Annotated in this window: 221 protein-coding genes, 2 pseudogenes and 2 riboswitches (1 of these 225 only partly in view); of the genes and pseudogenes, 129 read left to right on the top strand and 94 right to left on the bottom strand. The window is 56.9% G+C overall.

The features are described from left to right. Positions 1-78 precede the first annotated feature (78 nt). The 3 genes from ACR0EN_RS07330 to ACR0EN_RS07320 are packed head-to-tail and all read left to right on the top strand — an operon-like array spanning position 79 to position 3,720. Positions 79-1,056: an ABC transporter permease gene (locus ACR0EN_RS07330; RefSeq protein ID WP_170393893.1), complete on the top strand. Its 978-nt coding sequence runs from the start codon at positions 79-81 to the stop codon at positions 1,054-1,056. After that, entirely contained in the window at positions 1,053-2,003 is a 951-nt protein-coding gene (locus ACR0EN_RS07325) for an ABC transporter permease (protein WP_170818341.1), read from the top strand. The genes ACR0EN_RS07330 and ACR0EN_RS07325 overlap by 4 nt, the downstream gene beginning before the upstream one ends. Positions 2,004-2,007: 4 nt before the next feature. Next, entirely contained in the window at positions 2,008-3,720 is a 1,713-nt protein-coding gene (locus ACR0EN_RS07320) for an ABC transporter ATP-binding protein (RefSeq protein ID WP_480585946.1), read from the top strand. Between the two features lie 31 nt (positions 3,721-3,751). Here ACR0EN_RS07320 and ACR0EN_RS07315 read toward each other — a convergent pair whose 3' ends face one another. Next, positions 3,752-4,489: a creatininase family protein gene (locus ACR0EN_RS07315; protein ID WP_170511900.1), complete on the bottom strand. Its 738-nt coding sequence runs from the start codon at positions 4,487-4,489 to the stop codon at positions 3,752-3,754. Between the two features lie 45 nt (positions 4,490-4,534). Next, complete coding sequence (locus tag ACR0EN_RS07310; RefSeq protein ID WP_170393886.1) at positions 4,535-5,305, bottom strand: transporter substrate-binding domain-containing protein; 771 nt, start codon at positions 5,303-5,305, stop codon at positions 4,535-4,537. 120 nt (positions 5,306-5,425) lie between these two features. Between ACR0EN_RS07310 and ACR0EN_RS07305 the strand changes: the two genes are divergently transcribed. From ACR0EN_RS07305 to ACR0EN_RS07285, 5 genes are all read left to right on the top strand, one after another. Beyond that, the gene (locus ACR0EN_RS07305) at positions 5,426-6,166 is read left to right on the top strand and encodes an amino acid ABC transporter ATP-binding protein (protein ID WP_170407352.1); all 741 of its coding nucleotides are present in this window, start codon (positions 5,426-5,428) and stop codon (positions 6,164-6,166) included. 10 nt (positions 6,167-6,176) lie between these two features. Then, a complete protein-coding gene (locus tag ACR0EN_RS07300; RefSeq protein WP_170393882.1) occupies positions 6,177-6,938 on the top strand; it encodes an amino acid ABC transporter permease in 762 nt (253 codons plus the stop codon). A gap of 10 nt (positions 6,939-6,948) precedes the next feature. Then, positions 6,949-7,284, top strand: a complete 336-nt coding sequence (locus ACR0EN_RS07295; protein WP_170422754.1) for a carboxymuconolactone decarboxylase family protein — start codon at positions 6,949-6,951, stop codon at positions 7,282-7,284. 41 nt (positions 7,285-7,325) lie between these two features. Continuing rightward, complete coding sequence (gene phnY, locus ACR0EN_RS07290) at positions 7,326-8,774, top strand: phosphonoacetaldehyde dehydrogenase (protein WP_170818343.1); 1,449 nt, start codon at positions 7,326-7,328, stop codon at positions 8,772-8,774. Positions 8,775-8,914: 140 nt separating this feature from the next. Next, entirely contained in the window at positions 8,915-9,928 is a 1,014-nt protein-coding gene (locus ACR0EN_RS07285; RefSeq protein ID WP_480585942.1) for an NAD-dependent epimerase/dehydratase family protein, read from the top strand. A 63-nt stretch (positions 9,929-9,991) separates the two neighbouring features. Here the strand turns inward: ACR0EN_RS07285 and ACR0EN_RS07280 are convergent, their stop codons facing one another. Further along, a complete protein-coding gene (locus ACR0EN_RS07280) occupies positions 9,992-11,074 on the bottom strand; it encodes a DegT/DnrJ/EryC1/StrS aminotransferase family protein (RefSeq protein ID WP_170596636.1) in 1,083 nt (360 codons plus the stop codon). A 232-nt stretch (positions 11,075-11,306) separates the two neighbouring features. After that, the gene (locus tag ACR0EN_RS07275; RefSeq protein WP_480585939.1) at positions 11,307-12,260 is read right to left on the bottom strand and encodes a Gfo/Idh/MocA family protein; all 954 of its coding nucleotides are present in this window, start codon (positions 12,258-12,260) and stop codon (positions 11,307-11,309) included. Positions 12,261-12,423: 163 nt separating this feature from the next. Between ACR0EN_RS07275 and ACR0EN_RS07270 the strand changes: the two genes are divergently transcribed. Beyond that, positions 12,424-13,926 carry a glycosyltransferase family 4 protein gene (locus tag ACR0EN_RS07270; RefSeq protein ID WP_480585936.1) on the top strand — a complete coding sequence of 501 codons (1,503 nt, stop codon included), beginning with the start codon at positions 12,424-12,426 and terminating at the stop codon, positions 13,924-13,926. 8 nt (positions 13,927-13,934) lie between these two features. Here ACR0EN_RS07270 and ACR0EN_RS07265 read toward each other — a convergent pair. Further along, positions 13,935-14,441 (bottom strand): annotated as a pseudogene (locus ACR0EN_RS07265) (UDP-N-acetylglucosamine 2-epimerase). A gap of 26 nt (positions 14,442-14,467) precedes the next feature. Here ACR0EN_RS07265 and ACR0EN_RS07260 point away from each other — a divergent pair. Further along, positions 14,468-14,777, top strand: a pseudogene (locus tag ACR0EN_RS07260) (transposase); the annotation flags it as partial. 74 nt (positions 14,778-14,851) lie between these two features. Here the strand turns inward: ACR0EN_RS07260 and ACR0EN_RS07255 are convergent. From ACR0EN_RS07255 to ACR0EN_RS07235, 5 genes are all read right to left on the bottom strand, one after another. Continuing rightward, entirely contained in the window at positions 14,852-17,644 is a 2,793-nt protein-coding gene (locus ACR0EN_RS07255; protein WP_170818347.1) for a bifunctional aconitate hydratase 2/2-methylisocitrate dehydratase, read from the bottom strand. A gap of 291 nt (positions 17,645-17,935) precedes the next feature. Continuing rightward, positions 17,936-18,424: a sarcosine oxidase subunit gamma gene (locus ACR0EN_RS07250; RefSeq protein ID WP_480585931.1), complete on the bottom strand. Its 489-nt coding sequence runs from the start codon at positions 18,422-18,424 to the stop codon at positions 17,936-17,938. A gap of 1 nt (position 18,425) precedes the next feature. Beyond that, positions 18,426-21,296: a 2Fe-2S iron-sulfur cluster-binding protein gene (locus ACR0EN_RS07245; protein WP_480585928.1), complete on the bottom strand. Its 2,871-nt coding sequence runs from the start codon at positions 21,294-21,296 to the stop codon at positions 18,426-18,428. Next, positions 21,283-21,540 carry a sarcosine oxidase subunit delta gene (locus ACR0EN_RS07240; RefSeq protein WP_170625702.1) on the bottom strand — a complete coding sequence of 86 codons (258 nt, stop codon included), beginning with the start codon at positions 21,538-21,540 and terminating at the stop codon, positions 21,283-21,285. The genes ACR0EN_RS07245 and ACR0EN_RS07240 overlap by 14 nt, the downstream gene beginning before the upstream one ends. A gap of 14 nt (positions 21,541-21,554) precedes the next feature. Beyond that, positions 21,555-22,805, bottom strand: a complete 1,251-nt coding sequence (locus ACR0EN_RS07235) for an FAD-dependent oxidoreductase (RefSeq protein WP_170393855.1) — start codon at positions 22,803-22,805, stop codon at positions 21,555-21,557. Between the two features lie 273 nt (positions 22,806-23,078). On the opposite strand from ACR0EN_RS07235, the gene ACR0EN_RS07230 reads away from it, so the two are divergent. Then, the gene (locus ACR0EN_RS07230) at positions 23,079-23,882 is read left to right on the top strand and encodes a phytanoyl-CoA dioxygenase family protein (RefSeq protein ID WP_255612253.1); all 804 of its coding nucleotides are present in this window, start codon (positions 23,079-23,081) and stop codon (positions 23,880-23,882) included. A gap of 34 nt (positions 23,883-23,916) precedes the next feature. Here ACR0EN_RS07230 and ACR0EN_RS07225 read toward each other — a convergent pair whose 3' ends face one another. Continuing rightward, positions 23,917-24,966, bottom strand: a complete 1,050-nt coding sequence (locus ACR0EN_RS07225; RefSeq protein ID WP_480585925.1) for an aromatic ring-hydroxylating dioxygenase subunit alpha — start codon at positions 24,964-24,966, stop codon at positions 23,917-23,919. Positions 24,967-25,062: 96 nt separating this feature from the next. After that, positions 25,063-25,992 (bottom strand): LysR substrate-binding domain-containing protein, encoded by a 930-nt coding sequence (locus ACR0EN_RS07220; protein WP_170818350.1) that lies wholly within the window; start codon positions 25,990-25,992, stop codon positions 25,063-25,065. A gap of 95 nt (positions 25,993-26,087) precedes the next feature. Here ACR0EN_RS07220 and ACR0EN_RS07215 point away from each other — a divergent pair, with 95 nt between their 5' ends. From ACR0EN_RS07215 to ACR0EN_RS07205, 3 genes are all read left to right on the top strand, one after another. Continuing rightward, on the top strand, positions 26,088-27,173 hold the full coding sequence (locus tag ACR0EN_RS07215; RefSeq protein WP_480585921.1) for a hypothetical protein: 1,086 nt from the start codon (positions 26,088-26,090) through the stop codon (positions 27,171-27,173). A gap of 154 nt (positions 27,174-27,327) precedes the next feature. Further along, the gene (locus ACR0EN_RS07210) at positions 27,328-28,272 is read left to right on the top strand and encodes a fatty acid desaturase family protein (protein ID WP_170818351.1); all 945 of its coding nucleotides are present in this window, start codon (positions 27,328-27,330) and stop codon (positions 28,270-28,272) included. A 3-nt stretch (positions 28,273-28,275) separates the two neighbouring features. Then, the gene (locus ACR0EN_RS07205) at positions 28,276-28,593 is read left to right on the top strand and encodes a non-heme iron oxygenase ferredoxin subunit (RefSeq protein WP_170818352.1); all 318 of its coding nucleotides are present in this window, start codon (positions 28,276-28,278) and stop codon (positions 28,591-28,593) included. A 7-nt stretch (positions 28,594-28,600) separates the two neighbouring features. Here the strand turns inward: ACR0EN_RS07205 and ACR0EN_RS07200 are convergent, their stop codons facing one another. From ACR0EN_RS07200 to ACR0EN_RS07185, 4 genes are read right to left on the bottom strand one after another with little or no spacing between them, the layout of a single operon-like run. After that, complete coding sequence (locus ACR0EN_RS07200) at positions 28,601-29,482, bottom strand: amino acid ABC transporter permease (RefSeq protein WP_170562105.1); 882 nt, start codon at positions 29,480-29,482, stop codon at positions 28,601-28,603. Positions 29,483-29,534: 52 nt separating this feature from the next. Further along, on the bottom strand, positions 29,535-30,368 hold the full coding sequence (locus ACR0EN_RS07195; protein ID WP_170393843.1) for a transporter substrate-binding domain-containing protein: 834 nt from the start codon (positions 30,366-30,368) through the stop codon (positions 29,535-29,537). Between the two features lie 36 nt (positions 30,369-30,404). Continuing rightward, on the bottom strand, positions 30,405-31,247 hold the full coding sequence (locus ACR0EN_RS07190) for an amino acid ABC transporter permease (RefSeq protein WP_170393841.1): 843 nt from the start codon (positions 31,245-31,247) through the stop codon (positions 30,405-30,407). 1 nt (position 31,248) lies between these two features. Beyond that, on the bottom strand, positions 31,249-31,995 hold the full coding sequence (locus ACR0EN_RS07185; protein ID WP_480459463.1) for an amino acid ABC transporter ATP-binding protein: 747 nt from the start codon (positions 31,993-31,995) through the stop codon (positions 31,249-31,251). A 269-nt stretch (positions 31,996-32,264) separates the two neighbouring features. Here ACR0EN_RS07185 and ACR0EN_RS07180 point away from each other — a divergent pair, with 269 nt between their 5' ends. Genes ACR0EN_RS07180 through ACR0EN_RS07170 form a run of 3 tightly spaced genes read left to right on the top strand, consistent with a single transcriptional unit; the run spans position 32,265 to position 34,843 of the window. Beyond that, complete coding sequence (locus ACR0EN_RS07180; RefSeq protein ID WP_170511709.1) at positions 32,265-32,843, top strand: peroxidase-related enzyme; 579 nt, start codon at positions 32,265-32,267, stop codon at positions 32,841-32,843. An 11-nt stretch (positions 32,844-32,854) separates the two neighbouring features. Beyond that, positions 32,855-33,442: a helix-turn-helix transcriptional regulator gene (locus ACR0EN_RS07175; RefSeq protein WP_170393837.1), complete on the top strand. Its 588-nt coding sequence runs from the start codon at positions 32,855-32,857 to the stop codon at positions 33,440-33,442. Between the two features lie 12 nt (positions 33,443-33,454). Beyond that, on the top strand, positions 33,455-34,843 hold the full coding sequence (locus tag ACR0EN_RS07170; protein ID WP_170663373.1) for an MATE family efflux transporter: 1,389 nt from the start codon (positions 33,455-33,457) through the stop codon (positions 34,841-34,843). On the opposite strand, the gene ACR0EN_RS07165 is transcribed toward ACR0EN_RS07170, so the two are convergent. Genes ACR0EN_RS07165 through ACR0EN_RS07150 form a run of 4 tightly spaced genes read right to left on the bottom strand, consistent with a single transcriptional unit; the run spans position 34,818 to position 41,137 of the window. Beyond that, the gene (locus ACR0EN_RS07165; RefSeq protein ID WP_480585916.1) at positions 34,818-36,062 is read right to left on the bottom strand and encodes an NAD(P)/FAD-dependent oxidoreductase; all 1,245 of its coding nucleotides are present in this window, start codon (positions 36,060-36,062) and stop codon (positions 34,818-34,820) included. The two genes, ACR0EN_RS07170 and ACR0EN_RS07165, sit on opposite strands and share 26 nt — an antisense overlap. Before the next feature lie 11 nt (positions 36,063-36,073). Continuing rightward, positions 36,074-37,087 (bottom strand): Ldh family oxidoreductase, encoded by a 1,014-nt coding sequence (locus ACR0EN_RS07160; RefSeq protein ID WP_480585913.1) that lies wholly within the window; start codon positions 37,085-37,087, stop codon positions 36,074-36,076. A gap of 60 nt (positions 37,088-37,147) precedes the next feature. After that, positions 37,148-38,668, bottom strand: a complete 1,521-nt coding sequence (locus tag ACR0EN_RS07155; protein WP_170393827.1) for a trimethylamine methyltransferase family protein — start codon at positions 38,666-38,668, stop codon at positions 37,148-37,150. A gap of 15 nt (positions 38,669-38,683) precedes the next feature. Continuing rightward, positions 38,684-41,137: a GcvT family protein gene (locus ACR0EN_RS07150; RefSeq protein WP_170422564.1), complete on the bottom strand. Its 2,454-nt coding sequence runs from the start codon at positions 41,135-41,137 to the stop codon at positions 38,684-38,686. Between the two features lie 255 nt (positions 41,138-41,392). Here ACR0EN_RS07150 and ACR0EN_RS07145 point away from each other — a divergent pair, with 255 nt between their 5' ends. Further along, the gene (locus ACR0EN_RS07145; protein WP_170422562.1) at positions 41,393-42,286 is read left to right on the top strand and encodes a LysR substrate-binding domain-containing protein; all 894 of its coding nucleotides are present in this window, start codon (positions 41,393-41,395) and stop codon (positions 42,284-42,286) included. A 54-nt stretch (positions 42,287-42,340) separates the two neighbouring features. Here ACR0EN_RS07145 and ACR0EN_RS07140 read toward each other — a convergent pair whose 3' ends face one another. The 4 genes from ACR0EN_RS07140 to ACR0EN_RS07125 are packed head-to-tail and all read right to left on the bottom strand — an operon-like array spanning position 42,341 to position 45,460. Then, positions 42,341-43,354, bottom strand: a complete 1,014-nt coding sequence (locus ACR0EN_RS07140) for an iron ABC transporter permease (RefSeq protein ID WP_170625711.1) — start codon at positions 43,352-43,354, stop codon at positions 42,341-42,343. Position 43,355: 1 nt separating this feature from the next. Next, positions 43,356-44,303: an ABC transporter substrate-binding protein gene (locus ACR0EN_RS07135; protein WP_480585910.1), complete on the bottom strand. Its 948-nt coding sequence runs from the start codon at positions 44,301-44,303 to the stop codon at positions 43,356-43,358. Positions 44,304-44,321: 18 nt separating this feature from the next. Beyond that, positions 44,322-45,107, bottom strand: a complete 786-nt coding sequence (locus ACR0EN_RS07130; protein ID WP_480585908.1) for an ABC transporter ATP-binding protein — start codon at positions 45,105-45,107, stop codon at positions 44,322-44,324. Then, positions 45,104-45,460, bottom strand: a complete 357-nt coding sequence (locus tag ACR0EN_RS07125; RefSeq protein WP_480585905.1) for a DUF1636 family protein — start codon at positions 45,458-45,460, stop codon at positions 45,104-45,106. The genes ACR0EN_RS07130 and ACR0EN_RS07125 overlap by 4 nt, the downstream gene beginning before the upstream one ends. A gap of 102 nt (positions 45,461-45,562) precedes the next feature. Further along, positions 45,563-45,770: riboswitch (cobalamin riboswitch) on the bottom strand. A 258-nt stretch (positions 45,771-46,028) separates the two neighbouring features. Between ACR0EN_RS07125 and ACR0EN_RS07120 the strand changes: the two genes are divergently transcribed. Beyond that, positions 46,029-47,096 (top strand): catalase family protein, encoded by a 1,068-nt coding sequence (locus ACR0EN_RS07120; protein WP_480585902.1) that lies wholly within the window; start codon positions 46,029-46,031, stop codon positions 47,094-47,096. An 18-nt stretch (positions 47,097-47,114) separates the two neighbouring features. Further along, a complete protein-coding gene (locus ACR0EN_RS07115) occupies positions 47,115-48,776 on the top strand; it encodes a peroxidase family protein (RefSeq protein ID WP_480585899.1) in 1,662 nt (553 codons plus the stop codon). Here ACR0EN_RS07115 and ACR0EN_RS07110 read toward each other — a convergent pair. Continuing rightward, entirely contained in the window at positions 48,773-51,775 is a 3,003-nt protein-coding gene (locus ACR0EN_RS07110; RefSeq protein WP_170818360.1) for an AAA family ATPase, read from the bottom strand. The two genes, ACR0EN_RS07115 and ACR0EN_RS07110, sit on opposite strands and share 4 nt — an antisense overlap. A 581-nt stretch (positions 51,776-52,356) precedes the next feature. Between ACR0EN_RS07110 and ACR0EN_RS07105 the strand changes: the two genes are divergently transcribed. Next, entirely contained in the window at positions 52,357-53,673 is a 1,317-nt protein-coding gene (locus ACR0EN_RS07105; protein ID WP_170818361.1) for a UDP-glucose dehydrogenase family protein, read from the top strand. A 30-nt stretch (positions 53,674-53,703) separates the two neighbouring features. Here the strand turns inward: ACR0EN_RS07105 and ACR0EN_RS07100 are convergent, their stop codons facing one another. The 6 genes from ACR0EN_RS07100 to ACR0EN_RS07075 all read right to left on the bottom strand — a co-directional run bounded on the left by ACR0EN_RS07100 (position 53,704) and on the right by ACR0EN_RS07075 (position 59,972). Next, the gene (locus ACR0EN_RS07100) at positions 53,704-54,636 is read right to left on the bottom strand and encodes a hypothetical protein (protein WP_170393805.1); all 933 of its coding nucleotides are present in this window, start codon (positions 54,634-54,636) and stop codon (positions 53,704-53,706) included. Positions 54,637-54,642: 6 nt separating this feature from the next. Beyond that, positions 54,643-55,956: a TRAP transporter large permease subunit gene (locus ACR0EN_RS07095; RefSeq protein ID WP_170393803.1), complete on the bottom strand. Its 1,314-nt coding sequence runs from the start codon at positions 55,954-55,956 to the stop codon at positions 54,643-54,645. A 4-nt stretch (positions 55,957-55,960) separates the two neighbouring features. Continuing rightward, entirely contained in the window at positions 55,961-56,494 is a 534-nt protein-coding gene (locus ACR0EN_RS07090) for a TRAP transporter small permease (protein ID WP_170406962.1), read from the bottom strand. A gap of 70 nt (positions 56,495-56,564) precedes the next feature. Then, entirely contained in the window at positions 56,565-57,539 is a 975-nt protein-coding gene (locus ACR0EN_RS07085) for a TRAP transporter substrate-binding protein (protein ID WP_170393799.1), read from the bottom strand. A 52-nt stretch (positions 57,540-57,591) separates the two neighbouring features. Continuing rightward, a complete protein-coding gene (locus ACR0EN_RS07080; RefSeq protein ID WP_170818362.1) occupies positions 57,592-58,842 on the bottom strand; it encodes an NAD(P)/FAD-dependent oxidoreductase in 1,251 nt (416 codons plus the stop codon). Beyond that, positions 58,839-59,972 carry an enolase C-terminal domain-like protein gene (locus tag ACR0EN_RS07075; RefSeq protein ID WP_480585896.1) on the bottom strand — a complete coding sequence of 378 codons (1,134 nt, stop codon included), beginning with the start codon at positions 59,970-59,972 and terminating at the stop codon, positions 58,839-58,841. The genes ACR0EN_RS07080 and ACR0EN_RS07075 overlap by 4 nt, the downstream gene beginning before the upstream one ends. A gap of 96 nt (positions 59,973-60,068) precedes the next feature. Between ACR0EN_RS07075 and ACR0EN_RS07070 the strand changes: the two genes are divergently transcribed. Beyond that, positions 60,069-60,989: a LysR family transcriptional regulator gene (locus ACR0EN_RS07070; protein WP_170406952.1), complete on the top strand. Its 921-nt coding sequence runs from the start codon at positions 60,069-60,071 to the stop codon at positions 60,987-60,989. Here ACR0EN_RS07070 and ACR0EN_RS07065 read toward each other — a convergent pair. Next, positions 60,950-62,644: a thiamine pyrophosphate-binding protein gene (locus ACR0EN_RS07065; protein WP_480585893.1), complete on the bottom strand. Its 1,695-nt coding sequence runs from the start codon at positions 62,642-62,644 to the stop codon at positions 60,950-60,952. The genes ACR0EN_RS07070 and ACR0EN_RS07065 overlap by 40 nt on opposite strands. Positions 62,645-62,755: 111 nt before the next feature. On the opposite strand from ACR0EN_RS07065, the gene ACR0EN_RS07060 reads away from it, so the two are divergent. The 7 genes from ACR0EN_RS07060 to ACR0EN_RS07030 all read left to right on the top strand — a co-directional run bounded on the left by ACR0EN_RS07060 (position 62,756) and on the right by ACR0EN_RS07030 (position 69,579). Beyond that, positions 62,756-63,460: a GntR family transcriptional regulator gene (locus ACR0EN_RS07060; RefSeq protein WP_480585890.1), complete on the top strand. Its 705-nt coding sequence runs from the start codon at positions 62,756-62,758 to the stop codon at positions 63,458-63,460. Further along, on the top strand, positions 63,457-64,167 hold the full coding sequence (locus ACR0EN_RS07055; RefSeq protein ID WP_170509055.1) for an aspartate/glutamate racemase family protein: 711 nt from the start codon (positions 63,457-63,459) through the stop codon (positions 64,165-64,167). Before ACR0EN_RS07060 ends, ACR0EN_RS07055 begins: the two co-directional genes overlap by 4 nt. A 194-nt stretch (positions 64,168-64,361) precedes the next feature. Further along, positions 64,362-65,369, top strand: a complete 1,008-nt coding sequence (gene pta / locus ACR0EN_RS07050; RefSeq protein ID WP_170818366.1) for a phosphate acetyltransferase — start codon at positions 64,362-64,364, stop codon at positions 65,367-65,369. A 69-nt stretch (positions 65,370-65,438) separates the two neighbouring features. Further along, positions 65,439-66,470 carry a putative sulfate exporter family transporter gene (locus ACR0EN_RS07045; protein WP_170625725.1) on the top strand — a complete coding sequence of 344 codons (1,032 nt, stop codon included), beginning with the start codon at positions 65,439-65,441 and terminating at the stop codon, positions 66,468-66,470. A 169-nt stretch (positions 66,471-66,639) separates the two neighbouring features. Beyond that, on the top strand, positions 66,640-67,869 hold the full coding sequence (locus tag ACR0EN_RS07040; protein WP_170635733.1) for an AGE family epimerase/isomerase: 1,230 nt from the start codon (positions 66,640-66,642) through the stop codon (positions 67,867-67,869). 146 nt (positions 67,870-68,015) lie between these two features. Continuing rightward, positions 68,016-68,258 carry a hypothetical protein gene (locus ACR0EN_RS07035; RefSeq protein WP_170393778.1) on the top strand — a complete coding sequence of 81 codons (243 nt, stop codon included), beginning with the start codon at positions 68,016-68,018 and terminating at the stop codon, positions 68,256-68,258. Positions 68,259-68,304: 46 nt separating this feature from the next. After that, on the top strand, positions 68,305-69,579 hold the full coding sequence (locus ACR0EN_RS07030) for a hypothetical protein (RefSeq protein ID WP_170406931.1): 1,275 nt from the start codon (positions 68,305-68,307) through the stop codon (positions 69,577-69,579). 309 nt (positions 69,580-69,888) lie between these two features. Here ACR0EN_RS07030 and ACR0EN_RS07025 read toward each other — a convergent pair whose 3' ends face one another. Further along, positions 69,889-71,370, bottom strand: coding sequence for an aminotransferase-like domain-containing protein (locus tag ACR0EN_RS07025; RefSeq protein WP_170625727.1), 1,482 nt, complete (start codon positions 71,368-71,370; stop codon positions 69,889-69,891). A 616-nt stretch (positions 71,371-71,986) separates the two neighbouring features. Between ACR0EN_RS07025 and ACR0EN_RS07020 the strand changes: the two genes are divergently transcribed. From ACR0EN_RS07020 to ACR0EN_RS07005, 4 genes are all read left to right on the top strand, one after another. Next, positions 71,987-72,487, top strand: a complete 501-nt coding sequence (locus ACR0EN_RS07020; RefSeq protein WP_170393772.1) for a TRAP transporter small permease subunit — start codon at positions 71,987-71,989, stop codon at positions 72,485-72,487. Positions 72,488-72,555: 68 nt separating this feature from the next. Beyond that, positions 72,556-73,605: a TRAP transporter substrate-binding protein gene (locus ACR0EN_RS07015; protein WP_170393770.1), complete on the top strand. Its 1,050-nt coding sequence runs from the start codon at positions 72,556-72,558 to the stop codon at positions 73,603-73,605. A gap of 160 nt (positions 73,606-73,765) precedes the next feature. Beyond that, positions 73,766-75,073: a TRAP transporter large permease gene (locus ACR0EN_RS07010; RefSeq protein ID WP_480585887.1), complete on the top strand. Its 1,308-nt coding sequence runs from the start codon at positions 73,766-73,768 to the stop codon at positions 75,071-75,073. A 13-nt stretch (positions 75,074-75,086) separates the two neighbouring features. Next, positions 75,087-75,497 (top strand): universal stress protein, encoded by a 411-nt coding sequence (locus ACR0EN_RS07005; protein ID WP_170393765.1) that lies wholly within the window; start codon positions 75,087-75,089, stop codon positions 75,495-75,497. Between the two features lie 70 nt (positions 75,498-75,567). Here the strand turns inward: ACR0EN_RS07005 and ACR0EN_RS07000 are convergent, their stop codons facing one another. Together ACR0EN_RS07000 and ACR0EN_RS06995 are read right to left on the bottom strand one after the other, a co-directional pair. Beyond that, positions 75,568-75,867 (bottom strand): CcdB family protein, encoded by a 300-nt coding sequence (locus ACR0EN_RS07000; RefSeq protein WP_170818367.1) that lies wholly within the window; start codon positions 75,865-75,867, stop codon positions 75,568-75,570. Continuing rightward, on the bottom strand, positions 75,867-76,097 hold the full coding sequence (locus tag ACR0EN_RS06995) for a type II toxin-antitoxin system CcdA family antitoxin (RefSeq protein WP_170406922.1): 231 nt from the start codon (positions 76,095-76,097) through the stop codon (positions 75,867-75,869). The genes ACR0EN_RS07000 and ACR0EN_RS06995 overlap by 1 nt, the downstream gene beginning before the upstream one ends. A gap of 179 nt (positions 76,098-76,276) precedes the next feature. Continuing rightward, positions 76,277-76,382, top strand: a riboswitch (TPP riboswitch). Positions 76,383-76,414: 32 nt separating this feature from the next. Between ACR0EN_RS06995 and thiB the strand changes: the two genes are divergently transcribed. Genes thiB through ACR0EN_RS06980 form a run of 3 tightly spaced genes read left to right on the top strand, consistent with a single transcriptional unit; the run spans position 76,415 to position 79,597 of the window. Next, complete coding sequence (thiB, locus tag ACR0EN_RS06990; RefSeq protein ID WP_170646802.1) at positions 76,415-77,395, top strand: thiamine ABC transporter substrate binding subunit; 981 nt, start codon at positions 76,415-76,417, stop codon at positions 77,393-77,395. Next, positions 77,371-78,918: a thiamine/thiamine pyrophosphate ABC transporter permease ThiP gene (locus ACR0EN_RS06985; protein WP_170818368.1), complete on the top strand. Its 1,548-nt coding sequence runs from the start codon at positions 77,371-77,373 to the stop codon at positions 78,916-78,918. Before thiB ends, ACR0EN_RS06985 begins: the two co-directional genes overlap by 25 nt. Beyond that, on the top strand, positions 78,905-79,597 hold the full coding sequence (locus ACR0EN_RS06980) for an ATP-binding cassette domain-containing protein (RefSeq protein WP_170818369.1): 693 nt from the start codon (positions 78,905-78,907) through the stop codon (positions 79,595-79,597). The genes ACR0EN_RS06985 and ACR0EN_RS06980 overlap by 14 nt, the downstream gene beginning before the upstream one ends. Here ACR0EN_RS06980 and ACR0EN_RS06975 read toward each other — a convergent pair. From ACR0EN_RS06975 to ACR0EN_RS06960, 4 genes are all read right to left on the bottom strand, one after another. Next, positions 79,585-80,103, bottom strand: coding sequence for a putative molybdenum carrier protein (locus tag ACR0EN_RS06975; protein ID WP_170818370.1), 519 nt, complete (start codon positions 80,101-80,103; stop codon positions 79,585-79,587). The two genes, ACR0EN_RS06980 and ACR0EN_RS06975, sit on opposite strands and share 13 nt — an antisense overlap. Further along, positions 80,100-81,032: a 4-hydroxyproline epimerase gene (locus ACR0EN_RS06970; RefSeq protein ID WP_170818371.1), complete on the bottom strand. Its 933-nt coding sequence runs from the start codon at positions 81,030-81,032 to the stop codon at positions 80,100-80,102. The genes ACR0EN_RS06975 and ACR0EN_RS06970 overlap by 4 nt, the downstream gene beginning before the upstream one ends. Beyond that, the gene (locus ACR0EN_RS06965) at positions 81,023-81,982 is read right to left on the bottom strand and encodes a dihydrodipicolinate synthase family protein (RefSeq protein ID WP_170422500.1); all 960 of its coding nucleotides are present in this window, start codon (positions 81,980-81,982) and stop codon (positions 81,023-81,025) included. Before ACR0EN_RS06965 ends, ACR0EN_RS06970 begins: the two co-directional genes overlap by 10 nt. A 62-nt stretch (positions 81,983-82,044) precedes the next feature. Next, positions 82,045-82,647, bottom strand: coding sequence for a helix-turn-helix domain-containing protein (locus tag ACR0EN_RS06960; RefSeq protein ID WP_170393747.1), 603 nt, complete (start codon positions 82,645-82,647; stop codon positions 82,045-82,047). Between the two features lie 147 nt (positions 82,648-82,794). On the opposite strand from ACR0EN_RS06960, the gene glyA reads away from it, so the two are divergent. The 11 genes from glyA to ACR0EN_RS06905 all read left to right on the top strand — a co-directional run bounded on the left by glyA (position 82,795) and on the right by ACR0EN_RS06905 (position 96,616). Continuing rightward, positions 82,795-84,048: a serine hydroxymethyltransferase gene (gene glyA, locus ACR0EN_RS06955; RefSeq protein ID WP_480585883.1), complete on the top strand. Its 1,254-nt coding sequence runs from the start codon at positions 82,795-82,797 to the stop codon at positions 84,046-84,048. An 11-nt stretch (positions 84,049-84,059) separates the two neighbouring features. Then, positions 84,060-85,439 carry a dihydrolipoyl dehydrogenase gene (gene lpdA / locus ACR0EN_RS06950; RefSeq protein ID WP_170635726.1) on the top strand — a complete coding sequence of 460 codons (1,380 nt, stop codon included), beginning with the start codon at positions 84,060-84,062 and terminating at the stop codon, positions 85,437-85,439. A 14-nt stretch (positions 85,440-85,453) separates the two neighbouring features. Beyond that, positions 85,454-86,398: a lipoyl synthase gene (gene lipA / locus ACR0EN_RS06945; RefSeq protein WP_170818373.1), complete on the top strand. Its 945-nt coding sequence runs from the start codon at positions 85,454-85,456 to the stop codon at positions 86,396-86,398. Positions 86,399-86,423: 25 nt separating this feature from the next. Then, complete coding sequence (locus tag ACR0EN_RS06940) at positions 86,424-87,797, top strand: alanine/glycine:cation symporter family protein (RefSeq protein WP_170393738.1); 1,374 nt, start codon at positions 86,424-86,426, stop codon at positions 87,795-87,797. 75 nt (positions 87,798-87,872) lie between these two features. Beyond that, complete coding sequence (locus ACR0EN_RS06935) at positions 87,873-88,295, top strand: universal stress protein (protein WP_170393736.1); 423 nt, start codon at positions 87,873-87,875, stop codon at positions 88,293-88,295. A gap of 16 nt (positions 88,296-88,311) precedes the next feature. Beyond that, a complete protein-coding gene (gene gcvT / locus ACR0EN_RS06930) occupies positions 88,312-89,406 on the top strand; it encodes a glycine cleavage system aminomethyltransferase GcvT (protein ID WP_480585880.1) in 1,095 nt (364 codons plus the stop codon). A 17-nt stretch (positions 89,407-89,423) separates the two neighbouring features. Further along, entirely contained in the window at positions 89,424-89,789 is a 366-nt protein-coding gene (gene gcvH / locus ACR0EN_RS06925) for a glycine cleavage system protein GcvH (RefSeq protein ID WP_170393732.1), read from the top strand. Positions 89,790-89,900: 111 nt separating this feature from the next. After that, positions 89,901-92,756 carry an aminomethyl-transferring glycine dehydrogenase gene (gene gcvP / locus ACR0EN_RS06920; RefSeq protein WP_170625827.1) on the top strand — a complete coding sequence of 952 codons (2,856 nt, stop codon included), beginning with the start codon at positions 89,901-89,903 and terminating at the stop codon, positions 92,754-92,756. 198 nt (positions 92,757-92,954) lie between these two features. Next, a complete protein-coding gene (locus ACR0EN_RS06915; RefSeq protein ID WP_480585877.1) occupies positions 92,955-94,109 on the top strand; it encodes a phosphoserine transaminase in 1,155 nt (384 codons plus the stop codon). Positions 94,110-94,167: 58 nt separating this feature from the next. Next, on the top strand, positions 94,168-95,763 hold the full coding sequence (gene serA / locus ACR0EN_RS06910) for a phosphoglycerate dehydrogenase (protein ID WP_170399107.1): 1,596 nt from the start codon (positions 94,168-94,170) through the stop codon (positions 95,761-95,763). Positions 95,764-95,887: 124 nt separating this feature from the next. Continuing rightward, entirely contained in the window at positions 95,888-96,616 is a 729-nt protein-coding gene (locus tag ACR0EN_RS06905; RefSeq protein ID WP_480585874.1) for a metallophosphoesterase family protein, read from the top strand. A 3-nt stretch (positions 96,617-96,619) separates the two neighbouring features. Here ACR0EN_RS06905 and ACR0EN_RS06900 read toward each other — a convergent pair whose 3' ends face one another. From ACR0EN_RS06900 to ACR0EN_RS06890, 3 genes are all read right to left on the bottom strand, one after another. Next, positions 96,620-98,137, bottom strand: coding sequence for a malonate--CoA ligase (locus ACR0EN_RS06900; RefSeq protein ID WP_480585871.1), 1,518 nt, complete (start codon positions 98,135-98,137; stop codon positions 96,620-96,622). Between the two features lie 78 nt (positions 98,138-98,215). Next, positions 98,216-98,920 (bottom strand): GntR family transcriptional regulator, encoded by a 705-nt coding sequence (locus ACR0EN_RS06895; RefSeq protein ID WP_170399103.1) that lies wholly within the window; start codon positions 98,918-98,920, stop codon positions 98,216-98,218. Between the two features lie 6 nt (positions 98,921-98,926). Continuing rightward, positions 98,927-100,282, bottom strand: a complete 1,356-nt coding sequence (locus tag ACR0EN_RS06890) for a formimidoylglutamate deiminase (RefSeq protein ID WP_170509005.1) — start codon at positions 100,280-100,282, stop codon at positions 98,927-98,929. Positions 100,283-100,363: 81 nt separating this feature from the next. Here ACR0EN_RS06890 and hutI point away from each other — a divergent pair, with 81 nt between their 5' ends. From hutI to ACR0EN_RS06850, 8 genes are all read left to right on the top strand, one after another. Then, positions 100,364-101,569 (top strand): imidazolonepropionase, encoded by a 1,206-nt coding sequence (gene hutI, locus ACR0EN_RS06885; protein WP_480585868.1) that lies wholly within the window; start codon positions 100,364-100,366, stop codon positions 101,567-101,569. Beyond that, positions 101,566-103,101 carry a histidine ammonia-lyase gene (hutH, locus tag ACR0EN_RS06880; protein ID WP_480585865.1) on the top strand — a complete coding sequence of 512 codons (1,536 nt, stop codon included), beginning with the start codon at positions 101,566-101,568 and terminating at the stop codon, positions 103,099-103,101. Before hutI ends, hutH begins: the two co-directional genes overlap by 4 nt. Continuing rightward, positions 103,101-103,892 carry an N-formylglutamate deformylase gene (hutG, locus tag ACR0EN_RS06875; protein WP_480585862.1) on the top strand — a complete coding sequence of 264 codons (792 nt, stop codon included), beginning with the start codon at positions 103,101-103,103 and terminating at the stop codon, positions 103,890-103,892. Before hutH ends, hutG begins: the two co-directional genes overlap by 1 nt. Before the next feature lies 1 nt (position 103,893). Next, positions 103,894-105,576 carry a urocanate hydratase gene (gene hutU, locus ACR0EN_RS06870; RefSeq protein ID WP_170399092.1) on the top strand — a complete coding sequence of 561 codons (1,683 nt, stop codon included), beginning with the start codon at positions 103,894-103,896 and terminating at the stop codon, positions 105,574-105,576. 68 nt (positions 105,577-105,644) lie between these two features. Next, positions 105,645-106,523, top strand: coding sequence for a phosphoserine phosphatase SerB (gene serB / locus ACR0EN_RS06865; protein ID WP_480585859.1), 879 nt, complete (start codon positions 105,645-105,647; stop codon positions 106,521-106,523). Positions 106,524-106,562: 39 nt separating this feature from the next. Continuing rightward, positions 106,563-106,892, top strand: coding sequence for a metalloregulator ArsR/SmtB family transcription factor (locus tag ACR0EN_RS06860; protein WP_170399088.1), 330 nt, complete (start codon positions 106,563-106,565; stop codon positions 106,890-106,892). Further along, positions 106,880-107,308, top strand: coding sequence for an SRPBCC family protein (locus ACR0EN_RS06855; protein ID WP_170399086.1), 429 nt, complete (start codon positions 106,880-106,882; stop codon positions 107,306-107,308). Before ACR0EN_RS06860 ends, ACR0EN_RS06855 begins: the two co-directional genes overlap by 13 nt. A gap of 22 nt (positions 107,309-107,330) precedes the next feature. Next, complete coding sequence (locus tag ACR0EN_RS06850; protein WP_170399083.1) at positions 107,331-107,651, top strand: YciI family protein; 321 nt, start codon at positions 107,331-107,333, stop codon at positions 107,649-107,651. Positions 107,652-107,654: 3 nt separating this feature from the next. On the opposite strand, the gene ACR0EN_RS06845 is transcribed toward ACR0EN_RS06850, so the two are convergent. Continuing rightward, positions 107,655-108,653, bottom strand: a complete 999-nt coding sequence (locus tag ACR0EN_RS06845; protein WP_170399080.1) for an asparaginase — start codon at positions 108,651-108,653, stop codon at positions 107,655-107,657. 179 nt (positions 108,654-108,832) lie between these two features. Between ACR0EN_RS06845 and ACR0EN_RS06840 the strand changes: the two genes are divergently transcribed. From ACR0EN_RS06840 to ACR0EN_RS06820, 5 genes are all read left to right on the top strand, one after another. Continuing rightward, positions 108,833-109,366 carry an invasion associated locus B family protein gene (locus ACR0EN_RS06840; protein WP_170399079.1) on the top strand — a complete coding sequence of 178 codons (534 nt, stop codon included), beginning with the start codon at positions 108,833-108,835 and terminating at the stop codon, positions 109,364-109,366. 176 nt (positions 109,367-109,542) lie between these two features. Further along, on the top strand, positions 109,543-109,713 hold the full coding sequence (locus ACR0EN_RS06835) for a hypothetical protein (protein WP_170399076.1): 171 nt from the start codon (positions 109,543-109,545) through the stop codon (positions 109,711-109,713). 157 nt (positions 109,714-109,870) lie between these two features. Further along, positions 109,871-110,191 (top strand): lysozyme inhibitor LprI family protein, encoded by a 321-nt coding sequence (locus tag ACR0EN_RS06830; RefSeq protein WP_480438911.1) that lies wholly within the window; start codon positions 109,871-109,873, stop codon positions 110,189-110,191. 77 nt (positions 110,192-110,268) lie between these two features. Continuing rightward, positions 110,269-111,456, top strand: coding sequence for a dual-specificity RNA methyltransferase RlmN (gene rlmN, locus ACR0EN_RS06825; protein ID WP_170399071.1), 1,188 nt, complete (start codon positions 110,269-110,271; stop codon positions 111,454-111,456). A gap of 225 nt (positions 111,457-111,681) precedes the next feature. Continuing rightward, on the top strand, positions 111,682-112,305 hold the full coding sequence (locus ACR0EN_RS06820) for a cytochrome P460 family protein (protein ID WP_170425939.1): 624 nt from the start codon (positions 111,682-111,684) through the stop codon (positions 112,303-112,305). Between the two features lie 3 nt (positions 112,306-112,308). Here ACR0EN_RS06820 and ACR0EN_RS06815 read toward each other — a convergent pair whose 3' ends face one another. The 3 genes from ACR0EN_RS06815 to ACR0EN_RS06805 all read right to left on the bottom strand — a co-directional run bounded on the left by ACR0EN_RS06815 (position 112,309) and on the right by ACR0EN_RS06805 (position 115,289). Further along, positions 112,309-113,967, bottom strand: a complete 1,659-nt coding sequence (locus ACR0EN_RS06815; RefSeq protein WP_170818385.1) for a U32 family peptidase — start codon at positions 113,965-113,967, stop codon at positions 112,309-112,311. 63 nt (positions 113,968-114,030) lie between these two features. Continuing rightward, positions 114,031-114,375 (bottom strand): hypothetical protein, encoded by a 345-nt coding sequence (locus ACR0EN_RS06810; protein ID WP_170406831.1) that lies wholly within the window; start codon positions 114,373-114,375, stop codon positions 114,031-114,033. After that, positions 114,372-115,289, bottom strand: coding sequence for a J domain-containing protein (locus tag ACR0EN_RS06805; RefSeq protein WP_170425936.1), 918 nt, complete (start codon positions 115,287-115,289; stop codon positions 114,372-114,374). Before ACR0EN_RS06805 ends, ACR0EN_RS06810 begins: the two co-directional genes overlap by 4 nt. Before the next feature lie 157 nt (positions 115,290-115,446). On the opposite strand from ACR0EN_RS06805, the gene ACR0EN_RS06800 reads away from it, so the two are divergent. Further along, positions 115,447-115,830, top strand: coding sequence for a hypothetical protein (locus tag ACR0EN_RS06800; RefSeq protein WP_170399056.1), 384 nt, complete (start codon positions 115,447-115,449; stop codon positions 115,828-115,830). On the opposite strand, the gene ACR0EN_RS06795 is transcribed toward ACR0EN_RS06800, so the two are convergent. Together ACR0EN_RS06795 and ACR0EN_RS06790 are read right to left on the bottom strand one after the other, a co-directional pair. Continuing rightward, positions 115,831-116,928 carry a cystathionine gamma-lyase gene (locus ACR0EN_RS06795; protein WP_170818386.1) on the bottom strand — a complete coding sequence of 366 codons (1,098 nt, stop codon included), beginning with the start codon at positions 116,926-116,928 and terminating at the stop codon, positions 115,831-115,833. A 3-nt stretch (positions 116,929-116,931) separates the two neighbouring features. Continuing rightward, positions 116,932-117,774 carry an LOG family protein gene (locus tag ACR0EN_RS06790; protein WP_170399048.1) on the bottom strand — a complete coding sequence of 281 codons (843 nt, stop codon included), beginning with the start codon at positions 117,772-117,774 and terminating at the stop codon, positions 116,932-116,934. A 78-nt stretch (positions 117,775-117,852) separates the two neighbouring features. Between ACR0EN_RS06790 and ACR0EN_RS06785 the strand changes: the two genes are divergently transcribed. The 5 genes from ACR0EN_RS06785 (at position 117,853) to dapD (ending at position 121,995) form a co-directional block, all read left to right on the top strand. Continuing rightward, on the top strand, positions 117,853-118,764 hold the full coding sequence (locus ACR0EN_RS06785; protein WP_170611365.1) for a threonine/serine dehydratase: 912 nt from the start codon (positions 117,853-117,855) through the stop codon (positions 118,762-118,764). A 44-nt stretch (positions 118,765-118,808) separates the two neighbouring features. After that, positions 118,809-119,408: a GntR family transcriptional regulator gene (locus tag ACR0EN_RS06780; protein WP_170425930.1), complete on the top strand. Its 600-nt coding sequence runs from the start codon at positions 118,809-118,811 to the stop codon at positions 119,406-119,408. Between the two features lie 121 nt (positions 119,409-119,529). Continuing rightward, positions 119,530-120,117: a biotin transporter BioY gene (locus ACR0EN_RS06775; RefSeq protein ID WP_480585856.1), complete on the top strand. Its 588-nt coding sequence runs from the start codon at positions 119,530-119,532 to the stop codon at positions 120,115-120,117. Beyond that, complete coding sequence (bioB, locus tag ACR0EN_RS06770) at positions 120,110-121,075, top strand: biotin synthase BioB (protein ID WP_170732843.1); 966 nt, start codon at positions 120,110-120,112, stop codon at positions 121,073-121,075. Before ACR0EN_RS06775 ends, bioB begins: the two co-directional genes overlap by 8 nt. 92 nt (positions 121,076-121,167) lie before the next feature. Further along, entirely contained in the window at positions 121,168-121,995 is an 828-nt protein-coding gene (gene dapD, locus ACR0EN_RS06765) for a 2,3,4,5-tetrahydropyridine-2,6-dicarboxylate N-succinyltransferase (RefSeq protein WP_480585853.1), read from the top strand. Positions 121,996-122,047: 52 nt separating this feature from the next. Here dapD and ACR0EN_RS06760 read toward each other — a convergent pair whose 3' ends face one another. Next, positions 122,048-123,229, bottom strand: a complete 1,182-nt coding sequence (locus tag ACR0EN_RS06760) for an aromatic ring-hydroxylating oxygenase subunit alpha (protein ID WP_480585850.1) — start codon at positions 123,227-123,229, stop codon at positions 122,048-122,050. A 142-nt stretch (positions 123,230-123,371) separates the two neighbouring features. Between ACR0EN_RS06760 and ACR0EN_RS06755 the strand changes: the two genes are divergently transcribed. The 3 genes from ACR0EN_RS06755 to ACR0EN_RS06745 are packed head-to-tail and all read left to right on the top strand — an operon-like array spanning position 123,372 to position 124,589. Next, positions 123,372-123,614 carry a hypothetical protein gene (locus ACR0EN_RS06755; protein WP_255611946.1) on the top strand — a complete coding sequence of 81 codons (243 nt, stop codon included), beginning with the start codon at positions 123,372-123,374 and terminating at the stop codon, positions 123,612-123,614. Beyond that, positions 123,614-124,207 (top strand): TetR/AcrR family transcriptional regulator, encoded by a 594-nt coding sequence (locus tag ACR0EN_RS06750; RefSeq protein WP_480585848.1) that lies wholly within the window; start codon positions 123,614-123,616, stop codon positions 124,205-124,207. The genes ACR0EN_RS06755 and ACR0EN_RS06750 overlap by 1 nt, the downstream gene beginning before the upstream one ends. 37 nt (positions 124,208-124,244) lie before the next feature. After that, complete coding sequence (locus ACR0EN_RS06745; protein WP_170399025.1) at positions 124,245-124,589, top strand: hypothetical protein; 345 nt, start codon at positions 124,245-124,247, stop codon at positions 124,587-124,589. Here the strand turns inward: ACR0EN_RS06745 and ACR0EN_RS06740 are convergent. After that, positions 124,586-125,644: a transporter substrate-binding domain-containing protein gene (locus ACR0EN_RS06740; RefSeq protein ID WP_170818391.1), complete on the bottom strand. Its 1,059-nt coding sequence runs from the start codon at positions 125,642-125,644 to the stop codon at positions 124,586-124,588. The genes ACR0EN_RS06745 and ACR0EN_RS06740 overlap by 4 nt on opposite strands. Positions 125,645-125,851: 207 nt before the next feature. Between ACR0EN_RS06740 and dapE the strand changes: the two genes are divergently transcribed. From dapE to rnr, 3 genes are read left to right on the top strand one after another with little or no spacing between them, the layout of a single operon-like run. After that, the gene (gene dapE, locus ACR0EN_RS06735) at positions 125,852-126,991 is read left to right on the top strand and encodes a succinyl-diaminopimelate desuccinylase (protein WP_480585845.1); all 1,140 of its coding nucleotides are present in this window, start codon (positions 125,852-125,854) and stop codon (positions 126,989-126,991) included. Between the two features lie 3 nt (positions 126,992-126,994). Beyond that, positions 126,995-127,570 (top strand): TIGR04282 family arsenosugar biosynthesis glycosyltransferase, encoded by a 576-nt coding sequence (locus tag ACR0EN_RS06730; protein ID WP_480585842.1) that lies wholly within the window; start codon positions 126,995-126,997, stop codon positions 127,568-127,570. 57 nt (positions 127,571-127,627) lie between these two features. Then, the gene (rnr, locus tag ACR0EN_RS06725; RefSeq protein ID WP_480585839.1) at positions 127,628-129,886 is read left to right on the top strand and encodes a ribonuclease R; all 2,259 of its coding nucleotides are present in this window, start codon (positions 127,628-127,630) and stop codon (positions 129,884-129,886) included. Here rnr and ACR0EN_RS06720 read toward each other — a convergent pair. Both ACR0EN_RS06720 and ACR0EN_RS06715 read right to left on the bottom strand, forming a co-directional pair. Next, a complete protein-coding gene (locus ACR0EN_RS06720; protein ID WP_170508952.1) occupies positions 129,877-130,263 on the bottom strand; it encodes a DUF1801 domain-containing protein in 387 nt (128 codons plus the stop codon). The genes rnr and ACR0EN_RS06720 overlap by 10 nt on opposite strands. Continuing rightward, positions 130,260-130,958 (bottom strand): glutathione S-transferase family protein, encoded by a 699-nt coding sequence (locus ACR0EN_RS06715; protein ID WP_480562283.1) that lies wholly within the window; start codon positions 130,956-130,958, stop codon positions 130,260-130,262. The genes ACR0EN_RS06720 and ACR0EN_RS06715 overlap by 4 nt, the downstream gene beginning before the upstream one ends. A gap of 82 nt (positions 130,959-131,040) precedes the next feature. Here ACR0EN_RS06715 and ACR0EN_RS06710 point away from each other — a divergent pair, with 82 nt between their 5' ends. Both ACR0EN_RS06710 and ACR0EN_RS06705 read left to right on the top strand, forming a co-directional pair. Continuing rightward, positions 131,041-131,748 (top strand): helix-turn-helix transcriptional regulator, encoded by a 708-nt coding sequence (locus ACR0EN_RS06710; RefSeq protein WP_170818395.1) that lies wholly within the window; start codon positions 131,041-131,043, stop codon positions 131,746-131,748. 70 nt (positions 131,749-131,818) lie between these two features. Next, positions 131,819-133,135 (top strand): lytic murein transglycosylase, encoded by a 1,317-nt coding sequence (locus ACR0EN_RS06705; RefSeq protein ID WP_170818396.1) that lies wholly within the window; start codon positions 131,819-131,821, stop codon positions 133,133-133,135. A 40-nt stretch (positions 133,136-133,175) separates the two neighbouring features. Here ACR0EN_RS06705 and ACR0EN_RS06700 read toward each other — a convergent pair whose 3' ends face one another. Continuing rightward, a complete protein-coding gene (locus ACR0EN_RS06700; protein WP_170818397.1) occupies positions 133,176-134,573 on the bottom strand; it encodes an aspartate aminotransferase family protein in 1,398 nt (465 codons plus the stop codon). A gap of 75 nt (positions 134,574-134,648) precedes the next feature. Further along, complete coding sequence (locus tag ACR0EN_RS06695) at positions 134,649-135,332, bottom strand: GntR family transcriptional regulator (RefSeq protein ID WP_170406782.1); 684 nt, start codon at positions 135,330-135,332, stop codon at positions 134,649-134,651. Positions 135,333-135,472: 140 nt separating this feature from the next. Between ACR0EN_RS06695 and ACR0EN_RS06690 the strand changes: the two genes are divergently transcribed. From ACR0EN_RS06690 to ACR0EN_RS06670, 5 genes are all read left to right on the top strand, one after another. Continuing rightward, positions 135,473-136,558, top strand: coding sequence for a polyamine ABC transporter substrate-binding protein (locus ACR0EN_RS06690; protein ID WP_170508945.1), 1,086 nt, complete (start codon positions 135,473-135,475; stop codon positions 136,556-136,558). A 70-nt stretch (positions 136,559-136,628) separates the two neighbouring features. Next, positions 136,629-137,756: an ABC transporter ATP-binding protein gene (locus tag ACR0EN_RS06685; RefSeq protein WP_170425908.1), complete on the top strand. Its 1,128-nt coding sequence runs from the start codon at positions 136,629-136,631 to the stop codon at positions 137,754-137,756. Continuing rightward, positions 137,756-138,646 carry an ABC transporter permease subunit gene (locus ACR0EN_RS06680; RefSeq protein ID WP_480585836.1) on the top strand — a complete coding sequence of 297 codons (891 nt, stop codon included), beginning with the start codon at positions 137,756-137,758 and terminating at the stop codon, positions 138,644-138,646. Before ACR0EN_RS06685 ends, ACR0EN_RS06680 begins: the two co-directional genes overlap by 1 nt. After that, complete coding sequence (locus ACR0EN_RS06675) at positions 138,643-139,461, top strand: ABC transporter permease (protein WP_170398984.1); 819 nt, start codon at positions 138,643-138,645, stop codon at positions 139,459-139,461. Before ACR0EN_RS06680 ends, ACR0EN_RS06675 begins: the two co-directional genes overlap by 4 nt. Beyond that, positions 139,458-140,759, top strand: a complete 1,302-nt coding sequence (locus tag ACR0EN_RS06670; RefSeq protein WP_480585834.1) for an NAD(P)/FAD-dependent oxidoreductase — start codon at positions 139,458-139,460, stop codon at positions 140,757-140,759. The genes ACR0EN_RS06675 and ACR0EN_RS06670 overlap by 4 nt, the downstream gene beginning before the upstream one ends. Here ACR0EN_RS06670 and ACR0EN_RS06665 read toward each other — a convergent pair. From ACR0EN_RS06665 to ACR0EN_RS06655, 3 genes are read right to left on the bottom strand one after another with little or no spacing between them, the layout of a single operon-like run. Beyond that, the gene (locus ACR0EN_RS06665; protein ID WP_480585832.1) at positions 140,754-141,650 is read right to left on the bottom strand and encodes a phosphotransferase family protein; all 897 of its coding nucleotides are present in this window, start codon (positions 141,648-141,650) and stop codon (positions 140,754-140,756) included. The genes ACR0EN_RS06670 and ACR0EN_RS06665 overlap by 6 nt on opposite strands. A gap of 25 nt (positions 141,651-141,675) precedes the next feature. Further along, positions 141,676-142,341: a flagellar hook capping FlgD N-terminal domain-containing protein gene (locus ACR0EN_RS06660; RefSeq protein WP_170818399.1), complete on the bottom strand. Its 666-nt coding sequence runs from the start codon at positions 142,339-142,341 to the stop codon at positions 141,676-141,678. 3 nt (positions 142,342-142,344) lie between these two features. Continuing rightward, positions 142,345-143,574, bottom strand: coding sequence for a flagellar hook-length control protein FliK (locus ACR0EN_RS06655; RefSeq protein WP_480585828.1), 1,230 nt, complete (start codon positions 143,572-143,574; stop codon positions 142,345-142,347). Positions 143,575-143,689: 115 nt separating this feature from the next. Between ACR0EN_RS06655 and ACR0EN_RS06650 the strand changes: the two genes are divergently transcribed. The 6 genes from ACR0EN_RS06650 (at position 143,690) to ACR0EN_RS06625 (ending at position 147,377) form a co-directional block, all read left to right on the top strand. Further along, positions 143,690-143,962: a rod-binding protein gene (locus ACR0EN_RS06650; RefSeq protein ID WP_480586460.1), complete on the top strand. Its 273-nt coding sequence runs from the start codon at positions 143,690-143,692 to the stop codon at positions 143,960-143,962. Next, on the top strand, positions 143,955-144,302 hold the full coding sequence (locus tag ACR0EN_RS06645) for a flagellar biosynthesis protein FlgN (RefSeq protein WP_480585826.1): 348 nt from the start codon (positions 143,955-143,957) through the stop codon (positions 144,300-144,302). Before ACR0EN_RS06650 ends, ACR0EN_RS06645 begins: the two co-directional genes overlap by 8 nt. A gap of 210 nt (positions 144,303-144,512) precedes the next feature. Then, the gene (locus ACR0EN_RS06640) at positions 144,513-145,730 is read left to right on the top strand and encodes a flagellin N-terminal helical domain-containing protein (RefSeq protein ID WP_170625768.1); all 1,218 of its coding nucleotides are present in this window, start codon (positions 144,513-144,515) and stop codon (positions 145,728-145,730) included. A 77-nt stretch (positions 145,731-145,807) separates the two neighbouring features. Continuing rightward, the gene (gene flaF, locus ACR0EN_RS06635) at positions 145,808-146,182 is read left to right on the top strand and encodes a flagellar biosynthesis regulator FlaF (RefSeq protein ID WP_170514863.1); all 375 of its coding nucleotides are present in this window, start codon (positions 145,808-145,810) and stop codon (positions 146,180-146,182) included. After that, on the top strand, positions 146,182-146,583 hold the full coding sequence (flbT, locus tag ACR0EN_RS06630) for a flagellar biosynthesis repressor FlbT (RefSeq protein ID WP_170398959.1): 402 nt from the start codon (positions 146,182-146,184) through the stop codon (positions 146,581-146,583). The genes flaF and flbT overlap by 1 nt, the downstream gene beginning before the upstream one ends. Continuing rightward, positions 146,580-147,377, top strand: coding sequence for a DUF1217 domain-containing protein (locus ACR0EN_RS06625; RefSeq protein ID WP_170818401.1), 798 nt, complete (start codon positions 146,580-146,582; stop codon positions 147,375-147,377). Before flbT ends, ACR0EN_RS06625 begins: the two co-directional genes overlap by 4 nt. Positions 147,378-147,496: 119 nt before the next feature. Here the strand turns inward: ACR0EN_RS06625 and ACR0EN_RS06620 are convergent, their stop codons facing one another. From ACR0EN_RS06620 to ACR0EN_RS06610, 3 genes are all read right to left on the bottom strand, one after another. Then, entirely contained in the window at positions 147,497-149,056 is a 1,560-nt protein-coding gene (locus ACR0EN_RS06620; protein WP_170818402.1) for a DUF427 domain-containing protein, read from the bottom strand. Between the two features lie 90 nt (positions 149,057-149,146). After that, positions 149,147-149,848 carry a winged helix-turn-helix domain-containing protein gene (locus ACR0EN_RS06615; RefSeq protein ID WP_170398951.1) on the bottom strand — a complete coding sequence of 234 codons (702 nt, stop codon included), beginning with the start codon at positions 149,846-149,848 and terminating at the stop codon, positions 149,147-149,149. Beyond that, the gene (locus ACR0EN_RS06610; protein ID WP_170398948.1) at positions 149,820-150,107 is read right to left on the bottom strand and encodes a hypothetical protein; all 288 of its coding nucleotides are present in this window, start codon (positions 150,105-150,107) and stop codon (positions 149,820-149,822) included. Before ACR0EN_RS06610 ends, ACR0EN_RS06615 begins: the two co-directional genes overlap by 29 nt. Before the next feature lie 175 nt (positions 150,108-150,282). On the opposite strand from ACR0EN_RS06610, the gene ACR0EN_RS06605 reads away from it, so the two are divergent. The 4 genes from ACR0EN_RS06605 (at position 150,283) to ACR0EN_RS06590 (ending at position 154,213) form a co-directional block, all read left to right on the top strand. Then, positions 150,283-150,762, top strand: a complete 480-nt coding sequence (locus ACR0EN_RS06605; protein WP_170425883.1) for a hypothetical protein — start codon at positions 150,283-150,285, stop codon at positions 150,760-150,762. Positions 150,763-150,871: 109 nt separating this feature from the next. Next, positions 150,872-151,489 carry a ribonuclease HII gene (locus ACR0EN_RS06600; RefSeq protein ID WP_170465546.1) on the top strand — a complete coding sequence of 206 codons (618 nt, stop codon included), beginning with the start codon at positions 150,872-150,874 and terminating at the stop codon, positions 151,487-151,489. 105 nt (positions 151,490-151,594) lie between these two features. Beyond that, on the top strand, positions 151,595-152,698 hold the full coding sequence (locus ACR0EN_RS06595; RefSeq protein ID WP_170406740.1) for a site-specific DNA-methyltransferase: 1,104 nt from the start codon (positions 151,595-151,597) through the stop codon (positions 152,696-152,698). 132 nt (positions 152,699-152,830) lie between these two features. Next, positions 152,831-154,213, top strand: coding sequence for an adenylate/guanylate cyclase domain-containing protein (locus ACR0EN_RS06590; RefSeq protein ID WP_480585821.1), 1,383 nt, complete (start codon positions 152,831-152,833; stop codon positions 154,211-154,213). Positions 154,214-154,297: 84 nt separating this feature from the next. On the opposite strand, the gene ACR0EN_RS06585 is transcribed toward ACR0EN_RS06590, so the two are convergent. Next, on the bottom strand, positions 154,298-155,434 hold the full coding sequence (locus ACR0EN_RS06585; RefSeq protein ID WP_480585819.1) for an alkane 1-monooxygenase: 1,137 nt from the start codon (positions 155,432-155,434) through the stop codon (positions 154,298-154,300). Positions 155,435-155,493: 59 nt separating this feature from the next. After that, positions 155,494-156,549 carry an A/G-specific adenine glycosylase gene (gene mutY / locus ACR0EN_RS06580; protein WP_480502899.1) on the bottom strand — a complete coding sequence of 352 codons (1,056 nt, stop codon included), beginning with the start codon at positions 156,547-156,549 and terminating at the stop codon, positions 155,494-155,496. An 81-nt stretch (positions 156,550-156,630) separates the two neighbouring features. Between mutY and ACR0EN_RS06575 the strand changes: the two genes are divergently transcribed. Next, positions 156,631-157,137 (top strand): DUF721 domain-containing protein, encoded by a 507-nt coding sequence (locus ACR0EN_RS06575; protein WP_170398930.1) that lies wholly within the window; start codon positions 156,631-156,633, stop codon positions 157,135-157,137. 14 nt (positions 157,138-157,151) lie between these two features. Beyond that, entirely contained in the window at positions 157,152-157,817 is a 666-nt protein-coding gene (locus tag ACR0EN_RS06570) for a DsbA family protein (protein WP_170406731.1), read from the top strand. A 38-nt stretch (positions 157,818-157,855) separates the two neighbouring features. Here ACR0EN_RS06570 and lpxK read toward each other — a convergent pair whose 3' ends face one another. From lpxK to ACR0EN_RS06545, 5 genes are all read right to left on the bottom strand, one after another. Next, a complete protein-coding gene (gene lpxK, locus ACR0EN_RS06565; protein ID WP_170398923.1) occupies positions 157,856-158,854 on the bottom strand; it encodes a tetraacyldisaccharide 4'-kinase in 999 nt (332 codons plus the stop codon). Continuing rightward, a complete protein-coding gene (locus ACR0EN_RS06560; RefSeq protein ID WP_170425876.1) occupies positions 158,841-160,076 on the bottom strand; it encodes a glycosyltransferase N-terminal domain-containing protein in 1,236 nt (411 codons plus the stop codon). Before ACR0EN_RS06560 ends, lpxK begins: the two co-directional genes overlap by 14 nt. Further along, entirely contained in the window at positions 160,073-160,873 is an 801-nt protein-coding gene (locus ACR0EN_RS06555) for a 3'(2'),5'-bisphosphate nucleotidase CysQ (RefSeq protein ID WP_170406723.1), read from the bottom strand. The genes ACR0EN_RS06560 and ACR0EN_RS06555 overlap by 4 nt, the downstream gene beginning before the upstream one ends. Then, complete coding sequence (locus ACR0EN_RS06550; RefSeq protein ID WP_480585815.1) at positions 160,860-162,206, bottom strand: TldD/PmbA family protein; 1,347 nt, start codon at positions 162,204-162,206, stop codon at positions 160,860-160,862. Before ACR0EN_RS06550 ends, ACR0EN_RS06555 begins: the two co-directional genes overlap by 14 nt. A 125-nt stretch (positions 162,207-162,331) precedes the next feature. Further along, entirely contained in the window at positions 162,332-163,855 is a 1,524-nt protein-coding gene (locus ACR0EN_RS06545; RefSeq protein ID WP_480585812.1) for a DUF2125 domain-containing protein, read from the bottom strand. A 132-nt stretch (positions 163,856-163,987) separates the two neighbouring features. Between ACR0EN_RS06545 and ACR0EN_RS06540 the strand changes: the two genes are divergently transcribed. Genes ACR0EN_RS06540 through ACR0EN_RS06530 form a run of 3 tightly spaced genes read left to right on the top strand, consistent with a single transcriptional unit; the run spans position 163,988 to position 166,076 of the window. Further along, positions 163,988-164,737 carry an SDR family oxidoreductase gene (locus tag ACR0EN_RS06540; RefSeq protein WP_170398908.1) on the top strand — a complete coding sequence of 250 codons (750 nt, stop codon included), beginning with the start codon at positions 163,988-163,990 and terminating at the stop codon, positions 164,735-164,737. Next, the gene (locus tag ACR0EN_RS06535; protein WP_480585810.1) at positions 164,734-165,342 is read left to right on the top strand and encodes an enoyl-CoA hydratase/isomerase family protein; all 609 of its coding nucleotides are present in this window, start codon (positions 164,734-164,736) and stop codon (positions 165,340-165,342) included. The genes ACR0EN_RS06540 and ACR0EN_RS06535 overlap by 4 nt, the downstream gene beginning before the upstream one ends. Next, the gene (locus tag ACR0EN_RS06530) at positions 165,339-166,076 is read left to right on the top strand and encodes a VOC family protein (RefSeq protein ID WP_480585808.1); all 738 of its coding nucleotides are present in this window, start codon (positions 165,339-165,341) and stop codon (positions 166,074-166,076) included. The genes ACR0EN_RS06535 and ACR0EN_RS06530 overlap by 4 nt, the downstream gene beginning before the upstream one ends. On the opposite strand, the gene ACR0EN_RS06525 is transcribed toward ACR0EN_RS06530, so the two are convergent. Further along, positions 166,077-166,373, bottom strand: a complete 297-nt coding sequence (locus ACR0EN_RS06525; RefSeq protein ID WP_170406707.1) for an HNH endonuclease — start codon at positions 166,371-166,373, stop codon at positions 166,077-166,079. 44 nt (positions 166,374-166,417) lie between these two features. Here ACR0EN_RS06525 and ACR0EN_RS06520 point away from each other — a divergent pair, with 44 nt between their 5' ends. Continuing rightward, complete coding sequence (locus tag ACR0EN_RS06520; protein ID WP_170562316.1) at positions 166,418-167,596, top strand: TIGR03862 family flavoprotein; 1,179 nt, start codon at positions 166,418-166,420, stop codon at positions 167,594-167,596. Positions 167,597-167,599: 3 nt separating this feature from the next. Here the strand turns inward: ACR0EN_RS06520 and holA are convergent, their stop codons facing one another. From holA to ACR0EN_RS06500, 4 genes are all read right to left on the bottom strand, one after another. Further along, positions 167,600-168,628 (bottom strand): DNA polymerase III subunit delta, encoded by a 1,029-nt coding sequence (gene holA, locus ACR0EN_RS06515; RefSeq protein ID WP_480585803.1) that lies wholly within the window; start codon positions 168,626-168,628, stop codon positions 167,600-167,602. Further along, positions 168,625-169,116 carry an LPS assembly lipoprotein LptE gene (lptE, locus tag ACR0EN_RS06510; protein ID WP_170398890.1) on the bottom strand — a complete coding sequence of 164 codons (492 nt, stop codon included), beginning with the start codon at positions 169,114-169,116 and terminating at the stop codon, positions 168,625-168,627. The genes holA and lptE overlap by 4 nt, the downstream gene beginning before the upstream one ends. After that, positions 169,103-171,655 carry a leucine--tRNA ligase gene (gene leuS, locus ACR0EN_RS06505; protein ID WP_480585800.1) on the bottom strand — a complete coding sequence of 851 codons (2,553 nt, stop codon included), beginning with the start codon at positions 171,653-171,655 and terminating at the stop codon, positions 169,103-169,105. Before leuS ends, lptE begins: the two co-directional genes overlap by 14 nt. 72 nt (positions 171,656-171,727) lie before the next feature. Beyond that, positions 171,728-172,210: a DUF3576 domain-containing protein gene (locus tag ACR0EN_RS06500; protein ID WP_170398884.1), complete on the bottom strand. Its 483-nt coding sequence runs from the start codon at positions 172,208-172,210 to the stop codon at positions 171,728-171,730. A 278-nt stretch (positions 172,211-172,488) separates the two neighbouring features. Here ACR0EN_RS06500 and ACR0EN_RS06495 point away from each other — a divergent pair, with 278 nt between their 5' ends. Both ACR0EN_RS06495 and ACR0EN_RS06490 read left to right on the top strand, forming a co-directional pair. Next, positions 172,489-173,496 carry a porin gene (locus ACR0EN_RS06495; protein ID WP_170398881.1) on the top strand — a complete coding sequence of 336 codons (1,008 nt, stop codon included), beginning with the start codon at positions 172,489-172,491 and terminating at the stop codon, positions 173,494-173,496. 101 nt (positions 173,497-173,597) lie between these two features. Then, positions 173,598-174,257, top strand: a complete 660-nt coding sequence (locus ACR0EN_RS06490; protein ID WP_480585798.1) for a YggS family pyridoxal phosphate-dependent enzyme — start codon at positions 173,598-173,600, stop codon at positions 174,255-174,257. On the opposite strand, the gene ACR0EN_RS06485 is transcribed toward ACR0EN_RS06490, so the two are convergent. Then, complete coding sequence (locus ACR0EN_RS06485; RefSeq protein ID WP_170406691.1) at positions 174,241-174,741, bottom strand: L,D-transpeptidase family protein; 501 nt, start codon at positions 174,739-174,741, stop codon at positions 174,241-174,243. The two genes, ACR0EN_RS06490 and ACR0EN_RS06485, sit on opposite strands and share 17 nt — an antisense overlap. Then, complete coding sequence (ribA, locus tag ACR0EN_RS06480) at positions 174,738-175,832, bottom strand: GTP cyclohydrolase II (protein ID WP_170425856.1); 1,095 nt, start codon at positions 175,830-175,832, stop codon at positions 174,738-174,740. The genes ACR0EN_RS06485 and ribA overlap by 4 nt, the downstream gene beginning before the upstream one ends. Before the next feature lie 161 nt (positions 175,833-175,993). Between ribA and ACR0EN_RS06475 the strand changes: the two genes are divergently transcribed. The 5 genes from ACR0EN_RS06475 (at position 175,994) to ACR0EN_RS06455 (ending at position 179,643) form a co-directional block, all read left to right on the top strand. Then, a complete protein-coding gene (locus ACR0EN_RS06475; protein WP_170398869.1) occupies positions 175,994-176,680 on the top strand; it encodes a response regulator transcription factor in 687 nt (228 codons plus the stop codon). A 318-nt stretch (positions 176,681-176,998) separates the two neighbouring features. After that, positions 176,999-177,787: an exodeoxyribonuclease III gene (locus ACR0EN_RS06470; RefSeq protein WP_170425855.1), complete on the top strand. Its 789-nt coding sequence runs from the start codon at positions 176,999-177,001 to the stop codon at positions 177,785-177,787. Positions 177,788-177,874: 87 nt separating this feature from the next. Then, complete coding sequence (locus ACR0EN_RS06465; protein WP_170398864.1) at positions 177,875-178,792, top strand: thioredoxin family protein; 918 nt, start codon at positions 177,875-177,877, stop codon at positions 178,790-178,792. Positions 178,793-178,819: 27 nt separating this feature from the next. Next, positions 178,820-179,461, top strand: coding sequence for an LON peptidase substrate-binding domain-containing protein (locus tag ACR0EN_RS06460; protein WP_170398861.1), 642 nt, complete (start codon positions 178,820-178,822; stop codon positions 179,459-179,461). After that, the gene (locus ACR0EN_RS06455; RefSeq protein WP_170398842.1) at positions 179,458-179,643 is read left to right on the top strand and encodes a Trm112 family protein; all 186 of its coding nucleotides are present in this window, start codon (positions 179,458-179,460) and stop codon (positions 179,641-179,643) included. The genes ACR0EN_RS06460 and ACR0EN_RS06455 overlap by 4 nt, the downstream gene beginning before the upstream one ends. Here ACR0EN_RS06455 and ACR0EN_RS06450 read toward each other — a convergent pair. Beyond that, entirely contained in the window at positions 179,640-180,902 is a 1,263-nt protein-coding gene (locus tag ACR0EN_RS06450) for an FAD-dependent monooxygenase (protein WP_480585795.1), read from the bottom strand. The genes ACR0EN_RS06455 and ACR0EN_RS06450 overlap by 4 nt on opposite strands. 52 nt (positions 180,903-180,954) lie before the next feature. Here ACR0EN_RS06450 and ACR0EN_RS06445 point away from each other — a divergent pair, with 52 nt between their 5' ends. The 4 genes from ACR0EN_RS06445 to ACR0EN_RS06430 all read left to right on the top strand — a co-directional run bounded on the left by ACR0EN_RS06445 (position 180,955) and on the right by ACR0EN_RS06430 (position 187,142). Beyond that, complete coding sequence (locus ACR0EN_RS06445) at positions 180,955-182,283, top strand: amidase (RefSeq protein WP_480585792.1); 1,329 nt, start codon at positions 180,955-180,957, stop codon at positions 182,281-182,283. A gap of 108 nt (positions 182,284-182,391) precedes the next feature. After that, positions 182,392-183,573, top strand: a complete 1,182-nt coding sequence (locus tag ACR0EN_RS06440) for an aminotransferase class I/II-fold pyridoxal phosphate-dependent enzyme (RefSeq protein WP_170818418.1) — start codon at positions 182,392-182,394, stop codon at positions 183,571-183,573. 14 nt (positions 183,574-183,587) lie between these two features. After that, positions 183,588-186,506, top strand: a complete 2,919-nt coding sequence (locus tag ACR0EN_RS06435; protein WP_480585789.1) for a DNA translocase FtsK — start codon at positions 183,588-183,590, stop codon at positions 186,504-186,506. A 39-nt stretch (positions 186,507-186,545) separates the two neighbouring features. Next, positions 186,546-187,142, top strand: a complete 597-nt coding sequence (locus ACR0EN_RS06430; RefSeq protein ID WP_170398828.1) for a LolA family protein — start codon at positions 186,546-186,548, stop codon at positions 187,140-187,142. Positions 187,143-187,157: 15 nt separating this feature from the next. On the opposite strand, the gene ACR0EN_RS06425 is transcribed toward ACR0EN_RS06430, so the two are convergent. Next, the gene (locus tag ACR0EN_RS06425) at positions 187,158-187,739 is read right to left on the bottom strand and encodes a transglycosylase SLT domain-containing protein (protein WP_170425842.1); all 582 of its coding nucleotides are present in this window, start codon (positions 187,737-187,739) and stop codon (positions 187,158-187,160) included. 60 nt (positions 187,740-187,799) lie between these two features. Next, the gene (locus ACR0EN_RS06420) at positions 187,800-188,681 is read right to left on the bottom strand and encodes an AEC family transporter (protein WP_480585786.1); all 882 of its coding nucleotides are present in this window, start codon (positions 188,679-188,681) and stop codon (positions 187,800-187,802) included. Between the two features lie 80 nt (positions 188,682-188,761). Between ACR0EN_RS06420 and hspQ the strand changes: the two genes are divergently transcribed. Continuing rightward, the gene (gene hspQ, locus ACR0EN_RS06415; RefSeq protein WP_170398818.1) at positions 188,762-189,088 is read left to right on the top strand and encodes a heat shock protein HspQ; all 327 of its coding nucleotides are present in this window, start codon (positions 188,762-188,764) and stop codon (positions 189,086-189,088) included. Between the two features lie 24 nt (positions 189,089-189,112). On the opposite strand, the gene ggt is transcribed toward hspQ, so the two are convergent. The 3 genes from ggt to ACR0EN_RS06400 all read right to left on the bottom strand — a co-directional run bounded on the left by ggt (position 189,113) and on the right by ACR0EN_RS06400 (position 191,713). After that, entirely contained in the window at positions 189,113-190,690 is a 1,578-nt protein-coding gene (ggt, locus tag ACR0EN_RS06410) for a gamma-glutamyltransferase (RefSeq protein WP_480585782.1), read from the bottom strand. Between the two features lie 212 nt (positions 190,691-190,902). Continuing rightward, entirely contained in the window at positions 190,903-191,319 is a 417-nt protein-coding gene (locus ACR0EN_RS06405) for an ATP-binding protein (RefSeq protein WP_480585779.1), read from the bottom strand. Positions 191,320-191,374: 55 nt separating this feature from the next. Then, the gene (locus ACR0EN_RS06400; RefSeq protein WP_170818421.1) at positions 191,375-191,713 is read right to left on the bottom strand and encodes an STAS domain-containing protein; all 339 of its coding nucleotides are present in this window, start codon (positions 191,711-191,713) and stop codon (positions 191,375-191,377) included. Positions 191,714-191,814: 101 nt separating this feature from the next. Between ACR0EN_RS06400 and ACR0EN_RS06395 the strand changes: the two genes are divergently transcribed. Then, on the top strand, positions 191,815-192,987 hold the full coding sequence (locus ACR0EN_RS06395) for an acetyl-CoA C-acyltransferase (RefSeq protein ID WP_170508881.1): 1,173 nt from the start codon (positions 191,815-191,817) through the stop codon (positions 192,985-192,987). Positions 192,988-193,062: 75 nt separating this feature from the next. Continuing rightward, the gene (locus ACR0EN_RS06390) at positions 193,063-193,515 is read left to right on the top strand and encodes a GAF domain-containing protein (protein ID WP_170406656.1); all 453 of its coding nucleotides are present in this window, start codon (positions 193,063-193,065) and stop codon (positions 193,513-193,515) included. An 11-nt stretch (positions 193,516-193,526) separates the two neighbouring features. On the opposite strand, the gene ACR0EN_RS06385 is transcribed toward ACR0EN_RS06390, so the two are convergent. Then, positions 193,527-193,811 (bottom strand): DUF1294 domain-containing protein, encoded by a 285-nt coding sequence (locus ACR0EN_RS06385; RefSeq protein ID WP_480585775.1) that lies wholly within the window; start codon positions 193,809-193,811, stop codon positions 193,527-193,529. A gap of 117 nt (positions 193,812-193,928) precedes the next feature. Between ACR0EN_RS06385 and ACR0EN_RS06380 the strand changes: the two genes are divergently transcribed. The 9 genes from ACR0EN_RS06380 (at position 193,929) to rarD (ending at position 204,645) form a co-directional block, all read left to right on the top strand. Further along, positions 193,929-194,498, top strand: coding sequence for an XRE family transcriptional regulator (locus tag ACR0EN_RS06380; RefSeq protein ID WP_170425828.1), 570 nt, complete (start codon positions 193,929-193,931; stop codon positions 194,496-194,498). Continuing rightward, positions 194,498-195,121, top strand: a complete 624-nt coding sequence (locus ACR0EN_RS06375; RefSeq protein WP_170611291.1) for a LysE family transporter — start codon at positions 194,498-194,500, stop codon at positions 195,119-195,121. Before ACR0EN_RS06380 ends, ACR0EN_RS06375 begins: the two co-directional genes overlap by 1 nt. 4 nt (positions 195,122-195,125) lie before the next feature. Then, the gene (locus tag ACR0EN_RS06370; protein ID WP_170818423.1) at positions 195,126-195,506 is read left to right on the top strand and encodes a GFA family protein; all 381 of its coding nucleotides are present in this window, start codon (positions 195,126-195,128) and stop codon (positions 195,504-195,506) included. 15 nt (positions 195,507-195,521) lie between these two features. After that, positions 195,522-197,972 (top strand): GcvT family protein, encoded by a 2,451-nt coding sequence (locus ACR0EN_RS06365; RefSeq protein WP_170398785.1) that lies wholly within the window; start codon positions 195,522-195,524, stop codon positions 197,970-197,972. 24 nt (positions 197,973-197,996) lie between these two features. After that, the gene (locus tag ACR0EN_RS06360) at positions 197,997-199,043 is read left to right on the top strand and encodes an alcohol dehydrogenase family protein (RefSeq protein WP_170514794.1); all 1,047 of its coding nucleotides are present in this window, start codon (positions 197,997-197,999) and stop codon (positions 199,041-199,043) included. 11 nt (positions 199,044-199,054) lie between these two features. After that, positions 199,055-199,948 carry a homocysteine S-methyltransferase family protein gene (locus ACR0EN_RS06355; protein WP_170514791.1) on the top strand — a complete coding sequence of 298 codons (894 nt, stop codon included), beginning with the start codon at positions 199,055-199,057 and terminating at the stop codon, positions 199,946-199,948. Positions 199,949-199,957: 9 nt separating this feature from the next. Further along, positions 199,958-200,938 (top strand): GlxA family transcriptional regulator, encoded by a 981-nt coding sequence (locus ACR0EN_RS06350; protein WP_480585772.1) that lies wholly within the window; start codon positions 199,958-199,960, stop codon positions 200,936-200,938. An 89-nt stretch (positions 200,939-201,027) separates the two neighbouring features. Beyond that, the gene (locus ACR0EN_RS06345) at positions 201,028-203,481 is read left to right on the top strand and encodes a GcvT family protein (protein WP_170818425.1); all 2,454 of its coding nucleotides are present in this window, start codon (positions 201,028-201,030) and stop codon (positions 203,479-203,481) included. Positions 203,482-203,739: 258 nt separating this feature from the next. Then, positions 203,740-204,645, top strand: a complete 906-nt coding sequence (gene rarD / locus ACR0EN_RS06340; RefSeq protein WP_170398771.1) for an EamA family transporter RarD — start codon at positions 203,740-203,742, stop codon at positions 204,643-204,645. On the opposite strand, the gene ACR0EN_RS06335 is transcribed toward rarD, so the two are convergent. Beyond that, positions 204,642-205,193 (bottom strand): SGNH/GDSL hydrolase family protein, encoded by a 552-nt coding sequence (locus ACR0EN_RS06335; RefSeq protein ID WP_480585769.1) that lies wholly within the window; start codon positions 205,191-205,193, stop codon positions 204,642-204,644. The genes rarD and ACR0EN_RS06335 overlap by 4 nt on opposite strands. 155 nt (positions 205,194-205,348) lie before the next feature. Further along, positions 205,349-205,759, bottom strand: coding sequence for a nuclear transport factor 2 family protein (locus ACR0EN_RS06330; protein ID WP_170818427.1), 411 nt, complete (start codon positions 205,757-205,759; stop codon positions 205,349-205,351). Between the two features lie 97 nt (positions 205,760-205,856). On the opposite strand from ACR0EN_RS06330, the gene ACR0EN_RS06325 reads away from it, so the two are divergent. Continuing rightward, positions 205,857-206,504, top strand: a complete 648-nt coding sequence (locus tag ACR0EN_RS06325; RefSeq protein WP_170406617.1) for an RluA family pseudouridine synthase — start codon at positions 205,857-205,859, stop codon at positions 206,502-206,504. A gap of 2 nt (positions 206,505-206,506) precedes the next feature. Here the strand turns inward: ACR0EN_RS06325 and ACR0EN_RS06320 are convergent, their stop codons facing one another. Further along, complete coding sequence (locus ACR0EN_RS06320; RefSeq protein WP_170398761.1) at positions 206,507-206,698, bottom strand: hypothetical protein; 192 nt, start codon at positions 206,696-206,698, stop codon at positions 206,507-206,509. A 104-nt stretch (positions 206,699-206,802) separates the two neighbouring features. Here ACR0EN_RS06320 and ACR0EN_RS06315 point away from each other — a divergent pair, with 104 nt between their 5' ends. The 4 genes from ACR0EN_RS06315 to ACR0EN_RS06300 all read left to right on the top strand — a co-directional run bounded on the left by ACR0EN_RS06315 (position 206,803) and on the right by ACR0EN_RS06300 (position 209,782). Continuing rightward, the gene (locus ACR0EN_RS06315; protein ID WP_170818428.1) at positions 206,803-207,495 is read left to right on the top strand and encodes a helix-turn-helix transcriptional regulator; all 693 of its coding nucleotides are present in this window, start codon (positions 206,803-206,805) and stop codon (positions 207,493-207,495) included. Positions 207,496-207,613: 118 nt separating this feature from the next. Next, positions 207,614-208,285, top strand: coding sequence for a YiaD family glycine zipper/OmpA-like lipoprotein (locus ACR0EN_RS06310; RefSeq protein ID WP_480585766.1), 672 nt, complete (start codon positions 207,614-207,616; stop codon positions 208,283-208,285). A 96-nt stretch (positions 208,286-208,381) separates the two neighbouring features. Next, positions 208,382-208,924: an NAD(P)H-dependent oxidoreductase gene (locus ACR0EN_RS06305; protein WP_170818430.1), complete on the top strand. Its 543-nt coding sequence runs from the start codon at positions 208,382-208,384 to the stop codon at positions 208,922-208,924. 45 nt (positions 208,925-208,969) lie between these two features. After that, positions 208,970-209,782, top strand: coding sequence for an HTD2 family dehydratase (locus ACR0EN_RS06300; RefSeq protein WP_480585763.1), 813 nt, complete (start codon positions 208,970-208,972; stop codon positions 209,780-209,782). Here ACR0EN_RS06300 and ACR0EN_RS06295 read toward each other — a convergent pair. Further along, positions 209,774-210,808 (bottom strand): NAD(P)/FAD-dependent oxidoreductase, encoded by a 1,035-nt coding sequence (locus ACR0EN_RS06295; RefSeq protein WP_480585760.1) that lies wholly within the window; start codon positions 210,806-210,808, stop codon positions 209,774-209,776. The genes ACR0EN_RS06300 and ACR0EN_RS06295 overlap by 9 nt on opposite strands. Positions 210,809-210,863: 55 nt before the next feature. On the opposite strand from ACR0EN_RS06295, the gene mnmC2 reads away from it, so the two are divergent. Both mnmC2 and ACR0EN_RS06285 read left to right on the top strand, forming a co-directional pair. Continuing rightward, entirely contained in the window at positions 210,864-211,529 is a 666-nt protein-coding gene (mnmC2, locus tag ACR0EN_RS06290; RefSeq protein WP_480585757.1) for a tRNA (5-methylaminomethyl-2-thiouridine)(34)-methyltransferase MnmC2, read from the top strand. Further along, positions 211,526-212,395: a DMT family transporter gene (locus tag ACR0EN_RS06285; RefSeq protein WP_170398740.1), complete on the top strand. Its 870-nt coding sequence runs from the start codon at positions 211,526-211,528 to the stop codon at positions 212,393-212,395. Before mnmC2 ends, ACR0EN_RS06285 begins: the two co-directional genes overlap by 4 nt. Here ACR0EN_RS06285 and ACR0EN_RS06280 read toward each other — a convergent pair. Further along, positions 212,369-214,342, bottom strand: a complete 1,974-nt coding sequence (locus tag ACR0EN_RS06280) for a lytic transglycosylase domain-containing protein (protein ID WP_170818435.1) — start codon at positions 214,340-214,342, stop codon at positions 212,369-212,371. The genes ACR0EN_RS06285 and ACR0EN_RS06280 overlap by 27 nt on opposite strands. Before the next feature lie 123 nt (positions 214,343-214,465). Between ACR0EN_RS06280 and dapA the strand changes: the two genes are divergently transcribed. After that, positions 214,466-215,338, top strand: a complete 873-nt coding sequence (gene dapA / locus ACR0EN_RS06275; RefSeq protein ID WP_480585754.1) for a 4-hydroxy-tetrahydrodipicolinate synthase — start codon at positions 214,466-214,468, stop codon at positions 215,336-215,338. Positions 215,339-215,471: 133 nt separating this feature from the next. Here the strand turns inward: dapA and ACR0EN_RS06270 are convergent, their stop codons facing one another. From ACR0EN_RS06270 to pdxR, 5 genes are all read right to left on the bottom strand, one after another. After that, positions 215,472-216,359, bottom strand: coding sequence for a DmsC/YnfH family molybdoenzyme membrane anchor subunit (locus tag ACR0EN_RS06270; protein WP_170818436.1), 888 nt, complete (start codon positions 216,357-216,359; stop codon positions 215,472-215,474). After that, positions 216,359-217,108 (bottom strand): 4Fe-4S dicluster domain-containing protein, encoded by a 750-nt coding sequence (locus tag ACR0EN_RS06265; protein ID WP_170514754.1) that lies wholly within the window; start codon positions 217,106-217,108, stop codon positions 216,359-216,361. Before ACR0EN_RS06265 ends, ACR0EN_RS06270 begins: the two co-directional genes overlap by 1 nt. A gap of 91 nt (positions 217,109-217,199) precedes the next feature. After that, the gene (locus tag ACR0EN_RS06260; RefSeq protein WP_480585751.1) at positions 217,200-220,016 is read right to left on the bottom strand and encodes a molybdopterin oxidoreductase family protein; all 2,817 of its coding nucleotides are present in this window, start codon (positions 220,014-220,016) and stop codon (positions 217,200-217,202) included. A 170-nt stretch (positions 220,017-220,186) separates the two neighbouring features. After that, positions 220,187-221,962 (bottom strand): sulfoacetaldehyde acetyltransferase, encoded by a 1,776-nt coding sequence (gene xsc, locus ACR0EN_RS06255; RefSeq protein ID WP_170514751.1) that lies wholly within the window; start codon positions 221,960-221,962, stop codon positions 220,187-220,189. 124 nt (positions 221,963-222,086) lie between these two features. Beyond that, a complete protein-coding gene (pdxR, locus tag ACR0EN_RS06250) occupies positions 222,087-223,547 on the bottom strand; it encodes a MocR-like pyridoxine biosynthesis transcription factor PdxR (RefSeq protein WP_170398719.1) in 1,461 nt (486 codons plus the stop codon). A 146-nt stretch (positions 223,548-223,693) separates the two neighbouring features. Here pdxR and ACR0EN_RS06245 point away from each other — a divergent pair, with 146 nt between their 5' ends. Then, positions 223,694-224,002: an ArsR/SmtB family transcription factor gene (locus ACR0EN_RS06245; protein WP_170398716.1), complete on the top strand. Its 309-nt coding sequence runs from the start codon at positions 223,694-223,696 to the stop codon at positions 224,000-224,002. Continuing rightward, a complete protein-coding gene (locus ACR0EN_RS06240) occupies positions 223,995-225,026 on the top strand; it encodes a permease (protein ID WP_170818438.1) in 1,032 nt (343 codons plus the stop codon). Before ACR0EN_RS06245 ends, ACR0EN_RS06240 begins: the two co-directional genes overlap by 8 nt. Before the next feature lie 42 nt (positions 225,027-225,068). Here the strand turns inward: ACR0EN_RS06240 and ACR0EN_RS06235 are convergent, their stop codons facing one another. Both ACR0EN_RS06235 and ACR0EN_RS06230 read right to left on the bottom strand, forming a co-directional pair. Then, positions 225,069-225,458, bottom strand: a complete 390-nt coding sequence (locus ACR0EN_RS06235; protein WP_170398710.1) for a hypothetical protein — start codon at positions 225,456-225,458, stop codon at positions 225,069-225,071. Between the two features lie 54 nt (positions 225,459-225,512). Continuing rightward, positions 225,513-226,274: a DUF1013 domain-containing protein gene (locus ACR0EN_RS06230; RefSeq protein ID WP_170398707.1), complete on the bottom strand. Its 762-nt coding sequence runs from the start codon at positions 226,272-226,274 to the stop codon at positions 225,513-225,515. Positions 226,275-226,404: 130 nt separating this feature from the next. Here ACR0EN_RS06230 and ACR0EN_RS06225 point away from each other — a divergent pair, with 130 nt between their 5' ends. Continuing rightward, positions 226,405-227,034 (top strand): ribonuclease T2 family protein, encoded by a 630-nt coding sequence (locus ACR0EN_RS06225; RefSeq protein WP_480585748.1) that lies wholly within the window; start codon positions 226,405-226,407, stop codon positions 227,032-227,034. Here the strand turns inward: ACR0EN_RS06225 and ACR0EN_RS06220 are convergent. Next, positions 227,031-227,321, bottom strand: partial view of a hypothetical protein gene (locus tag ACR0EN_RS06220; RefSeq protein ID WP_170406567.1) — the 3' portion only. The gene runs 198 nt beyond the window's last position; only the last 291 of its 489 coding nucleotides appear in the window; its start codon lies off the right edge, out of view; its stop codon occupies positions 227,031-227,033. The two genes, ACR0EN_RS06225 and ACR0EN_RS06220, sit on opposite strands and share 4 nt — an antisense overlap.

Raw genomic sequence — 227,321 nt, 5'->3', positions numbered from 1 at the left:
CGTCGCGTTGGGTTGACAGCACTCTCTTGACCATCTGGTCAAGGTCGGCCTAGAGAGACCGATCTACGAGGGAAACATATGTTCGCATATATCGTCAGACGGATGTTCCAGTCCGTCATAGTGCTGTTGGTCGTGGGGTTGGTCGCCTTTTCGATGTTCCGATTTGTTGGCGACCCGATCGACAACATGCTGGGTCAAGAGCGCACGCAGGCCGACATTGACCGCCTACGGACCGAGCTTGGGTTGGACCAACCCTTTGTTGTGCAATACGCCAAGTTCCTGCAAGGCGCTGTTCAGGGCAATTTCGGTGTGTCTTATCGCCAGGGGCGACCGGTCTCGACCATCCTGGTGGAACGCGCCCCGGCGACGTTGGAATTGGCCTTTGTGTCCGGCTTTCTTGCGATCACGATGGGCATTGCCCTCGGTGTCTTTACTGCAATCCGACGACAAGGGATCGCTGCCAATGTGATCATGACTGTTTCCTTGATCGGGGTTTCGCTGCCGACGTTCCTCATAGGTATCCTGCTGATCTATGTTTTCTCGGTTGAACTTGACCTACTGCCCAGTTTCGGGAGGGGCGAGACCGTTATGATTGGCAGTTGGTCCACCGGGTTTCTGACGACCTCGGGGCTCAAGGCGTTGATATTGCCTGCAATCACGCTGGGCCTCTATCAAATGACACTGATCATGCGGCTTGTCCGGTCCGAGATGCTGGAGGTTCTGCGCGCTGACTATGTCCGCTTTGCCCGCGCCCGAGGGCTGTCGGACCGGGTGATCAATTTCCGCCACGCGCTGAAGAACACTCTTGTGCCGGTGATCACCATCACGGGCCTTCAGCTGGGGTCGATCATCGCTTTTGCCATCATCACCGAAACGGTGTTCCAATGGCCGGGCGTCGGCTTGCTGTTCATCAACGCGATCCAGTTCGTGGATATCCCCGTTATGGCTGCCTATCTGATGCTGATCTCAGTGATGTTCGTGACAATCAACCTGATTGTCGACCTTCTGTACTATGCCATTGACCCGCGCCTGCGTGTCGACGCGAGGGCCACATGACCGAAACGATGGGAACCCCGAAAGTCGCGCCTAAATCGCGTTTGGCTAAATTCTGGGACAGCGATTTCGCCTGGTCTTTCCGGCACTCTCCGGTAGCCATGATCGCATCTTTGGTCGTGGTCATTCTGGTGCTGGCGGCGATCTTTGCCCCGCTGATCGCGCCATATAACCCGTTCGATCCAGCAACACTGAACCTGATGAACGGGTTCACACCGCCAGGTACGCCCAATGCGTTCACGCAAGAGACCTTTTTGCTAGGCACGGATGACCAAGGGCGCGATGTGTTCTCGACCATCCTCTACGGGTTGCGCATTTCATTGTTCGTAGGTGCCTCTGCTGTGCTTCTTGCCTTGATCATCGGCGTGATCCTCGGTCTGATCGCTGCGTATTTCGGAGGTTGGATCGAGACGCTGATCATGCGTATCGCAGACGTGCAACTGACGTTCCCGGCCATTCTGGTCGCAATGCTGATCTTTGGGATTGCCAAAGGAATCACTCCGCCGGAATACCGCGATGAGATGGCAATCTATGTTCTGATCATCGCGATTGCGTTGTCGGACTGGGTGCAGTTCGCACGCGTCGTCCGTGGTGCTGCTCTGGTCGAGAAAAACAAAGAATATGTACAAGCCGCGCGCCTGATCGGGCGTGGATCGTTCCCGATCATGTTCCGTCACATCCTACCCAATGTCCTTAGCCCGGTTCTGGTCATCGCCACCATCTCGCTGGCGCTGGCGATCATTGCTGAGGCCACATTGAGTTTTCTGGGTGTGGGCGCTCCCCCGACCCAGCCGTCGCTGGGAACACTAATCCGGATCGGGCAGGGATTCCTGTTCTCGGGCGAATGGTGGATTTTGTTCTTCCCGGCCTGCACGCTTCTGGCACTCGCCCTGTCGGTCAACTTGTTGGGCGACTGGCTGCGCGACGCGCTGAACCCAAAACTGCGGTGATTTCATGAGCCTTCTGACCATCCAAGACCTCACCGTCGAATTCCCGACCCGCCGTCAGCTATTTACCGCAGTGGACCACGCCAGCCTTTCTGTAGAACCCGGCGAAATCCACGGGCTTGTGGGCGAATCCGGGGCAGGTAAATCCACCATCGGCGCTGCCGTGATGGGCCTTCTGGAACGCCCAGGTCGCATCGCCAGCGGCCAGATTAGGCTGGGCGGCGATAAGATCAGCGGCATCGATGCCGAGGCGATGCGCGGGCTACGCGGCAAGAAGATCTCGATGATCTTTCAAGACCCGCTTACGTCGCTGAACCCGCTATTTACAGTGCGCGAACAACTGGTCGAGACGATCCAGGCCCATCTGGGTGGATCCGAGGCCGAAGCAAGCAAGCGCGCCCGTGATTTGATCGACCGCGTTGGCATCCCAGACCCGGATACTCGGCTGGATCAGTACCCGCACCAGTTCTCGGGCGGCATGCGGCAACGCGTGGTGATTGCTCTGGCACTTTGCACCGAACCGGATGTGATCATCGCCGATGAACCCACGACAGCTTTGGATGTTTCGGTTCAGGCCCAGATTCTGGACCTGATCAAGGAACTGGCACAAGAGCGTCAGGTGGGTGTCATCCTGATCACCCATGATATGGGCGTGATCGCCGATACAACTGACCGCGTGACCGTGATGTATGCGGGCAAGGTGGTTGAAAGCGGCACCACGGCACAGGTGATGGGCCAGCCGCAACACGAATACACCAAGTCCCTGATCGCAGCCGTACCACGCCCGACGCTGAAACTGCATCGCTTCCCTCAGATCAGCTATGGCGGGCGTGAAACGCGTTTCGCGATCGAGGATATGGCACGCCACTGGCCCAAGGTGGATAACGACGCCAGCAAACCGATCTTTGAAATCCGCAACCTGACGAAGAAATTCCTGCAAAAGCGTGGATTACTGCCTTGGGATCGTACCTACTTCACCGCTGTCGACAACGTCAGCTTTGACATTCGCGCAGGTGAGGTCTTTGGGGTTGTCGGTGAGTCCGGATCGGGCAAGTCCACCGTCGCGCGGATGATTGCGGGGCTCTATCCTGTGGATGGTGGCACCATCACCTTTGACGGGCAAATGGTAAGCGATCTGAGTAATCGTACGGTGCAGGAAGAGTACCGCAAAAACATCCAGATGATCTTTCAGGACCCCTACTCGTCTCTCAATCCGCGTATGCGGGTGGATGAAATTGTGGCGGAGCCGATCCGCCATCACCGCCTGATGGAAGGTGCCGACGTCAAGCGCCGCGTGGACGAATTGCTGGATCAAGTGGGTTTGGGGTCAGAGGCCGGGCTGAAATATCCGCATGAGTTCTCGGGCGGTCAGCGCCAGCGCATCTCGATCGCACGCGCACTGGCGACACAACCCCGGTTCCTGATCTGCGATGAGCCCACAAGCGCGCTCGACGTTTCGATCCAGGCGCAGATTTTGAACATCCTGAAAGACCTGCAAGAGCATCTGGGCCTGACCATGCTGTTCATTAGCCACGACCTACCTGTGGTGCGCCAGATGTGTGACCGAGTTGCGGTCATGAAACAGGGACAAATCGTCGAGGTTCAGGACACCAGCGATCTGTTTGCCAGTCCGAATACCGAATACGCGCAAGAACTGTTGCGGTTGATGCCGAAACTCGATGACCTGTCGACTGACGGGCTTGGGGTCGAAGCGGAATAAGGCCGCTACACCCGTTGCAGGCGCTCCGTGACTAGAAGCCTTGTTCGAATGCCCGGAACTCGGCAGCGATAGCCGCTGCTGCTATCGCCAGCAGACGCTCGCCATCCTGAGGATTGGCCAAAGCTGAATGCGACCCAACGCGGCCATCCGGGAAGTCCGCGCGATGCTCGTCGGGTGGACCATGGCGATCACCTGCGTGATCCCGGATGTATTCGGCGCTGAGTTTCTGGGGCGGCTCAGCGGCCTGATTGGCAGGCAATGGTCCAAGCAAAGACTGGGTTATGGCAATCTCCGAGGGGGTGGCGTGCATCCCTTCCCAATCTCCATAGAGCTGCTGTCGCAGAACATTCACTGCGTTCGGCTCCCACCAGCTACGGATCAGCAATTGACCACCGGCAATTTCGCTTTCGATCTGCCGAAGAGGCGCCAGATTGGCCCCGTGCCCATTCACTATGAACACTCCAACGAAACCTTGCTCCAAGAGCCCCCGGATCACCTCATCTGCGATGGTGCGAAAGGTTTCGGCTGAAATAGACACCGTTCCGGGAAATCCCGCGTTGAAAGGCGCTGGCGTGTAGGCCAGCGCCGGAGCGACGATACCCTCGCATTGCATGGCGGCAGCGAGTGCGACAGCCTCGGCGCAAATCGTGTCGGTGCCAATGCGACCCATCGGGCCGTGCTGCTCGGTCGATCCAACCGGCAGCAACACGGCCGCACCGGCATTGATACGAGTGTCAACCTCGTACCATGTCATGTGCTCAAGTTTCATGACTTTGAAAACTCTCGCAGGCGCTCCAGTTACTAGGGCCTCTGATCAGAGACCCCAGCGTTCCCGGTTTTCGTCAAAAAAGCCTTGGGCTTTTTTCACTTCAATCCAGTTGTTCACATAGTTGATCCAGACCTGATCACTTTGCGGCAACAGCATCGCGATAGGAGAAGGAGAACGCGGCCCGGCATTCTTGACGCGGACGACCGGGAACTTTGCTTCAAGGGTCGATCCCTCGATATTCGAGGTTATGAACACATCTGCACGACCGGCCAAGACCTCCTGAAAACCACGCGCGGGGGCTTCGACTACTTTGATATCCGCATCGGGGAACCATTCGCGCACGCGCTTTTCAAAGGTGGTGCCCAGAGTAGTAGCAACCTTCACGTCTGGCTTGTTGATCGAGTCGTAGCCATCAAATTTGTCGGCCTTTTCCTTGGTTGTGTAGGGAAACAACTCAACCGCGATGTAACTGTCGGAAAACCCTGCAACTTTCATGCGCGGAGGTGAGATAGAAGCCGAACCGGTGATGTGGTACTTCCCCGCTACCACACCATTGACCAATGTTTTCCAGTCGGTGGGCACATATTCGACCTCAACACCCAGATCAGCGGCCAGCGCGTTCATGATGTCGATATCATAGCCTTTATAGCTGTTAGTCGCCGGGTCGCGCAGTGACATCGGATTCCAGTCACCGGTTGTCCCCACTTTCAGCACGCCGTCATCCAAAATTTCATTCAGAGCCGACTGTGCTTGCGCAGCGCCGCTGATCACAAGACCGAGCGCAGCCGCAGCCGCGACTTTAACAAAACGTTTCATGTGGTTCTCCCGTTGGTGGCGTTAGTCTTTTATTACGACATTGCTTCTTGATTTAAGCGTAAAGAAAAAGATAACCTCAAGCAACTAATTAACTCATAGTAATCACAAGTGGGCCAGCAGATGCCAAACGCAGCGATCGAGCTTGTCGACGTAGACAAGTGGTTTGGCACATTTCACGTGCTCAAGAACATCAACCTGACAGTCAACAGTGGTGAAAAGGTTGTGATCTGCGGCCCATCCGGATCGGGTAAATCAACGGTCGTAAGATGCATCAATCAGCTTGAGAAACATCAAAAGGGCACCATCCGCATCGATGGGGTCGAACTGAACGATGATGCCAAATCTGCAGCCACCATCCGGTCAGAAGTTGGCATGGTGTTCCAGCAATTCAATCTGTTCCCGCATCTAACAGTGCTGGAAAACCTGACCCTTGGCCCCATCAAGGCCCGCGGGTTGAGCCGAAAAGAAGCCGAAGACAAAGCGCGCCATTACCTCGAACGTGTTCATATACCCGATCAGGCCGACAAGCGCCCGATACAGCTTTCGGGTGGACAGCAGCAGCGAGTGGCAATTGCCCGTTCGCTTTGCATGGAGCCCAGGGTCCTTTTGTTCGACGAACCCACCTCAGCGCTCGACCCTGAGATGATCTCCGAGGTGCTCGACGTGATGGTTGAACTTGCCGAGGAAGGCATGACCATGGTTGTGGTGACCCATGAGATGGGATTTGCCCGAAAAGTGGCCGACAACATGGTGTTCATGGATGCAGGCGAGATTGTCGAACAAGGTAAGCCCGAGCATTTCTTCACCAATCCAAAGTCTGAGCGGTGTCAGAAATTCCTGAGCCAAATTCTGCAGCATTGAGTTGGGTCCGATGAAAAAAACACTTCTCTTCCTTCCCCTTTTCATGCTGATCACGGGCTGTTCGTCCTCACAGACCTGGGGTTGGTACGTCATCGATCCAACCACGGCTTCAGGCTGGACCAATGTAAAATTCCTGATTTCGGGCATGGGTGCAACCATTCAGATTTCGCTGATTGCGGCGATTTTGTCGATTGTCATTGGATTGCTGGTTGCCCTGCCGGGTCTGTCGGAAAAGCGCGGCTGGCGGCTGGTAAACCGCGTATATGTCGAATTTGTCCGCTCGATCCCTCTGTTGCCTATGCTGTTTTGGGTGTTCTACGGGTTGCCGATTGTCTTTCAGTCGATGGGTATGGACATCCCAATCGATCCCTTCTGGGGCGCAATTATCACCCTTGCGATATCGGACAGCGCCTTTACCGCCGAGATCTACCGTGCCGGTATACAATCTATCGCAAAAGGGCAAAGCGAGGCGGCGCAGACGATTGGCCTGAACTATTTTCAGACCATGCGCTATGTGATCCTGCCGCAAGCGATCCGGCGCATTCTGCCGCCGCTGGCCAACCAGTTCATCTACATCGTGAAGATGAGCGCATTCGCCAGCGTCATCGGCATGCAAGAACTGACACGCCGTGCGAATGAGCTGGTAGTGACGGAATACCGCCCGCTTGAGATCTATACCTTGTTGATCTTCGAGTATCTGGTGCTGGTACTGATCATCAGCGCCGGTGTGCGTTGGCTCGAGCGCCGGATGGGCGCAGATGAGCGCGGATAAGGAGCATAAGATGGACTGGAAAGACTTCATGGCCGAGACCGAGGCCAATATTGGTGCATTCTCGAAAGAAGTGCCCGAAACCGTGCGTGGTTTCGGCATCATGGGTAAGGCGGCCAAAACAGATGGTGCGCTGAGTGAAAAGACAAAGGAATTCATGGCGTTGGGGATTGCCATCGCGACGCGCTGCGACAGCTGCATCGGTTTTCATGTCCGCTCATTGGTGCGGCTGGGTGCGACCCGCGAAGAGCTGTGCGAAGCGCTGGCAATGGCCACCTATATGGGCGGCGGCCCGTCTTACGCCTACAGCGCCAAGGCGTTGAAGGCGTTTGATGTGTTTTCAGAGTAATAGACCGGTACGCGGTCCGATTTCATTGGATGGTTCTTGCCATGGCAGTCACCGAAATCCGTAATGAAGGGATGCGAATTGGTGGCGAGATCATCTTTACCGCTGAGACCATCCCGGTTCACTACCCCTATACCAATGAGGTCGTGGGCCATGTGCCCGCAGGGCAGGCTGAACACGCGCGCCGCGCCTTCGAAATTGCGGCCCACTACAAGCCCGAACTGACCCGCTATGAACGCAGCCAAATCCTGCAACGGGCTGGAGAGCTGATTGGTGAACGTCGCGATTACCTCAGCAAATGGCTGGTGCTTGAGCTTGGCATCTGCCATCAACACGCGATCTACGAGACCAAGCGCGCGCAGGATGTCTTTCAATTTGCGGCGGCCGAGGCACTGAAGGATGATGGCGAAATCTTTGCGTGCGATCTGACCCAAAATGGTAAAGCCCGCAAGATTTTCACGATGCGCGAGCCTGTGACCGCGATCAGCGCGATCACTCCGTTCAACCATCCACTCAACATGGTCAGCCACAAGGTTGCTCCGTCGATCGCCACCAATAACAGCATGGTCTGCAAACCGACCGAGTTGACGCCTCTGACCTGCCTGTCGCTGGCCGATATTCTTTATGAGGCAGGCCTGCCACCTGAGATGTTTCAGGTGGTCACTGGCTGGCCACAGGACATTGGGAATGAGATGATCACCAATGAAAACATCGACATCATAACCTTCACCGGTAGTGTTCGCGTGGGCAAGATGATCGCAGAGAAGGCGGTTTACAAACGTCAGGCGCTGGAGTTGGGCGGTAATGATCCACTGATTGTTCTGAATGACCTCAACAATGCCGATCTAGACAGGGCCGCAACGATCGCCGTAGCCGGGGCCACCGGCAATTCGGGACAGCGCTGCACTGCGATCAAGCGAATTCTGGTGCAAGAGAGTGTCGCGGACACCTTCGTGCCTTTGGTGCTGGAGAAGGCCAAAAAAATCAGGTTCGGAGATCCGCAGGATCCAGAGACCGAGCTGGGTTGCGTGATCCACGAGGAAGCGGCCAAGCTTTTCGAAGATCGTGTTCACTTGGCCCAGAAAGCGGGAGCAGAAGTCCTTTACCACCCTGGACGTCAGGGCGCGCTGCTGCCGCCGATCGTGGTCGACGACGTTCCCCACGACTCTGCGTTAGTGATGGAGGAAACTTTCGGCCCCATTATTCCCATCATTCGCGTGCCCGACGACGATGACGAGGTCATGCGCATCTCGAACTCTACTGTGTACGGCCTGTCGTCGGGGGTATGTACCAATGACCTGAACCGCGCAATTGCCTATATCAATGGGCTGAACGTGGGCACCTGCAATATCTGGGAACAACCCGGATACCGTATCGAAATGTCCCCCTTTGGGGGCATCAAGGATTCGGGCAATGGTGTCAAAGAAGGGGTCATCGAGGCCATGAGGTTCTTTACGAATGTCAAAACCTACTCGCTTCCTTGGCCCGGTTGAAGGCTTGTTGAAGATTGCAATGCACACCACCAGTGATGCATGCTCGCTCAGCCAAGAAATGACCGCTTGAGCCCTTCGGCTCTTGGCGTCATATGTGCCTTCGAACGCACGCGCGATGCCCCGAAACAAGGAAATACCTCATGCAAAAGGTTCTGATCACAGGTACTGCCGGATTTATCGGGTTCCATCTTGCCAAACTTTTGCTTGAGAACGGTTGCCGGGTTCATGGCTTTGACGGGATGACTGATTATTACGATGTCCGCCTCAAACAGAGCCGACATGCGCTGTTGCTGGAGAACCCAAATTTTTCGTGCGATGAAGGGATGCTGGAAGATACCGCCAAGTTCGACCAGATCGCTGATGCTTTTGAACCGGACGTGATCATCCATCTCGCAGCGCAAGCTGGCGTCCGGTATAGCCTGGAAAACCCGCGCGCCTATGTCGAAAGCAATGTTGTCGGGACGTTCAACGTTATGGAAGCTGCGCGGCGGCACAAAGTGCGGCATCTGCTGATGGCTTCGACTTCGTCGATCTACGGGGCAAATCCTGACATGCCCTTCGACGAGTGCGAAAAAGCAGATCATCAACTCACTATGTACGCAGCCACCAAAAAGGCAAATGAAGCGATGGGACACTCCTATGCCCATCTTTGGAATATTCCGACGACAATGTTCCGCTTCTTCACAGTCTACGGTCCTTGGGGGCGCCCGGACCTTGCGTTCTTCAAATTCACGGACGCGATCCTCAACGACCGCCCGATAGACATCTACAACCACGGCGACATGTATCGTGATTTCACCTATGTGGATGACCTGGTGCGCGCAATCTCTCTGCTGATCGACGTTGTGCCTGTTCGCCCCAAAGCCCCCGAAGACATCGCCGAAGGTGACAGCCTGAGCCCGGTCGCTCCCTATCGCATAGTGAACATTGGAAATTCAGACAAAGTGCGTTTGTTGGATTTCATCGGCGCCATCGAAGAAAGCCTCGGCAAACCCGCGATCCGAAACTATATGGAGATGCAGTTGGGCGATGTGCCTGCAACTTGGGCCAATGCCGATCTGCTGCATCGCCTGACCGGTTATCGCCCAAAAACCGAAATCAGGGACGGCATACAGGCCTTCGTGGACTGGTATCGCGCATATTACGGTAAATAGAACCTGCGAACCTGCCTAAACCTGAATTCGCCGGCCCCAGCACCGATTAAACCGTCAGCGCGATCAGATCGCTTTTTTCAGTGCCTCGATTATCTGCTCTTGCGAATTCTCCTGCAGATACGGGTGCATCGGCAGGCTAATCACTGTTGCGGCGGCCTGATCGCCAACAGGCAAATCGGCATTTGGGTCAGAAACAGCTGGTTGCTTGTTCAACGGCAGTGGATAATGCACAGCGGTCGGAACCCCGGCGTCTTTGAGCTTAGCTTGCACATCCTCACGATTGTCCACGCGTATCGTGTACTGCGCCCAGGCGCTGGTCGCCCCCTCCATCAGCGTCGGAGCGGCGATATTGGTTTCCTTCAGTAGCACTTTGTAACGGTCCGCGACGGTGTCTCGCAGGACCAGTTCATCCTCGAAAATATCCAGCTTGCACAGCAGGATCGCAGCCTGCAACGTGTCCAGGCGGCTGTTAACGCCAACCCTGATATGGTGATAACGCCGGTCCTGCCCGTGCCGGGCAATCTGGCGAAGAATGATGCTCAGATCATCGTCCGAGGTGAAGATAGCACCACCATCGCCGTAGCAGCCAAGGGGTTTCGATGGGAAAAAGCTGGTGCAGGAAATCGTTGACAGGTTTCCTGACCGTTTGCCACGCAAAGATCCGCCAAAGCTCTGAGCAGCATCCTCGATGACAGGTAAGCCGTTTGCCACAGCTACCTCGTTAATTCGTTCGAAATCAGCAGGTTGGCCATACAGCGACACCGGTATAATTGCCTTTGTCCGGGGTGTGATCGCAGCGTCAAGCTTGTTGGGATCAAGGTTATAACTAGTCTGGTCGATATCGACATAAACCGGCTTTGCGCCCAGCAATCTGACGGCTTCAGCCGTGGCGATATATGAAAATCCGGGCGTGATGACCTCATCCCCCGGCCCGACTTCAAGCGCCATCAAAGCAATTTGCAATGCATCCGTTCCATTCGCGCAGGTGATGCAATGTTTAGCTCCCGTAAAGGCAGTCAGCCGTGCCTCTAGTTCAGCCACTTCTGGGCCAAGAATGTACTTTCCATGCGCCAACACATTGGCAATGCCAGCATCAAGCTGATCCTTGATACGTTTCTGTTGTTCCGCCAGGTCAATAAATTGCATCGCTAAAACGCCCTATTGGTTCTTGAGGAATTTCTGCAAGCTGTACCTCTGCAGTTTCCCATACATAATCCGGCACCGCTCGACCATGTTTATTCGTCGGCAAAGACTTAATACAACGGGTCTGTTTGGCACGAATTACCGCAGTACTAATAACTGGGCGGACCGTTTCCCTGTATTGCCCAGTGCCCAAAACGTCATGGGTGGTGGGATAACGTGCAGACGATCCGTTTGATCAGAGTACCGTGCTGCTCATCAGCTTCGGATGCTGCTCACCTTTGCTTGCTTCGATCGAGGCATTGCGGATATGGCTGACCATCGCAATTGCAGGCCGGTTTTCATTCAATCCAAACCCGTTCCCGTTCAGAATCTCTTCGTAGCTTCGCGTGTGCAAGTTGGCAAATCCGCCCGAGAATTCGATCTCTTCCCCATCAATAGTGATGGAGCGATAGGTTCTGGCTCCGGTTTCTCGCGCCTCTGCCGGAACGTCATTTACGTCCAGCGACAAGAACCAACGGCACCGGGCGTGTTCAAACTCAAGATAGCCCGCGGCCTTGGTCGGGGCATTGAGATGCACATGGTTCGCCTGAAGATCTCCGAAGAGGAAGTGCAGCATGTCAAAGAAATGCACGCCGATGTTGGTGGCAATACCGCCAGATTTGCGGACATCCCCCTTCCAGCTCTCCAGATACCAACGTCCACGGGAAGTGATGTAAGTCAGATCGACCTCGTACTTGGTATCCTTGGGGCTGTTTCGAATCTTGTCCCTCAGAGCAATGATCGAGGGATGTACGCGCAACTGCAGGATCGTGTTTACGGTCTGTCCAGTCGCTTGCTCAATCGCTTCCAGGCCATCGATATCCTCTGGGTTCAACACCAGCGGCTTCTCACAGATCGCATCGGCGCCAGAACGCAATGCAAACCGCATGTGGCTGTCATGGAGGTAATTCGGCGAGCAGATCGAGACATAGTCAATTTTGCCCGCTTCGCTGCGACGTAACATGTCAACATAGCGATCAAAACGCTCGAACTCTGTGAAAAAATGTGCATCGGGGAAGTGGCTATCGATAATCCCAACGGAGTCGCTTGTGTCCAGAGCAGCCAACAACGTGTTTCCGGTATCCGTTATCGCCTTCATGTGGCGCGGCGCGATGTATCCTGCGGTTCCTATCAATGCAAAGTTGCTCATTCGGTGCGTCCCAAGTGCTCAAATTGTGCTACAGCGCTTCCAAGAATTTCTTTGGGAAGTCAAGAGAGGAAGGCATTTCAAGCATCGCCAATGACGCTGGAAACCCCGATCAACCTCTGTTAGAGCGGTTCGGAATTGTCAAAGCTAGATTGATCTTCGACCGATGTCAGACACCCGCGCAAAATTTAAAAAAACCGTATTCTGTCTTACCTACCACGAGATAACGGCGGATGCGCGCGTTCTTAAAGAAGCGCGCGCGCTTCAAGCAGCGGGCCATAACGTACATATCTTCTGCGACTGGCCAGGGGGCTTGCCGCAAGAAGACAGCATCGATGGCATTCGGATCACTCGATTCAACTGGCAGTCTTGTGAGAACATCACTGAAAATTTGCTTGAACGTTTCTCGTTTATGGAGGGCACGTCCGCTCAAGTCGAGCAACGTGTCGTACCGTATGTCGAATCCGCTATTCAGCTGAATTCTTTGAAAACCTGGTTGAAGACTTTTCTGACGGACGAAGACGTCCAAAAGCTTGACCCTATGTACTACAAAAACTTCGGCGGTGATGAAAGGCGGGCTAGAAAACTCGTACACAAGCGGCTGCTTTGGAAAACACGGCTTGGACTTGGATTTGGAAAAGGCCCGAAAAACCTCAAGTCATTTATGTTGATGGCCCGAAAAGTCAGAGAAAATTTCTTTAAACTCTATCAGTTGGAATCATTGATTTACGCAGAAAACCTTTGCCACCTTAAATTTGATGAGGTCCCTGACGTCATCCACGCTCATGATATATATTGTCTCCCTGCAGGCGTCGTACTTGCCAGGCAGTTCAACGCAAAACTTGTTTATGACGCCCATGAGTATGAGCCCGCGCGCGCTACAAAGAACCCGTCGAATGGATCGAACTTCGCCGAAAGCCTAGAAGACGATTGCCTCCCCTTCGTCGACTATATGATCACCGTATCGTCGTCCATCGCAGATTTGTATGCCAAACGCTTCAAAGATAGTCCGACACTTATCCTCAATGCTCCAGAGATAGATGTCGATTACATGGAGAGTCGTAATAAACAGGAGTTGGATCAGCTTTCAATCCGTGCTCAGGCAAACGTTGCTGACGGGTCGCCCTTGATTATTTTTACTGGCGGCATTCAAACGTCACATCGTGGGCTAGATAAAGTCCTTGAGGCTCTGGTTCAACTTCCTGAGGTCAAGTTAGCTACGATGGGGCCACGAAACCATAGAAACGACAAGTGGTTCATGAGTGTTGCTCATGACTTAGGAGTGGATGATCGCGTTACCTTGCTTCCACCAGTGGCTGCTCCAGATGTACCCATAGCGATTAGTACCGCAGATGTTGCCGTCATTCCGATTCAAGATGCGTCATTAAGCTATCGGTTTGCAATGCCCAATAAGCTGTTCGAAGCCGCGTTTGCAGGATTGCCGATCTGCGTCTCCGATCTTCCCGACATGCGCCGTTTTACAGAATCGCTCGGTTTGGGGCGAGCAATGGATGAAACCGACCCCCAGAGCATTGCTGAAGCTATTCGGGATGTCCTTGATCATCCTGAACGCTTTACGTTGAGCGCCGACAACAGAATGAAGCTTTGGGAGTCCTACAGCTGGCCCGCGCAAGCCAAGAAGTTGGCGGCGCTCTATGACGGTATTTAAGACGGTATTTAAGCTCGCGCGGCCAATATCTGTGCGATTTGTTGTGATGCGGTTCCATCACCATAGATTTCCACCTGATTTCCGGTAGTCCCTATCGCACTGACGGTTCCACCTTCGATATTCCCTTCCATGGGCGAATCGACACGATTCCAGCCGCTTTCATCAAGCTCAATCGACCCTGTTTCCGTTCTAATAGTGACGCATGGGACGCCGTAGAGATACGCTTCTTTCTGCATTCCGCCAGAGCCCGTAGAAACCAGCACCGCATTGCTTTCTAGAGCGACCATATCCAAGTACCCGACTGGGTTTATCGTTTAGACATATTCGAATTTACGACCGATTCCATTTATCCTTGCGGCAGTACGTTGATGAAATGGCAAGACAACCGGATTTTGTTTCGCAACCGCCTCCAGACCATCCACAATGCTTGTCAACGTTTCTAGCGAACCCGTATTTTTAGCTCTATGGATCGTCGCGAGTATGAATCCCTTTGCGTCAACCCCAATGTCAGTCAAGATCGTTGATTTCTGCTTGGACTCACCTCGCAGATCGCGGCTCTGATGCAAACCAGTTCAGGGAGTCTTCACAAGACAAGGGGGTACGCGCTGGCATTCCAGGCCGAAAGCAACAAAGTACAACTTCAAATACGACAAACGCAGATGCAAGCGGCAAAACCGCGTTGAAATCATGTTCGGCAGGCTCAAGGGCTGTAGACGCGGCGCAACGCGCTATGAAGGCTGCCCAAAGGTCTTTCTCGCAGACATCGCTCTCGCGGAAACCGTCTCTATTGGTTGGGGATCATGACCCTACTGAAATGGCTAAATCTCATTCCGCAATACAAGCATTGCTAGACTTATCGATTCAGAATGGATTCTATTAGACAGCATAAGGCCGGTGCGCCTGAGCGGCGACCGGCCTTTTCCAATCAGAAATGTGCCGAATTGGAATTTGCGGGCTTGGCGACCGGAGGTGCAAAGCGGGTCAGGTCGATCCCTTCGACAGCGGCCTTGTATTCCTCGATTTTCGGAGTTCGCCCGAGGATGGCAGACAGTACAACTACCGGTGTGGAAGCCAGAAGGGATTCACCTTTCTTATCTTCCGAGTCCTCGACAACACGCCCTTGGAACAAGCGAGTAGATGTCGCCAGAACAGTATCACCTTTCTCAGCCTTTTCCTGATTACCCATGCAAAGGTTGCAGCCCGGACGCTCAAGATACAGCGTATTTTCGTATTCGGTTCGCGCTGATGTCTTGGGGAAAAGATCGTCGAATTCGAAACCGGAATATTCCTGAAGAATGCTCCACTCACCTTCTTCCTTTAACTCATCAACGATGTTGTAGGTTGGTGCCGCGACGACCAGAGGGGCTTTGAATTCAATCTTGCCCTCCTTCTTCTCAAGGTTCTTAAGCATCTGCGACACGATGATCAGATCACCCTTGTGGACCATGCAAGACCCGACAAATCCCAGATCCACTTTCTTTTCCCCTTTGTAGTAGGAAACAGGCCGGATCGTATCGTGCGTATAACGCTTGGAGACATCCGCGTTGTTCACATCAGGGTCGGCGATCATGGGCTCGTTGATCTCGTCCAGATCAACGACCAGCTCGGCAAAATACGCGGCATTTTCATCCGGCCTCAGGGCTGGAACTGCGCCGGATCTGATCTCGGCTATACGTGCGTCGGCTTTGTCGATCAGGCCTTGCAGGATCCGCGCCTCATTCTCCATGCCCTTGTCGATCATGATCTGAATCCGACCTTTGGCGATTTCCAGTGACTCGATCAGGGTCTCGTCTTCGGAAATACAGATCGAAGCCTTCGCCTTCATCTCGGCCGTCCAGTCGGTGAAGGTAAAAGCCTGATCCGCCAGCAGGGTTCCGATATGAACTTCGATAATACGCCCTTGGAACACGTTATCGCCGAAAGCCTTCAGCATCTGCGCCTGTGTCGCGTGGACCACGTCGCGGAAATCCATGTGATCGGCCATTTTGCCTTTGAACGTCACCTTCACGGATTCCGGAATGGGCATGGTTGCTTCGCCCGTGGCCAGTGCCAAGGCAACGGTGCCCGAATCCGCCCCGAAAGCCACACCTTTGGACATGCGCGTGTGCGAGTCGCCCCCAATGATGATGGCGCGATCATCCACGGTGATATCGTTCAGAACCTTGTGAATCACGTCGGTCATCGAGTGATATTCACCCTTGGGATCGCGCCCTGTGATCAGGCCGAAATTGTTCATAAACGCCATCAGTTTGGGGATGTTGGCTTGCGCCTTCTTGTCCCAGACCGAGGCGGTGTGGCAACCGGACTGATACGCACCATCGACGGTTGGAGAAATCACGGTCGCCGCCATCGCCTCAAGCTCTTGCGAGGTCATCAGGCCAGTGGTGTCCTGCGATCCTACGATGTTGACCTTGACCCGTACGTCCGACCCGGCGTGCAAGACCGTGCCTTCCACTACTCCCAAAGCGTTGCGGTTAAAGATCTTTTCGACCGCGGTCAGGCCCTGTCCATCTCGGCTGATCTCTTTCGAAGGCGCAAATGCCGACTTCAGCTCGACTCCCAGTGTCTGTGCTGCAAATGTTTGCAACTTCTTGCCGAACACGATGGCGTAGGATCCGCCGGCCTTCATGAACTCCTGCTTTTGCGGAGTGAAGGACGAGGCAATATCAACAAGCTCTTTGGCGCCATCGGCGTCATAAAGCTTTTTGTCTTTCGTATTGATTGTGAGCACTGTCCCGGTTTCGACCGAGTACTTTTGCTCCAGGATAGGGCTGTCGTCATTGTTGAGGATCGGATTCCCCTCGGAATCGACTTTCTTGACCCAGTTTTTCAGGTCGATACCAATCCCGCCCGTCACACCAACGGTGGTCAGAAAGATCGGAGAGATACCGTTCGTGCCGGCCACGATCGGGGCAATGTTTACGAATGGCACATATGGGCTGGCCTGCTTACCGGTCCAAAGCGCCACGTTGTTGACGCCCGACATCCGGGACGAGCCAACTCCCATTGTCCCTTTCTCAGCAATCAGCATTACGCGTTTATCTGGGTGCTGGCGCTGTAATTCTTGAATCTCGTCTTGCGCTTGCTGCGAGATTAGGCACTTGCCATGCAGCTCCCGATCCGAGCGCGAGTGTGCCTGGTTGCCCGGCGACAGCAAGTCAGTCGAAATATCGCCCTCGGCAGCGATATACGTGACAATTTTGATCTCTTCCTCGATATCGGGCAGCTTGGTGAAGAACTCGGCCCGCGCATAGCTTTCAAGAATGTCGCGCGCGACCGGATTTCCGGCAGAAAACGCCTCCTTCAAACGATCCGTATCAGCCTCATATAGGAAGACCTGTGTTTTCAGCACTTCGGCCGCCTGCCCTGCGATCTCGGGATCACCACCCAAAGCCAGATCAAGAAGAACCTCAACCGAAGGACCGCCTTTCATGTGCGACAACAGTTCAAAGGCAAAGGGTACTGAAATTTCGTCAACCAGCGCTTCGCCCAGAATGATCTCTTTCAAAAAACGCGCCTTCTCGCCAGCGGCGCTGGTCGTGCCGGGCAGCGTATTATAGATGAAATAGTTTAGAGAATCCGCACGATGCGCATGATCGACGTCCTTGATCTGTTTAACAAGCTCTTTGACAAGCGCGCCGTCATCAATCGGTTTCGGATGCAGACCCTGCGCTTTGCGGGCTTCAATTTCGTCGAGGTAGTTGGTGTAAAGGCTCATGGCTCGTTCCGGTATATGTGGCTCGATTAGCAGGGGCTCAAAGACGTTATGAACGCCCGAGGATCCTAATTGTATGCGGCGGTATACTAAATGATCAGAACTTGCAAGCCTTGCACCTGTGGCGCGATGTCCCGTCTAAAAGCAACACTTCACAAAGGATTTTGTGCCAGCCAATGACTTTCGATAAATCCGATAGGTCCTTATCTGAACCCTGTTCCCAGACGATACGCATATAGACCGCCGAGATAATGAATAGCCATAAGGCGTAAACCGCCCCTGCTTCGAATTGCGTCAGGCAGTTGCTCGGGTCAGATAATCCTGAACCATGTCGCCAAAACTCTGTTCAACCGCAAACTCAAAACCGCCCTCGTAGCGCATCACAAGTGCTTTTAGGCCAAACAACTCGGAATAGGTTACTGCGTCTTCATCAAAAGCAGTGACATGCAGATCAAGCGGGCAGGCAATAGCCATCACTTCAGCGGCTTGGGGTCCGGCGACACTAAAGAAGGTAAGGGTGTCCGATATCCGCACTATACTGATGTCCGCAGGGCAATCCGTTGGTTTGAGCTGTGCTTCCAGTGCCTCTTCCAGTTCCAGCGAAGCACGTACAATCCAGTGATTGCGTCCAATGTGATATACCTCAAACGCTTCCTGCATCGCCCTCGTGTTGGGGCGGCTTGGCAGAGAAAATTCGGCCCAATTTTGAACGACCTCGGGATCCCCTTTGAGGTCAAACAGCGCATTCAGGGTTTGGCGTTCGATCTTGACGTCGTAGCTCATCTCAGGACCTCAGGCGCTGACCCTCTGGGTCATGGAATACAGGCTTTGTGATGGTCACCGGGATCACCTCGTCTTTCAGCCGAACATGCGCGGTTTGCCCGTGTCGCTCCTGCCCGTTCTTCAGCAACGCCAGGCCAACCCAGCGATTGTTGACGACGCTCCAGACGCAGGCGGTAACCAATCCTTCGGTCGCTTCTTTGCGACCTTCAGGGGTCAGTGGCGCGCCTTCGGGCACTTGCTTGTCAGGGTCTTCGGGCAAGATGCCGACCAATTCCCGGCGTTCCCCTACCGCTTCACGGCGCAAGTGGACCGAGCGCTTGCCTAGGTAGTCGGGCTTTTTCTTCGACATTGCCCAGCCCATGCCCAGGTCATAGGCGTCCACGGTACCGTCGACCTCGTGCCCCAGCGAAAGAAAGCCTTTTTCCACACGCAAGACATGGCTGGATTCCGATCCTACAGGCAGGATACCAAAGGCTGCACCAGCCTCCATCACCTTGTCCCACAAGGCGGCCATGTGGCGTGGGGCAACGTTGACCTCAAAGGATAGCTCACCGGTGAAACTGACGCGCACAACCCGCGCAGGGAACCCCGCAACCGTACCGTCCCGGAACGACATGAAGGGGAATGCCTCGGGCGACAGATCGATATCCGTACACAGCGCGAGCATGACATCGCGCGCGCGGGGTCCACAAATGGTGGCGTTGTTCCACTGGCTTGTCACAGTTGTGATCATGACTTGCCAGTCAGGAAACTCGGTCTGAAGCAGCTTTTCCATGTGCTGGTTGACGGCGTCTGCATGGCCCGTTGAGGTCGAGATCATCCAGCGGTGCTGATCCAGCCGAAAGGCCACCCCGTCATCTATGATCAGACCGTCATCCGACAACATAAGACCATAGCGACCATCGTCGGGCTTCAGGCTGGACATGATGTTCGAATACAGAAAATCCAGAAAGCGCGGAACATCGCGCCCTTTAAGCTCGAACGTGCCGAGCGGCGAACCGTCGTATACGCCAACGCCTTCACGCACCGCGCGGCATTCCCGGTTCACCGCCTCTTGCAGGCCCTCACCGGGTTTGGGAAAAAACCCCGGACGGCGCCATCGGGCACCAGCCTCATACATCACTGCGCCATAATCCTTGTTCCATTGGGTCACCGGCGTGTGCCGGTAGGGGAACAACACCGAGTCCTCACGCAGCCCCCCAATCGCACCGAATGAGACCGGCGTGTAGGGAGAGCGGAATGTCGTCGTGCCAACATCTTGCAATGGAACGCCCTTTTGCAAAGCAACGGTGCCAATAATGTTGATATTGCCCGTCTTGCCCTGATCTACGCCCATCCCGCCAGTGGTGTAGCGTTTGACATGTTCCACGTTGTCATATCCTTCACGCAGCGCCAGATGCACATCGCTGACCGCAACATCGTTCTGAATATCCAGGAATGCCTTTCCGCGTTGCCCTGGCACATCTACGCGCCATAGCGGTTCAATCGAATAAGGCAGCTCTGAACCGTCATCGATGATCCGATCCAGTGTGAGATCCCCCGCCGCCGCGCCGACGGCCCGACAGGATTGAATCGGTTGATCGGGCAAAAACGCAGCGAGTTCTTCATCAAACCGAAGTGTGCTGCGGGACTGAGACCACAGGTGCACCGTCGGATTCCAACCGCCGGAATGAGCCAGCAAGTCGCAGTCGATCCAGGTGCCTGCGCCCCCGGACTTGGGAACGGCCTTGACAGCACGGATGCTTTTGTACCCTCGGATATCGGCGGCTACTGTTCCGGCATGGACGGTTATCCCCGACACCAGATCAAGAGCTTCCCTTGGAACCGTGTCGCGGCTATCGAGGATCGCGTTAACCGTTACCTCAGCTGCGACCAGATCGGCGGCCACTGCGTAAGCGCTGTTGTTGTTGGTGAACAGAACCACACTCTGACCGGGTGTCACGCCCCAACGATTGACATAGGCCTGCACGGATGAGGCCAACATGACGCCCGGCCTGTCATTATTGGCAAACACCATCGACCGTTCCGTAGCCCCGGTGGCGATCACCACCTCAGCAACACGGACCCGCCAGTTGCGTTCTAGAATGCTGGCCTGATCCGGCTCGCGTTCATTGACGATCAGTAGGTTGTGTTCGCGATAGGCCCATACGGTCGCGTTCTGAAGATGGGTGACGTTTGCCATATGGCTTAGTTCTTGAACCGCTTCGCCCACCCAATCCATCGCCGGACGCCCGCCAATGGTCAGGGTGCGGTTCAGGAGGCTGCCGCCCGCTTCGGTTCCCTCGTCTGCGAGGAAGACACGCTTGCCCGCTCGACCAGCCTCAAGTGCAGCTTGCAGGCCAGCGGGACCCGCACCTGCAATCAAGACATCTGCATGAGCGTAGCGCGCTTCGAAATGCCCCGATGAAGGCGGTTGCGCAGGCGCTGCTGCCAGCCCCGCCGCCTTGCGGATGTATGGTTCAAACAGATGCCAGTTAGGCCATTTGAAAGTTTTGTAGTAGAAGCCCGCAGGAATAAAACGGCCAATCAATTGATTGATCCCGCCCAGATCAAACTCGGGCGATGGCCAGCAATTGACCGAGCGTGCATTCAGCCCTTCGCGCAATGGAACCGTGGTCGCAGGACGGTTGCCCGAGGCGTCCTCGCCTTCCAGCTCCACAAGCGTTCCTGGCTCTTCGGGACCGTGTCCGACAATGCCGCGTGGGCGGTGGTACTTGAAACTACGGGCTGTTACTCGCACTCCGTTCGCCAGCAGGGCCGAGGCCAGAGTGTCCCCTTCGAACCCTTCGTAAGTTTTCCCATTGAACTGGAACGTCAGAGGGCGGCTTCGATCAACACGACCACCCACTGCGCGGCGATTAATCTGAGCCATCGGGCACCTCCACAATGTCATGTTTCACGGTATCCCGCCAGATTGTCAGCCACTCGCCGCAGCCCCGTGCGTGCCACCACCGCTCTTGCACAGGCCCCATCGGGTTGGGCGTTATGGTCAGGTATTCGACCCAATCAGCATCGCTGACGGCGTTGGTATCGGGTCGAGCAGCTCCGACCGGGCCGCCATAGACGAACTCGCTTTCATTGCGCTTGCCACAGAATGGGCAGGGGATGAGCATCATGATCCTGTCCCTTCCTATCTCGCCGTTGTGGTGCCGGCTTCCATCACAAATTCTAGATGGCGGAAGCGGTCCAAAGTGAACGAGGCCATCAGCGGATGCGGCTCGCCTTTGGCGACCAGATGCGCAAGCGTCAGTCCGCCCGCAGGAATGGCTTTGTATCCGCCCCACCAGCCAGCGGTCACGAACAGCCCCGGTACCTCAGTCTGATCCATGATGGGCGAGGCATCATGGGCAATATCAAGATGCCCACCCCATTGGCGCATTAGTTTGAGTTTCTTGAAGCTCGGGAAAAGCGACAGCATCGCGGTCACAGTGTCTTCGAACACATGTTGCTTGATGTCGCGACGAAAGCTTTGCCCCATATCAGGAGCGCCGCCGATCACCATCTCGCCCTTGTCAGACTGGCTGAAATAGAACCCACTGTCCGGGCAATTTACAATGACATCCACCAAGGGCTTCACTGGTTCGGACACAAAGGCCGTCAGGTTCATCGTGCGCAATGGCAGCTTGAGCCCCGCTGTCTCGGTCAACGTCGTGGTATGGCCCGATACGGCCACCACAACCTTTTTCGCCCGCACGGTGCCGCGATTGGTCTCGACACCTTCGATGCGCCCATCAGCGCCACGGATCAATGCTTGCACGGCGGTCTGTTGGTGCATCTCCACCCCCATCGCATCCGCCGCGCGGGCATAGCCCCAGGCCACCGCATCATGACGGTTTACACCTGCGTCCGTGTGGACCATTCCGCAGATGATCGGCAGGCGCGCATCTGGCCCACCGCCTGTCAGCGCAGGTATGCGTTTGCGCAATTCTTCTGCGGTGATTTGTTCATATGTCGAGCCATAGATGTCCATGACCAATTGCCGTCGCCGCAACTCTCGCAGTTTGGGCCAGGTCTGCACCACATCCACCATGGTGCGCTTGGAATGCATCATGTTGAAGTTCAACTCATGCGTCAGCCCTTCGTACATCTCGACGGATTTGACGTAGAACGGGATCGACTCGTCACGCATGTAATTTGACCGAATCGTAACCGTATTGCGCGCTATGTTTCCGCCACCCAACCAGCCCCGTTCCAGCACGGCGACGTCGGTTATGCCAAACTCTTTGGCCAGATAGTAAGCCGTGGCCAGCCCGTGACCCCCTGCCCCGATCACCACCACCTCGTACCGGTCTTTGAGCGGCGGGCTCCGCCAGGCTCGGGACCAGTTCTTATGACCAGAAATCGCGTTACGGGCGAGTGAAAATGCCGAATATTTTTGCATAGCAAGCACAATATTTATCAGAAAAAATATATCGTCAATAAATATATTTACCATTACGCAAAAACTGCTTGGGCAATCAAAGGTGGTGGGCTACCATGGCGCATGACCTTCAAAATTGAACAGTTTCATCGGAATCTTGCTGGCAAATGGTCGGCCCGATCCCGCTGGCCCTGCTTCATCATAAACTGCCGCAGTTCACCCTCTCTCTGACTCCATGCAGACCGTGGCGCTTTGCGCCTGAATTCAAACCCGACGGGAAATGAGGCGGATGCTATGGATGGAAGAACTATGATAAACACACCGGATACAGATACTGTTCAGCAAGCGTATGCGCGCGACGGCGTCGTTTTATTGAGAAACATCCTCACAGACGATTGGTTAAACAAGTTGCGTGATGCCGTGGACGAAGAGGTCAAAAAGGGTGACCGGTATTTTGCCTATAAAAATATGCGTGAAAAACCGGGTATCTTTCAGGACTATTGTCTGAACTCAGATATTGGAAAGCGCGTGGCCGAGGTGGCGGGCAGCCCCTGGACTTCGTTGATCTATGACCAAATTTTCGTGAAAGAACCTGGCACACGCACCCAGACCGGCTGGCATACAGATCAGCCCTATTGGCCTGTGGCCGGTCCCATCATGACAATGTGGATCGCACTTGATCCTGTCGACCCAGACAATGGAGCGCTGGAATTTGTCCGTGGCTCGCACGCTTGGGGCGCAAAATACCGGCCTTTCAAAACTGACCAGCTTGGCAAGTTTCTTCACTATCTGGAAGAGGATAACCCGGACTATATCGACATGCCCGATTTCGAGGCGGATCGCACTAAATATGACATATTCCACTATGAACAGATGGAACCTGGCGATGCCCTGGCCTTCGATGGAATGACTGTGCATTCGGCGATGGGCAACCGAACCTCGACCCGTCGCAGGCGTGGATATGCGGTACGTTTTGCCGTTGAAGGTGCCACCTATGAACCGCGCGATAGCGTTACTGAATGGCTGCATGATGACGACCTGAAACCGGGTGCTCCCTTTGCCGGTGGGCGCTTCCCTGTCATCTATAGCAACACCTAAGATAAGGGGCCGGGAACTGGCCCATGTTCAGGTTTCAGGCTTGCCGAATTGCACCCTCTGGCACAGCGGCCTCGGCCTCGATCGCTCGGTCGAGCACGCGTCGGTATGTTTTTGCCCCGGCATCCAAACCTAGATCAATATGCGGTGTCTGAGCGTTTTTCATGCCCTTGTGCACTTTTTCCAGCACATCTTTGTCTTCAAGAAACGCCATCCGCGCACCATCATTCATGAATTTCGAAACCTCGGCATTGTCCGGATCAGAGTTGCGATGCTGGAACCAGAAATACCTGGTCTGATCCTCGTTGATTGGCGTCATGAAGTTGTAAGAGATGTTGATGAATGTCTCATCGACAGGATCTTTGTCATATCCACCCGTGCCAACCGGGGTATAGATGGACTTATTCAACCCGATTGCAGGCATGCACATTTCGTAATGCTGCAAGCGGTCGCAATCGCCGTCGAACGAGACCAGTTTGGCATAGTAAGGCGATGGTGGTTTGTTTTCGATCCAGCGCGAGACAATCACGCCGCGATCTGTCTTTTTGACGTCCAGAGGCTCTTCATCCGTTCCCGCGCCGGCGAATGACGAGACATGTACCCAGGCCACATGGCTGGGATCAAGCAGGTTGTCGCAAACCCAAAGATAATGGCAATCGATATCCATCACCCCGCCATCGGTTAGGCCCCAGCTCGTGTCATCAAAGTTTTCGATTGGGAAAATCAGGTCCGGATCAGCCAGTTCAGGATCGCCCATCCAGATCCAGAGCAGGCGATAGCGGTCGACAACTGGATAAGACTTCACCACCGCGCGCCGAGGCGTCATCCCCCGCTGCGTTGGGCTGTCCGTACATTTGCCCGAACAATCGAATGTCAGCCCGTGGTAGCCGCATTCGACCAGATCCCCTTTCAGATTGCCATCGGATAGCGGGAGCTTGCGATGCGGGCAGGCATTCTCAAGCGCAACGGGCGTCCCATCCTGCCGACGATAGAGCACAATGTTCTCACCCAGATATGTCTCAGCCTTCAGTTCACGCCCGATATCCTTGCTCCAGGCGGCAACATACCAGCAATTTCTGAGGTACATGGTTTGCTCTCCAATTTGATCAGTTGGCTTAGCGCCATTATGGCAGCGTCAGTGCAATACACCATTCTGGATTTGTAATGATACATATAAGGCAAGCTAATTCGGCAGCATTACCGACGGGGGCAGATCGGGCTGCGAAGCAACTTCGGCCTTGATCCAGTTCAGGAACTCGCTGACTTTTTGGCTGTCTTTGCTATCAGGGCGCCGGACGAGCCAATAGGAAAGTGGCGATTGGTTCAGTTGCTGAAACGGTCGCACCAGACGGCCATCGCACAACGCATCAATAACCAGCGGTTCGCGCCCAAGCGCCACCCCCAGCCCCTCAATCGCTGCCTGTATGACCATGTTTGATTGGCCCAATCGGCGCGTGCGCACTCCAGACGGCAATGTCAGATTGGTTTGCCGCGCCCAGAACTCCCATGTTGGGCTGGACGTACCATGGTGCAGATTTTCATCTACCAGCAGTGTGTGCTGTGACAAATCTTCAATGCGCTTCAGTTCAGGCAACAGCGCGGGCGCGCAAACGGGAAACAGCCTTTCCCGCATAAGCAAATCCACTTCAAACCCGGGATATTCACCAAGACCATATCGAATGCCGATATCGGAATCTGCGCCGGAAAACGGATAGTATCCCGTATCCGTCGCGATCGAAATAGACAGGTCCGGGTGGGCCAAATCAAAGTGCAGAAGCCTTGGAAACAGCCAGTTGAATGCAAACCCCGGCAAACATGAAATCACGATGGTCCGGTCCGCACGCGTTCGATCGCGAAGTTGCGCACACACATCTGAAATGCGCCCCAACCCATCCGAGATTGCCTGCGCCAATTGCTCACCTTCGCGGGTAGGTCGCGATTGCCGCGCACCGCGCACCAGCAAATCCCGCCCAAGCCATTCTTCGAGCGATCTGACGTGCTGGCTGACGGCACTTTGGCTGACCCCCAGTTCCTCGGCGGCGGGTGAAAAGCCGGAATGGCGTACAACTGCCTCAAAGGCTCGCAGCGCGGAGTATGGCAGATTCAAGATCATATTAGTCATCCTAATGTCAGCCATTATCACTTTCAAATGGATTGCCGGCGGCCCTAGGCCGTAAGTTGATAATGTCAAGTAATCAGGAGATGTCGATGTCCGACATGACGCCAGAGCGGGGCGCTTACAATCTGCTGGTCAATTGCGCCCGCGCGGCGGCGGGTGAAAGGCTGCTGATTGCCTATGAACCTGCAGAGTTTGGATATTTCGACGCCGACAGCGTAAATGTTGTCAGTCAGGCGGCCCGTCAACTTGGGCTGGGGGTCGACACGATTGATGTGGGCTTCAATCCGGACAATCCGCAACTATCGCCCGATCTGCTTGCCCGGTTCGAAGCGGCAGACATCATTCTATTTCTGGCCCGACTTGGGGATCAGTTGCGGTTCTCGGACATGCCGCAGGGTAAGAAAGTCATCGTTAGCTTCGCTTTAACCAAAGAAATGCTGGGATCTGGTTTCTCCAACGGCCACCACGATGCGTTCATGGAGCTTAAGGCCGATATCAACGCGGTCTTGGACGCGGCCAGCGAGGTGCGGATCACCTGCCCGTTGGGCACTGATGTAAGCGGTCGGCCGGTGATGAACCTGCAACCCTCGGGCGACACCTCGATCCTGCGCTTTCCGATGTCAGTCTTTACTCCGGTTCCTGCCCACAGTTTCTCGGGCCGTGTGGCGATCAGTTTTCTGACGGGAACGGGGTCGAAGTATTACGATGACTACACCATCGAATTCGACCGCCCCGTCTTTGCGATGATGGAGAATGGGCGGCTGCAGCGTTTTGACGGCGATCCCGCCAACGCCGCACGGGCCGAGGCGCATTATGACCGGGTAGCCAATCAGTTGGGAATTGATCGCAATTTCGTGCACTCTTGGCATGCAGGTATCCATCCGGGCTGCGGCTACCCCTGGGATATGCGCGAAAACTATGAACGCTGGGGCGGCTCCGCTTTCGGAAATCCACGCATCCTGCATTTCCACACCTGCGGGGCGTACGCCCCCGGTGAAATCAGCTGGAACGTTATTGATCCGTCCATCGAAATCGATGGCGTAACTTATTGGGACCGCGGTACATTCCATGCCGAACGGCTGCCTTGCGGTCAATCAATCCTGGATCGGCACCCTTGCGCGGCCGCCCTGTTCGCCCATCCCGATCCGGATATCGGTCTGCGTGCAGTTGGCTGATCAATAGCGGCTTGATCGAATCACGAGCTGTGGAAATACTCTTAGATAATAGGGTCTGTTCGAGTTGGCCCTATGGTGCGGAGCACTCCCGTCTCCGGTGCCGGAATATGCGCAGAGGGCAAGACCCCCGCTCCGGCAAAATCATGGAAATCACATGTCAAAAGCTATTGTTACGCCGCTGACTCAGGCTCTGGCCGAAGGAAAACTGACGCGCGAAGAACTCAAGGGATTTATGCAACGCTCGAACGCACCCGGGTTACGTCATCTTGCAATGTGGGTTTTGGTGCTGGCCTGCACGACAACATTGATCACCCTAGCCTGGAACAGTTGGCTGATTTGGCCCGCGATGTTTCTGCAAGGGGTCGTCTTGGTGCATCATTTCTCGCTTCAGCATGAGTGTGTGCACTATACCGTGTTTCGCACCCGGTGGTTGAATGATCTGGTTGGTCAGATTTGCGGGCTGATCATCATTCTGCCGCATCGGTTCTTCCGATACGAACATTGTGATCATCACACATATACGCAACTGAACGGAGAGGATCCCGAACTGATCCCGCTGCCCAAATCCCTTGGCGAGTACTTTTTGTACCTGTCAGCCCTGCCTTATTGGCGCGGTAAGTTCACTGAGCTGTTCCGACATGCCTTTGGGAAGCTCAGCAAGGCCGAGTTGAGTTTCATTCCCAAAGAGGAGCAGCAGTCGGTCTATTGGGACGCGCGCCGCATGCTGGCCATTTACGCTTTGATCTTTCTGGCTATGGCCTTCACCGGATGGTGGGGATTGATCTGGTATTGGATCATACCCCTGTTTCTGGGTGAGCCGGTGATGCGATTCATACGAATGACCGAGCATGTCGGACGTCCCACCGTGGCGCAGATGTCAGAAAACACGCGCACCAATCTGGTGTCAAAGCCGATGTCATTTTTATGCTGGAATATGAACTATCATGCCGAACATCACTATGTCGCCTCAGTTCCCTTCCACGCCCTGCCCCGTCTGCATGAGAAGTTAAAGGATCATATCTTCGTCGAGAAAGGTGGATATCTGGCTGCGCATCGCGACATTCTGCGGCAGATCATGCAACGCAAAGCCGAGGCCTGAGAGATGGTGGCAGACAAATCTTGGCGCGATGTGATCGAGGCATCGAAGCTGGAAGAAAACTGGGTCACGCGGGTTCAGATCGGGCCGAGATTGATTGCAGTTTATGATACACCCAGTGGTGTCTATGCCTCGCTGGCATTGTGCAACCATGGTGGGGCTGATCTGTGTGACGGCTATTTCGATGGGCATGTTATCGAATGCCCATTGCACCAGGGCGCGTTCGATGTGCGTGATGGCAAGCCCGTTTCAGCGCCTGCGAACCGAGCAATGCGGGTTTTTGAGACACGGATTCAGGATGGAATGGTTCAGGTCCGAATGTGACCTGAACCTAGCGCTTGTCAGATCGTTTCTCTAGCCGCGCAAAGATGCGGCTGAGGCCGAAGCAGACGACAAAATAGAATGCAGCCGTTGTGATCCATGCCTCAAAGATCATCCGGGACGAAGCGACCAACTCGACGGTCTTGTAGGTCAGTTCCTGAACCGAGATCAGCGACAAGATCGAGCTGTCCTTGATTAGTGAGATGAACTGGTTGGCCAGCGGCGGCACGACCTTTTTCATCGCCTGCGGCAGCACGACATAGCGAAGCTCTTGCAAACGGCTCATCCCGATCGAGCGTGCAGCTTCACGCTGACCTTTGGGGATCGATTGAATACCGGCACGGACAATTTCGCCGACAAATGCGCTTTCAAACAGCGCCAGAACGATGACACCTGAGACAAGCGACGGAAAGCGCCGCATCTCACCAAAGAAAAATGTCCAGATCTGGTTGTCTTCTTGCCGCGCAATTCCACGTGCCCAGCGTTCAAGGTTTAGTGCGTCGATCAGTTGCTGCGACAGGAAGAAAAAGAAAATAAAGACAACAACAACCGGTGGCACATTACGCAGAAATTCAAGATAAGTGCGTGCCAGCATGCGTATGGTCAGGTTGGCAGAACAGCGCGCGATCCCCAGAATTGTACCCAGAATGAGCGCCAAAATGCCGGAATAGATGCTGATACGAACCGTCGCCACCAGGCCTTGCAGCAATAGATTGGCAAAATACTCTTCTCGCCCAGTATGCCAGCCGACGATGTAGCTGGGGATCAATTCCCACCGCCACTTATAGTTCAGCGTACCCTCGATCGACAGCCAGATATATCCGAAGAAGGCGATCAATACCGCCACGATCAGATAATCTGGCCATCTGAGTTTTCTAAGAAATTCAGGCACCTGGGCGCTCCGCTTCAGGCCCGAGGGCGGCTGACCGCCCCCGGCTAATTGGTTATTGGGCAACCTGGTCTGCCCACTCTTCAGTTGCGAACCAATAGTTGTGACGCTCTTCCAACCAACCCGACCGCCAGTTCTGAGCGATCCAATTGTTGAAAAAATTCATGGCGTCCGGATCGCCCTTGCGTACTCCGAACGCTTCGCCACGCGGATCATAGAGGTTATCGAACGGAACGGTCAGAGTTTCCGGATGACGACCGGCCTCGCGGTTCGGCGTAGGTTGAGCCGCCATCGAAGCATGCGCGTTTCCGTTTAGCACTTCTTGTGTTGATGCACCGTCTTCATCAAACAACAGCAGCGTCGCGTTGGGGAAGTTTTCCGCGATCACTGTAGCTGGTGTCGCACCGCGACGAGCGGCAAAGGTGACCTCAGGTTTATTGAAATCTTCCAAAGACATACCATCGGTCAACTGTTTGTTAGCCATAATAGCCAGGCCCGAATACGCGTAGGGATCGGTGAAGTTGATCGTCAAGTTTCGCTGCGCAGTCACCGACATGCCCGAGATGATCACGTCGAAATTGCCGGATACGAGCGCCGGGATGATGCCATCCCAGGCGGTCGGTACAAACTCGACCTCTACACCCATGTCCTCGGCCAGCTTGCGACCGACATCCAGTTCGAACCCGATCAGATCACCATTCTTGTCGCGCATCGACCACGGCACGAACAGCGACAGACCAATCCGGATCACTCCATCCTGTTTGATCGTTTCAATCACACTTTCGCGGGACAGTTCCTGAGTCGCACTTTGCGCCCAGCCTGAGGTCGCCATGCCTGTTGCCACGACCGCGCCCAGGGCCGCCCCGAGCATTCTGCGAGATAGCTTCATCTTGGTTCTCCTTGTTGTCCGGTTAAGTTCTTGTGGTTATTGGTCGACGGCATATTTCTTCTCCAGATAGCTTACGCCAATCGACAGGATCAGGGTCACCACCAGATAGACCAGCGCGATAGTGAACCAGATTTCAAAACTCATATACGTGTCGGATATGATGTTGCGCCCGAATGTGGTGAGTTCGGCCACGGCAATGACGCTGACAATGGCCGAGGATTTGATCAGATGAACGACCTCGCCCGTCATGGGCGGTAGCATAAAGCGAACTGATTGCGGCAGAATTATATATCTGTAGGTCTGATAGGGGGTCATACCGATAGACTTGGCCGCCTCCCACTGACCAGATGGGATGGCGTTGATCCCCGCCCGCAGGATTTCTGAAATCAAGGCTGAATGAAACACCGCCAAGGTCAAGATGCTGGCGGTATATCGATCAAATCCAAAGATAGGACCCAGGACATAATAGAAAAGATAAAGCAGAACCAGCAGCGGGATATTGCGGATCAGTTCAAGGTAGGCAACCGCGACAGCCGTGCCAACTACCAAGCCGGACAAGCGCAGTAACGCCACCAGCAACCCGATAGCTGTGGCCAGCAGAAACGAGGTAACTGACAGCTTGATCGTGGCAACCAGTCCGATGGGGATTTCGCCCCACTCGAACCCGATCTCGGTGTTGCGGTACAGGAATTGGGGCACGCGATACCACTGCCAGTTATAGCCCATACCCTGCGCGCCAACATATGACCCGTAGGCGATCAACCCGACAATAACCGCATAGATCACGACGGACACTAACACCGAACCAAAGAACCGCTTGTATAGTGGTGGCTTCGGCAGCGCTTGCCCGCGTCCCTGTGATATGCCCAGATCGGTCACGTTAGTGTTCCAATATCTGGTTCAGGAATAGACGGCAGCGCTCGCTTGACGGGTTGGTGAAGAACTGATCGGGCGGCGAGATTTCAACGATCTGCCCCGACTCCATAAAGACCATCGTGTCGGCGACCTTGCGCGCAAACCCCATCTCATGCGTGACAACCACCATGGTCATGCCGGTATCGGCCAGTTCAACCATCACATCCAGCACCTCATTGATCATTTCGGGATCAAGCGCGGATGTCGGTTCATCAAACAGCATGATCCGTGTTTCCATGCATAAGGACCGCGCGATCGCGACGCGCTGTTGCTGCCCCCCCGACAATTGCGCCGGGTACTTATCGGCCTGCTCGGGAATATGAACGCGATCAAGATAATTGCGCGCGGTTTCCTCGGCCTGCGCCTTGGATAGCTTGCGCACCTTCATCGGTCCGATCATCAGGTTTTCAAGCACAGTCAGGTGCGGAAACAAGTTGAACTGCTGGAAGACCATGCCGACTTCCTGTCGCAGTTCACGGATTTCCTTGGCACCTTCATAGACTTCGATCCCATCGATCACGAGACGCCCGGAATTATGCCACTCTAACCCGTTGAAACAGCGGATCAGCGTGGATTTTCCCGATCCGGACGGGCCGCAGATTACCACCTTCTCGCCCTGATGAACGGTCAGATCGATGTTCTTGAGCGCATGGAAAGTCCCATAGAACTTATCCAGATTGGTCACTTCGATCATGGGGGAGAGCTGTGTCATACCGAACCTGTCAAGATGCGGATCAGCTGGCGCCGCTGATCTATGACGCTGTGGTAGTGCGATCGCAACATGAGGTCATGCACGCATGCGCACGAAGTCATTCGCGGCGATTCAGGCAGAGTGGAGAGATCTGGCAAAGCTTCAGAATCCTCAAATTCGTTGCGCGCTGTTCAATATGGTTGCTTAATGTGCAATATTCGTCAATAAAAAACTCAGCCGAACGGCACACGCCGCGAAAATAGAAACAGAAAACACGAGAGGAAACGTGAATGTCCGCCTGGATTCGGATGATATCTGACGAAGATGCCGACGAGCACCTGAGAGCGACTCTGGATCTGGCGCGCACACCACACGGGACCGTGGACAACGTGATGCGTGTGCATTCACTGCGTCCCAACACCATGAAAGGTCACGTCATTCTGTATCGCGCGTGCCTGCATGATGAAGCCAATTCCATACCCATGTGGTTTCAGGAAGTCATCAGCTCTTACGTATCGACGTTGAACACCTGCCCCTATTCTTATGCCAACCACTGGGCAAACGCCCGACATCTGATCGGTGACGACGCACGCGCCGACGCAATCGAGGCCGCGTTAAAGGCCCACCGGCCGCAGGATGCATTTGAAGGTGCGCAGTTGGCCGCGCTGATCTATGCGCAAAAGCTGACCCTGTCGCCGGGTGCAATGGAGGAATCCGAAGTTCGCGCATTGAAAGATGCCGGCTGGGAAGACGGAGAGATTCTCGAGATCAACCAGATCGTCGGATATTTCAATTATGCCAACCGATTGCTGAATGGTCTGGGTGTCACAACGGAAGGGGACGTGGTGGGCTACTACGCCGAGGAATGACGGATTGAATCATGCACGATGACACGCCGGGAAGACAGATTGATCGCGCTATTGGTGCCTCGCTCAGGGAGCTGCGCCAAAGCCGCAAGCAATCCGCCCGTCGGTTGGCAGAACAGTCTGGTATCTCAGCTGCTATGGTCAGCCGTATCGAAAACGGGTTGGTCTCTCCGTCAATCGATACGCTGGCTGCACTTGCCGAAGCGTTAGAGGTACCAATCGTATCGCTGTTTCGCGAAGCGCGGACAGACCACACCGACTATACGCTGGTTCGCCATGGCGAAGGGCTAAAGTCTACGCGACTGGCGGGCGGCCATTCGCACGAATACGTCAACCTTGCGCTGCATTCCCGGAAGGACCTGCGCTTTCAGGCCCGTCGTGTCACGTTGTTGCGCGACGAGGGGCAGCCGCCCACTTATGTCGGCCATGGCGTCGTGTTTGTGCAGGTTCTCGAAGGGCAGGCCATCTATCGCTATGGCGAGGCCCGATTTACTCTTTCAGCAGGAGACAGCATCAGCGTCGATGCAGAGCTGAATCACGGCTTCGAAGAGGTACTGACCCCCGAGTTCGTCTTCCTGACCGTTCAGGCCGAGCGTCCGTAGTGGCCAGTTGATATGGCCATCCCAACTGAAATTGATCTGACGCGCGGGCCAATCTCGACCCATTTCCGAACCCTGGCGATCCCGGGCGCAATCGGGATGTTGTTCAACACTCTCTACAACGTTGTCGACATGTTCTTCGCCGGCCTTCTCTCGACCAGCGCGCAGGCTGGATTGGCACTAGGGTTTCAGGCCTTTTTCATTGCCATTTCGGTCGGGGTCGGGTTGGGTGCCGCGATGAGCGCGCTGGTCGGCAACGCATTAGGCGCTGGAGACACTCGAGCAGCGCGGCGGTTTGCGGCACAGGGAATGATCTATGGCTTCATTGCAGCCTGTGTTCTGGCGGCGGCTGGTCTTTGGTACGGCCCTGCGCTGATAACTCTGGTTTCGGAACCGGGACCTTATCGCGATGCAGGTTTACGTTATTTCCACTGGCTCCTATTGGCCTTGCCCGGATTTCTACTGGCCTTCGGTTGCAATGGCATTCTTCAGGCACATGGTGACGCGGTATCGATGCAACGCGCCCTCATGGTGGCGTTTTTTGCCAATATCGGTCTGAACCCCCTCTTGATCTACGGCATTCCGGGCATGATCCCGGGCATCGGATTTGATGGCCTCGCTGTATCGACAGTGATCAGCCAGACCGGTGTGATGGTGTTTCTGATCCGTCAGGTCCTCAGACGCCGCAGGATGAGGCGCATGCGCCCCCGAAACTTCATTCCGCGCCTACAGAAGTTCAAGGAGATCTCGGTTCAGGTACTTCCCACAGCGACATCTTTCTTCGTGATGCTGCTGTCAGGTTTTGTCATGCAGTTCGCCCTGAAAATCTTTGGAGAGCACGCAATCGCTGGCTTTGGCATTGCCATTCGGCTTGAGCAGATTTTGCTTTTGCCGGTGCTGGGGGTCACGGGGGCACTGCTGCCCATCGCGTCCCAGAATTTCGGTGCCCGCGACTATGAAAGGGTACGCGAGGCACTGTTTTATTGCTGGAAAGTCGGGTTCATCATGACCGCCATCGCAGCCCCCATATTGTGGATTTTTGGCCGCCTTATGATGGGCTTTTTCACCGACGATCCCGAAGTGATCCGCGTCGGACTTAGCTATCTACGTGTCGATAGTCTGATCCTACCGATCTACATGATGCTTTTTTCCATCAACTCGCTATTGCAAGCCTTGAAGCGACCGATCTGGACCGTGTGGATCAGCCTATATCGTCAAGGATTTGGCGTCGCCTTTTTTGTCTGGATTTTCGTCGGCCTGCTCGGCTTTAACGAAATTGGTGTCTGGTTCGGCACTGCAGGTGCCGTGGTGACTGGCTGGATGATCGCGTTGCTGATGACGTCCCATGTGGCTCAAAAAGAGCTGGGCGGGCTTTGGCTCAGGACGAGAACCGATCTGGGCTGAAGGCTTCTATATCGATGTCCGGTGATCTGCCAGCAATTACATCTGCGATTATACGCGCCGTCGTCGCGCCTAGTGTCAGGCCAAGCTGTCCGTGACCCGTCGCAAAGGCGACGTTAGCCAGTCGCCTGCTGCGGCCAATGATCGGACGTGTGTCCGGTGTAAACGGGCGGCGACCCATCCGGCGTTCCGCACTATCGGTCTTCAAACCCGGTAATACGCGGCATGCACGCCTGACCAGCACATCGGCTCGGTTCCAATTCGGCTGCGCGTTCAGGTCGGCAAATTCTGCGGTACCGGCCACTGCCAGCGCCTGCTGATACGGTGTAATGCCAAACCCGCCTTTGGCATAAAACACCGTATGGCGGAGCTCGACCCCGCTATCTTTCAACGCAGTCGAATATCCGATCACCCCTTCCATCCTCAGTTGAACGCCCAGCGTCTTGGCCAAGATTCTAGACGGCGTTCCCGCAGCGATGACGAAATCATCTGCGCTGATCGATCGCCCATCGCTCAGCTTCACGCTTTTCACATGTTGTCCGTCCTGCGTAAAACCGATTGCTCTTCCTGCCACGACAGCCCCGCCGCGGCTGCTAAAACTCTGCGTCAGCGTTTCAACCAATACCTTAGGGTCCGTCACAAAACTCCAGTCTCTAAGTAAAGCTGCATGTTTGAAATCAGATGCTATTGCAGGATCGATTTCATGCGCTTCCTGACCTGTGACTTGATCAATCGTGCAACCCAACTCACGCGCCAACTCAAAAGCTGGGCGCATGGTCGCAAGGTCATGGTCGTCGTCAAACAACTTGATTACCGGCCGTTCGACCAAAAGCTCAGGATGGCCTACATCTAAAAGCTGAGCTTTGAAATCCGCTGTTGCAGCAAACGTAAGTCTTGCCAGATCGGAGGCGATTGCGCGCATTTTCGAGCGACGCGCATTGGCCGTAAACCGTGCAAACCATGGTAGCAATTTCACCGCTGAGGCCGGGCGCAATGTCAACGGGGCCTCGGCATCCAGCAACCAGCCCGGCACTTTCATCAGCATCCCCGGCTGCGACAACGGCACGATCTCACCCACTGCGATACAACCGCAGGAAGCCCAACTCGCGCCCTCACCAACCGGACCCGGTTCTACGACGGTGACCTCGTGGCCCTGCGACTGCAATGTCAGCGCACAGGATATTCCGACGATGCCGCCGCCAATTACAACCACCCGTGCCATTACTGGGACCCCTACAGAAGTTCGCGAAGTTGCTTCATCAAGTCCGCCGTGACGCGAACACCATCCGCTTCGGCGGCAGCACGGTTCTTCAAGCGGCCATCTCCGGGAACGCGGGCATCCCCGTTACCTTCAATCTCAGCGCAGATGCGTTGGACATAGCCTTCAAATGCGGCATTCCCGAAACGCGCCGGATCAATCGCGATCAACGTTGAGCCGCCCTTGATATTCAAGGCACCGTGCGCTTCGCGGTTGGCATTGTCCACGGACAATGTTCCACCGGCCAGTGCCGCGCCAAGAACTTCGATCAGGAAGGCGATCGCCGCGCCTTTGTGCTCGCCAAACGGCAACAGACTGCGGGTCTCCAAAATCGCGTTGGGATCGCTGGTTGGCTGACCGTTCGGGTCAAGCCCCGCAGGGCGCGGCAATTCGTGCCCTTCTGCCGCGGCCATCCGGATGTCCATCAGTGCAACCATTGACGAGGCCTGATCCCAAACAACCGGCGCACGACCCGGTCGCGGGCAAGCAAAGGACATCGGATTGGTGCCAAAAACAGGGCGGGTGCCGCCTTGCGGCACCACCATCGAGAGCGAGTTCACAACACCTAGCGCTACCAGCCCAGCGTCCGCCAGCGGACCTGTATCGAAACGTAGTGCCCCCAGATGGTGGCAATTGGCACAAGTAAACGCGGCAATACCATTCGCGCGCGCCATTTCAATAAGCTCGTCTCGCGCTTTGGGGGCCACGATCTGGTAATAGCCATTGTCACCATCTCCGCGCAGAACCCCCGGTGCGATCCGTTCGACACTCGGGTCGGCCTCGGGATTGGCATATCCCGAAGAAAAGCTCTGCGCATAAACAGGTAACATCCTTAACCCATGGCTACGCGGGCCGTCGCGCTCGCTCATCCGCACAAGCCCGGCCAGAACCGTGCTGCCATGTTCATCCATGCCTGCAGCCACAAGCACAGATTTTGCCAATTCCTCTACTTCGTCGAGTGAGAGAGCGATCGTCGAGTTATCGGTCATGTGCCTAATCCTGTCGTTGGTTGAGGAAACGGGCACATAAGTGCCCGCTTGCAGATCTGTTTAGGCGCTGTATTCCACCCGCTTCTTAGCGACAAATTCATCCAACGCCCCGCGCTGATCGTCCGGCATTGGTGGCTGGACGTAGGTGTTCAGCATACGCTGCGCCTCTTCCGTGCCAACGGTTTCTGCGGTTTTCGCACCTTCTGCCTCCCACTGTTCAAAACTGTCATTGTTTTGCAAGTGGTTCATATGCATTGGGTTTTCGCGCGTGTGGTCAGTACCAAGGAAGTGCCCACCCGGTCCGATTTTGTCAATGTCACCCAGCAACGTGTCCAGATTTTCCTCTTGCAGGCCGCTGAAGAAACGGTGGAAGTTCTCCAACTGCAACGCGTCCTGCACCCATTTTGAGTAGCTGACCCCAAGCGCGCCTTCTAGGAAGCCTGCCGAGTGTACGATGTAGTTTGCACCGCCCAGAAGCACCGGCCACATGGTGTTTGCGGTGTCGAACGCAGCCTGCATATCCGGGGATTTCGATCCGGTCCACATGGTACAGGTCCGCCATGGCACACCATAAAACCGTGCCATCTGACCCACCAGAAGGTTCATCAGCCCGGGTTCCGGAGAGCCCATCATCGGTGCACCTGTCTTCATCGAAACGCCCATGATTGCTACCCCCAGCACCATCGGGGCTCCGCGCCGGATGATCTGGCTGTAGGCCATACCGGCCAGAGATTCTGCAATCAGCAGCGCGACACCACCCTGCGGGCTTGCAGGTGTGCTCGCCCCGGCAAGAACAAAGGGCGACAGCAGGCAGGGCTGGTTGGCGGCGGCATAGACGCGCAGGCTCTGCAACATGGTCTCATCCCAGACCAACGGTGTGTTGCAGTTCAGCAGGGCTGCCATCACCACATTGTTGTCAACAAACTCCTCACCAAACACGATGCGAGTCATCTCGACCGAATCCAACGCTGCCTGTTCGGATAGAACTGAACCCTTGATAGGTTTGTCGGTCAGCGTCAGTGCGGCATGGACCAGCTCCAGGTGGCGTTGCGGGACGGGTACGTCCTGCGGCTCGACCGGCAAAATACCCGGTACCATCATCGACTGACTCATCTGACTGAGTTTGAAGAAGTTATGCGCATCCTCCAGCATCGAAGGGCGGCGCACACCATCCAGACCATAGACAAATGGCGCGCCATACGCATTGGCAAAGACCGAATGCCGATTGCCCACCCGTAGCGAGCGTTCCGGGTTGCGCGCGGCATAGCCCCATTCCGAGGGAACGGCCGAGATCAGGTCCATAAGCATCTCGCGTCCGATGCGCACCCGCTCACCCTGAACATCCGCACCGTACTTCTTCCAATCCGCTAAGGCCACCGGATCGCGGAACTCAATCCCTGTGGTTTCAAGTATAGTCATGGCCGCGTTGTGGATTTTCTCAACGCCTTCAGGACCAAGCAGATCAATCGGGCCAACTTTGCGGTTCAGCGTCGACAAGTAGACTGGGGGCGGGTTGGTGCGAGCCTTGACCCGCGCGGCACGTCCACCGCCACGGCCCGAGCGTGCTTTGACTTCTGCCATCTCAAATCCTCCGGATCAGGCGCGCGCGCGGGCGCTGGTGGGATCAACGGCGCAGGTATCGATCACTTCGGCCTCGCGCATTTCATTGTGGATGAGCACCTGCATTTTGGTGCCGGGTGCCGTCATCTCGTGTGGAACCAGCGCCATCGCAATGTCGTGGTTGCAGTAATACGAGAATCCGCCCGAAGTGACGCGTCCGATCAGCTTGCCATCGGCATAGACGCCTTCGTCAAACATCACAGAGGTGTCGCAGAACGGCAGCTTCAGTGTGACCAGTGTGTTGTATCCACCCTGCTCCTGCTGCTGTTGCAACGCGGCTTTGCCGATGAAATCACGTTCGGCCACCTGCCCGCCGATCTTCTCGGTCATTGCAACGAAACGGCCCAAATCGGCCTCATATGGGGTCAGGTCCTTGCAGATTTCGCGGTTGATCGCGCGATAGGATTTCTCAAGCCGCATCGACTCCAACGCTTCAAGCCCGAAGGGTTTCACACCCGATTTCAGCAGCAGATCAACGAGGTGGCGATTGTACCCGACCGGGTGGTGCAGTTCCCATCCCAACTCACCGGTGTAGGAGACGCGCAACAAGTGCACACCTTTGGCATAGCCCACCTCGCCCATCTGTGCTGACAGCCATGGGAATGCTTCGTTCGACAAATCATTATCGGTCAATGGTTGCAGGATGTCCCGTGCCTTGGGCCCGGCCAGTGCGATCACGCCCAGCTGTTCTGAGATATCCTCGATCACCACCGAGCCATCACCTGGCAGCACGCGCTGTAATTGATCCCAATTGTAGGCTCGCCAGTTCGGCGTCGATATCAGGTAGAAATCGTCGTCGGCATAGCGCACGATTGTGTACTCCGCATCCATGCCGCCCTTATCGTTCAACATCAGCGACAAGGTCATGCGGCCCACCTTGGGCAGCTTGTTGGCCATCAGGCTATCCAGCCATTTGGCTGCACCCGGTCCACGCACTGTGAACTTGGTCATCGGCGACATTTCGATGAAGCCAGCCTCTTCACGGGTGGTGCGCACCTCTTCCTGAACACGCTCCATATGGTTGGTGCGGCGGAAACTGTGTTCGGGGATCGCCTCTTCGGGCGATTTGGCAAACCAGCGAGGAAATTCGTAGCCGTTAAAGCTGGTCCAAACCGCGCCCTGAGCAGTCAAAAGATCATATGACCCCATGGTCTTCATCGGGCGCGCATCCGGGAAGTCCTCACCCGGAACATGCGCATCCATATGGGTGCCCCATGTCTCGCGCACCTTATCCATGGTCCAACGTTTTGAGGCGTAGTCCGAGAACCGACGCGGGTCGAGCTCCGACATATCCATGCCCGGATCGCCATCGACGATCCATTTGGCCAAACGGTTACCAACGGTGCCGCCCCAGAGGATGCCACCTGGCATGCCTTCGGCCAGCCAAAGGTTCTCATGCCCCGGTGCGGGTCCGGCCAGAGGCAGCTCGTCCGGGGTCATCTGGAACGGGCCACGGGTGTTGGCCTTGATCCCAACCTCACCCAAGGTTGGCACCCGTTCGATGGCGCGTTCCCATTGGGTTTCCACGGCATCAAAATCCTCGGGCAACAGATCGGCTCCGAACTCGGGCGGGACACGATCCTCGGCAAACAGTTTGAGGTCTTTGGTGAATTCATACGGCCCGAACTGGATCCCGCCCACATCTTCGCGCAGATAAGCGCCGTAGTCCTCATCCCGCAGGATTGGGAATTCGGGCAAGCCTTGCGCCCGGCGCTCTTTCAACAGCGGCACCGTCTCGGTCGTCCAATACTGGTGAACGATCGGGATACATGGCAGGTCCAGCCCCACGCGGCGCGCATTTTCGCGGGCGTAGTTTCCGGTGGCAAAGATCAGATGCTCGCAGGTGATCTCACCCTGATTGGTGGTCACTTTCCAGTGGCCATTGTCCAGCTTCTCATAAGCCTGCGCTTCGGTGTTCTGGTATACCTTGGCGCCGGCATCCCGCGCAAGCTTGGCCAATGCCATGGTAATGTCGGCGGGATTCACATAGCCGTCTTCCGTGTGCAGAATACCACCCCGAATATCTGGACTTTGGTTCAGCAAGGGATGAATCTCGGCAATCTCCTCCGGCGTCAGCAGTTGGCAGGGCACGCCCGCAGCTTCGGCAATCGAGATATAGGACTGGAACTCATCCCAGCGCTTTTCGGTATTGGCGACCCGCAGCTGTCCTACCTTACGCAGTCCGACCGAACTGCCCATCTTCTCTTCCACCTCGGTGTAGATGCGGATGGTTTCCATCGTCATCTTCGACACGTTGTGCGACCGCACAAAGGTCACTAGCAAACCAGCCGCATGCCACGTCGAACCCGAGGTCAGTGTGGTGCGCTCCAGCATAACGGCATCAGAGCATCCATGTTCGGTCAGCCCATATAGAATTGACGCCCCGACGCATCCGCCACCGACAACCACGACTTTTGCATGTGACTGCATACTGCAACTCCTTCAAATTGTGCACGACCAACCGGGGATCGAATTGCATGAGGAAAGATCGATATGATGTCCAAGGGGTTTGAGGACCCTTGGCACATCCCTTGATCATGTCTCAAACGGTTGTGGCGAATTTTCACATTGAACTGCTGGCGGGCAATTGCAAAAAGATTCACTCTGCATAAGATGAACTAAGCCAAATCGCTGCTGATTGCGTTCTTATTATCGGGTTTTCAACTTGTCACAGGTCAAAACATCTTGCCCAACCGCCCATATGATCTTCCGCCCCTAAGCTCTCTGATCAGCTTTGAAACCGCAGCGCGGCATGTGAGTTTCAAAACTGCTGCTGAAGAGCTGAATGTTACGCCCGCAGCGATCAGCCATCAGGTCAAAGCGCTTGAGAACGAGCTGCAATGCGCGCTGTTTCTGCGCCATCATCGCGGCGTCGAACTTACCGAAAGCGGAGCCTATTTGCTGGTCGCCCTTCAACGTGGCCTTGAAGGGATCAGCGAGGCCCTTGGGCAGTTGCGCCGACAGTATGACCACAAAGGCGTGACGATCCGTTCCTCTACGGCGGTCAGCTCGCTTTGGCTTACACCACGGCTTGCCCAGTTTTGGAAAACGCATGGCCATGTTTCTGTGACACAAGTTGTGACCGATCTCGGGGTCGATACCTCAAAATGTGATCTAAGCATTCACTACGGTGATACACGCCGCGATTCAGGGATTATCAAGACCTTGTTTCACGACAACATCATGGCCTTATGCAGCCCTCGGTTTGCGAAACAGAACCCAATCGAGCATGTCGGCGAGATCGCCAAAGTGCCGCTCATCCATCTTGATGCACCAGATACCGGTTGGACCGATTGGCGGGCCTGGACCCGTAAACTGGGCTATGAAGGCCCGCTGAATTCCGCGCATCGGGTCAACAATTACACGATTGCGCTTCAGGCCGCTCAGGACGATATGGGCGCAGTGCTGGGATGGGAGGGACTGACCTCGGAGCTGACCGCATCCGGAAAACTGGTCAGACTGTTGCCGCAAACCATCTCATCGCAACTGGATTTCTACGTGAAACTACACAACACCTCATCCGACCGCGCCAAGCTTGTGTTCAAGTGGCTCGGCCAAGCGGCTGACGGAAAGGTTTAAACTCGGCTCAGACCTGATCAGGACGAAATATCTTGTGAGCGAAGATCGAGGGCCTTACCGTTGATTTCTCGCAGTCCTGAATAAAAGCAAGAATACAAACACCGATCCGATTGAAGTTGTGACGATCCCCACCGGCAATTCCTGCGGAGCCAGCATAAGCCTGCTGAGAATGTCAGAGCCGGTCAACAAGGCAGCACCAGCCATAGCGGCGGTAGGTAGAAGGTTTTTGTGCAGGGGACCTGCGATCCCGCGTGCAATATGCGGCACCATCAGACCGACAAAACCAATCACTCCGGCTACGGAAACAAACACGGCCGTTGCCAAAGCTGCGGTGAAAAACATGCTGAACCGCAGACCCCGAACCGGCACACCCAGAGTAGCGGCAGTCAAATCCCCGGTCAGCAGCGCATCCAACCAGCGGCTGCGATAAAGCGAATAGCTCAGGATCAGCAGCAGACCGATGCACACCAGCGGGAACGTCTCCCAACGGGCCAGGCCCAGCCCCCCCAGCATCCAGAAGATGACAGAATGGGCGGCGCGGCTATCACCGGCGAAGATCAGATAGTTGGTGATGGCCGAAAACAAAAATGACACAGCCAGACCCGCAAGGATCAGCTTTTCCGGTGCGCTGGTGCGAAGCCCATGAACCAGCGCCAGCACGATGCCCGACGCCACAAGACCGCCGCAAAAGGCAGCCAGAGGCAGAGTCCAGAAACCCAGAATATCTCCGGTCACGGTAATTACAAACACCGCCCCCGCTGCCGCACCCGAGGACAGGCCGAACAGAAATGGATCGGCAAGGTCATTACGTGTGGTCGTTTGCAGCACCACGCCAACGATGCCCAGCCCGGCACCGATCACGGCTGCAAACAACGCGCGGGGCAATCGCAGGTCGAATACGATCCTATGCAGCGGCGACATCTCTCCGTCCTGCAACCCGGTACCGCGCAAGATCGCGGTGAAGGTGTCGGACAAAGGAATCGAGGTTGTACCGTAGATCGTGGAAATCAGCAAAAGGGCGGTCAGAACGACCGCCCCCAGCAACAACGTCAGGCCCAGTCGGCCCATATTAGCTCTGACCCGGATGCATCGCGCGCGCCATCTTCGAGATCGCTTCGATATTTGCCGGTCCCGGCGTCAGCTCTTCGTAGCGCAATCCGATCCAGCGTTCGTTCTTGACGGCATCAGTCTGCGACATGACGGGATGTTCCTGCAGGAACTTGAAGGTGTCCTCGGCGCCATTGCCGGTCTGATAATCCAACAAAACCAGGAATTCCGGGTTCGATGCGGCAACGGCCTCCCACGAAGTGCGGCCCCAGCTCGTGTCCATGTCATGAGTGACGTTTTCACCACCGGCGGCAGTGATCATCGCATCGGGAATCGCGAATTTACCGGCGGTAAACGGAGCATCTGCAGGACCATCCAGAAGAAAGACGCGGGGCTTGGGCAGTTCAGCAGTCTTGGCTTCGATCGCTGCCAGCTGCTCTTTCCAGCCCGAGACCAAAGCCTCGGCCTTGTCTTCGACTTGCATCACCTTGCCCAAGCGCAACACATCGCCAAATAGAAGATCCATGCTGGCTTCGGGGCGATCCTTGTCCAGATGGACGCAGCTTTCGGTTAGAACCATGGTCTTGATTCCGAACGGTTCCAATGTATCTGGAGTCACATCACCACCCGGCTTCATGCCATAGTACCAACCGGCAAAGAACAGGTCGGGTTCAACCGCCACCAAATTTTCGACGGTCGGATATTTTGGCGCAAGCTCGGGGATGTCGCCACGCAGGGCATCAAAATCAGGGCTGGTCTTGTACCAGCCGGTGATGCCGGTCAGGCCGACGATCTTGTCCTGCAGACCCAATGCAAAGGCCATATCGGTCATGTTCATGTCATGCACAACCAGGCGCTCGGGCGCGGTATCAAAAACCAGCGGTTCGCCGCAGTTGTCTACGGTGACTTCTTGCGCAGCAGCACCGCTTGCCATGGCGGTGGCCAACGCCACGGGCCAGATGTATTTCATCTCAGTGTGTTCCTTCGACTAAGTTGAGACTGTAGTTCTTCGAATATCAAGCGCCGGGATCACGCGGCCTTCGTGGAGAAAGCAGAGGAAATCAACGCCAAAAGTTTCGCGGACTCTTTCGGGTGTCAGCACCTTGTCCACCGACCCAAACTCGATCATGCGGGTCGATTTCATCAGCGCCACGTGTGTGGCGAATTCGGGGATCATGACAAGATCGTGTACGATCATGACCACGGTGATCCCAAGCTCGGCGACCAAAGACAGCATCCGCCCTTTTGCATCAGGATCCAGATGGTTGGTCGGTTCGTCCAGAAACAGCAACGAAGGGTTCTGCGCCAAAGCACGCGCGATATGGGCACGCTGTCGTTCGCCTCCGGACAGTTGGGCCATGCGCTTGTCCGTAAGATTGGCGAGACCGGTCATGTCTAAAATCCGGTCCAGCTCTTGCGCGTGGCCTTCGGCAGAGCGGTCCGCACGGATGGGTATTTGCCCCAGCGCAACATAATCGCGTAACGCCAAGCGTCCATCGGGCAGTTCCTGCTGACCTACCACTGCAATCATGCGCGCACGCTCTTTGGCCGTGAGCTGTTTCAGACTGCGTCCTTTGATCCGAACATCGCCAAGTGCCAGCGGCTCAGCGCCGCACAACAGATTGAGAAGCGTCGTTTTCCCCGCCCCGTTCGGGCCGGCGATGGCTAGAATGGAACCCTCGTCCAACTCGAACGAGACGCCCTGCAACAGGACATCTCCGTTAAGGGCATAATACTCAAGGTTTTCGGCAATCAGAAAGGGTGGCAACGTCATTGCGATGCCCCCTGTTCGATCCGCGGCATGCGCGAGAGGGTTTTATTGGACAACGCCTCCGGGCGATCAGTGGCATTTGTCCAGCCATCCGGGCTTTCACGATACTGCGCTGCAAACTCAGCCAGCGCCTGCACCTCATCCGCGGTCTGAATGCCACCAAAAAGGTATTGCGCCTTTCCTACGGCCTGGAACCCAACCGTTCTGGGACTATCGCAGCCTGCCATGCAAGACGACGCGCGGATCGCAAAACTGCGAGGTAATTTCCCAGTCAACGCATCGCAAATTTCATCAAGGGGCAGCCCTTCAGTGCAGCTTTCGCAGACTAGAATGAAATGATCAGGCGTATCTGGCATGGTCCACTCCACTTGTTTCCAAGCGCATGCGGAAGCTGCCGACAATGTAAACACGCGATTGACGCGCCATCAAAGCCTCCTTCCAGGACGCCCCGCCCCGGGTTGGTTAAACATCTGATGGCAGGTCTCCTGACTTGCGGGTCCGCGCTCGGCCAACCTTCCCGACCCTGTGGACCAGTGGCTGTTTGACCTTGCTCACCGCTTACAGTTGCGGGGGCAGTTACGGAATTGGCACCTTTTGGCAAACCTCACCGTATTCCCTTTTCATCCCGCGGCAACACCACCGGGAACCATCAATCGATTGAGTGCCCGAGAACACCGGACACGTCAATGATAAAGTCGAAGGCGCCCAACTCTGGTCGAGGATCGAGCGCCGGCAACCACGTGTCCGAAGCACCAACCGAATGGGTAGGGCTGCGCGCCGAATTTGTCTGGCCACAGCTGTCCATAGTTGGTGTGTTTGGAAATTAGACAATCTGAGGTAAGCTGAACAAATTTAGAGGTTTAGCTTTGTCAGCGCCTTACCCCTGTTTGATCATTGCCTGGGTTTATCCAAGGAGACGGTTCTTTGACACATGTTTCGCAAAACGCATTGCCGCCGGATATTGTTGATGATGTCATTGACCACAATCTCGAGGCCGTTGCACGGTGGAAAGGCCATCGCTTAAGGGCTCAGCATGGGCGCAGTCACGGGTGCGTGGCTGCAATATTCACCGTCAGAAACGATCTACCAGAACAGTTCCGTCACGGCCTGTTTGAACAGCCCGCAGCCTATTCAGCCGCACTTCGCTTTTCCAACGGCGCGCATCTGGATGACCGGAAATCGGATGCCCACGGGATGGCGATCAAGCTTTTTGACGTGCCAGGCCCCAAGCTGATCGACGCCGAGGCACTTGCGCATCTGGGGACCACACAACTCAGCGACGAGTTCGATTTCGTATTGGTCGATCAGGATGTGTTTCCCAGCTACGTCCCCGATGAATATGAGCGATTGGGCAGGCTTGTCGCCACATTACAAGCGGTCCAGCACGCGATCAAAGGGCGACGAAAATGGAGCCTTAGGTTGATCACCAAAGGGCTGCGCGCAGGATTTCGCGCCTTCCTCACTCGTGAAGGCAAGCGTCAGTTTCGCGTCGCGAGTGATTTTGCCTCGAACTATATGCACTCGCCTTTTGAGGTCCATTTCTGGTCGACAACACCGTATCGGCTGGGCCCCGATCTAACAGTCCGATACCTGGCCCGCAGCCCTAAACCAAAAGTTCCGGCACATCCGGTAGACGACCCAGATGGGATCGGTCAGTGTTTGCGGCAAGACGTGGCCGATGCAGATAATCACTTCGAGCTGTGTGTGATTGAGCCCCCGCGCCCGGCCGACGAATTCGATGTGCTAGACAATCGCATCCGGTGGGCATGCGATCCGCAACCAGATGCACCTCTTGATCCGTACCATCATACCGTCACGCCCGTGGCGGATATCACGATTCCCAAAGGTGCAGAATTTGATCCGCAGAATGGCGACGCGATGAGCTTCTCGCCCTGGCGTGTCACGGCAGATCACGAACCTTTAGGACCGATTAATGCGATCCGGCTCAGAACCTATCTGAGCCTGGCCCGCGCCCGGTTCCCGAACCGATGACCAAACGGAGATGTATTGATGCTGGACGTTGATGATCTGATCAAACTCGGATTCAAGATCTCCCCACCCGTTACGAGTTATTTGGCCGCGATCAGGCTTGCAAACGCCGCGAAGATCCACCGACCGCGGCCCTATACAATGGGCGCAGACTACACGACATGGCCCGGCGTGTTTTCCCATCGCTGGATCGGTCGGCATACGACGCCAGAAGACCTCTCACCCGTCCTGCCGTCGGAAAGCGAAGTTGCTGATCTCTTTCGCCGACGGACACAAATGGATGGCAGCCCGCTTACCTTGATGTGCCCGCAAGGATCGACACTTTTGTTTATCTCGGCCGCACAATGGTTTACCGACAGTTTCCTGCGCACCTTTGGGGCGAAAGGACCGGTTGATCAGACGGATTCGAACCACGAGGTCGATCTGTGCCAAATCTACGGGCTGAACGATTTTCAGACCGACATGCTGCGCGAACGCGATCCCGATACCAATGAATTAACCCACCGGTTGGCCTTTCGTCTGGATACACAAGGCGAGATGTGGGCCCCGAAGCTGTTTCAAAAGAACCAATCCGGTGGTGTTAAGCTTGCGCCCCCCTTTGATGGCAGTCTTGCCACTGGCGAGAATTGCGGAAAGCCCCTGCACGATCCATGCAAGCTGTGGAATGCGGTGAAACGGGCGCATCCGGGTCTCAGCGATCACGCGATTGACCAGCTACTGCTCGATTTTCATGCAACCGGGCTCGATAATGGCAATGGTACCATAGGCTATATCGCGATCAATACACTGATGTTGCGCGCCCATAACACCTTTGCCGATCTGTTGTGGCGCGAAAAGCGCGGCATTTCGGGCTGGGATAAAGAGCGTGTGTTCCAGACCACACGCTGCACCTTGATCGCATTGCTGATCAAGCTTGTGCTTGAGGATTACATCGCCCACATCGCCAATATGCCATTCAAACTGCCCATTGGCGTAAATCGCTGGCAACCCTGGCATCACTCCAACCAGATCGCGATTGAGTTCAATTTGCTCTACCGCTGGCATTCGATGATCCCCGAGCGATTCATAATCGACGGCGCACAGGTTGGCCCGGAGGGGTTCAGATTCAATCCACGACTGGTCGAACAAACAGGCTTGGCGGAAATGATCCGATCATTGTCGCGCCAACCTGCGGCCCGCATGTCGCTGCGCAACACGCCCGATTTCCTGTTCCAAAGGCCTGCGCCCGGTGCTCCTGCCCCTGTCGAAGCTACAATTGCCCTGACGCGTAAGGCGCGTCTTCCGTCGCTGAACACTTATCGTCATCATTTCTGCCGCAAACCGCATTCAAGCTTTACTGAGATGGTTGGTGATCAGCCGTTTGCGGACGAATTGATTGCCGACCTGAGCCGGCTCTATTGCGACGTCAATAGGGTCGAGTTGTTCCCTGGTCTCTTTGCGGAACAGCACAAGGGCGATGTGATCATGGGCGATCTGATGACATCGATGGTGGCGTATGACGCGATCACGCAGCTTATGAACAACCCGATGGTGTCCAAAAACTTGTACTCAGCTGAGACTTTTTCAGAGAAAGGTTTTCAGTTGTTGAAGAAAACTTCGTCATTCTCGCAGGTGGCGCGTTTTGTTGGCTTGGACCTGCAACCCGAAGACTGCACTTTAGGTCGACGTCCCGGCGGGACCTAAGACGCGACCGCGCGCTCTTCCAGCTCAGCAATCCGCGCGGCAACTTCCGTATCGGCTGGCCGGATGCAGGCAAGATCACTCAGCGCGCGCAATTCATACAGCGCCGCGCCCTGATCATTTGCCACGGCTATAGCTTCACGCAAAGCCGCCTCAGCCGCGTCGAACGGACTACCTTGTTCCAGTAGAAGAGCCGCCTTTATCCGGTGGATTTCAGCCTCATAGTTCCGCTCGTCAGTGTTTTCTGCACATGTCAGGCCAGCCTCCACCGCATCCAACCCTTTCTGAATCTCACCCAGAGCAAGATAGCCCCGTGCGAGCTCGGTGTTGACGAGCACGCCAGCCGCCTCGGCACCCGTTGCGTGCATCCTTCCCCAAGCGGCCTGCAGCATGGCCACGCCCTCTGTGGCCTCGCCGGTTCTGATGGCAGCCCCGGCAAGATGGGCCGTCGCAACAGCTTGGTAATAAGGGCCGCCCTTGTCCTGAACAGCCGCGCTCAGCGCCTTGGCCATGCGCGCATAATCCGGGTGGTCCATCTGCATGTGGATTTCGGTCAACCAGTGCATTGCATTTGCAATGATCAAGGGCTGGCCCGACGCCATCGCGGCGTCAACTGCCCGCTTGGCTTTGGCGAGTGCCACTTCAGTTTTGCCCTGAAAGCTGTCGACCAGCGCGCTCATACTCTCGATTTGTATCACGGCTGCAATATCGGGGCTGTTTCCAGCTTCGGCGCGATGCGCATCCGCATGAGACGCCGCTTGTTCCAGAGCTGCTGCCGCATCCTGAAACCGACCGCGCGGGGACAGCGCGGCCCCACAGATGTAGTTTCCGACCATTCGGGTGTGGTGATCGTCATACGCATCGATGATCGCTTGCCCCCATTGCTCGGCGTTCTGGTAATCACCTTTGACCATTGCAGCGGTAAACAGACCCCTGCCCGCGCGCACAAGAGTACGCCTGTCGCCCAGCTTTTCAGCCAGTTCAAAACTGCGCCCAAAGGCATCGATTGCGGGCTTGGCACCATAACCGACATGCACGCGTTCGGCAGCGGCCAGAAGGAATTGCAGGTTCAATTCAGCTTCATCGCGTTGGTCTGCTGGCAACTCGTCCAACAGCCGCAATCCGTTTCGGGCATGCTGAGCCCCTTCGCGATTTGCGTGCCGCCTCAGGTTCAGCCGCGCGGCCTCCGACCAGGCGGCCACCGCCTTCGTTGTTTCACCGGCCAGTTCCCAGTGCCGCGCTATTTGTTCAGGCTGTCGGGCGGCTTCCGGTTGGGCGGCAAGGGCTTCTGCCGTGCGTCGATGCAAATGAATGCGACGGTCCCGCACAAGGCTTTGATATGCCGCCTCACGCACCAATTCATGGCGGAACCGCCATATCATTTCGGCGTCGTCATTCGCGCCGGGCAGATGTTGCAATATACCCGTGGCGGCGAGCCCAAAGATCGCGTCTTCGGACTCGTCTTCAGTCAGTTCACTGATCTGAGCCAGCAAAGGCGCCCCAAAGGCACCACCAATAACAGCGGCCTCGATCGCGGCACGTCGGAGTTCTCCGACCTCGTCAACCTGTTGCGCCAGGAGGTCATGCAAGGTGGCGGGAATGTTGTCCACGATACGTTCAGGCGACGCAGCGATGGCGGCAGAGCACTCCTTGATGAAAAGGGGCACGCCATTGCCCCGCGCCAAAATCTGCGCCGTGGTGCGGTCGTCAAGGCGCTCACCCGAGGCCGCCTTGGCCAGTTCTGACGATGTCGCATCATCGAGCGGAGGAAGCGACAATTGCTCAAGAGACGGTATGCTCTCTTTGATCGCTGATGGCGCCGGCATCCGCGAAACCATCAACATCAGGACGGGAAGTGATGTCAGATGCTCGGCCACGTCGCGCAGCACCGAAAGGGTCGATGGGTCGACCCATTGCATATCCTCAACCACGACAAGCACCGGCCCCTCTCGGCTGAGTTTTTGGTAGACGCGGATGAATATGTCACTCAGTTGCGCGCGCAGTTCGTCCTCACTGGTCGTCCCGCTGTCGCCAGGGCCCGGGGCAAGAATGAAATACAGCGTGCGAAGTTGCGCGTCGTCCAGAATATCGCTCAGATGTTCTGACAACCGGTTGCGACGCGCGGCAATATCGTCCTGATTGTGGATGCCGCACCACCGTTCGACCTGTGATATGAAGGGAAAGAACGGTGTGCTGACATGGAACGGGCTGCAGTGATAGGTCACCCATGCCTGCGGCCCGACCGACGAACGCAGATCACGGATCAGGTGCGATTTGCCAATCCCTGCCTCACCCAATATGTGAATCACCCGCCCTCTTCCGGCTTCCACATCTTTCCACGCGCGGCGGAGTTGTCCGCGTTCGGCTTTGCGGCCAAGCAACGGGGTGCGGTTATGGCGGCGTGCCTGATCCTTGCCTTCACCGGTCAATCGATAAACTGGAACAGGCCGGTCGAACCCCGCGAGGTTCTGAACGCCTTGCGGCTCGAACTCCATTTGTTCGGCCCCAAGCGCTCGTGTTGCCGCAGAAACCATTGTTCCACCGGGGGTCGCCAACGACTGAAGACGTGCCGCAAGATTTAGCGTCGATCCAAAAATCGCGTCCGGCTGAATATTGGTCCCAAGCGCGATGTCCCCGACAAGCACTACGCCGGATGCGATCCCAATCCGGCACCTGAGATCGAGCGGACCCGCCATTGCGGGCAGATCAGTATGGATGCGCAGCGCAGCGCGTAGAGCGCGCTCGGCATTATTTTCAGACGCAGCAGGCCAACCAAAGGCGACGAGGATACCGTCGCCCACGATCTGCAGCACCCTGCCCCCGAACTCAACGGCAATTTGTTCGACCAGTTTATGATAACGTAATGTCGTAGACAGCAAATCTTCGGGCTCAAGCATTTGAGCCAATACCGTGGACTCGACAAGATCCACCATCATGACAGTCAGATGGCGGTGCTCCATCGCGCCAAGATCAGTTTCCGGGCCGGTGGGGTGCAGCACCATCAGTGCGCTCCGCGACCGGCGCTCATGCGGCGTGGAGATTTAAGGCCAACGCCTTCCCCGGAACCCAAAAACGAGAACATGCCCCCCATCGCGAAGCCTTAAAATAATTAACAGATTGCTCGCACCGCCGCTCGACACCACGAAAACTGATTGTGAGACTATATGAAGCTTCGCATTCTGGCTATGCCCAACGCCTGCTGAAGCGAAGAAGTGCCTGATATTACATGTAGGATTGAGAATGCGCGCCAGCGGTCGAACGAATGCCATCGTCGGAAATCCGATCTGGCAACGAATCTTGATCGCAACACGCCGTTCTTCGCCGAGACCAGATAGCCAGTTCAACGCAAGCCACGAACAGCACTTGAACAATTCACCACAACAAGCATATTCGGTCGCCAAGAGACAGTCTGATGATTTTGCCCTATCGCCCGCAACACCTCAGAAGTGCCGAGCTGTTGTCGAAAGCAAGCCGGCAATGCCTAGGCGGTTGTAATTATCGAGCCCCAAAAGCTCTTAGTTCAGCGGTTGAAAGAGACCAGGAAATGCGCCATTGGCGAAACCCAAAAGAAGGAATTCGATAAATGCGCATTGCGATGATTGGCACCGGATATGTCGGTTTGGTGTCCGGGGTTTGCTTTTCGGACTTTGGCCATGATGTGATTTGCGTCGATAAATCCGATCGCAAGATCAAGATGCTTCAGGATGGAGAGGTGCCGATTTACGAGCCGGGCCTTGATGTGCTCATGGCCAAGAACGTGGCTGCTGGCCGCCTGACCTTTACCACCGACCTGGCCGCTGCGGTCGACGGCGCGGACGCGGTGTTCATCGCGGTAGGCACACCTACGAGACGCGGGGACGGGCACGCTGATCTGACTTATGTGATGGCCGCCGCCGAAGAAATCGCTCAGGCCATCACCGGCTATACGGTTGTCGTAACCAAATCGACTGTCCCGGTCGGCACCAACCGCAAGGTTCATGAAGTTGTCTCGGGTGCAAATCCGAAGGCGGAATTCGACGTCGCATCGAACCCCGAATTCCTGCGCGAGGGCGCCGCAATTGATGATTTTATGCGCCCAGACCGTGTTGTCGTAGGGATCGAAAACGAACGAGCGGCGGATGTCATGGCCGAGATTTACCGCCCGCTTTATCTGCGTGACTTTCCGATCCTGACCACTGATCTAGAAAGCGCCGAGATGATCAAATACGCGGCGAACGCATTCCTGGCGACCAAAATCACGTTCATCAATGAAATCGCCGGTCTTTGCGAGCGGGCAGGCGGCGATGTCAAAGAGGTGGCGCGCGGTATTGGTCTGGATGGGCGGATCGGCAACAAGTTTCTGCACGCAGGCCCTGGCTATGGCGGCTCGTGTTTTCCGAAAGACACCGCTGCACTTGCCCGGATCGGACAGGATTTTGCCCACCCGATGCAGATCACCGAAACCGTCATTCGTGTAAACGATGAGGTCAAGAAGCGGATGATCGAGAAGATCCGGGTTGCCTGCGATGACAGCTTCAATGGCAAGACCGTGGCGGTTCTGGGTGTGACTTTCAAGCCCAACACCGATGACATGCGCGACGCACCTTCCCTGACCATCGTTCCCGCCCTGATCGGCGGCGGTGCCCAGGTCCGCGTTGTCGATCCGCAAGGCCGTGCCGAGGGGGAAGCGCTGCTTCCTGGCGTCGAGTGGATGGATGATCCCTACGCCGCGGCCAAAGATGCGGACGTTGTTGTCTTGCTGACAGAATGGAACGAGTTCCGCGCCCTGAACCTGAGCGAGCTGGCAGAGACTATGAGATCCCCCCGAATGGTCGACTTGCGTAATATCTACTCGTCCACGATGGTTCTGGGATCGGGATTTGAAACCTATGTCGGCGTCGGGGTTGGGGATCAGCGTTAGGGCTGGCACCGCCAATGCCTCTGGCCCAAATCAGCTGTTTGTGGCAGCCGTCTGATACAGTCGGCGCATGATCAGCGGCGTCAGATACATCGGTATCTGATAGGCCCCGATGAACACCATGATCGGCGCGGTCACTTCAGGTGGCAGTGCCACGAAGAATATCGCGATGTTCCGGTTTCCGGCGATCAGAGACACCGCCGTAGCCTCGGCACCGGGCATTCGAGTTCGTGTGAATTGGAATGAGACAACCTGAGCCCCAAAGTTGATCAGACAGGCAAACGCGATCCAGAACAGCGCGAAACGTGGGTCCACAAGTGCGGTTGCGCTCAATGATGGCATCAGGCCAACAACGAAAACGGACAGAGTAATCGTTGCCGCACCTTCCACGTTCAAAAGCGTAGACTTTGAAGGTTGGCGCAGCACCGTGCGGCGCAATATGACAGCCGCGAGAATTGCTATTGTGATGGTAAGAAAAAGCCGAAGCGCGGTCATCAGGACCGCCCTGAGATCACCCAATTCCGGCATCAGCCAAAAGATCGGTAACGCGGTCAGTGGCAAAACAGCCGTTCCAACCACGACTAGTCGCATCGCCGGTTCCGCAGAATAGCCCATCATCAGGCACATATTGGGGCTGCCGGATATTGATGGGGCTGCAGCCATGACAAGCAATGCCAAAAAAACTGGCGAACCGGTCCATCCGCAGGCAATTCCAATCCCAACGACAGACAACGGCAAAACCAATTGAAAGGCGGCAATCGTTCCCGCAACTTTTCGCAGGTCAACCAGCGAACCCACAATGGCCCCCGGCTGCATTCGCAGCAGCGTCAAAAACAGCAGGAGCATGACCAAGGGCGGTAAGAGAGGCCGCATCGGTGCGGCCAGCCCCGGCAGCAGAAGGCCTGCGGCAAGGCCCGATACTAACACATATGGGCCGTGACGCGCCGCGAGGTGAAGCGGGTTCAACGGTGTCTACCCACCGGGGCTTTGACGCAGGTTTTCGGGCAGCCACGTCGCCAACTCGGGGAACCAGATCAGAACGAACACCATCAGCACCATGATCAGGAACATCGGGATCGCAGCGCGGGCGATATAGCTCATTTCATGGTTAGTCATGCCCTGCATCACGAATAGGTTGAAACCAATAGGAGGTGTGATCTGCGCCATCTCGACAACGACCACGATGAAGATCCCGAACCAGATCAGATCGATCCCGGCGTCCCGGATCATAGGCTCGACAACAGCCATAGTCAGTACAACCGAAGAAATCCCATCAAGGAAGCAGCCCAGAATGACGTAGAAAACCAGCAGAACCATGAGCAGTTCGAACCGGGTCAGTTCCCAGCCCGCGATCAAATCCGCAAGCCCGCGCGGCAGGCCGGTAAAGCCCATCGACAATGACAGGAACGCAGCACCCGCTAGGATCAGCGCAATCATCGCACTGGTGCGGGTTGCGCCCATCAAACTTTCAGTGAAGGTCTTCCAGTTCAACGATCCCTGCCCTGCTGCCAGTAGCAGTCCTCCAATCACACCGAAAGCCGCCGCCTCGGTCGCCGTAGCATAACCCAGATACATCGATCCGATTACCACCATGATCAGCAGGATCACTGGCAACAGAAAGCGAGAGTTCTTAACCTTTTCGGAAAAGGTCAACTTGCTCTCGTCGTTGGGGTTCCAGTCTTTGCCAACTTTGGAATAGATGGCGACATAGCCCATGAACATTGCGGCAAGCACAAGACCGGGTAGGATGCCTGCAAAGAACAGCTTGGTGATGGACTCGTTGATCGTAACGCCGTACACGATCAACGTCAGTGACGGTGGGATCATTAGCCCAAGTGTTGCCGCGCCGGTCAGCGTGCCGATGACCATGCGTTCGGGATAGTTGCGCTTTCGCAGTTCCGGGATCGACATCTTGCCAACCGTAGTCAGCGTCGCCGCCGAAGAACCCGAGACCGCAGCAAACACTGTACAGCCTACGATATTCGTGTGGACCAGCCCGCCGGGCAAAGGTGCCATCCACGGCGACAGGCCTTTGAACATGTCTTCGGACAATCGCGTTCGGTAGAGGATCTCGCCCATCCAAATGAACATAGGCAAGGCAGTCAGGGTCCAGGAAGAGGACGCCGACCAGATCGTGGTGATCATGACATCGCCTACGGGGCGCGTCGTGAACAGCTCCATCCCGACCCAGGCGACGCCCATCAGGGCCAGCCCGACCCAGACACCGGTGCCCAGCAAGGTGAAAAGGACAAAGAGGAAAAGGATAATAACGGATATATTTTCCATGCTCTTACTCTCCGTGGCTCTGATCGGCCAGATCACGGGTGATGCGGTGATCACCCTTGAACAGGACATGGAACAGGTGATCGGTCAGCGCGATGGCCAGAATGACCGCTCCGATCAGCATGGTAGATTGCGGTATCCAAAGGGCGGTTTTATCTTGCCCCTGGCTGATATCGTTGAACTTCCAGCTCCAGTAAACAAAGCGATAGGCATACCAGCAGAAATACCACATGACCGCCGAACCAATCGCAAAGCACCAGATTTCCAGAATTCTGCGAAAGCCATCGGGAACCGCGTTCAGGAGAATGGAGACTCTAATATGGCTGCCTCGGTTCAGGGCGTTGGCGAAGGCCAGAAAAGACGCAGCGGCCATCGCATATCCAGCATAGTCTGGCGCGCCGGGAAACACCTCACCGGTCCAACGGGCCAGCATTTGCACGACAATCAACACCAGAATGGCAATCAGGCTGAGCGCCGCCAGAACCCCTGCTGCCAGATAAATGAAATCCAGTACGGACCTGAGCCCTCGCATTGCCGCCATGCTGTCCCCGCTGTGCTTTTTGTGGATTGGGAGCAGACGGCAGGATGAACTGCCGCCCGCATTCGAATGGTTACTGAGAGTTGAACGCGTCGACGATAGCTTTGCCTTCGTCTCCGGCGGCCTCAAGCCATTCGTTGGTCATGGTGACGCCGATTTCTTTCAGCTCATTCGTCATCTGTTCGGATGCAGGACCAACTGTCATGCCGCCATCGCGCAGACCCTGAAGCGTAAAGCCGGTATATTCCTTGGCGCGCCAGTTACCTGCATACTCGGCCAGTTCCGCGCAGCCTTTGATGACGTTCTTGTTCGCATCCGAGACACCGGCCCAGACATCCGAGTTCACCATCACGTAGTTGCGCGGCAACCAGGCATCCACTTCATAGAAGTAGTTCAGGCTTTCCCAGACCTTCCGGTCATAGCCGGTCGACCCGGATGATACCATGGAATCCGCTACTCCGGTGGCAAAGGCCTGGCTAATCTCAGCCGCCTCGATGGTGACGGGCAGCATCCCAGTCAGTTCGGCCAGGCGTGAGGTGGCGTTGTTGTAGGAGCGGAACTTGATCCCCTCCATATCCGCAACCGAGTTCACTTCGTTCTTGAAATAAAGCCCTTGAGGCGGCCAAGGCACGGCGTAAAGCAGCGTCAGGTTCTGTTCAGCCAGCAGCTTTTCGATGGACGGCTTTGCCGCATCCCACAGCTTGGCGCTGTCGTCGAACGACGTTGCCAGGAATGGGATCGAGTCAAAGCCGAACAGCGCGTTTTCGTTCTGGTGCCCAGACAGCAGACGCTCACCAATCGGGGCTTGCCCGGTCTGGATCGCACGCTTGATGTCGGCACCTTTGAACAGCGAGCCGGACGGGTGTGTGACGATTTCAATCTCACCACCGGTTCCTGTGGTGACACATTTGGCGAACTCCGCGCCGGTGGCCGAATGGAAATTCGATGCCGAATAGGCCATCGGCATATCCCATTTCTCTGCCATTACTGGCGCTGCTGCGGCAGCCGTCAGAGCGGTTGCTGCCAGAAGGCTTGTCAGTTTTTTCATCATGTTTCTCCCTGTTGAGTTTTGAGACGCCGGCGTTCTTCGCCAGTCATTTCTATGTTGCGAAACGCGAGGGCGCGTAGACGCTCATGTCAGTGTTCGGTGTTCTGCCCGCAATTATCTGGGCCAGAAGTCGCCCCGTTTTCGGCCCGCCTGTCAGGCCAATGTGATGGTGCCCAAAGCCCATATACGCACCGCTAATCCCCGGAGCCTCACCGATAATCGGGATCGAGTCGGTTGGTGCTGGGCGGTGCCCCATCCATTCCACTTCCTCCTTCCATGTCAAACCCGGGAAGGCCATCCGGGCATTCTTGCGCATCAATTCAAACGGCGCGCGTGAGGGTGGCGCATCAAGACCGCCAAATTCCACGATGCCAGCCAAACGAATGCGGCCATCCATCGGTGTGGCGACAAATTTGCCGGAAACCACCATGACCGGACTGCGCGGCATGGCAGAAGGCTCCACCAATTCAAGATGATAGCCGCGTTCGGTTTCAAGGGGAACAGAAATGCCCAAAAGCTTAGCCAAAGGCCCCGACCAAACGCCCGCAGTTACAATTGCCGTATCACACGCGATGGTTTCGCCTGCCGCCCGTATACCGGTTACGCGACCATTTTCCTGAACCACGTCATCGACCGCTGCACGTAGGATTGTGCCCCCATGTGCCTCGACATACGCCGCCAGATCTTTGACGTACCGACCTGGATCCGTGATATGGCCATGATCCGAAAGTTTCGCCGCAAAACCGATATCTTCACTATAGACCGGGTCGTAGGCGTGAAAGCCCGGGCCTTCCAATTCGTCCCATGTGAATCCGTTTCTGCGCCGAATGTCCCAGCCAAACGCATCATCATTGAAATGCGCGCGGTCCTTGTACAGGAACAGATAGTCAGACGGCACGATCCACTTTTCAGCGCCTGTGCCCTCGGCCAACGCTTTGTGGTCGTTCAGGCTATCGCCAACAATTGGCGTCAAAGCTGACGCGATGCGTTCCACATCTGATGCATTCGCATGACTCAGATAGCGGGTTAGCCAAGGGATCAGCTTTGGAAGATACCCCCATCTCAGGAACAACGGCTGAGACGGGCTTAGCAGCATTTTGGGCGCCTTCCGGAGCAGCCCTGGAACAGTCACCGGAACAATCGAGCAGGACGCCAGCACGCCCCCATTGCCATGTGAGGTGCCCTCTCCCGGTCCGGCCTTGTCGATCAGGATTACCTCGTGACCATCCCGCTGCAGCCATACCGCAGCAGACACGCCAACGATCCCGGCGCCGATGATCGCTATGGTCTTCTTCTCGCTCATGCCCCCACCGCCTTGGACACTGCATAATGCTCAAGCTTGGTTACATCAGGCCTGTTGCCGAGCCCGGGTGCGTCAGGAACTACAACTTCGCCGCTGCTTACTTGGAAAGGGCTTTCCAGAATGTCTTCTTTCAGGAAGTAGGAGGCTTGATAGAACTCGCAGCCCAAAGTGATTTCAGGGGTTGCCGCGATCATATGCGTGCCTGCCAGATGCGCCAATCCGGCTTCGAACATATCACCACCATAGGCCATCAGACCATGTGCTGCAGCAATACGCGCGACGGTTTGCCCGCGCGTAAGGCCACCGGATTTCATGATTTTCACCGATATGCCATCGCAGATACCGTCACGCGCTGCCCGCTCCATGTCTTCGGGGCCAAAGACGCTCTCATCAGCCAGAAGTGGGACGTCAATCATCTGTCGCAACTTGCCCATCATGCCGAAATGGTGGGCGCGGACGGGTTGCTCGATGAAATCCGGGGCAAATTGCGCGACATCGCGAACCTGCGCCGGTGCGTCCTCGATACTGAGCCCCTGATTATAATCTACACGAACCCTGAATTCCGGGTGGTTCTGTGCGAGATATTCCAATCGCATGATATCGAAGGCGTGATCCTTGAACCCGGTCTTGAGCTTTACAATCCGAACGCCATCGGCCTGCAATTGTGCCAGCAGCTCAACATCCTGAGCAAAATCCGGGTTCGCAATTGAGCAACTGAGTGGAATGGTTCCCCGGCACTTCCCGCCCAGCAGAGACCAAACAGGAACCTTGCTGATTCTGCCCGCAAGATCCAGCAAAGCGGTTTCCAATGCAGCTTTCGCCTCGGTGCAATGAGCCACGGCATAAGCTGCCTGTGCCATGATCGCTGAACGGTCGCCCACTCTGGCCCCAACCACAAGTGGGCGCAAATAGCGATCAAGCGCTGCATAAGTGGCCTCTGGGGTGCCCGTGAAGACAGACCAGGGAGAGGCCTCACCAAATCCTTCACTGCCGTCCTCGGATCTCAGCCGCAGGACGACGACTTCGCATGTTCCTTCGACGGACCCGATGCCATGATCACGGCGAGACGTCACGGGCAACTCAAGGTGCCAAAGATCATAGCCGATGATTTTCTGTGTCAGATCGCCCATTGCACCCCCTGCCAATGGCCGAAGCCTGCCTTGACGAGGATATCATTTCAAATACTATATTATCTAGAGGTCATCAGGAAAAATGATACTATAGCGATGTCCCTGCGATTTCGTCAGCTACAGGCTTTTCACGCCATCATGGAAACCGGCACTGTCACGGGTGCGGCCTCGGTGCTTGGGATTTCACAGCCCGGGATCAGCAATCTGTTGGCACAGCTAGAGCGCGAAGCGCGTTTACCGCTGTTTGAACGCAACAAAGGCCGGTTGCTGCCTACGCCAGAAGCTGAACTTCTATACCGCGAGGTTGATACGGTTGTTCGGGGGCTGGATCACGTAGCGCAGGCGGTCACGGATCTGCAGAACAAGCATCCGGGTCAATTGCAGATCGCCGCACCACATCTGCTATCCTTCGGCTTCATGCCGCGTGAGATCGCTCGCTTCGCAGAAAGCCGCCCGAACCTGTCGGTGAGTTTTCAGTCGCAGTATTCCTCGAAGATTCAAGAATGGGTAATCTCTGGCCTGTTTGAGATCGGCATTGTCGAGATGCCCATTCTGCATGACACACTGAACTATCAGGTCTTTGAGTTCGAAACGCTGGCGACCTTTCCGGAAACCAGCCCTTTGGCAGATTATGATGTACTCACACCTGAAATTCTAGAAAACGAACCATTCATCGTGATGGGGCCAGAGCATCAAACCCACCGACGAACTCGGGACATCTTCCAATCAGCGGGGCGCAACTGGCGGACCCAGATTCACACCCATCTGTCAGAAAACCTGCTAAGTTTCGTCAAGCAGGGCATGGGGGTCGCGATGATCGATCCCTTCACTGTCACCTTTGACGACGAGAGCGGGTATCAAACCCGCCCCTTCCGACCGGCTGTGATGCTTGATCTGGCCATTATCACCGCGAAAGGGCGACCCCTATCAACGATTGCACAGGATTTTCTGGCTCAGCTAACCCCTTCGATCGCCTCTTATGCCACCCATTCCGAAACCGGTGCAGCGGCCTCGTGAAGCGGTTGTGAGTGAATGTCGACCAATGTCGGGCCATCATGCTCGATAGCCTGTTTCAGAACTTTGGACAGGTCTTCGGGATCTTTGACAGTCCATGATTTCACACCAAAGGCGCTTGCAACAGCGGCGTGGTCGGTGCGGTTGAAATCAACATTGTAGTATCTCTGCCCAAACCCTGCGTCCTGTCCGGCCTTGATCCAGCCAAAGACCGAGTTCGAGAATACAATTGAGGTGATCGGCATGTTGTGCCGCACCATGGTTTCGAACTCACCACAGGTAAAGCCGAATGAGCCGTCACCCATCACCGACAAGGTCTTGACCGAAGGCCGTCCAACATGCGCACCCATTGCGGCACCCAAGGAATATCCTAACGCCCCATGCGCCCGGTTGGTGATGAAATGCCGCCCCGATTTCCGCCAGCGGTAGTGCGCGCTGAAATAGGGGCACGGCGTGCCGGGATCAGCGACAACAATTGCATCGTCATCCAGGATATCCATTAGCGAAGCCATGACAGCCTCGGGCCGGATCGGCGTTTCTCGGCTGGCTGCAAGCGGGGCAAACGCAGCCAATTTGGCCGCCCATGCCGCGTTTGATTTGGCTGCCCCGCCCAGCCTGGGCAGGTCTTGGCGTGCCGCCAATGCGTCCGCCAATGCTTCCAGCGCGAGACGCGCGTCGGCACAAATAGCGACTTCGGTCGGATAGTTGGCTCCGATCACCATCGGGTCACTGTCGATATGAATGATGGTGGCATCGCGCGCAGGGCTTCTCCAGCGCTCGGTCGTGACGGATCCCGCGCGACATCCGATGAACAGAACGACATCCGCCGCATCTACCACAGCGCGGGTGGCAGGCACCCCGCCATTCGATCCGACAACACCAAGCGCGAGCGGGTCTGTCTCGGCAATCGAGCCCTGCCCCGACACGGTCGTGGCGACAGGCATTTCCAACAGTCCCGCAACCCGGCGCAGTGCGTCGCTTGCCCCTGATAGAACGGGTCCACCGCCACAAACGGCTACAGCGGATTTAGACTTTGAAAGTATCTCTGCTGCCGCCTCGACCGCATCCATGTCGGGGCCTGCACGTTCCGCCGGATAGCTGCGATGTCTTGCATCCGCCCAGATCTCTGCCTCGTCCACCGGCGCTTTCTGAGTATCGAAGGGCAAGGCAAGATGTGTGGCCCCAGGTGTACCGGTGGTCATTGCACGGAATGCCGCACGAACCATGGCCGGCAATCGTGTGGCGTCATCCAGCGACGCATTCCACTTGGCCAGCGGCTTGAACAGCGCGGGTTGGTCCAATTCGGTCAGCGGGTACTTTCCCCGGCTGGTTGTCGCCACATCCGAGGTGATCGCAAGAATAGGAACCGAGCTTTCGTTGGCTTCGACCACCCCAGGTAGGATGTATGTCGCCCCGCCTCCAGACGGGCCTTCGCAGACACCCGGCTTACCTGTCACCCTTGCATAACCATCCGCCATGTAGGCCGCATGACGTTCATCCCGCGTCAGAATGTGCTGAATACCGTGATCCATCCGAGATAGCGCATCATAGAATGGCAAGGTTGTATCACCACATAGGCCGAACATGTGCTTCACGCCATGCGCCTCAAGCATACGGACCATTGCCTCGGCTCCGGTCAGGTAATTCGTTCCTGTCATGGTCGGCGACTCCCTCAATCTAATCTGCACACAGATCTGTATACAGTTTTGTATATTGATTTCAAGACTGGCCTGTGGCACCTGTGGGGCAATGACCAAAAGGCAGTACCAATGGCAGGTCCACGCGTTGATGATATCTACGATCAGGTGAAGGCCATGGCGGTTTCATTCCGCCTGCGTCCCGGCGATCGTTTGAACGAGGTCGCCCTGTCGAAAGAGCTGGGCGTCAGCCGCACCCCTTTGCGCGAAGCACTGAACCGGCTGGTTGCCGAACGTTTATTCGACTTCCGCCCGGGACAGGGTTTCTTTTGCCGCCCATTGGATGCCCAAAGCATTTTTGACCTGTTCGAGCTGCGCCAAATCATCGAAACCGCCGCCGTCCGCGCAGCGTGCACCAAGGCCACCACAGAACAACTGCAGGCGCTTCACGACGAACTTTATGCGACAGGTATCGATATCACCGGGCTTACCGTTGAAGAGGCCGTCACGCGAGATGAAGCGTTTCATCTGGGCATCGCCCGGCTGTCTGGCAACATAGAATTGCTGCAAACCCTGATGCGGATTAATGAGCGCATTCGCTATATCCGATGGATTTCCATGAGTCTGGACCGGGTCCAACGCTCAAAAGACGAACATAAGCGCGTCATGCAGGCCTTGATGAACCGCGACGCTGATGAGGCCGCGCAGGCTTTGGGCACCCATATCAACAAGCGGATGGATCAGGTGCAGGACGCGGTGCGCCATGGGATATCAAGCATCTATATGGAAGGGTCGGACGATATCTCGACCCGCATCATTCAGGAGGCGCAGTCATGATCGCGCAGGGCGGAAAATCCATATACGGCGCATCTGTCGGCATCCTGATGTTGGACGCACAGTTTCCACGTATTCCCGGTGACATGGGCAACGCTCGGACATGGCCGTTTCCCGTGCTCTATCGCATCGTGCGCAACGCCTCGCCTGATCTGGTGGTCCGACAAGGTGCTGAAGGAATGCTTGGAGCGTTCATCGATGCCGCACGGGAACTTGTCAAAGACGGGGTAGACGGGATCACCACCAATTGCGGCTTTCTTTCGCTGTTTCAGGATGAACTGGCCGAGGCGGTTCCTGTTCCGGTCGCGACGTCCTCGATGATGCAGGTCGATATGGTGAACCGTATCCTTCCTGCAGGAAAGCGTGCCGGCATTCTAACCATCTCCGCCTCAACACTTACGGATGAGCACCTGCGAAAGGCACAGGTCCCCGACGGAACTCCAATTGGCACCACCGAAGGCGGCAGCGAATTCACAACCGCTATTCTCGAAAACGCATTGACGCTTGATGTGGACAAAGCCCGCGACGACAATGTCGAAGCAGCGCTTGCGCTGCAAGCGGGCAATCCCGACCTTGGTGCAATTGTACTGGAATGTACAAACATGTGCCCTTACGCGGCGGACATACAGCAGGCGACTGGTTTGCCCGTGTTTTCTATCGTCACTTTCATCAACTGGTTTCAGGCCGGACTAAACCCGCCAAGGTTCTGATCGAGTGACCCCGTAAGTCCAGAGTAGCCGCCTCCTATAGCCAGATGGCGATTCTGGACCTATCGGCAACAGCTTGACGGTGAACCAGAACCAAGCAATCAAGAAACGAAATCGGAACAGCGCCAAAACGATCATCGTTAACCTCAAGGCACCTGTTCTGACGCCGATTAACAACAGTTCAGGAACCGAGAAGCATGACGAAAACACCGATCGAGTTGTTGGCGGCCAGTGCCTCGGAAACCCGCCCAGTTGTTGCGCTGAGCGAAGGCACCGATCCCCGCATTGTTGCCGGAGGATTAGCCGCCCATAAGGCTGGTCTGGCCAATATTATTCTCGTTGGACCTGAGGCCGACGTTAAAGCGGCGCTCGCGGCAGAGGGTGGCTCAACCGGGGACGGTATCGCCATCCATGATCCTGCGCATTCGGAACTGACTGACGCTTTTGCGGCCGAGTATCATTCTCTGCGCAGACACAAAGGTGTCGATGAAGCCAAGGCACGCAAGGCCGCAGAAACTCCGCTGGTCTATGCGGCGATGCTGGTACGGCTGGGCCACGCAACCGGGACCGTGGGCGGCGCAGTCCATACCACGGGCGATGTCGTCAGAACTGCCATCCAAGTCATCGGGATGAAGCCCGATGCTGGAATGGTATCCTCGTTCTTCCTGATGTACCCACCCGAGGCCGCCGCTGAGGGCGCGCGCGCCATGCTCTATTCTGACTGCGGCTTGGTGATCGATCCGACCTCCGAAGAACTGGCAAACATTGCAGCTGCTTCAGCGGTTTCCGCGCGGGCATTGCTGCAGGAAGAGCCAAAGATCGCGATGTTGAGTTTCTCAACAAAAGGCAGCGCCCAACACCCAGCGGTGGACAAAGTCGTCAACGCGACAGAAATTCTGCGGGCGAAACACCCAGAGTTGAATGTGGATGGAGAGCTGCAATTTGATGCCGCCTTCGTGCCGTCGATTGGTGAGCGAAAATCCCCCGGGTCCTCGGTCGCGGGTCAGTCGAACGTCAAGATTTTCCCAAATCTGGATGCCGGAAATATCGGGTACAAGATGACTCAACGGCTGGGCGGTTATCTGGCGATCGGTCCGGTTTTGCAGGGGCTCGCCAAACCGGCCAATGATCTATCGCGCGGATGCAGCGCAGAAGATGTGACGCAGATCATCGCGGTGACCATCCTGCAGGCGCGCGAACCCTAAACTCGGCAGCTCGCCTGCCCCTTCGTGCGGGCTCGCGACCCATTCCTTACAAACGAAAGACTATCCGTTATGGCGTCCGCCGATCCCTCAGACCTATCCCTCACCGAGCGGAGCAAGGAGCGTGTTCGCACGCTCTTTCCCGGCGTCATGATTGCCGTAACCGTTGCCGTCGCCGCCAAGTTCCTGTCCGAGCATTATGCTACCCCGGCCATGCTGCTTGCCCTTCTATTGGGGATTGCGGTCAGCTTTCTCGGCGAAGAAGGAAAAACCGTTGAGGGGATCGGATTCGCCGCACGCACACTTCTGCGCCTTGGCGTGGCCTTGCTGGGTGTGCGCGTGTCGATGACCCTGATGCTGGGTCTGGGCTGGGACCTGATTGCCCTTGTGATCGTCGGAGTGCTGTTGACCATAGGTTTTGGCCTGTCCGTAGCTCGTTTTTTTGGCCACAAATGGCGCTTTGCCTTTCTGACCGCCGGTTCGGTCGCAATTTGCGGTGCATCGGCAGCAATGGCGATCAGTGCAATCCTGCCCAAGGACGAACGCTCGGAAGAGCGTCTGATTTTCACGGTAATGGGCGTGACCGTTTTGTCCACCATCGCCATGATCGCCTATCCGATCCTCGTTCGCTCATTAGGGATGAACGATATTGCGGGCGGTGTGTTTCTAGGTGGCACCATCCATGATGTGGCTCAGGTTGTCGGCGCGGGATTTTCGATCTCGGAACAAACCGGAGATACAGCGACGCTGGTCAAATTGTTCCGCGTGGCGATGCTGGCACCGGTGGTTTTGGTCGCTTCACTGATTATTCGTGGCTTTGCTGAAATGGACGCAGACGGGAAACGCCCACCGCTGTTGCCGGGATTCGTGTTAGGATTTCTGGTTCTCGCTGCGGCATCCTCATTCGGATTGATCCCGCCAGCGATTTCAGAATTTCTAAGCCAATGCTCTCGATGGTTGTTGCTTGTTGCGATCGCAGCTGTTGGGATGAAGACAAACCTTAAACAGATCCTGTCGGTCGGTGCAGCCGCAATCGCCCTCATCATAGTGGAGACGTTGTTCATCGCCGTGGTAATTCTGGCCGGGATTAACCTATTAACCTGAAGCAGTTACCAAGAGTTTCCGCCGACTGCGACGGCTGAACGGCAACCCCTGACAGTCCGGTGCGGGTTTGCCGATTGCCTTCGTGCGCGGTGTTTGGTTCATTGGCGACTCGCGCTTTGCAGCGCTTTTTCGTTCGATTCCGAATGGTCCCTCAAGCGAGATGAAGAATATGGACAACACCTTGCCTCTGCCACCCGGCCCGCATTCCGAACCGGGCTTTTGGCTTGATACATCTGAACACCGCACGTGGTTGAAAGATCAGGCTATGCGACAGTTGGCGTTTTTCAGCGCAAGTTGTCGGACCGAGCCAGGATTTTTCATCCTCGACCATGATGGCAGCCCGCTGCCAAACACATTGCAGGAACTGCACACGACTACACGCCTAGTGCATTCTTACGCTCTGGGGCATCTGATTGAATTTCAAGGCGCAGAGCGGATCATCGATCACGGTATGGCCTACCTCAACAGCCACCACAAAGACCGGGATCACGCCGGTTACCTTTGGGCTTTGGATGGCGACAACATCAAAGATGATCGCAAACTTGCCTACGGGCATGTCTTTGTTCTGCTCGCTGCCTCAAGCGCAAAACAGATAGGGCACCCGGAAGCTGACAAACTGCTGACCGAAGTCCGGGATATCCTTGATACACATTTCTGGGATGATGAGACCGGGTTGTTCCGCGACGAATGGAACCGCGATTGGACGCCGTTTTCCACATATCGCGGAATGAACGCGAATATGCACGGAGTTGAGGCACTGCTTGCAGCTTTTGAGGCGACAGGCGACGAAATCTATCTTACCCGCGCCGGTCGTATTCTGGATTTCTTTATCGGCCGGATCGCACCTGCTGAAAACTGGCGCTTGCCCGAGCATTTCACCTCAGATTGGCAGATTGACCGGGGCTATGCCGGTGACCCGATGTTCCGTCCCGCAGGCACGACCCCGGGCCATTCGTTCGAGCTTGGGCGACTTCAGCTGCAGCATTGGGATTTATCAGGCCGACCAAACTCGGGCGCGCCCGAGTCATCGCGACGATTGATTGAGCAGGCCCTCAAGGATGCGTGGCTGCCCGGCGGCGGCATGGCATATACGCTGGATTTTGGGGGTCGGGTCGCAAATGCGTCGCGGTTCTGGTGGCCAGTAGCTGAAGCCATTGGTGCGGTTGGAGCCCTGATCGCACTGGATAAAAGGCAAGAGGATGAAATTTGGTACAGAAAACTCTGGACCTTTGCGAATGAAACGTTCGTGGATCACCAACATGGCGGCTGGTTCCCGGCGGTGGATGAATCCGGTGACATCGTGACATCCATCTTTGACGGCAAACCGGATATCTATCATTCATTGCAGGCTTGCCTGTTCCCGCTATCGGGGCGCTTATCTCGGATGGTGCCGCTTTAGCGCGCGCGAATTCAAGCAGAGCGAGCCCCGCATCGAGCCGGCTCAATTGAAGAGTCGGGGCAAATCTGCTATGTTAAATACATTCAACACCATCCGACGACCTGCGAATTCGGATGCGTTTCTTGACGAATGGATAGGAGAGTTGAATGGCAAATCAAGCACGTGGAAAGCGAACGACCCGAAAGGGCACACTTGAGGTGAGACCACAACCATCGGCTCATTCCGCCCTGAGCGAACGGGCCGGGGCGTCAGGCCTCATGACCCCGCAAATGCTGAGCGAACGCGATGAGCGCGTCTCAAAAACTCGCAAAAAGGGCGGGCCTGCTTTGGAAGAAGATAATTCGGATCAATCCGGCAATGACGCTGATCCGACGGAACTGGATTACTAATCAATTACGCACATTTTTTTGACATGAATAGATTACGGAGGCTGCTATGCCCTCGACCCATCAGCCAAGGATTTTCAACACAATAAACCTTACGGATTTCGATACTAACGGCCAAACCTCTACTGTGGGCGAGCCGACAGTTTCCAGCAATGGAGGCCAGATTCTGGCCACTGGCAACTGGTATGCAAGTCGGTCACTGGACGGCGGCCAAAGCTGGTCTCACATGAGCCCTTTCACGTTGTTCCCACCTGTTGACGGGGGGTTTTGCTGTGACCAGACCACGATTTACGACCCAAGCCGGGATCTGCTTATCTGGCTGCTTCAATATATCGAACAGGGGGGCACCAACACACTGCGGGTTGCGGTCAAACAAGGGCGCACCTTGGGGAACGACACATGGAACATTTGGGATTTCACCCCCGCCGGGCTTGATCCCGCGTGGAACAATGAGTGGTTCGACTATAATCACGTTTCGTTGTCCGAAAACTATATGTATGCGGGCACCAATGTGTTCTCGGCCGGGGCTAACCAGTTTACCCGCTCGGTCATTCTGCGGATTTCACTGGACGAACTGGCGACCGCGGCAACGCTATCATTCGACATATTCGAAACAGAAGACAACTTTTCTCTGCGCTGCGTACAAGGCGCACGCGGCGCGATGTACTTTGCCAGCCACAACACGAACTCGCAGATCCGCGTATTCAGATGGGCCGAGAACGCCTCGGACGTAGATGAATTCGACATCGATGTCACGCCTTGGTCCGCAGGCAATTATTCCGCGCAGACCACCGGTGGCGACTGGATGTCGCGCACTGATCCACGCATTATGGCTGGTTGGCTGGGACGCGGCGTTCTGGGCTTTATGTGGACAGCTAATCGTCAGACCAACAGGCCACTCCCTTTCGTCAGGACCGTCCGCATTGACGAAGCAACCATGTCATTGATTGACGAACCGGATATCTGGAACAGTCAGATCGCGTTCGCCTACCCCTCGACAGCTGTAAACCGGGTTGGTGATGTAGGGCTTTCGGTCTTTGCGGGTGGTGGGAATTTGCATCCGAGCCATGTTGTTGGCTCATACGACGATATCGATCTGACTTGGCGGCTGGCCCTCGCTCGACGGGGCACAGACACTCCGGGTCTGGGAAAATGGGGCGACTACACCAACTGTGCCGAGGTTGCCGATGATGGCTTCACCTGGCTGGCAGCCGGGTACACGCTACAGGGCGGGAACACCCAAACTGACATCGAACCAACCATGACCTGGTTCGCACAGCAGCGCTATGACGCACCACGTCGCCATCCGCCCGTTATCGTCTAAAACATTATAACCATTTATAATTCAGGGATCTACATCATGCACAGAGCGATTAAATCACAAGGCGTAAAGTCATTCTTGCGGCAGGAAGCCCCCTGGCTACTTATCGCCTTTGTTATTGCTGACCTATTCTACAAATGGGGGTCATTCGCCCTGGAATGCGTCGGCTTTCTGTTGACTTGGTACGTCCTGAGCCTTCTAGCCAGCCTGGTGTCACGTATGCTGTGGGGGGAAAACTCAGCTGTCGGAGATTGAACCATCGATCAATATTTTAAGCTTGCGGACTGTTGGTTTGCATCCCACCCTGGGACATTACGAGTTTGTTGCGCGTAGGTCTGAAATCACTTCGGACAACAGCTCAATCCCTTTTCGGATAGAACCGGGTTGGATTGACGAGACGCCAAGACGAAAGTGGTATCTCCCTGCGGTTTTATTTGAAAAACAGGGCCCGATCGGCTCCACAATAACACCGCGTTTTAGGGCGGCTTGACATATCGTCATGGCATCCAACCGGGCCTCGGGATCAGAAAGCACAAAAACCGTTCCGCCAAATTCGCCCGTTTTCAGGAAATGGGGTAGCTTTTCACGGATCGTCGTATCAGCCAGATGCCAGCGCAGCTCATAATTCTGGCGAACCCTGCGCAACAAGCCATCATAGTACCCCAAGTTGATAAACGCGGCAGCAGTGTGCTGAAGAATCATCGGCGGATGGCGCATCATCATTCCCCGGCAATCGCGCGCGGCGTCAATAAATTCTGGCGCAGCCGCCAGATACCCCAGGCGCAAACCTGGTGAAAGACCTTTGGAAAGGCTGCCCAAATAGATCAGTCGATCCGTGTCATCCAGACTGCGCAGCGGCAGCAAAGTAGAATGCCGGTAATCCACATCGCATTCGTAATCGTCTTCGACTATGTAAAAATCATACTCTTCAGCGGCCTGCAGCAAGGCCTTGCGGCGGCGCTCGGACATCGTAACGGTGGTTGGGTGCTGGCGATTGGGGGTTACGAATACCAGGTCAGCCTCGCGCAGACGTTCATCGACGATCAGACCTTCGCTATCAATGGGTTGAAACCTTACATTCCCAAAATTTGCCTGAAGGATCTTGCGTGCATCCGGATATCCCGGATCCTCCATGACCGCAGTTTTATCGCGCCCGCCGAACAACAGGCTGGTGATAAACAACCCGTTTTGCGAACCCAATGTGATCAGGATTGAGTCGCTGGGTTCAAAAATACCGCGACGGGGCAGGATGCGCTGCCGGACCTGCTCGATAAGTTCAAAGCAATCCTCGTACAGCCCGTCCGCAGACCAGATTTTCAGGTGCTTTCGATTCATGGCCAACCGAGTGCATTCGCGCCAATCCGCAACCGGGAATGCGCCATCATCGATTTGGTTGCACACAAACGGATAGTCGTACTTGTACCAGTCATTCGGGCGCTGGATGGTTTCGATCTCTTCGGTGCGGCGCAGTTTGTTCAGTTTCTGGCCAATCGATGTGCGCTGTCTGGTGCTGGTTCGCCCAATCGCATCACCGTCCGTGCGAATCCCCACGTCAGAGCAGACATAATAACCCGAGCGGGGCCGAGCCTCGATCAGTTGCTCTTCTTCAAGCTTTCGATAAGCCGCGACGACCGTATTGATCGAAACATCGAGATCCCGCGCCAACCCCCGACATGAGGCAAGCTTTAGTCCAGACGGCATCAAACCTTCAAAAATGAGTCGTGAAATCTGCGAGACGATCTGATCTCGCAAACCGCTGGACTGAGATTTGTCGATGCTCAACCGTTGTGTCATGTCCTGTCAGGCTCTAGTCGCAAATTCTGCGACGCGATTTGCAAACTGTATCCATGTTTTCAAGTGCTCCATGCAAAGTGGAAATGACGCCAAATTCCCCAATTCTGTGCTGGCAATGCTGAAAGCAATAGCGCTCTTACTAAAAGCGTGTTGATGATAACTCAAAAAAGCGACTTCAGCCAACGCTATGTTTTTAAAGTACTTATACAGACCACAGATGTGCTTAAGCAACCTGCGCTGCCATTGTTGAACTTGAAACATCTTAACGCGCGGGACTGAATCGCGGCATCGAATAGTCACTTGGCGCGATGAAATCTGTACCCATTATTACAAACAACTGTATCTTTCTCAGTCGAACTCCTTCGCGTTTGCTGTAGCGATCCGGGAAGTTCCATGTCGAAATTAGGGATCACCCGGGCCGTTCGATGCGACTAGGGAGGGAGACCATTCGCATGGTTTTGCAGGAGTGGGATATGCGTCGACTCTGTGAACAGCGATTCAGCAGACGTTTCTCTGATGTCCGTCCGAACCCCGACGCGAAGGGTCCGGTACATCAATTCAGCGCACAGATTTTTTGAGGGAGAACCAGATCCATGAAAAACACAACGAGGTTGGCATGCTGATGCGCGGTCTGGAAAAGCTGACAAGCGCAATCTCAGAAGTCATGGGCCGCATCGGCTGGTTTCTCATCTTGTATTGCATGGCGTTTGGCGTGTCGGACGTATTCATGCGCTATGTACTGAACGCGCCCTCCCAGTGGATCGGCACCACATTGCAAGCTGCGATGGTGTTGTTGGCATGCACCGGCGGCGTCTATGCGTTGCAGCATGACAGTTTCGTCAAACTCGACCTGTTTTATGCAAACGCCAGCAAGCGGTCAAAAGCGATTTTGGATGTCCTGACGGCACCGATTGCAATCCTGTTTCTGGTCGCATTGATCTGGAAGGGTTACGAAGCCGCATCGCTGTCTCTGATGCTTAATCAGAAGACCCCGACATCCATTCCGATCCCGATTTATCCGATCAAATTTGCGATCCCGCTCAGCGGCGCAATGGTTCTCTTGGTGGTCCTGAAACACTTGCTCCGCGATCTGCAAACGATCTTCGGGCGCAGTTAGACACGCTGTTCTGGGCGCCCGCAAATACAAACGAAAATAGACTGATCCACTAACGAGGAGGAATTAACATGAAACCAAACAGGTTTGTGCACACAACCATGTGGGCAGGCGCCATAGCCGTGACCGCAAGCATTGCCGTCGCACAAGATGGGCCGCCGGATGAAGTAACCGAGTGGACCTTCCAGCCCGCATTTGACCAGACCGATGCCGGCTGGGACAATGGCCTGATCCCTTGGGTTGAAGCAGTTGAAAAAGCGACTGAAGGCACGGTCAAAATCCGTGTTGAGCCCGCAGGGGCGCTGGTCAGTGGTGCAGAGGCCTTTGGCGCAGCGGCTGCTGGTCTGACCGATGGCTACGCGGGCTGGGGTTCAGTCTATGGTGGCGACATGCCCGAAGGCATGCTGGCGTTTGGCATGGCCATGGGCGCCGACAACACCGAAGAAGCGTGGGAAGTGATGTGGGGCAACCCCGACTACCGCGTTGGGGACATCGTGCAAGAGGCCGCCAATGCGCGGAACCTGCAGTGGGCAGGCTGGACCAACCAGGGACCGAACGCAATGTTCACCAAGTTCCGTGTCGAAAAACTGGAAGATCTGGAAGGCCGCAAGATGCGCGCCGGTGGACCCCAGGCCATCTTCCACTCGACCATGGGCGGCGCGCCGGTCTCGATGAACGGTGGTGAGATTTACACCGCAATCAAACTGGGCACCATTGAAGGCACCTACTGGGATACAGGCGGCATCGATGACATGTCGTTCCAGGAAGTTATCGACTATGCGATTATGCCCGGTTGGAACCCTGCTCAGCACCAGGAGATCTTCATCAACCTGCAGAGCTGGAACGCCCTGACCGACTGGCAGCGCGAAAAGATCAACGGTGTTTTCGAAGAAACCTATTTCGAAACCAGCCGCATGCATGCGGAAGGTGTCGAAGAAGCGCTTCAAATCCTGCGCGATGCCGGTGGTGAAGTAATCGAGCTGAGCGATGAAGAAGTTGCTCGTATGCGCGAGAAATCAATTGCCGAAGTGTGGCCGCAGGTTGCAGCCGCATCCGAGGGCAACGCCAAAGGCGTGGAAATCTTCAAGAGGTTCCTGGAAGACAAGGCGAACGCGCAATAATCCCGCGCAATGTCATCTTTCCAATATAGCTAAAACTCTTTCGCTGGCCCAATCGTCGGGCCAGCGGACCAGACGGGCGCATGTCAGTGTTAAAAGCACTGCTGACACACAACCCGGCAAAGACCGCGCGAACGGCCACTAGGTAGGGAAGCTAAAGATCATGAGCCTCGAACTAATTACAGCGCTGTATTTCTTAATACTGTTTGGGATCCTTTTCATGGGGCTGCCGGTTGCGTTCGGCTTGGGCGGAACAGCGGTTCTATTTGCCCTGGTTTTCGAACCTCGCGCGCTGTTGTCCGTACCCAGTGCATTCTATTCAACGCCTTGGAATTCGGTACTGGTCACAGTGCCATTGTTCCTGTTCATGGGCTCACTCATAAGATTTTCGGGGATAGCCGAAACGGCCTATGACGCCGTTTACAAGCTGATCGGCCACATTCATGGTGGTCTCGCGATGGGTACAGTTCAGGTCTGTACTGTTTTTGCTGCAATCACCGGGATCACACCGCCGGCGACCACTACGATGGGTCAGATCGCCTATCCTTCGATGATGCGCTACAAATATGATCGCCGTATCGCGATCGGTTGTATCGCGGCAGGCGGTGCGTTGGGTGCTCTGATCCCACCAAGCGTTCCGTTCATCTTCTATGGATTGCTGGCCAAGGTTTCGATCGGTGACCTGTTCATGGCGGGGTTGCTGCCCGGCCTGATGCTGGCCACGTTCTACACGATCTACATCGGCGTACGTTGTAAAATCCAGCCCGAGCTGGGCCCCGCCCTGCCCGCTGATCAGAAATTCACCCGCACCGAAAAACTGACCGCCGTTTTCAGCATCTGGCCGTTTGCCTTACTCATCATCATCGTTCTGGGCGTCATCTGGGGCGGTATCGCAACACCGGCGGAAGCTGCCGCATTTGGTGCCGCAGGCGCCTTTGTCATCAACCTGATCTACGGCAAACTGACCTGGGAGGTGCTGAGGGAATCGTTGGTGTCCACCTTGAAGCTCAGCGGTATGGGGCTTTGGATTCTGATTGGTGCCACCGTCTATCTTAATGTGTTCAACACGCTTGGCAGCCAGGACCTGCTGACCAATCTGGTTCTTTCCATGCCCGGCGGTGCAACCGGCATCCTGCTGATGATGATGCTGATCATCCTCGTCCTGGGTATGGTGATGGATGATTGGGCCATCATCATGCTTTGCACACCACTGTTCATCCCGATTATCGACGAATTGGGGATCGACAAGCTGTGGTTTGGCGCGCTGTTCATCGTGAACATCCAAATCGCTTACCTGACACCTCCGTTCGGTTTTGTGCTGTTCTGGATCAAAGGGGTTCTGCCCAAGGATGTCAGCATGGGGGATGTCTACAATTCGGTTGGCCCGTTTGTGGCACTCCAGTTCGTTGGCCTGACACTGATCTTCATCTTCCCGCAGATCGCTACCTGGTTGCCCAACATCCTGAAATAATCCGGAGGTACAGATGTATAACCATATCCTCGTTCCAGTCGCCCCTGATCACATCAACGACTGTGCCAAATCTCTGGATGCAGCAAGCCGCTTGCTATCGGATGGCGGGACAGTATCGGTGCTGTCCGTTCTCGAAGAACTACCTTCGTATATCGGGTCATACTTTCCACCCGAGCAGGTTCAGAAAAGCGTTTCTGATTTTGAGGACAAACTGAACGCATCGATGGAGTCTCCGAAGATCGGCACCCATGTTGTTACAGGTCATCCAACAAATTCCATTCTGGATTGGGCCGAGGAACACAAAGTGGACTGCATAGTAGTGGCGTCACACCAACCGGGCCTTTCGGACTATCTGATCGGTTCAACGGCGGCACGTGTGGTCCGTCATGCACATTGCAGTGTCGTGGTACTGCGCGACAAGTAGAGCAGAAGCATAACACCTGACAGGTGTTATGCGTGCAAGATGGCTGGCCAATGAGGCCAGCCATTGTCGTTCAGAAACCTTGCATCAGCATGTCTACGGCCACGGTGATCTGCTCGAAATCATCTTTCAGATGACCCACGGGTGATTTGAGGAGTCCCACAGGAACAGCAGCCATGAACTGGGTCACCATTACAACCTGCTCACCATCTATCAGGAACTCAGGGTTGAGGCGGGTCGCTGGTTTCGGCGCATGTGCTTTTGGTAAAAGCGGCACCACCATGCGGGTATTCAGATCGCTCAAAAGATCGGTTTGCACATCCAGAAGATAGCCATCGCCGGATGGGTTGGGGAATACATCGTATTTCGGCATCAGAACTGACGAAAGCGGTCCAAGGGCAACCCGTGCCGTTCAACATACGAGTTTGAGCTTTGCAGTGCCTCCGCGTTTTCGGCCCTCCACTGTGCTGCCTTCGCAGCGGCAACGGCGGCACGCACTCCTTCTTCGGCGGCACGCGACAGGTTCACGTTCAGCGCTCTGGCCTCGGTGAGCAAAGCGCTATCAAGTGATAGATTGGTCGGTTTGCGTGGTTGAGCGTTCATTCTGTATTGGCCTCCTTGTGCCTGAGAATATCAATATACTATATGCGCGTCAAATATGCGCATATCTCCTAAAGGACTTCTCTGGCATCGTGGCTCGTTCTTATGGTATTTCACTCAATGCTTATTGAACGAGAACCTAACGATTTCGGTTGAAATCGTCCTCTCATCCCCCTAATCACGACCCTACCTCGGGGTGCGCTAAAGACCGCGCTGAGATGCCAATTGGTAAACCCGTTGAACCTGAACCGGCTAGAACCGGCGGAGGGAAAGGTACAGGTTTCATCCATCCTTACCCTCTCGCCGCATTGGAGGATGATATGAAACATCTGGCAATTGCTGCGGGAATACTGACTGCGACTTCGGCTGTGGCAGCCGATAAGCCCACGTTGACCGTATATACTTACGACAGCTTCGTTTCGGACTGGGGCCCCGGCCCGAAGGTCGAAGAGGCGTTTGAAGCGCAATGCGAATGCGACCTGAACCTTGTCGGCGTCGAAGATGGCGCGGCACTGCTGTCACGCATTCGGCTGGAAGGCGAAAACAGCGACGCCGATATTGTATTGGGTTTGGATACCAACTTGATATCGGCGGCTAAAGAAACCGGCCTGTTTGCACCTCATTCAGTCACTGCCGAGTATGCTCTGCCCATCGAGTGGACCGACACAGTTTTTGCACCCTACGACTGGGGTTACTTTGCATTTGTTCACAATGCAGATTTTGCCGCTCCTACCAGCTTCCGCGAGTTGGCAGATAGTGACATCAAGATCATCATTCAGGATCCGCGTTCATCGACGCCGGGGCTGGGTCTTCTGCTGTGGGTCAAGGCCGCGTATGGCGATGAAGCCCAAGAAATCTGGGCTGACCTTGCTGACAATATCGTGACGGTGACCAAGGGCTGGTCCGAGTCATATGGCTTGTTCCTTGAAGGTGAGGCCGACATGGTTCTAAGCTATACGACCTCGCCAGCCTATCACCTGATTGCCGAGGAAGATGCCAGTAAAGCAGCGGCAGCCTTTGACGAAGGCCATTATATGCAGGTCGAGGTTGCGGCCAAGCTAGCCAATTCCGATCAGCCCGAGCTGGCAGATCAGTTTCTGAACTTCATGGTGTCTGACGCGTTTCAGATGATCATTCCAACAACCAACTGGATGTACCCGGCCGTAACCCCATCTTCCGGTCTGCCCGAAGGTTTTGAAACTCTAACGATCCCTCAGAAGTCCTTGCTGTTTGATCAGGACCAAGCCGCCATCGCGCGGGAACAGGCGCTTTCGGAATGGTTGGGCGCACTCAGCCAGTAAACCCGCTTCCTGGTGTCAGTGCGGCTGCGATCGTTGCCGCGCTGATATTGGGCACACTGTTCATGGTGGCGGTGCGCGCTGATTCTGGCGGTGGGTTTGGTCCAGCCGACTGGGCAGCCTTACGCTTCACCCTGTTGCAAGCAACACTCTCTGCAGTGTTCAGCGCTGGTCTGGCTATTCCGGTCGCCCGCGCGCTGGCCCGCCGCCGGTTCACCGGTAGGCGCGTCCTTATCACGCTGTTGGGCGCACCTTTCATCCTGCCGGTCATCGTCGCCATTCTGGGATTGCTTCAGGTCTTTGGCCGGGCAGGATGGATCTCGGACGCGTTGGGCTATTTCGGTCTGCCGCCCATTCGAATCTATGGGCTGCACGGTGTCGTTCTGGCCCACGTATTTTTCAATCTACCTCTGGCAACACGCCTGATCTTGCAGGGTTGGCAGGAGATCCCTGCCGAGCGTTTCCGGCTAGCGGCCCAACTTGGGTGCGAAGGAATGGCAATGTTCCGTTTGATCGAATTGCCAATGCTTCGCCGCATTCTGCCCGGAGTGCTGGCCGTGATCTTCGCCATTTGCCTGACCAGTTTTGCGGTTGCCCTGACGCTGGGTGGAGGGCCGCGCGCCACCACGATTGAACTCGCGATCTATCAGGCCTTTACATATGATTTTGACTTAGGGCGCGCCGCCTTATTATCCGCTTTGCAACTTGTCCTGACTGCAGCGGCTGCGTTGGCAGCCTTAAAGTTCTCGCGCGGCGACGGGTTCGGTACCGGCCTGAATCGTGAGATCCGGCGCTGGGATGGCCGAGGACCACTGCTGGATGCGTTTTGGATTATCACCGCCGCCGCGTTCCTGCTGCTACCTCTGGCATCCGTCACGATTTCGGGTATCGCTGGGCTGTTTGAGATGCCGGTTTTGGTATTCCGTGCCGCTATAATTTCAATCTGTGTTGCCGCCGCCAGTACCATCCTCCTATTACTGCTGGCCCTGCCCATGGCGACAGCTGTCGCGACAGGCCGGTTCGGCATCGTCGAACTTGGCGGACTTCTTGGCCTCGCCGCCTCGCCCTTGGTCATTGGTACGGGTCTCTTTATTCTGATCCGCCCGCTGGCCAATCCTACAACTCTCGCGTTGCCGGTAACCGCGCTTGTGAACGCGGTCATGGCCTTGCCCTTCGCCCTTCGAATTTTAGTTCCCGCAGCGCGCGATGTGTTGGAACGGCACGGGCGGTTGGCACTGGCCCTGAACATGAACAACTGGTCCTTTTTCTTGCGTGTCATGCTTCCACGCCTGCGCCCCCAGGTCGGTTTTGCCGCGGGCCTGACGGCGGCACTGTCCATGGGTGATCTGGGTGTGATCGCCCTGTTTGCAGATGCGCAGATCGCAACGCTGCCCCTGCAAATCTACCGCCTGATGGGCGCCTACCAGATGCAGGCCGCAGCAGGAGGCGCGCTGCTGCTGCTTATACTATCGATGGGTGTTTTCTGGGTTCTGGATCGAGGGGGTCGCTGGCATGCTGAAGCTTGACAATTGCATCATTGCAACTGGCAATTTCCAACTAAGCGCTGACTTTGAGGTCAAGGCCGGATCCAGCGTTGCGATCATCGGTCCGTCGGGGGCAGGAAAATCAACTCTTCTTGAAACTATCGCGGGTTTTCGAGACCTGAGAAGTGGGCACATCCAATGGAAGGATCATGACCTATCGACATTACCACCAGGCAATCGACCGATCGCAATGCTGTTTCAAGACGGAAACCTGTTTCCTCACCTGAGCGCCGAACAGAATGTCGCCCTGGGCCTAAGGCCCAATGGAGGTTTGACCGCAGACGACCAACACCACATTCAATCGGCCCTTGGCCGCGTTGGCCTGCAGGGAATGGCGGCCAGAAAGCCCGCCGAATTGTCAGGTGGTCAGCAAAGCCGCGTGGCGCTGGCGAGGATACTTGTGCAAAAGCGTCAGGTGTTATTGCTCGACGAACCTTTTGCAGCGCTCGGGCCTGCCCTGAAAACTGAGATGCTCGATCTGGTCGCTGAATTAGTCGCCGAGACCAAAACCACACTGCTTATGGTCAGCCACGACCCACGGGATGCGCTTTGGATAACCGACCAAACCGTATTGGTTGCGGATCAAATCGCACATCCACCTGCTGAGACCGAGACACTCTTCAACAATCCTCCGCCAGCGCTGCGCGATTACTTGGGCTGAATGAACTGATCCAGACAAGCGTCCAGCACCTCGTGCACACGCGGACCAATCTCGGGGGCCTCCGAAGCGCGCGGGCCTGCAATGTTCAGAACAGTTACAGGGATGGCGCTCAGCCAAGTCCGCATCTGTTGCGCGCAATCGGCCTTTCCTTTTCTTATATCCACCACCAGATGCGGTTTTTCAGCATCAACTGCAAACTCAACCGTTTTCCGCGTGCCGGGACTGTCTGATCCGTCGATAAAAACAAGCGTGGCGTCACTGGCAAAGACGTTGAGCCTTGTCCGTTCAGCGACATCTTCAGACTTCGTTTCAACAAGCCCGCTGAGATGCGCCGGAATCAACCCATCCTCATTCGTTCGACCCTTCGGCACCCAGCCGCCATAGGGGATGCCATTTGCACGGGCAAACTCCAATGCGGCAGTGTCTACGCCGGTTTGTCCACCTGATACGATTTTCTGAACACGACGCCCGAATGGGATTCCGTCTTGCTCGTCTCCCTGCGTCAACGCGCAATACCAAATTGAAACGGATCATTCTGCGCAAAGAAAAGCTTACCCTCTGCCATCACATGCGCCTGGCCAGTTAGCTGAGGGACAATGCCCCCGCCATGCCCCGGCTGATAGGACAGCCTGTACGAACTTCCGATGATGCTTTCCTGAACGATTTCTTCTCCAGCGGACAAGCGCCGACTAGCCGCGAGGCAGGCCAGCCGGGCCGAGCTGCCGGTGCCGCAAGGCGAACGGTCATAGTCATCGTCGGGGCACAGAACAAAGTTTCTGCTATGAATACCTGCATTCGGTGAGGTGCCCTGAAAGATCACATGATCAACCGGCTCGCCATTTTCGCCACCAACTTCTTGCGCAATGCAGGCTTCGCGAATTGCGATAGCCATATCGGTCAGCGGGCGAATGTTCTCAGGCGTAACCGGGATCGGGCCTGGCTCGACAATGAAGAACCAATTGCCGCCATAAGCGACATCGCCGGTGACGGGGCCATACCCTGCAGTCTCGACCGTCACGGACTGATGTACGCGGCGGCTTTCAATGTTGGTGACCTGCACGGTGTTGGCGTCCAGCAGATCAATCTTAACCTCACCTACCGGAGTTTCGATTCGGTGCGCGCCAACCTCGATCTGTCCAAGATGCGCCAATGTTACGCCCAACCCGATCGTCCCATGGCCGCACATGCCCAGTACCGCATCCGCGTCAAAGTAGATCACGCCCGCTTTGCATTCAGCACTGACCGGTTCGACAAGGAGCGCCCCGACCATGCCGGGCTGGCCGCGTGGCTCCAGTAGAACAGACTTGTAGAACCGCTCATGTTCCGTTGCCAGTCGCTTGGCGCGTTCAGCCAGTGATCCTGAACCCAGATCAGGCCCCCCGTCCAGAATGACCCGTGTGGGCATTCCACCGGTATGGCTGTCAATCACATGCATTCCGCAATGACCCCACCCTGACGAACCCAATCGGTAAACCACGACTTAAACAAATTGTACTGTTGCTCGCAGTAATTTCTCTGGGCGTCGGATAACACGTCGGTTTCATTGAAATGCAGGCGGTATTCTTCTTCGCCGTTCAGCACCAGCAGATGCTTGTAGTAAAGAACAAGATCCGTGCCTTCGTCAAAACTTGCCAGAACGCCAAATGCCTCGTCCAGTTCGCGCGCACGCAACCGTGCTTCGGCATGTCCCTCTGCTGCCTTTTTCGAAAGCGCCGCAAGCAACAATGCCTCTTTGGGCAGCGCCGTTCCTATCCCGGTGATCGATCCGGTGGCGCCGCAATTCACAAACCCATGGTAGACTTCAGTATCGACGCCTACCATCAAAGTGACCTGATCGTCCTGCGATGTAATATGTTCGGCGGCATAGCGCAGGTCGCTCTTGCCCCCGAACTCCTTAAAGCCAACCAAATTCGGATGCTCGGCCCGCAGTGCAAAAAACAAATCCGCACGAGTGGCAAACCCATAGACAGGGCTGTTGTAGATGATCGCAGGCACGTCCGGTGCCGCAGAAAGAATAGCCTTGAAATGGTTCTTTTGCGCGGCAACCGATGAGCCTCGTGACAGAACCCGAGGGATAACCATCAACCCTGCCGCGCCGACCTTCTGTGCATGTGCTGCGTGCGCCACAGCGGAATTCGAGTTGATGGCACCCGTCCCCACGACAACCGGCAAGCCAGCGTCGACCAGTCGTTCCACGCCCTCCATCCGTTGGGCATCCGTCAGAAGCGGCCAATCCCCCATCGAGCCACAATAGACGACAGCGGACATGCCGGCCGCGATCATCTCTTTGCCCTTTTTGACCAGCGCGTCAAAGTCAGGTGTCCTGTCGGCCTTACACGGCGTCATAAGGGCAGGCATAGTTCCAGTGAAAATAGTCCGGTCCATGAGATATCCGTTTGCTCAGGTTGGTATTGGTATTCTGCGCGAAAGCGCCGTGGCCTAACGTGTCATTCCAGCGAAACCCACAGGACCCTGGCGTCTTCCTTACTCGTAGAAATACAGCCATGCCCCATACCGCTATCGTAGTACAGAGAGTCTCCGGGTTTCATCGGTAAGGGGCGGTAATGCTCGGATACGAATATCAACTCGCCACTGATAACGTACATGAATTCTTCGCCTGTGTGCCTGATCCAGTTCTCATATTCTGATATGTCACGCGCTTTTATCGTCGCGATGTAAGGAAGCATTCGCTTACTGGTCAGGTCCGAGCACAGCAATTCGTGCATGTAGGTCGGCGTATTTCTTATCTCGCCTTGCCCTTTCGGCGTAAAATCACGTCGCCCCGAAATTCCCGATTGAGCGGACTGCAAGAACAGCTGTGGCGTGTTCATGTCCAAGGCCTGTGTCAGCCGCCGCACGATCTCGAAACTTGGTCGTGTCTGGTTGTTTTCGATCTTTGAAAGTGTTGATCGACCGATTCCCGCTTCGCGCCCGGCCTCCTCCAATGTCCAGCCTTTTGCGCGGCGTGCATCCCGGATCGACCGACCCAAAGCCGCCCCCTCGTCCTGTTCTTCCGGTCCGGCACCATCTTTCAGGTTGTCCTCAGACATGGGAATCTCCTTGTTTTATCAAAGCTTACTCATTTCCCCCGAGCCAAACAACTTTACTGTGATGAAATTTTTGTTGCCTTGCGTACACTAATTCCACTATAGGAAACAAAATTTCGTACACTGGAAACGAGATTACAGGAGGAGATCATGTTCACAAAACCGCTCACCGAGGCTGATCCCGTCATCGCAGCATCGATCGCACGCGAGGGCACACGCCAGGCTGAACAGATCGAACTGATCGCTTCCGAGAACATCGTCTCTCAGGCAGTGATCGATGCGCAGGGTTCCGTACTTACAAACAAATACGCCGAGGGCTATCCGGGTCGCCGCTATTATGGCGGGTGTGAATATGTGGATGAGGTTGAGGCCGAAGCCATTGATCGATTGAAGAAGCTGTTTGGCTGTGAATATGCAAACGTTCAGCCGCACTCGGGCGCGCAAGCCAACGGAGCGGTTAAGCTGGCACTACTCAGCCCAGGTGACACGATTCTTGGTATGTCGCTGGATGCTGGGGGTCACCTGACCCATGGCGCAAAACCTGCTCAGTCCGGCAAGTGGTTCCGTCCGGTTCAATATGGCCTGACCCAGGCCGGGCTGATTGACTATGATCAGGTTGAAGAATTGGCGAAAGCCGAAAAGCCCAAACTGATCATTGCAGGCGCATCGGCCTATTCGCAAAAGATCGATTTCGAACGCTTCCGCGCCATTGCCGATGAAGTTGGCGCGTGGCTTCTGGCAGACATGGCCCACATCGCCGGCTTGGTTGCGACTGGCCTGCATCCCTCGCCCATCGGGCACGCACACATTGTTACGTCGACTACGCACAAGACGCTGCGCGGTCCGCGCGGTGGGATTATTCTTACAAACGATGAAGCGCTGGCAAAAAAGATCAACTCGGCTGTTTTCCCGGGTCTGCAGGGCGGCCCCCTGATGCATGTGATCGCAGGCAAGGCAGTCGCATTTGGTGAAGCGCTGGAGCCTGAATTCAAAGAATATATGCAGCGCGTTGTCGACAGTGCCTCGGCACTGGCCAACGTGATGATGGCGCGCGGGTGCGACATCGTTTCGGGCGGCACTGAAAACCACCTTATGCTGGTTGATCTGCGCCCAGTCGGCGTAACCGGCAAAGACGCCGAAGCGGCGCTAGAGCGTGCAGGATTCACCTGCAACAAAAACAGCGTTCCGGGTGATCCCGAAAAGCCCACTGTCACCAGCGGCATCCGTCTTGGTACGGCCGCAGGCTGCAGCCGTGGGTTTGGACCAGAAGAGTTCAAACAGATTGGCCACATGATCGGTGATGTGTTGGACGCGCTGGCACAATCGTCTGACGGTGACGAGACCGTCGAAAAGGAAACCCGTGAAAAGGTCCGCGCGCTCTGCGCAAGCCACCCGATCTACTGAAAGAAGACCAAATGACTTACGATCTTATTGTCATCGGGGGCGGTCCGGGCGGCTATGTCGCCGCGATCCGCGCGGCACAGCTGGGCCTGACAGTCGCTTGCGTTGAAGGCCGCAGTGCGCTTGGCGGGACCTGTTTGAATGTGGGGTGCATACCCTCCAAAGCGTTGCTGACCTCCTCGGCCAAATATGCCGAACTTGCACATCTCTCCTCCCACGGTATTGAGGTCGAGGGGGCCAGCATCGATGTGCCCGCAATGATGGGACGCAAGGACAAGATCGTAGGCGACCTGACCAAGGGCATTGCGTTTTTGTTCAAGAAAAACGGCGTTGATCTGATCGAAGGTTGGGCCAGTATTCCGGCCGCTGGTCAGGTCAAGGTAGGTGACGAAGTCCATGAGGCCAAGAACATCCTCATTGCCACTGGTTCCGAACCTACTCCGTTGCCAGGAATTGAGATTGACGAGCAAGATATCCTCAGTTCGACGGGCGCGATTGCGCTGGAGAGTGTGCCCGAGCATCTGGTGGTGATCGGTGCCGGTGTCATCGGACTGGAACTTGGGCAAGTTTGGGCGCGTCTCGGAGCCAAAGTTACGGTCGTCGAATATCTGGACCGCGTGCTGCCCGGCATGGATGGTGAAATTGCTAAGCTGGCGCAACGCGCGCTGTCAAAACGTGGCCTGAAATTCCAGCTGGGCCGGGCACTGAAATCCGTCGACAAAACGGATACTGGCCTGACACTAACTGTGGACCGCGTCGGCAAGGACAAAGAAGAAGTGATCGAGGCCGACAAGGTGTTGATCGCCGTGGGTCGCCGCCCAGTCACACGTGGCCTTGGCTTGGAAGAGCTGGGCGTGGCCGTGAACCAACGCGGTTTCATTGAAGTTGACGGCGCATTTCAGACATCTGTCCCGGGCATCTACGCCATCGGTGATTGCGTTCCCGGACCTATGCTGGCGCACAAGGCCGAAGAAGATGGTGTCGCCTGTGTAGAAATGCTGGCAGGCGAAGCTGGCCACGTCGATTACAACACCGTTCCCGGCGTGGTGTACACCGACCCCGAGGTCGCCTCGGTTGGTTTGACCGAAGAAGCACTGAAAGAATCCGGTGCCGAGTATTCGGTCGGCAAATTCGCCTTCATGGCGAACTCACGCGCGCGTTCGACTGGTGAAACAGACGGTGCAGTGAAGGTTCTGGCTGACCCGAACGGCCAGATCCTGGGTGCGCATATTTGCGGAGCCCATGGCGGCGATCTGATCGCTGAACTGGTTCTGGCGATGACAAAGGGCGCAACGGTGTCCGAAGTCGCTGCAACCTGCCATGCGCACCCGGCCATGGGCGAGGCCGTCAAAGAAGCCTGCCTCGACGCCCTGGGCCGCGCGATCCACGCATAAGGGAGACCAGCCAGATGACCATCCAGCTTCGTCCTCGCCACCCGGAAAAAGCCAAAAAGGCCGACAGTGTCATCCCGCGCAAGCCTAAGTGGATTCGCAAGAAAAAGGGCGACAGCGCTGAATACTATGAAACACGACGCCTCATGCGCGAGCATGATCTGGCGACGGTCTGCGAAGAAGCAGCCTGCCCCAATATCGGCGAATGCTGGTCCAAGCGCCACGCCACCATGATGATCATGGGTGAGGTTTGCACGCGGGGTTGTTCGTTCTGCAATGTCTCAACGGGTCGCCCGGATGCTCTGGATGTGTTTGAACCCGGGCGAGTCGCCGCCGCCGTCAAGAAACTGGGCCTGCGCCATGTAGTCATCACATCGGTCGACCGTGATGATCTGGCAGATGGCGGGGCCGAGCATATCGCTCAGACCATCCGTGCCGTGCGCCATCAGAACCCCGGTACCACGGTCGAGGTTCTGACACCCGATTTTCTTGGAAAAAGCACTGCCTCAGAGGTCGTATTTGAAGCGGCGCCGGACGTTTTCAACCACAATCTGGAAACTGTGCCGCACCTTTATCCAACTGTGCGACCGGGTGCACGCTATTACACCTCGCTGCGTCTGCTGGATGATGCCAAACGCGCGAACCCGGAGCTTTTTACCAAATCTGGCCTGATGGTCGGGCTTGGCGAAAGTCTGGACGATGTCCGTCAGGTCATGGACGACCTGCGCGCGGCCAATGTCGATTTCCTGACCGTCGGCCAATATCTGCAACCGACCCCTAAACACCATCCGATTGACCGGTTCTGGACACCGGAAGAATTTGCCCAACTGGAACAGATCGCGCGTTCCAAGGGCTTTTTGCACGTGTCGGCAACGCCGCTGACCCGATCATCGTTCCACGCGGACGAAGACTTTGCCGCCCTTAAGCGGGCCCGCCAGCGGGCTTTGGCGAACAGGGCATAAACCTAACGCAAATGGGAGGGAAACCATGGAAGCGTTAAATTCAATCGTAGGGGCCATCAATGGCGTCGTGTGGGGGCCGCTGATGCTGGTTCTCATTCTCGGCGTTGGCTTCTTCCTGCAGGTCGGCCTGAAGTTCATGCCGATCCTGCGCATTGGCACAGGCTTCAGCCTGCTGTTCAAAGGCCGCGAAGGTCAGGGCGAGGGCCAGATCAGCCCGTTCAACGCACTGATGACCTCGCTATCTGCGACTATCGGTACGGGCAACATCGCTGGTGTGGCCACAGCTGTCTTCCTGGGCGGTCCGGGCGCCTTGTTCTGGATGTGGATGACCGCCCTGGTGGGCATGGCCACCAAATATGCCGAAGCTGTCTGCGCGGTGAAATACCGCGAAAAAGACGAGCTTGGTAACTATGTCGGCGGCCCGATGTACTACATCAAAAACGGCCTCGGCGCGAAATGGGCCTGGCTGGGTGTTGCATTTGCTCTGTTCGGCGCAATCGCGGCGTTCGGCATCGGCAACGGTGTACAGGCCAATGGTGTTGCACAGGTTCTGGAGTCGAACTTCGGCCTGAACACTTCGGTTACCGGCGTTGTCCTGATGGTTCTGACCGCGGCCGTGATCCTGGGCGGCATCACCCGCATCGGTGCGGTTGCAGGTAAACTGGTTCCGTTCATGGCGATTGCCTACATCGTCGCAGGCCTGCTGGTTCTACTGATCAACATCGGTAACATCGGCTCCGCTCTGTCGCTTGTTTTCACCTACGCCTTCACCCCGTCGGCCGCCGAAGGTGGTTTCGCGGGTGCTGCCGTTTGGGCCGCGATCCGCTTTGGTGTGGCACGTGGTGTCTTCTCGAACGAAGCCGGTCTGGGTTCCGCTCCGATCGCACACGCCGCAGCCGAGACCAAAGGTCCGGTCAACCAGGGCCTGATCGCGATGTTGGGTACGTTCATCGACACGATCATCGTCTGCACCATCACCGGTCTTGCTATCATCTCGTCGGGTGCCTGGACATCGGGTGAATCCGGTGCAGCACTAACCAGTCACGCGTTCGAACTGTCGCTGCCGGGTATCGGTGGGTATCTGATCGCCATCGCTCTGTCGATCTTTGCCTTTACCACCATTTTAGGCTGGTCCTTCTATGGCGAGAAATGTGTTGAGTTCCTGCTAGGCGTGAAATCCCTGATGCCATACCGCGTCCTGTGGATCGTCATGATCTATTTTGGCGCAACAGCGGATCTGGGCTTCATCTGGCTGCTGGCCGATACGCTGAACGCGATGATGGCCATTCCGAACCTGATCGCCCTGGCGCTGCTGAGCCCGATCGTCTTCAAACTGACGAAAGAGTTCTTTGCCTCAGGTGGCAAGTCCGAGGAGCCAGGCGGCACACCCGCCGAATAATCTCGGATGAAAATACGGGGGGCCATCCCGGCCCCCCGGCTTCAAACAGAATTCCATTTCTCGAGGAGAGACGTGATGGCCACGAAAATCCTGCTGCCGATTGATCACACCGACGACCGTTCGTGGAAGAACGCCCTGCCGCTCGCACAGGAACAAGCAAAGTTCTACGGCGCTGAATTGCACGCGATTGCCGTCATTCCTGAGATCATCCAGTTGCCGAATCTGCCCGCCAATTATGGCGCAGGCGCAAAAGACCACGTGCGCAATGCGGTGCAGGCCATACTGGATCACAACGGTGCATCTGATGTGGCGATCCATATCGAAGAAGGCAGCGTCTATCGTGAGATTCTGAAGCTCGCCTACAAAGAGGGCTTTGATCTGATCGTCATGGCTTCGACCAAAGGCGATTTCCCGAACTATGAGATTGGCCCGAACCTGGCCCGTGTCGTGCGCAACGCGCATTGCACCGTCACGGTTGTTCGCGACCAGTCCCGCTGATTGAAAGGTTAAGTTGATGACCGAATTAAAACGCACGCCTCTTCACGCTTTGCATGTTGAGTTGGGGGGTAAGTTGGTTGATTTTGCGGGTTGGGAGATGCCTGTTCAGTATCCGTTGGGGATTATGGGGGAGCATAAGCAGTGTCGTGAGAAGGCGGCGGTGTTTGATGTGAGCCATATGGGTCAGGTGATTTTGCGGGGTGAGAATGTGGGTGAGAAGCTGGAAGCGCTTTGCCCGCAGGCTTATGCGACGCTGAAGGAAGGCAAGGCGCGGTACGGGTTTTTCACCAATGCCGAAGGCGGGATCATGGATGACCTGATCGTGTCGAATGCGGGCGATCATTACTTTGTGGTGGTGAACGCGGCGCTGCGGCATCAGGACATTCCGCATATGCGTGAGCACCTCGAAGGCGTTGAAGTGATCGAGATTTTCGACCGCGCGCTGGTGGCGGTTCAGGGCCCTGCGGCGGAAAACGTTGTGGGCGAACTGTGCCCCGCCGCGCGGGATCTGAAGTTCATGGAAACCACGGTGGCCGAGATCAACGGCGTCGAATGCCGCATCTCGCGGTTGGGGTACACGGGCGAGGACGGGTACGAGATCTCGATCCCCGAAGACAAGGCGATCGAGATCACCAAGGCGTTTCTGGCGCATGAGGATTGCGAAGCGGCCGGTCTGGGCGCGCGCGACAGCCTGCGGCTGGAGGCAGGTCTGTGCCTTTATGGCAATGACATCGACCAAGGCACCTCACCGATTGAGGCCTCGCTGGCTTGGGCGATCCAGAAACGCCGCAAGGAAGAGGGCGGCTTTCCGGGGGCGGACCGCGTGCAGAAGGAACTGGCCGAAGGTCCCGCGCGCAAGCTGGTGGGCATCAAGCCCGAAGGCCGTGCGCCAGCGCGTCAGGGCGTTGAGATCCAGTGCCTTGAGGGCAACAGCATCGGTCAGATCACCTCGGGCGTGTTTGGCCCCACGGTGGGTGGACCGGTGGCGATGGGCTATTTGAGCAAAGGCCATGGCGAGCCGGGCGAGAAGGTGAACCTGATCATCCGGGGCAAGCCGCAACCGGCTGAGATCGTGGCGCTGCCCTTCGTCAAACAGAATTACAAGCGTTGAAGTCAGGAGAGAGAGACATGGCAACCTATTATTCCGAAGAGCATGAATGGCTGAGCGTTGACGGCGACACCGCCACGCTGGGCATCACCAAACACGCCGCCGAGCAATTGGGTGACGTGGTGTTCGTGGAACAGCAGGAAGCAGGCGACGAGTTCGAAAAAGGCGGCGAGATCGGCGTGATTGAATCCGTCAAGGCGGCGTCCGAGCTTTACGCACCGGTCGACGGCGAGATCACCGAGGTGAACGAGGCACTGGCCGACAATCCCGGCGCGCTGAACGAAGACCCCGAAGGCGAGGCCTGGATCTACAAGATCAAGATCGCGGACGCCTCGCAGCTCGAAGACCTGATGGACGAGGCCGGCTACAAGGCCTTCATCGGTTAACTCAGGCGGCGGGTCCGTGCGCGGCCCCGCCCCTTCATCTGTTTCCAAATACTTCCGCCGGAGGCTCCTGCCGTCTCCGCCGGGCCTGACCTATCCTTGAGGAGCGCACACATGGCCTTCAAACTGACCGATTACGAAGCCTATGACTTCGCCAACCGCCGCCATATCGGGCCCAGCCCGACCGAGATGCGCGACATGCTCAAGGTGATCGGCTTCAAGACGCTGGACGAGCTGATCGACGCCACCGTCCCGCCCGCGATCCGGCAGAAAGAGCCGCTGGACTGGGGTCCGGCGATGACCGAGCGCGATGCGCTCTTTCACATGAAAGAGGTGGCGAGCAAGAACAAGGTTCTGACTTCGCTGATCGGTCAGGGCTATTATGGCACCACCACGCCGGCGCCGATCCTGCGCAACATTCTGGAAAACCCGGCCTGGTACACGGCTTACACGCCCTACCAGCCCGAGATCAGCCAGGGCCGACTTGAGGCGCTCTTGAACTTCCAGACCATGGTCAGCGACCTGACCGGGCTGGACGTGGCCAACGCGTCCTTGCTGGACGAAGCGACTGCGGCGGCGGAAGCCATGGCCATGGCCAAGCGCGGTGGCCGGTCCAAGGCCAACAACGCGGCCTTCTTTGTCGACAAGAACTGCCACCCGCAGACCATCGCGGTGATTAAAACGCGCGCCGAGCCTCTGGGCATCGAGGTGCAGGTGGCTGATCCGGACACGCTGGATGCGGGCGCGGTCTTTGGCGCCATCTTCCAGTACCCCGGCACCCATGGCCATGTGCGCGACTTCACCGCCGAGATTGCGGCCCTGCATGAACACAAGGCGATTGCCATCGTCGCCGCCGATATCCTGTCGCTGGCGCTGCTGAAGTCGCCCGGTGAGATGGGCGCGGATATCGCCATCGGCTCGACCCAGCGCTTTGGTGTGCCGATGGGCTATGGTGGCCCGCACGCCGCGTATATGGCGACCACCGACAAGCTGAAGCGCTCGATGCCGGGCCGGATCATCGGTGTCAGCATCGACAGCCGGGGCAACAAGGCTTACCGCCTGGCGCTGCAGACCCGCGAACAGCACATCCGGCGTGAGAAAGCCAACTCGAATGTCTGCACCGCGCAGGCGCTGCTGGCGGTGATTGCCTCGATGTATGCCGTGTATCACGGCCCCGACGGCATCAAGGCCATCGCGCAATCGGTGCACCGCAAGACCTCGCGTATGGCTGCCGGTCTGGAAGAGGCAGGCTTTGCTGTGGAGCCGGAAGTGTTCTTCGACACGATCACGGTTGAGGTTGGCCATCTGCAGAAAACGGTCATGGAGGCCGCTGTGGCCCGGGGCGTCAACCTGCGTAAGGTCGGCGACACGAAAGTGGGCATCAGCCTGGACGAACAGACCCGGCCCGAGACCATCGAGGCGGTCTGGGGGGCCTTCGGCATCGACCGCAAGGATGACAGCTCGAACGTGGCCTATCGCCTGCCGGATTACGCGCTGCGCGAAAGCGAGTACCTGACCCACCCGATCTTCCACAAGAACCGGGCCGAGGCCGAGATCACCCGCTACATGCGCCGTCTGGCCGACCGCGACCTGGCGCTGGACCGGGCGATGATCCCGCTGGGCTCGTGCACCATGAAGCTGAACGCCACGATCGAGATGATCCCGGTCACCTGGCCCGAGTTCGGCAACCTGCACCCGTTCTGCCCCGAAGATCAGGCGCAGGGCTATCACGAGATGATCGATGATCTGAACGACAAGCTGTGCCAGATCACCGGCTATGACGCGATCAGCCAGCAGCCCAACTCGGGGGCGCAGGGCGAATATGCGGGCCTGCTGACCATCCGTAACTACCACTTCGCCCGCGGCGAAGGGCAGCGGAACGTCTGCCTGATCCCGACCTCGGCGCATGGGACCAACCCGGCCTCGGCCCAGATGGTGGGCTGGCAGGTCGTGCCGGTGCAGGCAGATGAGAACGGCAATATCGACCTCGCGGACTTCCGCGCCAAGGCCGAAAAGCACTCGGACCATCTGGCCGCCTGCATGATCACCTACCCCTCGACCCATGGCGTGTTCGAGACCACCGTGCAGGAGGTCTGCCAGATCACCCATGATCACGGCGGTCAGGTCTATATCGACGGCGCCAACATGAACGCCATGGTGGGTCTGTCGCGTCCCGGAGACATCGGCGGTGACGTCAGCCACCTGAACCTGCACAAGACCTTCTGCATCCCCCATGGCGGCGGCGGCCCCGGCATGGGTCCGATCGGCGTCAAAGCGCATCTGACCGAGCACCTGCCCGGCCACCCGGAATACGGCACCGCCGTGGGTCCGGTCTCGGCGGCGCCCTTTGGGTCGCCCTCGATCCTGCCGGTTAGCTGGGCCTATGTGCTGCTGATGGGCGGCGCGGGTCTGACCCAGGCGACCAAGGTGGCGATCCTGAACGCCAACTACATCGCGGCGCGGCTCAAGGATGCCTACCCGATCCTCTACACCTCGGAAACGGGTCGCGTGGCGCATGAATGCATCCTCGACACCCGCCCGCTGGACGAGGCGGCCCATGTCAGCGTCGATGACATTGCCAAACGTCTGGTGGACAGCGGCTTCCACGCACCCACCATGTCCTGGCCGGTGGCCGGCACCCTGATGGTCGAGCCCACGGAATCGGAACCCATGGACGAGCTGGACCGCTTCTGCGACGCCATGCTGTCCATCCGCTCCGAGGCACAGGACATCATCGACGGCAAGATCGATGCGGAAAACAACCCGCTGAAAAACGCTCCCCACACGGTGCGCGATCTGGTCGGCGACTGGGACCGTCCCTACACCCGTGAACAGGCCTGCTTCCCCCCGGGCTCCATGGGCGTCGACAAATACTGGTCCCCCGTCAACCGCGTCGACAACGCATACGGAGACCGAAACCTAATCTGCACATGCCCGCCAATGACCGAATACATGGACGCCGCTGAATAAACCTCAATCAATAAACCCCCGCCAACTGGCGGGGGTTTTCGCCCATCGGAAACCTGTGTTCTGATCTGAGCCCATCTCCAGTGTCGTTTTCCGCTGATGAAGCGTCTTTTACGCTTGCTGCAGGTGCAAACGACCCATACCTCTGTGCGTGGGACACCCCTCCCCAACGAGGGGCGTGTATCTGGAAGGGTAATACACATGACTATCGAACAACCGGCGACGCGGCCGGCCAACCCGCGTTTTTCCTCGGGCCCCTGTGCCAAACCCCCCACATTTGATCTGACCAAACTGGGGGATGCCGCCTTGGGCCGCTCGCATCGGGCTGCTGTCGGCAAGGACAAGCTGAAGGCGGCCATTGAAGGCACGCGAGAGATTCTAGGCATACCGGCGGATTATCGCATCGGCATTGTACCAGCCTCGGACACCGGTGCAGTTGAGATGGCGCTTTGGTCTTTGCTGGGTGAGCGTAAAGTTGAAATGCTGGCCTGGGAAAGCTTTGGCGCGGGTTGGGTGACTGATGTGGTCAAGCAACTGAAAATCGACGCTGAAGTGAAAACCGCCGAGTACGGGCAGATCATTGATCTCGCGTCCGTCGATTTCGCCAACGATGTGGTGTTCACATGGAACGGAACGACTTCGGGTGTGCGGGTCCCAGATGGCGACTGGATTGCTGATGATCGTCAGGGTCTGACGATCTGTGACGCGACATCCGCTGCGTTCGCGATGGACTTGCCATGGGACAAGTTGGATGTGACAACGTTCAGCTGGCAGAAGGTTCTAGGCGGAGAGGCGGCTCATGGGATGCTGATCCTGTCTCCGCGCGCGGTCGAGCGCTTGGAGAGTTACACCCCGTCATGGCCTTTGCCGAAGATCTTCCGCCTGACCAAAGGTGGCAAGCTGATTGATGGGATATTCACCGGCGCGACGATCAACACACCCTCAATGCTCGCGGTTGAGGATTACCTTTTCGCGTTGGATTGGGCGCGTTCAGTCGGAGGCTTGCAGGGGCTGATTGCTCGTGCGAATGCCAATGCTGGCGCGGTTCATGCGTTCTGCGACCAAAATGACTGGATCGCCAATCTGGCCGAAGTCTCGACAACTCAATCAAATACGTCGGTCTGTCTGAAGTTCACCGATACGCGCATTCAAGATGGTGCCGTTTTTGCCAAAGCCGTCGCCAAACGGCTTGAGGCCGAAAACATTGCGCTTGATATCGGTGCCTATCGCGACGCCCCTGCGGGTCTGCGCATCTGGTGCGGCGGCACGGTTGAGATATCAGATATCGAGGCGATGCTGCCCTGGCTTGCATGGGCTTTTGAAGCCGAGATTGCAGCGCAAATCGAAGCTGCCTGACCTTTTCTACCGGGCCGCATCCGGCCCGGACCTTCCACAATGTTCAAGGACCAAAAATATGGCTCCCAAAGTACTCGTCTCTGACAAGCTGAGCGAAACCGCCGTTCAAATCTTCCGCGACCGTGGCATCGACGTGGATTTCATGCCCGATCTGGGAAAGGACAAAGACAAGCTGGCCGAGGTGATCGGTCAGTATGACGGCCTCGCCATCCGTTCTGCCACCAAAGTCACGCCAACCATTCTGGAGAAGGCAGACAAGTTAAAAGTCATTGGTCGTGCCGGGATCGGCACCGACAACATCGACAAGGATGCGGCCTCGAAAAAAGGCGTGATCGTGATGAACACACCGTTCGGTAACATGATCACCACCGCCGAGCATGCCATCGCGATGATGTTTGCCGTGGCGCGGCAGATCCCCGAAGCCAGCACCTCGACCCACGCGGGTAAGTGGGAAAAGTCCAAGTTCATGGGGATTGAGCTGACCAACAAGACCCTGGGCGTGATCGGCGCGGGCAACATTGGTGGCATCGTATGCGAGCGTGCTTTGGGTCTGAAGATGAAGGTCGTCGCCTATGATCCCTACCTTGGCGAAGAGAAAGCCGCGCAGATGGGTGTGGAAAAGGTCGAACTGGACGAGCTTCTGGCCCGCGCTGACTTTATCACTCTGCACGTGCCGCTGACCGATCAGACGCGCAATATCCTCAGCCGTGAGAATCTGGCCAAGACCAAGAAAGGCGTGCGCATTGTCAACTGCGCCCGTGGCGGTCTGGTCGACGAGGACGCGCTGGCCGAGGCGTTGCAATCGGGTCATGTCGCCGGTGCGGCCTTTGACGTGTTCAGTGAGGAACCGGCCAAGGAGAACGCCCTGTTCAACCTACCCAATGTGGTTTGCACACCGCACTTGGGTGCGGCCACGACTGAGGCGCAGGAGAACGTGGCGCTGCAAGTGGCCGAGCAGATCTCGAATTACCTGCTGACCGGAGCGGTCGAGAACGCACTGAACATGCCCAGTGTGACGGCAGAGGAGGCCAAGGTCATGGGGCCGTGGATCAAGCTGGCCGGGCATCTGGGCAGCTTCATTGGTCAGATGACGGATGAGCCGATCAAGGCAATCAACATCCTCTATGACGGTGTCGCTGCGAACATGAACCTGGCTGCGTTGAATTGTTCGGTCGTTGCCGGAATCATGAAGAAATTCAATCCCGAGGTGAACATGGTCTCGGCCCCGGTTGTCGCGAGAGAGCGTGGCATCCAGATATCGACCACCAATCAGGACAAATCCGGTGCGTTCGAAGGCTATATCAAGGTCACTGTGGTGACTGAAAAGCGTGAACGCTCAATCGGTGGCACGGTGTTCAGCGACGGCAAGCCGCGGTTTATTCAGATCAAGGGCATCAATATCGATGCCGAGATCGGGGCGCATATGCTCTATACGACTAACGAAGACGTGCCGGGCATCATTGGTGCTTTAGGACAGACCATGGGCGAGAACGATGTGAACATCGCGAACTTTACTCTTGGACGATCCGAAGCCGGCGGTGAGGCGATTGCGTTGCTTTATGTTGATGAACCGGTACCAGCCGAGGCGCGCGCCAAACTCGCCGAGACAGGTCTGTTTACTCAGATCAAACCGTTGGAGTTTGACGTGGCCTGACGGTCGCTGTTGAACTTCTGTGACAGATTGATGCCCGCGCTTGTCCAAAGCGTGGGCATCGCCTTTTCAAAGTGCTGATTTTGCGCCAGAAGTGCGGCAATCACCATTGCCCGAGGGGAAGCTGATGACCAATCCGATCTACGCAATTGGAGATTTGCACGGCCGCGTGGATGAGTTCGAGCGCTCCTTGGCGCTGATCGAACGCGATGGCGGCCCCGATGCCGAGATCGTGTATCTGGGCGATTACGTTGATCGGGGCCCCGACAGCCGGGGCGTTCTGGATCGGCTGATCGCTGGTCGCGATGCGGGCAAGCGGTGGATCACTCTGCTGGGCAACCATGACCGGATGTTTTCATGGTTCCTCGAAGATGTCCCACGTCACGATCCGCATATGTTGGTCGGGTATCATTGGCTGCACGAGCGGTTGGGTGGTGTCGAAACACTACAAAGCTATGGCGTGTTCTTCGATCAGCAGACACGGCTCGAGGATCTGCATGCAACAGCGCGGGGTGCGGTTCCCGATGCGCATCGGATATTTCTGCAAGGGCTCATCGCCATGCATCAAACGCGCGAGATTGCTTTTGTCCATGCGGGCATTCGGCCCGGTATTCCGTTGAGCGAACAACGGGAAAATGATCTGGTCTGGATCAGGCAAACCTTTCACAACCACCGAGGTCCGCATCCGAAACTGATCGTCCATGGGCATACGCCGGTGGATCAATCAACGCATTACGGCAATCGCATCAACCTGGATAGCGGCGCAGGGTATGGCCGTCCGGTTGGCGTTGCGGTGCTCGAAGGACAGGATTGCTGGTTGTTGACGGACAAGGGTCGCGTTGCGCTTTTGCCTTGAAGATCAGGTCTTGGTGAAAAGGTCTTTGCAGCGGTCACGCAGGATGTTCTTTTGCACCTTGCCCATTGTGTTGCGGGGGAGCTCGTCCAGCAAGATCAACTGGCGGGGATGTTTGAACCGGGCGAGCGCGTCCCGAACCGCACCCATGATGGCCTCGATATCTGGCGTGTGACCGGGGGCAGGGACCAGAATGCCAACCGGGGTTTCTCCGAAATCCGGATGCGGGACGCCAATTACCGCGCTTTCCAGCACGCCGGGTTGTTCGTCTAGCAGCAGCTCGATCTCTTTGGGGTAGATATTATACCCGCCCGAGATGATCAGGTCTTTGCCACGCCCGACGATATGGACATAGCCATCTTCATCGATCCGCCCTAGATCACCGGTGATGAAGAACCCGTCTTCGCGCAGTTCTGCGGCGGTTTTGTCGGGCATTTGCCAGTAGCCCTGAAACACATTGGGACCGCGCACCTCGATGATGCCGATCTCACCATCTGCTAGGGTTTGACCTGTTTTGGGGTCTGTGACCTTCAGTTCAACATCCGGCAGGGGAAATCCGACCGTTCCCGCCCGGCGTTCGCCGTCATAGGGGTTAGAAGTGTTCATGTTCGTCTCGGTCATGCCATAGCGTTCCAGAATGCGATGACCTGTACGGTCTTCAAATTGAACGTGGGTATCTGCCAGCAAAGGCGCTGAACCTGAGATGAACAGCCGCATATCCTGAGTCAGATCTTGGGCGAAGCGGTCGTCGCTTAGCAGGCGGGTGTAAAACGTCGGCACCCCCATCATCGCCGTTGCCTGTGGCATCAGGCGTAACATATCTTCCAGGTCGAACTTCGGCAGAAATATCATCGACCCGCCCGATGCGAGGACGACATTTGTCGCAACAAACAGTCCATGCGTGTGAAAGATCGGCAGCGCGTGCAACAGCACGTCATCATTTGTGAATCGCCATTCCTGCACAAGGGTCTCCGCGTTCGACAGCAGATTCGCCTGCGTCAGCATTGCCCCTTTCGAACGCCCCGTCGTGCCTGAAGTATATAGAAACGCAGCCAGATCATCTTCGGATCGGTGGGCCGGCTGAAAGGCCGGAAGCATCCCCAGAGCACGCCGCATCAGGCTGCCTGAACCGTCGGCGTTCAGCGTTTCAAGCCGGGCATTGTTCTTTTGCGCGATCTCGGCAAGCCCTGCCTCGTTTGCCTCATCGCACACCACCAGTGAAGCGCCGCTGTTTTCGATGAAATAGCTTAGCTCTTGCGTCGTATAGCCCGTATTGAGAGGTAGAAAGATCAGCCCCGCTTGGACACAGGCGGCATAAAGCGCCAGTGCCTCAACGGATTTCTCCACCTGCACCGCCACGCGGTCGCCCGGTTCCATTTCCAGTCCTGTCATGGTGTTGGCCAGACGGGCCGCCGTGTCCAGAAACGTGGCATGGGTCAAAGTCTGATCATCCGGAAGGTGCAAAAATGGCGTATCCTTGCCTGCATGGATGCCCAGCAAACGATCATAAAGCGGGTTGCCCATCCCGATATCCTTTCCAGCAGACGCGCACATTCTGCAGCAAATCTGTCGTGGAATTGGGGAAGCGTAAAGCCCGGACAATCAGAACTCGGTTGTCATCCGATATCCGGCCGCAAAATACATCTTGGCAAACGTTACCGGCTGACCCTGCAGCCAGGTGATACGCTCGGCAGTAAAAACGGGTTCACCCTCGGGAACGTCCAGAAATCCGGCCAAAGTGGTATCGGCGCGGCTGGCCAGAAAGGTCAACTCGACATTGGTGAACGGGACAGTTTGCACCAGCCAGTCATTGGGTCCGACGCTAGAGAAATCTGCCTGCGTGACCTGAGGTACGCTGTCTATCACGATCCAGCGGTCTTCGAACTGAAAAGGTGAATTGCCGGAGAAATGCATGCATCGCACGTGCATCACACTTTGATCAGCACGTAGGGCCAACCGGGCCGCCAGCCAGTCTGGGGCGATCTGCGTTTCACATGATACAAGAGCGTAGCGATAGGTTCCGCCCGCCGCTTCGATTTCATCTCGGACCAGAGGAATTGTGAAGCGCGCCTGTCGCTGCGGTGCGCTAAGGACCCGGGTGCCTGCCTTTCGGCGCCGTTCAAGAAACCCTTCATCCGCCAGTTCCCGCAGTGCTCTGTTGACTGTGGTGCGGGTGCACGAAAACTCGACCGCTAATTCTTGCTCATTGGGAAGCAGAGCGTCGGGCTGCAATTCGCCCGAGCGGATTCGGCGCAGGACGGTTTGCTTAATGTCTTTGTAGCTGGTTGTGTCGCTGGTTTGGGTCATATCAGTTCAGATGTCTTCCAAAAGGTCATTCATCGCGGCACGATAATTGTTCAGGATCGCATCGCGGGCGATATGCCGCCCGCCGCGCACCTGATGTCGCCCGGCAGACCAAAGGTCGGTCACTGTTCCGTCAGGCGCGGCAAAGCTCAGGCCGTCAATCAATTGATCGTCGCGCAAAGTACACAGGGTGGGGTGACTTCGATCGATCGCAACCAGATCGGCCAGATGACCTATTGCGATCTCTCCGGCGTCGCGCCCCAGCGCCTGTGCGCCACCGCGGGCGGCTCCGGTATACAGCGTTTGACCGACCGAGCCTTCGCCACGTACCAGCACAGTGCGGGCCTTGTCGCGCAGACGTTGAGAATACTCCAGCGTACGCAATTCCTCGGGCAGTGAAATGCGCACATTCGAGTCTGAACCGACACCAAAGGCACCGCCCTGCTCGATGTAGACGGCACCATTGAAAATACCATCCCCCAGATTGGCCTCTGTGATCGGGCACAGACCGGCCACAGCCCCGGATCGGGCAAGAGCGCGGGTTTCATCGTCTGTCATATGAGTTGCATGGATCAGGCACCATCGTTCGTTCACATCCACGTTGCTCAGCAGCCAATCTACCGGTCGCTGACCCAGAGCGGCTTCTACATCCGTGACCTCCTTCTCTTGTTCAGAGATGTGGATGTGCACCGGGCCTCGCGGGGTAGCGTTCAGCACTTGCCGTAGATCATCAGGCGAGGTCGCACGCAGAGAGTGCGGCGCGATGCCGATCTGGCTGTCTGCATAAGGCATCAGCGGCTTACAGTCCTCGACAAGCTGCAGGAACCTTTCCACATCATTGCCGAACCGCAATTGTCCACCGGTCAGAGGCTCTTGCGCGACGCCGCCATAGGTGTAGAGCACCGGTAGATGTGTCAATCCAATCCCGGTTTGGCTGACTGCCGAGAAGATGCGCTGACTCAGCTCAGACAACTGCGCATAAGGCGTGCCGCCGGGTTGGTGGTGGACGTAGTGGAATTCCCCGACCGCAGCATACCCGGCTTCCTGCATCTCCATATAGACCAATGCAGCAATGGACTCGATCTGTGCAGGAGTGAGGCGGTCCAGAAATCGGTACATCAAGGTACGCCAGGTCCAGAAGCTTTCGCGCCCTGCTACGCGCGTTTCGGTCATGCCCGCCATGGCGCGTTGAAAGGCATGGCAGTGCAGGTTCGCCAAAGCGGGCAGCAACACGTCGACCCGAGTGTCTTCGGGTTTTGGCTCGGTCCCTGATTTCAGCGCAGCGATCCGACCGTCCTCGATTTCGACTCGTAGGTTGTGCACCCACTCAGAGCCTAACAGGGCCGTTTTGGCATGAACCGTCATCGTAATTCCATTTTGTGTAGACTTTATATTTTTAGCCGTATACGAAAAAAACAAGCGCAGGGGGAGCCCAAAAGAATCGCCATGACGAAAAAAACTGTTCTTTGTAGCAAACATGTAGCCACCATGGGGGGCGACCAACCCTATGGGATGATCGAGGATGGTGCGATTGCCATCGATGGGTCGGAAATCGTTTGGGTTGGCGCTCGGTCGGCAATGCCGCCGTCATATGCCGAGTGGCCGCTAAACGACTATGGTGACCGCTTGATCACGCCTGCTCTGATTGATGCTCATACTCATGTTGTGTTTGGCGGCAACCGCGCGGTTGAGTTCGAAATGCGCCTGAAGGGCGCGACCTACGAAGAAATTGCCCGCGCGGGTGGAGGCATCCTGTCGACCGTAAACGGCACGCGGGCAGCAACAGAAGAAGAGCTGCTTGCAGGCGCGCTTTCGCGCGTGGACGCATTGCTGGCCGAAGGTGTGTCCTGCATCGAGGTGAAGTCGGGTTATGGGCTCGATACCGAAACCGAACTGCGTATGTTGCGCGCGGCGCGCCGAATTGCGCGGGAGCGCCCTATTCGGGTCAACACCAGTTTTCTTGGCGCACATGCCGTTCCGCCAGAATATGCGGGTCGGGATGACGCCTATATTGACGAGGTCTGCATTCCGACACTGCGCGCGGCCCATGCCGAAGGGCTGGTGGACGCGGTGGATGGGTTCTGCGAAGGCATTGCATTTGATCCCACACAGATCGAACGGGTTTTTGTTGTCGCGCAAGAGCTTGGCCTACCGGTGAAGCTGCATGCTGAACAACTTTCAAATCTAGGTGGGGCTAAGCTGGCAGCAGCTTACGGAGCGATATCCGCTGATCATATCGAATATCTGGACGCCGACGGCGTTACCGCCATGGCTGGGGCCGGAACGGTCGCGGTCCTGCTGCCCGGCGCGTTTTATACGCTGCATGAAACGCAAGCTCCGCCGATTGAATTGTTGCGCCAGAAGAATGTTCCCATAGCACTGGCGACCGATTGCAATCCGGGATCCTCACCCCTGACTTCTCTGCTGCTAACAATGAACATGGGGTGCACTTTGTTTCGCATGACGCCTGAGGAAGCATTGGCAGGTGTTACCCGCGTCGCGGCCCGTGCTTTGGGTCTGGATGATACCGGCGTGATCGCGCCCGGATTGCGCGCTGATCTGGCCGTCTGGGATGCCACTCACCCTGCAGAACTGTCCTATCGCATCGGTTTCAACCCTCTGCATAAACGTATTTTTGGAGGTCTGGAATGACACCTCTGTTGCTTGTCCCTGGTCAGGTTTCGCTGGATCAGCTTGCCCAGATCTACTGGACCGAAGCCGCCATTTCGCTTGACGCCACCTGCCAACCCAAGGTTGAGGTCGCTGCTGCCCGCATTGCGCAGGCTGCCGAAGGGACCGAGCCCGTCTATGGCGTCAACACCGGCTTTGGCAAACTGGCGAGTCACAAGATTGCGGCCAAAGATACCTCAACCCTGCAGCGCAACCTGATCCTCAGCCATTGTTGCGGGGTGGGTCCGGCAGTGCCGCGTCGTCTGGCGCGGCTGATGATGTCACTGAAGTTGCTGTCATTCGGCCGAGGTGCTTCGGGTGTCCGCTGGGAACTTGTCGAATTGCTACAACGGATGCTGGCGTGTGGTGTGACACCTGTGATCCCGGCACAGGGTTCGGTCGGCGCGTCTGGCGATCTTGCGCCACTGGCCCATATGACCGCTGTGGTGATCGGTGAGGGCAAGGCAGAGGTGAACGGTGTTGTTATGCCGGGTGCAGAGGCTCTGAAAACAGCTGGGCTAGAGCCGATTCAACTTGGTCCAAAGGAGGGCCTTGCATTCATCAACGGGACGCAATTTTCGACTGCCTTTGCTCTGTCCGGATTGTTTGAAGGTTGGCGTTCAGCACAAAATGCGCTGGTGATTTCGGCGGCTTCAACTGATGCGATCATGGGATCCACCGCCCCTCTGCAACCCGAGATTCACGCGCTGCGCGGGCATCGTGGTCAGATCGAAGCGGCGGCGGCGATGCGGGCCACTCTGGAGGGATCTGAGATCCGCGAAAGTCACCGTGATGGGGATACGCGAGTGCAGGATCCATATTGCATCCGCTGCCAACCACAGGTGACCGGCGCAGCGATGGATGTGATCCGGCAGGCGTCTGCAACTCTTGTAACTGAGGCCAACGCGGCCACTGATAATCCGCTGGTTCTGACCGATCCGGATGCAATTGTTTCGGGCGGGAATTTCCACGCCGAGCCGGTAGGCTTTGCCGCCGATATGATTGCTTTGGCCCTGTCAGAGATCGGGGCGATCGCACAGCGTCGGATCGCATTAATGGTCGACCCGGCGCTTAGCTTTGATCTGCCGCCCTTCCTGACGCCCGAGCCGGGGCTGAACTCGGGTCTGATGATCGCCGAGGTCACGACGGCTGCATTGATGAGCGAGAACAAACATCTGGCCAACCCATGTGTGACCGACAGCACACCTACATCGGCCAATCAAGAAGACCACGTCTCGATGGCTGCCCACGGGGCGCGGCGTTTAGGCCGGATGGTTGATAATTTGAACTATATTCTGGGGATCGAACTGCTCTGCGCCGCGCAAGGCATCGAGTTCCGCGCACCTCTTGCGACCAGCAAAGCGCTGACCAGCGTGGTTGGGCGATTGCGCGACGGTATCCCGTCGCTTGGCGATGATCGCTATCTGGCACCCGAATTGGAAACCGCGAAGTCCCTAGTCGAAAGCGGAACTATTCTGCAGGCAGCTGCAATGCCCATGCCGGAGCTGTCGTGATGCAGGTTTTCAGCGTTCAGCGTGGCGATGGGCCCATCGTGCTGGGACAGCCGCATGGCGGCACGTATGTGCCCGACGACATTGCTGCGCGACTGAATGCGAATGGGCAGGCGCTGGCGGATACGGATTGGCATATCAATCAGCTCTACGATGGGCTCGTTGCCAACGCGACGGTCGTGCAATCCCATATCCACCGCTATGTCATTGACGCTAATCGAGACCCTGCGGATGTATCATTGTATCCTGGGCAGAACACAACAACTCTGGTGCCGTTGACCGATTTTGACGGTCAGCCGATCTGGGCCGAGGGGCAGGAGCCCTCAATCGATGAGATCGAGGTACGTCGAACCGCCTACCACGCGCCCTACCACAACGCGCTTGAGCAAGAGCTTGAAAGGGTGCGGGCAATACACGGCGTTGCGATCTTGTTTGACTGCCACTCGATCCGCAGCAAGATTCCGTTCCTGTTTGAAGGCACCCTGCCGGATATGAACATCGGCACCGATGGTGGCGCGACCTGTGCCCCCGGCATTGAGGCCGCGGCCTATGAATTTTCGCATTCCTCCCCTTACAGCACCGTCCTGAACGGGCGATTCCGAGGGGGTTGGACGACCCGCCACTATGGCCGTCCTGATGAGGGCCAACACGCGATCCAGATGGAGCTGGCGCAATCTACCTATCTGTCCGCCGAAACCCCTCCGTGGGCGTTTGACGAGGCGAAAGCCAAGCGCCTGCGTCGCTGGTTGGTGGATATTCTCGACGCCATCCAAGACACTGCATTGGAGCTTTGACATGACCGATCCTCGCAAGAATACCCGCGATATCTATCCGCCCACCGGCCCCGAACTGAACGCAAAAAGCTGGGTGACCGAAGCGCCGTTGCGGATGATGATGAATAACCTGCATCCGGATGTGGCCGAAAACCCGCACGAGCTGGTGGTTTATGGCGGCATCGGTCGCGCGGCGCGGACATGGAACGATTTCGACCGGATCGTCGCAGGGCTGAAAGATCTGGAAGAGGATGAAACCCTGATCGTCCAGTCGGGCAAACCGGTGGCGATCATCCGCACCCATAAGGATGCGCCTCGGGTTCTGATCGCCAACTCAAACATCGTGCCTCATTGGGCCAATTGGGATCACTTCAACGAGCTCGATAAGAAGGGGCTGATGATGTACGGCCAGATGACGGCCGGTTCGTGGATCTATATCGGTACGCAGGGCATCGTACAGGGCACCTACGAAACCTTTGCCGAGGCTGGCCGTCAGCACTATGGCGGCGACTTGACTGGCAAGTGGATTCTGACCGGCGGTCTGGGCGGCATGGGTGGCGCACAGCCTCTGGCGGCAGTGTTCGCCGGGGCCAGTTGTTTGGCGGTCGAGTGCAATCCGGATTCTATCGATTTCCGCCTGCGCACCAAGTATCTGGACGAAAAAGCCGAGACTCTCGACGAAGCGCTTGAGATGATCGACCGCTGGACCAAGGCGGGCGAGGCGAAATCTGTGGGTCTGCTAGGCAATGCGGCTGAGGTGTTCCCCGAAATTTATGCGCGGATGCAGGCCGGTGGCATGCGCCCCGATATCGTCACTGACCAAACCAGCGCCCATGACCCGATCAATGGGTATCTGCCGATTGGCTGGAGCATGGCGCAGTGGAAGGACAAGCGCGAAACTGATCCTAAAGCGGTTGAAAAGGCCGCCCGTGCCTCGATGAAACAGCATGTCGCTGCAATGGTCGATTTCTGGAACGCGGGCGTTCCGACGCTGGATTACGGCAACAACATCCGTCAGGTGGCGCAGGATGAAGGCTTGGAGAATGCCTTTGCCTTCCCCGGCTTTGTGCCCGCCTATATCCGGCCGCTGTTCTGCAAGGGCATCGGCCCGTTCCGCTGGTGTGCATTGTCGGGTGACCCCGAGGATATCTACAAGACCGACGCCAAGATGAAGGAGCTGTTCCCTGAGAACGAGCATCTGCATCGTTGGCTGGATATGGCGCAGGAACGCATTGCGTTTCAGGGTCTGCCCGCACGTATATGCTGGATCGGCCTTGGAGATCGCCACCGCGCGGGGTTGGCCTTCAACGAAATGGTTGCCAATGGCGAGTTGAAAGCGCCTGTTGTCATTGGCCGAGACCATCTGGACTCGGGCTCGGTCGCCAGCCCGAACCGCGAGACCGAGGCGATGCTGGACGGCTCGGATGCAGTGTCGGATTGGCCGCTGTTGAACGCTCTGATCAATACGGCCAGCGGTGCGACCTGGGTCTCGCTGCATCATGGCGGCGGCGTGGGCATGGGCTTTAGTCAGCACGCGGGTGTTGTGATCTGCGCCGATGGGACCGATGATGCCGCGCGGCGATTGGAGCGCGTTCTGTGGAACGACCCTGCCTCAGGCGTCTGGCGTCACGCAGATGCGGGGTATGAGATCGCGAAAGACTGCGCTCGCGAACATGGGCTGCGCCTGCCTGGTATTCTCGGTTAGATCAATCTGCCTCTGGTGAAAATGCTGCACCTGCGATATCCCGCAGGTGCGCTAATCGGAGGCCTGACATGTATGTAGCTACTCTGCTGACCAACCCTGCGGCCCCTTCTTTAGAGGCGACGCTGGTTGAGTCGTTGCGGAATGCATGGGGCGGGGGTGATGCGAACTGGCTGAGCCTCGATGAGGCGGCCGAGTTTTCCCTGCCAGAAACTCCCGACAATCGCTGGGACGTCTGGGGCGAGTTGCAACAGATGGGCGTGGATCTGGTCGTGCAAAAAGCCGACGGTCGCCGGAAAAAGATGCTGCTGGCCGATATGGACAGCACCATGATCCAACAGGAATGCATCGATGAACTGGCTGATGAGGCTGGTGTCGGTGATCGGGTCAAGGATATCACCGCGCGTGCAATGAACGGCGAGCTGGATTTCGAAGGTGCGCTGACTGAGCGTGTGGGCTTATTGAAAGGGCTGGATGAAAGCGTGATCGGCAAGGTTCTGGATGAACGGATCACATTGATGCCCGGTGGTAAGGTGCTACTTGCCACGATGCGCGCGAATGGGGCCTATGCAGCGCTGGTGTCGGGTGGGTTCACGGCTTTTACGGCTAAGGTCGCCGAAGCGCTTGGGTTTGATGAGAACCGGGCGAATACATTGCTGGCTGAGGATGGCAAGCTTACCGGCGACGTGAAGTGGCCCATTCTTGGGCGACAGGCCAAAATAGAGGCATTGGAGCAGATCACAACACGCCTAGGTATCTCCGAGGTTGACGTGATTGCCGTCGGCGATGGAGCAAATGATCTGGGAATGTTGGGTCGGGCGGGGACGGGTGTCGCGTTGCACGCTAAGCCTTCGGTCGCTGCCGAATGTGATGTCCGCATAAATCACGGCGATCTGACAGCGTTGTTGTATCTGCAGGGCTATGGCAGGTCAGAATTTCAAGGCCTCTAAGGGGCTTCCTTTAATTTAACTATTGTGTTAAATAAGGCCATGAATACGCTTCTGGTCACATTCTCCGCTTTGTCTGATGCCACTCGGTTCTCGATTGTCGAGCAACTGATGGACGAAGGCGAACTGCCCGTCGGTAATTTGATTGAAGGCAAGGGCATGTCAGGGGCCGCGATCTCGCGCCATTTGAAGGTTTTGCGCGAGGCCGGGTTGGTGCAGCAGCGGGTACACGGCACGCAACGGATGTATTCGGTGCAACCCGAGGGGCTGCGCGCGATAGCCGAATGGACGATTTCGAAACGACATTTCTGGGAAAGCAGCCTCGACCGTTTGGAAGAGCTTATTGAAAGGGAAAATTCATGGCCGACCTGAAACTGGAACGAGATTTTCCCGTTAGTCCCGAGGTCCTGTTCGCATGGGTCAGCGATGGTGCGAAACTTCTGCAGTGGTGGGGGCCCGAAGGGTTGCATGTACCGGAACATGATCTCGACTTTTCGCGCATTGGTCCCTGGTATTCGGTTATGCAGAATGGCGAGGGTCAGCAGTTCAAAGTCTCGGGTCACGTTACCCATATCGATCGACCAAAATCTGTTGGATTTACGTGGGCTTGGCATGACGATCAGGACCAGCGCGGTGCGGAAAGCCATGTGACCTTTTCGGTTACCGCGACCAACAGCGGATCACGGCTGGTGGTTGATCACCGTGAACTTGTCGATGCCGAGTCGGCCACGAACCACAACGAAGGCTGGACATCGTCGCTGCGCAAACTCGAAGCACTTTGCAAATAGGTTTTCATCAGGGAGGAGCGATATGCCCCAATATTTGTTTGTTTATCACGGGGGTCACACCCCAACCGATCCCGCCGAGATCGAGGCGACCATGGCCGCTTGGGGCGCTTGGTTTCAGGAAATCGGCGGCTCATTAGAGATTCCGGGAAATCCTGTAGGCCAGTCCTACACGGTCAGCAGTGGTGGGATCGAAGACAATGGTGGTGCAAACCCGGCCTCGGGTTTCACGGTGGTCAAGGCTGATAGCATTGACGCCGCAACCGAGATGGCCAAGGGTTGCCCGATGGTTGTGAACGGCTCGGGTTCGGTCGAGGTGGCCGAGGTCCACGAGATCGAGATGTAATCCTCAGCCGGGGAAGCCCGGTGCAGGTTTGATAGCGCCGCATTCCAGCCCACGACGGCTGTATTGCGTGGCGTTCATGAATTTGCGAGTGGCCGGGTGATCGGCCTCTAGCACATCTAAATGCACTAGAATCGCGGCGATGGCGCATTCGCTGGCGCGGGTAGTGCCGTCAGTGATTTTTAGCGCAACGCCCATGCGCTTTTCCGGGATGATGGCAACAAAGACGGCCTCGGCCCCTGTCTTGATTGCAACGCGCCCGTTCATCGCTCGCATCAACTCGGTACAAGCGCGAGTTTCACCTGCGACAAGTTCGGGATGTTTCACCATTGCTTCTGTGAGCTGTACCGCTGCTTCGCTGGAGCGGTCCGAACGGTCTGCCGCAGAGGCAAACCAGGCCATTGATCGCGCAAGTCCCGCCAGAGACGTCGCAAAATTCGGCGCCGAGCACCCGTCGATTCCGTAGGTGGGACTGGTTTCGCTTGTGGTTTCTTCGATGGCAGACAGGCAGGCCTGCTGAACAGGATGATCTATTTCCAAGTATTCCGGCCCGGCCCCCATATGCTGCGTCAAAGTCAGGAAACCGCAATGCTTGCCTGAGCAATTGTTGTGAATCTGGCAAGGCGTGTCATCTGCCAGTATCAGCCCGTCACGGGCCGCCATGTCGGCAGGTTCCTGCGGGCCGCAGCGCAGATCGGGCTCGGACAGGCCGAGGTGATCGAGCCATGCCGACACGCGGTCAGTATGGATATGCGCCCCGTTATGTGAAGCGCAGGCCAAGGCCAGATGTTCGCTGTTCAAACCGTATTTTGCAGCTGCTCCCGAGGTGATCAGCGGCAGGGCCTGGATCATTTTGGCCGAGGAACGGGGATAGATCACCGCGTTTGGATCACCCCAGCTGCGCACGATCTGACCACTATCGTCACAGATCACTGCATGGCCCATATGCAGGCTTTCCAACAGTGACCCGCGCCAGAGTTCTGTCATCGGTACGGCTTGTGTCATGTCCACCCCATCAATCATGCGCAAAAATCTGCCAATCGCCCTTTCGCCTGTGGCGAAACCTGCGTTAGTGTGTGTATGTCGACAATCATCGGAATACGCAACTGATCAGACGAACCGGCAGAGTTCGCACGTATTTCCGATGGGTATGAGGTAATAGGTCGGGCTAGGAGGCTGAACCGATGGGATTAAAGCTCGTCCGCGTGATCGCGGGCCTGTGCATGGCAGGAATGGCGACAACGGCAATTGCGCAGCAGGCGACCAGTACCAATCGCGTCGCTGCAAAAACGGACTGGAGCGTGTTTGTCGAGGACGATCCAACCGAATGCTGGAGCGTATCTGCCCCGAAAGAGACCGTGAACACACGCGGTGGCCGGGTCGTTTCCGTTCGGCGCAGCGATATCCTGCTGTTTGTGTTCTATCGCCCGAATGCCGAGGTTAAAGGGCAGGTGACCTTTACCGGCGGCTATCCGTTTGCGTCTGGTTCTACTGTCAATTTGGTTGTCGATGGCAGCGAGTTCGAGCTGTTCACCGATGGTGAGTGGGCATGGCCTGCGACCGCCTCGGATGATGCCAAGATCGTCACAGCGATGAAGCGTGGAAGTGAGGCGGTGCTGACCGCCCGTTCGGAACGTGGTACGCAGACCAAGGACACTTTCTCGTTGCTGGGCTTTACGGCCGCGATTGAAGACGCGGAAACGCGCTGCACGAACTAAGCCACAAGCAGATCAAATTCCGAAACCCCGCTTTCCGGCGGGGTTTTATTTGTTTGGTCCGATCCTGTGTGTTTTCAGAAATTTACGCTACGTAGAGCGGTGTTTCTTGATCCGTGTCAAAGCCTGCGTCCCCGTTTTCTGAACTAATTAGTTCAGAATTTGTTGAGGAGTCGGCAATGAACTTAAGCAAAAACCTGGCAGTGCTCTTGATGGCGTCTGCGGTGATCCTTGCAGGTTGTGAGAAAGGATCGGAAACCTATCCGATAACGGGTGAGCAATGTGGTCCGGAAGATCCCGTAAAGACCCTGGATGCAGAAGATTGCTACATCCCGCCCGCAGTAAACTAACAACAGTGGGCCGCTTAAGTTTCTGCTTTAGTGGCCCATCTTGATTGGGCGCGCATCTTGATCTGTGATAGACAGATATCTCTGTCTGGAGGATTGATGGATGCGATGGGCATTTGTTTTTTTGATGTTTCCGATATCCGCAATTGCGGATCCAACTATGGAGTGTATTGACGCCGGTTCGCAGGTGGAAATTGGATCTTGTGTTTCGGATATGGAGTTGCGGGTAAACGCTGCGATAGACTCCAGCTATTCGCTGGCGCTTGGCTCCGCACAAGAACTGGACGAGGTCACTGGACGGGTCGTCGCTGTGCCTGCGCTGGAGGCCTCGCAAAACGCGTGGGTGGCCTATCGCGATGCGCAGTGCGAAGCGGTAGGTGCTTCGTTCGGCGGAGGATCGGGTACGGGGATCGCCATCACAGCCTGTCGGGTTGACCTTGGCCGGGCGCGGGTTGACGAATTGTTGCGTTACGCAAATTGAAGCACGAATTCTTTTGATCTTTACGTGTGTTCCTATATAGAGGCGCATCCCAATCCAGAATCCACCGAGATACGCCAATGTCGCCCAAAGCGCCGATCACTCAAGACGTCATGACCATCCCCCGCAAACTGCCCGAGGGGAAGATGAACCTTGTCGGTTTGACCCGCGATCAATTGCGTGAGGCGCTAATTGAACACGGCACGCCCGAAAAGCAGGCGAAGATGCGCACGGGGCAGATTTGGCAATGGATCTACCAATGGGGTGTGCGTGATTTTGGTGAGATGACCAATCTGGCCAAGGCCTATCGCGCGCAACTGGCCGAGCAGTTCGTAATCGAAATCCCCGAAGTCGTGACCCGTCAGGTTTCAGAGGACGGCACCCGCAAGTATCTGTGCCGCATCGCGGGCGGGCATGAGGTTGAGGTTGTCTATATCCCTGAAGATGATCGCGGAACTCTATGCATTTCATCTCAGGTGGGCTGTACTCTGACCTGCTCCTTCTGCCACACGGGCACGCAGAAATTGGTGCGCAACCTGACAGCGGCCGAAATTGTCGGGCAGGTCATGATGGCGCGTGACGATCTTGAGGAATGGCCAACACCGGGTGCGCCCAAAGATGAAACACGCCTGCTGTCAAATATCGTGCTGATGGGTATGGGCGAGCCGCTTTACAACTTTGAAAACGTCCGTGACGCAATGAAGATCGCGATGGACCCCGAGGGGATTTCTCTGTCCCGTCGCCGCATCACGCTGTCGACCTCGGGTGTGGTACCCGAGATCGCGCGCACGGCTGAAGAAATTGGATGCCTGTTGGCGATCTCGTTCCACGCTACCACTGATGAAACTCGCGACGTACTTGTTCCGATCAACAAGCGCTGGAATATCGAGGAACTGCTGCAGGCGTTGGCCAGCTATCCCAACGCCTCGAATTCTGAACGGATCACGTTCGAATACGTGATGCTGGATGGCGTGAACGACAGCGACGAAGACGCACATCGCCTGATCGCACATATCAAGCGCCATAACATCCCGGCCAAGATCAACCTGATCCCGTTCAACGAATGGCCGGGCGCGCCCTACAAGCGCAGCTCGAACAATCGTATCCGCGCCTTTGCGAACATCATCTATCAGGCGGGCTATGCCTCACCCATCCGCAAAACACGGGGTGAGGATATCATGGCGGCCTGTGGCCAGTTAAAATCGGCCACCGAACGGGCCCGGAAATCGCGAAAGCAGATCGAGGCTGAAGCCGGGCTAAACCGTTAAGGGCATGGGCCGTGGCTTCACGCGAAAAACTTAATGAATTGAGTGCTGTTTCCTTGTTCAAAATTTGGTATCTTCGGCGCAGACCCGCTCTGGATGGGGAACTCACCGACAGACACAAGGTGGTGAGATTGCCGGGGCGGTGCTGGTAACACCAATTAAGGCCGCTACCATTTTTCTGAAGCAAAGCGGCATTTAGGCGAACTGATCAGTCAGGGAGGCCACAATATGATTGTAAGTCACCGGCAAGTCTTGGGTATCGCGGCTGTTCTTGCGATCTCGGGATTTGTTCTCCACGCGGCATCTGCTCAGACCAAAGATCAAGATGCGCATTTGGCGATTGAAAACCCAGCCGATCTGACCAAGGAGCAAGCGCAGAAACACTATCAGTCATTGATACGACGCATGTCGCGGGGTTATGCGGCGGCACAGATGGACTTGATCCGAAACTATCAGAACTGGCCTTTGTTCAACGATGCGCCCTACATCTCGGCCACGCATGGGCAGCGCTATGTCAACAGCTATGCGAACCGCATGGCCCACAACTACGGCACATTGCAAGAAGGCGAAGAGCTGCCTGCAGGCTCGGTCCTGGCCAAAGACAGTATGACTGTCACAGATGAGGGCAATATCCATCCCGGTGCCCTGTTCGTGATGGAGAAACTGCCAGAAGGCACCAACCCGGAAACAGCCGACTGGCGTTATATCATGGTGATGCCGGACGGTTCGCTGTTCGGTGATACGATGGGCTTTCGCGCGTCAGAGGTCGATTACTGCCATGTCTGCCACGAGGCCGTCGCGGACCGGGACTATACGTTTTACGTACCCGAAGAGTATCGTGTCGCAGAGTGATCTTCAGGCCGCCGGGTCAGGCAGCTTCAGCTCGGTCGCTTCCTGACGACTGAGTTGCTCACCCTGTTTGCGTTTGGATAGGACCTCGCGGGCGAGCGCGTATTTCTCATCCTGCCAGAAGATCAAACAGCCGTTGCAGCCTTTGCCGCAACATCCCTCGGTTCCGATACGATTGGTTTTGAAGCGGCGCTCATTGCCGTCTTCGCCGATTTTCTCGACCAGCTCGTCACGACGGCGGGTATAGGCCTTAGGGTTGTCGCGACCTGAGGTTTCCAGCCCCTGAACCAGCTTGTCAAACCGAATGCGACTCCAGTGTTCGTCGGTCAGGGCACGTTCTTTGCGCAGGACGGAGTAGACCGGGAAACGGGTGCGCAGATCGTCGATATCCTCGTGATCGAACAGGGTGAAGGGAAGGCGGATGATGGTTTTGGTACTGCCATGCACAACGTTCAGCCGCGCCCCATCATGAGCGCGTTCAAAGTCATAGACCCGCAGCAGAACCGTCTCGCGCGAAATCGGAGAGACGAAATCCAATACATCCCCCGGTTCCAGCTTGTTTTTCACCTCGACCAGAAAGGCATCCTCGGTCACCTCGGTGACGATCCCGGCATATTCCCACTGCGCAATCGAGGCTGTGTGTTCGTAATCATGTGCATAATTGGTCAGGCGGCCTTCGTGGAAAGCCAGCGTGTAGCCGCGGTTCCCGACTGTTTCGAGTTCACGCATATAGGGCTTCGGGTCCCAGTTCTCGGGGTCGGCGTGATAGTCGTCGATGGCCATACGATAGGCGCGCGCGACGATGGCGGCATAATACTCCGATTTGCCGCGCCCTTCGACTTTCAGACTGTCGACACCGATCTTCAAGTATTCATCCAGCTTGGGCATGATGCACAGGTCGCGGGAATTGAGGATGTAGGATCCCCGATCATCCTCTTCGATGGGCATCAAATCACCGGGGCGACAGCCTTCTTCCAGCAGGAATTCGAATAGGTCGGCGTTTTCATCGGTAATGCGCAGCTCCTGATGCGTTCCGTCTTTCAGACGCAGTTTCAGACCGTAGTTCCAGCGGCAGGAATTGGCGCAGTTGCCCTGATTGGCCCCGCGTTCGGCCATGAAGTTCGACAGTAGGCAGCGGCCCGAAAAGGTCATGCACATGGCCCCGTGCACAAACGCCTCAAGCTTGATATCGGGGCATTTCTCGCGAATCTCGACCAATTCGGGGTATGAGACTTCGCGGGCCAGAACCACAAGCTCGGCCCCCTGATCCTGCCAGAACTTCACCGACAACCACGAACAGATATTGGCTTGCGTCGAGATATGCAGCGGCAGTTCCGGCGCGCGTTCGCGGACGTATTGGAACACTCCGGGGTCGGCGATGATCAGCCCGTCAGGTTTCACCGTGCGGACAGTGTCGATGTATTCGTCCAGCTTCGGAATGTCCTTATTGTGCGAGAACAGGTTCAGCGTCAGGTACGCGCGCCGGCCATGGTTGTGGCAAAACTCGACTCCCTCTATCACCTCTTCCAGCGAGAACTCGGACTTTGTCCGCAGCGACATATCCGGTGTGCCCAAATAGACCGCATCCGCGCCATAGAGGATGGCGAGTTTCAACTTACGCAGATTGCCCGCAGGCATCAGCAATTCGGATCTGGACTGGGTCATGGGGATACCGGGCTAAGGATCAAGGGCGCCTTCTACGCCAAAATCCCGGCTCCCAAAACCCCGTTAACTGCGACGGAATCGCGCTGTTCCGATCACTTCGATCAGTTGTTGGCGAACCGGTTCCGGTTGCGCCTCGACTGCGTTCAAAACCTCGCGCAGTTCGGCGCGCAGCCCATGCATCTGGTCGATCAGAGAGATCATCATCGACAGTGCATCGGCCTCCATGTCGTACTGGTCATGCAGTTCGCATGCCAGTTCCAGACGTGCAACGTCGATACGCTGATATCGCAGACCTTGCTCCGATTGCTCGGGGATCACGATCTCAGCGGCCAGATATTCGGTCAGGCGATCCGAAGTCAGGCGGGCGATGGCGTCGATCAGTTCGGCTTCGGTCAATGTGCGGCTCATGACGGCATTCCTTTGCGCGGATCATAGCCGTGGGTTTCGCGCCATGTCTCCATGAAGTGCTTCAATTCATCGTCTACCTTGTCTGGCATTGCGACCGTCAGTTCTATGAACTGATCGCCCCGTTCGGACGAGCCGCGTTTCTTGACCCCTTTGCCACGCAGGCGCAGGGTTTTGCCGCTGCTGGTGCCCGCTGGGACACTGACATTGACGCCACCGTCGATGGTGGGGGCGGGAACCTTGCCACCCAGAACGGCCTCATCAATGGTGATGGGCAGCGTGATGTGGATGTCATCGCCCTGACGGTCGAACACCGGGTGATCCGCAACCGAGATCGTCACAAGCGCATCGCCGGGAGGCCCATCGCCGTACCCCGGGGCCCCTTTGCCACGCAGGCGGATGGTTTGCCCGGTCGTGATACCCGCAGGTATCTTCACTTCAATCCGGTTCCCATCTGGCAGGGTCAATTTCTGGCTGGCTCCAAAAACGGCGTCAAGAAAGCTGATCTGCAGCGAGTAGTTCAGGTTGTGGCCCGGTGCATGGAACTCTTGGCTCCGCTGGCCATATCCACCCCGCCCGCGCATGAATTCGGCAAAGATGTCGGACATATCGTCTTGTTCAGCCGCGTGACCGCGATAAGGGTTGCCAGCAGCCTCGGCATATTCGCGATAATACTGCTGCTGCGGACGTTCCTGACCCGACGCATCAATTTCGCCATTGTCGTAGCGTTTGCGCGTCTCGGGGTCTTTCAGCAGGTCATAAGCAGCAGCAGCGGCTTTGAACTTGGCCTCTGCCTCGGCATCGCCCGGCTTGAGGTCCGGGTGGCATTCTTTGGCGATCTTCCGATAGGCTTTCTTGATCTCGGCATCGCTAGCGTCTTTGGCGACGCCAAGTACGGAATAGGGATCGTCGCTCATCTTGCCTCTCGTCGATGTGGGGTTTGGCCTTGATGAAGGTATTTTATCAATTGATTTCAACAGGTCAAAAAGAAGAGGCGGCTAAATTGTCTCGTAAATCTGTCAAGCTCTGCTAATATTAAGATGTTTCAGATTGATCATTGACGGAGATCACCCCATGACGCGCAGGCTCAAATCGGTGCTGGCATTGCTGGCTGGGAACGCCATCGGGCTGCTATTGGCCAGTTTGCTGCTGTCAGAGTTTGCGATCCGACCGATTTCCTTCATCGTGGTGGTAGTCGTGTTCACCCTGGTCCAGGTGATAGCCGAACCGCTGATCCTGAAGCTGGGGGAAAAGAAGGCGCCGGCGCTGAAGGGCGGAATTGCCTTGATCGTAACCTTTGTTGGTCTTCTGGTCACCGATCTGATCACATCCGGTCTGACCATTGGCGGTATCTCAAATCTGTTGGCCGCAACCTTGCTGGTATGGTTGGGCGCTCTGATCGGCAGTATTGTGCTGCCGATCTACGTGTTTCCCGAACTGCGCGACCCTAAGAAATAGTCATATCGCGTCTAAACTGGCCTCGATGGCCTGCCACAACTCGTCCACCGGTTCGCACCCCACGGACAGGCGGATGAAAGCAGGATCGACAGCATCCCCCCAACGGGCGCGCCGCTCGGCCGAACTGTGGACGCCGCCGAAGGATGTAGCCGGACGCAGTAGTGGGCAGCTGTTGATGAACTGTTCGGCTTTGGTCTCGGTCTCAAGCGTGATGCTTAGCAGAAACCCGAAGCGCGTGGTTTGAGCCGTCGCCAATGTGTGCGCCGGATCATCGGTCAGTCCGGGATAGCGGATCTGTTTCACGGCCGGGTGCGCCGCCAGCCGTTCAGCCAGTATTTGTGCTGAGCTACACATCCGATCAAACCGCACATCCAACGTCTCCAAACCACGATGCAGCAACCACGCCTCGTGTGGCCCCGGAATCGCACCAGAAACGCGGCGCCATTCCTCAACTCGCTCCATGATTTGCGTATTGCGGCTGGCGACGTGGCCCATCAGCAGGTCCGAATGCCCGCCCATCGCCTTCGTATTCGAACTCACCACCACATCGACGCCAAGGTCCAGCGGGCGTTGGCCCAAGGGTGTCATGGTTGTGTTGTCTGCGATGGTGATGCCACCGGCTTCGCGCACAGCCCCGGCAATTGCGGGCAGGTCTAGCATGTCCAGACCAGGGTTCGAGGGGCTTTCCAGAAACACCACATCGAATCCATCTAAGCCGCCCTCGGCGAAGGCTGTGGTTGGACGCTCAACAATCGAGACGCCCAGATTTGATAGAAACCGATCAGCCAAAAGACGTGTCACATAATACCCGTCGGACGGGATCAGCAGCCGCGACCCGGCTTGGACCGTCGCAAACAAGGCCGCCGAAATCGCACCCATACCCGAAGGAAAGCTGAGGCAGGGTGCATCTTCGAGATGCGACAGAACGTGTTCCAGATGCACCCAGGTCGGGTTATCGACCCGGCCATAGCTGGCATGCCCATCCGGCGCGCCGGGCAGATGGTACATGCTGCTTTGGGTCAACGGCAGGGCCACAGGCTCGCCTTTGTTCAGAGCATTCCCGCGCAGGTGCAACATTTCTCCGGTCTTCGGGCTCATGGCTCAGCGCCCCGGTATTTCATCGCGTGGGGGCGCGGGTTCCCAGTTCTCGATGATCTCGACTGCCTCTTGCGCAGTGTCGACAAAGCGGAACAGGTCAAGATCCTCGTCCGAGATCGTGCCCGCATCGGCTAGCGCTTCCCAGTTGATAACCTTTTCCCAGAACTCACGCCCGAACAGCAGGAATGGGACGCGGTCCATGCGGCCGGTCTGGATCAAAGTCAGGGATTCGAAGAGCTCATCCATGGTGCCGAAGCCGCCGGGGAAGATGGTGATGGCGCGAGCGCGCATAAGGAAGTGCATCTTACGGATGGCGAAGTAGTGGAAATTGAAGCTGAGATCAGGCGTCACGTATAGGTTCGGAGCCTGCTCGTGCGGAAGCACGATGTTCAGGCCGATTGAACACCCGCCCGCATCCTGTGCACCACGGTTACCCGCCTCCATCACGCCGGGGCCGCCACCGGTGACGATCACATTTTCGCGGCAGCCTGTCTGATTTGACTTCTCGGTCATCAGCCGCGCAAACTCACGCGCTTCATCGTAGTATTTCGACAGCCCGGCCAAGGTCTCGGTCCGTGCCGTGTGTTTCTGAGCGGGTTCCGGAATGCGCGCGCCACCGAACATGACGATGGTCGAGGTGATCTCACGCTCGGTCATGATCATCTCGGGCTTCAGCAGCTCCAGTTGCAGCCGCACGGGGCGCAGCTCATCCCGGCACAGGAAGTCATCATCAGCGAAGGCAAGGCGATAGGCCGAAGACCGCGTCTGCGGGGTATCCGGTACCTCGCTTGCGGTCGAGCGGTCGGTCTGTGCGTCGCGAAAGGGGCTGAGGCGATCTTCTCTCATATGCGGGGTTCCCTGCTTGCGTGTTTCCAAAACAGCTATAGGGTTCGCGGGCAGAGTGCCAGTCACGGAAAGACAAGAATGGATTGGAAAAGTGAAATATTGGCAGCGCGGGACCGCATTGCCGGACACGCGCAGGTCACACCGGTGATGGAAAGCCACATTCCGGGCTATCCGATTGAAATGAAGCTTGAACATATGCAGCACACGGGCAGCTTCAAAGCGCGCGGGGCGTTCAATACCCTGCTCAGCATGGATGTGCCTGCGGCAGGCGTCGTGGCGGCTTCCGGTGGCAACCACGGTGCGGCAGCGGCTTATGCCGCGCAATCACTGGGCTACCCAGCGAAGATTTTTGTGCCCGAACTTGCAGGTCCCTCCAAGATTGCGCTGATCAAGCGGATCGGGGCTGATCTGAGTGTTGTTTCGGGTGAATACGCCAATGCACTGACCATGGCGCAGGCGCATGAGGAAAGCACCGGCGCCATGCAAATCCACGCCTATGATGCGCCAGCGACGGTGGCAGGGCAGGGGACATGTTTTGCTGAATGGGACGCGCAGGGCTTGCAGGCGGACACAGTATTGGTGGCCGTGGGCGGCGGTGGGCTGATTGCCGGAGCTTTGGCATGGTTTCAGGGTGCGCGCAAAGTCGTGGCGGTCGAACCGGAAACCTCTTGCGCGCTGAATGCTGCGTTGGCTGCGGGCGAACCGGTTGATGTTTCCGTTTCGGGCATTGCAGCGAACGCACTGGGCGCACGGAGAATTGGTGAGATTTGCTTTGGTCTGGCCCAAGGTATGAGTTCGGTTCTGGTTTCTGATGATGCGATAGCGCAAGCCCAGAATACTCTGTGGCAGACGCATCGAATACTGGTTGAACCAGCAGGGGCTGCTGCGCTTGCCGCACTGATTTCGGGCGCTTACCAGCCGGAGCCGGGTGAGCGTGTCGCAGTGCTGATTTGCGGCGGGAACATCGCGCCAGATCCGCTAACAGGTTGAGAATACGGCTTGTAGATGTTGTTCATGGATTTTATCTATAATTCATGACCGCAACCATTGCCGACACAATCTATAATGCCCTGAGCCAGAAAATCATCACCGGCGATCTTCCTGCCGGTGAAAAGCTGCGTCAGGACCATATCGCGCGCGACTTTGAGACCAGCCATGTGCCGGTGCGCGAAGCACTGCTGCGGCTTGAGGCGCATGGATTGGCCAAAAGCGAACCGCGAAAGGGCATGCGCGTCACCGCGTTGGACCCTGCCGAAGTGCGTGAAGTGATCGAAATGCGTGTCGCGCTGGAAACGCTGGCGATGCAGCATTCCGTGCAAAATATGACGCCAGCTGCTCTGAAAGTGGCTGATGATGCGCGAAAGGCATGTGATCAGGCTGAAAACATGCCTCAATGGGAGGCGCGGAACAGGGTCTTTCATCGTGCCATCCTGACACCTTGCGGGTTGCCCCGTCTTTTGCATGCTGTCGATGATCTGCACATTGCCAGTGCCAGGCACCTATTTGCACATTGGCGGCCCAAATGGGTGCAGCGCGTCGATACGGATCACGCTGCGATCATTCAGGCGCTGAAGAGTAAAGACGTTTCCGCCGCAACCTCGATACTTGTGCGCCATATCCGTCGTGCAAGCTGATACTTTCTGCCTTTGAAACGACGATCTGTGCCTTCTCAGAAGATTTGACTTGATTTTTAATAGATAAAAATGATGATCAATTCCGAATCTATGTAATATTATCTATAAAAAGAGAATGACGATGAAAGCCACTCTGCAATCCACCCTCCCGGCCGCCGGAGTAATAACCCCTGCGGGTCAGATCCTTCGTGTCGCGTTGGGTATTCTTCTTTTGACCGCCAGTGCAAAAGTCCAGGTGCCATTTTGGCCTGTGCCCATGACCCTTCAAGTCGCCGCCGTCATGGCTATCGCCGCGGCATTTGGGCTGCGTCTCGGTTCTGCAACCGTGATCGGTTACATGGTTGCCGGGGCAGTGGGTTTGCCGGTGTTTGCCGGAACGCCCGAAAAAGGCATTGGGCTGGCCTATATGATGGGCGGAACCGGAGGTTATCTGCTGGGCTTCGTCGCCGCTTCGGTTATGGTTGGATGGGCAGCGGACAATCTGCGCAAGCTGTTTCTGGTTCCGGCGATGCTGGCTGGACTTGCAGCGATCTATGCGCTGGGTCTGGGTTGGTTGGCTCAGTTCGTGCCTGCAGACAAGGTTCTGGTTTACGGTTTCAGCCCTTTCATTCTGGGTGATCTCGTGAAGATTGCATTGGCATCCGTTCTCGTGATTGGCCTGCCGACGGGTCTGATGCAGAAAATCCGTGGGCCGCAGCCAGATGCTTGATACCGGGCAAGATATCCGCAGCGATTGGACCGTGGATGAAGTGGAGGCGCTGATGCGCCTCCCACTGTTGGATCTGGTAGGTCGCGCAAATGTAATTCACCGGACGTATCACGATCCAAACGACATCCAAAAAGCCAGCCTGCTGTCGATAAAAACCGGAAGCTGTCCCGAGGATTGCGCCTATTGCCCGCAATCCGCCCATCATCGCGAGGTCGAGCTGACCAAGGAAAAGCTCATGAACCCTGCGCATGTCATCTCGCTTGCCAAACGGGCGCGCGATGCGGGGGCTGAACGGTTTTGCATGGGTGCTGCATGGCGTCAGGTGCGCGACGGCGAAGAATTCGACAATGTGCTGGTCATGGTGCGGGGCGTGCGCGATCTGGGCATGGAGGCTTGCGTGACCCTGGGCATGCTCAAGCCACATCAGGCCAAACGATTGGCGGAGGCGGGACTTACGGCGTACAATCATAACCTGGATACTTCGCCGGAATTCTATGGCGAGATTATTGGAACTCGTACCTATCAGGATCGTCTTGAGACCCTCAGCTATTGCCGGGACGAAGGTATTGATCTGTGCTGCGGCGGCATTATCGGTATGGGTGAAAGCCTGCGGGATCGTGCCTCGCTGTTGCAGGTCCTTGCGAATTTTGACCCGCATCCCGAAAGCGTACCAATAAACGCGCTGATCCCGATCAAAGGCACGCCGCTGGCGCATCTAGAAAAAGTAGGCATTTTTGATCTGGTGCGCATGGTTGCGACCGCGCGGATCGCCATGCCGCAAACACGGGTGCGCTTGTCGGCAGGACGGTCGGACTTTTCAACTGCCGAGCAGGCTTTGTGCTTTCTGGCTGGCGCAAATTCGGTTTTCTACGGCGATGTGTTGCTGACTGCACCCAATGCCGGAACCCAAAATGACCGGGATATGTTTGCCGCACTCAGCGCACTTACCGATGATTGACGCAAACCGAGGTATCCGCGTCGCATTGCGCCATGGGTCTCGCTTGCGTATAGGCCACATCAACGTGAACAGATTCTCTAGGGAGACGCCCCATGTCCAATGCGCAACTGGAAGCCGCCATCGAAGCCGCCTGGGAAGTACGTGACACAATCACCCCTGCGACCACCGGCGAGCAACGAGAAGCAATCGAAGACACGCTGAGCGCGCTGGACAGCGGTTCGCTGCGGGTGGCTGAAAAGCTCGACAATGGTGATTGGCACGTGAACCAGTGGGCGAAAAAAGCAGTTCTGCTGGGGTTCCGCATCAAGGACATGGAAATCCAGACCGGAGGCCCGCAAGACGGCGGCTGGTGGGATAAGGTCGACAGCAAGTTCGCCGGCTGGGGAGAGAACCAGTGGCGCGCGGCAGGGTTCCGCGCCGTGCCAAACTGTGTGGTCCGCAAGTCGGCCTATGTCGCACCTGGTGTGGTGCTGATGCCCTCGTTCGTGAACCTTGGCGCTTATGTCGATGAAGGCACGATGGTTGATACCTGGGCCACCGTTGGTTCCTGCGCGCAGATCGGCAAGAACGTGCACTTGTCGGGCGGCGTCGGCATTGGAGGCGTACTGGAGCCGATGCAGGCCGGTCCGACCATTATCGAGGACAACTGCTTTATCGGTGCGCGTTCGGAAGTGGTCGAAGGCTGCATCGTCCGCGAGGGTTCGGTTCTGGGCATGGGCGTATTCATCGGTAAATCCACCAAGATCGTGGACCGCGAAACCGGTGAAGTCATGTATGGCGAGGTTCCGCCCTATTCGGTGGTTGTTGCGGGCTCGATGCCGTCCAAGAACAATGTAAGCCTGTATTGCGCGGTCATCGTGAAACGCGTCGATGAAAAGACCCGTTCGAAAACTGGGATCAATGAGCTACTGCGCGACTGATCCCCTCGTTTCAGTTTGAATAGGCCGCAGAGTGCATGCTCTGCGGCCTTTCTTATTTTGGCATGAACTCCAGCACTGTTTGCTGAAAGAAATCAATCGCCGCCTCACCTCCGGCCCCTTTGGCCAGAGGGCCGACTTGATATCGGGGCGATTGAAGGGCGCGCTGCATCTTTTCGCACACCCAGACATCCTCGGTCTGAAAATCCCCCGTCTCCAGTGGGTGCAGGGTCCAGTGAGAGGATTTGATCCGACCGGATTCCGGGTCGTATCCGGGTATGTCCGCCGCGCGATGCGTATAGGTGAACCAGCCTTTAGGCGACCAGTTTCTGACCCGCAGCAGAGTTGTGTTGGCGTCGACCGGTTCCATGGTCGATATCGAAAACCCCCAGGGGTTTGGCGTCAGGATCGTGGTCGGAAACAGCATGTAGACCCCACCATAGCCCGGCGTTTCGGCATTCCGTACCGTTTTCAGGCCGGACCCTTTGGCCGAGTTTTCAACAAACTGAGGGATACGATGTTTGACGCCTTCGCGCTCGGTCGACCACCAGACCATGTTGTGGCCAAAAACCTCCCAAAGATTCTTGTCATGGGTTGGCCCGCCCAACGTGTCTTTGTGCAGATAGGCCAGATGATAGCCGTCGATTGCATTTTCAAAGAAGACCTTCCAATTGCAGTTGATCTCATAGACCACGTCGTCGGGGTTCTCTTGTAGCTCGCTTGATGCCAGATCATGAGGCCAAGGTATTTGAGCCAGATCGCCAAGCCACGCGTCAAAGCTTTGATCCGGTTCTGGGTGAACAAAAACAAGGTTGCGGAAGACACCGACTGAGGCACCGAACAACGCGGTTGCCTTCTTGTCCAGATCCGGAAAGCACTCGCGCTGGGCTGGTACTCCGCGCAATGCGCCATCCAGATTGTAGACCCAGTTGTGATAAGGGCAGACAATGGTCTTGCCTGCGTTGCCGCAACCTTCCAACAACTCGGTTCCGCGATGGCGGCATTGGTTGTGGAAGGCGCGCAAGTCGCCATTTGCGTCCCTTATGACGATCAGAGCGTAGGCCCCGGCCTGAATTGTCCTAAAATCGCCGGGTTCGGCGAAATCCATAGTCACGCCGGCAAAACTCCAGCACTTGCTGAACAGGGTTTTCTGTTCGGCCTCATACCAACTGTCAGAGACATATGCCTCACGCGGCAGTTGTTGCTTGGGTTGATCCGGAAGTGCGTCAGGCGGCATTGTCGAGTCCGTTTATTGTCAAAAATGATAATCATCAATATTGACAATAAACCTTCGAATGTCCAGATTTCACCTTAAGATTTTTCTGAACCCGCTTGGAGGCAGGATGACTTTTATTCAAACCCTGAGGAATCAAAGGTGGATGACACTGCTAATTCTGGCGGCGCTTCTTGTCTCGACCTTCGCCGGGTATTACGGCCTTTGGGGTCTGTTGTTCATATTTTGGGGGCTCTTGGCGGTGCGCTCGGGGCAGGCCTTCTTGATCGAACCGATAAACCGCGCGACAGATCCGGCACTGTTCTGGTCGCTGACGGGTTTGTGGATCGGTTTGGGCGTTCTCTACGTTCTGGCGGATGTTTTTCCACCAGTTGCGAACGGATTCTGATGCCCCGTCCCAGTATGAAAGACGCCAGATCCGAGCAAATCCTGAACGCATTTATGCGTTGTGTCGCGCGGTACGGGCTGGATGGCTCGACCCTGGCGCGCATATCAGAAGAGGCAGGCGTCGGGCGGCCATTGCTGCGCCATTATCTGGGCAACCGGGATGAGATGGTTCGCAAGCTGCTGGATCACGTCCTGAAAGTCTTCGCGGAGCAGGTTGAGGCGCTCTTCGACACTCTGCCGTGCACTGATCGGGTTGCAGCGATGCTGGACGCTTTGTTCGGACGCGGCACCTATTCTTCGGAAAGTGCTGCGGTGTTTGCCGCTTTGGTCGCAGCCTCAGAAAGACACGTGGATTTGCGAGAACCCTTGCTTGGGTTTGTCTATGACTTCGAGGCAAGGATCGCTGCTGAAATCATGAACGAACTGCCTGCTGCCAATATGCAAGGGGTCCAAGCCGTGGCAGCGGGTATGTCCGCAATTTATTTCAATACGGATGCTGTGATGCCATTGCGACCCCGGGCGGAATGGCGCGACACGCAGCGCGTGGCAGCGCAGATGCTGTTGGACCACCTATACGACAGCACCTGCGACTGAGTTGACCGTGCCATCGGGCCAGCGTATTGCGGGCACTATGGAAAAGCAGAAAAAACCTTCGCGCCAGCAAGTCTATACGTTGTTGGTTCAGATCGGTCGCAAAGATGGCGACGGCCTGCCCGAAGGCGCGACCGGGGCGGCGTTGATGTGTTTTGCCAGCGGCGTGGACGAGGCCGAAGCCGTGCGCGAGACAGTAGCGATCCTGAAGCAGGCCGATACTGCACCGCTGGATGTCACCGGCTATGGCACCCTGGCCGAGCGTGAGGCGCAAGGACATGATATCGATCCGGATGAGCGGGCATTGATGCAACGGGCGCTGGATGAAAACGCGGTTATCGTGGCACAGATGACGCCATTCTTCGGCGACGAGGAAACTGCTTAGTTTCTTACCCCGAACCACTTGCGATAGATTTCGTCATAGGTGCCGTCTTCGCGCAGGGACAGCAGCGCCTGATTGACGTCTTCGACCAATGGCGATCCGGTTGGAAATGCGATCCCATAGTTTTCACGCAGGAAGATGCCCCCGGTCATTGTCGCCATTCTGCGCCCTTCGTGGCTTGCATAATAGGACAGGATCGGAGCGTCGAAAACGACCGCATCCAAATCCTTATTCTCAAACGCGTTCAGCATGTCCTGCAGATCGCCATAGCCGGTATAGTCGATCTCGCGCCGGTTCAGGAAACTGGCGGCGGTTGAATCGGAAATCGTCCCGACCTGTTTGCCGTAAAGGTCGTTGACCGAATTGACGCTGCCGGTGATTGCGTCCACCGTCATCACCGAGGTGATCCGGGCCGTGAAAACGGAGACGATGAATAGGGATGACACCACCAGTACTACACCCAACAGGCGGCCAAACGGGGTGCGCGGCATCCGCTCTTCAAAGCCACCGTTCACCACCAGGTTGAGGGCCCACCAGAACGACGGGAACCACGCCTCATTCAATTTGCGATCAAAGTAGGGCTGCGCGCGTTTTTCAAAACTCCACATCAGCATGCCGCCACCAAGCAGGATCGCAAAGGCCAGCCCGATGGCGATGAACAATTCCCGAGACAGCAAAGCGTGCAACAGCGATGGCTGGCGAGCGGCCTCTGACGGGACCATGATCTGTAATCCGGCCTCAAATATCGGTTGTGTGAAATCCATTCGGGTTTCGCGCAAGGCGGTGATCGATATATTAGCGATCGCCAGATCGGCAGAGCCATCCTGAACCGCGCCCAACATTTCTCCAAATGTCTCGACGCGGTTGATCGAGTATTCCCAGCCGAGCGATTCAGACAGTGCCGCCATAAGATCCATCGAGAAACCGGTCTGGGCACCGTCCTCGACAAATGAGAACGGAGGACGGGTTACCGTTGTAACCGTAAGAGACTGGGCCTGGCTTTGCTGCGCAAGAGTCGCGAAAGTCAGGCAGATCAATGCGAAGAAGACACGCTTCATGTGGAATCACCTGTTTCGCGGCCCTCTAACGCACTTAAGGGCAGCGCGGCAAGGCAGCCGCTGGGTCAACGCTCATGTTTTGTTGGGGTGCAAAATCAAGCCGCTTGGGCATTCGGTCTCGGAATTCGACTATTCGGGGTTGGCAATCCGGGCAATTCGTTGAATCTGTGCGCGAACACAGGCACCCCTAAGGACAAGAGGCCCAATATGACCGATCCAGTTGAGCTGACAGCAAATCTGATCCGTTGCCCATCGGTCACACCCGATGAAGGCGGGGCTTTGGTCTTGCTGCAGCAAGTGCTGGAGGAGGCCGGATTTTATTGCACTCGCGTAGATCGTGGTGGAATCTGCAACCTCTTCGCCCGATGGGGGCAGAAGGGTCATGCATGCAGCTTTGGCTTTAACGGGCATACGGATGTAGTTCCGGTAGGGGATGAGGCGGCCTGGACCATGCCCCCTTTCGGCGCTGAGGTCCGGGACGGGGTGATGTACGGCAGGGGCGCGACGGATATGAAATCGGGCGTGGCAGCATTTGCGGCAGCGGCTATCGATTTTGTGCGTGACACGCCCCCGGATGGGGCGGTGATCCTGACGATCACAGGTGATGAAGAAGGCGACGCACTGGATGGCACTGTTGCTTTACTGGATCACATGGCCGCAACGGATGAGCGGATGTCGGTTTGTCTGGTGGGAGAACCCACTTGCCCGAACACGATGGGCGAAATGATGAAGATCGGCCGGCGCGGTTCGATGACTGCGTGGTTCACTGTGACCGGAGTGCAGGGGCATTCGGCCTATCCGCATCGGGCAAAGAACCCGGTGCCCGCGATGGCGCGGCTGATGGATCGGCTGGCCAGCCAAGAACTGGATCAGGGGACCGACCACTTTGACGCCTCGACCTTGGCGGTTGTCACGATCGACACCGGTAATCCGGCGACAAATGTGATCCCGGCGCAATGTTCTGGGACAGTGAACATCCGGTTCAATGACCTGCATTCCGGGGCCAGTTTGAGCGATTGGTTGCAATCCGAGGCAGACACCGTTGCCGAGGCGTTTGGCGTCGATGTCGAGACCCGGATCAAGATTTCGGGTGAAAGCTTTCTGACCCCTCCGGGGGCATTGTCTGATCTGGTAGCTTGCGCTGTCGAAGCAGAAACAAATATTCGCCCCGAGCTTTCGACCACCGGCGGGACCTCGGATGCCCGCTTCATCAAAGATCATTGCCCGGTGGTCGAGTTTGGTCTGGTCGGGCACACCATGCATCAGGTCGATGAATGTGTCGAAGTGGCGCAAATTCATCAACTCAAGGCGATCTACACCCGTATTCTGACGGATTACTTCGCCTGATCCATGCAGAAAACGCTGGTCATCATGGTGAAAGAGCCACGTCCAGGGCGGGTCAAGACCCGTTTGGGGCGCGATATCGGCATGGTTGGGGCTGCTTGGTGGTTTCGGCATCAAACGCGATCTCTGATCCGGCGTCTGCGTGATCCGCGCTGGCAGATTGTACTGGCGGTCTCTCCAAATAGGGAGGGAATGGACAGTCGGGTCTGGCCTGTTGATTTACCCCGGAAGCCTCAGGGGCGCGGAGATCTGGGCGACCGCATGGGGCGGATGTTGCGCGGTGCTCCCGATGGTCCGGTGTGCCTGATCGGTGCGGATATTCCGGGCATCACACGGGGTCACATTGCGCGGGCCTTTCGCGCGTTGGGCCGGGCTGAGATGGTGTTCGGGCCATCCCCGGATGGCGGCTATTGGTTGGTTGGTGCTCAGCGTTATGGCGCGTTGCCTTCGGGGTTATTCCGCGATGTGCGCTGGTCAACGGAACACGCGTTGAAAGACACACTGAATTCGGTTCGCGGGTGCCGAGTAGCGTTGCTGGATAATCTGCGCGATGTGGATACCGTGGCCGATCTGCACGGCTGACATGAGGCACCGCTTTTTGACCATGACGCGGTCGCATGCCCGTGCTAGGCCAAACTCATGACACGCATTCCGACCAAGCAAGAGGTCCTCGACTGGATCTCGGCGAACCCTACCCTGACCTCGAAACGTGATATCGCCAAGGCTTTTGGCATCAAAGGCGCGGATCGGATCGATCTGAAGCGTATCCTGAAAGAACTTGAGGCCGACGGCCATCTGGAAAAACGCAACCGCAGCTATCGCGATCCGGATCGTCTGCCGCCGGTCAGCGTGTTGCAGGTGAAGGCACCGAACGTAGATGGCGACCTGTTTGCGCGCCCGTTGGAATGGCACGGTGAGGGAGTCGAGCCCATCGTTCTGCTCGTAACGCGCGCCAGCGATCCGGCGCTGGGTGAGGGTGACCGCATTCTGGCCCGCCTGACCGTGGTGCATGAGGAAGATCACAATTACGAAGCCCGCTTGATCCGCCGCATCGGCACCAACCCGCGCAAGATCGTCGGCATTTTCCGCAAAGGGGCCGAAGGCGGGCGGATCGTGCCCATCGACAAGGCTGGTCAGACAGAGTGGCTGGTCGCGGACGGGGCCGTTCTAGGGGCCAAGGATGGTGAGTTGGTTGAGGCCGAACAGGCCGGACCCAAGAACCGCATGGGTCTGCCGCGTGCGCGTATTGTTGAACGGCTCGGCGATCCGACCGCGCCCAAGGCTGTCTCATTGATCGCCATCCACCAACACGGTATTCCCGACGACTTCCCGGACAAGGTGATCGAAGAAGCCGACAAGGCCAAACCCGTTGGACTGAAAGGGCGTGAAGACCTGCGGGACATGCCGTTGCTGACCATCGATCCTGCGGATGCACGGGACCACGACGACGCCTGCTATGCCCATGCCGATGACGATCCCAAGAACCCGGGTGGCCATGTGATCTGGGTCGCCATCGCTGACGTCGCCGTCTATGTGAAACCCAGTACGGCTCTGGATCGCGAGGCACGCAAGCGGGGCAACTCCAGTTACTTCCCGGACCGCGTAGTGCCGATGCTGCCGGATCGCCTGTCCGGCGATCTATGCTCCCTGCACGAAGGCGTCCCGCGCGCTTGTATCGCGGTTCGGATGCAGATTGATGCCGAAGGCAACAAGATCGGCCACCGGTTCGTGCGCGGCCTGATGCGCTCTGCCGCCTCGCTGAATTATACCGAGGTGCAGGAGGCCATCGACGGCAACCCGAACGACCGCACCGGGCCGCTGTTGGATACGGTGCTGAATCCGCTTTACGCCGCCTATGCTGCGCTGAAAAAGGCACGTTCCGTGCGGCAGCCGCTGGAACTGGACCTGCCTGAGCGCAAAATCGTACTCAGCGATGTGGGTGAGGTGACCAGCGTCGCGTTCCGTGACCGGCTGGATGCGCACAAGCTGATCGAGGAATTCATGATCCTCGCCAATGTCGCCGCTGCCGAGACCCTGATCGCCAAACGCCGCCCGCTACTGTTCCGCGTCCACGAAGAGCCCGCGCCCGAAAAGCTGGAAAGCCTGAGAGAGACGGCGCAGGCGGCGGGATTAAATCTCGCCAAAGGGCAGGTATTGCAGACCCGACATCTGAACGCGCTGCTAAACGCCGCCGCTGGTACCGAGGATGCGGAGCTGATCAACCTGACGACCCTGAGGTCGATGGCGCAGGCCTATTACAACCCCGAAAATTTCGGCCATTTTGGGCTGGCTCTGCGGAACTATGCGCATTTCACTTCTCCCATCCGGCGCTATGCTGATCTGATCGTGCATCGCGCGCTGATCTCAGCCCATGGCTGGGGCAAGGACGGATTGACCGAGGATGAGATTGCACGGTTGGAAGAAACGGCAACCCATATCTCGGATACCGAGCGCCGCTCGATGATGGCCGAGCGCGATACGACTGATCGCTATCTGGCGGCCTATCTCAGCGAGCGGGTCGGCAATGAGTTTTCTGGCCGGATCAGCGGTATTGCCCGGTACGGTGCCTTCGTGAAGATGGACGAGACCGGAGCGGACGGTCTGGTTCCAGTGCGTTCGCTGGGGCGAGAGTTTTTCCATTTCGACCGAGAGGCCGGGACGCTGATGGGCTCGGACACCGGGCTGATCATCGCCATTGGCCAGCGTGTCACGGTGCGGTTGACCGAGGCGACGCCGGTGACGGGCGGATTGGAATTGGAGTTGTTGTCCATCGATGATCAGGCGCTGCCGCGCGGCCGTGGCCCCGCCAAGCGCGGAACGCGGCGCAAGGCCGCCAGCACCAAGCGCAAGAAGGACAAGATCAAGCGCAAGGTCGAACGCAAACGCCGTCAGAGGTGATAAGTAAGCGCGCGCGCAATCAGCCAGCCATGGCGCGTAGGATCAATCTGATCGGGCCGGTCGAACAGAATCGCGCGATTGCCGTCGATCCGATCCTCTCCAGGAAAGGCGGAGGTAAAATCCCCCATCAGTCGGCTTTGGCAGTGTACGAACAACGCAAAGCAAGCCGCCTTGTGTCCGCCCAAACGAATCGTCGAGCCTTTGGGCGCCAGATAGGCGGGCTGGCCCCACCGCAACGCTTCTTCCAGAGGCTGAGCGCGTGGCAGCGAGGCCGCAGTTTCGAAGATCAACTCGCGCAGCGCTAGTGCCCCATTGCGCGTCTCTTCCGGTAGCGCCTCATAGGCTGCAGCGACTTTTTTGTTCTCAAAGGCTGTCATGATAGCGGGATCGCCTGCTCCATTCGGTCGATATAGCTGTTGAGCAGCTTATCTTGTTTAATCCGACGGGTCAGGGGGGTGTCTGATGGTGTCGCGCGCATCGCCGCCAGCATTGGACCGACGCTCATGTCCGCCGAGGTTGGTTTCTCTCCCATAAGGTAGGGCGATTGCCAAAGATAGGCCGAGATCGCCTCAAAGTCGCGCTCCAGCCGGTCTTGTCGTTCGACGGGCGAAAAGCGGGATACACCTTGAAACGCGAGCCCCTTGAGAACGGATTTCCGGATCGAATTCGAAACCGGCTTGCGGATCAGTGCGGGAATGACGGTAAAGAATGTATCGCGCAGGATTGGCCAAACCTCATCATTGGCCCAACGGTCCTGCACGACATGAAAGTAAAGGTGTTCCTCGGCCATGCGGACCAGTGCGCGGGACTGGGCTTTTTGCAGGTCGGTCAGGCCAGCATCGAAATCGGCCCCCTGAGCCTCAAGCCAGTCGCGGATCAGGTCGCTGTCCGGAATCAGACGTTCAGGCGTGCGAAGAACCGGCAGCTTCTGGTGTGGCATCTTGCGTGGGTCCAGCAGATCGGACCGTTGCCAGCGCAGGCCCGCGTTTTGAAGCATCAGGGCCGTTTTCACACAGAATGGGCTGGCGCTGAACAGGCCAAAGGCGGAGGGGAAGGTGAGAAGGGTCAGCATCATCAGCTCCATAGTTGGGACGCCTGATGGATACGCCGGACTGATGACAGATTCTGACATTAGACTTAGAGTAGAATATACTATGTCCCGCACCGCCCGTCTTTTTCAGTTGATGCAGGCCCTACGATCTGGCCCCTCGCCCAGAACGTCGGTTCAATTGGCGCAGGATCTAGGCGTTTCGCCGCGCACAGTGCACCGGGATATCGATGCATTGCGTGGCCTCGGGGCGATAATCGACGGAGAGGCCGGGTTCGGGTTCACCCTAATCGAGGATGCGACCCTACCGCCGTTGGGTTTCACCAATGACGAGCTCGAAGCGCTGGTGTTGGGCTTGCGTGAGGTGCAATTGATCGGAGACCCGGCGCTGTCGGATGCTGCAAGCGCGGCCCTACGCAAGCTGCAGGGCCGGTTGCCGCAGCGCCAGTCGCATCGGCTGAGCCATGCTGTTCTGACCGCCACGCGATTTGACAGGCCAGCCGTGCCAACAATTGACGTTGCCATTTTACGCCAAGCCGCGTGGGATGAACGCGTGATCGAGTTCGCCTATACCGATGTCAAAGGCGCAGACACCCGTCGTCGGGTCAATCCGCTGAGCATCGTCTATATGGACCGTGCCAGCGTATTGCTGAGTTGGTGCCACCTGCGACAGGATTTCCGAGTGTTTCGGCTGGATCGTATGCAGGGCATGGATGTGACCGAGGATAGCTTCCGACCCAATCGCGTATCGCTGTTGCGTGATGCCATTGCGCGTATTCGCGCGGAACGTGAGGAACAGGATCAGGAAACCTGACGTTCTGCGTTTTGAGAAATCCCGATTGTGCGCTATCATCGGCTCCGAGCAGTAATCAGGATAAAACGGAATGCGTAAGTGTGTAGGTGGCGTTATGACCGCCGCATTATGGGCATCCATCGTGCAGGCGGATACAACAGAAAATTCGATACGGCCTCTGGCCCGACCTATGGTCGACAATGTGCAACTGGCCTCGGCGGATGTGACGGTCTCGGTACGGCCCGTGCTGCGGCCTAAGGTCGAGGTGCAACGTGTATCGGCAGACGGGAATGCCCGATTTCAGGCTTGGCTGGGGGCATTTCGCAAGCGGGCGCAAGAGCAGGGCATCTCGGTCAATACGCTGGATCGGGCGTTGGCTGGGGTGACCTATGACAGTGACATCATCAAACGCGATCGCAATCAGGCGGAGTTTTCCAAACCGATCTGGGAATATCTGGACGGAGCGGTTTCAAAAACGCGGATTTCCAACGGTCGCGTTGGACTAGACAAGCACCGCGAGACTTTGACCCGGATCGAAGCCCAGTACGGCGTCGAAAAAGAGGTCGTGACCGCGATCTGGGGTCTTGAGACTTCGTTCGGCACCTACCGAGGAAGCAAGCAAACCATTCGGTCGCTGGCGACTTTGGCCTTTGATGCTCGACGAGCAAGCTTTTTTGAGGAACAGCTGATCGCCGCGTTGCAGATACTGCAGGCAGGGGATGTCGACCCTAAGAATATGGTTGGCAGTTGGGCTGGGGCGATGGGGCATACACAGTTCATGCCGACCTCGTTTCTTGATTACGCGGTTGATTTCGATGGAGATGGGCGTCGCGAGATCTGGTCGGATAATCCAACTGATGCCTTAGCATCAGCCGCTTCTTATTTGGCAAAACATGGATGGACCAAAGGCCAACCTTGGGGGGTCGAAGTGCAACTACCATCCGACTTTGACTACGCCAATGCGCGGCGAGATTTCACTCTGATGCCGTCGGAATGGGCGGCCCGTGGGGTTCTTGCTTACTCGGGCAAGGCAGTGCCCGATCACGGGCAAGCAGCAATCTTGTTACCGGCGGGTGGTCGGGGTGTCGCCCTGATGATCTTCAATAATTTCAAAGTGATCGAGGCCTACAACGGCGCCGATGCCTATGTGATCGGCATCGGGCATCTGTCCGACCGGCTTGCAGGAGGCTCTCCGTTTGAGGCCGATTGGCCGCGTGGCGATCGCGTATTGAGCTTTACTGAAAAGAAAGAACTACAGCGTCGGCTGACTCAGGCGGGCTTCGATACACAAGGGATCGATGGGCGCACCGGGCCAAATACGATTAACGCGGTGCGCGCGTTTCAGGTTGCTCAGGGGTTGATCCCGGATGGATACCCGTCGCTCGGCCTGCTGGAAAGGATGCGCTGATAATCAGGGCGACCCAATTGGGTCGCCCATGATCTAATGATCAGGACGCAGGCTTCATCAGACCTTTTTTGTTGATTTCAACCAACGCATCATCCAACGATTTTTGAATGCGCACGAACATCTCGTCGATTTCGGCCGGGGTAATGACCAACGGCGGAGAGATGACCAGGCGGTCGTCCACATGACGCATGATCAGATTGTTTTTGAAGCAATGTTCGCGGCAGATATATCCGATCGTGCCGGGATCTGATGCGAACTTGGCTCGGCTTGCCTTTTCAGGCGTCAATGCGATGGACCCCATCAAGCCTGCGATCTTTGCCTCTCCGACCAGCGGATGCTCGACCAATGCGTCCCATTTCTTTTTCATATAGGGCGCGGCCACGTTGCGCACGTGATCGACGACGTTTTCTTCTTCGAGGATGCGCAGATTTTCGAGCGCAACTGCTGCGGTAACCGGGTGGCCGGAATAGGTGTAGCCATGGTTGAACTCGGTGGCGCTGATGACACGGGCGACTTCGTCGCAGACGATCGACCCGCCAATGGGTGCATAGCCTGAGCTAAGGCCCTTGGCGATTGTCATGATATGCGGTTTGATCCCGACGGTTTGCGAGCCGAACCAGTTGCCGGTTCGGCCAAACCCGCAGATCACCTCATCCGCGATCAGCAGTATATCGTACTTGTCGCAGATGCGCTGAATTTCAGGCCAATATGTGTCGGGTGCGATTATCACGCCGCCTGCGCCCTGCACAGGTTCGGCGATGAAGGCAGCGACGCGATCTTCGCCCAGTTCCTGAATGGCTTCTTCCAGCTCGCGCGCGCGGGCAAGGCCGAATTCCTCGGGGCTCATATCGCCGCCTTCCGCCCACCAGTTCGGCTGGTTGATATGGTGGACATTCGGGATTGGAATGCCGCCCTGCGCATGCATTCCTGCCATGCCACCCAACGACGCCGATCCAACAGAAGAACCGTGATAGGCATTCTTGCGGCTGATGATGATGTTCTTGTCCGGCTGACCTTTTTCGGCCCAATAGGTGCGCACTAGACGGATGTTGGTGTCGTTGGCCTCGGACCCGCTTCCGGCAAAGAAGACATGGTTCAGATCACCTGGCGCAAGCTCAGCCAGTTTTGCAGCCAGCGCAATGGCGGGCGTATGGGTCGTCTTGAAGAAAGTATTATAATACGGCAGCTCGCGCATTTGACGTGCGGCTGCATCGGCCAGCTCGTCGCGGCCATATCCGATATTTACGCACCACAATCCGGCCATACCATCCAGAATTTCATGACCTTCGCTATCGGTCAGATAGACGCCCTTGGCACGGGTGATGACCCTGACACCTTCGTCTGCCAGCGCCTCATTGGTCGAAAAAGGATGCAAATGGTGTGCTGCGTCCAGCGCCTGCAATTCGGCAGTGGGCATGTGATTGGTGATGGTGGACATCTCGGATTCTCCAGCAAGCGTCGTTGCCAGATAGAATATGATCAAATTTTATGCTGTCAATCGAATCGCTGGTTTCTAGGTGCTTGGCAAAGCATCGCCCATCATTCCCATACCCTGCTCAATGTCCTGCGCTGTTGCTAACGCGGCCTTTTCTGCATCTCGCTCACGTAGCGCGGCAATAATGTCTTTGTGTCTGTCGGGCAGGCTTTGAGTGCCGAAGCGACCGCAAACGATGCGCAACGAAGGGCCGAATCGCAGCCATAGCCGTTCGGCTAGATCAACAAGTATCGGAGCGTCCGCGTGGGAATACAGAGATTGGTGAAAGGCGTGGTTCAAACGCAGGTAACCCCCTACGTCCCCATCCGCGATCATATTGTCCAATCGTTGATCCAGCTGCTCAAGATAGTCGATCTCAGTTATAGATATGTTCTTTGTGGATCGCCTGGAAAGCTCTGTTTCTATTGAAATTCTTGCGAAAATCATCTGCTCGATGTCGTTGGCTGAAAGCAGCGGGACGCTCACGCGACGATTGCCCTGAAAAATGAGCGCGCCGTCGGAAATCAGACGGCGTATCGCCTCGCGCACCGGAGTCATGCCGACACCAAGCGAATCAGTCAGGCCCTGGATCGTGACCGGCTGCCCGGGCACGAGATCGCCAAACAGAATCTGGGATTTCAGTGTCCGATAGACCTGTTCGTGCGCTGGGCGTTTTTCTTCATCTACCGGAGGTGTATCTGCTTTATTTTTGATCAAATCCAAAAGGTTTGCCCCAATCCAAGTGTTTCTGTCTTGCCAGAATCTTCACCTATTCCGACCATAGGTGAAACCGTCGTGAAACGCAAAACTTGATCAAATCCAAAAAAAGGTCAAAATGGCCGCACAGTTGCAGGGAGAAAAATATGAAACTGAAAACGCTGGGGATGACAGCGATCGTCGCATTGGGGACTTCGGCCGCGTTTGCTGAAGAAGTGCGCGTCTATAACTGGTCCGACTACATCGACGAAGATCTGCTGAGCAAATTCGAAGAAGAAACAGGGCTAACCCTGATCTACGATGTGTTCGACAGCAATGAGGTTCTGGAAACAAAAATGCTGGCCGGTGGGTCAGGCTATGATGTGGTTGTGCCTTCAGGCACGTTCCTACAACGCCAGATCCAGGCCGGCGCATTCCAGGAACTGGATGCCGCCAAGCTGTCGAATGCAGGCAACCTATGGGATGTGATCCAGGAACGAACCGCAGGGTATGACCCCAACAACGCCTACTCGATCAACTATATGTGGGGCACGACAGGTATCGGGTTGAATGTCGGCAAGGTCAAAGAAGTGCTGGGCGACGATGTTGCGCTTAACAGCATGGATCTGGTGCTCAAGCCCGAGAACATGGAAAAGCTGGCCTCGTGTGGGGTGCATTTCCTCGACGCACCGTCTGAGATCATTCCGATGGTGCTGCAGTATATCGGCGAAGACCCTGACAGCCACGACACGGATGTAATTGGGAAAACCGAAGAAATTCTGACCAGTGTGCGCCCGTATGTTCAGAAATTCCATAGTTCGGAATACATCAATGCGCTCGCCAATGGTGATATCTGCGTTGCTGTCGGCTGGTCGGGCGACATCTTGCAGGCACGCGACCGTGCGGCGGAAGCGGATAACGGCGTGGACATTGAATACCATCCCTTTGCGGAAGGCTCGCTGATGTGGTTTGACCAGATGGCTATTCCGGTCGACGCACCAAACCCCGAAGGCGCGCACCAGTTCCTGAACTTTATCCTGGATGCCAACAACATGGCTGCGGCGTCGAACTATGTGTACTACGCCAACGGCAACAAGGCCTCGCAGGAGTTTCTTGAAGAGGACGTGATCGGTGATCCGGCGATCTATCCGGATGATGCGACCATGCAGAACCTCTACATCACCACACCTTATCCGGCAAAGACCCAGCGGGTGGTGACACGTCTCTGGACCAAAGTGAAATCAGGCACCTGATCTGATCATAGCGCAAGGCGGGCCCACTGCCTTGCGCCATTTTTATCCTGACCGATAAACGGGGGCCGCCTTGAATTCTGAAGTCTTTGCGCCGTGGGATGACCCGCAGGCGAAACCCTTGATCCAGTTCCAGAACGTCACCAAGCGTTTTGGCGCATTCACCGCAATCGACAATCTTTCATTGGATATCTACGAGCGTGAGTTCTTTGCGCTGCTCGGCCCGTCGGGCTGCGGCAAGACCACGATGATGCGGATGCTGGCCGGATTCGAAACCCCTACCGATGGTCACATCCTTCTGGGTGGACAGGATATCGACCCGATCCCGCCCAACAAACGGGCGGTAAACATGATGTTTCAGTCGTATGCGCTGTTTCCTCATCTCAGCATCTGGGACAACATCGCCTTTGGCCTGCGCCGGGACAACATGCCCAAACGCGATCTGGAAGAGCGGGTCGATGAGATGCTGCGCCTAACCCGGCTGGAACAGTTCGCACGCCGCAAGCCGCACCAGATCTCGGGTGGTCAACGCCAACGCGTTGCGCTGGCCCGGTCATTGGCCAAAGCACCAAAACTGCTATTGCTCGACGAACCTTTGGGCGCTTTGGATAAGAAACTCCGTCAGGATACTCAGTTCGAGTTGATGGACATTCAGGAAAAAACCGGCACGACCTTTGTCATCGTGACGCACGATCAAGAAGAGGCGATGACCGTTGCCAGCCGAGTGGCCGTGATGGATCAGGGCAAACTGATGCAAGTGGCAACTCCAGATCGCATCTATGAGACGCCAAACTCGGTTTATGTTGCTGATTTCATTGGGGATGTGAATATCATTGAGGGACGCGCTACCGCAGCAGGCGACGAAAGCTATCAGATCGAGTGGGCAGAAGGGCAACCCCCGTTAGCGGCGTCTTCCGCGACCCAACTTTCCAATGGTCAGAGCTGTCATCTGGCGATCCGGCCTGAAAAGGTCGCGATCTCTGCCGAGCGCCCGGTCGATGCGATCAACGCCATTCAAGGCAAGGTGCATGACATCGCCTATCTGGGCAACTTGTCGACCTATCATGTCGAACTGCCAAACGGCACGATCATCAAGGCGCAAACAGCGAATACCCGCCGCATCTCGCGCCGCTCATTCACCTGGGAAGACCCGGTTTGGCTGTCCTGGACAGCGACTGCCGCAGTTCTGCTGGAAAACTGATGCGCCGCGCTGTTCTTATCGCTGTCCCGTATGTCTGGTTGCTGGCACTGTTCTTGGTGCCGTTCTTTATCGTCCTAAAGATATCGCTTTCAGACATCGCACTTGCTATTCCGCCCTACACTCCGACGCTGGACCTGTCCGCAGGTTGGGCGGGTATCAGGGATTTCTTCAGCCAGCTTGATCTGGAAAACTTTGTCTGGCTGACTGAAGATGATCTTTATTGGAAGGCCTATCTGTCCAGCGTAAAGATCGCGCTGATCTCAACGGTGTTGACGCTGATTGTCGGGTATCCGATCGCATATGCGATGGCGCGCGCACCTGAAGAGTGGCGACCTACATTCATGATGCTGGTCATCCTGCCGTTCTGGACTTCGTTTCTGATCCGGGTCTACGCATGGATGGGTATCCTCAGCAACGAAGGCTATCTGAACCAATTGTTGCTGTGGACGGGCATCATCTCGACCCCGTTGACCATTCTGAACACGAATACCGCAGTTTATATCGGTATCGTTTATACCTACCTACCTTTTATGATCCTGCCGATTTATTCGTCGCTTGAACGGATGGACGGGTCGCTGATCGAAGCCGCCGAAGACCTTGGGTGTTCGCGACTGCAGGCATTCTGGTTGATCACAATCCCCTTGTCGCGCCCCGGTATTATCGCGGGCTGCTTCCTCGTGATGATTCCGGTGATTGGGGAATTCGTAATCCCCTCGCTACTGGGCGGATCGGGGACCTTGATGATCGGTAAGGTGCTGTGGGAAGAGTTCTTCTCGAACCGCGATTGGCCCGTCGCCAGCGCGGTGGCCGTGGTTCTGTTGCTCATCCTCGTGATCCCGATTGTGCTGTTCCAGCGCAACCAGCAAAAGCAGACGGAGGCAGAACAATGAACAGGCTGAGCTGGTTCAACACTGTCTCACTGACGCTGGGATTTGCCTTTCTGTATATCCCGATGATCATCCTGATCATCTTCAGCTTCAACGAAAGCAAGCTAGTCACTGTTTGGGCCGGTTTTTCGACCAAATGGTACGGCGAGTTGATGCAGAACGAAGCCTTTCTTGATGCAGCCTGGGTCACGCTGCGTGTGGCTGTGTTCTCGTCAACGTTGGCCACGATTCTGGGCACCGCAGCAGCTTACGTTCTGGTGCGCGGCGGACGGTTCTTTGGGCGCACGCTGTTTTCCGGGATGATTTACGCCCCTCTGGTGATGCCCGAAGTGATCACGGGCTTGTCGCTGCTGCTGCTGTTCATTGGAATTGGCTTGGATCGGGGTATCCTGACCATCGTACTGGCGCATACGACGTTTTCGATGTGTTTTGTCTCGGTCGTCGTGTCCTCGCGCCTTGTGACCTTTGATCGATCGCTGGAAGAGGCCGCACTGGATCTGGGCTGTTCTCCTGCGCAGGCGTTTCGCTTGGTCACCCTGCCGATCATCGCTCCGGCGGTGATTTCAGGATGGCTACTGGCTTTCACCCTGTCGCTGGATGACCTGGTGATTGCCTCGTTCACATCCGGGCCTTCTGCCACCACCCTGCCGATCAAGATTTTCTCGGCCGTCCGCTTGGGCGTCAGCCCCGAGATCAACGCGCTGTCGACGCTTATGATCGCGGTCGTCACGGTGGGCGTCATAACTGCGTCCTTGGTGACCAAGCGGGCGATGGTCCGGCAGAAACAGGATGAGTTGGCCGCGGCAAGCGCTGAATGAGGCGTATATTTCCTGATTATGCCTACGGCCCCGCGCCACGCGCGGGGTGTTGGTGGGATGAGACGATCGCGACCCCTGCTTGGCCAAAGCTCGAAGACGATATCAGCGTTGATGTCGCCGTCATTGGGGGCGGGTTTACCGGCTTGTCCGCCGCATTGCATCTGTCCGAGGCAGGGGTTTCGGTCGCTGTGTTCGAGGCGGAAACACCGGGCTGGGGGGCGTCCGGTCGAAACGGGGGCTTTTGTTGTCTGGGCGGGTCAAAGCTCAGCAAGGCTGGCCTGACCCGTCGCTATGGTCAGGTGGCAACGCAGGCCTATTACCAAGCGGAAGAAGACGCCGTTTCACTGGTTGCTGACCTTCTGCGTGACAACCAAATCGACGCCGAAACGCATTCCAAGGGTGAAACTCAACTGGCCCATTCACGGCGCGCGATGGAACGATTGCGCCGGTCGGCCGATCCGGCCGGACAATTACATGAGATTGACGATCTGCAGGGCCTCGGGCTGGGTGGGGCGTTTTTCGGCGGCTATACAACGCCAATTGGCTTTGCCCTGAACCCCCGAAAGTATCTGTTCGGTTTGGCTGGCGCCGCCCAGGCAAAGGGCGCAACTCTGTTCCAGAACAGCCCGATCACGCAGATCAAACAGGCCGCCTCGGGATTCGTGCTGACCTCGCCTGCGGGTCACGTTCGTGCTTCGAAGGTTCTGGTGTGCACAAATGGCTACTCAAGCGAGGATCTGCCGCCCTGGTTGGCCGCGCGTTATATGCCTGCACAGTCAACGGTTATTGTGACGCGGCCTCTGACTGATGTCGAGCTGCAGGCGCAAGGCTGGACGTCGGATCAGATGGCCTATGACACGCGTAATTTATTGCACTATTTCCGATTGATGCCTGATCGACGATTTCTGTTCGGGACACGAGGGGGGCTGCTATCATCTCCTGGGGCTGAGGCGCGCATTCGGCAAAAAGCTTTCAGGGATTTCAAGGGGCTATTCCCCGCCTGGAACAGTGTCGATGTCACACATACGTGGTCCGGCTTGGTTTGCCTTGCCCGCAACCTCGTGCCCTTTGTTGGCCCGGTTGCTGAGCATCCGGGGATGTTTGCAGGATTTGCTTACCACGGCAATGGCGTGGCGATGGGAACATATTGCGGTCGTGCTTTGGCGCGACTGGTGCTGGGGCAATCCGCAGACATCCCGTCCCCTATTGCGGGTACGCCGGGGCGGTTTCCTTTTGGCCGTTGGCGTCGCGCTGTCATGCCGCCAGCCTATGCGTATCTGGGTCTGGCGGACCTATAAGGCCTCAACTTCCAGCTCATACCCAATGGCATAATCAGCCGCACCGTTTTCGGCCCGCCAAAGACAATAAGCTGCCATGCGCCAGGCAAACCAAGGCCTCAATGACAGATAGCGTTCGGTGATATCGGGTTGGTCGTAGGCCTTAAGAAACAGCGTCTCTTCGGCCTCGGACAAGGGCGCGCCACGATAGAGTTGCTGCATCGCAGGTGAAAGGAATATCGCCAAGTCTTCACATGGGTCACCGAAGGCCGGGCATTGCCAATCGATCAGCGTCAGCCCATTTTTCGATTGCAAGATGTTTCCCGCGACCGGATCGCCATGGATCAAGCACCGCGCGGATAACGGCGGTACTTGGGCCTGAGGTTTTTTTGCAAGCAACGATCGCCGCTCTTCCGCGTGGCAATCAGCCAGAATTTGACACGCGTGCTGTTCCAGATCTTCGCTGCCATTGCAGCCGTTAGGGAGGTCCAGATTGACCGGAATTTGGTGCAACCTTCCAAGCAGATGGGCCACGCCCGAAACATCGTCCTGCCAAGGGACGCCCGGTGCGTGGTCATAGTAGACCCAGCTGTCGTCTCCAAAGGAACCCGTGGCACGTAAATTGGGCACGAAGCCAAAGCTGTTGAGCGTGCGCAGACATTCTGACTCAAGCCGGGCATCGTTGCGAAACAAGGGGTTCTGAAACCCGGTACTGTATAGCTTAAGCACGGCATCACTATTGCCGGACAAAACCTTCCAGACATGATTGGTCCGCCCGCCGTACAACACCTCGAAGGTCACGTCGTGGCGGATCAAACCTTGGGTGCTGAGCTGGGCAACAAGGCCCGGGGGAGGTTGGTGATGATCAGACAGGAGAGATACCGGGTTAGGGGGCGAGTCGCGATGCGCCAAGCTTTGGCCCGCCTTGCCTTCCAGATCAAGCGCCCGTGCGGATTTGCGTGACCATTTCGGCGGACACCTCTGCACCGCTCTCCAGTTTCAGGATGATGCCACCTTCGCTGACCTGTGCCTCTACCACCCGACCGAAGGCAGATGCGGGCGTGCTGGTTAGTAACTCACCTCTTTTGAAGCTCTCCAATGTGGCTGAGTAACTGCCAGCGGGAAAGGGATCACCGGCACTGCTGACCCCGGCCCACTCGAATTCGGCCTTATCGAGAGGCACAGGGACGCGGTCGACAACGGTGCCTTGGTCGTTGCGAATGACCAATTCGGCCCGGTCTGCGGTTGCTTCGGCCTGCGCAAAGATCGGAACAGGCTGGTCTTCAAAGCGAAACGGTGCGTCGGTTTTGACATTCATCCCAACCCAGCCGGTGAGCTGATTAAGATCGACTGCCCCCATTGTCAGCGCGAGACCGGAGAGAAGCTCATTGGCTTTGACTTGTTGTTCGACCATCGAGAACTGCGCCAGCTGAGAGGCATATTCGGAGGAATCCAGAGGTTCAAGCGGATCCTGATTGCGCGCCTGCACGGTCAGCATGCGCAGAAAAGTCTCGAAATCTGACGTCAGTGCCGAGCGTTCCGAATTGTTGTTTGCGCCGGGATTTGCACCCGTTGCGGTCACTGAATTGGTCGCTGAAATCATTAGTTAAAGCCTCATATCAAGGCCCCGTTCAGGGCCAGCCGGGAGTGTGGGCGCCTTATGGTCCGCGTCGCGAACCATTTCGACCGTTTCTGAGGAAGGGTCAGGCTCTGATGGGTCACCATGCTGGGACGAGTCCCCGGACATGCTAAGATCAAGCGACAGATCCCCATAACCCAGCCTTTCGAACTCAGCCGACAGGACCGCAATGTGTCGCCGCATCAGGTCCAGTGTTTCGGGCCGTTCGGCCGCGATCGATAGATGAAACCCGTCTTCTCGACCGTTGAGCGTGATTGATACGCGCCCAAGCTCTTCGGGGTTCAGGGCTATTTCAACGCCACCGGTATTTGGTCGGGTCGAAATCGAAGCAGCCAGTTGCCCCGCAATCGTGCGTGCCGTTTCCGCGCGGGCTGCGGCGACGGGCATCGCTTGCGTCGTGTCGCGTATCGTGTGGCCCACCGCGGTATCTTTGACGGCAAAAAGGTCATCAACTTCCGCGCTGATCGCCGTTTCAGCAATAGCATCGCCCGGAGCCCGGTCGAGATTCCAAGCTGTTGTCTGCGGTTTCAAGGCGGCAGAAATGACAGTTTGCTGGGTTATTCGAGCCTCTGTAGGCTCAAATACGCGTGCGACGAGTGGCACCTCTGGTTCGGGACTTGGCGGTTCCAGTTTCGAAAACGTATCCCCCACAAAGCTAGCATTTAGCGCGTGTGAGGCCGGCCTATGGTGTAGATATCCATTTCCGCTAACATCAGGGATCGGAACTTGGGTTGGCGCTCGAAGAACGTTTGCGTCAGGCCTTGGGGCAGCCGCTTCGGGCGAGCCTGCATTTTGTCTTAGCGTTGAGTTTTCAGAGGCCAACTGCGAAATTTGCTGTACCGGGCTGGGCGGAGCGGCAACATGGTTCGTCTCACCGACGGCAAAATCTGCGTGGTGTTTCGGCGCATCTGCGACCTCTTGCGCAGCCACCTGCAGTTGGGCGGGCTCTAGTTCGTCGGTTTTGATTGTCTCAGTTGAATCTGCCGTAGAAACAGATGGAATTTCTGATTGTTCGGATGGCAGGTTTGAATCAGCCACAAACGGATCAACATCCTTCAATTCGTTTTGTTCGACATCCTCATTAAGCACTTCCTCAAAGGCAAACCCACCTTTGGTATCACGCTCTTTACCCTGAGATGCCCCCGGTTTGTCACCCGTGGCAGGTGCAGCCGTCATGATCGTCAGCGGGTTGGGCATTTTTTGCTCCGGGCTTTCGTTGGTCTGGCCCGCACTGTGCCCAAAGGAAGTTACGTTTATTTTAACCGCTTTCCTCTTTGATCGAGAAAGTTCGAAGCAATTTTTGGAGAATCCGATGACGATTACAGCGACCGGTACGACGGCGAATTCCGCCCAGATTCCACAGAAGCTGAAAGCCGCCTCGGTTGAGCTGGAGGCCGCATTTCTGGCTGAAATGCTCAAGTCTGCAGGCCTCGGCCAAGCGCGAAGTTCCTTTGGCGGTGGCGCGGGCGAAGATCAGTTTTCCTCATTCCTGGTGCAACAGCAGGCGCAGCAAATGGCAAAGGCAGGTGGAATCGGCCTTTCCGAAATTTTGTTCAATGCAATGATGGAGAAGTCCGATGGATAAAGATCCGATTCAGGCACTGAAAGACCTTTTGGATCTGGAGCGCACAGCCCTGGTCCAGGGGGATTTGACCGATCTGGATCGATTGGTGCTTGAAAAAGAGAATCTGATCGATGCAATAAATGATCTGCAGGTGTTGGAAAGCGATGATCTGATCCGGATCCAGAAGAAGGTCGTGCGCAATCAAGCCCTTTTGAACAGTGCGGCCGAGGGTATTCGGGCTGTGGCGGACCGAATGGCGGAACTGAAACAGGTCCGGCAGGAGTTCAGCACTTATGACGCCTCGGGGCAGCGTAGTGGGTTTGCTTTGCGATCGCGGGCAAAGCTGGAAAAACGGGCATAGCATCAGGTTTGATTCAAATCCGAAATTTCGGATTTGCCCGTCTTAGCACTCCGTTAGGAGATCGGGGTCAAATGTGGCGATGCACCTGAAACAACGGGTGGCGCGAAGGCCACAAGGCACGACGCACAGGTCAGAACGACAGAATGCCTGCCGGTTTGGTGGGTCCAACATGGGCGTCAAACGCGCCCGAACGCTAAGAGGATGACAAATATGTCCAGCATTCTGACGAACAATGGCGCAATGGTTGCGCTGCAAACTCTCAAATCGGTCAACAAGAACCTCGCACAGACGCAAAACGCGATCTCGACCGGCAAGGATGTGGCCACAGCCAAGGATAACTCGGCTGTCTGGGCCATCTCGAAGGTGATGGAATCAGACGTTAACGGTTTCAATGCGATCAAGGACAGCCTGGCCTTGGGTGAATCCACTGTCGCAGTTGCTCGAAACGCCTCAGAAACTGTGACGGATCTGCTGAACCAGATGAAAGGCAAGATCGTTGCGGCGCAAGAAGACAACGTTGATCGTGCTAAGATCAACACCGATGTGGCCGCGCTTAGGGATCAGATCGAATCGGTTGTCGGCGCTGCCCAGTTCAATGGCCTCAATCTGGTGAACGGTGGGGCTGGCGCAAGCATTCTGTCCTCTTTGGATCGAGACAATGCAGGCAACGTGACAGCGTCTTCCATTAGCGTATCGGCGCAAAACCTGTCGACAGGTGGTTACACTGCTGCCGACGTGTTCACTGGAACTGACGGGGTCACTGCGGATACGGCCGACGCATTCGGATTTTCGTTGGATGGAAACGGCGGAAGCGATGATGATGGAAGCATCGTGATCGCTGATCCGGGCACATTGTCCGCTGGTGATACTTTCACGGTCCGACTGGGCGACGATGTCGCGTCTTATACAGTCCGGACTGAGGATATCGCCGCAGGCAACGCGCCCGAAGAGATCATCGCTGCGGGGCTGAAAGCTGCCATCGAAGCTTCGGATGCCAATGTTTCGGTCGTCTATGATCCGGGTACGAATGCTGCACAGCTCGATATCACCAACGAAGGGTCGGATTCGCTGCAGATCAGCGGTCAATATGCCAACGCCAACTCTGGCGGTCTAGGCGCTCTGGCCTCGATTGATGTGTCGACTTCTGCCGGCGCATCCGCAGCGCTTGGCGCGATCGAAGGCCTCATCGATACTGCGATTGATGCCTCGGCGGCTTTTGGTTCGGCGCAGGGTCGGATCGAGACCCAGAAAGAGTTCATCTCGAACCTGTCTGACTCGTTTAAATCCGGTATCGGCTCGTTGGTTGACGCTGACATGGAAGAAACCTCGGCGCGACTGCAAGCGTTGCAGGTCCAGCAACAGCTGGCAACCCAATCGCTATCGATCGCGAACCAGGCGCCACAGTCCATCCTGTCGCTGTTCCGCTAACTTTGGAACTGATCCGGGGCACGCACGCTGTGCCCCGGACTTAATCGCCCGCTGAAGGACAATTGGAAGGATTTCAAGTGACACCGCAAACGCTTGCTCACCGCGCTTATGCGCAATCTGCTGCACCGACGCGAACACCTCGGGATACAGAGTATGAGGCGATTTCCAGGATTACACATCGGTTGAAGGCTGCTTCCACGCGGAAAGCGGCTGATTTCGGAGGGTTCGTTCAAGCCTTGCACGAAAATCGCCGCCTGTGGAATGTGCTGGCAACCGATGTGGCGGATGCGGATAACGGGCTGCCGAGCAATCTGCGGGCGCGGATTTTCTATTTGGCTGAGTTTACCGAACAACACAGCAGCCAGGTGCTGGCGAACAAAGCGACCGTTGAGCCGCTGCTTGAGATCAACATGGCCGTGTTGCGCGGGCTACGTCAAATGAGGGGCAACTGATGGGGGGTCTGGTCCTGAAACTTGCCCCAAAGGAACGGGTTCTGATCAATGGTGTTGTAATCGAAAACGGGGATCGACGCAGTCGGTTTTCGATCATGACACCTCAGGCAAATGTCCTGCGCCTGCGCGATGCCATTCACCCGGAAGAGGTCAACACGCCGGTACGCCGTGTCTGCTATGCCGCGCAGTTGGTTCTGTCAGGCGATACCGAACCTGAGCAGGCGCGCCAGCAACTTCTGCGGCGCGTGGAAGAGCTGAGCCAGGTTTTCACGGATGCCGACAGTCGCCGGGTCCTGGCCAACGCAACTGAAGCATTGGTGGCAGAGCAATACTATAAGTGTTTAAAGGCCTTGCGTTCACTGTTGCCGCGCGAAGAACGTCTGATGGCGTATCAGCAGTGACCTTCCAGCCGGTCATACCTTCAGGTGGTCTGGTTGGCTGGCGTTTTTTGCAGCGTACCTATGATGCGCAGCTTCAAAGCTATTCCACCTCGGGGATCAATGAACGGGACTCAAGGTACTTTCTAGACAATATCGGCAAGGTCCAGACGGCCGAGGATCTGGTTTCGGACCGACGGTTGTTGCATGTGGCATTGGGTGCTTTTGGCTTGGAAGGTGATCTCGACAATCGGTATTTTATCCAAAAAATCTTGTCGGATGGAACGCAGGCCGACGATGCACTTGCGAACAGGCTGGCCGACGGCAGGTACCGAGATTTTGCCAACGCCTTTGGGCTTGGTCCTGGCGATGTGCGCAAGACCGGATTGGTGGACGCCATGGAAAAGATCGCTGACGACAACTTGATTGCGCGATTTGAAATCTCGGTTGGTGAAGCAGATGAATCGATGCGAATCGCGTTGTACACCCAGCATGCATTGCGCGATCTGGCTGGCCAGGGTGGCAGTGAGGACAGAAGGTGGTTTGATCTGATGGGGCTGCCTCCCTTGCGCCGCATGATGGAAACGGCATTGGGGCTGCCTGCAGCATTTGCACAACTGGATATCGACAAGCAGCTTGAGGTGTTCAAAGATCGATTGCAGCGCGTTACAGGGTCATCCGATTTGGCGCAGTTCACTGAAGGTGAGGCAATCGACAAACTGACCGACACGTATCTGGCCCGCAATCAGATCAATCAAATCCAACAGACGATCTCACCTGCGCAGACGGCTCTGATCCTGCTGGGCGGTGGTTTTTGAACCATTGATGTCAACCAGACACGGTGTGTACGGTATCTCGCGCAAGGCCATAGGTTTACCGATCCGAGATAGTGGGTGGCACAATTTGAGGTTCAACTCTTGCGAAGTAAACTGTCAAATCAGGCATCGGCTGAGGTTTGCAGGGCAAATGATTTGATCGGTTGCGAGACGTTGTGCAGCTTGATCGCCCCTAAAGGGATCGCCTGTTTGCAAACAGGTTCGATATCTTGCGAGACAACAATTCTATGTCCGACGGTTTTGCCATATTCGCCCAATCTGGCAGCGACATTGGCGGCCTGACCGATCACGGTAAAGTCCAACCGTTCGCGCGAGCCCACATTGCCATAGGTCACGCGGCCATAGGCGACACCAATCGAGCAGTCGAAATCATGATCACTTCCGTCACTGCGCAATTCACCCAGTTTTTCGACGATCTCTGTTGCCGAAAGCTGCGCGCTGGATCGGGCTTTGGCGGCATCGTCACCCGCCGGGAAGACGGCAAGAACAGCGTCGCCGATGAACTTCAGAACTTCTCCGTCATGGTCGTGCACGATCCCTGAAACTGTCTCAAAAAACGCATTCAGTAGCTCGATATAGTCATCACGCCCCAGTTTTTCTTCCAATGCGGTTGAATTTCGAAGATCGCAAAACATGATCGCCGCATCTATGTCATCGCCATCACCGCGGCGAATCTCGCCCCCCAGAACGCGCGCACCGCTGCGCTTGCCTACGTAGGTTTCCAGCAGAACCTGCGCGTTTTCGCGCTGCATGAAGACCTCGTAGAACCGCGCGATGACAGTAGAGCATTCAAAAACCAGACCCAGGTTCTCGGTCGTGAACCCATCGGGATGATCGCAAGTCAGGGTCAGGACATTCGTCCGCCCATCCGAGAAAGGCAGTGGCATGGCAACGTAATCGGTGGCCCCTTTTGCGCGCAGGTCTTCGATGATCGGAAAGCTGTTATGCGGATTGTCGTTGTTCAGGCGCTGGCGGACTCCACCCAACCCGTTTGAAACGTGACGCAGAGGGCTATTGGTAAAGGCAGGGTGATCATGAATTTCATAGGTCGGAGTGTGGGTCGAAATCTCAGCCGAGTCTTTCTCCCAGATATAGTGTTTGCCTGCGATCAGCGGATGCAGCGACCAGACCAGAATGCTTAGGCGTTGAATAGCGATGCCATGTTCCAGCATTTTCTCGGCCAGCGTTTTTGTAAAGGCATCAGGAGTGTTAATTTCGGACGCACCGCGCATCAGCCAATCGATCAGGGGGCCGCTGATATTGCCATCGTCGGGTTGACGCAGTTGGTTGTCGCCGAGGTCGATCCGCGTCGCGGTATCCGGCATGAATCCAATATGGCCCTGAATGGCCGCGCTTTCAGGGAGGGCGTCTTCATAAGCCCAAATCGAGTTCGTAAGGCGCTCTTCCGGTAGGCTAATGTCGTGATAGGTTGCGGTACCCTTGAAGGGGCAGAACGTCTGCAATTCGGTCTCAGGGCTGAGTTCGACGCACAGGTCTTCGCGCGGAACATAGATCGCGGGAGGTAGCCGCGTTTCGTACATCACTTTGGCGTTGTGGCTTTCGGCCAGCAGTATATCACCACGGTAGATCGCGATCCGTCCCTGCAGCGGCTCAACTGATATCCCATAGCCTTTGACATTCGGTGTGGCATGGACGTTCATCTGCAACCTCCCTTGGCCAAGCCCTTATATCATGGGTCTTGAGGGCGAGAATTCCAAGATGCGCACGTAGATTTTACCGCAATGGCATCCTCAGACCATTTGAATAACGTCTTTCTCAATCGATAGCATATAGCCCTTCTTGGCGATGTTCTTCACCAGCAGCTCACTGACCATCTGATTTCCCAAGGCGTCGCGCAGGCGTTTGATCCGGGTTGCCCCGGCGGCCTCATCGCAATCTGCAGCGTTTCTGCCCGAGATCATCGCTTCGATCTGGGCACCCGACAGGACCTCGTCATCCAGCCGGGATTCAGCCAGAACCGAAAGCGTTTCCATCGCGGCGGGGGTCAACTTAAAATCCATGTTGTTGAGATAAACGGTATTCTCTTCACGGCTGATCAGCAGGGATGTTACCTGGATCCCCGTCCGCTCAATCTGGGCCATGCGGCGGTTCAGCAGAACCAGCATGACCAGAAAAACAAGCGCGGTGATCAGCATGGCGCTGGCAAAGACCAACAGCACGAAGATGACCATTCGATAGCTGGATAGCGTATCGGCAAAGGCGGTGCCCGATTGCGCCAGAATCTCGAGCAGACGGATTTCCGATTGCGAGGTCAGGTCAGCCTCGACAAACAGCCGTTCAACCCGCGCGTTGAAGGCATTTGCGTCCGGTAGCGTCCAGAACAGGAAAACCGCTGCAGTCACCAGGATCGCGACGATTGCCGCAATCCCCAGACCAACCAGCCGAACCCCCGAACGACGCGCCTCAGTAACGGAGATAGTATTTTCCGGCATTGGCCTTCCTTTGATCCAATCCACCCGCCTCGAAAACGGTCATCACGTTCAGCAGGGTCCAGCCGTTTGATTTCAGCCGCTTGGCGACTTCTTTCCGGGCCGAGCCTTTATCGCAGCTTGAGACCTGCATGACGCCATAGTGCAGGCGTAAGGGATTGTCCTGCTTGGCCTTGTAGTCGGCATAGCAATCTGCCGCGATGGCTTGTGACCCAACCGATATCAGGGCCGTCAGAGCCAGAGAAGAGAGGATCTGTTTCATGGGCTGCATCCTGCGCATGGGTTGGGTGGATATTCAATAACCTCAGGGGGTTTGTGGTGCTGATATTGAATAACAGTATGCCGTTATTGCTTGTCTGAACGGGGTGGTCGCAGTGTCAGGTTATCAATTCCGCGGTCGGTAACCGGCCTGCCCATTATCCGAAAGGACACGCATCATGCACCGGAAATTTATCGCTCTGATCATAGCAACCGCCGTCGCCATTACGGGGATCTCAGCGTCGCAGGCACGGGCGGCAGATACCCGAGATATTCTCGGCGGATTGGCTGCGATCGCGCTCATTGGTGCTGCGGTCAACCACTATCATCAGGAGAAAAAGCGCGACGAAGAGGCAGAGCGCCGCAAGCGTCACAAGCAGGCTGAAGCCAAGGCGAAGAAGGCCAAGAAAAAACATGCTGTACGCCCGTTGCCAAAGCGGGTGGCGCGGTATGACCTACCGCAGCGTTGCCTGCGCACGTTCAATGCCTATTCGAACAAGCGTCCGCTGCTTGGGCCAAATTGCCTGAAGAAGTACTATAAACATGCCGATAGCCTGCCACACCAATGCAAGGTTGGTTTCTGGAATGGTAAAAAGGTAAAACGGGCATACGAACCCGCCTGCCTGCGCCAGAAAGGATACCGTGTCGTTTACCAGTAACAGGTTTCGAGCAGGAGTGGCGCCATAGAAGCGCCGCGCGGGAGAGGGTGGCGCAAGCTGCCCTCTCTTTTTACTTGCGAAGCGCTACCAAACGCGATTTGCCAAGGGTATGACGACACCTGATTATGAACTCGAACGGGCTTTGCTGGCACGCGGATATGTCCGAATTGCCGGGGTGGATGAGGTTGGGCGCGGTCCGCTGGCCGGCCCGGTTGTAGCCGCAGCGGTTATTTTGAACCCGGATGACATTCCCGCTGGGTTGAACGATTCAAAAAAACTGACGGCCAAGCGTCGCGGCGGTTTGGATGAGATATTGCGCGACCGGGCAGAGGTCGCGGTGGCCGAAGCCACGGTTGCAGAGATCGATCAGCACAACATCCTGCGCGCCTCGCATCTGGCGATGGTACGCGCGGTAGCTGCGCTGGACCCGGCTCCGGATTTCTTGCTGATTGATGGCAACATGATCCCGCGCGGTATGAAATTGCCTTCGCAGGCGGTGGTGAAGGGCGACGCACGGTCGGTGTCGATTTCGGCAGCGTCGATCATTGCAAAAATCTGGCGTGATCAGCTGATGGTGGATTTGGCGCAACAGCATCCCGGCTATGGGTGGGAGGCGAATGCCGGATATCCGACAAAACAGCACCGCGAGGCGTTGCAAAATCTTGGCGTGACCCCACACCATAGACGTTCGTTCAAACCGGTCCACAATATCTTGTATCAAGAGTAAATCGTAAGTCGCTGATTCAAAAAAGAAATTGACGGCGAATCATCTTTGACTCATCCTTGTCTCAACCAAATGAGCGCAAAAGCGCCGTGGAACTGAGGCAGTGATATGACCACAATCAAGACAAAGGGCGCAGCCGCGCTCCCTTTAAACACGATTCTATCCGGTGACTGCATCGAGGCGATGAACAGTCTGCCCGAGGCGTCGATTGACCTGATTTTTGCGGACCCCCCGTATAATTTACAGTTGAAAGGTCAATTGCACAGGCCCGATAATTCTCAGGTCGATGCGGTCGATGATCACTGGGATCAGTTCAGCAGCTTTGGGGCTTATGACCAGTTCACGCGGGAATGGTTGAAGGCTGCGCATCGTCTGCTGAAGCCCAATGGTGCGATCTGGGTGATTGGGTCTTATCACAACATTTTCCGCGTGGGTTCCGCCCTGCAGGATGCGGGTTATTGGATTCTGAACGACGTTGTGTGGCGTAAATCCAACCCGATGCCAAACTTCCGTGGCAAGCGGTTTACCAATGCGCATGAAACAATGATCTGGGCGTCCAAGCGCGAAGGGGCCAAATACACGTTTAACTACGAAGCACTGAAAGCGCTGAACGAAGGCGTACAGATGCGCAGCGATTGGGTACTGCCGATCTGCACCGGGCATGAACGGCTCAAGGACGAAAACGGCGACAAAGCGCATCCGACACAGAAACCGGAATCACTGCTGCATCGTGTCCTGATTGGCTCGACCAATCCCGGTGACGTGGTGCTGGATCCGTTCTTTGGCACGGGCACCACAGGTGCTGTAGCGAAAATGCTGGGGCGTGAGTTCATTGGGATCGAGCGCGAAGAAAGTTATCGCAAGGTGGCTGAAAAGCGTATCTCAAAGGTCCGTAAGTTTGACCGCGAAGCGTTGGAAGTCAGCGCTAGCAAGCGCGCTGAGCCGCGCGTGCCCTTCGGCCAATTGGTCGAACGCGGCATGCTGCGCCCGGGTGAGGAACTGTATTCGATGAACCAACGCCATAAAGCCAAGGTCCGCGCCGACGGGACTCTGGTGGGGCAGAACGTTAAAGGTTCGATCCATCAGGTTGGCGCGCATCTGGAAAATGCACCGTCTTGTAACGGCTGGACCTATTGGTGCTTCAAACGCGATGGCAAAACCGTGCCCATCGACGTGTTGCGTCAGCAGATCAGGGCCGAATTGCATAACTGAATACCGCCGGTGCCTGTGGCCTGACACAAGGCACTACGCCTTGCCCCGCCGTTACCGGCGGGGTCTTTTGTTTTTGCCTGTGAGATGATTGCATAGGGCAGCCCCTGACAGCCCTTTTGGGAGATAAAGGCAATGACCGAGACCACCGCCAGTCAATTCCGCCTTAGCCGGTTCTTTGTTACGCAACCGGACAACTTCGATCTGGACAACAAATATACCGAGGCAGCACTGGAACGACACAAGCGAGAGGGGCTTGAACTGGCCGTTCGTGCACGTTGGATCGCGATGGCGTTGACCGGGCTTTTGCTGATCTATCTGAATCCCCAGTGGGAGGTCCTATGGTACCATTTCATCCTACTTCTGATCTGCGCCAATGGTTGGCTGATCCAACGCGCGGGTCGTGTGGGGCAATCCCGGACCGAGTTGCTTTTGATCTTCGTCGATCTGCTGATCATGACGCTGGGGATGATTGTGCCCAACCCGTTCAGCGACGATGTGCGACCACTGGCGATGCAGTATCGGTTCGACAATTTTCAGTATTTCTTCATTATCCTGGCAGCAGGGACGCTTGCCTATTCCTGGCGCACTGTCATTGCGATCGGTTCGTGGACGGCGATGATGTGGACGGCTGGATGGGTGATCGCTTGGTGGGTCGCCACCCCGATCCCCGGGATTAGCGAGCGTGTGGCCGAGGCTTTGTCAGGCTACCCGGATGTGGCCGAGTTCATGGATCCCAACAGTTTCATGCCAACCCTACGTATCCAGCAGGTGATCGTTTTTGTCATGGTCGCAGTGACGCTTGGGGTGTCGATGCGCCGCCTCAATCGCTTGCTGATGTCCAATGCTGGGCTTGAACGTGAACGTGCTAATCTGTCTCGATACTTTTCGCCGAATGTGGTGGATGAGCTGAGCCAGAACGACGAACCTCTGAAGCAGGTCCGCAAAGAGGATATCGCGGTTCTATTTATCGACATCGTTGGCTTCACCAAGTTCTCGGCTGGCCGTGATCCATATGAGGTTATTGAAGTTTTGCGTGGTTTCCACGCCCGAATGGAGACCGAGGTGTTTCGCCATCACGGAACACTCGACAAATACTTGGGCGATGGGCTGATGGCCACGTTTGGAACCCCCGTACCCGGAGAACTGGATGCAAGCAATGCGCTGGCATGCGCGCGGTCCATGGTCGAGATGATCGACCGTTGGAATTTGGAGCGCAAGCGCGCGGGTGAGCCAGAGATTCGGATCGGGGTCGGGGTTCATTATGGCTCGGTCGTACTGGGGGATATCGGTGCAAACCGGCTGGAATTTGCAGTGATCGGCGATGCGGTGAATGTTGCCGCGAAGCTAGAGGCCCTGACGCGCGATTTTCAAGCGCGCATCATTGTCAGTGATGCATTGCGGTCTCAGGCCCTAAGCGAGACGCCAAATGCGCAAGACATGATGACCGGGTTTGCACAGCACTCGGACCAGCCTGTTCGCGGTGTTACAGCCCCGATGGATGTCTGGGTGCTGTAGCAACCAGGGCTCCCGCCTGTCAGCACCGGATCAAAGATGTGATCCTTCCCGTTGGGCCGGGCAGCGCGCTGGTGCGCGCTGCAGTCAGGTGCGAGGGGCAGGGTTGTGCGCTTTGTTGTAAGGCTTCCAGTTGGTGATTTCGGGATAGTATTGACGCCGCCATGCGCGGACCCTCGGATTCATGATACGCCGCCACAAGGGCGGAATCATCGCGGCAAGGGTCATGACCGGATATCCATGAGGAAGTTGCGGCGCTGCGTCCTGCGTATGGTGTTGCAGCAATGGAAAGCGCCGGTTTGGCTTGTAGTGGTGGTCCGAGTGGCGTTGCAAGTTTATCAACAACCAATTCGAGGCCTTTTGTGACGCGTTCCAGGAATGGCGCGGGTGCACATGCTCATATTTGCCATCGCCCAGATATTTGCGCGTCAGCCCGTAGTGCTCGACATAGTTAACAAGTTCAAGCTGCCAGATCGCGGTGCCGGCCTGTACCAAAAACAGGCCTAGCCCTGCCCATCCGCCGATCAGAAATGCTAGCAGCAGCATGGCTCCTTGCAGGCTCCAATAGCGCCAGAACGGGTTTGCCGGGTCGGTCCACGGGCGGTCTTTGCGGGCCAGTTTTTCCCGCTCGGCGCGAAAGGCTGAGATGAGGCTTTGGCGCAGAACGCGCGGATAAAACCGGTGGAAACCTTCGCTGTAGCGAGCGGTTACCGGATCACGCGGAGTTCCGACGTAGCGGTGGTGAACCAGCAGGTGCTCGGACCGGAAATGTGAATAAAGGACCATCGACAACAGGAAATCGCCCAGCCAGCGTTCCAGTTTGCCTTTCTGATGCATCAGCTCGTGGCTGTAGTTGATCCCGATCGTTCCGGAAAGGACGCCCATGCCGAAGAACACGCCGATTTTTTCGACCGAGCTCATATCTACGGCTCGGGTAGTGTACCAGATCAGCCCATAGAGCGTGAGGAATTGCACCGGCGCCCAGGCTTTGGTCAGCCAGATATACCATTGCAGCCCCGCATCTGGCGTATCCGGGTCGGCGTTTTCAAGGTTTAGGCCGGTCAGCCGGTCAAGCACCGCAAAGACCCACCATGTCGAAAGCGGTACAAGCAGGACCCACCATCCGCCTGCCGTGGTGGTCATCCAGATCAGTGGGATCAGGAGATATGAGACCCAAAAGGGAAGGGCGGATTGCCAGCGGGACAGGGTGTCAGATGCGATCATGTTGAGGCTCCGAAACGTTGGCGGCACCGTAGACCGCTCACTGGGCTTTGCCCAGCAGTCTATTGGCCGCGCCAGAGGTCAAAAGCCTTGCGCATAACCGTGGGCAGGTCGCTGGGCCTGAATTGGTGTTTGTCCATGACTGTCAGACCGTTCGGATCGCAACCGTCTGGCAATTCGGTTGTCCAAATACGCAGGATCAGGTGAAAGTGGGTGAAGGTGTGTCTCACTTCACCGGGGATTTCGTGCCATCGCGCCGGGAACGGAGGGCTTTCCAGCGGTGTTTCGGACCAGTCCGAGCCAGGCCAGCCCAACATTCCGCCCAGCAAACCCTTATCGGGGCGGCGTTCCAACAGCAGGGCACCATCTCCGCGTTGGGCGATGTAGATGTGGCCCAGCCGGGTGGGTTTGGGCTTCTTGGGCGTTTTTTGCGGCAGTTCCACCTGCGTCCTCGCCTTCCGCGCCAGACAGGCCGCATGCAGGGGGCAAATGCCGCAAGTCGGAGATTTTGGAGTACAGATCGTTGCACCCAAATCCATGACAGCCTGCGCGTAATCTCCGGGCCGGTGCTGCGGGGTCAATGCCGCGGCTTTTTTCTTTAACAGGGGTTTTGAGGCGGGCAGGGGTTCGTGAATATCATAGAGCCTTGCCATGACCCGTTCGACATTGCCGTCCAGAACAGTTTCTGGTCGATCAAATGCGATGGCTGCTATGGCCGCCGCCGTATAGGGGCCAACGCCCGGCAGTTCCAGTAGTGCATCGTAATTGTCGGGAAACTGCCCGTTATGCGCGGACGCAACCACCCGCGCGCATTTCAGAAGGTTGCGGGCGCGGGCGTAATAGCCCAGGCCAGCCCATTCCCCCATGACCTGATCATCTTGCGCATTGGCAAGGGCTTCGACGGTTGGCCAGCGCGTGGTGAAACGAACAAAATAGTCGCGAACAGCGGCAACGGTCGTTTGTTGCAGCATCACTTCGGATAGCCAGACGCGGTAGGGGTCTGGTGCTACGCCTGCGGCACGCGCTGCCGGGCCAATACGCCAAGGCATTTCACGTGCGTGGCGGTCGTACCAATCCAGCAGCGTATTGCTCAGGTCAGATTCGGTGCAGTCACGCAAGTTTTATGTAACTCTCTGTCGGGTTTCACTGGCGTCCGGGTATCAGCCTATTACAATAGCGGCGCAGGAGTTGGAAACCAGATGCAACGCAGACGTTCCTCGACCCGCGGGTTCAAGCGCACCGCCACTTTGCTGAACGACCGGATCAGGCAGGCCGGGGAAAGCCGGGGATTTGCCGTCTCGCGCCTTTTGACCCATTGGGCCGAGATTGTGGGCCAGGACATCGCGTCGATCGCCCGGCCGGTGAATGTGGGATACGCCAAGGGTGGCTTTGGCGCGACACTGACGGTGCTGACAACCGGGCCGCAGGCGCCAATGCTAGAGATGCAGAAAGAACAGCTGCGCGACAAAGTGAATGCGGTCTATGGTTACAACGCGATCAATCGGGTGCGTATCACCCAGACCGCGCCTACCGGATTTGCTGAGGGGCAGGCGAGTTTCGATCACAAACCGAAACAGACGAAACCGGTTGTTTCACCAGAAATCGCAGCTGAGGCCGACAATGTGTCGCGCGCGGTTGATGATGAAGATTTGCGCGCGGCCCTTGAACGTTTGGGCCGCAACGTTTTATCCAGACAGAAACGCTAAGAAAGGGCTGATGAATGAGCCGGATTGCAACCGTAATATGTGCGGCTGTCGCCGTGGCCGCTGGCGGCTATTGGCTGACAACGTCGAGTAACACGATCCCTTCGAACCCGCTTGTTGGTGCTGCTGAGGCGCAAGAGGCGGATTTGGACACCTCGACCATCGTCGAGATGGTGCAGGGGGCCGAAGACGCGCCAGTCGAGATCATCGAATATGCATCGTACACCTGCCCGCACTGCGCGAATTTCCATCAGGGCGCGTACAAGCAGCTCAAAAAGGACTTCATCGATACCGGCAAGGTAAAGTTCACTTACCGCGAGGTGTATTTCGACCGCTATGGCCTGTGGGCCTCGATGGTCGCGCGCTGTGCAGGACCTGACAAGTTCTTTGGCATCACCGACCTGCTGTATGAAGGCCAGTCGGAATGGACCCGTGCCGGAGGTCCTGCCGAAATCGTTGATGAACTGCGCAAGATCGGGCGTCTCGCTGGCATAGACAATGATCAGCTTGAGGCTTGCCTGCAGGACGGTACCCGCGCGCAGACACTGGTGGCCTGGTATCAGGAAAATGCCGAACGCGATGGAATTCAGGCGACGCCTACTTTCGTCGTGAATGGGAAGAAGGTTGAAAATCAGCCTTATGACGACTTCAAGACGCTGATCGAAGCCGAGCTTGGCAGCTAAATCCTGAATGGTCAGCCTGTTTTGGGCTGGCCATCTGCCTAAGGTGAAGGCGCGGCCTTCGCCAACAACTCTTTGACTTTGTCATCCTGATTGATTTGCAACCGAACCGGTAGGGTCAGAACTTTGCTGCGGAATGTGGCGGGCAGGCGCACGGCGTCTTTCTCGGTTGTCACCAGTTGCGCGCCCAGTGCTTTGGCCTCGTTCTCAAGCCGCGTCATCAGCGCTGAAGTCAGTGGTTGGTGATCATCCAGTGCCTCGGCCCGCAGTAGTTTAGCGCCTTGCTGTCGCAGAGTTCCAAAGAACTTGTCCGGATAGCCTATGCCCGCAAAGGCCAGAACGGGTGTATTGTTCCAGTCCATTCCGGTTTGGAGCGGACACACCTCGCCGGTGGCGTGTGGGACCGTCAGGGCAGGTTCCCATCTTTCTGAAAATGTTGACTGCGCTGCGGCGTCCCCAAGCGACAACACGAGATCGGCACGTTTCAATCCAACGGCCACAGGCTCTCGCAGTGGACCAGCAGGAAGGCAAAGGCCATTGCCAAATCCGCGCTGCGCATCCACCACGATGATGGAAAAATCCTTGGCAACTGCGGGGTTCTGAAAACCGTCGTCCAGCACGATCGCGGTTGCCCCTGCCGCTGCGGCTGCCTGCGCGCCCGCTGCACGATCTTTGGCGACCCAGACCTCGGCAAACGCGGCGAGCAACAGGGGTTCGTCCCCGACCTGAGCCGCTGTGTGTTTGCGCGGGTCGACCTGCACCGGGCCTTCCAGCGAGCCACCATGGCCTTTGGTCACGACATGAGGTTGATGCCAGGTATCCCTCAAATATTCCAAAACCCAGATCACCGTCGGTGTCTTCCCTGTGCCACCGGCATTCAGGTTGCCAACGCAGATAACCGGTACGCCCGGCGAGATGCCTTGCCCGCTCGCCACGCGACGGGCGGTTGCAGCGGCATAGAGGCGACCAAGTGGCGCCAACAGCCTGGCGCGCAGATCCAACCGATCAGGGGCTGAGTTCCAGAAGTCAGGTGCCCGCATCGTCACGCCCTCGCCGGTCCAGTGTATCCTGTACCATATCGATCAGTTGGTCCGCCTGTGGAGCCCCTTCGGTGACAATCCGCCATCCGGCCAATGCCATGTCTGCTGTGCGGTCAGGTGCCAACAATTCGACAACGCCATCGCCCAACTCTGTTGCGGTTCGTATCTTCAACGCGGCTTTTGCCTGCCCCAATCTGTCATAGAGACTGCGATGCTTGCTGACATGAGGCCCATGGATTACCGCAGATCCCAAGGCGACTGCGGTCAGAGGGTCGTGCCCCCGCGCCCCGCGTTCCAGTGAACTTCCCATGAAGGTAACTGCGGATACACGATGCCAAAGGCCCAGATCCTCGGGCTCGGCTGTTAGAATCACTTGTGTGGTGTCTTCGATTGGATGGCCTTCATCCCAGTTGGCGCATCGAAGGTCCATCGCTTCGAGGCGTTTAAACAGGGGCGATGCCTCGGACATATCCGCCACATGCAGGACCAAAGCCAGACGTGGCAGCATCCGCAAGGCCTGACGATGGGCCGTCAGAACCGAGATGAATTCCTTGTCCTGAACCCATGCGGCCAGCCAAACTGGGCGCCCGGCCATTGTGTGAGTGGTCTCGATCAATTCATCTTCGGGCCAGGGCTCTGGGTTGGGGCTGATATGAAGTGGTGGCGCGACCGAGATTTTTGCCGAGTTCACTCCCAGGCGTCGGATTTGGCGTGCGCTGTCATCATTGGGCGCAAGTATCGCTGTAAAGCAATCCAGCGTGTATCGCGTGATATCAGGTAGCCAACGTCCACCCCTTGCGGTTTTCACGTCGACCACAGCCTCAAGCAAAATTAGCGGAATGCCCCGCTCCTGTGCGCGTGTTATGACATTGGGCATCAGCCCACCGCCAAACCACAGCCCCATATCAGGGCGCCAGTGATCCAAGAACGTGCGCGCCGCGCCGGTATGCTCGGCGGGCAGCATTGTGATCGGGGTATCGCAATCTTCCCAGTCCTTCAGATCAACATCGGGTGGGGCGGTCAGCAACAGCGAAAGTTCTGGTCGCACAGACAGCAGCCGACGGCAAATATTGTCGACGGCCCGCAACCGATCGGGTGTACTGACATGGACCCACAGAAGTTCACCTTCCGGGCGCGCAATCTCGGGGTGACCCGTGCTTTGCGGGACGCCCCAGGACAGGACTCGATAGGCCGCAAGGCTCAGAGATCGCGGCTTGCTCATGCCGGAATTCCGGCCCCATTCGGGTTAAGTCGGGTCTGAAGGTCCGAATGCACCGCTGAACCTGCCGCCACCACGCCGTTCAGGCGCGGGTGGGTATTGTTGAAGCGCAGAGGTTGCCCCAAACGATCGGTACAGAGCCCGCCTGCCTCGCGCAGGATCAGATCTCCGGCGGCGATATCCCATTCCCAACTGGGTCGCAACGTCAGCATCCCGTCAAACCGTCCCTGCGCAACCAGCGCCATCCGATAGGCCAGAGACGGGCGGTATACACGGCGAAAGTCAGGTGCAGCACCGGATTGCCAGTGGCGCGGATCTAGATTGGGTTTTGCCGCCAAAATCTCGGCTTCGGGCAGGTGCGCTTGCCCTGACACTTGGATGGCAGTGCCATTCAACGTTGCACCTTGCCCTTTTGCAGCCGCATACAGCAGATCACGTAAGGGCAGGTAGATGACGGCTGCCGTGACCTCACCGTTCTCGGTTACGGCCAGCGAATGGGCCCATGTGCGCGACCCCTCGGCAAAACTGCGGGTGCCGTCGATGGGATCGATGACGAAGACCCGATCACGGGCCAGACGATCGGGTGAATCCTCGGTTTCTTCGCTCAGCCAGCCATAATCCGGGCGGGCCGCCTGCAGATCACGTTCTAGCATCGCGTTGACGGCCAGATCGGCCTCGGTCACCGGGCCTGCGCCTTCGGGTTTATCCCAGCGCTGGGCATCAGGACCCGAATAGCGCGTGGCGATCTTTCCGGCCTCAAGCGCAGCGTCGATCAGCAGGGGCAGGTCAGTTGCCGGCAAGTGTCATCCCTTCGATCAACAGCGAGGGTACAACGCGCGATAGGTAAGGCCGCGCATCGTTTGCCGGAATGATTCGCATCAGCATGTCGCGAAGATTGCCAGCGATGGTACACTCGTTGACGGGATGGGTGATCTCGCCGTTCTCAACCCAAAATCCCGAAGCGCCGCGTGAATAGTCGCCGGTATTCGGATTGATGGTCGATCCGATCATCGAAGTGACCAAAAGCCCGGTACCCATGTCGCGCAACAACTCTGCGCGGGTCTTCTCGCCTTGCGTCAGGCTCAGGTTCCAGTTGCTAGGCGACGGCGGCCCGGACACGCCGCGCGCTGCGTTGCCGGTCGAGGTCATTCCCAATTTGCGGGCGCTGGACAGGTCTAACGTCCAACCGGTCAGAACGCCATCTTCAACGATCGCCCTGCGCCGTGTTGCCAGCCCTTCGGCATCGAACGGGCGCGAGCCTGAAATGCGCGGGCGATGCGGGTCTTCAATCAAAGACAAATGTGCCGGCAGAACCTGTTGCCCAAGGCTTTCCTTCAGCCACGAGGCCCCGCGGGCTATCGCCGCGCCATTGCTGGCGGCCAGCAGATGGCCGATCAGGGATGATGAAATCCGTTCGTCGAACACCACCGGAAAACTGCCGGTCTGGGGCTTGCGTGCTCCCACGATCTGAACCGCACGTTCACCAGCCGTGCGACCAATCTCGGCGGGGCTGCGCAGGTCAGACTGAAAAGTCCGGCTGTCACCGTCATAGTCACGCTCCATTCCCGTCCCTTCGCCGGAAATGGCGACGCATGAGGTTGAACGGCTGCTGCGCATGTAGCCATCCGAAAAGCCGTTTGTTGCGGCAAGATGGACCCGGTGGGTACCATAGGCGGCCGCAGCGTCGGACACCTGTGAGACTCCCGCAACGTCCAGCGCTGCTGCCTCTGCCGCCAGCGCATCCTGCATCAGAGCTTCAGCGCTGGGTTCAGGGGCTGGGTCAAACAGCTCCAGCGTGTCGATATTACAGTCGGCGACCAATTGGTCAGGCGCGGCCAAGCCGGTGAACGGATCTTCGGGCGCTTCCCGTGCCATGGCCACGGCGCGCTCGGCCATCGCGGTAAGCGTATCGGGGCGACTATCCGAACTGGATACGATTGCCTGCTGTTTGCCAAGGAAGACCCGCAGCCCTAGATCGGTCGCCTCCGAGCGTTCGGCATGTTCCAATGCGCCACTACGTACTTCCACAGAAACGGATGAGCCATCAATTACTATGGCATCCGCTGCCTCGGCGCCTGCCTTGCGGGCTGCATTCAGCAGCTCTTCACTGATTGTTTGAGGTGTTCGCGTCATGAGGCCTCCGGTCTTGTTGTTCTGGACCTAGCCTCGGATAGCCTGTCCCGCAAGGCCTGCAGCCCACTGGCTTTATGTGCCTCGGGCGGGAAAGGCCAGCGCCGCGGCCTTTCCCGATTTGTTTGTCACTTGATACGCTGACCGTTGGCCAGAATCTGTCCATCCTCGGTAAACTCGATTTTCGAGTTCAACGTGTCCGGTTCTTCGCCCGGAACAGCCATCAGACCCATCATCATACGCGCGCCCAGCGCGTCGTTTTCCGACACAAAGCCCATGCCGATCAGCTTGTCCAGCAGAGCGTTGGCCCCAACAAGTTTCAAGTTGGCGACACCCGACGGGGCAGGCAGGCCATCAAACTCTTCCGTGTTGGAGTTGTCGAACGCAAAGTCGCCATCACCGCTCAATTGGGCTCCGACCAATGATACGAGAAGCTTGTTGATCTTCAGCGAATGCAGTTCGCCCGGAACGATATCAGATGTCTCAAGCTCTTCGACGGCTTCCGGGTCCATGAAATCGACCAAAACTTTGGCGGTGCCGGTTGCATCCAGCGCGATGGTCGCCGGATCGCGCGGCAGCGCACTAGCAGGGTCGAACATGCTCCACAACACGTCGGACATGGTGAAATCCGTCAGGTTCATGCCAAATCCAAATGGCTGGATTTCTTCCGAGGCCTGCACCGGAAGCTCGAATTTCAGCCCTGCATTTGCCATCGCGATTTCGATTGGAAAAGGCAGATCCGACGTAGTGACGGCTAGTTTGGTGCTGTTCTGCGCAAGATCGTAGACAAGGCGCTGTGCATCGATGCTGCCGGTAAAGCTGCCTCCTTCGGAACTGCTGCTGAGCGAGAATGGCTCACCCTCGGCAGTGCCTGCCATTTCGGTGCTGCCCGAGGCGTATGTGAATGTACCTGAAGCGGCAAATCCGGCCTTGTAGATGTCTTCAATGTTGGCGACATCCATACCGGGTGGGATGATTGTATCGCCATCAAATTTCAAACCATCCAATTTACCGCTGATCCGGCCCGTGTCTTCACTTTCGGGCTCGTTGAAGGCCACATCATAGGACAGGCTGCTGGCCGTGAACTGCTGCGCGATATCGCGCATCTCGCCGATCTGCATCTGCGATGTGCCTGCGATTTCGTTCATCTGAACGTTCAAGGCAAACATGTCGCTGGATACGGTTTCGCCATCAAACTCCATCGAGTCCATCGACAGAGTCAGGCTTTTCGCCGTATAGTCATATGTCATGTTTTCGGGGGTACCCGAGACGACCATTTCCAAGGCGTCGTGAGCGTACATCAGATCAGCCGAAAATGTCTCGCCCTCGGCTTCACCCGAAATTGTCATCGGGAAGCTGGCAGGGAAGCCGATATTGACTGTACCGTCGCCATTTTCGGTCAACGTCATCTCGGGGATGACCATGTCGAAGGTACCTTCGGTGTCCGGAATGGCCATGGCCATCGTCATGTTCGCGATGGTGGTGACGTTGCCGGAAACGCTCTGATCGCCAGTGACGTCATAGCCCATGCCGCCCAGATAAGCCTGCCAATCGGCCCAGACATCATTGGCGGTAACATCTGCAAACGCGCCGTTGGTTGCAACAGCATAGGCCAAAGCTGCACCGCAGCTACGGCGAAGGAAAACAGTCATAATAGAACCCTTCTTGATCAATTTGCCGGCATGGTCGTGCCTGTAGCGGCCAGCGTCAAGGGGGAAGGGGTGGACCAATTCCCCATTTGCAGGGTACGAGTTAAGACAATTTCAAATGCAGGGATTTAAACGATGCATATGCAAGGGAAAACGGTACTGATCACAGGGGCAAGCCGAGGCATCGGAGCGGAAGCCGGGCGCGTTTTTGCCGCAGCTGGGGCCAATGTGGCCTTGGTCGCCCGCAGCCGCGATCAGATTGACGCTCTGGCTGCGGCATTGGGTGAAAACGCCATGGCGCTGGCCTGCGACGTCAGCGATTTTTCCCAGGTTGAACAGACAGTTGCCGATTGCATCGACCGGTTCGGCAAGCTGGATGTGCTAATCGGGAACGCGGGCGTCATTGATCCGATCTTTCATCTGTCGAATGCCGACACCCGGGCCTGGAGCCAAGCAATCGACATCAACCTGAAAGGTGTCTTTTACGGAATGCGTGCCGTCCTGCCCATCATGCGGGCAGCAGGCGGCGGGACCGTTCTGACAGTCTCGTCCGGTGCCGCGTCGAACCCGGTCGAAGCCTGGAGCCACTATTGTGCATCAAAAGCCGGGGCCAAGATGCTGACCGAATGCCTGCATCTGGAAGAGGCGCATCACGGTATTCGCGCAATGGGCCTGTCCCCGGGAACTGTGGCCACAGATATGCAGCGGGTGATCAAGGCCAGCGGAATCAATCCAGTAAGTCAGCTGGATTGGGACGATCACATCCCCGCAGACTGGCCCGCGCGGGCGTTGATGTGGATGTGCTCGGCAGATGCGGATGAGTTCTTGGGGACCGAGATATCGCTGCGCAACGAAGACATCCGAAAAAGGGTCGGGCTGACGTGATCGAACTGACACAGGATGATGGGTTGTGGACCGTCAAGTTGAACAATCCGGACAAGGCCAATGCGCTGACCTCAGCGATGCTTAGCGAATTGGTACGCATCGCAGAGGCGGCAACCGAGGCACGTGCATTGATCCTGACGGGGGCGGGCCGGGTCTTCAGTGCGGGCGCCGATCTTGAAGAAGCGCGGGCGGGCCTTGCGACATCCGATCTTTGGGAGAGGTTGTCGGGTGCCATTGCCGCCTTGCCCTGCCTGACGGTGGCCGCGCTCAACGGCACTTTGGCCGGTGGAGCCAACGGTATGGTGCTGGCCTGTGACCTGCGTATCGCAGTGCCCTCGGCCAAGTTCTTTTACCCAGTCATGAAGTTGGGATTCTTGCCGCAGCCCTCGGATCCCAAGCGGATGGCAGAGTTGATCGGTCCGGCCAGAACCCGACTCATACTGATGGCGGGACAGAAGATTTCTGCAGAAGAAGCTTATAGCTTTGGGCTGGTTGATCGGGTGGTTGAGCCCGAACATTTGATACCAACTGCACAAGAACTTGTAGCCGACAGCCTGTCCGCAGATCCGTCGGTTGCTGCGGGCATAGCCGGATTGTGCCCATGAGGTTGGCCGCGCTCCGATTGCGGGTGGCGGACCCGGATGCGTTGGCGGCGTTTTATCGTGATGCGCTTGGCATGTCTGTCAGGGTTGAAGGCGCCAATCGTCGTCTTGGATATTCCGGTCAGGATGCCGATCTGTTGCTGATGCCGGGCGGCGGGGGCTACCGCCATGATCCGGGGCAGCGGTATTGGAAGATCGGGATCACGTTGCCGGATGTTGATCTTGCCGCAGAACACCTGCGCCAGAAGGGTACCCCGGTCAGCGCGCCGCGGCAGTTTCTGGATATCGGCTATATGTGCCATCTGAATGACCCCGAAGGGTTTGCCATTGAACTGCTGCAGCAGGATTTCGAGGGCAACCGGCCCGAAAATGCCGCCAGCGCGGACGCCCCATTTGCCAAGGCCTGTATTGGTCAGATCACTTTGCGAACCGGTGATATCGCTGCCGAAGATGCGTTTTGCCGATCCATGGGACTGTCTTTGCTGTCTCTGCAGGATGTCGAACCTCACGGGTTCGATCTGCATTTCTATGCGTTCACCGCAGAGGAGCCTCCCAACCCCGATCTCTGGGCGGTTGAGAATCGCGAATGGCTGTGGAAGCGTACTTATACCACGTTGGAATACCAACACATCCCAAATGCCCGGTTTGCACCGGTGCCGGACTATCTCGGGATCGAAATTGAAGGGCTGGCTGACCCGCAAAAGGATGCATTCGGCGATCCCTGGCTTCCTGCCTGATCATCGCCCGCGTCGTTTGCCCGGCACTTTTGAGCGAAACCCCGGCGGGCGTTTGCGCACCCAATTCAGGAACTTCTCAAGCCTCGGATGTTTGCGCAGTGCATCGACAGTGTGGAAGTCACGCGCCAGTTCGGCCTCGGTCAGTGTCGCGTGGATCTCTTTGTGGCATATCTGATGCAATAAAACGGTGGGCCCGCCCTTGCCTCCCTTAAGCTTTGGGATCAGATGGTGCAGGCTTCCACCACCTTCGGGGATCGGACGGTTGCAGAGCGGGCAGATCGGATCGGAATTTGCCATGACCTAACTTCGCGCTGATGCGTGTACAGGGCAAGAGGGACACAATGGCGCAATCCATGGTTATCGGGGCAGGACCAGCGGGGCTAATGGCCGCCGAACAGCTTGCCGCCGCCGGGCACGAGGTTGTAGTGGCCGAAGCCAAGCCGTCTGTCGCGCGTAAATTCCTGATGGCGGGGAAGTCCGGCCTGAACCTGACCAAGGATGAGCCTTTTGACATGCTTATGGGCGCATACGGGGATGCAAAGGATTGGTTGCATCCGATGATACAAGCATTTGACGCACAGGCGGTGAAGGCTTGGGCCGGTGATCTTGGGCAAGAGATGTTCACGGGCTCTACCGGGCGCGTGTTTCCGAAAGTCATGAAGGCCTCACCCTTGCTGCGGGCTTGGCTGGCCAGATTGGATCAGGCCGGTGTTCAGATCAGGACACGCTGGCGCTGGCAGGGATGGCAAGGTGGCGCGTTGGCTTTTGAGACGCCAGATGGCATGCAGTTTTGCTCGCCCGACGCGACGGTTTTGGCATTAGGGGGCGCCAGCTGGGCGCGGTTGGGTTCGGATGGCGCTTGGGCCCAGTGGCTTGCGGACAGCGGAGTTGATCTAACACCGTTTGCACCGGCTAACGCCGCTCTGTCAGTCGATTGGAGCCCCTATATGCAGCCACATTTTGGCGCGGCGCTCAAGTCGGTGCGGTGGATGGCGGGCGATCTGGATAGCCGTGGTGAGGCCACTATTTCCGCAAAAGGCCTGGAAGGTGGCGGTATGTATGCCCTGACCCCTGCGCTGCGGATGGGGGCGCCGCTGTTTGTTGATCTGGTCCCGGATGTGACGGCTGAAGGGATGCAGGCGCGATTGGACGCGAAGAAATCAAAGGCAACGCTTTCGCATTGGTTGAAGAATGGTCTGCGTCTGTCTCCGCAAAAGGTCGCTTTGTTCCACGAAATGACTAAGGGCCGCGCATTGAAGCAAACGCAATGGATCGGTGCGCTGAAAAACCTGCCCATCAGGTATGCTGGGCTACGCCCGATGGATGAGGCGATCTCAACCGCTGGCGGGGTAGCATTGGGTGCCGTGGACAGCGGTTTGATGCTGACAGCATGTCCGGGCGTTTTTTGCGCGGGCGAGATGCTGGATTGGGAAGCCCCGACCGGTGGTTATCTTCTGACCGCCTGTCTGGCGACGGGACGTTGGGCCGGTCAGTCGGCGGCAACGTGGTTGGCGCGCTAGGCCTTAACCCGATCGGGCCAGCATCGCCAGTCGGATCATTGCACGCTCTACCAGTGCCATCGCAGGTGCGGTTTGACCTGCCGAGCGCAAGGATAGGTCCGTATCTGTAAGGACGGTTAAAGCGGTCTGCAGCTTGGGCGCCCCCCATCCCTGAGCTTGCCTCAGGATCCGGTCACGTCGTTTGCCATAGACCGGAGGGCGCAGCTTGCCGATTCCCTGCGCCGCGCCTCCAGGGTCGGATGCGCAGGCATAGAGCGTTCGGAAATGCCGCGTCGCCCCAATACACAAGGTGACCCCGTTGGTGCCCTGCGCCTGCAGGCGTCGGATAAGAGGGCTGATTTCCTGTGCCCGGCCCTCGGCAACGACGTTCAATACATCATCCAGCGCCGCCTCGGTCGACCGCGGCGCACAGGCTTCAATGTCTTCAATCGTCAGTTCACCGGCGTCACCGCGTTTGTAAAGCGACAGTTTCTCAACTGTTTGAGTGAAATCACCAGGGCTGAGCGCCATTGCAAGTTCGCTAAGCGCCGACATCGAATCGCGCGGAATATTCTTCAATCCGGCTTGCGCCAGAATGCGCTCCACCTCGGCGCGCGAGGGCGGGTCATCGTGGATGCCAACAGCGTATGCGGCAGGGTTCGCTTCGAATGCTTTGCGGATTTTCGAGCTGGGTTTGAGTTGCCCGGCCGTCACGATGATCTGTGCATCGCCATGATCCCAGTCTTCAAGGGCTGTGAGAATCGCAGGCGCTGCGACATCGGTGGCGTCTTCAACAAACACCGCGCGGGGACCGGGGAAAAATCCGACAGCCTTGACCGCGTCCAGCAACAGGGCCGGATCGCTGCGTAGATCGCTTCCGGGAATGCGGGTCAGGCGCATTTCCTCTTCGGCGCCAGGTCCCAGCAAAGCCGCCAGCACCTGTTGACGCTTCAACGCAACGCGCATCGCGTCCGCCCCGTAGATCAGCAATCCGGCTTTGTCCGCGTCCGGCTTGGAAAAATACCCTTCAGCCTCACGCGGGCTCAACTTCATGTGGACAGGCCCGGCGTGGCGTAAAGGCGGTTCACGATCTGATCGGCTAGAATCACCATCAGCCGCTCGGTCGCATCACGCTCATCGGCCAGCGTCGACACAGTTGAGCCCGCAGCAGAATAGCCGACAAATTCGGTAACGTTGCCCGAGGCGATGATTTGCCCGGTCGCATTGGATTTCAGCGCGTAAGTCGCGTTCCCGTCGATGGTGTAGCGATTGGTTTCATTTGCTGTGGTGATCGAGGCCCTGCGGGTGACCGTCGAAACCCCCACATCCAGCTTGTATTCGTTGCCCGAGGTCGCGCTTCGACCTAATTTGCGTTCCAGATTCTGAACAAGCAGAAAGCTTTCGACGGTATTCGGCGCTGACACCTCGACCTTGCCATCCAAGGCCGAGCCTGATCCTCCGGGCGCATAAACCGGCTCGAACCCGCAAGCGGCGAGCGCCAGCGGCATCAATAACAGGGTTCTACGATCAAACGACGACATTAACGATCCGGCCCGGAACAACGATCACTTTCTTCGGTGCAGCGCCATCCAGCGCCTTTTGCACAGCTTCGGTGCTGAGGGCGATTTTTTCAACCTCTGCTTTATCCAGATCTTTGGCTACGCTGATTTCGGCCCGACGCTTGCCGTTGATCTGAATCGGCAGGGTTATGGTGTCATCGATCAGCATGGTCTCATCCGCGATGGGCCAAGGCGCGGTTGCAACCAGGCCTTCGCCGCCCAGCATCTGCCAAAGTTCTTCGGACAAGTGTGGCGTCATCGGCGACATCAGCTGCGCTAGTGTCTTGGCTGCCTCGCGCTTGACTGCAGAGCCCGCTTTGGATTTGGCAAGCGTGTTGGTGAATGCATAAAGCTTTGCGATAGATGCGTTAAAGCCAAAGGATTCGACCCCGCCCGATACGTCATGAATGGCTTTGTGCATCTCACGTAGCAGCGTTTCGTCATCTGCAGTGGCCGGTAGATCCGATTCCGCGATTTCTGCGGCGATGCGGTGCACGCGGCTGAGATGTTTGAACGCGGCCTCGGCGCCCGACGCGGTCCATTCCACGTCGCGCTCAGGTGGGGAGTCGGACAGAACAAACCAGCGCGCAGTATCCGCACCAAAGGCCGAGATGATACTGACTGGATCGACGACGTTCTTTTTCGACTTGGACATTTTGGCTGAGGGGATGATTTCAACCACGGTGCCGTCGGTCAGTTTGCCGTCGGTCACGTCCTCGGGCAGGTGATAGACCGGGCGACCGTTGGCGTCGCGTGTCTGATAAATTTCATGAGTCACCATGCCTTGAGTGAACAGCGCGTTGAACGGCTCAATCGCTTTCTTTGGCAAATGACCAGTGATGTTCATCGCCCGCGCGAAGAAGCGCGAATAGAGCAGGTGCAGAATCGCATGCTCGATCCCACCGATATATTGGTCGACATTCATCCAATACTCGGCTTCGGCAAGATCGGTGGGTGTTTCAGCGCGCGGGGCGGTGAAACGGGCGAAGTACCACGACGAATCGACAAACGTGTCCATCGTGTCAGTTTCCCGCTTGGCTGGAGCGCCGCAGGAAGGGCAAGGGGTGTCGCGCCAGCTGGGGTGGCGGTCCAGCGGGTTGCCGGGGATCGAAAAATCTATGGGTTTGCCGTTGCCGTCATCATAAGGCAGCTCGATCGGCAGATTATCTTTCTTCTCGGTGACCGTGCCGCATTGATCACAATGCACAACAGGAATCGGGCAGCCCCAATAGCGCTGGCGGCTGAGCCCCCAATCGCGCAGGCGGTATTTGGTAACACCTTCACCCCAACCGGCCTTTTCGGCGAAATCAACGGTGGCATTGATGGCCTCGTCACCCGTTGCCTCGGTGAGACCCGCAAAATGATTCACCCAGCGGACTTTCTCGGTTTTCGGTGGAACAAACGCGATCTTGTCGACCGGAGTGTCATCATCCAGTGCAAAGAATGTGTCGACCACAGGCAGGCCGTATTTGCGACAGAAATCGAGGTCACGTTGATCATGAGCTGGGCAGGCAAAAATGGCGCCGGTGCCATAGTCCATCAGGATAAAGTTGGCGATCCAGACCGGCAGCTCCCAGCTGGGGTCGAGTGGATGTTTTACACGTATGCCGGTGTCATAACCCAGCTTTTCGGCGGTTTCGATCGCCTCTTCGGTGGTGCCGCCCTTGCGGCATTCGGCAACGAATTCAGCGACTTTCGGGTTTTCTGCCTCAAGCTGCTTGGCAATCGGATGATCGGGCGAGATGCCAACAAACGACGCGCCCATCAGCGTATCGGGCCGTGTCGTGTAGACGGTGATCGGCTCACCTCCATCGGTGCGTTCGAACCCGAATTGCAGGCCACGGGACTTGCCGATCCAGTTCTCTTGCATCAGGCGTACCTTGGCGGGCCAGTTATCCAGCGTATCCAGCGCGTCGAGCAGTTCCTCGGAATAATCGGAAATCTTGAAAAACCACTGAGTCAACTCGCGACGCTCAACCAAGGCGCCTGAACGCCAGCCACGGCCGTTTTCTACCTGTTCATTGGCCAAAACGGTCATATCGACCGGGTCCCAGTTCACCACGGCGTTCTTGCGATAGACCAGACCGGCCTCGAGCATATCCAGGAACAAAGCCTGCTGCTGGCCGTAGTATTCCGGATCACAGGTGGCGAATTCACGAGACCAGTCGATCGACAGGCCCAGCGGCTTCATCTGTCCGCGCATGTCGGCGATATTGCCGTAGGTCCAATCTTTGGGGTGGCCACCACTGGCCATTGCGGCGTTTTCCGCAGGCATCCCGAACGCGTCCCAGCCCATCGGGTGCAGCACGTTATGACCGGTTGCGAGCTTGTGGCGGGCGATCACATCACCCATCGTGTAGTTGCGTACATGCCCCATGTGGATACGGCCAGACGGGTAGGGGAACATCTCAAGCACATAGTATTTCGGCTTGTCCGCCTTGTGATTGGCGGTGAAGATTCCGGCCTTGTCCCAGGCCTCCTGCCATTTTGCTTCGATTTCGTTGGCCGAGTAGCGCGACATCATGCGGTCCTTCGTGAATGAAAACGCCGGGTAGGAACCCGGCGTGGTAATAGTGTGATTTTTGTCGGGTTTCTAGAACTTGTTGTCCGCAATGCGTAGCTGACGCGCGCGAGACAGGATCGCATCTTCGACGGCGCGCGACGTTGCAGCGCTGACCGGAGAACCGCCACTGGTCTGAAGAGCTACGGACAAAGAACGCGCTTCCAAAGCGGGATCACTGATGTGAACTGTCGCGCGATAGGAACGCCCGCCGCCGGGCGGTGTGCCATAACCCGTTACGATCACTCCGGTAAACGGATCGACCTCTTGGATCGGCAAGAAATTCAGCACATCCAGCGACGCGGCCCACAGATAGCGATTTACCTGAGTGACCTGCTCTGAGGTGTTCGGGCCGAATACGTCCCAGATCGTCGAACGATTCGGGTCATTCAGTTCGCGTTCCTCTGTCGAGCTGCCATCAGCGGTCAACACACTTGCATCGCCAGGCGGTGGCCCTCCGCAGGCTGATAAGGCAGCCGTTACCATGATCAAACCTGGAATCGTAATACGGCGCATCGTTGGAAGGTCCCGTGTCACTTGTTTTGCTCTGTCGAGTGATACTCCTAGACAAGGACCCGTACAGCAACAACCCTATTCTTTTATGATCGACTCGCGCGAACCGCACGATCCGTTGAATTCGACTGTGGCATCCTTGCACCAATTTGGGCCGAATGACGTCTTTGCGTTTATGCCAAGCTTGCGCAACGGGGGCAAAAAAAGCGAAACGGTGTCCGTGCTGAGACGCGTGCTTTGCATGTGTCGAGTAGAAAATCTTTGAAACCGAGGGAAACAAGATGAAAAAAGTTCTCTTCGCAACGACCGCACTGATTGCAACCGCAAGTGTTGCAGCGGCCGAAGTAAAGTTCAGCGGTTACGGCCGCTTTGGTCTGGGATACCTGGAAGACCGTACAGGTACCGTTGACGCAATTGGTGGTGGTGAAGCGACCGGCGTAGAAACCGACGAAACCATCCTGGTCTCGCGCTTCCGTCTGAACATCGACGGAATCGTTGAAACTGACGGTGGCGTTCGCTTTGAAGGCCGTGTTCGTCTGCAGGCAGACGAAGATGCCGGCAACGGCGAAGCAAACTCCGCTGGCCTGAACGGCGCACGCTTCTCGGTCATCTTCGGTGGTCTGCGTGTTGACGCCGGTAACGTAGCCGGTTCGTTCGACAACTTGGCAAACTACTACGGTAACGAGCCTGGCCTGGAAAGCTTCATTGGTCAGTACTCGGGCGTCGACTATGACTTCCTGGCGTACTCGTCGACCGGTTCGGGCGCAAACGCTGTGTTCTTCCAGTACGCAGTTGGCGACTTCGCCTTCGGCGCGTCGTATGACCAGCGCACATTTGCTGACGAAGCTGTTGCGGGTGCGGACACTGATGATGCAGACCGCTGGGACATCAGCGCGACCTACACCTTCGGTAACGTGACTGCCGCTCTGGCCTACGGTCAGACCAGCGGTCTGGGCGACGCCGACAAGCAGAGCCTGACCGTTCTGACCCTGGGTGCAGAATTCGGTGACTTCTCCGGTACTCTGTTCGTCGCAGACGATGACGTTGCAAACGATGACCGCAACGGCACCGCATACGGTCTGTCGGCAGCCTACAACCTGGGCGCGGCAACCACTCTGACCTTCGCTTACGGTGACGGTTCGGCAGACGACGATCTGCAGCAGTACGGCATCGGTGCCATCTACGACCTGGGTGGCGGTGCATCGCTGCGCGGTGGTATCGGCAACCAGAAGCGTGGCGACGGCGACAGCCAGCTGCGTGCCGACTTTGGTGCTCAGTTCAACTTCTAAGTTGGTCTGAACCACAAGGTTCAAGGGCAGGTCTTCGGACCTGCCCTTTTCTTTTGCCGCCACATGGTGTTTTGCTGCTGCAAACGCAGAATGAGGGACCCATGTCGCTGCAAGAAATCACCGATCGAATAGCCAAAGCTGAATCTGCGGCAGGACGCGCCGAAGGCTCGGTGCAATTAATCGCGGTTTCCAAGGTGCAACCTAACGACCGGGTCGAAGCCGTATTGAAGCAGGGCCACCGGTGTTTCGGAGAAAACCGTGTGCAGGAAGCCGCTGGCAAATGGCCTGCATTTCGCGAGAGTTTTCCGGACATCGATCTGCATCTGATCGGTCCATTGCAAACAAACAAGGCACGGCAGGCGATTGAGCTTTGCAATGCCATCCATTCAGTTGATCGACCAAAGCTCGCCAAAACATTGGCGCGATTGGTGCAAGAGATGGGTAAGTGCCCTGATCTTTTTATACAGATCAACACAGGCGAAGAGGATCAGAAAGCCGGTACTCTTCCACAAGATGCTGATGCGTTCATTGCTGAGTGCCGCAGCCTGGACCTGCCCGTCCGAGGTTTGATGTGCATTCCACCGGTTGAAGAAGAACCCGCGTTGCACTTCGCGCTATTGGCAAAAATCGCAGAGCGGAATGGGCTGAAGGGTTTGTCGATGGGAATGAGCAGTGATTTTGAATCGGCAATCGCCTTGGGTGCCACACATGTCCGTGTTGGGTCTGCCATTTTCGGGGCGCGGGTTAAGCCTCAGGGATGATCAGCCGTGTGCCCGGCGTGATTTTTTGGGCAATCCAACGTAGGTGATCGCGCCTGAATGCGATGCAGCCTTCGGTCGGAAACCGTGGGCGTCGCCATTGATGCAGGAAGATGGCCGATCCCCGACTGGGTTCTGAATTGGGATAGTTCCAATCGGTTATCAAGATCAGGTCATAAAGCGGATCTGGGCGACGCAGTTTTTCGTGACTGAAATCATGAGGCGCCCGCACCAAATGGTTATACGCATCGTCCTCTACGTCGTCTGACCATAAATCGCGCGGTCCGATCGGTCGTGCCCAATGCGCCGGCCGTGGCATTCGGTCTGCGCGATAGAGCATACCCACAATGTGATGCACACCTGTTGGTGTTGTTCCGTCACCTTCCTGCTTGGTTGGGCTCAAGCCCCCTTTGCCTATAGCGCAGGGGAACAGGTGCCCGAGAAACCGAATGCCACGTGGTGTAAGAACCAGATCGCTTGGTGTCACAGCAGGTGGCCTGACTTTGCCGCTTTGGTCGCCAGATACGCGCGGTTGAAATCTGTTTCACCTACTTTCAACGGAACACGTTCGGTGACGGCGATACCTGTGCGTTCCATCATCGCGATTTTTGCAGGGTTGTTGGTCAGCAGACGGACCGAATTGAAGCCCAGCGATTTCAGGATATCCGAGCCGAGCCTGAAATCCCGTTCATCGTCTTCGAATCCAAGCCGGTGATTGGCCTCGACTGTGTCAAATCCCTGATCCTGAAGAAAATAGGCGCGCATTTTGTTGGCGAGCCCGATCCCACGTCCTTCCTGATTCAGATAGAGCAGGACACCCGCACCCTCGTCCCCCATCTGGGCCAAGGCCCCGCGCAGTTGCGGGCCACAGTCACATTTCAGGCTGCCCATGAGATCGCCAGTGAAACAGGCCGAATGCAGCCGCGCGAGGACGGGCTTGTCGCGGTCGGGGCGACCGATTTCAACCGCATAGTGTTCCTCTCCACCATCTTCGGGGCGGAATACATGCAGGCGCCCGGCCTCTGACACTTCCATCGGCAGGCGTGCGGCGACGACAGGGTGCAGAGCACTGCGATCTGTCAGATGTGGCGCGGCCCGGGCATGGTCAATGCAGGTCAGACCATGATCTGCCGCAAATTCGCGCCCGTCTTGAATAGGGGCGACGACGGCGGCCGGAAGCAAGTGCGCCGACTTGGCCAACGCAATAGCGATCCGGTGCAGATTTGCGCTGCCTTGCCGTTCGGTCATCAGCGGGCCCTTCATCGGGGCGTTCAGATCATCGGACGGGTCGGCCACCGCCTGCACCCAGCTCAGCCCAGCATCCGCCGGGATCATGACGCGAGCAAGATCGCCGTCATATGCACGCGCTTTAAGTGTTTCAGCGCGCCGAACCGTGATGGCGACAACGGGATCCCCGCCCAAGCCGCGCAAATCGGCCAACCTTTGCGGGCTCAGGGTCTCGGTGGCGAATGCGAGTACTCCAAATCCCAGTTCGTCGGTCAGAACAACGGGAACACCCATACGCAGGTCAGCCCGCGCCCGTGCCAGCAATTCGGTGATGTCGGGAGTGAGACTCATGCAGTTTACCTTGAAACGATCAGACCCTGTCCTACCCCGATCACTGGAAAATGTGAAACATTTCCTCGGCGTCAGACACGAGGGCGTGAGACGACTGCAGTAAATCTTGCTGATTGCATTCTTCATACGCAAGTGATGGAAAAGGCTTAGGAGGACCGTACATGGCTCAGCTCAAGAAAATCCTGCTGGTGGATGACGACGAAGACCTGCGCGAAGCGCTCAGCGAGCAACTTGTCATGACCGAAGACTTTGACGTGTTCGAGGCGTCCGATGGCGCGTCAGCAATGGAACGCGCGCGCGAAGCAATATACGATCTGGTGATTCTGGATGTCGGCCTGCCGGATACCGATGGCCGTGAGCTGTGTCGCCTGATGCGCAAGCAGGGCGTCAAAAGCCCGGTGCTGATGCTGACTGGGCACGACAGCGATGCTGACACGATCCTGGGTCTTGATGCTGGCGCAAATGATTATGTCAGCAAGCCTTTTAAATTTCCGGTTCTTCTGGCCCGGATTCGGGCCCAACTGCGCCAGCATGAACAATCCGAGGATGCGGTCTTTGTTCTGGGGCCCTACACCTTCAAACCGGCCATGAAGATGCTGATGACCGAAGATGATCGCAAGATCCGCCTGACCGAGAAAGAGACTAACATTCTCAAGTTCCTCTATCGATCAACTGACGGCGTTGTTGCACGTGATGTTCTGTTGCACGAAGTCTGGGGTTACAACGCGGGCGTTACAACACACACGCTTGAAACCCATATCTATCGTCTGCGTCAGAAGATTGAACCCGACCCGTCGAATGCACGCCTTTTGGTCACAGAATCGGGCGGATATCGCCTTGTTGCTTGACTAATGGTGGATTGACTTGGATCAAAGTGATACTCTGTAGGTATCTTTAGATTACTCCCAACCCGCGCATGTCCGGGTTATGACATGCACCTCCCTGTTGGACTGCCGGGCCTGATGGCCCGGCTTTTTTTGTCGAGTGCAACTGTATCGTGCAGGGCGATAACGGCACCGGGCATCCGATTTCATTCAATGAAATCGGACCGGAAACTTTGCAAGTTTCCGTAACCGCCGGGTCAGGCAACATTGCTTTGTTTTTCGATGGCACCTCGCTTGGCGCCGCGCTAACCTGCGGCAACTTCGACAAAGGAACCCCCGGATATGCCCTTCACCCTTGCCACATGGAACATCAATTCGGTCCGCCTGCGCGAGCCTATCGTTCTGAAATTGCTGCAGGAAGAGGCACCGGATGTGCTGTGTCTACAGGAATGCAAATCGCCGGTCGACAAAATCCCGACCGAAGGGTTCGCCGAGCTGGGCTATACGCATATGATCGCGCGCGGCCAGAAGGGGTATAACGGCGTCGCCATCCTGTCGCGCCTTCCGCTTGAGGAAGTAGGGGATAAGGATTTCGCGGGTCTGGGTCATGCGCGACACATTGCGGGGCGGTTGGAGAATGGCGTGACCATTCATAATTTCTATGTCCCCGCTGGGGGCGACGTGCCGGATCGCGAAGTGAACGAGAAGTTTGGCCAAAAGCTGGATTACCTCGCTGACATGCGCGATTGGTTCCATGCGGAAAAGCCGAAAAAGTCCATTCTGGTGGGCGATCTGAATATTGCGCCCCGCGAAGATGATGTCTGGTCGCACAAGCAGTTGCTGAAGGTGGTTTCACATACGCCGATCGAGGTTGAAACGCTGGCCGAGACTCAGGATGCAGGTGGCTGGGTCGATATCACCCGGCAGGATATTCCCGAGGGCCAGCTATACAGCTGGTGGTCTTATCGGGCACGAGATTGGGATGCCGCCGACAAGGGACGCAGGCTGGATCATGTCTGGGCTACGCCCGATATCTCGAACGCGGGTCATTCCAGCCGCATTCTGCGCGACGCGCGCGGATGGGAAAAACCCAGTGATCATGCCCCGGTATTTGCCACGTTTGACGTCTGACCGAAGCAAATTCGCCGAACTCCCCCCTTGGTTTCTGCCGCATTGGACTGCATATAGGGCGCAAGTTCGAACCAGAGAGAATAAGCCATGGACCTTCTGAACGGCGCAGGCAGCCCCCAAGCCACTGATCTGATTAAAGACGGGACCGAGGCCACCTTCATGGCCGATGTGGTCGAAGCCTCACAAGAAACGCCGATCATCGTTGACTTCTGGGCGCCTTGGTGCGGCCCCTGCAAAACGCTGGGCCCGGCGTTGGAAGAGGCCGTGACCGCTGCCAAAGGTGCGGTCAAGATGGTCAAGATCAACGTGGACGAAGCGCAGATGATTGCAGGACAACTGCGCATCCAGTCGATTCCGATGGTCTATGCATTTCACAAAGGCCAACCGATCGACGGGTTTCAGGGCGCTTTGCCAGGGTCCGAGATCAAGGCCTTCATAGATCGTGTGATCGAAGCCGCGGGCGGTGAAAGCCCGGGTGGTCAACTAGATGATGCTGTCCAAGCTGCCGAAGAAATGTTGACCGAGGGGGCCGCTGTAGACGCGGCACAGACTTTTGCCGCCATACTGGGTGAAGACCCCAATCACGCTGCCGCTTATGGCGGGTTGGTGCGCGCGCATATTGCATCGGGGGATCTGGATCAGGCTGAGGCGATCCTCAATGGCGCTCCTGCCGAGATTTCCACTTCACCCGAGGTTGAAGCGGCCCATGCGCAACTGGAATTGGCCAAGCAGGCTGCAGATGCTGGTCCGGTAGGTGAGTTGACTGCAACAGTTGAGGCCGAGCCAGACAACCATCAAGCCCGTTTCGATCTGGCGCAGGCCCTGCATGCCAATGGCGATGTCGAAGAGGCAGTGGCTCAACTGTTGGAATTGTTCCGCCGCGATCGCGAGTGGAATGATGGGGCAGCAAAGGCGCAGCTCTTCACAATTTTCGATGCGCTCAAGCCCAATGACCCGATTGTTCTGAACGGGCGGCGCAAGCTCAGCTCGATGATATTTGCCTAATCCCCGATCAGAACTAAACTCGGGTACATGATGCATCCTGCCGATTTGCCGGAAACGGTATCCGTTTTCCCTTTGCCCGGAGCGCTGCTGCTGCCACGGTCTCGCCTGCCGCTGCATATTTTTGAGCCGCGCTACCTACAGATGCTGGACGACGCGCTGAAAACGCAAGAACGCCTGATCGGGATGGTGCAACCGAATACCTGTCAGGGCGACGAAACCAAGCTGCACCAGATCGGCTGCGCTGGACGGGTCACCCAGTTTTCCGAGACCGAAGATGGCAGGTATCTGATTACGCTGACGGGAATCTCTCGGTTCAGGGTCAAATCAGAGTTGGACAGTTTCACCCCGTATCGCCGGGTTTCGGTGTCCTGGGACGGGTTTGACCGTGATCTGGGCAAGGCCGAGGTGGATGACGGTTTTGATCGGAACAGGTTCCTGCGGCTGTTGGAACGGTTTTTTTCGTCCCGTCAGTTGTCCACCGATTGGGACACAATGAAAGATGCCGATGATGAGCTTTTGGTCAATTCCCTGTCCATGATGCTGGAATTTGACCCGGAGGAAAAGCAGGCTTTGCTTGAGGCCCCCTGCCTGCGCACCCGGCGCGAGACATTGGTGACATTGATTGAATTCGCCATGCGCGGTGGATCGAATGAGGAAAAACTGCAATGAGCGATACCGAACACGCCTTTGACCGCCATATGCTTGAGGCGTTGATTTGTCCGCAGACCCACACGACGCTGCACTATGATGCCGAACGGCAAGAGCTGGTGTCAAAAGCCGCCGCTCTGGCCTTTCCAATCCGCAACGGTATTCCAGTGATGCTAGTGGATGAGGCCCGAGAGCTGGACTAGATCGAGTGTCCCTGCAGCAGTTTCGGCAGATCTCCGGTCAGACCTGCAGCCTCGCGCACGAAACCTCGGCGCAGCCCGGGCAGCGATCCGACGATACCCATTCCAATATCCCGACCTATGCGGAGCAGGGGATTGTCGTTCGAAAACAGCTTGTTGAACACATCAGTCGCCATCGCAAGCGAGGCGGTGTCGAACCGGCGCCACTCCTGATAGCGCTCCAGCACAAGCGTTGATCCGATATCCTCGCCACGTCGTCCCGCAAGGGTCAGAACCTCGGCCAATGCACCGACATCACGCAGACCTGCGTTCAGGCCTTGCCCGGCGATGGGGTGCATGCCATGGGCGGCGTCTCCGACCAAAGCCAACCGGTCCGAGATGAAGGAATTGGCGATGGTCAGGTTCAACGGGTATGTGAACCGGTCACCCTGCAGGCGGATATCCCCCAGGAAATCGCCAAAGCGCGGGCGCAGAACTTGTAGGTAATCTGCCTCGGGCAGCGCATTGATCTGCGCGGACGTATCAGTGCGTTCGCTCCAGACGATGGAACTGCGGTTCCCGGTCAGCGGCAGAATCGCCAACGGGCCGGGGGGCATGAAGAACTGATGGGCGATACCGTGATGCGGCAGCTCGTGTTCAATGGCGCAAACCAGAGCGGTCTGGCCATAGTCCCAGCCGGTTCGCTTGATTCCGGCGCGCATAGCGGTCCCGCTGCGGCGGCCATCGCAACCCACCAGTAGGCTGCCGGACAAGGTGGCTCCGTCATCCAGCGTCAGCGTTGCCCCGTTTGCCGAGATGTCCTGAGACACGACCGTTTTGCCGCTGATTTCGGTAATCCCGTCTTGTTCGGTCATGGCCTCCAGAAAAGCCCGCCGCAGGTGGCGATCTTCGACCATATAGCCCATCGGGCCTTCTTCGATCTCGGCATGGTCGAAATGCATAAAGAACGGGGAAGGTCCGGCACCGGCATGACCATCCGTTACCTTGATCTCCAGCATCGGCTGGGCGCGCTCTTCCACCTTTTCCCAAACGCCTATCGCGTCGAGCAGACGTTGCGACGCCAATGCCAGCGCATAGGCGCGCCCGTCGAAGGCCGCATTCTTGCGCACTTTCTCTGCCAGAGCGTCAACAACCGTGACTGAATGCCCGGTTTGGGCCAGCGCCAGCGCAAGGGCAGGGCCGTTCAGGCCACCACCAACGATCAGGATATCGGATCTGTGTTCCATGTGCTGCAATATGCGCGCCCTTTCGGGATTGTCCATGTGCGGTCCTGTCGCTACCGTCCGATCACGGAATTACTCGGGAGGGGACCGGATGCAAGACTGGTTGACCATGACGGCATGTGATTTGGGCCGTTGTATCGGAATGGGGCAGATTGATCCGGTTGAACTGACAGAAACTTATCTGAGCGCGATTGACGCCCATCCACATCGCGATCGGATCTATGCCCGGGTGACCCACGATCGCGCCCGCGCCGAGGCCCTTGCGGCGCAAGAGCGGGCCAAGCTTGGCCTGCGTCGGTCTTTGTTGGATGGCGTCCCGATCAGCTGGAAAGACCTGTTTGACACGGCAGGCGTAGGGACCGAGGCCGGTTCGGCCCTGTTGGAAGGCCGCGTGCCCGAATCCGATGCGCACGTAGTGCGGAACGCGACCGCGATGGGTACGGTCTGTCTGGGTAAAACGCATATGAGCGAATTGGCGTTCTCGGGTTTGGGCCTCAACCCAGTGACGGCTACGCCTCCATGCGTGAATGACGAAGAGGCCGTACCCGGAGGTTCGTCCTCAGGGGCAGGGGCCTCGGTGGCTTGGGGGCTTGCTGCAGGCGGCGTTGGCTCGGACACGGGTGGATCGGTGCGGATTCCCTCGGCCTGGAACGATCTGGTGGGGCTGAAAACCACGGCGGGGCGCGTTAGCCTTGAGGGCGTCGTGCCGCTGTGTCTGAAATTCGATACCGTTGGGCCTCTGGCGCGATCAGTTGAGGACGCCGCACATATGCTTGCCGCGCTTGAGGGCACCGCCCCGGCTGATCTGCGCGGGGCGTCATTGATCGGTCGCCGCTTTGCTGATTTGCAGAACGTCGCCAAGGACGATCTGCGCGAAGCTCCAGCCAACGCCTATGATGAGGCGCTGGCGCGCCTGAAAGAGGCCGGGGCCGAGATCGTTCCGCTTGACGTGCCTGAGCTGAACGAAGCGATGAGCCTGTCGGGTGTGCTCTATACAACCGAAGCCTACGGCTTGTGGCGAGATGTGATAGAAGCGAACCCCGAAGCGATGTATCCCGAAATCCTTGAACGGTTCCGAATGGGCAAGGCCTATTCCGGCCCCGATTACGTGGCTGCTTGGTCGAAACTAACCGCTTGTCGACAGGCTTGGGATGCGGCCACTGCGGGCTTTGACGCCGTGCTTGCGCCGACGGCCCCGATCCTACCGCCCAATCTCGACCGGTTGATGAATGATCATGACTACTATGTTACCGAAAATCTCTTGGCTCTCCGCAACACCCGGATCGGCAATCTGATGGGGCTTGCGGCACTGACTTTGCCCACGGGAACACCCGGTTGCGGGCTGATGATGTTGGGCTATCCGGGGTCGGAAGAGGCCTTGTTACGGCTCGGGTCAGCAGCCGAAAGCGCTTTGACCTGAATGCCACAATCCCCTGATTCGGCACCTCTTTGTCTGGACGAAGCCCGGGTCGATCTGTAATCTGCCATAAAACGGGGCGCAAAATGACCCCGAAATTGAGGCAGTATCATGAATTTCCCCGAGCGGTTTTCGAACCTACCGGAATACGCATTTCCGCGTCTACGCGCCCTGTTGGATCATCATCAGCCGGGTGGTGAAGTCGTTCACATGACCATTGGCGAGCCCAGGCATGATTTCCCATCTTGGGTGACCGACGTGATCATGGAAAACGCCGCCGGGTTTCAGGGCTATCCCCCGAACGAAGGCTCACCTGAATTGCGCGCAGCGATCACGGGTTGGATCAACCGCCGCTATGGTGTGCCGATGGATGCAGATGCCAATGTGATGGCACTGAACGGTACACGCGAGGGTCTTTATAACGCTGCAATGGCGCTCTGCCCCGAGCAGAAAAACGGGCAGCAACCGATCATTCTGTGCCCGAACCCCTTCTATCAGGTCTACATGGTTGCCTCGATTTCGGTCGGTGCGCAGCCATATTTCGTGCCGGCAACTGCTGCCACTGGCCATTTGCCAGACTATGCAGGCCTGCCCGAAGAGGTTCTGAACCGTACTGCTGTAGCCTATATCTGCTCGCCCGCGAACCCTCAGGGGGCGGTCGCCTCGCGCGATTACTGGGCCGAGCTGATTCAATTGGCTGAAAAGTACGATTTCCGTATCTTTGCCGATGAATGCTATTCCGAAATCTACCGCGACGCCGCGCCGGTTGGCGCGCTGACCGTTGCGCAGGAACTGGGTGCTGACCCCGAACGTGTCACGCTGTTCAACTCTCTGTCCAAGCGGTCGAACTTGGCCGGGCTGCGGTCGGGGCTGATCGCAGGTGGACCTGAAACAATCAGCCGTGTCAAACTGTTGCGCAGCTATGCGGGTGCCCCTTTGCCCGCCCCGCTGCAGGCCGCCGCCGTCAAGGTTTGGGCGGATGAAGCGCATGTGCAGGAAAACCGCGCGCTGTATCAGGAGAAATACGCCGTCGCGGATGAGGTTTTCGCAGGCGTACAGGGCTACATGCCGCCCGAGGCCGGGTTCTTCCTGTGGCTACCCGTCGAAAACGGCGAAGAAACCGCATTGAAGCTTTGGCAGGAAACCGGCGTACGGGTTCTGCCGGGTGCATATCTTTCTCAAGGTGATCCGGGGCAAAACCCGGGCGAGCAATTTATCCGGGTCGCGATGGTGGCCCCAAAAACAGAGATGAAGCGCGGGCTGATTACACTCCGCGACTGCATCTATTCGTGAGGTACGAGGGCAAAATGGCATCATATAACGCGCGAAACCGTGACCCGCTGCTGGACAGCAACACGCAAGCCGCCATTGAACGGCGTAGCAAAGAACTGATCGGGATCGCTTTGATCCTGTTGGGGTTGGCCGCTGCAGCGATGATCTGGTCCTATACGCCCGATGATCCAAACTGGATGGTTTCGACCGATGCGCCCGTGCAAAACTGGATGGGGCGCATTGGGGCCTCGATTGCCGCGCCGTTGTTTATGATCGTGGGTTGGGGCAGCTTGGGTGTCGCCTTGGTGCTGATCACTTGGGGCGTTCGATTTGCAGGTCATTTAGGTGAAGACCGTGCCATTGCCCGCCTGATTTTTGCGCCGATCTGGATCGCCGTTCTGGCTGTCTATGCAGCGACTCTGGTACCGGGTGCCGAATGGCGGGCGACGCACAGCTATGGCTTGGGCGGTCTATTCGGCGATACAGTGATGGGCGCGATTTTGACGTTGTTGCCGATCTCATCGCATTTCCTGGTCAAGCTGATGTCGCTGGCGATGGCGGTCGGTATGCTGGCTCTGGGTGTATTTGTGTTGGGTTTCGGCAAAGCGGACGTTCGCAATGGCTTCCGGGCGTTTCTGTTGGGACTGGTCATGGCCTATGATCTGTTGATGAACGCGCTGGGACGCGGGGCATCGGCGACAGCGCGGGCAGCACGGGACCGGAAGGCCCAATGGGCCGAGCGCAAGGCCGAACGTGCAGTTCCGGTTCAGGCGGATTTTGACGACGACCTGGCCTACGCTGATCCGGTCTTTGAAGACCCTGAGATTGAAGCGCAGGAACCTGTCGCCAAGACAGGCCTTCTGGCTCGGATGCCTTCCCTGATCCGTCGTCCTGACCCAATGCCCGAGCCTGAGTTGGTCGAAAACGTTGCGGTCGAAGGGTATTACGACATGCCGGGTGAGGATCGCATCAGGTCCAAGATATCCGCCGCTGTGCGCAATCGTAAAGTGGCCGCTGGTGTGCTAACGCCCGAACCCGATCCCAACTTGCCATTGACCAAAGGGCGGGGCAGGGGACCGGACCCGTTGATTTTGAACTCTGGCGCGGCAGACGAGTTGCCGCCCGAACCCCCGATGACCTCTGCAGGTTTGCCACCCGAACCACCGCTGACAGCAGGATCTGATGTTGAGACGCTGGCGGCTGACTCCGAGGCTGATAATTGGATGCAGCAGGACTATGTTTCCGAACCGGACTATGATGATGAGGCCGTGTTTGATGATGCCCCCGAACCCGCGCTCCAACCGAGACAGGCTGTCAAGATTCCTGTCGCTGAGCCGCGTAAACCTGTAGTAGCTCAACCGGTCCGACGCACTCCTCCACCTTCGCGCAGGGCGCAAGCCGAAGCACAGCCGACACTTTCTTTCGAGGAACGGCATTCTGATTTCGAACTGCCACCGCTGGGCCTTCTGTCCAACCCTGCAAGCATCCAACGCCATCACCTAAGCGATGAGGCGCTCGAGGAAAATGCGCGGATGCTGGAAAACGTGCTGGATGACTACGGCGTCAAGGGTGAGATCGTCAGCGTCCGCCCCGGTCCGGTTGTGACCATGTACGAATTGGAGCCTGCACCGGGTTTAAAAGCCAGCCGTGTGATCGGTTTGGCCGACGATATCGCGCGCTCAATGTCGGCTTTGTCCGCGCGGGTTTCAACTCTACCGGGGCGCTCGGTTATTGGCATTGAACTGCCCAATGAAAACCGTGAGATGGTGGTGCTGCGCGAAATCCTCGCCAGTCGCGATTTCGGCGATGGCAACCATGCGCTGCCCTTGGCGTTAGGCAAGGATATCGGCGGTGAGTCCGTGGTGGCGAACTTGGCAAAAATGCCTCACCTCTTGATCGCTGGTACGACCGGTTCCGGTAAGTCGGTGGCAATCAATACGATGATCCTGTCGCTGCTTTATAAGCTAACGCCGGATGAGTGCCGCCTGATCATGATCGACCCCAAGATGCTGGAACTGTCGGTCTATGACGGTATCCCGCACCTGCTCTCGCCTGTTGTGACCGACCCGAAAAAGGCGGTTGTGGCCCTGAAATGGGTCGTGGGCGAGATGGAGGATCGCTATCGCAAAATGTCCAAAATGGGCGTGCGCAATATCGCGGGCTACAATGGCCGCGTGAAGGATGCGCTGTCCAAGGGCGAGATGTTCAGCCGCACGGTCCAGACCGGCTTTGACGATGAAACTGGCGAGCCAATGTTCGAGACCGAAGAATTCGCGCCCGAAGCAATGCCTTATATCGTTGTGATCGTCGACGAGATGGCTGACCTGATGATGGTCGCGGGCAAGGAGATCGAGGCCTGCATCCAGCGTCTGGCGCAGATGGCGCGGGCTTCGGGCATTCACCTGATCATGGCGACGCAGCGTCCCTCGGTCGATGTGATCACCGGGACGATCAAGGCGAACTTCCCAACGCGGATTTCGTTCCAGGTGACCTCGAAAGTCGACAGCCGCACCATTTTGGGCGAGATGGGTGCCGAGCAACTGCTTGGGCAGGGCGACATGCTGTATATGGCGGGCGGGGCGAAGATCACCCGTTGCCACGGTCCGTTTGTCTCGGATGAAGAGGTCGAAGAAATCGTCAACCACCTGAAACAGTTCGGTCCGCCGGCCTACATGAGCGGCGTGGTCGATGGCCCGGCCGAGGAAAAGGCTGACAATATCGACGCTGTTCTGGGCCTGAACACGGGTGGCAACACGAACGGAGAAGACGCCCTTTACGATCAGGCAGTGGCGATTGTGATCAAAGATCGCAAATGCTCGACGTCCTACATTCAGCGAAAACTTGCCATTGGCTACAACAAAGCTGCGCGGCTTGTTGAGCAGATGGAGGACGAAGGCGTTGTTTCCGGGGCAAATCACGTTGGAAAACGCGAAATCCTCGTCCCCGAGCAGTAAGATATTTAATAACAAGGGCAGAACGCCTATCTGGGTCCTATGAAACAGATTGCTTTTGCCCTTGCCTTGACACTGGCTGCGCCCGCCGCGTGGGCGGCTGAAAAGCTGCCACTGTCGCAAATCTCTAACTACCTGAACCAGATGAAGACGGTTCAGACCACATTCACGCAGGTGAATGATGACGGATCGCTTAGCACCGGTAAGCTGTGGCTCGAGCGGCCCGGAAAAATGCGGTTCGAATATGATCCGCCCAACAGCGCGGTAGTTTTGGCGCGGTCGGGGACGGTGCAGATCTTTGACCCGAAATCCAATCAGCCGCCCGAACAGTACCCGCTGAAACGCACACCGCTGTCACTGGTGTTGGCGCGGAATGTCAATCTGGGGCAAGCCAATATGGTTGTTGGGCACGATTTTGACGGTACCGCCACGGTTGTGACGGCTCAGGACCCCAAGAATCCGGAAAGCGGGCGGATCGAGTTAATGTTTACATCCAATCCGGTTGAGCTGCGCAAATGGGTGATCCACGACAACGCTGGAAGTCAAACGACCGTACTGCTGGGGCCGTTGACTGAAGGCGGAAACCTCGATTCCAGCGTGTTTTCAAGCAAAACCCGTATCAGGTCAGACGATCGCTGACCTGACAGGGTTTGTTTAGTAACGGCAGTTCGCCAGCTGCGCCTGATACAGTTGCGCTCGGGCGTCTACATCGTTCGCAACGTTCAACAGCCAAGATTTGCTGTTGTAGCTGCCACGAGCGTAGCCGGTTTGCCCTTCGTGATAGGCCAGGTATTGGTTGCGCGCGTCGGTGGGATGAATCCCGTTCCGCTCATAGCTTTTGTTCATGTACCAGCCAATGAAATCCGACGCATCACGGATGCGATCCCGCTTGGCGCGGCGTTTGCCGGTTTCGCGTTGATACTGCTCCCACGTGCCATCAAGTGCCTGACCATAGCCGTAAGCACTGCTTTGGCGACCCATCGGGATCACGCCCAGCACGTATTTGTGCGGTGTGCGCGCATCTGCGCGATAACGGCTTTCTTGGTAAATCGTGGCCATCTGAACGTGAACGGGGACACCCCATTTGCGTTCGGTGCTTTTGAAGGCCTTGATATAATCGGGTTTTTCGCGCGCTATGCTGCACGCGTCATTCAGTCTGCTCGGTGGCTGTTTGGACCCGCCACCACAGGATGCCAAAAGCAGCACCCCGAAGAGTACGAAAAGAATTCTGCTCATGTGCCTCGTGCCTTTTTTCTTTATTCTAGCGCAGATTGAGCTCTGAGGAAATCACAATCGTTACAGAATAATAGCGAGAATTATCGGTAATGCGGCGACCGACAATACTGTCGAGACCATGACCATGCCTGCAACCGCGTCGGAATCCACATCAAACCGCTCTGCCAGCAGGTATGAGGTGACGGCGACCGGCGCACATATTTGCAAAACCAGAACTCCGAAAGCTACAGGACCCAGTTCAAAACTGATGGCAAGAACCCAGCCCAACCCGAAGCACACCGCGAGTTTCAGCAAGGACAACCATATAGCCTGTTGCAGCTTCTGTGTTGTCAGGCGTGCAATCGCGACCCCAAGGGTGATCAGCATCATAGGCACCGCCATCTGGCCCAACAGTTCCAGCGTGTTGGTTAGAAACAGTGGCGTCTGCCATCCACGCCACAGAAACAATGCCCCCAGCAGCGTGGCCCAGACCATCGGCTCGCGCAGAACCTTGCCAAAGGCGCCGCGCCCCGCGACCAGATAGATACCGTAGGTAAAAGAAAACAGAGCGGTTACGGCCAAAAAGATCACCGCGAAACCCAATCCAGCCTGCCCAAAGGCAAAGATGCACAAAGGCAGGCCCAGATTCCCAGTGTTACCGAAGATAAGAGGTGACAGATAGGTCCGCTGCTCAAGCCCTGAGGCACGTACAAAGACCCAGAAAACCACCGCCAAAGCAACATGTGATGCAATCGCAGCGAGCGTGAAAACGGTCAATTCACCGCCAGGAATGTCGGTTTGCATCAAAGCTACGAAGATCAGGCTGGGCACCGCAAGCGTCACCGCAAACCGCGTGACAAATTGCAGCCGATACTCGAACCCGAGCTTGACCCACGCAAACCCGATCCCGGCCAGAAGGAACACCGGGGCAACGATTTCGAACACTGTTAGGAGTAGGTTCACAGACTGTTTCCCCGAATTTCAGCTCATTGGTTGGCTTTTCTGCCCGAAAAGATGTACTAAATGCTTTGGGGGCCGAAACAATGCTAAAGACACAAGCCAAGTACCGCCTGGGACAGGTGGTTCGACACCGTAGACACCCTTTTCGAGGGGTTATTTTTGATGTCGATCCGGAATTCTCGAACTCGGAGGAATGGTATCAGGCCATTCCTGAAGACAGTCGCCCGCTGAAGGATCAGCCGTTCTATCATTTGCTGGCTGAGAATGATCAATCCTTCTATGTCGCTTATGTTTCAGAACAAAATCTGGTTGAGGACCAATCGGGTGAGCCGGTAGACCATCCCGATATCCCCAACATGTTCGGCCCGTTTCAGGATGGATCTTATCCGCTGCACTTTCAGTTGAACTGAATATGTCCGTCATAATGGCGTGTGTCAGTAGCCTAATGCGCAACCATCTTTACGGGGATCGCTAGCACCTTCCAGAACTCCGTTTGAACAGATTCGAATGGCTTGCGCACCACCCAGAGATGTTTCCGGTATTTGGACAGTGTGCCCCATATCGGATAATTGTTGCAGAACGGCATCGGAATAGCCTCGCTCGATTTTCAGAACACCCCCATCTGCAAATGCCCGAGGCGCATCGATGGCTTCCTGCAGCTCCATGTCGAAATCCGTGAGATTTGACACTAGCCGAGCGTGTCCGGTTGGTTGATAGGCACCTCCCATGACACCAAAGGGCATCGCGATGCGGCCTTGGGCGCGCAACATTCCCGGTATGATTGTGTGCATTGGTCGCTTTCCACCGGCAAGCTCATTTGGATGACCGGGTTCGAGGTTGAAACCAGCACCCCGATTCTGCAGCAAAATGCCGAACTTTTCCGAAGCGATGCCCGACCCGAACCCGTGGTAGATCGAATAAATAAGTGAAACGGCCATGCGATCCCGGTCAACCACGGTGATATAGACGGTGTCTTTGTGAACAGACTCGGTCAAGGGAGCGGCGGCAGCCATGGCGCGTTTCGGATTGATCAGCGCGGCAAGTTGGGCGGCTGTCTCAGGTGCAAGAAAATGAGCCATCCGCGTGCTGTGGTCGGGATCGGCGATGAAACGATTGCGTGCGTCGTAGGCCAGTTTGCTGGCCTCGGCTTCGATATGTACGCGTTCAGCCCCCCAAGGGTCCATTGCGGCCAGATCGAAGTGCTTCAAGATATTCAGCAACAGGATTGCCGTCGCGCCCTGACCATTCGGTGGGTGCTCGACCAGTTCGACACTGCCATAATCTCCGCTGACGGGCACAGTTTCATCGCTTTGCACGGCCGCGAAATCCTGCGCAGTCTGTACTCCACCCAGATCGGACAGGGCCGCAAGCATGTCATCGGCAATCTCACCAGAATAAAATGCCTTTTGACCGTGTTGGGCAATGCGCCGAAGAACTTCTGCCTGACCGGGGGCGCGAAAAACCTGCCCGGTTTGCAAGGGTTTGCCGTCAATCAGATAATGATCACGGGCCGCGCCTTGCAGGGTGGACGCGCTGTTCATCCAATCAAAGGCAACGCGTGGAGCCACCGGAACACCTGACTCGGCATAATGGATTGCGGGTTGCAGAATTGCTTCCAGGCCCAGCCGACCTTCGGTTTTTGCTAGACGGCAGAATGCCTCAACCGCTCCGGGAATTGTCACGGCATCCGGGCTGGTCTCGGGAACCGAATTTAAACCGCGATCCCGCAATGCCTGTGCATCCGCTGTTGCCGCGGCCCGACCCGAACCGTTTAGTGCGCGAACAGTCTGCTCGCCTGCGCGATTGTACAGAACAAAGCAATCTCCGCCCAAGCCGGTCATTTGCGGCTCGCAAATACCCAGAAGCACCGCGCCTGCAATGGCTGCGTCCATGGCATTGCCGCCCTGCTGCAGAATATCCAGCGCGATTTTGGCGGCCAACGGATGGGACGTTGCGCACATCCCTTCGGTTGCCAAAACTTCAGAACGGCCTGTCTTGTGAAAATCGCGCATGGGTCTTTCCTTCTGCAAACACGCAGACACTAAGCCGCAGCTGGGAATTGTCCAATGCTATCAGAGGAAGGAGGTCCTCGGCGCCGCTCACTGGGTGGGGGCTGTGACGCTAGGCGCCGAGGGAAGCTATCTGAGCTACCCCTTACTTATGACCTTTGTTTGCGGCGCGACAATGGTTCGATCTAGGCCTTATTGTGGCCATTTGATGCCTGCTAGGGCATCTCGTCAAAGTCGAACCGCAAGCAGAGCAGGTTCCCGCCGCTTTTGCGTTCATATTGTATGTCGCTGGCAAGTTGATGAATCAGGTGCCAGCCAAAGCCGCCCTCGGGCAGGTCCTGCAAAGCAGTGTCGACAGATGGTAGAGTGCCGCTCGGTATCTGCAATTCGGGCATCGGGTCGCCGGTATCGGTGATCTGAATCACCAGCTTCTTTGCACATAATGAGCAATCGATTTGAACGTCAGCGGCGGCCACCCCGGCATAGGCATGTTCGACCACGTTGTTGATCGCTTCGGTCAGCGCGATTCTTACGTCATCTGCTTTGCTTTCCGGCAATCCCTGCGCCGCCAGCCGTGCGCTCAATGCCGCGATCCCTGCGCTGGCCTGCGCTTGTGTCGCGGGAAAGCTCACCTCCAGGCAGTTTTGTTTGCAATTCGAGCACACGCTGTTCCACCTCTGCCGGTCATCAGTCTGCACCAGCGCCGATCGCCTCATCCAGCGATTTGAAAAGTCTGAACACGGTGTCCATGCGGGTCAGGCGGAACACTTTTTCAACGATCGGGCGCAACCCGGCCAGATCCAATCTGCGCCCTTTCTCCAATTGTTTCATCGAGGCGACAATGGCGCCCAGACCGCTGGAGTCGATGAATTCGACAGAAGACAAATCCAACACCACCCGTTTGGCAGTGGTTTGGGTTTCCGCGCGCATATCTTCCTTGAATTGAATCGCCATCGCGGCATCAATTCGATCACAATGAACGGATATTATCTGTGTCTCGCCGGTGATCTCGCTGCTGAGCCCCATGTTCGTCCGCCTTTGGCAATGCAAAATGATGGTAGAAATACGCTAGACGGTAATTCTTACCATTCGGTATCCATAGGCTGGAAAGTTCAAGGAGATTTCGGATGAACGAGGTTGTGATAGCAGGTGCCGCGCGTACACCAATGGGCGGCTTTCAGGGCATGTTTGACGGCGTCGCCGCTGCTGATCTGGGCGGTGCTGCTATCCGCGCAGCGCTGGAGGGTGCTGGCATTCGGACCGTGGATGAGGTGCTGATGGGCTGCGTCCTGCCTGCCGGCCAGGGACAGGCCCCGGCGCGTCAGGCTGGGTTTGCCGCCGGTCTGGGAGAAGATGTACCTGCCACAACGCTCAACAAAATGTGCGGTTCAGGCATGAAGGCCGCAATGATCGCGTTTGATCAGATCGCTTTGGGCCATACTCAGACCATGGTCGCTGGCGGGATGGAGAGCATGACCAACGCGCCCTATCTGCTGCCCAAGATGCGCGGTGGCGCCCGGATCGGACATGGGCAGGTCGTCGATCACATGTTTCTGGACGGGCTCGAAGACGCCTATGACAAAGGTCGGCTTATGGGCACGTTTGCCGAGGACTGTGCCGAATCCTATCAGTTCACGCGCGAGGCGCAGGACGAATACGCCCTGCGATCGCTTTCGAACGCGCTGTCCGCGCAGGAAAATAATGCGTTCGACCAGGAAATTACACAGGTCAAGATTCAGACTCGTAAAGGCGAGGTTGTGCTGGACGCGGATGAGCAACCAAAATCGGCGCGGCCCGAGAAGATACCCACATTGAAACCAGCCTTTCGCAAGGATGGAACGGTAACGGCGGCCAATTCTTCTTCGATCTCGGATGGCGCAGCCGCCCTTGTGCTTGCCTCGGCAGAGGCGGCAGAACAGCAGGGCCTGACCGTGCGCGCACGAATTCTCGGCCACGCCAGTCACGCGCAGGCACCGGGGCTGTTCACAACTGCTCCGGTTCCGGCAGCGCAGAAATTGTTGGATCGTATCGGTTGGAAAAAAGAAGATGTCGATCTGTGGGAGGTCAACGAAGCCTTCGCCGTTGTGCCCATGGCTTTCATGCACGAAATGGGCTTGTCGCGTGAGATCGTGAATGTGAATGGCGGCGCATGTGCGCTTGGCCATCCGATTGGCGCTTCTGGGGCCCGGATCATGGTCACGCTGCTGAATGCGTTAGAAAAGCGGAACCTCAAGCGCGGTGTCGCGGCAATCTGCATCGGCGGCGGAGAAGGGACGGCCATAGCAATAGAACGCGTTTGACGCTTTGTCTTTTTGCAAATACTCCGGGGAATTGGCGGCAGCGCCCGCAGTTCCTCGGATGCAAGGTCTACCAACATGAAAGCCGACTACGACACACTCGCCAAAACCATTGCCGCCTTGACCGAAGGTGAAACCGACGAGGTTGCATTGATGGCTACGGTGGCATGCGAAGTGCATCACTCGGACGACCGATTCGACTGGACGGGATTTTACCGCGTAACTGAGCCCGAAGTGCTAAAGATCGGGCCTTATCAGGGGGGGCATGGCTGCCTAGTAATCCCTTTTGAACGCGGTGTGTGTGGTGCGGCTGCTCGTACAGGGCAAGTGCAATTGGTTTCGGATGTAGATGCTTTCCCCGGCCATATCGCTTGTGCGTCATCCACTCGGTCCGAGTTGGTTCTACCGGTGCGGGATGCGAATGGTAACGTGATCGCTGTCTTTGATATCGACAGCGACCAGCCCGACGCGTTTACCAAAGATGATGCGACCGCACTTGGTGCTATTCTAACGGATGTATTTGCGCGTTAGAGGGTTCCGAGCTATCGCAAAAATGCGCCAAGATCTCGGGACATAATCAGATAGCAAAGCCCGGCCTGAAACGCTGTGATCGTGTATAGCCAAGCCGAGAAACCGCGCTTGCGGGTCTTGTGCCCGAAGATCCAGCGCCCCAGTAGCGCGGCCAAGCTGCCACCTAGTGCCGCCAACCATAACAAGCGCCGCACGGGGATGCGTCGCCTTCTACGGCGCGCGAGCAGCTTATCCCAGCCAAACGCCATCAAAGTCAGGGTATTAATGGCCCAAAGATAGATTACGGCAATCCACATGGACCGTGCATAGCCAACTAAATTTGCAGACCCAAGTGAAAAAATGCTTGGAAATTTCACCGATTCGAGGCACCGTGAAAAAGTAACAGAAAATTTCACGCAGACTCGGAGCGCAACTTGAATTCGCAGGCCCCTCATAGCGCATCCCTCGGTGCCGACCTTCGCGCACTGCGCAAGGCGCGCGGGCTGACTCTGACCGAGATCGCCAACCGATTGGATCGGTCCGTTGGCTGGCTCAGCCAGGTCGAGCGTGACATGTCCGAGCCGTCGATTTCGGATCTACGCCAGATTGCCGAATGTCTGGGTGTGCCGATGTCGATGCTGTTTGCCCATTCCGCTGCGCCGGTGGATGAGCAAGGGTATATTGTGCGGGCAGGGTCCCGTCGCCCGATGGGCTCTGGCGAAGAAGGGTTGATCGAAGAACTGCTTTCGCCTGACCTGACCGACGATTTCGAGATGGTGCATTCGACCTTTGAGCCGCATTCGCAGATGCAGACCCCGGCAAACCGGCCGACGCAGGAAGTCGGCTATATGGTTTCAGGCCGTCTGGAACTGACGATCGGCTCGCGCAGCTTTCAGGTCGGCCCCGGCGATAGCTTCCGGATCAAGCACGAGCCCTACACTTGGTCCAACCCCTTTGATGAGCCCGCTGTGGCCATCTGGGTCATCGCCCCTCCGGTGTACTGATGAGTTTTGAGGCCTGGACCATATTCGCTCTGTTCTGGGTGGTGTTCGTGACCACCCCGGGGCCGAATGCGGTCAACTGCATCTCAAATGGGATGAGCCTGCCGTTCTCCAAGGCTATGTTGGGTGTCTTGGCTATTTTGACTCAGGCGAGTGTGTTCCTGATCCTCTCGGCTGTGGGAATCACAGCGTTGATTGCCGCGTCGCCAACGGGTTTCTTTGTCGCCAAACTTATCGGGGCCGGGTTTCTGATCTGGATGGGCATTCGCGGTTGGATGAACGCAGCGAAACCCGCTCCGGCGTCAGAGCGTCCGGCGCGGCATGTTTACTTTCACGCGTTGGCTGTTGCCACGATCAACCCCAAGAGCGTCGCCGGATACCTTGCGGCGTTTTCGCAATTTGTGCAGCCGGATGTACCCATCTGGCAGCAAATGGCGGTGATCATGCCGACGGCACTGGTCATCACGACGCTCAGCTATACCGGGTTCACGTCGCTGGGGGCGCTGATGGGCAAGGCTGCGTTGGGGGCGGTGTTCAATATCTGGGTACGCCGCGTGATGGCGACCTGTTTCATCATTTATGGCGTTTTGCTGGGTGCCAGTTCGACGCCGACAGCGAGGGGATAAAGACATGCATACCGGTTCCTGCCTGTGCGGCGCGGTCGCTTTTGTTGTTGACGGAGACCTCGCGCCACCAAATGCCTGCCATTGCGGGCAGTGTCGCAAACAGTCGGGTCATCTGTGGGCCTCGACCGTTACGCATCAGGACAATCTCCGCTTTACCACCAGCGAAACGCTGGGCTGGTATCGCGCCTCTGACATTGCCAAGCGCGGATTTTGCCGCGCTTGTGGCTCGTTCCTCTTCTGGCAGCACAATGACGAGGACACGATCGCAATTTCCGTGGGCTCACTGGATGAGCCGACCGGGTTGAAACTCGCCCAGCACATCTTCGTTGCGGATAAGGGCGATTACTATGACATCAAAGACGACCTGCCCCAGCGGGCACACTAATAGGGAACCAAACACATGAGTGATTTTCCAACCAAGGCCCGTGTGGTCATCATCGGCGGCGGCGTTGTGGGCTGTTCATCGCTGTATCATCTGGCCAAGAAGGGCTGGACGGATTGTGTTCTGCTGGAAAAGAACGAACTGACCGCAGGCTCGACATGGCACGCGGCGGGTAACGTTCCGACGTTTTCGACCTCGTGGGCGATCATGAACATGCAGCGCTATTCGACCGAACTGTATTCGCGCCTCGCGGACGAGGTCGACTATCCGATGAACTATCACGTTTCTGGGTCGATCCGTCTGGCGCACAGCAAGGAGCGGATGCAGGAATTCGAACGGGCCATGTCCATGGGCCGATATCAAGGCATCCCGATGGAGATGTGGACTCCGGAAGAGGCCAAGGAACGCTATCCTTTCCTGGAGACCCATGATCTTGAAGGCGTTCTGTATGACCCGACCGATGGTGACATTGACCCGGCGCAGCTGACTCAGGCTCTGGCCAAGGGAGCGCGGGATATGGGGCAAAAGATCATCCGATTCTGCCCGGCAACCGGTGTGACACAGCAGGACGACGGCACATGGACCGTACATACCGAAAAGGGTGATATTGCCTGCGATTATGTGGTGAACGCCGCCGGTTACTATGCGCAGCGCGTAGGGGAATGGTTCAAACCCTTTGGCGGCCGAACCGTCCCGGCCATGGTCATGAGCCATCAGTATCTGCTGACTGACGAAGTTCCCGAAATTGAAGCGTGGTCGAAAGAAAATGGTGGCAAGAAGCTGCCGCTGCTGCGCGATGTCGATATCTCGTACTACCTGCGGCAAGAGAAGAATGGCTTCAACCTTGGCCCTTATGAGCCCAATTGCAAGGGCCACTGGATGACCGAGGATGATCCGATGCCCGAGGATTTCAGCTTCCAACTGTGGAATGATGATCTGGACCGGATCGAGGATATCGTCACCGATGCGATGGAACGGGTTCCGCTGATGGCAACCTCGGGCGTTGGTCGCGTCATCAATGGCCCGATCCCCTATGCGCCAGATGGTCTGCCGTTGATTGGCCCGATGCCGGGTGTGACAAATGCGTTCGAGGCTCATACCTTCACTTTCGGTATCGCCCAAGGTGGTGGTGCAGGCAAAGTTCTGGCCGAATGGATCGTCGATGGTCACACCGAATGGGATATGTGGGCCGTCGATCCGCGTCGTTACACCGACTACACCGATCAGGACTACTGCAATCAGAAAGGGATGGAAGTCTACGGCAACGAATACGCCATGCATTTCCCACATCACGAATGGCCTGCCGCACGCGACAAGAAGGTCTCGCCTGTGCACGCCAAGGTCAAGGAATTGGGCGGTGTCATGGGCGCGTACAACGGCTGGGAACGCGCAAACTGGTTTGCGCAAACCGGCGATGACACGTCACTGGAAGCCACCCATACCTGGGGACGTTCGGGCCCTTGGGAGCAACGGGTCAAAGAAGAATGCGAAGCCGTGCGCGATCACTGCGGGGTGCTGGATCTGCCGGGCTTCTCGCGGTTCTGGATACAAGGCGAGGGGGCGGATGACTGGCTGCGTGGCTTCTGTACCGGAGGTATCCCTAAAGCAGGGCGCATGAATCTGATCTATGTCTCGGATGAAAGAGGGCGCATTCTGACCGAGCTGTCCTGTATCCGTCTGGCTGAGAACAATTTCGTCCTAATCACTGCTGCCACGGCACAGTGGCACGATGGTGATTTGATCCGCAATTCGGTGCCCGAAGGTGTGACCGTTCGGGAAACCACAACCGAGCGCGACACACTGATCGTGACCGGACCGATGACGCGGAATGTTTTGTCTGGCATCACCGATGCAGATTTGCAGCAAGGGTGGCTGACCCACCAATTCGCCAAAGTGGCCGGGCAGGATGCCTTCCTGATCCGTGTATCTTTCGCGGGTGAGCTGGGTTGGGAAATCCATGCTGAAAATGATGCGATGCCCGCCATCTACGAAGCTGTGCTGGCCGCTGGAGCGAAACCCTTTGGCATGTATGCGTTGAATTCGCTGCGGATCGAGAAAGGCTATCGCGCGTGGAAAGGCGACCTAAGCACGGATTACTCTCTGCTGGAAGGTGGTTTGGGGCGCTTTGTCAAGCTCGATAAACCGCAGGATTTTGTTGGCAAAGCAGCCATTCAGAACGAAAAACAGCAAGGCGTTAAAAAGTCCTTTGTCACTCTGATCGTGGACGCAGGTGAGGTCGATGCGCCTTACATGTCCTGCATCTGGAGCGGTGATGAGATCGTGGGTGAAACCACATCGGGTGCGTGGGGGTATCGCATTGGTGCCTCGGTCGCGCTGGGCATGGTGCGCGCAGATCTGGCTGTCCCGGGAACTGAGCTAGAGGTTGAAATCTACGGACAGAAATGTCGTGCTGTTGTTCAGGAGGATCAGCCGCTCTGGGATCCTGCAAATGAACGGTTGAGGGCCTGACCCCTACGACAGAAAGGCGCTGATATGACCCGGCAGATGGAAGGCGTATATCTGACTGGCCATGGAGGTCCTGAGGTGTTGGAATGGCGGGAAGACGTCCCCGTTCCGACCCCCGGTCCAGGGCAGGTTCTGGTGCGCGTCGCCGCTGCCGGGGTCAACAACACCGACATCAACACGCGGATCGGCTGGTACTCGTCGGATGTTACAGAAGCGACGGATGCGGTAGATCAGCAGGTTGAGGCCGGCGGGTGGGGAGGTGCGCTGCACTTTCCCCGCATCCAAGGCGGTGATCTGTGTGGGATTGTTGAAGAGATTGGACCGGGGGCAGCGTTCAAGCCCGGCCAACGCGTGACCTGTCCTATCAACTTGCCACGCCCGGGGCCGGGTAGACCGCATGGTTTTATCGCGCTTGGTTCAGAAATCGACGGAGCGTTTGCCCAATACTGTCTGGTCGATAGCAATGATCTCTATGATGTGACCGCCTCGCCCCTATCAGACGTGGAAATCGCCGCTATTCCCTGCGCGTTTGGGACCGCAGAAAACCTGCTGACTCGCGCTGGTGTGTCGGCAGGCCACACAGTGCTGATTACAGGGGCTTCAGGCGGTGTGGGCCTCGCCGCGGTCCAGCTCGCGGCGCTACGAGGAGCGACGGTCTGGGGGGTGACAAGCGCTGCCAAGGCGGATGTGGTCAAAGCGCAGGGGGCGTCGGCAACCTTTGAACGGGATGCGCAGCTGCCGAAGGATATGTTCGATGTCGTCATCGATGTGGTGGGCGGCTCGGCTTGGCCCGATCTCATACTGGCGCTGAAACCCGGCGGGCACTATGCGGTGTCAGGTGCAATCGCTGGCCCCATCGTCAGCGCCGATTTGCGAGACATCTATCTGCGCGACATCACAATCCATGGCTGCACCCATCAGCCTCCCGAAGTCTTTGGCCGACTTGTTGTGCTGATGAATGCAGGTCGGATCAGGCCTTTGGTCTCAAAAACCTACCCGTTGCGTGACATTGTTCAGGCGCAAGAGGATTTTATGTCCAAGACCTTGCCCGGGAAACTGGTATTAATACCGTGAAAGGGGGGTAGATGGCTGACATTACGCTTTTAGATGGTTCGATCGGGCAGGAACTGGTGAAACGCAGCGGTGACCAGCCCACGCCTTTGTGGTCAACGCGGGTGATGATCGACAAACCTGACTTGCTGACCGAAGTTCACGCGGCCTATTTCCGCAGTGGCGCGACGATTGCCACCACGAATACCTATGCCATTCACCGCTCGCGGCTGGTGCGTGAGGGGATCGAAGACCAGATGCCACTTCTGATCGAGGCTGCTCTTTCGCGGGCCGAGCAGGCTTGCGCGGGAACTGACGGTCGTATCGCTGGTGCGCTTGGTCCGCTTTTGGCCAGCTACCGGCCCGATCTGAACCCCGACCCAGACGATGCGGCTGAAAAATTTGCCGAGCTGGCTCAACTGATGGCAGACCGGGTTGATCTATTCCTGATCGAAACCGTGTCCTCGGTTCTGGAAGCCGAAGGTGCGCTTCGCGGTACCGAGAATTGCGGCAAACCCGTCTGGCTGGCAATGTCGGTTATGGATGATGACGGCACGCGATTGCGGTCAGGCGAAGCGCTGGAGGACATCGCCCCGCTTGTTGCGCGTTACGCCCCCGAGGCCGTTTTGATCAACTGCGCGCGCCCGGAAGCGATTCCGGCTGCACTGGAGATCATCGCAAAGCTGGGTCGCCCGTTCGGCGCTTATGCCAATGGCTTTACTGGTATCAAAGACGGTTTTTTGAAGGATGCCCCGACGGTTGACTCTCTGGAAAGCCGTCATGACCTAGACCCTGACGCCTATGCGCAGCATGCCATGGGCTGGGTGGCGCAGGGCGCGACGATTGTTGGCGGTTGCTGCGAAGTTGGGCCAGATCATATCGAAACCCTTGCCGACAGTTTACGTGCGGCCGGGCACACAATTGTTTGAGTGTGCCTCATGTCGATCCGCAACAAATCTGAACGGCGAAAAGATCGAGATCAACAGCATTTCGATATTCTGGTTGCACCCGGTTTCGTGTTGCTTGAATTGGCCTCGTTGGTCGATGTGTTGCGCCTGGCTAACCGGGTTTGCGCGCATCCTCCGTTCACATTCACTTACCGGTCCCGAAAGGGGGGGCCTGTTGAAAGCAGCAGTTGCGCGACGGTGTCGACCGAAACCATACCTGCGCAGCCCGATGCGGATTATCTGTTTGTGATCGGAAACTCGGATCCGGATCAGCCAGAGCTTTCTTTAGGTCGCGTCGTGCCCGACTATACGTACCGGGGAGCCCAGGTCTTTTTGCTGGCCGAAGCGGCAAGCAGGTACATCGATGAAAACGGCGCTGATCATATGGCAACCCATTGGGAAAACGCCTCTTTCTTACGCGAACGTGGCGCGCGTTTTGAGGCCAAGCTTTCAATTGCGACCGAACAGGGTTCGGTGGTCACCTGCGCGGGAATGGAGGCAACGACGGATGTGGCACTGGCGGTGATTGGGCGGCACATTTCGGGTGCCGCCAAGATGACAGTTGCGGATATCATGCTGCACGAGAACATCCGCGATTTCTCATCCATGCAGCCGTTTTCGGGCGCTCGGAATACAGCCACAGGTGACGCAAAGCTGGATCAATGTATCAAGCTGATGCAGGCGAATATCGAAGAACCGTTACCGATAAATCAGATCGTTGACATGTTACACGTGTCGAACAGATCGCTTGAGCGCAAGTTCAAGGCAACTTTCGCAACCACTCCAAACGGATTCTACCGAGAAATGCGCTTGGCCAAAGCCAACAACCTGCTTTTGAACACAACGATGAGCGTGCGGGAAATCGGCTTGGTGTGCGGCTTTCCAAACGGATTCTCATCCGTTTACAAAAGCGTCTTTGGCGTCACTCCGTTTGTTCTGAGACGTCAAAAAAGACGTGCAGAATATAGGTGATTTTCGCGATTGAGATGACGTTTTTGACGCTTTTTTTGTCGATCCTTCATGGCATTTTGCAAAAAACCTGAGACAGCGGAGACATCAGGATGGTTGATCTTCCCACCAAGGCCCGTGTGGTCATCATCGGCGGCGGCGTCATCGGATGCTCGGTCGCGTATCACCTTACCAAGAAAGGGTGGACCGATGTTGTGTTGCTTGAGCGCAAGCAACTGACCAGCGGCACCACATGGCATGCTGCAGGTCTGATTGCGCAGCTGCGCGCGACCGCAAACATGACCAAGCTGGCCAAGTACAGTCAGGAACTCTATGGCGCACTTGAGGAAGAAACTGGCGTTGCCACAGGGTTCAAGCGTTGCGGATCGATCACGGTGGCCCTGACTGAAGAGCGCAAGGAAGAGATCTATCGTCAGGCCGCCATGGCCCGCGCCTTCGGGGTTGAGGTCGAAGAGATCGACAATGATCGTGTGCAGGAGCTGTATCCCCATCTGAACCTCGAAGGGGTCAAGGGGGCGGTTTATTTGCCTTTGGACGGGCAGGGTGATCCAGCGAATATCGCTCTGGCTTTGGCTAAAGGTGCGCGTCAGCGCGGTGGCGTCGTCAAAGAACGTGTGAAAGTCACCGACATCGTCAAGCAGGGTCGTAAAGTCACCGGCGTGGACTGGATTGCGGACGATGGCAGTTCCTCGGGCCATATCGAATGCGACATGGTGGTGAACTGTGCGGGCATGTGGGGCCACGAGGTTGGTAAGATGGCAGGTGTGAACGTGCCGCTTCACGCCTGCGAACATTTCTATATCGTGACCGAAGGGATCGACGGGCTGACCCAACTGCCGGTGCTGCGCGTACCGGATGAATGTGCCTACTACAAAGAGGATGCCGGAAAAATCCTGCTGGGCGCGTTTGAGCCAAATGCAAAACCCTGGGCGATGAACGGCATCCCCGACAGTTTCGAATTCGACCAGTTGCCAGAGGATTTCGATCACTTTGAACCAATACTCGAAGCGGCCTGCAATCGGATGCCGATGTTGGCCGAGGCGGGGATTCACACCTTCTTTAACGGCCCCGAGTCCTTTACGCCGGATGATGCATATCACTTGGGACTCGCCCCCGAGATGGATAACGTTTGGGTCGCTGCAGGGTTCAATTCGATTGGTATTCAGTCGGCGGGTGGTGCTGGTATGGCACTGGCCGAGTGGATGGACTCGGGCGAGAAACCGTTCGATCTGGGCGATGTTGACATCAGTCGCATGCAGCCGTTTCAGGGCAACAAGCAGTACCTCTTTGAGCGTTCGAAAGAGACGCTCGGCCTGCTTTATGCCGACCACTATCCCTATCGCCAAAAGACCACCGCGCGCGGTGTGCGCCGGACACCGTTTCACCATCACCTGATCGAACAGGGTGCCGTGATGGGCGAATTGGCTGGGTGGGAGCGCGCCAATTGGTTTGCCAACGAAGGGCAGGAACGAGAATATCAATACAGCTGGAAACGGCAGAACTGGTTCGAGAATTCGGCTGCCGAACACCGTGCCGTGCGCGAAAATGTAGGCATGTATGACATGTCGTCCTTCGGCAAAATCCGCGTCGAAGGGCCGGATGCCGAGAAATTCATGAACTATATCGGCGGCGGCGATTATTCAGTGCCCAATGGCAAGATCGTCTACACCCAATTTCTGAACCGTAGCGGTGGGATCGAGGCCGATGTCACGGTCACCCGGCTGACCGAAACCGCTTTTCTGGTCGTCACCCCCGCGGCGACCCGATTGGCGGATCAGACATGGATGATGCGTCATGCAGGCGGCTTCAGTGTTGTTATCACCGATGTCACCGCTGGCGAGGGCGTATTGGCCGTCATGGGGCCGAATGCACGAGCATTGCTTGAAAAGGTTTCGCCCGCTGATTTCTCGAACAGGACTAACCCCTTTGGCACGGCACAACAGATTGAGATCGGTATGGGTCTCGCTCGCGCCCACAGGGTGACCTATGTGGGTGAGCTTGGGTGGGAGATCTATGTGTCGTCCGACATGGCAGGTCATGTTTTTGAGGCGCTGCACGAAGCCGGACAAGATATGGGCCTGAAACTCTGCGGCATGCACATGATGGACAGTTGCCGGATCGAGAAGGGTTTTCGCCATTTCGGTCATGACATCACCTGCGAGGATCACGTGGTCGACGCGGGATTGGGATTTGCCGTCAAAGTGGACAAAGGCAGCAATTTCATCGGTCGCGAGGCGGTGATGGCCCGAAAGGAAAGCGGGCCCAAGAACCGGCTTGTCCAGTTTAGACTGACTGATCCCGAACCACTGTTGTTCCACAACGAACCAATCGTGCGCGATGGTGAATATGTAGGTTACCTTAGCTCGGGCAATTATGGTCACACGCTGGGTGGTGCCATTGGTCTGGGCTATGTGCCATGCGAGGGCGAAAAGCCTGCAGACGTGCTGGCCTCGACCTATGAGATCGATGTCTGTGGTGTGAAAGTCCAGGCAGAGGCGTCGTTGAAACCGATGTATGATGCGAAATCCGAGCGGGTCAAAGTCTAGAAAACATCGACAGTGGTAGGCTCTGCCCCACCGTCCGTACCGGGCGACGCTCGCGAGAGTATTTGTGGCCAGATGAATAAGGGATCACCTGCTCATCTGGCCAACAATATCCATGAGCGTGAGACAGCGCTTCGCATATAGGTTGGCTGCAGAACGCGCGACCTATCAGAAACTTTGATGCCCTGCTTCACAGTTTTGATAGTTCCCAAGCCCATCTGATTTGCCGTAGAGAAACACGGTATCAGTCGGAGACTCGCTGTGGCAGACACCCGCGTACCACCAAACAATACCGATACGCCCAAAGGGCTGGCGTTGGCTGTGATGGCCTATGTGCTTTGGGGCTTCCTGCCACTTTACATGAAAGCAATGGAGCATATCGGCCCGATCGAGGTAGTTGCGCATCGGGTGATCTGGTCGGTGCCGGTGGCCGGGCTGCTGCTGATAGCGCTAGGGCGGACCGGCGATCTGAAAACTGCACTTCGCAATCCCAAAATGTTGGGTATGGCGGCAATTACAGCGGCGCTGATCTCGGTGAACTGGGCGATTTATGTCTGGGCGATTTCATCGGGGCATGCGCTGGACGCGGCTTTGGGCTATTACATCAACCCTTTGTTCAGCATTGCGTTGGGTGCGATATTGCTGCGTGAACCTCTGAACCGAACACAGTTGGTTGCGGTCGGGTTGGCCGCTTTGGGGGTGTTGGTACTGGTGTTTCAGGCGGGAAGCTTACCCTGGGCGGCTTTGGGCTTAATGTTCAGCTGGGGGTTTTATGCGTTCTTCAAGCGCTCACTCCCGATCGGGCCCAACCAAGGGTTTTTGTTGGAAGTCCTGATTCTACTGGTACCCGCCCTGGCCTACGTCACCTGGCTTGGAACAAGTGGTGCCGGGCATTTTGGAGCAGCCGTGTCAGACACTGCGCTGCTTGCAGGCGCGGGGCTGGTGACTGCAATTCCGTTGCTGCTTTATGCCAATGGGGCCAAACTGGTGCGTCTGTCGACGATGGGCATCCTGCAGTACATCGCGCCCACGATGATTTTTATCACCGCGATCACGTTGTTCGGAGAGCGTATTGATCAGGCAAGATTGATCGCGTTCCCCCTGATCTGGGCCGGGTTGATTGTGTATTCGATCCCGATGATCCGGCAAATACGGTCTCAGGCCTAGCGAATGAGCTGGGCAAGCTGTTCCGCCCAGATTGCATATGCCTTGGGGCTTGGATGATATCCGTCCGGCGCGGCGAGCGCCGGGTCATCGGGCAGGTTCAGCGCCAGATGTGAAACTTGCGGATATGCTGCAGCCACCGTCTGCAAGCCGTGATCCAGCCTTGCAGCCTGTTGCCCCAAAAACCAGGCGATCGGCTGAGGCAGAGCGGGAAAACGCGCCATCGGAGGAACCGCAGACACGATCACCTGCCTGGCTTTCATCGGCCCGGTCAGAAGATCCAATAGTCGGGCTTGTCGGTCCTCAAAGCTTTGTCTGCTTACCGCTCGGGTCACGTCGTTCACACCCAGCGCCGTTACGGCCACATCAAATTGTTCGGAAAGCCCTTGCAGCCGCTCAATTGTGTTTTGAGTGGTATGCCCGGTGGCCGCCTCAAGCCGCCATTCCACGGTATAACGCTTTGCCAATTGGCCGACCAGTTGCCCGGATAGCGCCTGGCCTAGGGTGCCCGCCCCAACGCCAGCGGCCGAGCTGTCCCCGGTGATCAACAAGCGCAGTCTGGGCCCGCGCCCTGCACACCCTTGGCGGGGACCAGTCGGTTCTGGCAGAAATTGCGCATTGCGTCTTACCGCGAACCCCTGAATTGCCAGAATAGGCAAAAGCGGAATTCTGAGAATCTGATCGGCGGCAACAGGCAAAGGAACCGTTAGCTCAGCGCATCTTTGAACTTTAGAAAGCGCGCATCTTTCATGACTCGTGCCATCATGGCTTCGCGCAAGGCTCCGACGGTCTTGTAAGGACGCATGACGACCTCAAATTCCTGAATAAGTCCGTTTGCGTTCAGCGTGATCAAGTCTACACCCACGGCGTCCAAGGCACCGACTTTGCATTGAAACTCCAATGCCCAATCGTCGCCGTCGCCCATGATCCGACGATACTGAAATTCGGAAAACACCTGACCCACATGACCCAGAACCGCTGCAACAGGTTCACGCCCGGTCCAGGTGCTGTAGTAAGTGGGTGGTGAAAACCGAACATCTTCGGCCAGCAACTCTTGGATCAGGCCTTCATCGCCCTTGGCCACCACTTCTTGCATTCGTTTGATCGTCGGGTGCATACCGTCTTCCCTCTTGTTGAACAAAGAGTTGCTGAACCTTTTCACTCACGCAAGGACGACGTTGCGGGAGGGGGCCGCCTGAGATAGGCAAGCGCGCATGAGCGAAACCTATGATCCCCCAAACTCCCCTCTGGATGTGCTGTTTGAAGACACGCAATTGATCGTGGTGAACAAGCCGGCGGGTTTGTTATCGGTGCCGGGGCGGGGTGCGCATCTTGCTGATTGTCTGCTGACCCGCGTGCAAGTTGCGTTTCCACAAGCGTTGCTGGTGCATCGGTTGGATCGGGATACATCCGGTGTAATGGTGTTTGCACAGACGCCGCATGCCCAGCGGCATCTGGGGCTACAGTTCGAAAATCGCCAGACCCGCAAAACTTATGTCGCGCGCGTATGGGGGCGGGTAGAACCAAAAACGGGAACGGTTGACCTGCCGCTGATCGTCGATTGGCCCAATCGCCCCCGTCAGATGGTCTGTCACGACACCGGCAAGCCTGCTGTTACGGATTGGCGCGTGGTTAAATTCGAGGGCGAGACAACGCGTGTTCGCCTGTCTCCCAAGACCGGACGATCGCACCAGTTGCGGGTTCATATGCAGGCGCTGGGGCATCCTATCTTGGGTGATCCGTTTTATGCCGATGGCGCGGCGCGCGACTTCCCGCGGTTGATGCTTCATTCGGAAGAACTGCGCCTCAAAAATCCCGAAGGCGGGGTGTCGATGAAATTTCGCGCGCCAGCCGAGTTCTGATTCTAAGCGTTACTGGTCCAAAGCATCTTCAGGTTTCCCAGCGAAAACCGCCTGGTGCGTTTGACCGGGCGTATAACTTGGCGTTCCCGTGCGGCAGCAATTTCACGTTCGATTTCGAATCCGCGCAAAACGTGATCTTGGGACCAGCGATCCAGTTTCAAGGTCATCATGACGTGATTGTCGAGGTAGGGCATGGTCACTCTCCTGAATTGCAATTGCCCAATCTTCGCCCAACACTCCTGACACCACCTTGTCAGGGGGGTGTGCTAAGTTGTCAGCAGATCTTTAGGAGACCCGGATGCGCCGATCGACACGTCTGTTCGAAATCATTCAGATCTTGCGTGCTGCTGAAGCGCCCGTGACGGCCGATGCGTTGGCCTCCAAGCTCGAGGTTTCGGTGCGCACCGTCTACCGCGATATTGCCGCGTTGCAGGCACAGCGTACGCCAATCGAAGGCGAAGCGGGTGTTGGCTATCTGATGCGGCGCGGGTATGATCTGCCTCCGCTCAATTTCGACGCCGAAGAGGTTGAGGCCCTGTGGGTGGGCCTGTCGATGCTGGCCCGCACGGGTGACAGCACCTTGCAACAGGCCGCTGACCGAGTTTGTCGGAAGATCGAGGCCCTGCGCGCGCCAGCCGACTGGCTACAGGTTGCGCCCTGGGGTGCACCGATGGATGATCCGGAAAAGGGATGTGTGCCCGTCGTGAACTATCGCGAAGCGATCCGGGCTGAACGTAAAATTCGCATCACCTACGTGAATTCGGAAGATGAGCGTACCGAGCGCACGGTACGGCCCGTCGCCCTGATCTACCACATAGAATGCACTATGCTGGCCGCGTGGTGCGAGCTGCGAAACGGGTTTCGCCATTTCCGCACAGATCGGATCTGGGCATGCGAACTGACCGAGGATCATTTCTGCGGGCAAGGGGAACTACTGCGTGCAATCTGGCAAGAGCAGAACACCTGGGATAACTCCGCAGGGGTGGCCTGAATGGCGGGTATTCGCCTATTTCACTCAATTGTTGCTTGAGGCCCATTGTTCTCACTGTGTTATACTAAGCGTAACGAAACAAACCCGGTGAACGGGTACGTGAGCAGAAGGTGATTCAATGACGATTTCCAAATGTGTACTGACGGTTGGACTGTGTTCAGCCCTGTTTTTGGGGGCGTGTACCGACCCGGGCACTCTCAGCGTGCAGAACGATCCCAACCAGAATGCCAAGCAAGGCGCGTTGCTGGGTGGTCTGATCGGCGCTGGTGTGGGCGCAATTGCCAATGACTCTGACCCACTGTTGGGGGCGTTGGCCGGTGGGGCCATCGGTGCTGCAGGCGGTGGCGTGATCGGCAACCAACTTGACCGGCAGGCGGCAGAGCTGCGGCAGCAGTTGGCAAATGACGGCATCAAGATCGTCAACGCGGGTGATCGCCTGATCGTCACGGTTCCGAATGACATCACCTTTGACACCGACAGTTCCACCGTGCGCCCGGCCTTGCGTGCCGATTTGGTGAAGGTGGGGCAGAATTTGGTTAACTACCCGAATTCGAATGTCCAGATTATCGGTCATACTGACAGTGACGGAGAGGCGTCCTACAACCTCGGACTGTCTGAACGCCGCGCCAATGCGGTGGCTGATATTCTGCAGGCCAATGGTGTCAGCTACGCCCGTATCACCACTGTCGGGCAAGGCGAAAACAACCCGATCGCATCGAACCTGACACCCGAGGGGAAAGCCCAGAACCGGCGGGTCGAGATTGTGGTGGTTCCCAGCGACAACACCTGATCACGCGTCTCGCGCACAATGACTGCGCGTCATCGGACCTTTGGTTCGATGGTGTCTCGGGATAACTAAGGGGAAACACCAAAGCGGAGTTTCCCCATGTCCCAACCGATCCTTCTTGGCCTTTCCGGCTCGCTACGGCAGGATGCGACCAACCGTAAATTGCTGCGCGAAGCTGCACGCCTGTTCGAACCCGGCACGTTCATTGAAGCTGATCTCAATCTGCCGCTTTATGACGGCGATCTCGAAGTTGGCGAAGGCATACCTGAAGCCGTGCAGGTTTTGGCCGATCAGATTGCCCAAGCCCACGCGGTGATCATATCAACCCCGGAATACAACAAAGGGCCTTCGGGTGTTCTAAAAAACGCGCTGGACTGGGTCAGCCGGACGAAAGGCAAACCATGGATGGATAAACCGCTCGCCGTCATGTCTGCGGCTGCGGGCCGGGCCGGGGGGGAGCGGGCGCAAATGATCTTGCGGTCCTTCATGGTCCCCTTTCAGCCACGCATTCTGCAAGGTCCCGAGCTTCACTTGGCGGACAGCTCGAATGAATTTGATGCAGGCGGGCGGCTGTCTAACGACCGCTACGAGCATACGCTGCATAACCTGATGCAGAAGCTGCGGGCAGAGGCCGGGTTTTAATCCCCTTTGCTTGCCGGTCTGCACCGCAACTTCTAGGTTATGCGGATGAAGGATCAAGACCAGATAGAGACTCAGGCCGATGTCGTAGATCCTGCCCGAGCGGCTGCACTGCAGGTAGCAATGGGGCGGGAACCGACGATTGAGGCAGGCTCAGTACTACCTCCCTTCTTTCATCAGCTCTATTTCTGGTCGCCGCATGTGCCGAGCGATCTGGGGCGTGATGGACATCCTCGGGTAGGCCAAGGTCTGATCCCCGATATGGGACTACCAAGGCGCATGTGGGCAGGTGGGCGACTGCAGTTTCATCAGCCCTTTGTGGCAGGGGTCGCAGCCGAGCGTCGGACGGTCAGAGAAAGCGCCGTGGCAAAGACAGGACGTAGCGGACCGTTGGCATTTGTCACACTGCGTCACGAGATTTGGCAAAAGGGCGCGCTGAGCGTGACCGAATGGCAGGATCTGGTTTATCGTGAAGATCCCTCATCAGACGCACCGGCTCCAAAAGTTCCGATGGCTCGAACGGATGAGTTGGATCACCGCATTGTTGAATTTGATACAACCCTGTTGTTCCGCTATTCGGCGCTGACGTTCAACGGTCACCGGATCCATTACGATCTTGACTATGCACGCGACGTGGAAGGCTATGCCGGGCTGGTTGTCCATGGGCCTCTGCTGGCCCAATTCCTCATGTTGTTCGCAACGGATCTGTTGGGACCCTTGGCAGAGTTCAAATTTCGCGCGTCGTCGCCGCTGATGCATTTCGAAACGGCGACCCTGTGTCGGAACGGTCAGGAGTTTTGGGTGCGTGGACCCGGAGGCCGACAATGCATGTCAGCCAAGGCAATACCGCAATCAGAGTGAAGCTTCGGGCAGAAAATCCTGCGGGATTCTATCGCGCCTTTCCAGCATCAAGTCGGCCATGACCTCGGCCACCTTCGGTGCCATACCAAAACCGATCTTGAATCCCCCATTGGCGATAAACTGCCCTTTGTGCAGGGGATGCGCGCCCAGCATCGGCGCGCGGCTTTTGCTGCGGGGGCGGACACCGGCCCAGCGTTCGATCACTTCCGCCCCGTGCAGGACCGGCACGGCACGCATGGCACGGTCCAGTACATCGTCCAGAGCGGCATCTGTGCTGGTCGGATCGTCGTATTCGCGTTCTGATGTCGAGCCAATGGCCAACGTACCATCGGCATGAGGCACGATGTGAACGGCATCGGCAAACAACTGTGGTACGTCACCCGCATCAAATCGCAGCAACGCCGCCTGTCCTTTCACGCCGTTACCGATTGTCTTGCCAAACGCCTTACTGAGCTCTTGCAGACCCGCAAGTCCAGTGGCGTGTACGACTTGTCCCTTGTCGGGCGCTTCGGCGGTAACTTCTACTCCCATTACGGCAAGCGCGGCCACCAGCGCCACGCAGGCACGCCTTGGGTGCATGCGCGCGCTTAGTGTATCGTGGACGACATATCCCGTCGGGCTGGGTGGGCACCAGGCACCAATCTGATCTACCAACCGGACGCGCCAATCAGCCTGACCCTGCCAGAGTGTTGCAGCGGTTTGTTCACGCGCTTGGGCCAGCTCCAAACCGCGTGCGTCTGGTATGGGTTGCAGACGCCCAAGACGTGCGTAGCCGGGCGACACACCACCGGTGGCCTCGACCTGTTTCCAGAACGGTTCAGCCATGATTAAACTTTCAAACTGGAACGCCTTTTTGGTGTTCCAGTTTTCGGGCACATGTGGGGCCAGCGCGCCAACAAGCCCTCCACTGGACCCCGCGCCCGGGCCAAATGGATCGACGATCTGAACCTTCGCGCCGCGCCGTGCGCAGGTCCAGGCGATGGAGAGGCCAAATATTCCTGCGCCCCGCACCGTCACATCGACCATTGCCAATCCCCTTTTCGTTGTTCAGTGTCGCGCCGCTTAGCTACAGGATTCCCCGATGGCAGACCAGCGTGCCGAACTTACTTGGACGGAAGACCAGATCCCGGTCTCGAATCGGTTCGATGACCCCTATTACTCGTTGCAGAACGGGTTAGAGGAAACGCGTCATGTGTTTCTGGCAGGCAACGATCTGCCAACGCGCTTTGTACCGGGGTTTCACATCGCTGAACTAGGCTTTGGCACCGGCCTGAATCTGTTGACCGCGTGGTCGGCGTGGGAAGCAGCAGGGCAGACTACACCTTTACGGTTCACCAGCTTCGAGGCCTTTCCGATGGCGCCTGACGATATGGCGCGTGCTTTAGCCGCCTTCCCCGAGATGACACCGTGGGCCGATCGCTTTCTGAAAACATGGAATGGGCAGAAATGCGTGCTGGACACGTTGCATCTTGAGGTCAACGTCGGAGACGCGCGCCGGACCTTGCCCACATGGGCAGGTGAGGCAGATGCGTGGTTTCTGGATGGCTTCTCACCCGCAAAAAACCCCGAGCTGTGGGAGGCTGACCTGATGCAGCAGGTGGCGGAGCACACGATCCAAGGCGGTACAGCGGCAACCTATACTGCCGCGGGTTTCGTGCGTCGGGGCCTATCCGACGCAGGTTTTGATGTTACCCGCAGCCCCGGCTTTGGCCGTAAACGGCACATGACCCGGGCGGTGAAGCAATGAGCCAGAAGAACAACGTCAACGCCGGTATAGCGCTTATGGTCAGCGCGACGATCGTGTTTGCTTTGCAGGATGGGATTTCGCGCCATCTGGCCGGTACCTACAATACGTATATGGTGGTGATGATCCGGTACTGGTTCTTTGCCGCATTCGTGATTGCTCTGGCTGCGAGATCTAGCGGAGGTTTGCGGGCGGCGGCGCAAACCAGCCAGTTGGGACTCCAGATATTCCGGGGTGTGTTACTGGCCGCAGAAATTTGTGTCGCCGTTTTCAGCTTTACCATTCTGGGCTTGATTGAAAGCCAGGCCGTTTTCATCAGCTATCCGCTGCTGATCGCTGCCCTCAGCGGTCCGGTTCTGGGTGAGAAAGTCGGCTGGCGTCGCTGGGCCGCCATCGGGGTCGGCTGCATCGGGGTGTTGATCATCCTGCAGCCCGGTGCCGGTGTGTTCAACCCTTGGGCTGTGATCCCGCTGATCTCGGCGTTTATGTTCGCGATTTATGGCCTACTGACACGGTATGCGGCTCGGCGGGACAGTACTGCGACCAGTTTTTTCTGGACTGGGGTGGCTGGTGCAGTCGCAATGACTGCTGTTGGTGTCTGGTTTTGGGAACCCATGGCCAGCAGCGATTGGTTTTGGATGGGGTTGCTTTGCATCGCAGGCGCTCTGGGACACTGGCTATTGATTAAGTGCTACGAAATGGCCGAGGCCAGCGCCGTGCAACCCTTTGCCTATTTCCATCTGATGTGGAGCGCAATTCTCGGCATCACGATCTTCCACGAGACCCTGCGCCCCGAGGTTGTTCTGGGCGCAGCTTTGGTGATCGCGGCGGGCCTGTTCACCTTATGGCGCGAACGACGAAAGGGTTGAACCGGTTAGTTCCTTTGAGAATGGCACTGGTAAAGCTGGCTGCCCAAGCCGAGCGCGATAGACCGGCAGGCTTTCGGCGACACGCATGACATAGTTGCGCGTCTCCTTGAAAGGAATGGTCTCAATCCAGTCGATCACATCCACCTGGCCCCGGCGCGGGTCGCCATAGCGTTCCATCCACGAAATCGGCCGTCTTGGCCCCGCGTTATATCCAGCGGCCATCATCACGACATTGCCGTTGAAGTCCTCTGCAAGCGTTGCAAGATAATTCGCCCCCAGCTTTGCGTTATATTGCCAGTCCGAGGTTAGGCGCGCGGTTTTATGGCCACCCAGAATACCCAAATCCTGAGCCACAAGTTTGGCGGTAGCGGGCATGACCTGCATCAAACCGCGCGCGCCTGCGCCACTGATGACTACCGGATCGAACTCACTTTCGCGTCGGGCAATTGCCAGCGTCATTTCCTTCGCCATGGGAAGTCCCATATCTGCGACCGGGTGCACTGGGTAATAAGCGGCAGGCAAAACAACACCGGTTGTTGCCGCGCGCTTGGCGATCATGACGGCCAGATGCGGTTCGTTCAGTTCGATCACCAGGTCACCCAGCTGAGCGGCCTGGGTTTGATCGAGACCTTCCACCAAATGGGTCAGAAACCGTTCTGAAAGGTTTCCCTCTCCTGCGCGCTGCAACAGCAATCCAGCCTCCAACACGCTTGAGTCAGCGAATGCGGCTTGTTTCCAATGCGGCGCGCGGCGTGGGTTGGCCAATTCGCTGTCAAACGGACGGCCGATTTGTTCCGCCGCCAGCAACCCGTAGAACGAGGTCTGATAGTTCGCGCCTTCGGCATAAGCCTCGTGCGCCTTGTCAGCATCCCCCTGCGCCGCGTAGGCGCGGCCCAGCCAATATCCACCGCGACCCTTCGAAATCGGCGATTGCACCGCCTCCGAGAAATTCTGGAAATGCCGCACCGCCGTGGCCGGATCATTCAGCTTGCGCAGCGCCAGAAATCCCGAGAGCCACTCCAAATCAGCATAGCCATAGCCCATTTCGGGGGTCATGTGGTGATTGGCGGCAATCGCATAGGCGCGTTCGGCATCTCCCGTGCGCATCTCAAGACGTGCCAGTCTGCGTCGCCCTTCCGCCCATTTGTCGGGTTCACCCAGCGATTTTGGTCCGGTCGAGCGTGCCAACATCAGATCAATGGCGCTGTCGTCCAGTTCTTTGCGATCCCGCCACACGAAACGATCAAATGCCAGGCCAGGGTCTTTGGCCAGTGATTCCGGCACTGCGGCGACTTTGCCGTCCACTCCGTTTTCGCGCTTTTGCAGGGCAATGCGCGCCTCGGCCAGTTTGCGCTGATCAGAGTTGACCAGGGGCAGCATCCGCCCGGCGCTGACCAGATGCCCATCCCACAACATCCGATCCAACCTGGCCTCGTGATGTGGTCTCAGAAGTTTCCCGAAGTTCTCAAGATAATCCTTTTGTAGGCCCGACCCCATCGGCATGGTCCGCCAAGCGGCCACGATGTCGGCTTCGGCCTCACCGTTGCGGCCTTGGCTTTTCAAGGCCACGGCATAATTCAAAGCACCTTCTGCTGTTTGCGGAGGCATCCCTTCGTAGAATTTCAGAACTCGATCCGGATCGGCCCCGGTGAATGATGGCTCGCTCTTACGGCGCAGCCAGGCCAAACCGGGCCAATCCGGGCGCCGCTCAAGAAACACCAGCACATCGCCCGAGCTGCCAAAACCTTCGCGTAGCCAATGCCAGACAATAATGTCCCGCGCCACCGATCCACGCTGGCCTGCCACGCGCAGCGCGGCATTCCAATCGCCCTTGCGCATCTCATAGAGCCCCGCGCGCAAATCCTGCGTCGCATCCGCCCGAGTGGCATGCGGCTGTAGCATCAGCGCCAGAATCATCGCTATTCCAAGCGACAGAATACGTCTCATCCCTTGCATTCCCCAACAAACCAAGGATACAGCCATGCAGGATAAACCTTGCGCCGCCGGGATCAACTCACAAACCCTTAATCGTGACAGACCGGTGCGCAAAAAACACCTAAGGAGCGTTCCATGTTTAAAGGCTCAATGCCAGCCCTGGTCACCCCGTTCAGCAACGGCGCGTTGGACCTGGAAACGCTCAAACACCTGGTGGAATGGCAAATACAGCAAGGTTCGACCGGTCTGGTTCCGGTTGGTACGACCGGCGAAAGCCCGACCCTCAGCCATGAAGAACATGAAACGGTTATCGCCGAAGTGGTGAAGGCTGCAGCAGGTCGCGTGCCTGTCATCGCAGGCGCGGGCTCTAACAATACTGTCGAGGCAATTCGGTTTGTTCAGTTTGCGCAAAAAATCGGTGCGGATGCGGCGCTGGTCGTAACCCCCTATTACAACAAGCCGACCCAGAAGGGGCTGCTGGCGCATTTCCAAACTCTGCATGAAAGTGCCGATATCCCGATCATCATCTACAATATCCCGGGTCGTTCGGTCATCGACATGACTCCTGCAACGATGGGTGAGTTGGCGAAACTGCCGCGCATCATCGGGGTCAAGGACGCGACCGGAGATCTGGCGCGCGTCAGCCAGCAGCGTGCAAGCTGTGGTGCGGATTTCTGCCAGCTGTCCGGGGAAGACGCGACTGCACTGGGCTTCAATGCTCATGGCGGAGTGGGCTGCATCTCGGTCACCGCAAACGTGGCTCCGAAGCTCTGTGCTGAATTCCAGCAGGCAACGCTGAATGGCGACTACAAAATGGCGCTGGAGTATCAGGACCGCCTGATGCCCCTGCACGAAGCGATCTTCATCGAGCCCGGTCTGGTTGGCGCAAAATACGCGCTCAGAAAACTTGGCCTGTGTAGCACCGAAGTGCGCTCGCCTCTGACCGAGCTGGAAGACAGCACCAAAGCCGCTATCGAAGCAGCAATGGCGCATGCTGGATTAATCTGAAATCAATATACGGACTCGTAAGGGCGGCCTCGAAGATCGAGCGCCGCCCTTTTTTAATTCGGGATCCAAATTTCATCTGGCTAGAAATACCTCGGGGGAGGCGCGGCTTGCCGCGACGGGGGCAGAGCCCCCATCAACGCTTGCCGTAGTACAACCCAACCACATGCTCTGCTTGCGCGAAGAACAACCAGCGTGAAACAGCGACGCCGGTGAGATGCGACAGCACCGCCACCAGCGCGAAGAAATGCTTGATCAGAACACCTGAGACGGGGAGCAGGATCAGCAGTAAAGGCAGCACAAAAGCCAGACCAAAGGATATCATCCGTAGTTTCTGCGCATGCTTCCGACCGACAACATGCACAAACTCACGCAGCAGATAGTTTGTACCTGTATGAGGTGGTTCAAATGCGCGGACAGCGCCTCGCTCACCAAGCCCTGTCGCGGTTGCCAGCGTGGTTCCCGATCGGGACAACGCACCGTCGCCCTTGGCCCAATAGGCAAGCTGTACAGCGCCGGCAATGGCCAGCAACCAAGGGGCAAGCGCTTCTGCTCCGGCCAACAACGCCCCGCCTGCAAGGCTGAACGACAAGAACATGGCCGGTGTCAGGTTCATGTTCCAGCGAGGGATGGTCTTGAGCTGCGTGTAGATCATCGATGTGGTGAAGACCGTGGCCAGCGAAAATGCCGCCCCGATCCAACCCAGCACACCCCAGCGTTGGCCTAGAAAGACCGCACCAATTGCATAGAGCCCCATGACGAGCAGCGCGATGACCGCGCACCAGCCCTCGCGGCTGAGCCAGCTTGAGCGCCACTGGGTGAAGGCTTTCCAGGCACGCTCTGGGTGGCCGAGGTGGAATGTCGACGCGAGCAAACCGCCGATGGACAAGCCATAGGCAATTGCGAAAAACACAAACGCGACCCAGCCCGAGACGTCAGGTATGCCGAGTCCCAGGAAGAACAAGAGTCCAAATCCGAGGCCGGACAGGGTGGTAAAGATGATAACGGAAGGTGCCGGGTGCATCAGAGCTTCTCCAGGGTCTTGTCGAGCCAGCCGAGGAAACCCTTGGGCTCTTCGGCGACCGGGGCCAGCAGAGGGGCCAGGATGTCAATCTGTTCCTCAATTTTGTCCTTGGGTCGGGGCGGCAGGTACTTGTTGACGGGTTTGGTGCCCTGTTCAGGCATCAGGTCCATGCCGCCACGTTCGACGACCAGCTTGCTGACATCACTGCCAGGGTCGCCGAGATCGCCAAAATGCCGGGCACCCGCCGGGCAGGTGCGCACACAAGAAGGCACACGATCCACCTCGGGTAGGTTCTCGTTGTAAATCCGATCGACGCAAAGCGTGCATTTCTTCATGACACCTTCGGCCTGATCCAGCTCGCGTGCGCCATAGGGGCAGGACCACGCGCACAGGCCGCAGCCGATGCAGTCACTTTCGTTGACCAGAACGATGCCGTCCTCGACCCGCTTGTAGCTGGCACCGGTGGGGCAGACGGTCACGCAGGGTGCGTCTTCACAATGCAGGCAGGATTTTGGGAAGTGGATCAATTGGGCATGCCCTTCGGCGGGTTGCACCTCGTAAGAGTGCACCCGGTTCAAGAAGGTGCCTGAAGGGTCAGCACCATAAGCATCCTGATCCGACAGTGGCGCGCCGTAGTTTTCGGTGTTCCAGCCTTTGCATGAAATGACGCAGGCATGGCAGCCAACGCAGGTGTCCAGATCAATGACCAGACCCATCTTGCGTTCGGTTGATTGGGGGAGCTGGGTCATGACTGCCTTGCCTCTGCGATTGTGGTCAGGGCGGGCTGGGGCTCTGCCCCAGACCCCGAGATATTTATAGCCAGATGAAGAACGGATCGGGTCATTTGCCCACCTTCCAGGCCAAATCCTTTGGCCCCTGCCCGACCGGCGATTTGATTGGAGCGAATTCTGGCTGGCTTTCAGCATCGCTTGGAGCGGCGGCCTTTTCGATTTTTACCTTCAGATCGAACCAGGCGGCCTGACCGGTGATCGGATCAGAGTTTGCCCAGCGCAGGCCGTCACCTTTGGGGGGCAGCAGTTCATGGATCAGGTGGTTGAGCAGGAAACCCTTGGTGGCCTCGGGGGCGCCTTTCTGCAAGGCCCAGGCCCCTTTGCGCTTTCCGATGGCATTCCAAGTCCACACGGTATTGTTGTTCAGCGCAGCCATCTCCATGACGGGTACCGTGATCTCGCCATGTGGAGAGCTGACTTTGGCCCAATCGCCGTCTTGCAGCCCGTGTTCACGCATCAGCTTGGTCGGGACGTATAGCGGGTTGCGCCCATGCAGCTGACGCAACCAGGCGTTTTGTGTGCCCCAACTATGATACATCGCCATTGGCCGCTGGGTCAGAGCGTTGACGGTGAAGCCTTCATTGCCGGTCTGATCGGTTTCGTACCAAATGGGCAGGGGGTCCATTGTATCTTGGATCTGCGCGCGCAGGTGATCTGGGGGCTGGCGTTCCCCGTAGCCTTCGGCGGCCAGTTGGAATTTACGCATCGGCTCGGAATAGAGCTGGAATAGATAGGGCTGTGGGCTGTCATAGATACCCATGCCCACAGCCCAGTCTTGATAGGCAGTGTTCCAAGGTTTGTAGTAATCCGCACCTTCGGGAATATGCGCGACAAAGAAGCCACCATTCTCGATGTATTGGTTCAATTGGTCGGGGTTAACCTCGCCACGACCTTCCTTGTCGCCGTTTTCGCCCCGGAAACCGGCAAGCGGTCCAATGCCCGGCTTGCGTTCGTGGTTGACGATATAGTCGGCGTAATCCGTCCACTTGGCGCTGCCATCATCGTTGGTAAAGCCGGGCAGGCCCATGCGGTTGGCCAGATCGATCAGAACCGACTGGAAGCCGCGTACGTCGCGGTCGGGTTCAATCACCGGCCAGCGGATCGCGTCTGCCGCTGCCTCGGCCTCGCATATCGGGCGGTCCAGTAGCGAGATACAGTCGTGTCGTTCCAGATAGGTTGTATCGGGCAGGATAAGGTCGGCATAGGCCACCATTTCCGAGGAATAAGCATCGGAATAGATGATATGCGGGATCACGTAGTCGCCGTTCTCATCCTTGTCCGTCAGCATGTCCATGACACCCTTGGTGTTCATCGTCGAATTCCAGGACATGTTGGCCATGTACATGAACAACGTATCGATCTTGTAGGGATCGCCTGCATGGGCATTCGAGATCACCATGTGCATCAGCCCGTGGCTGGACATCGGGTTTTCCCATGTAAACGCTTTGTCGATCCGCGCCGGGCTGCCGTCTTCTTTCAGCGCCAGATGCTCGGGGCCGCGAACAAACCCCAGATGCGGCCCGTCCAGAGGTGTATTCGGCGTCACCTTACAATGCGGAGTCGGATGCGCCTCAACTGGCTTGGGGTAGGGCGGCTTGAAGCGGAAGCCGCCGGGGACTTCGACCGTTCCAAGCAGGATCTGCAGCACATGCAGGGCGCGGCAGGTCTGGAAACCGTTGGCATGGGCTGAAACGCCGCGCATCGAGTGCATCGCGACGGGGCGACCAATCATCTTCGAGTGTTTCTCGCCCCGGAAATCGATCCATTCATGGTCCAGTTCGAACGCTTCATCAAAGGCCACACGGGCCAACTCGCCAGCAATCGCGCGAATGCGGGTCGCCGGCACGCCGCATTTATCTGCGATTGCCTCGGGGGCGTATTCATCCGCCAGATACCGTTCTGCCATGTGGTGGAAGACGGGGCGGTGGGTGACACCGTCCTTTTCGTAGGTCGCTGATAGGTCAGGGCGGACGCCGGGGGTGTCGAAAGCAGTCAGCTTGCCGGTATTGCGGTCGATGACCAATGGCTTGCCGTCATCGTTTTTCAGGAACAGACCCTTTTCCGGACCGTCGGATGCGTTGATCAGGACCGGCGCGTTTGTGTAGCGACTTAGGTAATCCAGATCGATTTTGCCTGCCTTCATCAGCACATGGATCATCGACAAGATGAACAGGCCATCGGTACCGGGGGTAATGCCGACCCAATCATCTGCCACGGCGTTATAGCCCGAGCGGATCGGATTTACCCCAATCACCCGGGCACCGCGCGCCTTGATCTTGCCGATGCCCATTTTAATCGGGTTGCTGTCGTGGTCTTCTGCAACGCCGAACAGCATGAACAGCTTAGTGTGATCCCAGTCGGGCTGACCGAATTCCCAGAATGCACCGCCCATCGTGTAGATGCCACCGGCTGCCATGTTGACCGAACAGAACCCGCCATGGGCTGCATAGTTACAGGTGCCGAAATTCTGTGCCCAGAAACTGGTGAAGCTCTGGCTCTGATCACGGCCGGTGAAAAAGGCCAGTTTCTCGGGGTTGTCTTCGCGGATCGGTTTTAGCCAACCGACAGCGATCTCGAGCGCCTCGTCCCAACTGATCTCTTCGAACTCGCCAGACCCACGCGGGCCGACGCGTTTGAGCGGTGCGCGTAGGCGCGACGGGGCGTTCACCTGCATGATTCCTGCGCTGCCTTTGGCGCAGAGAACGCCCTTGTTTACCGGATGATCCCGATTGCCTTCGATATAGGCGACCTTCCCATCCTTCATGTGCACGTTGATACCGCAGCGGCAGGCACACATGTAGCATGTAGTCCGGCGGATCTCGTCTGACACGGGTGGGGATAGGTTGAGGTTCGGTTGTTGATTCACGCTGTCTCTCCCTGTGGCGGATCGCCATGGTACCTGTACGTGTTGAACACACTGGAGCGTAAGCACACCGGGCTCAACCATATAGAGGAAGAGAGTGCAGGCACCCCCTTCCTCTGCTTTTCTTTAAGCGGACCGGTTGAACCCGGTCCGACTTATGTTTTTGACAGCAATCAAACCTGCTGCAGACGCATGTCGCTTGCGTCGATACCTGCAACCTCAACCGGCTTCTTCATCGCGTCGCGACGGAAGGGTTCACCCAGTTCCTGGTTGATCATTGCTTCGATCAGGGTGGTGATGCCGTTCTTCTGATCCTCGATCGCCTGGCTCAGCGCCGCAGTCAGCTCATCCTGAGTGCGTGCGATGACGCCTTTCAGGCCACAGGCGTTGGCGATGCCGGCATAGGACACTTTTGTGTCCAACTCGGTGCCGACGAAGTTGTCATCGAACCACAGGGTCGAGTTGCGCTTTTCCGCACCCCACTGGTAGTTGCGGAACACAACCTGAGTGATGGCTGGCCATTCTTCGCGACCGATGGCGGTCAGTTCAGTGACTGCAATGCCAAAGGCACCGTCGCCAGAGAAGCCGACAACTGGTACATCCGGGCAGCCGATCTTCGCGCCAATGACCGAAGGCAGGCCATAGCCACAGGGGCCGAACAGGCCGGGGGCCAGATACTTGCGGCCTTCTTCAAACGAAGGATAGGCGTTGCCGATGGCGCAGTTGTTGCCGATGTCGGACGAGATGATCGCCTCTTTCGGCAGCGCGGACTGGATCGCGCGCCATGCTTTGCGCGGGCTCAGCCAGTCCGGCTTGGCAGCGCGCGCGCGTTCGTTCCACGTGGTGCCCGGATCGTCCTGCTCGTGGTCCATCGAGGTCAGCTCTTGCGCCCAACGCGATTTGGTTTCGGCGATCTTAGCCTTGCGCGCGTCGCGGCCTTCGTCACCGGCTGTGTCGGACAGTTGGTTCAGGATGCTGGTGGCAACGGTCGCCGCATCGCCCACGATACCAACCGAGACCTTCTTGGTCAGGCCGATGCGGTCGGGGTTGATGTCGACCTGAATGATCTTTGCATCTGCAGGCCAGTACTCCATTCCGTAACCCGGCAGGGTCGAGAAGGGGTTCAGGCGGGTGCCGAGGCACAGAACAACGTCTGCTTCCTTGATCAGCTGCATACCGGCTTTTGAGCCGTTGTAGCCCAGTGGGCCAGCGAACAGTGGGTGCGAGCCGGGGAAAGCGTCATTGTGCTGGTAGCCAACGCAGACCGGAGCGTCCAGACGCTCGGCCAGTGCTTTCGACGCTTCGATGCCGCCTTTCGACAGAACGGTGCCTGCACCGTTCAGGATCACGGGGTTCTTTGCGTTCGACAGCAGAGCTGCAGCTTCGGATACGGCCGTTGCACCACCCGAAGGCAGTTCAAACTCAACAACAGCAGGCAGCTCGATGTCGATCACCTGAGTGAAGAAGTCGCGCGGAACGTTGATCTGCGCAGGTGCCGAGGCGCGCTTGGCGTTCATGATCACCCGGCTCAGAACCTCTGCCATACGGCTGGGGTCACGCACCTCTTCCTGGTAGCAAACGCAGTCTGCGAACATGCGCATCTGCTCCATTTCCTGGAAACCACCTTGACCCATGGTCTTGTTTGCGGCCTGCGGAGTGACCAGCAGCAGCGGAGTGTGGTTCCAATAGGCAGTTTTGACGGCGGTCACAAAGTTGGTGATGCCGGGGCCGTTCTGGGCGATCATCATCGACATCTTGCCGGTTGCGCGGGTATAGCCGTCGGCCATCATGCCGCCGGACCCTTCGTGGGCACAATCCCAGAAAGTGATGCCTGCTTTGCCAAAGATGTCGGAGATCGGCATCATGGCCGAGCCGATGATACCGAACGCATGTTCGATGCCATGCATCTGCAGGGTTTTTACAAAGGCTTCTTCGGTGGTCATCTTCATCTGCGTAATCTCCGATCATAGAAGGATGGAACGGGGGTTTTGCACCCAGTTTTCTGATCGGTTTTGGCGTACGGGTGTCTGTGGCGTTAGGGCCAGAACCGGTAGCGGTTTAAGTCCAGAGTGCTTAAGAACGCCGGATCGCTTCAGCAATCTGTTGGATTCCCGGTTCGATACGATCCGACGAGATTGAAGAGTAGCCCAGCCGATAAAAGTTCTTTGGCCTGTTCTGGCTTGAAAAAAATGCCTCACCCGGTTCGATATGGACGCTTTGGCGCTGCAGGTCTCGGGCCAGTTTGCTGGTGTCTACATGCAGCGGCGCTTGCATCCAGATCGATGATCCGCCCAACATCCCGCGCCCAGCAACAGTCAGACCATATTGTCCAATTGCCTCCTCAATCGCTTCGCGACGGCGTTGCAGCGTTTTAGACATGCGCCGGATCTGAGCATCATAGTGGCCGAGCGATAGGAAGTAGGCTGCAGTTCGCTGCATGTGGCCAGGAGGGTGACGCAAGACCAGAGATCGCAGGGCGCGCGCTTCACGGATAAAGGGTTCGGACCCGACCATGTAGCCCAATCGAAGACCCGGAAACAGCGACTTGGAAAAGCTGCCCACGTAGATCACCCGCCCATCGCGATCCATTGACCTGAGCGCCGGTGACGGGGCCCCGAGAAATGACATTTCGAATTCATAGTCATCCTCGACGATCATGGCGTCAAGTTCACGTGCACGACGCAGCAGTGCATGTCGGCGGTCCACCGGCATGGTCGCGGTTGTCGGGCTCTGGTGGCTGGGGGTGGTGAATATGACGTCGGTATCATCTGGGATCGTTTCCGGGGGCAACCCGTCCCGGTCGACCTTCAGATAAGACAGCTTGCATTCCGAGTGAATCAGAAGATCGCGCAGGGCGTAATAGCAGGGGTCCTCGATCGCTGCCCTACGGTTCCGGTTCAGCAATATGCGAGACGCCAGCCAAAGGGCGTTCTGAGCGCCCAGGGTGATCAAGATTTCTTCGGGCCGGGCTACAATTCCACGGCGGGGAAGAGTATGCCGGGCGATGAATTCAAGCAGCAGCGGGTCGTCCTGATCGACATAGTCCCCGGTCAGAGAATCAAAGTCCTTATGTCCCAACGCCCGAACCGCGCAGAGACGCCAGTTTGCATGATCGAACAGCTTTCTGTCGACTTGGCCATAAATGAAGGGATAGCGGTAGTCACGCCAGTTGCTGGGTTTTGTCAGCACATCACCGCCCGAGAAACGGCGAGCAAACGCCTGATCCCAGTCAACCACTTCGGTGTCGCGCCGCACTGGCGTGTAGGTCGGCGGCACTGGCGCATTTTCTGAAACATAGTATCCCGACCGGCCTTTGGCGGTCAGGTAATCATTGGCCAGCAGTTCAGTATAGGCAAGCGTGACCGTAATCCGGCTGACACCCAAATGGGCAGCAAGTTTACGGGACGAGGGCAGCTTTTCCCCGACGTGGAAGCGTCCTGATAGAATGCCTTCGGCAATCAGCTGTTGCAGCTGCGCCTGTAAGGTGCCTTGCCCATTGCGTTCCAAAAAGAATGTGTCGACCGAAATACCCATTGCATCGTTATAGGTTGGACCTAAGGCGGTGGCAATCTGGACTTATGGCCCTGCGAACCATGTTGGGAGTTTTACGCACACGTGTGGTTGACGCAGGATACGAATTAAACTAAATAACCAGAAATCTAGTTTAATGGAGAAAAAAGATGTGGGAAGAAGCTGCCGCAGGTTTCTCTGCCATGGGCTCGGAAGCCCGATTGAAGGTTCTTAAGACCTTGGTTCGTGCTGGGGAAGCAGGCCTGACCGTTGGAGAAATTCAAACGAGGACAGGAATCGCGCCCTCGACTCTGGCGCATCATCTGCGGTTTCTGGCTGCTGGCGGAGTAGTTGAGCAAGAGAAGATCGGGCGTAGCACGATCAACCGCGCGTGCTTTGACGAATTGAGAAACCTGGCGCAGTTCATCCTAAGTGAATGCTGCGCAGACGAAATCGGAAAGGCCGCAAACGATGGCTGAACTGACCCAAAACCCCAAGCCACTTGCCAGAAACCTGATCGACCTGATCAAAACGCCCTGGGCTCTGATCGTGGTCATACTGGCGCTGGTGGCCGTTCTTGATCCGGGCAACTGGACCGAGGTCGTGAGTTTTGCAGCCAAAGCGCTTGCGCATACGGGCCAGTACATCCTGTTTGCTGTTCTGCTGCTATCATACCTGAAGGCAACCGGGGCCGAAGTGATGGTCGCCCGTGCATTTGAGGGTCGCGAGACACGGATGATCTTTCTGGCCGCGTTGTTTGGCGGGCTGGCCCCATTTTGTTCCTGCGAAGTGATCCCATTCATCGCAGGCTTGCTGGCTCTGGGTGCGCCATTGTCGGCCGTGATGGCATTCTGGCTCAGTTCACCGTTGATCGACCCCCCGACGTTGCTGATTACTGCGGGTGCGCTGGGTTGGCCGTTTGCAATTGGTAAAGCGGTTGCCGCTGTCGCGTTGGGTTTGTTGGGCGGGTTTGCCGTGCGCACCCTGATGCGGGGAGGTGCCTTTGCGCAGCCGTTGCGTGAATACAAACCCGCTGGTTGCTGCGGTTGCGGACCAAAGCAAGATGACAAACCCGTCTGGAAGTTCTGGCAAGACCCTGACCGTCGGACGCGCTTTCGGGTTGAGTTCGTTCACAATGGCCTGTTCCTGCTCAAATGGCTGGCATTTGCCTACGTGCTCGAAGCATTGCTGGTCAGCTATGTTCCGGCAGACCTGATCGCCCGCGTTGTTGGTGGTGAGGGTGTTGTACCAATCGTCATCGCAGCCTTGGTCGGAATGCCTGCCTATCTGAACTCTTACGTCGCACCACCGCTTCTTGCGGGTCTGATGGAGCAGGGTATGAGTGCGGGTGCTGCGATGTCATTCATGGTGGCCGGTGCCGTCAGTTCGATACCTGCGATGGCGGCCGTGTGGTCACTGGTGAAACCGCGCGTCTTTGCCACCTATCTGGGGTTGGGCATCAGCGGTGCCATCGTAGCAGGCATCCTGTTTCAAATGATCTAAACAAAAAACCGCCCGGTTGAGCCACCGGGCGGTTTTGCTTTTCTAGCTAGCTTCGCAATATCGTGGCAGTTTGAACCGATACCTTGGCTCTCCACTTTCAACGAAAACCCGTTTCTCGATACAGGCTTGGGTTCCAACTGTCTGAGCAATCGGCCCTTCGGTCGAAGTGATTGATGCTGCTGAGCCATCCGGCAAGCGCACCGAAGCAATGACCCCGTTCTTGAGATCGCCATTGATCGGTGTCGCCGACAAAACCGCGACGGTGAGAAACGCCTCGTGCTCGTGCTTGCCGTCGTCATTCAGCAACAGCAAGCCAGCGACTATCGCGATCATCACTACGGCACCTGTAATGGCCAACCACCAGGATTTCAGGAACACATAGATTGAAACGGCACGATGCGCGTCGAAGAATAAGGATAGAACCTTTAGCATCAAATCACCCAAAAAATCGGGTCCCGGCTATTCGAGGCCGGGACCATGCGCATCTCAGGGGCGCAGATCGTCTTCGTCTTCTTCATCACCACCACCCTTGGGCAGGTTGAAGAAGCTATCCGCATCGACGATGGGCTCTTCGTCTTCCTTTTCGTTGGTGTCCTCGGACAACGAGAATGTCTCGAGACCTTCGATCGCGGTCGGGATCTTGGGCGCTGAATCCATCTCGAGCGACTGTTCGGTCGAGACCAGTTTGCGACGCTCATCATCGCTCATCACGCCACCTTCGGCTGCTTTCTTGGCCGCGGCCTTTTGCACGATGGCATCCAGTTCGGATTGTTTGCACAGTCCCAGGGCAACCGGATCGATCGGCTGCATGTTCGAGATGTTCCAGTGCGTCCGCTCGCGGATCGACTGGATGGTCGGCTTGGTGGTGCCGACCAGCTTGGCAATCTGGCCGTCGCTGAGTTCCGGGTGGAACTTGACCAGCCACAGGATCGAGTTCGGACGGTCCTGACGCTTGGACAGCGGGGTGTAGCGCGGACCACGGCGTTTCTCTTCGCCTGATGCCGCCGGATTGAATTTCAGCTTCAGCTTGTGCAGCGGGTTGTTTTGCGCGGTGTCAATTTCTTCCTGAGTCAGCTGGTTGTTGGCAATCGGGTCAAACCCTTTGACACCTGCAGCCACATCACCATCCGCAATACCCTGCACTTCCAGCTCGTGCATGCCTACGAAATCCGCGATCTGCTTGAAGCTGATCGTGGTGTTGTCCACCAGCCATACGGCGGTTGCCTTGGCCATAAGCGGTTTTGCCATCAGCCCGTCTCCTATAAATACATCTGTCCCGTCGCCGGAATTCGGCGGCCCCGAAGCTATGGGGCAGGTTTCCGTTGTCGGGGAACTTGGGGCCTATATAGTCGCGACAGCTAAAGAAGGGAAGAGGCGAATGCGCTGGGCGATTTTGTGGGTGCTGAGTGCCATGGCTGCGATGGCCGAGGGCGAAAAGGCGGGCGATTTTGACTACTACGTCCTGTCGCTCAGCTGGTCGCCCAATTGGTGCGCCCGCGAAGGCGATGCGCGCGGCTCGGATCAGTGCGACACGCGACACGATCATGGGTGGATATTGCATGGGCTCTGGCCGCAATTCCATCAGGGCTGGCCTTCGTATTGTCGCACGTCCGAAGCGCCACCCACACGCCGCATGACGCGGGAAATGGAGGATATTCAGGGCTCATCCGGGTTGGCCTGGCATCAATGGAAAAAGCACGGCACCTGTTCGGGCCTCAGTGCACCCGACTATTTCGCCCTGTCGCGGCAGGCTTATGCAGGAGTTGCGCGCCCCGAGTTGTTCCGCAAGCTGGACGCGACGGTCAAACTGCCCGCTTCGGTGGTGGAAGAGGCCTTTCTCAAGGCCAATCCCACGCTCGAGCCTGACATGATCACCATCACCTGTAAGCAAGGCTATATCGAAGAAGTCCGCCTATGCCTGTCCCGCAATCTTGACCCGGTGCCCTGTGGCCGCGACGTGATCCGTGATTGCACCGCTAAAGACGCGGTGTTTGATCCGATTCGTTAGAGCTTTTTGTTCTGGCAGTCGCGCGCATAATCCAGCGCTTTGGCGGTGCCTTTCAGATCAATCGCCATGACGGTCTGACCTTCTGGATTGTAGACGGTCATGGTCTTGTTCTGCGCAATCGAGGTGACGAAACTCCGGTCCGTAAAGAACACCGTCGCGCCGGGCACGCGATCCTGCTTGAACCCGATGGCGGTGGCATCAAAGCTCTTGCCGTCCAACTCAAACCGGATTGGGTATTGTTCCCCCGGTTTAATGTCGCCCCAAGCCTTGTTGTAAACTGTGAAATA

The organism is Ruegeria sp. AB7, assembly GCF_056542625.1.
Note: the sequence above shows the minus strand (reverse complement) of the source record. Positions and strands in the feature narration are given on the sequence as shown.

Bases quoted from the DNA above. Each gene is read 5' to 3' on its own strand.
- ACR0EN_RS06605 (WP_170425883.1), top strand. From the start codon at position 150,283: ATGCACCGGAAATTTATCGCTCTGATCATAGCAACCGCCGTCGCCATT.
- ACR0EN_RS06650 (WP_480586460.1), top strand. From the start codon at position 143,690: ATGACGATTACAGCGACCGGTACGACGGCGAATTCCGCCCAGATTCCA.
- ACR0EN_RS07165 (WP_480585916.1), bottom strand. From the start codon at position 36,062: ATGGCACGGGTGGTTGTAATTGGCGGCGGCATCGTCGGAATATCCTGT.
- ACR0EN_RS07285 (WP_480585942.1), top strand. From the start codon at position 8,915: ATGCAAAAGGTTCTGATCACAGGTACTGCCGGATTTATCGGGTTCCAT.
- ACR0EN_RS06450 (WP_480585795.1), bottom strand. From the start codon at position 180,902: ATGGACAATCCCGAAAGGGCGCGCATATTGCAGCACATGGAACACAGA.
- glyA (WP_480585883.1), top strand. From the start codon at position 82,795: ATGTTCACAAAACCGCTCACCGAGGCTGATCCCGTCATCGCAGCATCG.
- ACR0EN_RS06520 (WP_170562316.1), top strand. From the start codon at position 166,418: ATGGCGCAATCCATGGTTATCGGGGCAGGACCAGCGGGGCTAATGGCC.
- ACR0EN_RS06490 (WP_480585798.1), top strand. From the start codon at position 173,598: ATGTCGCTGCAAGAAATCACCGATCGAATAGCCAAAGCTGAATCTGCG.
- ACR0EN_RS06470 (WP_170425855.1), top strand. From the start codon at position 176,999: ATGCCCTTCACCCTTGCCACATGGAACATCAATTCGGTCCGCCTGCGC.
- ACR0EN_RS06315 (WP_170818428.1), top strand. From the start codon at position 206,803: ATGCGCCGATCGACACGTCTGTTCGAAATCATTCAGATCTTGCGTGCT.
- leuS (WP_480585800.1), bottom strand. From the start codon at position 171,655: ATGTCGCGCTACTCGGCCAACGAAATCGAAGCAAAATGGCAGGAGGCC.
- ACR0EN_RS07320 (WP_480585946.1), top strand. From the start codon at position 2,008: ATGAGCCTTCTGACCATCCAAGACCTCACCGTCGAATTCCCGACCCGC.
- ACR0EN_RS06285 (WP_170398740.1), top strand. From the start codon at position 211,526: ATGAGCCAGAAGAACAACGTCAACGCCGGTATAGCGCTTATGGTCAGC.
- ACR0EN_RS06400 (WP_170818421.1), bottom strand. From the start codon at position 191,713: ATGGGGCTCAGCAGCGAGATCACCGGCGAGACACAGATAATATCCGTT.
- lpdA (WP_170635726.1), top strand. From the start codon at position 84,060: ATGACTTACGATCTTATTGTCATCGGGGGCGGTCCGGGCGGCTATGTC.
- ACR0EN_RS06785 (WP_170611365.1), top strand. From the start codon at position 117,853: ATGGATTGGAAAAGTGAAATATTGGCAGCGCGGGACCGCATTGCCGGA.
- ACR0EN_RS06320 (WP_170398761.1), bottom strand. From the start codon at position 206,698: ATGCCCTACCTCGACAATCACGTCATGATGACCTTGAAACTGGATCGC.
- ACR0EN_RS06810 (WP_170406831.1), bottom strand. From the start codon at position 114,375: ATGAGCCGCACATTGACCGAAGCCGAACTGATCGACGCCATCGCCCGC.
- ACR0EN_RS06775 (WP_480585856.1), top strand. From the start codon at position 119,530: ATGAAAGCCACTCTGCAATCCACCCTCCCGGCCGCCGGAGTAATAACC.
- ACR0EN_RS07325 (WP_170818341.1), top strand. From the start codon at position 1,053: ATGACCGAAACGATGGGAACCCCGAAAGTCGCGCCTAAATCGCGTTTG.
- ACR0EN_RS06620 (WP_170818402.1), bottom strand. From the start codon at position 149,056: ATGAACGTCCATGCCACACCGAATGTCAAAGGCTATGGGATATCAGTT.
- ACR0EN_RS07075 (WP_480585896.1), bottom strand. From the start codon at position 59,972: ATGGGCGATCTGACACAGAAAATCATCGGCTATGATCTTTGGCACCTT.
- ACR0EN_RS06500 (WP_170398884.1), bottom strand. From the start codon at position 172,210: ATGCGCCGTATTACGATTCCAGGTTTGATCATGGTAACGGCTGCCTTA.
- bioB (WP_170732843.1), top strand. From the start codon at position 120,110: ATGCTTGATACCGGGCAAGATATCCGCAGCGATTGGACCGTGGATGAA.
- ACR0EN_RS07045 (WP_170625725.1), top strand. From the start codon at position 65,439: ATGGCGTCCGCCGATCCCTCAGACCTATCCCTCACCGAGCGGAGCAAG.
- ACR0EN_RS06370 (WP_170818423.1), top strand. From the start codon at position 195,126: ATGCATACCGGTTCCTGCCTGTGCGGCGCGGTCGCTTTTGTTGTTGAC.
- ACR0EN_RS06595 (WP_170406740.1), top strand. From the start codon at position 151,595: ATGACCACAATCAAGACAAAGGGCGCAGCCGCGCTCCCTTTAAACACG.
- ACR0EN_RS07150 (WP_170422564.1), bottom strand. From the start codon at position 41,137: ATGCAGTCACATGCAAAAGTCGTGGTTGTCGGTGGCGGATGCGTCGGG.
- ACR0EN_RS07140 (WP_170625711.1), bottom strand. From the start codon at position 43,354: ATGGGCCGACTGGGCCTGACGTTGTTGCTGGGGGCGGTCGTTCTGACC.
- ACR0EN_RS07155 (WP_170393827.1), bottom strand. From the start codon at position 38,668: ATGGCAGAAGTCAAAGCACGCTCGGGCCGTGGCGGTGGACGTGCCGCG.
- ACR0EN_RS07025 (WP_170625727.1), bottom strand. From the start codon at position 71,370: ATGACACAACGGTTGAGCATCGACAAATCTCAGTCCAGCGGTTTGCGA.
- hspQ (WP_170398818.1), top strand. From the start codon at position 188,762: ATGCTAAAGACACAAGCCAAGTACCGCCTGGGACAGGTGGTTCGACAC.
- ACR0EN_RS06830 (WP_480438911.1), top strand. From the start codon at position 109,871: ATGGAGTGTATTGACGCCGGTTCGCAGGTGGAAATTGGATCTTGTGTT.
- ACR0EN_RS07220 (WP_170818350.1), bottom strand. From the start codon at position 25,992: ATGATCTTGAATCTGCCATACTCCGCGCTGCGAGCCTTTGAGGCAGTT.
- lptE (WP_170398890.1), bottom strand. From the start codon at position 169,116: ATGTCGTCGTTTGATCGTAGAACCCTGTTATTGATGCCGCTGGCGCTC.
- ACR0EN_RS07305 (WP_170407352.1), top strand. From the start codon at position 5,426: ATGCCAAACGCAGCGATCGAGCTTGTCGACGTAGACAAGTGGTTTGGC.
- ACR0EN_RS07020 (WP_170393772.1), top strand. From the start codon at position 71,987: ATGCTGATGCGCGGTCTGGAAAAGCTGACAAGCGCAATCTCAGAAGTC.
- ggt (WP_480585782.1), bottom strand. From the start codon at position 190,690: ATGCGCGATTTTCACAAGACAGGCCGTTCTGAAGTTTTGGCAACCGAA.
- ACR0EN_RS07270 (WP_480585936.1), top strand. From the start codon at position 12,424: ATGTCAGACACCCGCGCAAAATTTAAAAAAACCGTATTCTGTCTTACC.
- ACR0EN_RS06365 (WP_170398785.1), top strand. From the start codon at position 195,522: ATGAGTGATTTTCCAACCAAGGCCCGTGTGGTCATCATCGGCGGCGGC.
- ACR0EN_RS06585 (WP_480585819.1), bottom strand. From the start codon at position 155,434: ATGATCGCATCTGACACCCTGTCCCGCTGGCAATCCGCCCTTCCCTTT.
- ACR0EN_RS07000 (WP_170818367.1), bottom strand. From the start codon at position 75,867: ATGCCGAAATACGATGTATTCCCCAACCCATCCGGCGATGGCTATCTT.
- ACR0EN_RS07060 (WP_480585890.1), top strand. From the start codon at position 62,756: ATGGCAGGTCCACGCGTTGATGATATCTACGATCAGGTGAAGGCCATG.
- ACR0EN_RS07235 (WP_170393855.1), bottom strand. From the start codon at position 22,805: ATGCAAAAATATTCGGCATTTTCACTCGCCCGTAACGCGATTTCTGGT.
- ACR0EN_RS06700 (WP_170818397.1), bottom strand. From the start codon at position 134,573: ATGTCCACCATCACCAATCACATGCCCACTGCCGAATTGCAGGCGCTG.
- ACR0EN_RS06240 (WP_170818438.1), top strand. From the start codon at position 223,995: ATGGCTGAACTGACCCAAAACCCCAAGCCACTTGCCAGAAACCTGATC.
- ACR0EN_RS06850 (WP_170399083.1), top strand. From the start codon at position 107,331: ATGCCCCAATATTTGTTTGTTTATCACGGGGGTCACACCCCAACCGAT.
- ACR0EN_RS07315 (WP_170511900.1), bottom strand. From the start codon at position 4,489: ATGAAACTTGAGCACATGACATGGTACGAGGTTGACACTCGTATCAAT.
- ACR0EN_RS06425 (WP_170425842.1), bottom strand. From the start codon at position 187,739: ATGAGCAGAATTCTTTTCGTACTCTTCGGGGTGCTGCTTTTGGCATCC.
- ACR0EN_RS07095 (WP_170393803.1), bottom strand. From the start codon at position 55,956: ATGGAAAATATATCCGTTATTATCCTTTTCCTCTTTGTCCTTTTCACC.
- hutG (WP_480585862.1), top strand. From the start codon at position 103,101: ATGCAGGTTTTCAGCGTTCAGCGTGGCGATGGGCCCATCGTGCTGGGA.
- ACR0EN_RS06360 (WP_170514794.1), top strand. From the start codon at position 197,997: ATGACCCGGCAGATGGAAGGCGTATATCTGACTGGCCATGGAGGTCCT.
- ACR0EN_RS07240 (WP_170625702.1), bottom strand. From the start codon at position 21,540: ATGATGCTCATCCCCTGCCCATTCTGTGGCAAGCGCAATGAAAGCGAG.
- ACR0EN_RS06475 (WP_170398869.1), top strand. From the start codon at position 175,994: ATGGCTCAGCTCAAGAAAATCCTGCTGGTGGATGACGACGAAGACCTG.
- ACR0EN_RS06390 (WP_170406656.1), top strand. From the start codon at position 193,063: ATGAAAGCCGACTACGACACACTCGCCAAAACCATTGCCGCCTTGACC.
- ACR0EN_RS06245 (WP_170398716.1), top strand. From the start codon at position 223,694: ATGTGGGAAGAAGCTGCCGCAGGTTTCTCTGCCATGGGCTCGGAAGCC.
- ACR0EN_RS06540 (WP_170398908.1), top strand. From the start codon at position 163,988: ATGCATATGCAAGGGAAAACGGTACTGATCACAGGGGCAAGCCGAGGC.
- pta (WP_170818366.1), top strand. From the start codon at position 64,362: ATGACGAAAACACCGATCGAGTTGTTGGCGGCCAGTGCCTCGGAAACC.
- thiB (WP_170646802.1), top strand. From the start codon at position 76,415: ATGAAACATCTGGCAATTGCTGCGGGAATACTGACTGCGACTTCGGCT.
- ACR0EN_RS07255 (WP_170818347.1), bottom strand. From the start codon at position 17,644: ATGAGCCTTTACACCAACTACCTCGACGAAATTGAAGCCCGCAAAGCG.
- hutU (WP_170399092.1), top strand. From the start codon at position 103,894: ATGACCGATCCTCGCAAGAATACCCGCGATATCTATCCGCCCACCGGC.
- xsc (WP_170514751.1), bottom strand. From the start codon at position 221,962: ATGAAGATGACCACCGAAGAAGCCTTTGTAAAAACCCTGCAGATGCAT.
- ACR0EN_RS06655 (WP_480585828.1), bottom strand. From the start codon at position 143,574: ATGCCCAACCCGCTGACGATCATGACGGCTGCACCTGCCACGGGTGAC.
- ACR0EN_RS06815 (WP_170818385.1), bottom strand. From the start codon at position 113,967: ATGACCCAGTCCAGATCCGAATTGCTGATGCCTGCGGGCAATCTGCGT.
- ACR0EN_RS06965 (WP_170422500.1), bottom strand. From the start codon at position 81,982: ATGGACCGGACTATTTTCACTGGAACTATGCCTGCCCTTATGACGCCG.
- ACR0EN_RS06675 (WP_170398984.1), top strand. From the start codon at position 138,643: ATGAACAGGCTGAGCTGGTTCAACACTGTCTCACTGACGCTGGGATTT.
- ACR0EN_RS07295 (WP_170422754.1), top strand. From the start codon at position 6,949: ATGGACTGGAAAGACTTCATGGCCGAGACCGAGGCCAATATTGGTGCA.
- ACR0EN_RS06835 (WP_170399076.1), top strand. From the start codon at position 109,543: ATGAACTTAAGCAAAAACCTGGCAGTGCTCTTGATGGCGTCTGCGGTG.
- ACR0EN_RS07065 (WP_480585893.1), bottom strand. From the start codon at position 62,644: ATGACAGGAACGAATTACCTGACCGGAGCCGAGGCAATGGTCCGTATG.
- ACR0EN_RS07170 (WP_170663373.1), top strand. From the start codon at position 33,455: ATGGCCATCCCAACTGAAATTGATCTGACGCGCGGGCCAATCTCGACC.
- ACR0EN_RS06715 (WP_480562283.1), bottom strand. From the start codon at position 130,958: ATGCTGACCCTTCTCACCTTCCCCTCCGCCTTTGGCCTGTTCAGCGCC.
- ACR0EN_RS06900 (WP_480585871.1), bottom strand. From the start codon at position 98,137: ATGGGCAACCCGCTTTATGATCGTTTGCTGGGCATCCATGCAGGCAAG.
- ACR0EN_RS06985 (WP_170818368.1), top strand. From the start codon at position 77,371: ATGGTTGGGCGCACTCAGCCAGTAAACCCGCTTCCTGGTGTCAGTGCG.
- ACR0EN_RS06445 (WP_480585792.1), top strand. From the start codon at position 180,955: ATGCAAGACTGGTTGACCATGACGGCATGTGATTTGGGCCGTTGTATC.
- ACR0EN_RS06440 (WP_170818418.1), top strand. From the start codon at position 182,392: ATGAATTTCCCCGAGCGGTTTTCGAACCTACCGGAATACGCATTTCCG.
- ACR0EN_RS06680 (WP_480585836.1), top strand. From the start codon at position 137,756: ATGCGCCGCGCTGTTCTTATCGCTGTCCCGTATGTCTGGTTGCTGGCA.
- ACR0EN_RS06295 (WP_480585760.1), bottom strand. From the start codon at position 210,808: ATGGTCGATGTGACGGTGCGGGGCGCAGGAATATTTGGCCTCTCCATC.
- ACR0EN_RS06385 (WP_480585775.1), bottom strand. From the start codon at position 193,811: ATGTGGATTGCCGTAATCTATCTTTGGGCCATTAATACCCTGACTTTG.
- ACR0EN_RS06300 (WP_480585763.1), top strand. From the start codon at position 208,970: ATGAAGGATCAAGACCAGATAGAGACTCAGGCCGATGTCGTAGATCCT.
- ACR0EN_RS07010 (WP_480585887.1), top strand. From the start codon at position 73,766: ATGAGCCTCGAACTAATTACAGCGCTGTATTTCTTAATACTGTTTGGG.
- ACR0EN_RS07160 (WP_480585913.1), bottom strand. From the start codon at position 37,087: ATGACCGATAACTCGACGATCGCTCTCTCACTCGACGAAGTAGAGGAA.
- ACR0EN_RS06455 (WP_170398842.1), top strand. From the start codon at position 179,458: ATGAGCGATACCGAACACGCCTTTGACCGCCATATGCTTGAGGCGTTG.
- ACR0EN_RS06310 (WP_480585766.1), top strand. From the start codon at position 207,614: ATGACGATTTCCAAATGTGTACTGACGGTTGGACTGTGTTCAGCCCTG.
- ACR0EN_RS07035 (WP_170393778.1), top strand. From the start codon at position 68,016: ATGGCAAATCAAGCACGTGGAAAGCGAACGACCCGAAAGGGCACACTT.
- rlmN (WP_170399071.1), top strand. From the start codon at position 110,269: ATGTCGCCCAAAGCGCCGATCACTCAAGACGTCATGACCATCCCCCGC.
- ACR0EN_RS07310 (WP_170393886.1), bottom strand. From the start codon at position 5,305: ATGAAACGTTTTGTTAAAGTCGCGGCTGCGGCTGCGCTCGGTCTTGTG.
- ACR0EN_RS06430 (WP_170398828.1), top strand. From the start codon at position 186,546: ATGAAACAGATTGCTTTTGCCCTTGCCTTGACACTGGCTGCGCCCGCC.
- ACR0EN_RS07070 (WP_170406952.1), top strand. From the start codon at position 60,069: ATGTCCCTGCGATTTCGTCAGCTACAGGCTTTTCACGCCATCATGGAA.
- ACR0EN_RS07030 (WP_170406931.1), top strand. From the start codon at position 68,305: ATGCCCTCGACCCATCAGCCAAGGATTTTCAACACAATAAACCTTACG.
- ACR0EN_RS06525 (WP_170406707.1), bottom strand. From the start codon at position 166,373: ATGGCAAATTCCGATCCGATCTGCCCGCTCTGCAACCGTCCGATCCCC.
- ACR0EN_RS06660 (WP_170818399.1), bottom strand. From the start codon at position 142,341: ATGATTTCAGCGACCAATTCAGTGACCGCAACGGGTGCAAATCCCGGC.
- ACR0EN_RS06760 (WP_480585850.1), bottom strand. From the start codon at position 123,229: ATGCCGCCTGACGCACTTCCGGATCAACCCAAGCAACAACTGCCGCGT.
- ACR0EN_RS06230 (WP_170398707.1), bottom strand. From the start codon at position 226,274: ATGGCAAAACCGCTTATGGCCAAGGCAACCGCCGTATGGCTGGTGGAC.
- ACR0EN_RS07125 (WP_480585905.1), bottom strand. From the start codon at position 45,460: ATGCCAGATACGCCTGATCATTTCATTCTAGTCTGCGAAAGCTGCACT.
- ACR0EN_RS06600 (WP_170465546.1), top strand. From the start codon at position 150,872: ATGACGACACCTGATTATGAACTCGAACGGGCTTTGCTGGCACGCGGA.
- ACR0EN_RS06805 (WP_170425936.1), bottom strand. From the start codon at position 115,289: ATGAGCGACGATCCCTATTCCGTACTTGGCGTCGCCAAAGACGCTAGC.
- ACR0EN_RS06690 (WP_170508945.1), top strand. From the start codon at position 135,473: ATGAAACTGAAAACGCTGGGGATGACAGCGATCGTCGCATTGGGGACT.
- mnmC2 (WP_480585757.1), top strand. From the start codon at position 210,864: ATGGCAGACCAGCGTGCCGAACTTACTTGGACGGAAGACCAGATCCCG.
- ACR0EN_RS07330 (WP_170393893.1), top strand. From the start codon at position 79: ATGTTCGCATATATCGTCAGACGGATGTTCCAGTCCGTCATAGTGCTG.
- ACR0EN_RS07300 (WP_170393882.1), top strand. From the start codon at position 6,177: ATGAAAAAAACACTTCTCTTCCTTCCCCTTTTCATGCTGATCACGGGC.
- dapD (WP_480585853.1), top strand. From the start codon at position 121,168: ATGTCCAATGCGCAACTGGAAGCCGCCATCGAAGCCGCCTGGGAAGTA.
- ACR0EN_RS06495 (WP_170398881.1), top strand. From the start codon at position 172,489: ATGAAAAAAGTTCTCTTCGCAACGACCGCACTGATTGCAACCGCAAGT.
- ACR0EN_RS07185 (WP_480459463.1), bottom strand. From the start codon at position 31,995: ATGACACAGCTCTCCCCCATGATCGAAGTGACCAATCTGGATAAGTTC.
- rnr (WP_480585839.1), top strand. From the start codon at position 127,628: ATGACACGCATTCCGACCAAGCAAGAGGTCCTCGACTGGATCTCGGCG.
- ACR0EN_RS06800 (WP_170399056.1), top strand. From the start codon at position 115,447: ATGACGCGCAGGCTCAAATCGGTGCTGGCATTGCTGGCTGGGAACGCC.
- gcvP (WP_170625827.1), top strand. From the start codon at position 89,901: ATGGCCTTCAAACTGACCGATTACGAAGCCTATGACTTCGCCAACCGC.
- ACR0EN_RS07055 (WP_170509055.1), top strand. From the start codon at position 63,457: ATGATCGCGCAGGGCGGAAAATCCATATACGGCGCATCTGTCGGCATC.
- ACR0EN_RS06960 (WP_170393747.1), bottom strand. From the start codon at position 82,647: ATGTCTGAGGACAACCTGAAAGATGGTGCCGGACCGGAAGAACAGGAC.
- ACR0EN_RS06755 (WP_255611946.1), top strand. From the start codon at position 123,372: ATGACACTGCTAATTCTGGCGGCGCTTCTTGTCTCGACCTTCGCCGGG.
- ACR0EN_RS07180 (WP_170511709.1), top strand. From the start codon at position 32,265: ATGTCCGCCTGGATTCGGATGATATCTGACGAAGATGCCGACGAGCAC.
- ACR0EN_RS06860 (WP_170399088.1), top strand. From the start codon at position 106,563: ATGAATACGCTTCTGGTCACATTCTCCGCTTTGTCTGATGCCACTCGG.
- ACR0EN_RS06720 (WP_170508952.1), bottom strand. From the start codon at position 130,263: ATGACAGCCTTTGAGAACAAAAAAGTCGCTGCAGCCTATGAGGCGCTA.
- ACR0EN_RS06795 (WP_170818386.1), bottom strand. From the start codon at position 116,928: ATGAGCCCGAAGACCGGAGAAATGTTGCACCTGCGCGGGAATGCTCTG.
- ACR0EN_RS06615 (WP_170398951.1), bottom strand. From the start codon at position 149,848: ATGCCGGAAAATACTATCTCCGTTACTGAGGCGCGTCGTTCGGGGGTT.
- ACR0EN_RS07225 (WP_480585925.1), bottom strand. From the start codon at position 24,966: ATGTACCTCAGAAATTGCTGGTATGTTGCCGCCTGGAGCAAGGATATC.
- ACR0EN_RS06325 (WP_170406617.1), top strand. From the start codon at position 205,857: ATGAGCGAAACCTATGATCCCCCAAACTCCCCTCTGGATGTGCTGTTT.
- ACR0EN_RS07130 (WP_480585908.1), bottom strand. From the start codon at position 45,107: ATGACGTTGCCACCCTTTCTGATTGCCGAAAACCTTGAGTATTATGCC.
- ACR0EN_RS06225 (WP_480585748.1), top strand. From the start codon at position 226,405: ATGCGCTGGGCGATTTTGTGGGTGCTGAGTGCCATGGCTGCGATGGCC.
- ACR0EN_RS06790 (WP_170399048.1), bottom strand. From the start codon at position 117,774: ATGAGAGAAGATCGCCTCAGCCCCTTTCGCGACGCACAGACCGACCGC.
- ACR0EN_RS06940 (WP_170393738.1), top strand. From the start codon at position 86,424: ATGGAAGCGTTAAATTCAATCGTAGGGGCCATCAATGGCGTCGTGTGG.
- ACR0EN_RS06305 (WP_170818430.1), top strand. From the start codon at position 208,382: ATGTCCCAACCGATCCTTCTTGGCCTTTCCGGCTCGCTACGGCAGGAT.
- ACR0EN_RS06560 (WP_170425876.1), bottom strand. From the start codon at position 160,076: ATGAGCAAGCCGCGATCTCTGAGCCTTGCGGCCTATCGAGTCCTGTCC.
- flbT (WP_170398959.1), top strand. From the start codon at position 146,182: ATGGGGGGTCTGGTCCTGAAACTTGCCCCAAAGGAACGGGTTCTGATC.
- ACR0EN_RS07085 (WP_170393799.1), bottom strand. From the start codon at position 57,539: ATGAAAAAACTGACAAGCCTTCTGGCAGCAACCGCTCTGACGGCTGCC.
- ACR0EN_RS07195 (WP_170393843.1), bottom strand. From the start codon at position 30,368: ATGAAGCTATCTCGCAGAATGCTCGGGGCGGCCCTGGGCGCGGTCGTG.
- ACR0EN_RS06640 (WP_170625768.1), top strand. From the start codon at position 144,513: ATGTCCAGCATTCTGACGAACAATGGCGCAATGGTTGCGCTGCAAACT.
- ACR0EN_RS06710 (WP_170818395.1), top strand. From the start codon at position 131,041: ATGTCCCGCACCGCCCGTCTTTTTCAGTTGATGCAGGCCCTACGATCT.
- ACR0EN_RS07175 (WP_170393837.1), top strand. From the start codon at position 32,855: ATGCACGATGACACGCCGGGAAGACAGATTGATCGCGCTATTGGTGCC.
- ACR0EN_RS06265 (WP_170514754.1), bottom strand. From the start codon at position 217,108: ATGACCCAGCTCCCCCAATCAACCGAACGCAAGATGGGTCTGGTCATT.
- ACR0EN_RS06270 (WP_170818436.1), bottom strand. From the start codon at position 216,359: ATGCACCCGGCACCTTCCGTTATCATCTTTACCACCCTGTCCGGCCTC.
- ACR0EN_RS06575 (WP_170398930.1), top strand. From the start codon at position 156,631: ATGCAACGCAGACGTTCCTCGACCCGCGGGTTCAAGCGCACCGCCACT.
- ACR0EN_RS06465 (WP_170398864.1), top strand. From the start codon at position 177,875: ATGGACCTTCTGAACGGCGCAGGCAGCCCCCAAGCCACTGATCTGATT.
- ACR0EN_RS06570 (WP_170406731.1), top strand. From the start codon at position 157,152: ATGAGCCGGATTGCAACCGTAATATGTGCGGCTGTCGCCGTGGCCGCT.
- ACR0EN_RS06235 (WP_170398710.1), bottom strand. From the start codon at position 225,458: ATGCTAAAGGTTCTATCCTTATTCTTCGACGCGCATCGTGCCGTTTCA.
- ACR0EN_RS07015 (WP_170393770.1), top strand. From the start codon at position 72,556: ATGAAACCAAACAGGTTTGTGCACACAACCATGTGGGCAGGCGCCATA.
- pdxR (WP_170398719.1), bottom strand. From the start codon at position 223,547: ATGGGTATTTCGGTCGACACATTCTTTTTGGAACGCAATGGGCAAGGC.
- ACR0EN_RS06705 (WP_170818396.1), top strand. From the start codon at position 131,819: ATGCGTAAGTGTGTAGGTGGCGTTATGACCGCCGCATTATGGGCATCC.
- ACR0EN_RS06740 (WP_170818391.1), bottom strand. From the start codon at position 125,644: ATGAAGCGTGTCTTCTTCGCATTGATCTGCCTGACTTTCGCGACTCTT.
- ACR0EN_RS06855 (WP_170399086.1), top strand. From the start codon at position 106,880: ATGGCCGACCTGAAACTGGAACGAGATTTTCCCGTTAGTCCCGAGGTC.
- ACR0EN_RS07105 (WP_170818361.1), top strand. From the start codon at position 52,357: ATGCGCATTGCGATGATTGGCACCGGATATGTCGGTTTGGTGTCCGGG.
- holA (WP_480585803.1), bottom strand. From the start codon at position 168,628: ATGAAGTTGAGCCCGCGTGAGGCTGAAGGGTATTTTTCCAAGCCGGAC.
- ACR0EN_RS06820 (WP_170425939.1), top strand. From the start codon at position 111,682: ATGATTGTAAGTCACCGGCAAGTCTTGGGTATCGCGGCTGTTCTTGCG.
- ACR0EN_RS06915 (WP_480585877.1), top strand. From the start codon at position 92,955: ATGACTATCGAACAACCGGCGACGCGGCCGGCCAACCCGCGTTTTTCC.
- ACR0EN_RS06460 (WP_170398861.1), top strand. From the start codon at position 178,820: ATGATGCATCCTGCCGATTTGCCGGAAACGGTATCCGTTTTCCCTTTG.
- ACR0EN_RS07280 (WP_170596636.1), bottom strand. From the start codon at position 11,074: ATGCAATTTATTGACCTGGCGGAACAACAGAAACGTATCAAGGATCAG.
- lpxK (WP_170398923.1), bottom strand. From the start codon at position 158,854: ATGCGGGCACCTGACTTCTGGAACTCAGCCCCTGATCGGTTGGATCTG.
- ACR0EN_RS06395 (WP_170508881.1), top strand. From the start codon at position 191,815: ATGAACGAGGTTGTGATAGCAGGTGCCGCGCGTACACCAATGGGCGGC.
- serB (WP_480585859.1), top strand. From the start codon at position 105,645: ATGTATGTAGCTACTCTGCTGACCAACCCTGCGGCCCCTTCTTTAGAG.
- ACR0EN_RS06280 (WP_170818435.1), bottom strand. From the start codon at position 214,342: ATGAGACGTATTCTGTCGCTTGGAATAGCGATGATTCTGGCGCTGATG.
- hutH (WP_480585865.1), top strand. From the start codon at position 101,566: ATGACACCTCTGTTGCTTGTCCCTGGTCAGGTTTCGCTGGATCAGCTT.
- phnY (WP_170818343.1), top strand. From the start codon at position 7,326: ATGGCAGTCACCGAAATCCGTAATGAAGGGATGCGAATTGGTGGCGAG.
- gcvH (WP_170393732.1), top strand. From the start codon at position 89,424: ATGGCAACCTATTATTCCGAAGAGCATGAATGGCTGAGCGTTGACGGC.
- ACR0EN_RS06550 (WP_480585815.1), bottom strand. From the start codon at position 162,206: ATGACGCGAACACCTCAAACAATCAGTGAAGAGCTGCTGAATGCAGCC.
- ACR0EN_RS07115 (WP_480585899.1), top strand. From the start codon at position 47,115: ATGCTGGACGTTGATGATCTGATCAAACTCGGATTCAAGATCTCCCCA.
- ACR0EN_RS06905 (WP_480585874.1), top strand. From the start codon at position 95,888: ATGACCAATCCGATCTACGCAATTGGAGATTTGCACGGCCGCGTGGAT.
- ACR0EN_RS06610 (WP_170398948.1), bottom strand. From the start codon at position 150,107: ATGAAACAGATCCTCTCTTCTCTGGCTCTGACGGCCCTGATATCGGTT.
- ACR0EN_RS06845 (WP_170399080.1), bottom strand. From the start codon at position 108,653: ATGACACAAGCCGTACCGATGACAGAACTCTGGCGCGGGTCACTGTTG.
- ACR0EN_RS07005 (WP_170393765.1), top strand. From the start codon at position 75,087: ATGTATAACCATATCCTCGTTCCAGTCGCCCCTGATCACATCAACGAC.
- ACR0EN_RS07110 (WP_170818360.1), bottom strand. From the start codon at position 51,775: ATGGTGCTGCACCCCACCGGCCCGGAAACTGATCTTGGCGCGATGGAG.
- ACR0EN_RS06935 (WP_170393736.1), top strand. From the start codon at position 87,873: ATGGCCACGAAAATCCTGCTGCCGATTGATCACACCGACGACCGTTCG.
- ACR0EN_RS06840 (WP_170399079.1), top strand. From the start codon at position 108,833: ATGGGATTAAAGCTCGTCCGCGTGATCGCGGGCCTGTGCATGGCAGGA.
- ACR0EN_RS06745 (WP_170399025.1), top strand. From the start codon at position 124,245: ATGGAAAAGCAGAAAAAACCTTCGCGCCAGCAAGTCTATACGTTGTTG.
- ACR0EN_RS07080 (WP_170818362.1), bottom strand. From the start codon at position 58,842: ATGAGCGAGAAGAAGACCATAGCGATCATCGGCGCCGGGATCGTTGGC.
- ACR0EN_RS06895 (WP_170399103.1), bottom strand. From the start codon at position 98,920: ATGACCCAAACCAGCGACACAACCAGCTACAAAGACATTAAGCAAACC.
- ACR0EN_RS06530 (WP_480585808.1), top strand. From the start codon at position 165,339: ATGAGGTTGGCCGCGCTCCGATTGCGGGTGGCGGACCCGGATGCGTTG.
- ACR0EN_RS06350 (WP_480585772.1), top strand. From the start codon at position 199,958: ATGTCGATCCGCAACAAATCTGAACGGCGAAAAGATCGAGATCAACAG.
- ACR0EN_RS06970 (WP_170818371.1), bottom strand. From the start codon at position 81,032: ATGCATGTGATTGACAGCCATACCGGTGGAATGCCCACACGGGTCATT.
- ACR0EN_RS06980 (WP_170818369.1), top strand. From the start codon at position 78,905: ATGCTGAAGCTTGACAATTGCATCATTGCAACTGGCAATTTCCAACTA.
- ACR0EN_RS07205 (WP_170818352.1), top strand. From the start codon at position 28,276: ATGGTGGCAGACAAATCTTGGCGCGATGTGATCGAGGCATCGAAGCTG.
- ACR0EN_RS07245 (WP_480585928.1), bottom strand. From the start codon at position 21,296: ATGGCTCAGATTAATCGCCGCGCAGTGGGTGGTCGTGTTGATCGAAGC.
- ribA (WP_170425856.1), bottom strand. From the start codon at position 175,832: ATGAGTCTCACTCCCGACATCACCGAATTGCTGGCACGGGCGCGGGCT.
- ACR0EN_RS06375 (WP_170611291.1), top strand. From the start codon at position 194,498: ATGAGTTTTGAGGCCTGGACCATATTCGCTCTGTTCTGGGTGGTGTTC.
- ACR0EN_RS06780 (WP_170425930.1), top strand. From the start codon at position 118,809: ATGACCGCAACCATTGCCGACACAATCTATAATGCCCTGAGCCAGAAA.
- hutI (WP_480585868.1), top strand. From the start codon at position 100,364: ATGACGAAAAAAACTGTTCTTTGTAGCAAACATGTAGCCACCATGGGG.
- ACR0EN_RS07215 (WP_480585921.1), top strand. From the start codon at position 26,088: ATGTCCGACATGACGCCAGAGCGGGGCGCTTACAATCTGCTGGTCAAT.
- dapA (WP_480585754.1), top strand. From the start codon at position 214,466: ATGTTTAAAGGCTCAATGCCAGCCCTGGTCACCCCGTTCAGCAACGGC.
- serA (WP_170399107.1), top strand. From the start codon at position 94,168: ATGGCTCCCAAAGTACTCGTCTCTGACAAGCTGAGCGAAACCGCCGTT.
- ACR0EN_RS07040 (WP_170635733.1), top strand. From the start codon at position 66,640: ATGGACAACACCTTGCCTCTGCCACCCGGCCCGCATTCCGAACCGGGC.
- ACR0EN_RS06670 (WP_480585834.1), top strand. From the start codon at position 139,458: ATGAGGCGTATATTTCCTGATTATGCCTACGGCCCCGCGCCACGCGCG.
- ACR0EN_RS06345 (WP_170818425.1), top strand. From the start codon at position 201,028: ATGGTTGATCTTCCCACCAAGGCCCGTGTGGTCATCATCGGCGGCGGC.
- ACR0EN_RS06355 (WP_170514791.1), top strand. From the start codon at position 199,055: ATGGCTGACATTACGCTTTTAGATGGTTCGATCGGGCAGGAACTGGTG.
- ACR0EN_RS06995 (WP_170406922.1), bottom strand. From the start codon at position 76,097: ATGAACGCTCAACCACGCAAACCGACCAATCTATCACTTGATAGCGCT.
- ACR0EN_RS06645 (WP_480585826.1), top strand. From the start codon at position 143,955: ATGGATAAAGATCCGATTCAGGCACTGAAAGACCTTTTGGATCTGGAG.
- ACR0EN_RS06435 (WP_480585789.1), top strand. From the start codon at position 183,588: ATGGCATCATATAACGCGCGAAACCGTGACCCGCTGCTGGACAGCAAC.
- dapE (WP_480585845.1), top strand. From the start codon at position 125,852: ATGACCGATCCAGTTGAGCTGACAGCAAATCTGATCCGTTGCCCATCG.
- ACR0EN_RS07135 (WP_480585910.1), bottom strand. From the start codon at position 44,303: ATGAAATACATCTGGCCCGTGGCGTTGGCCACCGCCATGGCAAGCGGT.
- ACR0EN_RS06590 (WP_480585821.1), top strand. From the start codon at position 152,831: ATGACCGAGACCACCGCCAGTCAATTCCGCCTTAGCCGGTTCTTTGTT.
- ACR0EN_RS07250 (WP_480585931.1), bottom strand. From the start codon at position 18,424: ATGAGCTACGACGTCAAGATCGAACGCCAAACCCTGAATGCGCTGTTT.
- lipA (WP_170818373.1), top strand. From the start codon at position 85,454: ATGACCATCCAGCTTCGTCCTCGCCACCCGGAAAAAGCCAAAAAGGCC.
- ACR0EN_RS06730 (WP_480585842.1), top strand. From the start codon at position 126,995: ATGCAGAAAACGCTGGTCATCATGGTGAAAGAGCCACGTCCAGGGCGG.
- ACR0EN_RS06545 (WP_480585812.1), bottom strand. From the start codon at position 163,855: ATGACTGTTTTCCTTCGCCGTAGCTGCGGTGCAGCTTTGGCCTATGCT.
- ACR0EN_RS07230 (WP_255612253.1), top strand. From the start codon at position 23,079: ATGGATGGAAGAACTATGATAAACACACCGGATACAGATACTGTTCAG.
- gcvT (WP_480585880.1), top strand. From the start codon at position 88,312: ATGACCGAATTAAAACGCACGCCTCTTCACGCTTTGCATGTTGAGTTG.
- ACR0EN_RS07275 (WP_480585939.1), bottom strand. From the start codon at position 12,260: ATGAGCAACTTTGCATTGATAGGAACCGCAGGATACATCGCGCCGCGC.
- ACR0EN_RS06890 (WP_170509005.1), bottom strand. From the start codon at position 100,282: ATGACGGTTCATGCCAAAACGGCCCTGTTAGGCTCTGAGTGGGTGCAC.
- ACR0EN_RS07090 (WP_170406962.1), bottom strand. From the start codon at position 56,494: ATGGCGGCAATGCGAGGGCTCAGGTCCGTACTGGATTTCATTTATCTG.
- ACR0EN_RS06750 (WP_480585848.1), top strand. From the start codon at position 123,614: ATGCCCCGTCCCAGTATGAAAGACGCCAGATCCGAGCAAATCCTGAAC.
- ACR0EN_RS07210 (WP_170818351.1), top strand. From the start codon at position 27,328: ATGTCAAAAGCTATTGTTACGCCGCTGACTCAGGCTCTGGCCGAAGGA.
- ACR0EN_RS06330 (WP_170818427.1), bottom strand. From the start codon at position 205,759: ATGCACCCGACGATCAAACGAATGCAAGAAGTGGTGGCCAAGGGCGAT.